This window comes from Nisaea sp., assembly GCF_040217065.1.
Classification (GTDB): Bacteria; Pseudomonadota; Alphaproteobacteria; order Thalassobaculales; family Thalassobaculaceae; genus Nisaea.
The window spans coordinates 398,347-626,171 of record NZ_JAVJNX010000008.1 but is presented as its reverse complement, the minus strand read 5'-3'; the positions used below and the strand labels follow the sequence as shown (position 1 = coordinate 626,171).

The 227,825-nt window shown below is 61.1% G+C and carries 226 protein-coding genes, 1 tRNA gene and 1 riboswitch (1 of these 228 running past the window's edge); of the genes, 117 read left to right on the top strand and 110 right to left on the bottom strand.

The window, feature by feature from the left end; genetic code table 11:
* The first annotated feature begins 122 nt into the window (after positions 1–122).
* From purM to RH950_RS12045, 3 genes are all read left to right on the top strand, one after another.
* Complete coding sequence (gene purM / locus RH950_RS12055) at positions 123–1,205, top strand: phosphoribosylformylglycinamidine cyclo-ligase (RefSeq protein WP_350057124.1); 1,083 nt, start codon at positions 123–125, stop codon at positions 1,203–1,205.
* On the top strand, positions 1,202–1,870 hold the full coding sequence (purN, locus tag RH950_RS12050; RefSeq protein ID WP_350057028.1) for a phosphoribosylglycinamide formyltransferase: 669 nt from the start codon (positions 1,202–1,204) through the stop codon (positions 1,868–1,870). The genes purM and purN overlap by 4 nt, the downstream gene beginning before the upstream one ends.
* A 94-nt stretch (positions 1,871–1,964) precedes the next feature.
* A complete protein-coding gene (locus RH950_RS12045) occupies positions 1,965–2,102 on the top strand; it encodes an aa3-type cytochrome c oxidase subunit IV (RefSeq protein ID WP_350057026.1) in 138 nt (45 codons plus the stop codon).
* Between the two features lie 85 nt (positions 2,103–2,187).
* Here the strand turns inward: RH950_RS12045 and ndk are convergent, their stop codons facing one another.
* The 4 genes from ndk to RH950_RS12025 form a co-directional block, all read right to left on the bottom strand.
* Entirely contained in the window at positions 2,188–2,610 is a 423-nt protein-coding gene (gene ndk, locus RH950_RS12040) for a nucleoside-diphosphate kinase (RefSeq protein WP_350057024.1), read from the bottom strand.
* Between the two features lie 169 nt (positions 2,611–2,779).
* A complete protein-coding gene (locus tag RH950_RS12035; RefSeq protein WP_350057022.1) occupies positions 2,780–3,997 on the bottom strand; it encodes a MalY/PatB family protein in 1,218 nt (405 codons plus the stop codon).
* A gap of 41 nt (positions 3,998–4,038) precedes the next feature.
* Positions 4,039–4,488, bottom strand: a complete 450-nt coding sequence (locus RH950_RS12030; RefSeq protein WP_350057020.1) for a DNA polymerase III subunit chi — start codon at positions 4,486–4,488, stop codon at positions 4,039–4,041.
* Between the two features lie 20 nt (positions 4,489–4,508).
* The gene (locus tag RH950_RS12025) at positions 4,509–5,996 is read right to left on the bottom strand and encodes a leucyl aminopeptidase (protein ID WP_350057018.1); all 1,488 of its coding nucleotides are present in this window, start codon (positions 5,994–5,996) and stop codon (positions 4,509–4,511) included.
* Positions 5,997–6,237: 241 nt separating this feature from the next.
* Here RH950_RS12025 and lptF point away from each other — a divergent pair, with 241 nt between their 5' ends.
* The 6 genes from lptF to rsmA are packed head-to-tail and all read left to right on the top strand — an operon-like array spanning position 6,238 to position 13,884.
* Positions 6,238–7,362, top strand: a complete 1,125-nt coding sequence (gene lptF, locus RH950_RS12020; RefSeq protein WP_350057016.1) for an LPS export ABC transporter permease LptF — start codon at positions 6,238–6,240, stop codon at positions 7,360–7,362.
* Complete coding sequence (gene lptG / locus RH950_RS12015) at positions 7,359–8,453, top strand: LPS export ABC transporter permease LptG (RefSeq protein ID WP_350057014.1); 1,095 nt, start codon at positions 7,359–7,361, stop codon at positions 8,451–8,453. The genes lptF and lptG overlap by 4 nt, the downstream gene beginning before the upstream one ends.
* A 3-nt stretch (positions 8,454–8,456) precedes the next feature.
* A complete protein-coding gene (locus RH950_RS12010) occupies positions 8,457–10,673 on the top strand; it encodes an LPS-assembly protein LptD (protein ID WP_350057012.1) in 2,217 nt (738 codons plus the stop codon).
* A 47-nt stretch (positions 10,674–10,720) separates the two neighbouring features.
* Positions 10,721–12,013, top strand: a complete 1,293-nt coding sequence (locus RH950_RS12005) for a peptidylprolyl isomerase (RefSeq protein WP_350057010.1) — start codon at positions 10,721–10,723, stop codon at positions 12,011–12,013.
* Between the two features lie 10 nt (positions 12,014–12,023).
* Positions 12,024–13,046, top strand: a complete 1,023-nt coding sequence (gene pdxA / locus RH950_RS12000; protein ID WP_350057008.1) for a 4-hydroxythreonine-4-phosphate dehydrogenase PdxA — start codon at positions 12,024–12,026, stop codon at positions 13,044–13,046.
* Positions 13,039–13,884, top strand: coding sequence for a 16S rRNA (adenine(1518)-N(6)/adenine(1519)-N(6))-dimethyltransferase RsmA (rsmA, locus tag RH950_RS11995; RefSeq protein WP_350057006.1), 846 nt, complete (start codon positions 13,039–13,041; stop codon positions 13,882–13,884). Before pdxA ends, rsmA begins: the two co-directional genes overlap by 8 nt.
* Positions 13,885–13,953: 69 nt before the next feature.
* Here rsmA and RH950_RS11990 read toward each other — a convergent pair whose 3' ends face one another.
* Positions 13,954–16,626 carry an Rne/Rng family ribonuclease gene (locus RH950_RS11990; RefSeq protein ID WP_350057004.1) on the bottom strand — a complete coding sequence of 891 codons (2,673 nt, stop codon included), beginning with the start codon at positions 16,624–16,626 and terminating at the stop codon, positions 13,954–13,956.
* Between the two features lie 578 nt (positions 16,627–17,204).
* Here RH950_RS11990 and RH950_RS11985 point away from each other — a divergent pair.
* The 4 genes from RH950_RS11985 (at position 17,205) to RH950_RS11970 (ending at position 22,961) form a co-directional block, all read left to right on the top strand.
* Positions 17,205–18,446: an N-acetylmuramoyl-L-alanine amidase gene (locus tag RH950_RS11985; protein WP_502889765.1), complete on the top strand. Its 1,242-nt coding sequence runs from the start codon at positions 17,205–17,207 to the stop codon at positions 18,444–18,446.
* A 134-nt stretch (positions 18,447–18,580) separates the two neighbouring features.
* Entirely contained in the window at positions 18,581–21,022 is a 2,442-nt protein-coding gene (locus RH950_RS11980) for a penicillin-binding protein 1A (RefSeq protein ID WP_350057000.1), read from the top strand.
* A gap of 43 nt (positions 21,023–21,065) precedes the next feature.
* Positions 21,066–22,188 (top strand): peptide chain release factor 2 gene (gene prfB / locus RH950_RS11975; protein WP_350056998.1). Its coding sequence is split into 2 segments (ribosomal slippage): positions 21,066–21,134 and positions 21,136–22,188, totalling 1,122 coding nucleotides; the frame shifts between segments, so codons are not numbered across the junction.
* A 47-nt stretch (positions 22,189–22,235) separates the two neighbouring features.
* Entirely contained in the window at positions 22,236–22,961 is a 726-nt protein-coding gene (locus tag RH950_RS11970) for a spermine/spermidine synthase domain-containing protein (RefSeq protein ID WP_350056996.1), read from the top strand.
* 10 nt (positions 22,962–22,971) lie between these two features.
* Here the strand turns inward: RH950_RS11970 and RH950_RS11965 are convergent, their stop codons facing one another.
* The 3 genes from RH950_RS11965 to RH950_RS11955 are packed head-to-tail and all read right to left on the bottom strand — an operon-like array spanning position 22,972 to position 25,788.
* Positions 22,972–23,841: a CDP-alcohol phosphatidyltransferase family protein gene (locus RH950_RS11965; RefSeq protein WP_350056994.1), complete on the bottom strand. Its 870-nt coding sequence runs from the start codon at positions 23,839–23,841 to the stop codon at positions 22,972–22,974.
* A gap of 41 nt (positions 23,842–23,882) precedes the next feature.
* Entirely contained in the window at positions 23,883–24,593 is a 711-nt protein-coding gene (locus tag RH950_RS11960; protein WP_350056992.1) for a phosphatidylserine decarboxylase, read from the bottom strand.
* Between the two features lie 19 nt (positions 24,594–24,612).
* Positions 24,613–25,788, bottom strand: a complete 1,176-nt coding sequence (locus tag RH950_RS11955) for a LysM peptidoglycan-binding domain-containing protein (protein WP_350056990.1) — start codon at positions 25,786–25,788, stop codon at positions 24,613–24,615.
* A 122-nt stretch (positions 25,789–25,910) separates the two neighbouring features.
* Here RH950_RS11955 and RH950_RS11950 point away from each other — a divergent pair, with 122 nt between their 5' ends.
* The 3 genes from RH950_RS11950 (at position 25,911) to RH950_RS11940 (ending at position 29,175) form a co-directional block, all read left to right on the top strand.
* Entirely contained in the window at positions 25,911–26,495 is a 585-nt protein-coding gene (locus tag RH950_RS11950) for an LOG family protein (protein ID WP_350056988.1), read from the top strand.
* A gap of 119 nt (positions 26,496–26,614) precedes the next feature.
* Positions 26,615–27,829, top strand: a complete 1,215-nt coding sequence (locus tag RH950_RS11945) for an NADP-dependent isocitrate dehydrogenase (RefSeq protein WP_350056986.1) — start codon at positions 26,615–26,617, stop codon at positions 27,827–27,829.
* A gap of 995 nt (positions 27,830–28,824) precedes the next feature.
* The gene (locus tag RH950_RS11940; protein ID WP_350056984.1) at positions 28,825–29,175 is read left to right on the top strand and encodes a DUF6614 family protein; all 351 of its coding nucleotides are present in this window, start codon (positions 28,825–28,827) and stop codon (positions 29,173–29,175) included.
* A gap of 7 nt (positions 29,176–29,182) precedes the next feature.
* Here the strand turns inward: RH950_RS11940 and RH950_RS11935 are convergent, their stop codons facing one another.
* Together RH950_RS11935 and RH950_RS11930 are read right to left on the bottom strand one after the other, a co-directional pair.
* Positions 29,183–31,507, bottom strand: a complete 2,325-nt coding sequence (locus tag RH950_RS11935; RefSeq protein WP_350056982.1) for a DUF3604 domain-containing protein — start codon at positions 31,505–31,507, stop codon at positions 29,183–29,185.
* A gap of 40 nt (positions 31,508–31,547) precedes the next feature.
* Entirely contained in the window at positions 31,548–32,342 is a 795-nt protein-coding gene (locus RH950_RS11930) for a GntR family transcriptional regulator (RefSeq protein ID WP_350056980.1), read from the bottom strand.
* Positions 32,343–32,678: 336 nt separating this feature from the next.
* On the opposite strand from RH950_RS11930, the gene RH950_RS11925 reads away from it, so the two are divergent.
* Complete coding sequence (locus RH950_RS11925; RefSeq protein WP_350056978.1) at positions 32,679–33,419, top strand: sulfite exporter TauE/SafE family protein; 741 nt, start codon at positions 32,679–32,681, stop codon at positions 33,417–33,419.
* Here RH950_RS11925 and RH950_RS11920 read toward each other — a convergent pair.
* Complete coding sequence (locus RH950_RS11920; protein WP_350056976.1) at positions 33,416–33,841, bottom strand: VOC family protein; 426 nt, start codon at positions 33,839–33,841, stop codon at positions 33,416–33,418. The two genes, RH950_RS11925 and RH950_RS11920, sit on opposite strands and share 4 nt — an antisense overlap.
* 69 nt (positions 33,842–33,910) lie before the next feature.
* On the opposite strand from RH950_RS11920, the gene RH950_RS11915 reads away from it, so the two are divergent.
* The gene (locus tag RH950_RS11915) at positions 33,911–34,507 is read left to right on the top strand and encodes a TetR/AcrR family transcriptional regulator (RefSeq protein WP_350056974.1); all 597 of its coding nucleotides are present in this window, start codon (positions 33,911–33,913) and stop codon (positions 34,505–34,507) included.
* A 43-nt stretch (positions 34,508–34,550) separates the two neighbouring features.
* Here RH950_RS11915 and RH950_RS11910 read toward each other — a convergent pair whose 3' ends face one another.
* The 4 genes from RH950_RS11910 to RH950_RS11895 all read right to left on the bottom strand — a co-directional run bounded on the left by RH950_RS11910 (position 34,551) and on the right by RH950_RS11895 (position 41,005).
* A complete protein-coding gene (locus RH950_RS11910; protein ID WP_350056972.1) occupies positions 34,551–37,889 on the bottom strand; it encodes an error-prone DNA polymerase in 3,339 nt (1,112 codons plus the stop codon).
* A gap of 15 nt (positions 37,890–37,904) precedes the next feature.
* Entirely contained in the window at positions 37,905–39,512 is a 1,608-nt protein-coding gene (locus RH950_RS11905) for a Y-family DNA polymerase (RefSeq protein ID WP_350056970.1), read from the bottom strand.
* Between the two features lie 92 nt (positions 39,513–39,604).
* Positions 39,605–40,087: a PilZ domain-containing protein gene (locus RH950_RS11900; protein ID WP_350056968.1), complete on the bottom strand. Its 483-nt coding sequence runs from the start codon at positions 40,085–40,087 to the stop codon at positions 39,605–39,607.
* Positions 40,088–40,243: 156 nt separating this feature from the next.
* Complete coding sequence (locus tag RH950_RS11895; RefSeq protein ID WP_350056966.1) at positions 40,244–41,005, bottom strand: ImuA family protein; 762 nt, start codon at positions 41,003–41,005, stop codon at positions 40,244–40,246.
* A gap of 90 nt (positions 41,006–41,095) precedes the next feature.
* Between RH950_RS11895 and RH950_RS11890 the strand changes: the two genes are divergently transcribed.
* Complete coding sequence (locus RH950_RS11890) at positions 41,096–41,530, top strand: PaaI family thioesterase (RefSeq protein WP_350056964.1); 435 nt, start codon at positions 41,096–41,098, stop codon at positions 41,528–41,530.
* Between the two features lie 31 nt (positions 41,531–41,561).
* Here the strand turns inward: RH950_RS11890 and RH950_RS11885 are convergent, their stop codons facing one another.
* The 5 genes from RH950_RS11885 to RH950_RS11865 form a co-directional block, all read right to left on the bottom strand.
* A complete protein-coding gene (locus tag RH950_RS11885; protein WP_350056962.1) occupies positions 41,562–43,193 on the bottom strand; it encodes an ABC transporter ATP-binding protein in 1,632 nt (543 codons plus the stop codon).
* Positions 43,190–44,083: an ABC transporter permease gene (locus tag RH950_RS11880; protein WP_350056960.1), complete on the bottom strand. Its 894-nt coding sequence runs from the start codon at positions 44,081–44,083 to the stop codon at positions 43,190–43,192. The genes RH950_RS11885 and RH950_RS11880 overlap by 4 nt, the downstream gene beginning before the upstream one ends.
* Positions 44,083–45,027, bottom strand: coding sequence for an ABC transporter permease (locus tag RH950_RS11875; RefSeq protein WP_350056958.1), 945 nt, complete (start codon positions 45,025–45,027; stop codon positions 44,083–44,085). The genes RH950_RS11880 and RH950_RS11875 overlap by 1 nt, the downstream gene beginning before the upstream one ends.
* 117 nt (positions 45,028–45,144) lie before the next feature.
* Positions 45,145–46,725 (bottom strand): ABC transporter substrate-binding protein, encoded by a 1,581-nt coding sequence (locus tag RH950_RS11870; protein ID WP_350056956.1) that lies wholly within the window; start codon positions 46,723–46,725, stop codon positions 45,145–45,147.
* Positions 46,726–46,903: 178 nt separating this feature from the next.
* Positions 46,904–47,533, bottom strand: a complete 630-nt coding sequence (locus RH950_RS11865; RefSeq protein ID WP_350056954.1) for a cation efflux transmembrane domain-containing protein — start codon at positions 47,531–47,533, stop codon at positions 46,904–46,906.
* 95 nt (positions 47,534–47,628) lie between these two features.
* On the opposite strand from RH950_RS11865, the gene RH950_RS11860 reads away from it, so the two are divergent.
* Positions 47,629–48,114 (top strand): MerR family transcriptional regulator, encoded by a 486-nt coding sequence (locus RH950_RS11860; protein WP_350056952.1) that lies wholly within the window; start codon positions 47,629–47,631, stop codon positions 48,112–48,114.
* Here the strand turns inward: RH950_RS11860 and RH950_RS11855 are convergent.
* Positions 48,111–48,350 (bottom strand): hypothetical protein, encoded by a 240-nt coding sequence (locus RH950_RS11855; RefSeq protein ID WP_350056950.1) that lies wholly within the window; start codon positions 48,348–48,350, stop codon positions 48,111–48,113. The two genes, RH950_RS11860 and RH950_RS11855, sit on opposite strands and share 4 nt — an antisense overlap.
* An 80-nt stretch (positions 48,351–48,430) precedes the next feature.
* On the opposite strand from RH950_RS11855, the gene RH950_RS11850 reads away from it, so the two are divergent.
* Positions 48,431–49,147: a DUF1028 domain-containing protein gene (locus tag RH950_RS11850; RefSeq protein WP_350056948.1), complete on the top strand. Its 717-nt coding sequence runs from the start codon at positions 48,431–48,433 to the stop codon at positions 49,145–49,147.
* Here RH950_RS11850 and RH950_RS11845 read toward each other — a convergent pair whose 3' ends face one another.
* From RH950_RS11845 to RH950_RS11820, 6 genes are all read right to left on the bottom strand, one after another.
* Positions 49,148–49,771 (bottom strand): glutathione S-transferase family protein, encoded by a 624-nt coding sequence (locus RH950_RS11845; RefSeq protein ID WP_350056946.1) that lies wholly within the window; start codon positions 49,769–49,771, stop codon positions 49,148–49,150. It abuts the gene before it with no gap.
* Positions 49,772–49,850: 79 nt separating this feature from the next.
* Complete coding sequence (locus RH950_RS11840) at positions 49,851–50,564, bottom strand: hypothetical protein (protein ID WP_350056945.1); 714 nt, start codon at positions 50,562–50,564, stop codon at positions 49,851–49,853.
* Between the two features lie 139 nt (positions 50,565–50,703).
* On the bottom strand, positions 50,704–52,005 hold the full coding sequence (locus tag RH950_RS11835; protein WP_350056943.1) for a DUF1835 domain-containing protein: 1,302 nt from the start codon (positions 52,003–52,005) through the stop codon (positions 50,704–50,706).
* Between the two features lie 200 nt (positions 52,006–52,205).
* Complete coding sequence (locus RH950_RS11830; RefSeq protein WP_350056941.1) at positions 52,206–53,561, bottom strand: hypothetical protein; 1,356 nt, start codon at positions 53,559–53,561, stop codon at positions 52,206–52,208.
* 82 nt (positions 53,562–53,643) lie between these two features.
* Positions 53,644–54,705, bottom strand: coding sequence for a D-cysteine desulfhydrase family protein (locus RH950_RS11825; RefSeq protein ID WP_350056939.1), 1,062 nt, complete (start codon positions 54,703–54,705; stop codon positions 53,644–53,646).
* Positions 54,702–56,486 carry a M3 family oligoendopeptidase gene (locus tag RH950_RS11820; RefSeq protein ID WP_350056937.1) on the bottom strand — a complete coding sequence of 595 codons (1,785 nt, stop codon included), beginning with the start codon at positions 56,484–56,486 and terminating at the stop codon, positions 54,702–54,704. The genes RH950_RS11825 and RH950_RS11820 overlap by 4 nt, the downstream gene beginning before the upstream one ends.
* Positions 56,487–56,614: 128 nt before the next feature.
* On the opposite strand from RH950_RS11820, the gene RH950_RS11815 reads away from it, so the two are divergent.
* The 5 genes from RH950_RS11815 (at position 56,615) to RH950_RS11795 (ending at position 62,832) form a co-directional block, all read left to right on the top strand.
* A complete protein-coding gene (locus tag RH950_RS11815; RefSeq protein ID WP_350056935.1) occupies positions 56,615–58,408 on the top strand; it encodes an AMP-dependent synthetase/ligase in 1,794 nt (597 codons plus the stop codon).
* 148 nt (positions 58,409–58,556) lie between these two features.
* Entirely contained in the window at positions 58,557–59,447 is an 891-nt protein-coding gene (locus RH950_RS11810; RefSeq protein WP_350056933.1) for a class I SAM-dependent methyltransferase, read from the top strand.
* Between the two features lie 9 nt (positions 59,448–59,456).
* Positions 59,457–60,236, top strand: coding sequence for a WbqC family protein (locus RH950_RS11805; RefSeq protein ID WP_350056932.1), 780 nt, complete (start codon positions 59,457–59,459; stop codon positions 60,234–60,236).
* Complete coding sequence (locus RH950_RS11800; protein WP_350056930.1) at positions 60,205–60,843, top strand: pseudaminic acid biosynthesis-associated methylase; 639 nt, start codon at positions 60,205–60,207, stop codon at positions 60,841–60,843. The genes RH950_RS11805 and RH950_RS11800 overlap by 32 nt, the downstream gene beginning before the upstream one ends.
* A gap of 36 nt (positions 60,844–60,879) precedes the next feature.
* A complete protein-coding gene (locus RH950_RS11795; protein WP_350056928.1) occupies positions 60,880–62,832 on the top strand; it encodes a tetratricopeptide repeat protein in 1,953 nt (650 codons plus the stop codon).
* On the opposite strand, the gene RH950_RS11790 is transcribed toward RH950_RS11795, so the two are convergent.
* On the bottom strand, positions 62,819–63,892 hold the full coding sequence (locus tag RH950_RS11790; protein WP_350056926.1) for a 5-(carboxyamino)imidazole ribonucleotide synthase: 1,074 nt from the start codon (positions 63,890–63,892) through the stop codon (positions 62,819–62,821). The genes RH950_RS11795 and RH950_RS11790 overlap by 14 nt on opposite strands.
* Positions 63,892–64,389: a 5-(carboxyamino)imidazole ribonucleotide mutase gene (gene purE / locus RH950_RS11785; RefSeq protein WP_350056924.1), complete on the bottom strand. Its 498-nt coding sequence runs from the start codon at positions 64,387–64,389 to the stop codon at positions 63,892–63,894. Before purE ends, RH950_RS11790 begins: the two co-directional genes overlap by 1 nt.
* Before the next feature lie 173 nt (positions 64,390–64,562).
* Between purE and RH950_RS11780 the strand changes: the two genes are divergently transcribed.
* Positions 64,563–65,792: an aminotransferase class III-fold pyridoxal phosphate-dependent enzyme gene (locus RH950_RS11780; protein WP_350056922.1), complete on the top strand. Its 1,230-nt coding sequence runs from the start codon at positions 64,563–64,565 to the stop codon at positions 65,790–65,792.
* Here the strand turns inward: RH950_RS11780 and RH950_RS11775 are convergent.
* Together RH950_RS11775 and RH950_RS11770 are read right to left on the bottom strand one after the other, a co-directional pair.
* Positions 65,785–66,678 (bottom strand): hypothetical protein, encoded by an 894-nt coding sequence (locus tag RH950_RS11775; protein ID WP_350056920.1) that lies wholly within the window; start codon positions 66,676–66,678, stop codon positions 65,785–65,787. The two genes, RH950_RS11780 and RH950_RS11775, sit on opposite strands and share 8 nt — an antisense overlap.
* 16 nt (positions 66,679–66,694) lie before the next feature.
* Positions 66,695–66,898: a YdcH family protein gene (locus tag RH950_RS11770; RefSeq protein ID WP_350056918.1), complete on the bottom strand. Its 204-nt coding sequence runs from the start codon at positions 66,896–66,898 to the stop codon at positions 66,695–66,697.
* Positions 66,899–66,993: 95 nt separating this feature from the next.
* On the opposite strand from RH950_RS11770, the gene RH950_RS11765 reads away from it, so the two are divergent.
* From RH950_RS11765 to RH950_RS11755, 3 genes are read left to right on the top strand one after another with little or no spacing between them, the layout of a single operon-like run.
* A complete protein-coding gene (locus RH950_RS11765; protein ID WP_350056916.1) occupies positions 66,994–67,548 on the top strand; it encodes a TIGR02444 family protein in 555 nt (184 codons plus the stop codon).
* Positions 67,549–67,559: 11 nt separating this feature from the next.
* Positions 67,560–68,249, top strand: coding sequence for a DUF2848 domain-containing protein (locus tag RH950_RS11760; RefSeq protein WP_350056915.1), 690 nt, complete (start codon positions 67,560–67,562; stop codon positions 68,247–68,249).
* A 4-nt stretch (positions 68,250–68,253) separates the two neighbouring features.
* A complete protein-coding gene (locus RH950_RS11755) occupies positions 68,254–69,600 on the top strand; it encodes an amidase (RefSeq protein ID WP_350056913.1) in 1,347 nt (448 codons plus the stop codon).
* 3 nt (positions 69,601–69,603) lie between these two features.
* On the opposite strand, the gene RH950_RS11750 is transcribed toward RH950_RS11755, so the two are convergent.
* Together RH950_RS11750 and def are read right to left on the bottom strand one after the other, a co-directional pair.
* Positions 69,604–70,293, bottom strand: a complete 690-nt coding sequence (locus RH950_RS11750; protein ID WP_350056911.1) for a COQ9 family protein — start codon at positions 70,291–70,293, stop codon at positions 69,604–69,606.
* A complete protein-coding gene (gene def / locus RH950_RS11745; RefSeq protein WP_350056909.1) occupies positions 70,290–70,853 on the bottom strand; it encodes a peptide deformylase in 564 nt (187 codons plus the stop codon). The genes RH950_RS11750 and def overlap by 4 nt, the downstream gene beginning before the upstream one ends.
* A gap of 240 nt (positions 70,854–71,093) precedes the next feature.
* Here def and rpsU point away from each other — a divergent pair, with 240 nt between their 5' ends.
* Positions 71,094–71,297: a 30S ribosomal protein S21 gene (rpsU, locus tag RH950_RS11740; protein WP_028467376.1), complete on the top strand. Its 204-nt coding sequence runs from the start codon at positions 71,094–71,096 to the stop codon at positions 71,295–71,297.
* A 104-nt stretch (positions 71,298–71,401) separates the two neighbouring features.
* On the opposite strand, the gene RH950_RS11735 is transcribed toward rpsU, so the two are convergent.
* The gene (locus RH950_RS11735) at positions 71,402–72,106 is read right to left on the bottom strand and encodes a TIGR00266 family protein (protein WP_350056907.1); all 705 of its coding nucleotides are present in this window, start codon (positions 72,104–72,106) and stop codon (positions 71,402–71,404) included.
* Between the two features lie 143 nt (positions 72,107–72,249).
* Here RH950_RS11735 and bmt point away from each other — a divergent pair, with 143 nt between their 5' ends.
* From bmt to RH950_RS11695, 8 genes are all read left to right on the top strand, one after another.
* Entirely contained in the window at positions 72,250–73,275 is a 1,026-nt protein-coding gene (gene bmt / locus RH950_RS11730) for a betaine--homocysteine S-methyltransferase (RefSeq protein WP_350056905.1), read from the top strand.
* A gap of 330 nt (positions 73,276–73,605) precedes the next feature.
* Positions 73,606–74,427, top strand: coding sequence for a phosphoadenylyl-sulfate reductase (locus tag RH950_RS11725; RefSeq protein ID WP_350056903.1), 822 nt, complete (start codon positions 73,606–73,608; stop codon positions 74,425–74,427).
* A gap of 198 nt (positions 74,428–74,625) precedes the next feature.
* Positions 74,626–75,468 (top strand): ferredoxin--NADP reductase, encoded by an 843-nt coding sequence (locus RH950_RS11720; protein ID WP_502889763.1) that lies wholly within the window; start codon positions 74,626–74,628, stop codon positions 75,466–75,468.
* A 186-nt stretch (positions 75,469–75,654) separates the two neighbouring features.
* Positions 75,655–76,209: a response regulator gene (locus RH950_RS11715; protein ID WP_350056901.1), complete on the top strand. Its 555-nt coding sequence runs from the start codon at positions 75,655–75,657 to the stop codon at positions 76,207–76,209.
* A 161-nt stretch (positions 76,210–76,370) separates the two neighbouring features.
* The gene (locus RH950_RS11710; protein ID WP_350056900.1) at positions 76,371–77,798 is read left to right on the top strand and encodes a circularly permuted type 2 ATP-grasp protein; all 1,428 of its coding nucleotides are present in this window, start codon (positions 76,371–76,373) and stop codon (positions 77,796–77,798) included.
* Positions 77,798–78,739, top strand: a complete 942-nt coding sequence (locus tag RH950_RS11705; protein WP_350056898.1) for an alpha-E domain-containing protein — start codon at positions 77,798–77,800, stop codon at positions 78,737–78,739. The genes RH950_RS11710 and RH950_RS11705 overlap by 1 nt, the downstream gene beginning before the upstream one ends.
* Positions 78,740–78,741: 2 nt before the next feature.
* Positions 78,742–79,539 carry a transglutaminase family protein gene (locus RH950_RS11700; protein WP_350056896.1) on the top strand — a complete coding sequence of 266 codons (798 nt, stop codon included), beginning with the start codon at positions 78,742–78,744 and terminating at the stop codon, positions 79,537–79,539.
* Between the two features lie 26 nt (positions 79,540–79,565).
* Positions 79,566–80,297 (top strand): proteasome-type protease, encoded by a 732-nt coding sequence (locus RH950_RS11695; RefSeq protein ID WP_350056894.1) that lies wholly within the window; start codon positions 79,566–79,568, stop codon positions 80,295–80,297.
* 8 nt (positions 80,298–80,305) lie between these two features.
* On the opposite strand, the gene RH950_RS11690 is transcribed toward RH950_RS11695, so the two are convergent.
* From RH950_RS11690 to RH950_RS11675, 4 genes are all read right to left on the bottom strand, one after another.
* On the bottom strand, positions 80,306–80,656 hold the full coding sequence (locus tag RH950_RS11690; RefSeq protein WP_350056892.1) for a VOC family protein: 351 nt from the start codon (positions 80,654–80,656) through the stop codon (positions 80,306–80,308).
* A 10-nt stretch (positions 80,657–80,666) separates the two neighbouring features.
* Positions 80,667–81,137, bottom strand: a complete 471-nt coding sequence (locus tag RH950_RS11685) for an MOSC domain-containing protein (RefSeq protein WP_350056890.1) — start codon at positions 81,135–81,137, stop codon at positions 80,667–80,669.
* 153 nt (positions 81,138–81,290) lie between these two features.
* Positions 81,291–83,498: a xanthine dehydrogenase family protein molybdopterin-binding subunit gene (locus tag RH950_RS11680; protein WP_350056888.1), complete on the bottom strand. Its 2,208-nt coding sequence runs from the start codon at positions 83,496–83,498 to the stop codon at positions 81,291–81,293.
* 3 nt (positions 83,499–83,501) lie between these two features.
* Positions 83,502–83,960, bottom strand: a complete 459-nt coding sequence (locus RH950_RS11675) for a (2Fe-2S)-binding protein (RefSeq protein ID WP_350056886.1) — start codon at positions 83,958–83,960, stop codon at positions 83,502–83,504.
* A gap of 138 nt (positions 83,961–84,098) precedes the next feature.
* Between RH950_RS11675 and RH950_RS11670 the strand changes: the two genes are divergently transcribed.
* Positions 84,099–85,016: a LysR family transcriptional regulator gene (locus tag RH950_RS11670; protein WP_350056884.1), complete on the top strand. Its 918-nt coding sequence runs from the start codon at positions 84,099–84,101 to the stop codon at positions 85,014–85,016.
* Here RH950_RS11670 and RH950_RS11665 read toward each other — a convergent pair.
* Entirely contained in the window at positions 85,013–86,230 is a 1,218-nt protein-coding gene (locus RH950_RS11665) for a winged helix-turn-helix domain-containing protein (RefSeq protein ID WP_350056882.1), read from the bottom strand. The genes RH950_RS11670 and RH950_RS11665 overlap by 4 nt on opposite strands.
* Before the next feature lie 64 nt (positions 86,231–86,294).
* On the opposite strand from RH950_RS11665, the gene RH950_RS11660 reads away from it, so the two are divergent.
* On the top strand, positions 86,295–86,702 hold the full coding sequence (locus RH950_RS11660; protein WP_350056880.1) for a VOC family protein: 408 nt from the start codon (positions 86,295–86,297) through the stop codon (positions 86,700–86,702).
* Positions 86,703–86,727: 25 nt separating this feature from the next.
* Here the strand turns inward: RH950_RS11660 and RH950_RS11655 are convergent, their stop codons facing one another.
* Entirely contained in the window at positions 86,728–86,964 is a 237-nt protein-coding gene (locus RH950_RS11655) for a ribbon-helix-helix domain-containing protein (protein ID WP_350056878.1), read from the bottom strand.
* Between the two features lie 189 nt (positions 86,965–87,153).
* Complete coding sequence (locus RH950_RS11650) at positions 87,154–88,791, bottom strand: GMC family oxidoreductase (RefSeq protein WP_350056876.1); 1,638 nt, start codon at positions 88,789–88,791, stop codon at positions 87,154–87,156.
* 181 nt (positions 88,792–88,972) lie between these two features.
* On the opposite strand from RH950_RS11650, the gene RH950_RS11645 reads away from it, so the two are divergent.
* The 3 genes from RH950_RS11645 to RH950_RS11635 are packed head-to-tail and all read left to right on the top strand — an operon-like array spanning position 88,973 to position 91,585.
* On the top strand, positions 88,973–89,995 hold the full coding sequence (locus RH950_RS11645) for an ABC transporter substrate-binding protein (RefSeq protein WP_350056874.1): 1,023 nt from the start codon (positions 88,973–88,975) through the stop codon (positions 89,993–89,995).
* Between the two features lie 29 nt (positions 89,996–90,024).
* Positions 90,025–90,792 (top strand): ABC transporter ATP-binding protein, encoded by a 768-nt coding sequence (locus tag RH950_RS11640; RefSeq protein ID WP_350056872.1) that lies wholly within the window; start codon positions 90,025–90,027, stop codon positions 90,790–90,792.
* Positions 90,785–91,585 (top strand): ABC transporter permease, encoded by an 801-nt coding sequence (locus tag RH950_RS11635; RefSeq protein ID WP_350056870.1) that lies wholly within the window; start codon positions 90,785–90,787, stop codon positions 91,583–91,585. Before RH950_RS11640 ends, RH950_RS11635 begins: the two co-directional genes overlap by 8 nt.
* Before the next feature lie 4 nt (positions 91,586–91,589).
* Here RH950_RS11635 and RH950_RS11630 read toward each other — a convergent pair whose 3' ends face one another.
* The gene (locus RH950_RS11630; RefSeq protein ID WP_350056868.1) at positions 91,590–92,423 is read right to left on the bottom strand and encodes a DUF547 domain-containing protein; all 834 of its coding nucleotides are present in this window, start codon (positions 92,421–92,423) and stop codon (positions 91,590–91,592) included.
* A 168-nt stretch (positions 92,424–92,591) separates the two neighbouring features.
* Between RH950_RS11630 and RH950_RS11625 the strand changes: the two genes are divergently transcribed.
* From RH950_RS11625 to chrA, 4 genes are all read left to right on the top strand, one after another.
* Positions 92,592–93,632 carry a C45 family autoproteolytic acyltransferase/hydrolase gene (locus tag RH950_RS11625; protein WP_350056866.1) on the top strand — a complete coding sequence of 347 codons (1,041 nt, stop codon included), beginning with the start codon at positions 92,592–92,594 and terminating at the stop codon, positions 93,630–93,632.
* A gap of 4 nt (positions 93,633–93,636) precedes the next feature.
* On the top strand, positions 93,637–94,839 hold the full coding sequence (locus RH950_RS11620) for an MFS transporter (RefSeq protein ID WP_350056864.1): 1,203 nt from the start codon (positions 93,637–93,639) through the stop codon (positions 94,837–94,839).
* An 82-nt stretch (positions 94,840–94,921) separates the two neighbouring features.
* Positions 94,922–95,422 carry a disulfide bond formation protein B gene (locus RH950_RS11615; protein WP_350056862.1) on the top strand — a complete coding sequence of 167 codons (501 nt, stop codon included), beginning with the start codon at positions 94,922–94,924 and terminating at the stop codon, positions 95,420–95,422.
* 3 nt (positions 95,423–95,425) lie between these two features.
* Positions 95,426–96,640, top strand: coding sequence for a chromate efflux transporter (gene chrA / locus RH950_RS11610; RefSeq protein ID WP_350056860.1), 1,215 nt, complete (start codon positions 95,426–95,428; stop codon positions 96,638–96,640).
* Positions 96,641–96,646: 6 nt separating this feature from the next.
* On the opposite strand, the gene RH950_RS11605 is transcribed toward chrA, so the two are convergent.
* Both RH950_RS11605 and RH950_RS11600 read right to left on the bottom strand, forming a co-directional pair.
* Positions 96,647–97,240 carry an HNH endonuclease gene (locus RH950_RS11605; protein ID WP_350056858.1) on the bottom strand — a complete coding sequence of 198 codons (594 nt, stop codon included), beginning with the start codon at positions 97,238–97,240 and terminating at the stop codon, positions 96,647–96,649.
* 239 nt (positions 97,241–97,479) lie between these two features.
* Positions 97,480–98,133 (bottom strand): alpha/beta hydrolase, encoded by a 654-nt coding sequence (locus RH950_RS11600; protein WP_350056856.1) that lies wholly within the window; start codon positions 98,131–98,133, stop codon positions 97,480–97,482.
* A gap of 11 nt (positions 98,134–98,144) precedes the next feature.
* Here RH950_RS11600 and gluQRS point away from each other — a divergent pair, with 11 nt between their 5' ends.
* The 4 genes from gluQRS to RH950_RS11580 all read left to right on the top strand — a co-directional run bounded on the left by gluQRS (position 98,145) and on the right by RH950_RS11580 (position 102,611).
* Positions 98,145–99,101, top strand: coding sequence for a tRNA glutamyl-Q(34) synthetase GluQRS (gene gluQRS / locus RH950_RS11595; RefSeq protein WP_350056854.1), 957 nt, complete (start codon positions 98,145–98,147; stop codon positions 99,099–99,101).
* A gap of 102 nt (positions 99,102–99,203) precedes the next feature.
* On the top strand, positions 99,204–100,061 hold the full coding sequence (locus RH950_RS11590; protein WP_350056852.1) for a TauD/TfdA dioxygenase family protein: 858 nt from the start codon (positions 99,204–99,206) through the stop codon (positions 100,059–100,061).
* Positions 100,062–100,288: 227 nt separating this feature from the next.
* Positions 100,289–101,476: a PAS domain-containing sensor histidine kinase gene (locus RH950_RS11585; RefSeq protein ID WP_350056850.1), complete on the top strand. Its 1,188-nt coding sequence runs from the start codon at positions 100,289–100,291 to the stop codon at positions 101,474–101,476.
* A 7-nt stretch (positions 101,477–101,483) separates the two neighbouring features.
* Complete coding sequence (locus RH950_RS11580) at positions 101,484–102,611, top strand: 2-methylaconitate cis-trans isomerase PrpF family protein (RefSeq protein WP_350056848.1); 1,128 nt, start codon at positions 101,484–101,486, stop codon at positions 102,609–102,611.
* A gap of 3 nt (positions 102,612–102,614) precedes the next feature.
* Here RH950_RS11580 and RH950_RS11575 read toward each other — a convergent pair whose 3' ends face one another.
* The 5 genes from RH950_RS11575 to RH950_RS11555 form a co-directional block, all read right to left on the bottom strand.
* Positions 102,615–103,487 carry a DMT family transporter gene (locus RH950_RS11575; RefSeq protein WP_350056846.1) on the bottom strand — a complete coding sequence of 291 codons (873 nt, stop codon included), beginning with the start codon at positions 103,485–103,487 and terminating at the stop codon, positions 102,615–102,617.
* Between the two features lie 107 nt (positions 103,488–103,594).
* The gene (locus RH950_RS11570; protein ID WP_350056844.1) at positions 103,595–104,527 is read right to left on the bottom strand and encodes a GNAT family N-acetyltransferase; all 933 of its coding nucleotides are present in this window, start codon (positions 104,525–104,527) and stop codon (positions 103,595–103,597) included.
* A gap of 70 nt (positions 104,528–104,597) precedes the next feature.
* Positions 104,598–105,755 (bottom strand): acyl-CoA dehydrogenase family protein, encoded by a 1,158-nt coding sequence (locus RH950_RS11565; protein WP_350056842.1) that lies wholly within the window; start codon positions 105,753–105,755, stop codon positions 104,598–104,600.
* 22 nt (positions 105,756–105,777) lie between these two features.
* Positions 105,778–107,154, bottom strand: a complete 1,377-nt coding sequence (locus RH950_RS11560) for an MmgE/PrpD family protein (protein WP_350056840.1) — start codon at positions 107,152–107,154, stop codon at positions 105,778–105,780.
* A gap of 25 nt (positions 107,155–107,179) precedes the next feature.
* A complete protein-coding gene (locus RH950_RS11555) occupies positions 107,180–107,887 on the bottom strand; it encodes a haloacid dehalogenase type II (RefSeq protein WP_350056838.1) in 708 nt (235 codons plus the stop codon).
* Between the two features lie 295 nt (positions 107,888–108,182).
* Between RH950_RS11555 and RH950_RS11550 the strand changes: the two genes are divergently transcribed.
* The 5 genes from RH950_RS11550 (at position 108,183) to RH950_RS11530 (ending at position 113,964) form a co-directional block, all read left to right on the top strand.
* Positions 108,183–109,823 (top strand): ABC transporter substrate-binding protein, encoded by a 1,641-nt coding sequence (locus RH950_RS11550; RefSeq protein WP_350056836.1) that lies wholly within the window; start codon positions 108,183–108,185, stop codon positions 109,821–109,823.
* Positions 109,824–109,900: 77 nt separating this feature from the next.
* Complete coding sequence (locus RH950_RS11545; protein WP_350056834.1) at positions 109,901–110,872, top strand: ABC transporter permease; 972 nt, start codon at positions 109,901–109,903, stop codon at positions 110,870–110,872.
* A gap of 14 nt (positions 110,873–110,886) precedes the next feature.
* Positions 110,887–111,780: an ABC transporter permease gene (locus tag RH950_RS11540; RefSeq protein WP_350056832.1), complete on the top strand. Its 894-nt coding sequence runs from the start codon at positions 110,887–110,889 to the stop codon at positions 111,778–111,780.
* 233 nt (positions 111,781–112,013) lie between these two features.
* Entirely contained in the window at positions 112,014–112,865 is an 852-nt protein-coding gene (locus tag RH950_RS11535; RefSeq protein WP_350056830.1) for a hypothetical protein, read from the top strand.
* Positions 112,855–113,964 (top strand): GSCFA domain-containing protein, encoded by a 1,110-nt coding sequence (locus tag RH950_RS11530; RefSeq protein ID WP_350056828.1) that lies wholly within the window; start codon positions 112,855–112,857, stop codon positions 113,962–113,964. The genes RH950_RS11535 and RH950_RS11530 overlap by 11 nt, the downstream gene beginning before the upstream one ends.
* Before the next feature lie 78 nt (positions 113,965–114,042).
* Here the strand turns inward: RH950_RS11530 and RH950_RS11525 are convergent, their stop codons facing one another.
* Complete coding sequence (locus tag RH950_RS11525; RefSeq protein ID WP_350056826.1) at positions 114,043–115,899, bottom strand: ABC transporter ATP-binding protein; 1,857 nt, start codon at positions 115,897–115,899, stop codon at positions 114,043–114,045.
* A 225-nt stretch (positions 115,900–116,124) separates the two neighbouring features.
* Here RH950_RS11525 and RH950_RS11520 point away from each other — a divergent pair, with 225 nt between their 5' ends.
* The 5 genes from RH950_RS11520 (at position 116,125) to RH950_RS11500 (ending at position 119,596) form a co-directional block, all read left to right on the top strand.
* Positions 116,125–116,787, top strand: a complete 663-nt coding sequence (locus RH950_RS11520; RefSeq protein ID WP_350056824.1) for an AzlC family ABC transporter permease — start codon at positions 116,125–116,127, stop codon at positions 116,785–116,787.
* Positions 116,784–117,122, top strand: a complete 339-nt coding sequence (locus RH950_RS11515) for an AzlD domain-containing protein (RefSeq protein WP_350056822.1) — start codon at positions 116,784–116,786, stop codon at positions 117,120–117,122. Before RH950_RS11520 ends, RH950_RS11515 begins: the two co-directional genes overlap by 4 nt.
* Before the next feature lie 183 nt (positions 117,123–117,305).
* On the top strand, positions 117,306–117,812 hold the full coding sequence (locus RH950_RS11510; RefSeq protein WP_350056821.1) for a hypothetical protein: 507 nt from the start codon (positions 117,306–117,308) through the stop codon (positions 117,810–117,812).
* Positions 117,813–118,030: 218 nt separating this feature from the next.
* Positions 118,031–118,690, top strand: coding sequence for a 5-formyltetrahydrofolate cyclo-ligase (locus RH950_RS11505; RefSeq protein WP_350056819.1), 660 nt, complete (start codon positions 118,031–118,033; stop codon positions 118,688–118,690).
* 216 nt (positions 118,691–118,906) lie between these two features.
* On the top strand, positions 118,907–119,596 hold the full coding sequence (locus RH950_RS11500) for a transposase (RefSeq protein WP_350056817.1): 690 nt from the start codon (positions 118,907–118,909) through the stop codon (positions 119,594–119,596).
* Between the two features lie 108 nt (positions 119,597–119,704).
* Here RH950_RS11500 and RH950_RS11495 read toward each other — a convergent pair whose 3' ends face one another.
* A complete protein-coding gene (locus tag RH950_RS11495) occupies positions 119,705–120,592 on the bottom strand; it encodes a DUF2927 domain-containing protein (protein WP_350056815.1) in 888 nt (295 codons plus the stop codon).
* Between the two features lie 182 nt (positions 120,593–120,774).
* Positions 120,775–121,158 carry a beta-barrel domain-containing protein gene (locus RH950_RS11490; protein ID WP_350056813.1) on the bottom strand — a complete coding sequence of 128 codons (384 nt, stop codon included), beginning with the start codon at positions 121,156–121,158 and terminating at the stop codon, positions 120,775–120,777.
* Positions 121,159–121,200: 42 nt separating this feature from the next.
* Here RH950_RS11490 and RH950_RS11485 point away from each other — a divergent pair, with 42 nt between their 5' ends.
* Entirely contained in the window at positions 121,201–121,392 is a 192-nt protein-coding gene (locus RH950_RS11485) for a hypothetical protein (protein ID WP_350056811.1), read from the top strand.
* Between the two features lie 139 nt (positions 121,393–121,531).
* On the opposite strand, the gene RH950_RS11480 is transcribed toward RH950_RS11485, so the two are convergent.
* Together RH950_RS11480 and RH950_RS11475 are read right to left on the bottom strand one after the other, a co-directional pair.
* The gene (locus RH950_RS11480; RefSeq protein WP_350056810.1) at positions 121,532–122,011 is read right to left on the bottom strand and encodes a hypothetical protein; all 480 of its coding nucleotides are present in this window, start codon (positions 122,009–122,011) and stop codon (positions 121,532–121,534) included.
* A gap of 110 nt (positions 122,012–122,121) precedes the next feature.
* The gene (locus RH950_RS11475) at positions 122,122–122,505 is read right to left on the bottom strand and encodes a beta-barrel domain-containing protein (protein WP_350056808.1); all 384 of its coding nucleotides are present in this window, start codon (positions 122,503–122,505) and stop codon (positions 122,122–122,124) included.
* 42 nt (positions 122,506–122,547) lie between these two features.
* Between RH950_RS11475 and RH950_RS11470 the strand changes: the two genes are divergently transcribed.
* Positions 122,548–122,739 carry a hypothetical protein gene (locus RH950_RS11470; protein ID WP_350056806.1) on the top strand — a complete coding sequence of 64 codons (192 nt, stop codon included), beginning with the start codon at positions 122,548–122,550 and terminating at the stop codon, positions 122,737–122,739.
* 9 nt (positions 122,740–122,748) lie between these two features.
* Here the strand turns inward: RH950_RS11470 and RH950_RS11465 are convergent, their stop codons facing one another.
* From RH950_RS11465 to RH950_RS11445, 5 genes are all read right to left on the bottom strand, one after another.
* Positions 122,749–123,324: a hypothetical protein gene (locus RH950_RS11465; protein ID WP_350056804.1), complete on the bottom strand. Its 576-nt coding sequence runs from the start codon at positions 123,322–123,324 to the stop codon at positions 122,749–122,751.
* 8 nt (positions 123,325–123,332) lie between these two features.
* Complete coding sequence (locus tag RH950_RS11460) at positions 123,333–124,139, bottom strand: hypothetical protein (RefSeq protein WP_350056802.1); 807 nt, start codon at positions 124,137–124,139, stop codon at positions 123,333–123,335.
* A gap of 204 nt (positions 124,140–124,343) precedes the next feature.
* Positions 124,344–124,988: a beta-barrel domain-containing protein gene (locus RH950_RS11455; protein ID WP_350056800.1), complete on the bottom strand. Its 645-nt coding sequence runs from the start codon at positions 124,986–124,988 to the stop codon at positions 124,344–124,346.
* 17 nt (positions 124,989–125,005) lie between these two features.
* A complete protein-coding gene (locus tag RH950_RS11450; RefSeq protein WP_350056798.1) occupies positions 125,006–126,358 on the bottom strand; it encodes an ABC1 kinase family protein in 1,353 nt (450 codons plus the stop codon).
* A gap of 64 nt (positions 126,359–126,422) precedes the next feature.
* A complete protein-coding gene (locus RH950_RS11445) occupies positions 126,423–127,586 on the bottom strand; it encodes an FRG domain-containing protein (RefSeq protein WP_350056796.1) in 1,164 nt (387 codons plus the stop codon).
* Between the two features lie 105 nt (positions 127,587–127,691).
* Positions 127,692–127,838, top strand: a riboswitch (FMN riboswitch).
* Positions 127,839–127,927: 89 nt separating this feature from the next.
* On the opposite strand from RH950_RS11445, the gene RH950_RS11440 reads away from it, so the two are divergent.
* The 3 genes from RH950_RS11440 (at position 127,928) to RH950_RS11430 (ending at position 130,230) form a co-directional block, all read left to right on the top strand.
* On the top strand, positions 127,928–128,407 hold the full coding sequence (locus RH950_RS11440) for a 6,7-dimethyl-8-ribityllumazine synthase (protein WP_350056794.1): 480 nt from the start codon (positions 127,928–127,930) through the stop codon (positions 128,405–128,407).
* Between the two features lie 107 nt (positions 128,408–128,514).
* Complete coding sequence (msrP, locus tag RH950_RS11435; RefSeq protein WP_350056792.1) at positions 128,515–129,531, top strand: protein-methionine-sulfoxide reductase catalytic subunit MsrP; 1,017 nt, start codon at positions 128,515–128,517, stop codon at positions 129,529–129,531.
* Between the two features lie 174 nt (positions 129,532–129,705).
* Complete coding sequence (locus tag RH950_RS11430) at positions 129,706–130,230, top strand: PAS domain-containing protein (protein ID WP_350056790.1); 525 nt, start codon at positions 129,706–129,708, stop codon at positions 130,228–130,230.
* 3 nt (positions 130,231–130,233) lie between these two features.
* Here the strand turns inward: RH950_RS11430 and RH950_RS11425 are convergent, their stop codons facing one another.
* Complete coding sequence (locus RH950_RS11425) at positions 130,234–131,040, bottom strand: class I SAM-dependent methyltransferase (protein WP_350056788.1); 807 nt, start codon at positions 131,038–131,040, stop codon at positions 130,234–130,236.
* Between the two features lie 260 nt (positions 131,041–131,300).
* Here RH950_RS11425 and RH950_RS11420 point away from each other — a divergent pair, with 260 nt between their 5' ends.
* From RH950_RS11420 to RH950_RS11405, 4 genes are all read left to right on the top strand, one after another.
* Positions 131,301–131,567 (top strand): GFA family protein, encoded by a 267-nt coding sequence (locus tag RH950_RS11420; RefSeq protein WP_350057120.1) that lies wholly within the window; start codon positions 131,301–131,303, stop codon positions 131,565–131,567.
* A gap of 99 nt (positions 131,568–131,666) precedes the next feature.
* Positions 131,667–132,635, top strand: coding sequence for a thioredoxin-disulfide reductase (gene trxB / locus RH950_RS11415; protein ID WP_350056786.1), 969 nt, complete (start codon positions 131,667–131,669; stop codon positions 132,633–132,635).
* 144 nt (positions 132,636–132,779) lie between these two features.
* Positions 132,780–133,673, top strand: a complete 894-nt coding sequence (locus tag RH950_RS11410; protein ID WP_350057118.1) for a LysR family transcriptional regulator — start codon at positions 132,780–132,782, stop codon at positions 133,671–133,673.
* 641 nt (positions 133,674–134,314) lie between these two features.
* Positions 134,315–134,983: a hypothetical protein gene (locus RH950_RS11405; protein ID WP_350056784.1), complete on the top strand. Its 669-nt coding sequence runs from the start codon at positions 134,315–134,317 to the stop codon at positions 134,981–134,983.
* 31 nt (positions 134,984–135,014) lie between these two features.
* On the opposite strand, the gene sbmA is transcribed toward RH950_RS11405, so the two are convergent.
* The 3 genes from sbmA to RH950_RS11390 form a co-directional block, all read right to left on the bottom strand.
* Positions 135,015–136,019, bottom strand: a complete 1,005-nt coding sequence (gene sbmA / locus RH950_RS11400; RefSeq protein WP_350056782.1) for a peptide antibiotic transporter SbmA — start codon at positions 136,017–136,019, stop codon at positions 135,015–135,017.
* Between the two features lie 106 nt (positions 136,020–136,125).
* Positions 136,126–138,345, bottom strand: a complete 2,220-nt coding sequence (locus tag RH950_RS11395; protein WP_350056780.1) for a PAS domain-containing sensor histidine kinase — start codon at positions 138,343–138,345, stop codon at positions 136,126–136,128.
* A gap of 151 nt (positions 138,346–138,496) precedes the next feature.
* Positions 138,497–139,294 (bottom strand): amidohydrolase family protein, encoded by a 798-nt coding sequence (locus RH950_RS11390; RefSeq protein ID WP_350056778.1) that lies wholly within the window; start codon positions 139,292–139,294, stop codon positions 138,497–138,499.
* Positions 139,295–139,454: 160 nt separating this feature from the next.
* Between RH950_RS11390 and RH950_RS11385 the strand changes: the two genes are divergently transcribed.
* The gene (locus RH950_RS11385; protein WP_350056776.1) at positions 139,455–139,916 is read left to right on the top strand and encodes a GNAT family N-acetyltransferase; all 462 of its coding nucleotides are present in this window, start codon (positions 139,455–139,457) and stop codon (positions 139,914–139,916) included.
* Between the two features lie 10 nt (positions 139,917–139,926).
* Here RH950_RS11385 and RH950_RS11380 read toward each other — a convergent pair whose 3' ends face one another.
* Complete coding sequence (locus RH950_RS11380; RefSeq protein ID WP_350056774.1) at positions 139,927–140,715, bottom strand: enoyl-CoA hydratase/isomerase family protein; 789 nt, start codon at positions 140,713–140,715, stop codon at positions 139,927–139,929.
* Between the two features lie 78 nt (positions 140,716–140,793).
* On the opposite strand from RH950_RS11380, the gene RH950_RS11375 reads away from it, so the two are divergent.
* The 7 genes from RH950_RS11375 to RH950_RS11345 all read left to right on the top strand — a co-directional run bounded on the left by RH950_RS11375 (position 140,794) and on the right by RH950_RS11345 (position 147,979).
* The gene (locus RH950_RS11375) at positions 140,794–141,195 is read left to right on the top strand and encodes a winged helix-turn-helix domain-containing protein (protein WP_350056772.1); all 402 of its coding nucleotides are present in this window, start codon (positions 140,794–140,796) and stop codon (positions 141,193–141,195) included.
* Between the two features lie 69 nt (positions 141,196–141,264).
* Positions 141,265–142,062, top strand: coding sequence for a molybdate ABC transporter substrate-binding protein (gene modA / locus RH950_RS11370; protein WP_350056770.1), 798 nt, complete (start codon positions 141,265–141,267; stop codon positions 142,060–142,062).
* Entirely contained in the window at positions 142,059–142,736 is a 678-nt protein-coding gene (modB, locus tag RH950_RS11365) for a molybdate ABC transporter permease subunit (RefSeq protein WP_350056768.1), read from the top strand. The genes modA and modB overlap by 4 nt, the downstream gene beginning before the upstream one ends.
* Positions 142,737–142,743: 7 nt before the next feature.
* Positions 142,744–143,880 (top strand): molybdenum ABC transporter ATP-binding protein, encoded by a 1,137-nt coding sequence (modC, locus tag RH950_RS11360; RefSeq protein WP_350056766.1) that lies wholly within the window; start codon positions 142,744–142,746, stop codon positions 143,878–143,880.
* A gap of 108 nt (positions 143,881–143,988) precedes the next feature.
* Positions 143,989–145,005 (top strand): Fe(3+) ABC transporter substrate-binding protein, encoded by a 1,017-nt coding sequence (locus tag RH950_RS11355; protein ID WP_350056764.1) that lies wholly within the window; start codon positions 143,989–143,991, stop codon positions 145,003–145,005.
* Between the two features lie 72 nt (positions 145,006–145,077).
* Positions 145,078–146,787, top strand: a complete 1,710-nt coding sequence (locus tag RH950_RS11350; RefSeq protein ID WP_350056762.1) for an ABC transporter permease — start codon at positions 145,078–145,080, stop codon at positions 146,785–146,787.
* A gap of 22 nt (positions 146,788–146,809) precedes the next feature.
* Positions 146,810–147,979, top strand: a complete 1,170-nt coding sequence (locus RH950_RS11345) for an MFS transporter (protein ID WP_350056760.1) — start codon at positions 146,810–146,812, stop codon at positions 147,977–147,979.
* Between the two features lie 14 nt (positions 147,980–147,993).
* On the opposite strand, the gene RH950_RS11340 is transcribed toward RH950_RS11345, so the two are convergent.
* Positions 147,994–148,347 (bottom strand): DUF1428 domain-containing protein, encoded by a 354-nt coding sequence (locus RH950_RS11340; protein WP_350056758.1) that lies wholly within the window; start codon positions 148,345–148,347, stop codon positions 147,994–147,996.
* A gap of 114 nt (positions 148,348–148,461) precedes the next feature.
* On the opposite strand from RH950_RS11340, the gene RH950_RS11335 reads away from it, so the two are divergent.
* Positions 148,462–148,902, top strand: coding sequence for a MarR family winged helix-turn-helix transcriptional regulator (locus RH950_RS11335; protein WP_350056756.1), 441 nt, complete (start codon positions 148,462–148,464; stop codon positions 148,900–148,902).
* Positions 148,903–148,921: 19 nt separating this feature from the next.
* Here the strand turns inward: RH950_RS11335 and dusA are convergent, their stop codons facing one another.
* Positions 148,922–149,902 (bottom strand): tRNA dihydrouridine(20/20a) synthase DusA, encoded by a 981-nt coding sequence (gene dusA / locus RH950_RS11330; protein ID WP_350056754.1) that lies wholly within the window; start codon positions 149,900–149,902, stop codon positions 148,922–148,924.
* 243 nt (positions 149,903–150,145) lie between these two features.
* Between dusA and RH950_RS11325 the strand changes: the two genes are divergently transcribed.
* On the top strand, positions 150,146–151,108 hold the full coding sequence (locus tag RH950_RS11325) for a pirin family protein (RefSeq protein ID WP_350056752.1): 963 nt from the start codon (positions 150,146–150,148) through the stop codon (positions 151,106–151,108).
* A 107-nt stretch (positions 151,109–151,215) separates the two neighbouring features.
* Here the strand turns inward: RH950_RS11325 and RH950_RS11320 are convergent, their stop codons facing one another.
* Positions 151,216–151,770 carry a hypothetical protein gene (locus RH950_RS11320; RefSeq protein ID WP_350056750.1) on the bottom strand — a complete coding sequence of 185 codons (555 nt, stop codon included), beginning with the start codon at positions 151,768–151,770 and terminating at the stop codon, positions 151,216–151,218.
* A gap of 312 nt (positions 151,771–152,082) precedes the next feature.
* Between RH950_RS11320 and RH950_RS11315 the strand changes: the two genes are divergently transcribed.
* Positions 152,083–153,768 (top strand): methyl-accepting chemotaxis protein, encoded by a 1,686-nt coding sequence (locus RH950_RS11315; protein ID WP_350056748.1) that lies wholly within the window; start codon positions 152,083–152,085, stop codon positions 153,766–153,768.
* Positions 153,769–154,228: 460 nt separating this feature from the next.
* Here the strand turns inward: RH950_RS11315 and RH950_RS11310 are convergent, their stop codons facing one another.
* Together RH950_RS11310 and RH950_RS11305 are read right to left on the bottom strand one after the other, a co-directional pair.
* On the bottom strand, positions 154,229–155,389 hold the full coding sequence (locus tag RH950_RS11310) for a mandelate racemase/muconate lactonizing enzyme family protein (protein ID WP_350056746.1): 1,161 nt from the start codon (positions 155,387–155,389) through the stop codon (positions 154,229–154,231).
* Positions 155,390–155,520: 131 nt separating this feature from the next.
* Positions 155,521–155,814, bottom strand: coding sequence for a DUF1330 domain-containing protein (locus tag RH950_RS11305; protein ID WP_323797338.1), 294 nt, complete (start codon positions 155,812–155,814; stop codon positions 155,521–155,523).
* Positions 155,815–155,937: 123 nt separating this feature from the next.
* Here RH950_RS11305 and RH950_RS11300 point away from each other — a divergent pair, with 123 nt between their 5' ends.
* Positions 155,938–156,546 carry a TetR/AcrR family transcriptional regulator gene (locus tag RH950_RS11300; protein ID WP_350056744.1) on the top strand — a complete coding sequence of 203 codons (609 nt, stop codon included), beginning with the start codon at positions 155,938–155,940 and terminating at the stop codon, positions 156,544–156,546.
* 8 nt (positions 156,547–156,554) lie between these two features.
* Here RH950_RS11300 and RH950_RS11295 read toward each other — a convergent pair whose 3' ends face one another.
* Positions 156,555–156,995, bottom strand: a complete 441-nt coding sequence (locus RH950_RS11295) for an Lrp/AsnC family transcriptional regulator (protein WP_350056742.1) — start codon at positions 156,993–156,995, stop codon at positions 156,555–156,557.
* A gap of 149 nt (positions 156,996–157,144) precedes the next feature.
* Between RH950_RS11295 and rocF the strand changes: the two genes are divergently transcribed.
* Positions 157,145–158,080, top strand: coding sequence for an arginase (gene rocF, locus RH950_RS11290; protein ID WP_350056740.1), 936 nt, complete (start codon positions 157,145–157,147; stop codon positions 158,078–158,080).
* 55 nt (positions 158,081–158,135) lie between these two features.
* Positions 158,136–159,344, top strand: a complete 1,209-nt coding sequence (gene rocD / locus RH950_RS11285) for an ornithine--oxo-acid transaminase (protein WP_350056738.1) — start codon at positions 158,136–158,138, stop codon at positions 159,342–159,344.
* Here rocD and RH950_RS11280 read toward each other — a convergent pair.
* Positions 159,341–160,300, bottom strand: a complete 960-nt coding sequence (locus RH950_RS11280; protein WP_350056736.1) for a glucokinase — start codon at positions 160,298–160,300, stop codon at positions 159,341–159,343. The genes rocD and RH950_RS11280 overlap by 4 nt on opposite strands.
* Before the next feature lie 199 nt (positions 160,301–160,499).
* Here RH950_RS11280 and RH950_RS11275 point away from each other — a divergent pair, with 199 nt between their 5' ends.
* Complete coding sequence (locus RH950_RS11275) at positions 160,500–161,570, top strand: radical SAM/SPASM domain-containing protein (RefSeq protein ID WP_350056734.1); 1,071 nt, start codon at positions 160,500–160,502, stop codon at positions 161,568–161,570.
* Here RH950_RS11275 and RH950_RS11270 read toward each other — a convergent pair.
* From RH950_RS11270 to RH950_RS11255, 4 genes are all read right to left on the bottom strand, one after another.
* Positions 161,567–162,478 (bottom strand): SMP-30/gluconolactonase/LRE family protein, encoded by a 912-nt coding sequence (locus RH950_RS11270; protein WP_350056732.1) that lies wholly within the window; start codon positions 162,476–162,478, stop codon positions 161,567–161,569. The genes RH950_RS11275 and RH950_RS11270 overlap by 4 nt on opposite strands.
* A gap of 106 nt (positions 162,479–162,584) precedes the next feature.
* Positions 162,585–163,625 (bottom strand): succinylglutamate desuccinylase/aspartoacylase family protein, encoded by a 1,041-nt coding sequence (locus RH950_RS11265; RefSeq protein WP_350056730.1) that lies wholly within the window; start codon positions 163,623–163,625, stop codon positions 162,585–162,587.
* A complete protein-coding gene (gene rimK, locus RH950_RS11260) occupies positions 163,625–164,530 on the bottom strand; it encodes a 30S ribosomal protein S6--L-glutamate ligase (RefSeq protein WP_350056728.1) in 906 nt (301 codons plus the stop codon). The genes RH950_RS11265 and rimK overlap by 1 nt, the downstream gene beginning before the upstream one ends.
* Positions 164,527–165,009: an ATP-dependent zinc protease family protein gene (locus RH950_RS11255; protein ID WP_350056726.1), complete on the bottom strand. Its 483-nt coding sequence runs from the start codon at positions 165,007–165,009 to the stop codon at positions 164,527–164,529. The genes rimK and RH950_RS11255 overlap by 4 nt, the downstream gene beginning before the upstream one ends.
* Before the next feature lie 142 nt (positions 165,010–165,151).
* Between RH950_RS11255 and RH950_RS11250 the strand changes: the two genes are divergently transcribed.
* The 6 genes from RH950_RS11250 to RH950_RS11225 all read left to right on the top strand — a co-directional run bounded on the left by RH950_RS11250 (position 165,152) and on the right by RH950_RS11225 (position 171,874).
* Positions 165,152–166,216: an Ldh family oxidoreductase gene (locus RH950_RS11250; RefSeq protein ID WP_350056724.1), complete on the top strand. Its 1,065-nt coding sequence runs from the start codon at positions 165,152–165,154 to the stop codon at positions 166,214–166,216.
* A 204-nt stretch (positions 166,217–166,420) separates the two neighbouring features.
* On the top strand, positions 166,421–167,938 hold the full coding sequence (locus RH950_RS11245; RefSeq protein WP_350056723.1) for an ABC transporter substrate-binding protein: 1,518 nt from the start codon (positions 166,421–166,423) through the stop codon (positions 167,936–167,938).
* A gap of 99 nt (positions 167,939–168,037) precedes the next feature.
* Positions 168,038–168,955, top strand: a complete 918-nt coding sequence (locus RH950_RS11240) for an ABC transporter permease (protein ID WP_350056721.1) — start codon at positions 168,038–168,040, stop codon at positions 168,953–168,955.
* A 4-nt stretch (positions 168,956–168,959) separates the two neighbouring features.
* Entirely contained in the window at positions 168,960–169,868 is a 909-nt protein-coding gene (locus RH950_RS11235) for an ABC transporter permease (RefSeq protein WP_350056719.1), read from the top strand.
* 36 nt (positions 169,869–169,904) lie between these two features.
* Positions 169,905–170,909, top strand: coding sequence for an ABC transporter ATP-binding protein (locus RH950_RS11230; protein WP_350056717.1), 1,005 nt, complete (start codon positions 169,905–169,907; stop codon positions 170,907–170,909).
* Positions 170,906–171,874, top strand: a complete 969-nt coding sequence (locus RH950_RS11225; protein ID WP_350056715.1) for an ABC transporter ATP-binding protein — start codon at positions 170,906–170,908, stop codon at positions 171,872–171,874. Before RH950_RS11230 ends, RH950_RS11225 begins: the two co-directional genes overlap by 4 nt.
* A gap of 71 nt (positions 171,875–171,945) precedes the next feature.
* On the opposite strand, the gene RH950_RS11220 is transcribed toward RH950_RS11225, so the two are convergent.
* Entirely contained in the window at positions 171,946–172,653 is a 708-nt protein-coding gene (locus RH950_RS11220; protein ID WP_350056713.1) for a helix-turn-helix transcriptional regulator, read from the bottom strand.
* Between the two features lie 111 nt (positions 172,654–172,764).
* Between RH950_RS11220 and RH950_RS11215 the strand changes: the two genes are divergently transcribed.
* A complete protein-coding gene (locus RH950_RS11215; protein ID WP_350056711.1) occupies positions 172,765–173,619 on the top strand; it encodes a DMT family transporter in 855 nt (284 codons plus the stop codon).
* Positions 173,620–173,628: 9 nt separating this feature from the next.
* On the opposite strand, the gene RH950_RS11210 is transcribed toward RH950_RS11215, so the two are convergent.
* Both RH950_RS11210 and RH950_RS11205 read right to left on the bottom strand, forming a co-directional pair.
* Positions 173,629–174,543: a DMT family transporter gene (locus RH950_RS11210; RefSeq protein ID WP_350056709.1), complete on the bottom strand. Its 915-nt coding sequence runs from the start codon at positions 174,541–174,543 to the stop codon at positions 173,629–173,631.
* Between the two features lie 119 nt (positions 174,544–174,662).
* Positions 174,663–175,355 carry a GntR family transcriptional regulator gene (locus RH950_RS11205; protein WP_350056707.1) on the bottom strand — a complete coding sequence of 231 codons (693 nt, stop codon included), beginning with the start codon at positions 175,353–175,355 and terminating at the stop codon, positions 174,663–174,665.
* Positions 175,356–175,523: 168 nt separating this feature from the next.
* On the opposite strand from RH950_RS11205, the gene RH950_RS11200 reads away from it, so the two are divergent.
* Positions 175,524–176,237, top strand: coding sequence for a Fe2+-dependent dioxygenase (locus RH950_RS11200; RefSeq protein ID WP_350056705.1), 714 nt, complete (start codon positions 175,524–175,526; stop codon positions 176,235–176,237).
* A gap of 31 nt (positions 176,238–176,268) precedes the next feature.
* Here RH950_RS11200 and RH950_RS11195 read toward each other — a convergent pair whose 3' ends face one another.
* Both RH950_RS11195 and RH950_RS11190 read right to left on the bottom strand, forming a co-directional pair.
* On the bottom strand, positions 176,269–176,496 hold the full coding sequence (locus tag RH950_RS11195) for a hypothetical protein (RefSeq protein WP_350056703.1): 228 nt from the start codon (positions 176,494–176,496) through the stop codon (positions 176,269–176,271).
* Between the two features lie 30 nt (positions 176,497–176,526).
* Positions 176,527–177,057, bottom strand: a complete 531-nt coding sequence (locus RH950_RS11190; RefSeq protein ID WP_350056701.1) for a GNAT family N-acetyltransferase — start codon at positions 177,055–177,057, stop codon at positions 176,527–176,529.
* A 144-nt stretch (positions 177,058–177,201) separates the two neighbouring features.
* Here RH950_RS11190 and RH950_RS11185 point away from each other — a divergent pair, with 144 nt between their 5' ends.
* Positions 177,202–178,185, top strand: coding sequence for a zinc-dependent alcohol dehydrogenase family protein (locus RH950_RS11185; RefSeq protein ID WP_350056699.1), 984 nt, complete (start codon positions 177,202–177,204; stop codon positions 178,183–178,185).
* 1 nt (position 178,186) lies between these two features.
* Here RH950_RS11185 and RH950_RS11180 read toward each other — a convergent pair whose 3' ends face one another.
* From RH950_RS11180 to RH950_RS11170, 3 genes are read right to left on the bottom strand one after another with little or no spacing between them, the layout of a single operon-like run.
* Positions 178,187–179,044 (bottom strand): S49 family peptidase, encoded by an 858-nt coding sequence (locus RH950_RS11180; protein ID WP_350056697.1) that lies wholly within the window; start codon positions 179,042–179,044, stop codon positions 178,187–178,189.
* A gap of 12 nt (positions 179,045–179,056) precedes the next feature.
* Positions 179,057–179,830 (bottom strand): tRNA1(Val) (adenine(37)-N6)-methyltransferase, encoded by a 774-nt coding sequence (locus RH950_RS11175; protein ID WP_350056695.1) that lies wholly within the window; start codon positions 179,828–179,830, stop codon positions 179,057–179,059.
* Positions 179,808–180,026, bottom strand: a complete 219-nt coding sequence (locus RH950_RS11170; RefSeq protein WP_350056693.1) for a putative signal transducing protein — start codon at positions 180,024–180,026, stop codon at positions 179,808–179,810. The genes RH950_RS11175 and RH950_RS11170 overlap by 23 nt, the downstream gene beginning before the upstream one ends.
* 154 nt (positions 180,027–180,180) lie before the next feature.
* Between RH950_RS11170 and RH950_RS11165 the strand changes: the two genes are divergently transcribed.
* Positions 180,181–181,197 (top strand): polyprenyl synthetase family protein, encoded by a 1,017-nt coding sequence (locus tag RH950_RS11165; RefSeq protein WP_350056691.1) that lies wholly within the window; start codon positions 180,181–180,183, stop codon positions 181,195–181,197.
* Between the two features lie 32 nt (positions 181,198–181,229).
* Here the strand turns inward: RH950_RS11165 and RH950_RS11160 are convergent, their stop codons facing one another.
* Positions 181,230–183,317: a methyl-accepting chemotaxis protein gene (locus RH950_RS11160; protein WP_350056689.1), complete on the bottom strand. Its 2,088-nt coding sequence runs from the start codon at positions 183,315–183,317 to the stop codon at positions 181,230–181,232.
* Between the two features lie 184 nt (positions 183,318–183,501).
* Between RH950_RS11160 and RH950_RS11155 the strand changes: the two genes are divergently transcribed.
* Positions 183,502–183,578: transfer RNA gene (locus tag RH950_RS11155), tRNA-Pro, on the top strand.
* Positions 183,579–183,719: 141 nt separating this feature from the next.
* Here RH950_RS11155 and RH950_RS11150 read toward each other — a convergent pair.
* The 6 genes from RH950_RS11150 to RH950_RS11125 all read right to left on the bottom strand — a co-directional run bounded on the left by RH950_RS11150 (position 183,720) and on the right by RH950_RS11125 (position 189,802).
* Positions 183,720–184,349: a hypothetical protein gene (locus RH950_RS11150; RefSeq protein WP_350056687.1), complete on the bottom strand. Its 630-nt coding sequence runs from the start codon at positions 184,347–184,349 to the stop codon at positions 183,720–183,722.
* A gap of 90 nt (positions 184,350–184,439) precedes the next feature.
* Positions 184,440–185,129 carry an HTTM domain-containing protein gene (locus tag RH950_RS11145; RefSeq protein WP_350056685.1) on the bottom strand — a complete coding sequence of 230 codons (690 nt, stop codon included), beginning with the start codon at positions 185,127–185,129 and terminating at the stop codon, positions 184,440–184,442.
* A complete protein-coding gene (locus RH950_RS11140; protein WP_350056683.1) occupies positions 185,126–185,575 on the bottom strand; it encodes a hypothetical protein in 450 nt (149 codons plus the stop codon). The genes RH950_RS11145 and RH950_RS11140 overlap by 4 nt, the downstream gene beginning before the upstream one ends.
* Before the next feature lie 287 nt (positions 185,576–185,862).
* Entirely contained in the window at positions 185,863–186,426 is a 564-nt protein-coding gene (locus RH950_RS11135; protein WP_350056681.1) for a TRAP transporter large permease subunit, read from the bottom strand.
* Positions 186,427–186,463: 37 nt separating this feature from the next.
* The gene (locus RH950_RS11130) at positions 186,464–188,413 is read right to left on the bottom strand and encodes an ATP-binding protein (RefSeq protein ID WP_350056679.1); all 1,950 of its coding nucleotides are present in this window, start codon (positions 188,411–188,413) and stop codon (positions 186,464–186,466) included.
* Positions 188,414–188,689: 276 nt separating this feature from the next.
* Positions 188,690–189,802, bottom strand: coding sequence for an NAD(P)/FAD-dependent oxidoreductase (locus RH950_RS11125; RefSeq protein ID WP_350056677.1), 1,113 nt, complete (start codon positions 189,800–189,802; stop codon positions 188,690–188,692).
* Between the two features lie 167 nt (positions 189,803–189,969).
* Here RH950_RS11125 and RH950_RS11120 point away from each other — a divergent pair, with 167 nt between their 5' ends.
* Positions 189,970–191,058 carry a mandelate racemase/muconate lactonizing enzyme family protein gene (locus RH950_RS11120; RefSeq protein WP_350056675.1) on the top strand — a complete coding sequence of 363 codons (1,089 nt, stop codon included), beginning with the start codon at positions 189,970–189,972 and terminating at the stop codon, positions 191,056–191,058.
* Positions 191,059–191,087: 29 nt separating this feature from the next.
* Here RH950_RS11120 and RH950_RS11115 read toward each other — a convergent pair whose 3' ends face one another.
* The 3 genes from RH950_RS11115 to RH950_RS11105 all read right to left on the bottom strand — a co-directional run bounded on the left by RH950_RS11115 (position 191,088) and on the right by RH950_RS11105 (position 193,306).
* On the bottom strand, positions 191,088–192,056 hold the full coding sequence (locus tag RH950_RS11115; protein ID WP_350056673.1) for an MBL fold metallo-hydrolase: 969 nt from the start codon (positions 192,054–192,056) through the stop codon (positions 191,088–191,090).
* Between the two features lie 91 nt (positions 192,057–192,147).
* Positions 192,148–192,738, bottom strand: coding sequence for a YeeE/YedE thiosulfate transporter family protein (locus tag RH950_RS11110; RefSeq protein WP_350056671.1), 591 nt, complete (start codon positions 192,736–192,738; stop codon positions 192,148–192,150).
* Between the two features lies 1 nt (position 192,739).
* Positions 192,740–193,306, bottom strand: a complete 567-nt coding sequence (locus RH950_RS11105) for a YeeE/YedE thiosulfate transporter family protein (protein ID WP_350056669.1) — start codon at positions 193,304–193,306, stop codon at positions 192,740–192,742.
* Positions 193,307–193,565: 259 nt separating this feature from the next.
* Between RH950_RS11105 and RH950_RS11100 the strand changes: the two genes are divergently transcribed.
* The 3 genes from RH950_RS11100 (at position 193,566) to RH950_RS11090 (ending at position 196,309) form a co-directional block, all read left to right on the top strand.
* Positions 193,566–193,985: a CBS domain-containing protein gene (locus tag RH950_RS11100; protein WP_350056667.1), complete on the top strand. Its 420-nt coding sequence runs from the start codon at positions 193,566–193,568 to the stop codon at positions 193,983–193,985.
* A gap of 172 nt (positions 193,986–194,157) precedes the next feature.
* A complete protein-coding gene (locus RH950_RS11095; protein WP_350056665.1) occupies positions 194,158–195,906 on the top strand; it encodes a dihydroxy-acid dehydratase in 1,749 nt (582 codons plus the stop codon).
* Between the two features lie 73 nt (positions 195,907–195,979).
* On the top strand, positions 195,980–196,309 hold the full coding sequence (locus tag RH950_RS11090; RefSeq protein WP_350056663.1) for a hypothetical protein: 330 nt from the start codon (positions 195,980–195,982) through the stop codon (positions 196,307–196,309).
* Positions 196,310–196,381: 72 nt separating this feature from the next.
* Here RH950_RS11090 and RH950_RS11085 read toward each other — a convergent pair whose 3' ends face one another.
* Complete coding sequence (locus tag RH950_RS11085; protein WP_350056661.1) at positions 196,382–197,110, bottom strand: hypothetical protein; 729 nt, start codon at positions 197,108–197,110, stop codon at positions 196,382–196,384.
* A 302-nt stretch (positions 197,111–197,412) separates the two neighbouring features.
* Positions 197,413–198,156, bottom strand: a complete 744-nt coding sequence (locus RH950_RS11080; RefSeq protein WP_350056659.1) for an SDR family NAD(P)-dependent oxidoreductase — start codon at positions 198,154–198,156, stop codon at positions 197,413–197,415.
* 63 nt (positions 198,157–198,219) lie between these two features.
* Here RH950_RS11080 and RH950_RS11075 point away from each other — a divergent pair, with 63 nt between their 5' ends.
* Positions 198,220–198,573: a hypothetical protein gene (locus tag RH950_RS11075; protein WP_350056657.1), complete on the top strand. Its 354-nt coding sequence runs from the start codon at positions 198,220–198,222 to the stop codon at positions 198,571–198,573.
* A gap of 29 nt (positions 198,574–198,602) precedes the next feature.
* Positions 198,603–199,040: a hypothetical protein gene (locus RH950_RS11070; protein WP_350056655.1), complete on the top strand. Its 438-nt coding sequence runs from the start codon at positions 198,603–198,605 to the stop codon at positions 199,038–199,040.
* A 12-nt stretch (positions 199,041–199,052) separates the two neighbouring features.
* Here RH950_RS11070 and RH950_RS11065 read toward each other — a convergent pair whose 3' ends face one another.
* From RH950_RS11065 to RH950_RS11055, 3 genes are read right to left on the bottom strand one after another with little or no spacing between them, the layout of a single operon-like run.
* Positions 199,053–199,565 carry an acyloxyacyl hydrolase gene (locus RH950_RS11065; RefSeq protein ID WP_350056653.1) on the bottom strand — a complete coding sequence of 171 codons (513 nt, stop codon included), beginning with the start codon at positions 199,563–199,565 and terminating at the stop codon, positions 199,053–199,055.
* A 51-nt stretch (positions 199,566–199,616) separates the two neighbouring features.
* On the bottom strand, positions 199,617–200,567 hold the full coding sequence (gene pip / locus RH950_RS11060; protein WP_350056651.1) for a prolyl aminopeptidase: 951 nt from the start codon (positions 200,565–200,567) through the stop codon (positions 199,617–199,619).
* Positions 200,568–200,599: 32 nt separating this feature from the next.
* A complete protein-coding gene (locus RH950_RS11055; RefSeq protein WP_350056648.1) occupies positions 200,600–200,728 on the bottom strand; it encodes a hypothetical protein in 129 nt (42 codons plus the stop codon).
* Here RH950_RS11055 and RH950_RS11050 point away from each other — a divergent pair.
* Complete coding sequence (locus RH950_RS11050) at positions 200,721–201,533, top strand: thermonuclease family protein (RefSeq protein ID WP_350056646.1); 813 nt, start codon at positions 200,721–200,723, stop codon at positions 201,531–201,533. The genes RH950_RS11055 and RH950_RS11050 overlap by 8 nt on opposite strands.
* A 48-nt stretch (positions 201,534–201,581) precedes the next feature.
* Positions 201,582–203,078 carry a M48 family metalloprotease gene (locus tag RH950_RS11045; RefSeq protein ID WP_350056644.1) on the top strand — a complete coding sequence of 499 codons (1,497 nt, stop codon included), beginning with the start codon at positions 201,582–201,584 and terminating at the stop codon, positions 203,076–203,078.
* Positions 203,079–203,091: 13 nt separating this feature from the next.
* On the opposite strand, the gene RH950_RS11040 is transcribed toward RH950_RS11045, so the two are convergent.
* From RH950_RS11040 to RH950_RS11005, 8 genes are all read right to left on the bottom strand, one after another.
* On the bottom strand, positions 203,092–203,976 hold the full coding sequence (locus tag RH950_RS11040; protein ID WP_350056642.1) for an RNA polymerase factor sigma-32: 885 nt from the start codon (positions 203,974–203,976) through the stop codon (positions 203,092–203,094).
* A gap of 150 nt (positions 203,977–204,126) precedes the next feature.
* Positions 204,127–204,978: a hypothetical protein gene (locus tag RH950_RS11035; protein WP_350056640.1), complete on the bottom strand. Its 852-nt coding sequence runs from the start codon at positions 204,976–204,978 to the stop codon at positions 204,127–204,129.
* A gap of 144 nt (positions 204,979–205,122) precedes the next feature.
* The gene (locus tag RH950_RS11030; protein WP_350056638.1) at positions 205,123–205,620 is read right to left on the bottom strand and encodes a CarD family transcriptional regulator; all 498 of its coding nucleotides are present in this window, start codon (positions 205,618–205,620) and stop codon (positions 205,123–205,125) included.
* A 265-nt stretch (positions 205,621–205,885) separates the two neighbouring features.
* Complete coding sequence (gene fdxA / locus RH950_RS11025; RefSeq protein ID WP_350056636.1) at positions 205,886–206,224, bottom strand: ferredoxin FdxA; 339 nt, start codon at positions 206,222–206,224, stop codon at positions 205,886–205,888.
* 52 nt (positions 206,225–206,276) lie between these two features.
* Positions 206,277–206,741, bottom strand: a complete 465-nt coding sequence (locus RH950_RS11020; RefSeq protein ID WP_350056634.1) for a tellurite resistance TerB family protein — start codon at positions 206,739–206,741, stop codon at positions 206,277–206,279.
* Positions 206,742–206,830: 89 nt separating this feature from the next.
* A complete protein-coding gene (locus tag RH950_RS11015) occupies positions 206,831–208,009 on the bottom strand; it encodes an aminotransferase class V-fold PLP-dependent enzyme (protein ID WP_350056632.1) in 1,179 nt (392 codons plus the stop codon).
* A 72-nt stretch (positions 208,010–208,081) separates the two neighbouring features.
* Positions 208,082–208,480, bottom strand: coding sequence for an RNA-binding S4 domain-containing protein (locus RH950_RS11010; RefSeq protein ID WP_350056630.1), 399 nt, complete (start codon positions 208,478–208,480; stop codon positions 208,082–208,084).
* On the bottom strand, positions 208,477–211,233 hold the full coding sequence (locus RH950_RS11005; protein WP_350056628.1) for a helicase-related protein: 2,757 nt from the start codon (positions 211,231–211,233) through the stop codon (positions 208,477–208,479). The genes RH950_RS11010 and RH950_RS11005 overlap by 4 nt, the downstream gene beginning before the upstream one ends.
* Before the next feature lie 126 nt (positions 211,234–211,359).
* On the opposite strand from RH950_RS11005, the gene htpG reads away from it, so the two are divergent.
* The 7 genes from htpG (at position 211,360) to RH950_RS10970 (ending at position 218,594) form a co-directional block, all read left to right on the top strand.
* The gene (htpG, locus tag RH950_RS11000) at positions 211,360–213,264 is read left to right on the top strand and encodes a molecular chaperone HtpG (protein WP_350056626.1); all 1,905 of its coding nucleotides are present in this window, start codon (positions 211,360–211,362) and stop codon (positions 213,262–213,264) included.
* 181 nt (positions 213,265–213,445) lie between these two features.
* A complete protein-coding gene (locus tag RH950_RS10995) occupies positions 213,446–214,753 on the top strand; it encodes an HlyD family type I secretion periplasmic adaptor subunit (RefSeq protein ID WP_350056625.1) in 1,308 nt (435 codons plus the stop codon).
* Positions 214,750–215,604, top strand: coding sequence for a hypothetical protein (locus RH950_RS10990; protein WP_350056623.1), 855 nt, complete (start codon positions 214,750–214,752; stop codon positions 215,602–215,604). The genes RH950_RS10995 and RH950_RS10990 overlap by 4 nt, the downstream gene beginning before the upstream one ends.
* Positions 215,597–216,043: a hypothetical protein gene (locus RH950_RS10985; RefSeq protein ID WP_350056621.1), complete on the top strand. Its 447-nt coding sequence runs from the start codon at positions 215,597–215,599 to the stop codon at positions 216,041–216,043. The genes RH950_RS10990 and RH950_RS10985 overlap by 8 nt, the downstream gene beginning before the upstream one ends.
* Before the next feature lie 272 nt (positions 216,044–216,315).
* Positions 216,316–217,311 carry a phosphoribosylaminoimidazolesuccinocarboxamide synthase gene (locus RH950_RS10980; protein WP_350056619.1) on the top strand — a complete coding sequence of 332 codons (996 nt, stop codon included), beginning with the start codon at positions 216,316–216,318 and terminating at the stop codon, positions 217,309–217,311.
* A 72-nt stretch (positions 217,312–217,383) separates the two neighbouring features.
* The gene (locus tag RH950_RS10975; RefSeq protein WP_350056617.1) at positions 217,384–217,671 is read left to right on the top strand and encodes a sll1863 family stress response protein; all 288 of its coding nucleotides are present in this window, start codon (positions 217,384–217,386) and stop codon (positions 217,669–217,671) included.
* Positions 217,672–217,979: 308 nt separating this feature from the next.
* Entirely contained in the window at positions 217,980–218,594 is a 615-nt protein-coding gene (locus RH950_RS10970; protein WP_350056615.1) for a PAS domain-containing protein, read from the top strand.
* Between the two features lie 24 nt (positions 218,595–218,618).
* Here RH950_RS10970 and RH950_RS10965 read toward each other — a convergent pair whose 3' ends face one another.
* Positions 218,619–219,101: a MarR family winged helix-turn-helix transcriptional regulator gene (locus tag RH950_RS10965; protein ID WP_350056613.1), complete on the bottom strand. Its 483-nt coding sequence runs from the start codon at positions 219,099–219,101 to the stop codon at positions 218,619–218,621.
* Positions 219,102–219,214: 113 nt separating this feature from the next.
* Here RH950_RS10965 and hmgA point away from each other — a divergent pair, with 113 nt between their 5' ends.
* The 5 genes from hmgA to RH950_RS10940 are packed head-to-tail and all read left to right on the top strand — an operon-like array spanning position 219,215 to position 224,632.
* A complete protein-coding gene (gene hmgA / locus RH950_RS10960) occupies positions 219,215–220,573 on the top strand; it encodes a homogentisate 1,2-dioxygenase (RefSeq protein WP_350056611.1) in 1,359 nt (452 codons plus the stop codon).
* Positions 220,574–220,575: 2 nt separating this feature from the next.
* The gene (gene fahA / locus RH950_RS10955; protein WP_350056609.1) at positions 220,576–221,829 is read left to right on the top strand and encodes a fumarylacetoacetase; all 1,254 of its coding nucleotides are present in this window, start codon (positions 220,576–220,578) and stop codon (positions 221,827–221,829) included.
* 26 nt (positions 221,830–221,855) lie between these two features.
* Positions 221,856–222,806, top strand: a complete 951-nt coding sequence (locus tag RH950_RS10950) for an MBL fold metallo-hydrolase (protein ID WP_350056607.1) — start codon at positions 221,856–221,858, stop codon at positions 222,804–222,806.
* Between the two features lie 15 nt (positions 222,807–222,821).
* On the top strand, positions 222,822–224,438 hold the full coding sequence (locus RH950_RS10945) for an FAD-dependent oxidoreductase (protein ID WP_350056605.1): 1,617 nt from the start codon (positions 222,822–222,824) through the stop codon (positions 224,436–224,438).
* Positions 224,435–224,632 (top strand): DUF2783 domain-containing protein, encoded by a 198-nt coding sequence (locus RH950_RS10940; RefSeq protein ID WP_350056603.1) that lies wholly within the window; start codon positions 224,435–224,437, stop codon positions 224,630–224,632. Before RH950_RS10945 ends, RH950_RS10940 begins: the two co-directional genes overlap by 4 nt.
* Positions 224,633–224,650: 18 nt before the next feature.
* Here RH950_RS10940 and RH950_RS10935 read toward each other — a convergent pair whose 3' ends face one another.
* From RH950_RS10935 to RH950_RS10925, 3 genes are all read right to left on the bottom strand, one after another.
* The gene (locus RH950_RS10935) at positions 224,651–225,448 is read right to left on the bottom strand and encodes a phosphodiesterase (RefSeq protein WP_350056601.1); all 798 of its coding nucleotides are present in this window, start codon (positions 225,446–225,448) and stop codon (positions 224,651–224,653) included.
* Between the two features lie 399 nt (positions 225,449–225,847).
* Positions 225,848–227,275, bottom strand: a complete 1,428-nt coding sequence (locus RH950_RS10930; RefSeq protein WP_350056599.1) for a uracil-xanthine permease family protein — start codon at positions 227,273–227,275, stop codon at positions 225,848–225,850.
* Positions 227,276–227,571: 296 nt separating this feature from the next.
* A protein-coding gene (locus RH950_RS10925; protein ID WP_350056597.1) for a GFA family protein crosses the window boundary here: on the bottom strand, positions 227,572–227,825 show its 3' portion. The gene runs 139 nt beyond the window's last position; only the last 254 of its 393 coding nucleotides appear in the window; the start codon falls outside the window, past its right edge; it ends in the stop codon at positions 227,572–227,574.

Here is a 227,825-nt window from a genome sequence, read left to right as displayed (position 1 = left end):
CTGTGGCCACCCGCCAAATCCGCTTGCGGTCCACGTCCCTGCGTCATACACCCTGAACCGGGCAGAACAATGGCACTGCGGACACTGCCCGCCCCTTATACCGGAAGGCTGAGGAGGAGACCATATCAGCTCCCGATAGACCCAACCGCCCCCTTACCTACAAGGAAGCGGGCGTTGACATTGATGCGGCAGACCGGTTGATCGATTTCATCAAGCCTTTGACCAAGTCGACGGTTCGGCCGGGCGCTGATGGCGCGATCGGCGGATTCGGTGGCGTCTTCGATCCGAAGGCAGCCGGTTTCAAGGACCCGGTCTTCGTTGCGGCCACCGATGGCGTCGGAACGAAACTCCGCCTTGCGATCGATACCGGAAACTATGCCGGCGTCGGCACCGATCTTGTCGCCATGTGCGTGAACGATCTGGTCGTGCAAGGCGCCGAGCCACTGTTCTTCCTCGACTATTACGCCACCGGCAAGCTCGATGTCGAAGCGGCGCGGACGGTCATTGCCGGAATCGCCGAGGGTTGCCGCCAGTCCGGAGCCGCCCTGATCGGCGGCGAGACCGCGGAAATGCCCGGCATGTATACGGACGGGGATTTCGATCTCGCCGGATTCGCCGTCGGCGCGGCCGAGCGCGAGAACCTGATCCTGGAGCCGCGCGCCGAAGCCGGTGACGTGATTCTCGGTCTGGCTGCCTCGGGCGTACATTCGAACGGCTTCTCGCTGGTGCGCCGGATTGTCGATCGCTCCGGTCTCGGTTGGGGTGACGACGCGCCCTTCGCCAAGGGCCAGAGCCTGGGCGATGCGTTGCTGACGCCGACGAAGATCTATGTGAAATCCTGTCTGGCCGCCCTCGCAAGTGGCGGCGTCACCGGTCTCGCCCATATCACGGGTGGCGGCCTGCTGGACAATCCACCGCGGTCCTTCGCCAAACATCTTGCCGCCGAGATCGATGTCGAGAGCTGGACGCTTCCGCCGGTCTTCAAATGGCTGGCCGAAACCGGCGGCGTGCCGGCGGAGGAGCTGGCCCGGACCTTCAATTGCGGTATTGGCATGACCCTGACCGTTTCAGCGGACCGGGCGGATGCCGTGACCGAAATTCTGGCAGAGGCAGGCGAAATCGTCTTCCGAATCGGCAAATTGACCGAGCGGGCAGAGGACGCACCGTCCGTCACCCTGCAAGGGCTCCGGACCTGGCCCGCGTGAGAGAAGGCAAACTCAAGGTCGGCGTACTGGTCTCGGGCAGCGGCAGCAATCTGCAGGCGCTGATCGATGCCTGCGCCGTTCCCGGCCATCCGGCGGAGATAGTGCTGGTGATTTCGAACCGACCGGGGGTCCGCGCCCTGGACCGGGCGAAAACGGCGAGCATTCCGGCCGTTGTCTTTGATCACAAGAATTATCCGGACCGCGCCAGTTTCGATGCGGACATGCAGAAAGCGCTCGACGCGGCAGATGTCGAATTTATCTGCCTTGCCGGCTTCATGCGCTTGCTGACAACGGAGTTTGTCGAACATTGGGGCGGGCGGATGATCAATATCCACCCCTCGCTGCTACCGTCCTTCAAGGGGCTCAACGTCCAGCAGAGGGCCATCGACGCCGGCGCCCGGTTCTCTGGCTGCACGGTACATTTCGTGACGCCGGAAATGGATGTCGGCCCGATCATCCAGCAGGCCGTGGTGCCAATCCATCAGGATGATACAGGCGATACGCTTGCGGCGCGGATACTGGTGCAGGAGCACCGGATCTATCCGGCAAGCCTGCGCTGGGTGGCGGAAGGCCGGGTGCGGGTCGAGGGCGAGCGCGTGTTTCTCAATGACGCCGTCTATCCCGATACGGGCCTGCTCAACCCGTCGCCGGAACAGGCCAACTGACGATAGAGGCTTGGCGCCCCGGTCCCGCTGAATTATACAGTTTCCTGAGTTACGAACCGGGTTCAGCCCGGCACGACATTCCTACGGAGGCGATATGGCTGCGAGCAACGGATCCACGGACAGCAATTATCCGGAATACAAGAATAGCTACGAGGGGTTCATCAGCATGCTGAAATGGTCGACCATAGGCGTCGTCATTCTGCTGATTCTGATGGCCATCTTCCTGGTCTGACCCGCGACAAGTCACACCAGTCGCACGGCGGAATCAAAAAGGGCCGGTCATCTGACCGGCCCTTTTTCTGTTCGGCAGCAGTCGTTCAGCCGACGATTTCGTTGCCGCTGAAGAACTGGGCGATCTCGATCGCGGCGGTTTCCTCGGCATCGGAGCCGTGCACGGTGTTTTCACCGATGGACTTGGCATAGGCCTTCCGGATAGTGCCTTCGGCGGCTTCGGCCGGGTTGGTGGCGCCCATCACGTCGCGGTAGGTCGCGATGGCATTTTCGCCTTCCAGAACCTGCACGACGACCGGGGCGGAGATCATGAACTCAACCAACTCACCGAAAAACGGGCGCTCGCTGTGCACGGCGTAGAAGGTTTCGGCCTGCTTCTGGGTCATCTGGATGCGCTTCTGCGCAACAATGCGCAGGCCCGCTTCTTCGATCATTTTGTTCACGCCACCGGTCAGGTTCCGCTCGGTCGCGTCTGGCTTGAGGATGGAGAAAGTGCGCTGAATGGCCATTTTATCTCTCTTCTGGTTCCGCTGGACGGCTGGAGCCATCCGCGCGATGCGTTTGAAAAAGCTAAGCGGGCGCAAAAGCGCCCGGCGCGCGCCTTATAGCGGTGCGAACGGAACGGGGCAAGCCACGCGATGACCTGCCCCGCCCTGAACAATTGCCCCAAATGCCCGGTCAGGCGCGGCGTTTCGCCACCGCCGCCTCGATCCGCTCCAGCGCATCGGTGAGGATGGAGCGCGGGCAAGCGATATTGATGCGCTCAAATCCCTCGCCCTCGGTGCCGAATACATAACCCTCGTCGAACAGGACTTTCGCCTCTTCATGCATCAGGGCTTCAAGCTCCAGCTTATCGAGGCCAAGGCCCCGGCAATCCAGCCAGACCAGATAGGTCCCTTCCGGGTGCACCACCTTGATTTCCGGAATACGCTCGGCCACGAAACTTTCGAGATAGTTGGCATTTTCGCTCAGGTAATCGAGCACCTGGGCCAGCCACTCCTCGCCTTCGTTATAGGCCGCCATGGTGGCAACCAGGCCGAAGCTGTTCATGCCGCCGATGCCGGAGGCAGCAATTTCCTTGTTCAGCGCCTTCCGGTACGTCTCATTCGAGACGATCATGTTGGACGTGTGGAGACCCGCCAGATTGAAGGTCTTCGACGGGGCCGTGCAGACAACCGCATTGTCCATCATGTCCGCGCCGAGTTTTCCGAACGGCACGAAGGTGGAGCCGTTCAGCATCAGGTCGCCATGAATCTCGTCGGCAATGACCACGACGCCGTTCTTCTTGCAGATCTCGCCAAACCGCTTCAGCTCTTCGGCGGTCCAGACCCGGCCGACCGGATTGTGCGGGCTGCAGAAAATGCAGAGCTTCACCTTCGGGTCAGCCGTCCTGGCTTCGAGATCGTCGAAATCCATCCGGTAGACGCCGTTCTCCATCACCAGAGAGTTGGAGACAACCTCGCGGCCGTTATTCTCGATGGCATAGGTGAAGGGATAATAGACCGGGCGCTGGATCAGCACCTTGTCGCCCGGCTCGGTGAGGGCCCGGACCAGCAGGTTCAGGGCCGGCACCACGCCCGGCGTGTTGACGATCCAGTCAGGATCAACCTTCCAGCCGTGGCGGCGCTCCATCCAACCGGTAATCGCCTCGTTATATTCCGGTGTGCGGACCACATAGCCGAAGATCGGATGGTCGATCCGGGCGCGCATGGCGTCGCGGATCGGCTCGGCGATCTGGAAATCCATGTCCGCCACCCACATCGGCAGGGTCCGCTCGGCGCCAAGATCCGGATCCGTGCCGTTCCACAGCTCCCGCTTGTCCCCGCGCCAGTAAATCTGCCACTTGACGGAATTCGTCCCGGTCCGCCGGATCTCCTGATCGAAATCGTATTTCACCTGTTACTCCAGGGTTCGCTTAATTCATCCATGACCGGCGCTCAGCCAGCCTTCTCCCATCCGCCGCTTTCGGTCTGCCGCCAATAGGCAAGCGTATGACCAGCGGTCTTGTAGTCCTTCCAGCGTCCCCGCGCCGCAGCCACCGCATCGTCGTTACGGCCGTCGAACAGCTCGAACACACGCTCGTAGTCGCCGACATGCTCCGAAGTCGCGCCATCCGTCAGAAACAGAAAGCGCGCCTCGTTCGGGTTTTCGTCCGCAACCGTCAGCCAGATTGGCTGCAGCTCCGGATTCCCGTCTTTTTCACTGCCATGCGGCAGCCAGCTATCCTGATCGAAAACCCAGAGATGGGCGTTGAGGTCGGCGACGCGCTCCTCGCTCGATGCCATCACGACGACGCGGGCCTCCGCCTGAAGCGACTTTGCAAGCAGCTTCGGCAGAGCCCATTCAAGGGGACGCGCCGTCAGATGGTAGAAGTTGATATCTGTCATCACAAGGATTGCTGTGCCATTCAGGATTCGTAGTTTGCCTGCACCATCTCGTTGAGAAGCCGCACGCCCCAGCCGGTTCCGCCTTTCGGCACCGTCGACGACGCCTTGGACGACCAGGCCATCCCGGCGATGTCCATATGCACCCACGGCAGATCATTGACGAACCGCTCCAGGAAACAGGCGGCGGTGATGCTGCCGCCCCAGCGCGCGCCGGCGTTCTTCATGTCGGCGATGTCGCTGTCCATCATCTTGTTGTATTCCTCGCCAAGCGGCATCCGCCAGATCTTCTCGCCGGCGGTTTTCGATGCCGCCTCAAGCTTCCCGGCCAATTCGTCGTTATTCGCGAAGAAACCGCAATTGACCTGACCGAGGGCAACCATCATGGCACCGGTCAGGGTGGCGAGATCGAGCATGAACTGAGGCTTAAAACGGTCCTGCGTGTACCAGAGCGCGTCGGCGAGCACGAGCCGGCCTTCAGCGTCCGTATTGATGATCTCGATGGTCTGGCCGGACATGGACGTGACCACGTCGCCCGGGCGCTGGGCGTTGCCGTCCGGCATGTTCTCGACCAGGCCGACAACGCCGATCACGTTGGCCTTCGCCTTCCGTCCGGCCAGCGCCTTCATCAGGCCGACCACGGTGGCGGAGCCGCCCATGTCCCACTTCATGTCTTCCATGCCGCCCGCCGGCTTCAGGGAAATACCGCCGGTATCGAAGCAGACACCCTTGCCGACAAAGGCAATCGGCTGCTGCTTCTTCGGACCGCCGTCCCAGCGCATGATGACCATCCGGCTCTCGCGCTCGGAGCCCTGGCCGACGCCGAGCAGCGCGCCCATGCCGAGCTTCGCCATCTGCTTTTCGTCCAGCACCTCGATCTTCACGCCGAGCTCGGAAAGCTCCTCGATGCGCTTGGTGTAGGAGGTCGGATAAAGCACGTTCGCCGGCTCGCTCACTAGATCGCGGGCCATGAAGACACCGTCCGCGACGGCGCTCAGCCCGGCAAAGGCCTTCTTCGCCTCCGGCGCCTCATCGGTCAGGACCGTCAGTTTCTGCAGGACCGGCAGATCTTCCTTCTTCTGCTTGGTCTTGTACTTGTCAAAGCGGTAGGTCCGGAGCAGGCCGCCGAAGGCCAGCCGGGCGGCCCTAACCGCTGCGCCGTCGTCCGCCGCGCCATCGGCACCATGCGGCTCGAACAGAACGGACGCTTCCTTGTCCCCGGCCCCCAGGATTTCGCCGATGATCGAGCCGCCGGCATTCTCGGACCAGAGCTCGTCAATCTTGCTGCCGTCACCAAGCCCGTAGAGCAGTACCGTGCCGGTGTCGCCGAACACGGACAGGGTCTTGTTCTCCTTGCCGGTGAACTTGTGGGCCTTCATCGCCCGCGACAGCAGGCCGCCGAGCTGTTCGTCCAGCGCCGCGCCGAGCGGCAGCAAGGTGCCGCCATCCATCACGCCGACAACGATCGCGCCCTTGGTCGGCAAAGCCAGCTTCTGAAACCCGATTTTCATTCCGATTCTCCCTCTGAGCAAAGCTCCGCCCCATTCAGGCGCATGCGTTCCTGGCGTGCCGACCAGGGCGGCTTCCTCGAGCGTCGTGCCGCCGGGTAGCCATGCATGCGCGGGTTACGAACCTGTGCTGCTCACATCCTGATTAAGTTCGTGATTGGAAACACTTGAAACATCGCTATCATGCGCCCTTCGACGCGGGTTGTGCAAGAACCCGCCCAGGCACTACCAGCCAAACGGGATCATGAAGATCGATCGCTACGTCATTCGCCAGATAGTGGCCGCGATGATCATCGTTGTGGTCTCGCTCACCTGTGTCATCTGGCTGAGCCAGTCCCTGCGATTCATCGACATGATCGTGAACCGGGGACTGCCGCTCGCGACATTCATCTACTTCACCGTTCTGTTGATGCCAACCTGGCTGTCGCTGGTCCTGCCCATCGCCTGCTTTGCCGCGACCATGTTTGTCTACAACCGCATGGCAAGCGACCGAGAGCTGGTGGTGCTCACCGCGTCCGGCCTCGGACCGCTGGGCCTTGCCCGCCCTGCGATAGTGGTCGGGCTGGTGGTCACCCTGCTTGGATATCTGCTCAGTCTTTACCTGATCCCGGTCTCCTACCGCGGCTTCAAGGAACTGCAGTTCCAGATCCGCCACAACTACACAAATGTCCTGCTGCGTGAGGGCGTCTTCAATTCCATGGGCAACGATGTCACGGTCTTCGTGCGTGCGCGCCAGCCGGACGGGGAGCTGTCCGGGATCATCGTCCAGGACGATCGGGATGAGAAAGAGTCGATTACCCTGCTCGCCGAACGCGGCGCACTGATCCTCGACGGCAGCGACCCCAAGGTCCTGATGGTCAATGGAAACAGGCAGTCACGCGACAATGCGACCGGGCGGATCAACATTCTCTATTTCGACCGCTACACAGTGGATCTCGGCGGCATCCGCGAAGCGGTTCAGCGCACAGTGCGGGATCAGAATGAGCTCTTTGTCGACGAATTGCTCAACCCGACGGAGCAGATCACGGAGCCCCGGAATTTCGACAAGTACATGGCCGAAGGGCACAGCCGCCTGGTCACCCCGCTGCTCGGTCTCTCCCTGCCTTTGATCGGGCTGGTGATCATTCTGAAAGGCGAATTCTCGCGCCGGGGCCAGACCATCCGCCTGATCGTCGCCATTTTGCTGGTCGGGCTGGTGCAGGCCGCTGTTCTCGGCTCAAAATACGCCGCCGCCAAACAGCTTGGACTGCTCCCGCTGATGTATGGCAGTGCGATCATGCCGATCTTTGTTTGTCTCGCAATCCTGGCCCGCCAGAAATTGCGCCGACCGCAGGCCGCCGAGAAACCGCCCGAAGGAACGCCGGCATGAAATGGTCGGGCACGCTCTCGCTCTATTTCGGCAAGCAATTCCTGCTTTGGGTTGTCGGAACCTTCCTGGCGATCATGGGAATCGTCTTCCTGCTGGATGCGATCGAATTGCTGCGGCGGGGCTCCGACCGGGAACTTGCAACCCTGACACTGATGCTGCAGATGGCGGCCCTCAAGGCGCCGCAGATGGGGCAGACCATCCTGCCCTTCGCGACTCTGTTCGGCGGCATGCTGGCCTTTACCCGGATGACCCGCTCGAACGAGTTGGTGGTTGCCCGCGCAGCAGGCGTGTCCGTCTGGCAGTTCCTGCTTCCGGCCCTGATGATCGCGTTCCTGATCGGGGTCTTCAAGATCACCATATTCAATCCGGTCGCCTCGGTGATGACGGCGAAATACGAGGCTCTCGAGAACAAGGTCCTGCGGGACAAGGGAAACTTTCTGGCATTGACCGACGGTGGCCTCTGGCTTCGGGAGCAGACCAGTACCGGCCATTTCGTCCTGCATGCCACCGGAGTCGCGGCGGACGGGGCCAGTCTGTCCGGCCTGACCGTGTTGTTCTTCAAGGGTGAGGACAGTTTCGACGCCAGAGTGGATGCAGCCGAGGCAACGCTCCAATCCGGCTTCTGGCAGATGAACAATGTCATCCTGACCACCAAGAACGCGATCCCCGAGACGCGTCCAGTTTACCGGCTCCCGACCGCTCTGACGCTCGATAACATCCAGGACAGTTTTTCCCCGCCGGAGACCATGTCCTTCTGGGAGCTGCCGAAATTCATCGCGATTCTGGAGAGCGCCGGCTTCTCGGCGGTCAGGCATCGGCTCTATTGGCATGCCCTGCTGGCCTCACCGCTCCTGCTCTGCGCAATGGTGCTGATCGCGGCGACATTCTCGCTTCGTCTGACCCGTCGCGGCGGCACAATGGTCTGGGTCAGCGCCGGTCTTTTCACAGGATTTTTTCTTTATTTCGCGTCTGACCTCGTCTTCGCATTAGGATTGTCCGCCCGGATTCCGGAAGTGCTCGCCGCCTGGACCCCGGCAACCGTGACGGCGCTGCTTGGTTGCGCCAGCCTGCTTCACCTTGAGGATGGTTGATCCATGATCCAGGACCTTCGTTTATGGAACCGGACAGAACGCCATCTCGAGGTCCTTTGCGGCCGGTTCCTGGTTGCCCTGTTCTGCATTGGCTGGTCCGTTTGTCACATAGCCACGGCAAACGCGCAGGAGCGCGCCATAGACGAAAGTCCGGTGCTGATGGTTGCCGACGAGCTGGTGCACGATGAAACGCTCGGGACCATCACGGCGAGGGGCAATGTGGAGCTCTCGCAGGGCGAGCGCGTCCTGATGGCCGACAGTGTGACCTACAACCAACGTGAGGACACGGTCATCGCCACCGGCAACATCTCGTTGCTGGAGCCATCAGGGGAGGTCATCTTCAGCGACTATGCGGAGCTGCATAACGAACTGAAGACCGGCATCATCGACAATCTTCGCCTGCGCATGACGGACGGTTCCCGCCTCGCCGCGAACCGCGGCCTGCGCACCGCGGACCAGCGCAAGATCCTGTCCCGTGCCGTATTCACGCCCTGCGAAAGCTGCAAGGAAGACCCGTCGCGCGCGCCACTGTGGCAGCTCAAGGCGCGCAAGATCGTGCATGACGAGGCCGCCAAGGACATCATCTACAATGATGCCACCCTGGAAATGTTCGGCATCCCGGTTTTCTACACGCCGTACCTGGCCCATCCGGACCCCACCGTGGAACGGCGCAGCGGCTTCCTAGCGCCGATGATCGGCGCTTCGGACGAACTCGGTTTCATCTACGGCCAGCCCTATTACCAGGTCATCGACGAGTCCAAGGATCTGGAGATCACGCCGATCATCTATTCCGAGGAAGGCGGTATCCTGAAAGGCCGGTACCGCCAGCGTTTCGAAAATGGCGAGATCGACTTTCAAGGAAACGGTGGTCTGCTCGACCAGCGCGACGACAATGTCGAGACAGGAAGTCAGGACCCGGAGGGCAGTATCGACCTGGAAGGCCGGTTCGACTTCGACCGAACCTGGCGCGGCGGATTCGATTTCGAACAGTCCAGCGGCCGCACCTATCTGCGGCGCTACCGGCTCGACAGCCGGGAGGTCCTGACCACCCGCGCCTTCACCGAAGGGTTCCGGGGGCGCAATTTTGCCTCGGTCGAAACCCTGAAATTCCAGGGCCTGAATCCGGGCGATTCCAGAGACACGGCGCCGGTGATTGCCCCGCTCGTTGAATATAATTATGTCGGCGAACCGGATCCGGCAGGCGGCCGGTTCCAGCTGGACGCAACGGTCATGTCCCTGAGCCGGCAAACCGGCGCCGACAGCCAAAAGCTGGCCATCCGCAGCGGCTGGGCGCTGCCCTATACCGCGCCAGCGGGCGACATCTACACACTGACCGCAACCCTCGACAGCGATTTCTACCATACCGAAGGGCTCGAGAATGGCGAAGGCGGGGACGCCGGCCGGCTGTTTCCGCAGCTCGGCCTGAACTGGCGATACCCGCTGGCGCGAGCCGGTGAAAACTACCACCAGACGATCGAGCCGATCGTCAATCTCGTACTCGCGCCGGATGGCAACAACCCGAACGAGATATCCAACGAAGACAGCCAGTCCTTCCTGTTCGACGACACCAACCTGTTCCGCATGAACCGCTTCACCGGGAGCGACCTGGTGACCAGCGGCAGCCGCGTCGACTATGGGTTCAAGACAGGCGTCTATGGCAATGGCGGCGGCTCCTCCTCCATGCTGTTCGGGCAAAGTTACCGGTTCTTCGGAGACGGCCCGTTTGAAGCCGGATCAGGTCTCGAAGACGATCTCTCGGACTATGTCGGCCGTGTGCAGGTCAGTCCGACCAGAGATCTTGATTTCCTGTTCCGCTTCCGGCTCGACAAGGACAACTTCAGCCCGCGGCGCAGCGAAGTCGGCATGCGCTACCAGCATCCGCTTTTCTCATTCGTGGCGGATTACGTCCTGCTTGATGACGAAACCAACTCTGATGATATCGCCGGAGAAACCAGCTTCCGGGAACGGGAACAACTCGATCTTCTCGGAACTGTCAGGCTGAGTGAGTTCTGGAGCATGAACGGACGGATCGTTCAGGACTTCTCGGACGATGCCAACCGCACACTGATTGCATCGACCGGACTGGTCTATGCCGATGAGTGCTTCACTTTCGGCCTCGTCTATGAAAGAAGCGAACTGGAAGACGACGATATCGAACCGGAACAGACCGTCATGCTGCAGATCGCCTTCAAGCATCTCGGCGGCTTCGCCAGCAACTGACGGCCTCGGTCTAAAGGTATGAATCGAACCAAATGACGAGATCTGGATTGAGCTTTATCAATTGGCGTTACCCGGCCTTGTTGCGAATTGCCGCCGCGATGGTGGTTCTGGCATGCGGCGTTTCAGGGTTTGGCAACACGAACGCTCAGGCGCAGGACGCTCTGAGGATCGCCGCCATCGTCAATGACGACATCATTTCCGTCAGGGACCTGGACGCCCGCGTGCGGATGGTCATGGTCATTTCGAACCTGCCGCGCAGCGCCCAAACCGTTCAGCGAATCTGGCCGCAGGTTCTACGCAGCCTGATCGACGAGAAACTGAAGCAGCAGGAAGCAAAACGTCTGTCGATAGAGGTCAGTGATCAGGAGCTCGAACGGGCCAAGCGGGCGATGGAAGAGCGCAACAAGATGGCGCCCGGAACGTTTGATCGCTCGCTTGAGCAGCAAGGCATTCAGAGCCAGACGGTCCTCGACCAGATGCGCACCGAATTGGTCTGGGTGAAGCTGGTACGCCGGCGCTTCCAAAGCACCGTGGAGATCACGACCGACGAAATTGACGATGCACTGGACCGGTTGGAGCGCAACAAAGGCAAGCCGCAATACCGGATCCGCGAGATCGTGCTCGACTCGACCGATTCATCCGGCAATGAACAGGAGACCGCCGAACGTCTGGTGCAGCAGCTTCGGTCCGGAGCCGAGTTCGATGCGATCGCGCGTGAATTTTCCACCGGCGCGACCGCAGCGACCGGCGGAGATATCGGCTGGACCACGAAGGAACAGCTTGGAGACGAGGTTGGCGCAGTGGTCGACAGCCTGAAACCGGGTGAGATCAGCGACCCGATCAGGACGATTTTCGGCTACCAGATCATCCAGCTGGCCGACCGGCGCATCCTGAGCGGGCCCAATCCGGCGAATGCCAAGGTTACTCTGAAACAGGTCTTCGTACCCGTCCCGCCAGGCTCGGGCCCGGATGCCGTAGCCAGCCAGAAAAGTATCGCGACCGCCGTTTCGGAGACCGCGCAGAACTGCGAGGACATGGATACGCTTGCAGCGGAGCTCAATTCGCCGGCGGGAACGGACCTTGGCACCCTGGCCATCGGTGAGCTGTCGCCGCTGCTGCGTGAAGCGGTCATCAACCTCGAGGTCGGTGAGCTCTCCGATCCGGTGCGGCTGCCCGGCGGTTTCAGCACCATCATGGTCTGCGGCCGCGAGGAGCCGGAAAGCGACCTGCCGGGCCGCGACGAAATCACCGGCCGGCTGAGAGCCATCAAGTTCGAGACCTTTGCCCAGCGCTATCTGCGCGACATTCGCCGAGACGCGTTCATCGATACGCGTCTCTAGGCCGGGGCACATGACAGACAGTTCCGCAGACATTGCCCCCCTCGCGGTCACTCCCGGCGAGCCTGCGGGGGCGGGGGCGGAGATTACCCTCAAGGCATGGTCCACCGGCCGCAACCGGCTCTCCCCATTCTTTCTGCTGGACGACCCCGAGCGGCTGACGGCGCTGGCAGCCCGGATCGGGATGAACGTCCCGATCATCGGCATTGAAAACCCCGAGGATGCAGCCGCTGTCTTCGAACGGGGTCTGCCCGTTCTGCCCGTCACGTTTTCGGTTCCGCCAGTACCCGGCACACTCGACCCGGCGAACGGCGGCGCCGTCATCTCCGCGATCGAGCAGGCCGTGCAGTTCACCCGCGCGGGTCGATCTGCAGCCGTCGTGACCAATCCGATCCAGAAAAGCGTGCTGTACGAGGCCGGGTTCCGCTATCCGGGTCATACAGAGTTTCTGGCTGCGCTCGCCGGCCCCGACGTCACCCCCGTGATGATGCTCGCTGCTCCGTTGATCCGCGTTGTTCCGGTGACCATCCACATCCCGCTGCACGCCGTTTCCGCGACACTCACGACCGAGATGATCATCACCAAGGGCCGGATCACGGCGGAAGCCCTGAAGCGGGATTTCGGCTGCAAGGCACCGCGTCTGGCCATCGCCGGGCTCAATCCCCATGCCGGCGAGGACGGGACTATCGGCACCGAGGACAGGGATGTTGTCGCGCCGGCAGTGCGCGCTCTGAAATCCGAGGGCATCGCTGCCTTCGGACCGGTATCGGCCGATACCATGTTCCATGCCGAGGCGCGCAAATCCTACGATGCGGCGATCTGCATGTACCACGATCAGGCGTTGATCCCGATCAAGACCCTGGACTTCTGGGGCGGCGTCAATGTCACGCTCGGCCTGCCCTTCATCCGGACCTCCCCCGACCACGGAACCGCGCTGGAATTGGCCGGCACCGGGCGGGCCCATGCGGACAGCATGATTGCAGCACTGAGCATGGCAGGTGATATGGCCCGGAACCGGATGAGCGGACATGACTGATCCGGTCATTGCTGCGGTTGAAGCGCTGCCGCCGTTGCGCGATATCATCGCGCGTTTCCAGCTGTCGGCGCGCAAATCTCTCGGCCAGAACTTCCTGTTCGACCTCAACCTGACCCGGCGCATCGCCCGCGCCGCCGGTAACCTCGACGAAGGAACCTGTATCGAAGTCGGCCCCGGCCCCGGCGGCCTGACCCGTGCGCTCCTGCTGGAAGGCGCCCGCAAGGTCATTGCGATCGAGCGGGACCGCCGTTCGATCGAAGCGCTGCAGGATCTCGTCGCGGCGGCGGACGGACGGCTGGAAATCATCGAGGCCGACGCCATGGACGTCGATCTCACGACGCTGGGCGAGGCGCCGCGCCGGGTGATCGCGAACCTGCCCTACAATGTCGGAACCCCCATGCTGCTCAGCTGGCTGAAGCGGGCCGAGGCGTTCGAAAGCTTCACGCTGATGTTCCAGAAGGAAGTGGCGGAGCGGATTGCCGCTGCACCCTCTACCCCGCATTACGGCCGCCTCAGCATCGCCGCGCGCTGGCGGGCGGAAATCTTCCAGCTGTTCGATATTCCGGCTCGGGCCTTTACGCCCGCGCCGAAAATCACCTCCCAGGTAGTACGGCTGAAACCGCGCCCGAAGCCGCTCGCCGAGGCCGATCCCGATCTGCTCGAGCAGGTGACCGCCGCAGCGTTCTCCCAGCGCCGCAAGATGTTGCGGGCATCGCTCAAGAACTATGGCGGCGCGGATTTCCTCGAAGCCATCGGGATCGACCCGACGGCCCGCCCGGAGACCCTGACCGTTGAAGAATTTTGCGCCATGGCACGCGCGGTCGCGGCCCGGCACTGAACGCATTCCCAAACGAAAACGGGGCGCCCGATGGGCGCCCCGTTTCCGCGTGACTTGAAGGCCGTCTTCTTAGGACGGGATCAGTCGGTTCCACCAGCCGCGACGTGACTTGCCTTCCTTGGCAGCACTGTCCACATCGATGACCTCGGCGCCCTCGACAGGCGCGTCGGTGGATCCGGACGGAGCCGCGTCTGCAATCTTGTCGGATCCGTTTCCGGAGGAAACCTCCACAGCAGCCGGAGCCACTTCCGCCGGAGCGGCCTCGACCGGTGCTGCAGCTTCTGCTTTCGGTGCCTCGTCAGCAACCTCAACCGTTTCGGCTTTCTTTGCCCGGCTGCGGCGGCGCGGTTTCGGCGCTTTCTCTTCAGCCTTTTCGACCTTATCCGTGCTGTCGGCTGCAGGAGCGGCTTCGGCATCAACGGTCTTCTTGCGCCGGACGCGCGGCTTGCGCTTCGGCTTTTCTTCCTCGGCGGCCGGCGCTTCGGCGACAGCCGGCGCCGCCTCCGGCGTGGCGTCGGCCGAAACTTCGGTCACCTGGACAGCAGCTGTTTCGGCCCGGCTGTCATCCTGGTTGTTCTGTGCGGCCGTTTCAGCCTCACGGTCGGGAGCATCCTCGTCGGTCTGCTCCGCACCCTCACCATTCTCGTTCGCCGCAACGCCTTCTTCGCCGTTGCCACGACGCGACCGGCGACGGCCACCGCGCTTGCCGCGACGGCGGCGTTTCTTGTTGCCATCCTCATCATCACCCGCTGCTGACGCGCCATCCGCGGGAGCAGCACCTTCGGCGGCGGTGGCATCGCCTTCATCACCCTCGTCCGCGTCTTCAGAGACCTTGTCACCCTGGTCCTGCGACTCTGCAGCGCGCTTCTCACCACCCCGACGGCGGCGGCGGCGGGACCGCTTGGGACGACGCTCCTCGTCCTGTTCCTCAGCCGAAACCTCTTCGATATCGGCTTCGTCGTCCTGCTCGTCCTCGTCATCCGGATCGTGGTGCGGCGCAACGATCGGCGCCGCAAGATCGATCCGCTCGCCGGCGGATTTCGGCAGAAGACGCTCGATCCGCATGTCCGGCGGCACCAGACTGTCATCAGCCTCGAGGAACACCCGGAAACCGTAGCGTTCTTCAATGGTGGCCAGCGCGTCGCGCTTCTTGTTCAGGATGTAGAAGCCAACCTCGGACGGCACGAAGACCACAATTTCGTTGGTCTTCTGCTTGATGCCTTCCTCTTCAATCGCCCGCAGCACATGCAGGGCGGTCGAGTCCGTCGAGCGCACGCGCCCACTGCCGGCGCACTGGGCGCAAACCTGGGTCGATGCCTCGAAAACGCTTGGGCGCAGGCGCTGACGCGAGAGCTCCATCAGACCGAAATGGCTGATCCGGCCGAGCTGGATACGCGCCCGGTCGTTCTTCATCGCGTCCTTCATGCGCCGTTCGACCGCATGCTGGTTGCGCGACTCGTCCATATCGATGAAATCGATGACCACAAGGCCGGCCATGTCGCGCAGCCTGAGCTGGCGCGCGACTTCGTCCGCTGCCTCGAGGTTCGTCTTCAGCGCGGTTTCCTCGATATTCCGCTCACGCGTGGCGCGGCCGGAGTTCACATCGATGGCGACCAGCGCTTCGGTCTGGCTCATCACCAGGTACCCGCCGGATTTCAGCTGCACCACCGGATTGTGGATGGCGTCGAGCTGGCCTTCGATCTGGTAGCGATGGAACAGGGGAACCGTCTGCTCCCGATAGGGCTGAACCCGCTTGGCGTGGCTCGGCACCAGGGTACGCATGAAGTCCTTGGCGATCCGGTAACCCTCGTCACCCTCGACCATCACCTCGTCGATATCGCGGGTATAGAGATCGCGGATCGAGCGTTTGATCAGGTTCGCTTCCTCGTAGATCAGGCACGGCGCCGACGAGGTCAGTGTCTTCTCGCGAATCTGGTCCCAGAGCCGGAGCAGGTATTCGTAATCACGTTTGATTTCGGTCTTGGTGCGCTGGCTGCCGGCGGTACGGACAATCACCGCCATGCCTTCCGGAAGCTCGAGACCTTCGACGATCTGCTTCAGGCGCTTGCGGTCGGCGATATTGGTGATCTTGCGGCTCACCCCGCCACCGCGTGCGGTGTTCGGCATCAGCACGCAATAGCGGCCGGCCAGGGAAAGGTAGGTCGTCAGCGCAGCGCCCTTGTTGCCGCGCTCTTCCTTGACAACCTGGACCAGCATGATCTGGCGCCGGGTGATGACCTCCTGAATTTTGTAGCGGCGGCTGAGATTCTTGCGCGGGCGGACGTCATCATCGTCCCCGTCCGCATCATCTCCGCCAATGCTCTCCGGCGGCGGGGCCGGCGGGCCGTCCTCGTCGTCATCATCGGCCACACTGTTCGCCCGGGCCTCGGCCCGCTCTTCCGGCGTTTCAGCGGGAATATCATCGCCCGCGGCAGCCGCGGCCGCGACGGCGTCTTCGGCCCGCTCCTCGGCGAGCAGCGCTTCACGGTCTTCGACAGGGATGCGGTAATAGTCGGGATGGATTTCGCTGAAGGCGAGGAAACCGTGACGGTTCCCGCCATACTCGACAAAAGCCGCCTGAAGGGAGGGCTCGACCCGGGTTACCCGGGCAAGATAGATATTGCCCTTAAGCTGCTTGCGGGACTCCGTTTCGAAGTCGAAATCTTCGACACGATTGCCATTCAGGAGGACCACTCGGGTCTCTTCCGCCTGTGTGGCGTCGATCAACATGCGTTTTGACATTAAAACTAGACTCCTGGGCCACGCGTGTCGCGCGCCGTACGCAGGGAATCATTCTCCCGATGCGCATCGGCGCCGCGTTCGCGGGCATGTTCTCTGAGAGCGAAACGCGGGCAGGAGCACAATGGCCGCCGACGCCGCATTTCCGTTCGATATCAGAGACACTGTCCGCCCGATCCATTCTGCTTAGCCCGTGTACGACCTCACCACCCAAAGCCGAGAAGCGGCTTCGCGCAGGAATGATCGGATTTGAACGAGCTTGGATCACCGTCGGAACATGTCCCGTTGTGTAGAATAGGGGCGCAAACCCGCGCCATTAGGGGGTGCCCCGACACCACGTTTCCGAAGAATGCGGGGCAGAAATCCGCGCTGTCCGCTACGGACCAACACCCGCGTAACATAGTCACTTTGGATTTTCGGAACAATGATTTCCTTCGGGCCCTCCAAAAATTAATGTTCTGCTCAAGAAATGCCGTTCAAAAGACTGATTCGTAGAGATTTAATTGCAATGCGAATCGGCAATGGTTAAAAATGATCCGGATTATGGCATTGACGCATGCGTTGGCGCAGAGGCCGGACCGGTGCAGACATTGAAAAAACGTATCGCGATATTTCTGTTTGCCGTGCTTGGCGCTCTCGGGGGCATTCCGGGCGCTATGGCTGTCGGAGGGACGGTGACCGATATCCGCATCGGCCAGCATCCGGACAAGATCCGGTTCGTCATGGACCTCTCGCGCCCGCTTGATTTCAAGGTTTTCAGCTTGGCCGACCCTTATCGCGTGGTCATCGACCTGCCCGAAGTCACCTTTTCGAAAGAGGCACGCCCCGAGGACCGGCGTCCGAAGGCGATCAAGGGGTTCCGGTTCGGGCTGTTTCGCCCCGGCACGTCGCGTATCGTCATCGATACATCCCAGCCGTATTCGGTCGCCGCCGCGTTCCAGCTGCCGGCCAAAGGAGATCTCGGCCCGCGCATCGTGCTCGACCTGAAACCGACGAGTCGCGCTGCATTCATAACGGAATCAGCCGCGTCCGTCGCCGCCGCGCAAGCTGCCCGGCGCCCGATCCTGACGGCGCCGAAACCGGCCGCGCCTCCCCTGCTGACCCGGCCGCAGCGGCGGCCGAACGAGAAAATTCTGGTGGCGATCGATGCCGGCCATGGCGGGGTCGACCCCGGCGCCATCGGGGTTTCCGGTGTCTATGAGAAGCAGATCGTGCTGAACGCCTCACGGGTGCTGAAGAGCGAGCTGGAACAGACCGGACGCTACAAGGTCATTCTGACCCGAGACCGGGATGTGTTCCTGCGGCTGCGCGAACGGATCGCCATCGCGCGCAGCGCCGGCGCCGATCTGTTCGTCTCCCTGCACGCCGACTCCATTCCGAACCGCAAACTCCGCGGCGCATCGGTCTATACGCTTTCCGAAAACGCCTCCGACAAGGAAGCGAACCTGCTGGCCGAAAACGAGAACAAGTCGGACATCATCGCCGGCATGGATTTCGGCACGGAAACGCCGGAAGTCACCAGTATCCTGATCGACCTTGCCCAACGGGAAACCATGAACCATTCAGCCCGATTCGCCGGCATGCTCGTTCGCGAGATGCAAGGCGAGGTCAAGCTGCTGCGGACGGCACACCGGTTTGCCGGGTTCGCCGTCCTGAAAGCACCCGACATCCCGTCGGTTCTGATCGAGCTCGGTTTCCTCTCCAACAATCACGACGAGAAACTGCTGCGCTCCGGCGCCCATTTGCGCCGTGTCGCCGGCGCACTCCGCCGGTCCATCGACAATTATTTCGATCTTGTCCAGTCGGCCGCCCGCGCTAACTGATATTGAAATCGCGGCCCGCATCCCGATCACGCAATGGCCACATGACATGACGCACAATTATGTCACATTGAAAGTGATATCATGCGCTCGTCCCGCAGCTGCATGGCTGCGCAACCGGAGGCTTTAATCCGCGCATGCGCTGGGTTCTGATCCTGTTTTCAACTGTTTTGCTTGGCGGCCTGATCGCGGTTGGCGGCGTCCTTTGGGGACTGCACCATTTCGGTCGCGGGCTGCCCGACTACAAGCAGCTCGCCGATTACGAGCCGCCGGTGATGACGCGCGTTCATGCCGGCGATGGACGCCTGCTCAGCGAGTATGCCCGCGAGCGGCGCGTTTTCGTGCCGATCGAAGCCATGCCGCGCCGCGTCATCAAAGCGTTCCTTTCGGCCGAGGACAAGAACTTCTACAGCCATCCGGGCATCGACTTCATAGGCCTCGCCAAGGCCGTGATCGACAATGTTCGCAACCTTGCCCAGAACCGGCGCCCGCGCGGAGCGTCCACCATTACCCAGCAGGTCGCCAAGAATTTCCTGCTGACCAACGAAGTCTCGATCGAGCGGAAGGCGAAGGAAGCCATCCTGGCGCTCCGCATCGAGCGCGCCATCAGCAAGGACCGGATTCTCGAGCTCTATCTGAACGAGATCTATCTCGGTCTGCGTTCCTACGGCGTCGCCGCCGCGGCCCTGAATTACTTCGACAAGAGCCTGGACGAACTGACGGTCGCCGAGTCCGCCTATCTCGCCGCTCTGCCGAAGGCGCCGAACAACTACCATCCGGTGGAAGACCATGACGCGGCCCTCATCCGCCGGAACTGGGTGATCGGTCAGATGGTGGAAAACGGCTTCATCACGGACGAGAATGCCGAAGATGCCCGGCGTGAGCCGCTTGTGGTGCGTGAGCGCACGGTGACGGAGGCCGCCCAGGCCGATTACTTCGCCGAAGAAGTCCGGCGCTGGCTGGTCGACCGGTTCGGCGAGGATGGTCTCTACGAGGGCGGGCTTTCCGTGCGCACCACGCTCGATCCGAAGCTGCAGCGCTTTGCCGACGACGCCCTGCATTGGGGGCTGGTGCATTACGACCGCCGCCACGGCTGGCGCGGCCCGCTCGGCAAGATCGACGTCGTCGCCGGCTGGGGCGACGCGCTGGAAGCATTCAAGGCCCCGGAGACCGCCCTGCCCGGCTGGCGAAAGGCGCTTGCACTGATTGTCGAGGACAAGCAGGTGCAGGTCGGCTTCGCGGACGGTTCCTTTGGCGTGATCCCGCTCGAAGAACTGACCTGGGCGCGGGAACGGCTCGAAAAGCAACGGCTCGGCAGCAGCGTGAAGAAAGCCGCCGACGTGCTGGCGCCGGGTGACGTGATCTTTGTCGAGACCGTGACCAAGGACGATGACGGCGAGGACTACCCTTCGGATACTTTCGCCTTGCGCCAGGTCCCGAATGTCGAGGGCGGCCTTGTCGCCATGGATCCGCATACGGGCCGTGTCCTCGCCCTCAGCGGTGGCTGGAACTTCAGGGACAGCCAGTTCAACCGGGCAACCCAGGCCTCCCGGCAACCCGGTTCCGCCTTCAAGCCATTCGTCTATCTGGCGGCGCTCGACAACGGATACACGCCTGCGACGCGGATCCTGGACGCTCCCTTCGTGATCGATCAGGGGCCGGGCCTCGGCAAGTGGAAACCCGCGAACTACACCAACAAGTTCTACGGCCCGAGCCCGATGCGTCTCGGCATCGAGAAATCCCGGAACCTGATGACGGTCCGCCTCGCCCAGACCATCGGCATGGATCTGGTGACCGATTATGCCCGGCGGTTCGGCATCGATGACAACATGCCGAAACACCTGTCCATGGCGCTCGGCGCGGGGGAAACCACGCTGCTGAAACTGACGACCGCCTATTCCATGCTGGTCAATGGCGGCAAACGCGTGGTGCCGACCCTGATCGACCGGGTGCAGGACCGCAACGGGCGGACCATCTACCGCCACGAGGCACGGAACTGCGACGGCTGCATCGCCACCCGCTGGCGGGCGGAGCCGGTGCCGGACATCCCCGACATCCGCGAGCAGGTCGCTGATCCGGCCTCTGCCTACCAGATGGTCAGCATGCTGGAAGGCGTGGTTCAGCGTGGCACCGGCCGGCGGATCTCCGCCATCGGCAAGCCGCTCGCCGGCAAGACAGGAACGACGAACGACAATATCGACACCTGGTTCGTCGGCTTCACGCCCGATCTCGCGGTCGGCGCCTTTGTCGGCTTCGACCAGCCCAGGACACTGGGGCCCCGCGATACTGGCTCCAATGTCGCCGCCCCGCTCTTCAAGCATTTCATGGAGCACGCGCTGGCCGACCAACCGTCCATTCCCTTCCGGATCCCGCCGGGCGTCCGCAAGGTCAGGATCAATGTCGAAACCGGTGCCCTGGCCCAGCCGGGCGACCGGGATGTCATGGTCGAGAGCTTCAGAAGCGGTACCGAGCCCACCGGAGAGAGCGAGATTGTCTTTGGCGGCGACGCCGCCGGATGGGGCTCCGCCGGGCCCGGCAACACGGCGCCGGTTGCGGGACGCGGCTCCGGGCTATATTAAGAGCGCCCACCTCTTTCCAATCCAATCAGGGAGTGCATCGGCCATGCGTGCCGAGATCACCGCAACAGCCGAAGAGATCAAGCAGTCGATAGAGCTGCTGAGGAGGCATCTTTGACTGGGATGTTTCCCATGTCCGTCTGTCGGAACTGAACGCCCTCGTCGAGGATCAGAGCCTCTGGGACGATGCCGACCGCGCACAGAAACTGATGCGCGAACGGACCCAGCTTGAGAAAAACCTGAATGAGGTCAAGCAACTCGAACAGGACCTTGCCGACGCTATCGAACTCATCGAATTGGGTGAGATGGAAGAGGATGCCGATATTGTCGCCGAGGCCGAGGCGACGGTCTTCAGGCTGAAGGACGTCTGCGAAAAGCGCCAGATCGAGAGCCTGCTTTCCGGAGAGGCCGATGGTTTCGACTGCTATCTCGAGGTGCATGCCGGCGCCGGCGGCACGGAGGCACAGGACTGGGCCTTGATGCTGCTGCGGATGTATACGCGCTGGTGCGAGAGCCACGGCTACAAGGTCGACTGGCTGGAAGAAAGCGCCGGCGAGGAAGCCGGACTGAAATCCGCCACGATCAAGGTCAACGGTCATAATGCCTATGGCTGGCTGAAGACCGAGAGCGGTGTGCATCGTCTGGTGCGGATCTCGCCCTATGACAGCGCCGCGCGCCGCCACACCAGCTTTTCCAGCATCTGGGTCTATCCGGTGATCGATGACAGCATCGATATCGTGATCGAGGACAAGGATTTGCGGGTCGATACCTACCGGGCATCCGGCGCAGGCGGCCAGCACGTCAACCGGACCGATTCGGCCGTCCGCATCACCCACATTCCGACGGGCATTGTCGTCCAGTGCCAGAACGACCGCTCCCAGCATCGCAACCGGGCGACCGCCATGGACATGCTGAAAGCCCGTCTCTACGAGGCGGAATTGCAACGGCGCGAAGATGAGGCAACCGAGGTCGAGGCGGGGAAATCCGATATCGGCTGGGGCCACCAGATTCGCTCCTACGTGCTGCAGCCCTATCAGATGGTCAAGGACCTGCGGACCAACGTGGAGACTTCCGCGACACAGGCCGTGCTTGATGGCGATATCGACCAGTTCCTGGAAGCCTCATTGGCGCAGAAACTGGGTGACGGGAACGCCAACACGCCGGATTAGTCCGGTCAGGAAGTATCCCTCGGCCCCAAGGAGATTCGGCGACCTATATGAGCCTGTATTTCGAAGAACTGGACTACCGGCCGACGCCGATCGGCGCCGTCAGTCTACGGCGTCGGCGCGAGCTGCGGCTCGGGGTCGATGTCTTCGAGATCCTGCTCGGCGACGAGCATCTCATGTCCAGCCTGTTCACGGCTTCGGAGATCGCACTTGCTGAGTTGGGGCTTGCAGCGCTCACCGGTGACAGGCTTGACATCCTGGTCGGCGGGCTCGGTCTCGGCTACACGGCCAAGGCCGTCCTGGAGCACGAGACTGTCGGATCGCTGATGGTGATCGATATGCTGGAGCCGGTGATCGACTGGCACCGTGCCGGACTGCTGCCGCTCGGCACGGAGGTGGCGGATGACCCGCGCTGCACGCTGGTCCAGGGAGACTTCTTCGCCGGAGCCGCCAGCAAGGCCGGGTTCGATCCCGACACCCCTGGCCGCCGCTTCGACGCTGTCCTGGTCGATATCGACCATTCCCCCGAAGCCCTGCTCGACGATCGCAGTGCCGGCTTTTATGGCCCTGAGGGCCTGCGGGCGCTGACCGCGCATATCAAGCCCGGCGGCATCTTCGGACTCTGGTCGGACGACACCCCCGACCCGGCATTCACCGAGCGGCTCTCCGCCGTGTTCGCCGACGCATGGGCGGAGCCGGTGACCTTCCACAATCCGCTACAGGACCGGCCCTTCACGCAGACGGTTTATCTCGCGCGGATGGCGATACAGGAATAGGGCCGAGATCTTACGGCTTCACCTTGCCGACCGGCGTCACATTCACCTCATCATCAGACGGGTCATCTTCCGAAGCCCCGGCGTTCTTGTTTTCGGGAGATGTGTCAGTCGGAAGGTCATCGCTCTCATCCACTTTCCGCTGCAGACGCAGGTAGGAGCGGTAGCTGAGCGGAAGCGACAGCAGGTAGGTGAAGATAAAGGCGGCAAAGAACTGCCAGGGCGCGCTGACCAGCCAGGCGACACAGCCACCGACCACGATCAGCAGCGGCAGCACCAGTTTCTGCGGCACCCGGACGCCCTTGAAGGAATAGGTCGGGACCTGCGAAACCATCAGCAGGCCGACGACGACCTGCCAGATCGCCAGAAAATGCGGCTGGTGCAGGAAGCTGAAATCCGCCTCGAAGCTCACGATCAGGGGCAGCAGCCCGAGCCCGGCGGCGGCCGGTGCCGGCACCCCGGTGAAGAACCGGTAGGTGTAGGGCGGCAGCGTCGGGTCGTCCGTCTTGGTGTTGAAGCGGGCCAGCCGGAGCGCCATGCAGGTGGCGAAGAACAGCGCCGCCATCCAGCCGAAGCTTTTCAGCTCCTGGGTCGACCAGAGGAACAGGATCAGGGCCGGCGAGACACCGAAGCTGATGAAATCGCCCAGCGAGTCGAGTTCGGCGCCGAACTTGCTCTGCCCCTTCAGCAGACGCGCCATGCTGCCGTCCAGCGTATCCAGGATGGCAGCGACGGCGATGGCGCCGACCGCCAGCGTCCACTGCTCGTTCAGCGCGAACCGGACCCCGGACAGCCCGGCGCACAGCGCCATGACCGTAATCATGTTCGGAATCAGCTTGCTGATCGAAATCACCGGAAGCCGGCGCCGTCTGCCCTTGATCATCCTATCGACATCCGTATCCAGTTTGCAGTCCCGCCAGTGCCCTAGCGGATCTCGCCCTTGCGTGCCGCCTCGGCGGAGTTCAGATCGGCAATCACGGTTTCGCCCGCGACAGCGCGCTGACCGACCGTGACCAGCGGATTGACGTCTTTCGGAAGATAGACATCGACCCGGCTGCCGAAGCGAATCAGGCCGAACCGCTCACCGGCCTGCACGGCCTGATCCTCCTGAAGATAACAGATGATCCGGCGCGCGACCAAACCGGCGATCTGCACGAAGGCGACCTTGCGGCCGTCCTTCATCTCGACCGCGACCAGTTGCCGCTCGTTCTCTTCGCTCGCCTTGTCGAAAGCCGCATTGACGAACTTGCCCGGGACATAGGCCAGTTTGCAGACCTGCCCGTCGACCGGGATGCGATTCACGTGGCAATCGAAGACATTCATGAAAACGCTGACCCGGCACATCGGCTCGTCGCCCATGTCGAGCTGCTTCGGTGGCGGCGCATCGACGATCATCTGCACCACGCCGTCCGCCGGGGTGATGACCAGTCCCTCGCGGCTCGGCGTCACCCGGTCCGGGTTGCGGAAGAAGTAGACGCACCACATCGTCAGCACCAGGCCAACAAAACCCAGCGGCTCCCACACGGCATAGAGCAGCAATGTCAGCACCACGAAAGCGGCGATGAACGGGTACCCTTCGCGTGCCACGGGAACCAGCACGCCCTTCAGAACGCCATCGTCCTGTTGATTTAACATTCGATTTCCGTCCGGTTGGTTAGTTGACAGTCGGCAATCCGAAGACCTGGCCCGGATAGATCAGGTCTGGATCACGGATCTGGTCGCTGTTCGCCTGATAAATCTCGGTATAGCGGAAGCCGGAGCCATAGACCCGGCTGGCGATCCGCCAGAGATTGTTGCCCGGCTGTATAATCACCACCGAATCTTTCGGCAATCCCGTGATCGGCACCGCGCGGATAAACGGAAGCTCGATCCGGGCCAGCACCTGACCGCCGTCCGATACCTTGTCGACGCGCACCTGGTGCGTGCCGGTTTCAATATTGCTTTCCGGTTTCGCCGACCAGTTTCCGTCCGCGCCGGACGCCGCCCGGGCAGCAAGGTCATTATCCACATAAATCTGCACGTTTGAGTCCGGCTCTGTCGTTCCGCTGAACACGACGGCGCCGGCATCGTCATAATCGATGATGTCGAGCGTAACGCTGTTTCCGGCAGTCTCCGATGCGGCCGTAGCCGATTTGGCCTCCGGGAAGGACTGGACTGTCGGAGCGACAACCGCCGGCGCGGCAGGTTCCGGCTTCGCCGCCGGTGCCTGCAGAACCTTCGTTGGAGCGCTGGATGCCTGGTCTCGCGGCACCACCATGGCAAGCGGCTTTTCAGCCGCCTTGCTATCACGGCCAGCAATATCCTTGCCCTTTTCGGGAATCACGACGACCACGGCATTCTGGGAGCGTGAAGGGGCCTTCTCATTCTCCCCGGCATCGCTTTCCAATGTCAGCACGCTGCTGCCCGATGGCAGCTTCTCCTCGGGAAGGTAGACCCAGTCCCCCTTCTCGTCGGCCTGCACCTCGCCGATTTCCTTTTCGCCGTCCATGATCCGGACCTTGGCGTTCGGCTTTGCCTTGCCGGCAATGACGGTATTGCCTTCCGGATCAACCCGGACAACGTCGAAACTCGGCTCTGACAGGTCGGCTTTGTCGGCCGCCTGTTCGGTTGCTACCGGCGCATCCGCTGTGCCCTGGGCACTTGCGGCAGGAGCATTTGCACTGTTCGGCGGACTTGCAGCCGGCGCGGGAGAGGTTGTCGTGGCCGGTTGGCTTGGTGTTTCCACCGGCAGCGTCAATCCCGCCTCTTCGGTGGTCCAATAGAACAGCCCCGTGGCCGCGGCGAGCACCACGATTCCGGCAGCGCCAATCAAAAACGGCTTCGAGAACATGCTTCGGGGCTCCAACACGCGATCAGGTGACAATAAACTCTTACAATGGCTGGCGCAATGCAGCGGAAATCTGTGCTTTTATGCCTCTTGACCGAACCCCGGGAGGGTGGGATAGACGGCTGATGAAAGCGAAAAAATCCATCTGCGTATTCTGCGGCTCCTCCGGAAGAGTTGATGAAGCCTACCGGCAGGCCGCAACCCGTTTCGGAACCCTTGTCGGCGAAAAGGGCTACGACCTTGTCTATGGCGGCGGCCATGTCGGCCTGATGGGGATCGCCGCGGACGCCGCGCTCGCCGCAGGAGCGTCGGTCGTCGGCGTGATCCCGAAATTCCTGCAGGATTACGAAGTCGGCCATGACGGGCTGAACGAGCTTGTCGTTACAGACAATATGCACGATCGCAAACGGATCATGTATGAGCGCTCCGACGCGTTCGTCATCCTGCCCGGCGGCCTTGGCACCATGGACGAGACCTTCGAGGTCGTGACCTGGACCCAGCTGGGCCTTTCCGCAAAACCCGTCGTGCTGGCGAACATCAACGGGTTCTGGGATCCTCTGGTAGGATTGATCGACCACCTCGTCACGACAGGGTTCGCCCGGGAGGAAAACCGCTCGATCATCCAGGTGGCGAACAGCGTGGACGAGATCTTCCCGATGGTCGCGGCTGCCCCAGTCACCCGGGGCGATGTCGACTCAAAGTGGGTCTGAAACCCTTCACCGACACATCGCTTCGACGGCAGACGCGACGCGCGCATCTTGCATTGCGCCGCCTACCTGATATTTTGCCGCCGCTACACAGAATTTCTTTCCACAAAGGAGCCAGGTAGATGGCCAAGATCAAGGTCAAAAATCCTATTGTCGAGCTCGACGGCGACGAGATGACCCGGATCATCTGGGAGATGATCAAGGATAAGCTCATCCTCCCGTATCTCGATGTCGACCTCAAATATTACGACCTCGGGATGCAAAAGCGCGACGAGACGGATGACCAGATCACCATCGACTCCGCGAACGCGATCAAGAAGTACGGCGTTGGCGTGAAATGCGCGACCATCACGCCGGACGAGGACCGGGTTGAGGAATTCGGCCTGAAGAAGATGTGGCGTTCGCCGAACGGCACCATCCGCAACATCCTCGGCGGCACCGTGTTCCGCTCCCCGATCATCTGCAAGAACGTGCCCCGGCTGGTTCCGGGCTGGACCCAGCCGATCGTCATCGGCCGTCACGCCTTCGGCGACCAGTATCGCGCCACCGACATGGTGGTGAAGGGCCCTGGCAAGCTGACCATGACCTTCCAGCCGGCAGACGGCGGCGAAGCCATCACCCACGAAGTCTATGACTTCCCGGGCGGCGGCGTTGCCATGTCCATGTACAACCTGGACGACTCGATCCGCGGTTTCGCCCGGGCCTGCCTGAACTACGGTCTCGATCTCGGCTGGCCGGTCTACCTCTCGACCAAGAACACCATCCTCAAGGCCTATGACGGCCGCTTCAAGGACCTGTTCCAGGAAGTCTTCGAGGAAGAGTTCGAGGCCAAGTTCAAAGCCAAGGGCATCATCTACGAGCACCGCCTGATCGACGACATGGTGGCAGCCGCGATGAAATGGTCCGGCGGTTTCGTCTGGGCCTGCAAGAACTATGACGGCGACGTGCAGTCCGACACCGTGGCCCAGGGCTTCGGCTCGCTCGGCCTGATGACCTCCGTTCTGATGACCCCAGACGGGAAGACGGTCGAGGCGGAAGCCGCCCACGGCACCGTGACCCGTCACTACCGCCAGCATCAGCAGGGCAAGGAAACCTCGACCAACCCGATCGCCTCGATCTTTGCCTGGACCCGCGGCCTTGCCTATCGGGCCAAGTTCGACGAGACGCCGGAAGTGCTGAAGTTCGCCGAGACTCTGGAAAAGGTCTGTGTCGACACCGTCGAAGCCGGCGACATGACCAAGGACCTGGCGCTGCTGATCAGCCCGGACCAGCCCTGGCTCACCACCCAGCAGTTCCTGTCCAAACTGGACGAGAACCTGCAGAAGGCGATGAGCTGAGATATTTCCGGCGGATGCCGGATAAGCGGGCCGCCTTCGGGCGGCCCGTTTTCGCTATGAGTCAGCTACAACACGGCTATTTTGATAGTCTCAGAGACCTATCGTATGCTATTCATCAATGATTGCATTTCAGATAGTCGTCTGGTTTTTTAATGCCTCTAGCGCCATTCAATTGCGACCTCATCTTCTACTGCACAACTAAATTCAATCTCACCGGCCGGTTCTTGTCGCTCGGGCGACTGACACCCTCCTCGCTTCATGCGGAATACATCCAACACAAGCTGCAAGAAGCCAACCGCCCGGTCCCTAAAGATCTTAAAGACTATCCGCGTGACCAACCCGTCTCCGACAAAGACTTTCTGCGATTCCTAGGATACGAGGAATCCCTTGCATCCGACGCGGGCCCCTACGAAGGCGCCGAAATCATCCACGATCTAAACAATCCCAATCCACCTGCGGAATGGGTAGGAACTTTTGATGTTGTCTATAACAACGGCACCATAGAACACGTCTTTAATTTACCAAGCGGCTTACGTTGTTGTCATGAATTTCTAAGACCAGGCGGAACGGTTATCCACTCGGGACCAACGAACAACATGGTCGACCATGGATTCTACCAAATATCTCCAACACTCTACTTGGACTATTACCGAGCAAACAAATATAAAATACTAAACTGCATCCTGATTCATACTATTGAAAAAGACGGAAACACAACTCGCACATTCCATCCATATATCACCTACGAGTATCCGACAGACAACTTGTATGGAAAGCTGGGAGAAGGACGGTGGGGAATATTTTTCATTGCGCAGAAAACAAAAAAATCAACATCTGACGTCATACCAACACAGCACAGATACGTAAACGTAGCATCAGCACCAATAAATTGATATTTATTTTTTAAAGAAAAGCAAATATGCAGAATAATTTTTATTAATCAAAAATTTGAGGAGAAATATTATGCTCTCCTCTTTCCGGCGGAAAAATTTATCATGGATTTCTATCACATTTACTGCGACCTCAAGCCGGGCGTACCGGACACGGACTTTGCCGATTCAGTACAGGCCTACTTCTCATATCTGAAACAGGAAGGCCTGATCGAAGGCTCCCGGATGACCCGACGCAAACTCGGGCTCGGACCCGCCGATGGCACCGAGTTCCATATGTGGCTCGAGACGAAGGACCTGGCGCAGCTCGATGCCGCCTTCACCCATGTCTCGACCCGCAGCGAGCCGGTCGAGAGCTTTCATCACGCGGTGAACTCGAAAGTCCAGAACGTCCGCTTCACGCTCTACCGGGATTTCCCGGACCCGCAGCGCCAGCGCGGCGCCGAGCGGTTCTGATCCGGCCTTACCTGTAGACGTAGACCGGGCTGGTCCAGGCCCTGGTGCCGTCCTCCTGCTCCACGCGGATATAGATCGGGTTATCGCTCTCCGATTTCAGGTCGATATTCCGCGTGAACGAGAAGGATGTGTGCGGGTTGACGTCCGGCAGCCGGTAGAGCTTCAGAAACCGCGGCAATTCGCCGGAAGCATCGAAGACAATGTCCTCCAGACCGATCTCGGCGATCGCCACCTGGCGTGAGACCAGCGGCGTCTCGATGGCGAGACTGCCGGCCTTCTCGTCCCTGAGATGAATATCCGCGCCGCCGAAATTGCCTGTGGTCAGAGCCTTCCAGCTGAGTTCGGTCTCGCTGTTCCGGTCCAGTGTCTTGTCCCTGTTGAAGAAATTGACCGGCGTCGCGCGATCCACCGCGTTGCCGGTGAGACGGGCCGCGCCGTCCCAGATGACTTCCCGGAACCGGCCGCGATATTCCGCACCTTCCCAGTGCAACCGGATACGGGAGCCGAGATCCTCTTCACCATAGGGCCGGACGGTTTCGATCAGGTCGAGCCCGTTGAAGATATCCACCCGGATGATCGGCGAATTGGATTCGACGGCGACGGAGAGTTCCATCCCGCCACCCGGCAGATGGACAATATCCCCCATTGTCGCCGTGCGGCTTGAAACGGGCTTGGAGTCGAACAGCTTCGGGTCGTCGTGATACACCAGCCCCTCGCCCTCGAACGCGGCGTCGACGCGCAGGACCATGCGTCCGCCATCGCCGCCTGTGGTGCCGTAATGCCGCCGCTTGCGCATGCAGTCGAGTAACGCTTCCCGGCTCAGTTCAGGCGCATTGAAACAGGTCAGCCCGCCGATCGCGCCGAACTTGCCGGCGCCGGGATAACTCGCGCCCGGTCGGCCCTTGTGGCCGTCGGAATTGCACACCACGCCGACCCGGTAGTTGAGCTTGAAGGCATCATGCAGCAGCCACTCGAACGTGCCCCAGGAGGAATGCACCTCGACCGATCGCTCGAAACGACCGTCATGGGCAACGCCGATATCGGCATAGCGCCCACCGCAATGGGCGTAGCAGACAACGTCGAACTCCCCGTTTTCGGCAAAAGCCTCGAACAGCTCCCCCGCCGTCGTGCAGTCTGTATCGGCGGTGCTCTGATCCTCGATCAGGGCGTGGGATGACCGGCGGATGGTCCGTCCCTCGTTCGGGAAGAACACATTGCGGTCGCCGCCGAGGGCCGTGTTGCCGGACCATTCATAGCCCGGCATTGCAACGAAGCTTCCCGGCGCATCGAATTCGGCCGTGATCCGGTTCAATTCTGCCCAGAATTCGTCCGATATCTGGAAATCGTTGCCCTGATGCCCGCAGGCATCGACCCAGGCCCGATCCCGGGCGAAGGCGAAATATTCCCGCGCACTGCCGGTCCCGATGGTCTCCTCGGACTGGCCGTGAATATCGCCCCAGAAATGCACAAGGGCACAATCCTCGAGGATCAGGGGATTGGTCCGCGCGATCACCGCGCCATCCGCGTTCTTCAACGTCACGGACACGCGGCCGGGCGCGGCAACGGACAGACCGGGGACCTCAAGACTGAAGGCACCTTCCTTGAACGTCACGGCATCGGGCAGGCCATCAATAGTGCCCTCGGCTTCGAGGAAGATCTCCCCGGAGCAGCGGTCGGATGGGTTGCCCCACTTGTCCTTTCCCTTGATCTTCAGGGAAAACGTCTCTCCCGGCCGGCGCAGGGTCGGTATCGCGGCCGCGTAGGTCTCGGGCCTGCCGGGCACGATCGCAATCTGAGGCTGCACGGGCAGCGCCTGGAAATTGAAGGTTGCGATCGGATCCACCAGAACCCGGAACTCGAAGCTTTCCTCGCAGAAGGTCTGCAGGCGCATGCCGGGGCCGCCATGATCGGTCACGCCGAAGCGGATGGTGATCGTGTCGCCCTCTTCCAGAAATCCCTTCACGACCTTGATCCAGAGCGTCCGGTCCCACGGACGGACATTGCCTTTCGGGTCCCAGCGCAACTGCAGGACCGCCCCGTTCGAGGCCTCGACCGTGCAGTAGTTTGCCGCAGTCGGATCGTCGAATTGCGGATTTCCCTGGTCCGAGGCAAACCGGAAACAGACCCGGAGACTGCCGGAATCGTCGATCCCGAAGGTTCCCGCGGTATAGAGCAGCGTGAAGCTGGCGTAGGTTCCGGCCTCGAACCGCCCGTCCGGCGTGATCGTGGCATGGCCGAGCGCCGAGGGCGCGATGGGCTCGCGCATCACGCCGCTGTTGATGTCCTGCCAGGGACGCCCGTCGCGTCCGGTCGGTGCTGTGTGGTTGGTCATGAGAAGCCTTCCTGCCTTTGGTTAGCGGAGAGCGGGACGGTCAGGTGATCTCGCGCATGACCGGCTGGTCGTGCGTTGCGGCGGGGACGATTTCAAGCACCCGGTCACTCGGCGGCACGAAGACCCGCTGCCAGGTGATCGGCGTATCGCGATAGCTCATGCCGCAGATCGTCCAGACCATGCCGAACTGCCCCGGAGGCATGTCGAGATGGCGGGTCACGCGCGGCGGCAGGGTCTGGCAGACCATGGTCTGCCGCGTGTTCAGGGTCGGTGCATTGAAGCGTTCGGCCAGCATGTCCCGGAAAGACACTCCGTTCAGCGTCGCCTCGCTCATCCGGGAAAGATCCGCGAACCGGTCTTCCGGAAGATAGACCTCGCTGAAGGCCTCGAATTCGTCATTCACGGAGACGAGCCGTTGGATGTGAATATAACTGTCCACGTCAGTGCCGAAAAACGGGCACCACGGGCCGGTCTCGCGCGTGGGCTCGATACTGGTGACCTTGAAGAAGATCGGCAGCAACCGCTCCCCGCCCTCGGCCATGAAGCGGAAATGCCGCAGATGCTCTTCCTGGGCCCGGGCCCCGGAGACGAATGTGCCGCTGCCGTGCCGGCGCTCCACCACGCCCATCTGCACCAGGCTCCTGAGCGAGCGTCTGACCGTCCCGAGACTAGCCCCGGTTTCGGTGGCGATCTGGTCTTCCGCCGGAAGCCGCTCGCCCGGCAGCCAGCGCCCGGCCTCGATCGCGCTCAGAATCTCTTCCGAAATCTGCCGGTGCTTGGCTTTCGCCGAACCCGTTTCGGATGAACTGACGGACCGGAGCTTCGTGACACTCATACGGGGTTCATTCCTATCAAGGACAATGAGCTCGAAACACTAAACCTGAAGGAAGAGGACGTCAAAGCCCTGTATATGACTTTGAATTTCCCATATCACAATTGCAAAACATCGCTAATTCAGTGACCTCACCTTGCGGCTCAAGAACCGCCCGCGCGCCGGCCCGGCCGCCCCGCATATGGGTGACGTTCCGATCCGCTGTCCGGCGGCCGGGGATGCACGGGATTTTCGCGATGCAGGCCATTCGAAACTGGCGGCCGCCAGTTTCTGGCACTAGAACGGCTGTCCCAGCCCTGTTCCCGTCCCAGTCCCGCCGCAACGAGGAGCGCGTTCACAGTGGAAAGCGATCTCGCCTATTACGGCATCGTCGCCCTGGGTGCCTTCGCCGGCGCGCTGGCCACGGGTCTTGCCGGCTTTGCCTTCGGGATCACCTCGCTCGGGATCTGGGCACATGTGCTTGGCCCGGCGGAAGCCACCCCGATGGTGATCATCTGCTCCCTGCTGATCGTGCTCGGCACCATCGGCGCGATCTGGCGGGCGATCGATTTCCGCAGCGTGGCGATCTTCATTGTCGGCGGATTGATCGGCGTTCCGGGCGGCGTCGCCCTCCTGCCCTATGCCGATCCCGGCCCGTTCAGGATATTTGTCGGCGCCACGCTGCTGGTCTATTGCGGCGCGTTCATCCTGGCCGGCCGCCTGCCGGCGATCACGGGAAGATATCCGGTGATCGATGCCCTTGTCGGTTTCGGCGGCGGCCTGATGGGCGGGTTTTCGGGTCTGTCCGGCGTGCTGCCGACGATCTGGTGCAGCCTGATGAAATGGCCAAAGGACCGGCAACGCGGAACATTCCAGCTCTTCAACGGCGCCATGCACAGCGCCAGCCTGACCTTCTACATCCTGCAGGACCGGCTGCCGGACAACATCCTGCCCCTGCTCGGCGCCTCGGCCCCGGCGATGATCGTCGGGACCGGCATCGGCTTCATGCTCTACCGCCGGATCAATGACGGCCAATTCAAGAAAGTATTGCTCTGGATGCTTGGCCTGTCCGGGATCGGATTACTCATCCCCGCGCTCTAGGCCGGCACCGCCCCGGGCGCATACTGCGCCAGAAATTCCGGACTTGGCGGGATCGGTGTGATGACGTCGATCAAAACCCCGTTCGGATCCGTCGTGATGAAGTGGCGTTGCCCGAAAGGCTCATCCCGCAATGGCAGCAATACCGGCAGCGCCGCCGCTTCTGCCCGGGCATATTCCGCATCCACATCGGCCACCTCGAAATTGAGGATCAGACCGTTTGTGCGACCACGCCCGCTTTCCGGGATCGTCTCATGATCGCCCTGGAGGACGGCGATATTGACGGCCCCGTCTTCCGTTGACTGGAGGTGAACATACCAGTCGCTCTCGAATGCGGGCTCGAACCGGAAATGCTCCCGATAGAACCGGACTGTTCCGGCAACATCGCCGGTCAGGATAACCGGATAGAACTGCGTACATTTCATCGCTTTCGCTCCTTCCTCAAATTACATACAGTGTGCATGTAAATTTTAATAAACATACAGGCTGTATGTATGCAAGAAATTTCCGGCCGACGCTCCAATCGCGAACGCACCGAGGAAACCCGCGCGTCCCTGCTTTCGGCCGCGAGAACCCTCTTTATTGAAAAAGGCTATGCCGACACCGGTACCCCGGAGATTGTCAAAGCGGCAAACGTCACGCGCGGCGCGCTCTATCACCATTACCGGGACAAGGAAGATCTGTTCCGCGCCGTTGTCGAACGGGAAGCAACGGCGGTGAGCGCGGACATCGAACGGCGCGCCGGCACTGCTGCAAATCCCCTGGATGCCCTGACAGCCGGATCGATAGCCTATTTCGATGCAATGGCGGTACAGGGCCGCGCCCGCCTGCTTCTGCTCGACGGACCTGCCGTGCTCGGACCGGAAGAAATGTCCCGGATCGACAGGGAAACTGGCGGCGGATCGTTACTGGATGGACTTGCCGCTCTGCTCGGCCGGGCTCCGGACCTGGAAATGCGGGCCCTCGCGGATTTACTCTCGGCCGCGTTCGACCGCGCGGCACTTGCCATTTCCCGGGGAGCCCGTCGCGACGACTATGAAAGCGCCATGGAAAAACTGCTCAAGACGCTCGCCATATCGGAGGCCAGATAGAGCGGGCGGAGCGGCGTCAACTTCTACTCCCGTGGCTGACCCGTCAGTGAAAATCGCGGCTCACCACCTTCAGGTCCGGCTTCATGTTGCGGGGATGGGTGTGTAACGGGCGCAAGGGCTTGATCTGCTCCGGGTTGCCGGCAGGTCCGGAGGGCAGTTTCGAGCGCGTCGGCTTCGCCCGATAATCCTCCTGCGGCCGCGAGACCTCGTCGGCGTTGGCGATGGCGCCGTTGAACCCGGCCGCGTCGACCGTCCCGTCGGTCAGCCAGCCAAGCCGGTAGGTCAGGTCCTCCAGCTTTTCCACGACCACATGGATCACCCGTCCCTCCCGCTGCACCAGCCCGGTGACGCCAAGGAACTTGGCGCCAAGCACGATGCGGCGGAACTGTTCGAACCGGTCGGGCCAGACGATCAGATTGGCGACGCCGCTCTCATCCTCCAGCGTGATGAAGATAATGCCCTTGGCCGTGCCCGGCCGCTGCCGCACCAGCACCAGCCCACCGAGCCGGACCCGGCGGCCATCACGCGTCCGGTCCAGATCCTCGCAGCGGATACAGCCATCGCCCTTGAGGCTCGGGCGGAGCAGGCCAACGGGATGGGCCTTGAGGGAGAGATGCAGGGACGCGTAATCCTCCACCACCTGCTCTCCCAGCGCGGCTTCCGGCAGGTGCACGGCCGCCTCCTTCAGCGAGATATGGGTCTGCTCCCGCGCCTCGGCCGCGAGGAAGAGCGGCAGCCCGCCGGTATCACGCTCCGCGCGGACCGGGCCGGTAACGGCGCGGGCAAGGCCGCGCACCGCCCAGAACACCTCGCGCCGGGCCAGCCCCATGGAGGAGAAGGCATCGCCGCGGGCCAGCACCTCCAGCACCGCCGGCGTGATCCCGGCCCGGCGCCAGAGATCGCCCGGATCGCGGTACCCCCGGCCCCGGCAGGCGGCGATCATATCCGCCTCGTCCTGCCGCATGCCCTTGATCTGCCTGAGCCCAAGGCGGAGCGCGAAGCGCCCCCTGCCGTCCGGCTCCAGGTCGCAGTCCCAGCCACTGTGATTGACGTCCGGCGGCAGCACGGTGACGCCATGCTCGCGGGCGTCGCGGACGATCTGCGCCGGGGCGTAGAAGCCCATCGGCTGGGCATTCAGCAGGGCGGCCGCGAAAACCGCCGGATAGCGGCATTTGAACCAGCTGGAGACATAGACCAGCAGGGCGAAGCTGGCGGCGTGGCTTTCCGGAAAGCCGTAATTGCCGAAACCCTCGATCTGCCGGAAACAGCGTTCGGCGAAGCTGCGCTCATAGTTCCGCGCCACCATGCCCTCGATCATCTTGTCCCGGAACTGGCCGATCTGGCCGGTCTTCTTGAAGGTGGCCATGGCCCGTCGCAGCCGGTCTGCTTCGGACGGGGTGAAGCCGGCGGCGACGATGGCGATCTTCATCGCCTGCTCCTGGAACAACGGCACGCCGAGGGTCTTGCCAAGCACGCCGCGCAACTCCGCCGACGGATACTCGACCGGCTCGTCGCCGTTCCTCCGCCGGAGATAGGGATGCACCATGTCGCCCTGGATCGGCCCCGGACGGACGATGGCGACCTCGATGACGAGATCGTAGAAACAGCGGGGCCGGAGACGCGGCAGCATCGCCATCTGGGCCCGGCTCTCGACCTGGAAGACGCCGAGGCTGTCGCCCCGGCTGAGCATGTCATAGACCGCCGGATCCTCCGCCGGCACGGTCGCGAGGTCGTAGGCATGGCCGTAATGGCGCTGCAGCAGGGTGAAGGCCTTGTGCACGCAGCTCAGCATGCCCAGCGCCAGCACGTCGATCTTCAGCATGCCGAGCGCGTCGAGATCGTCCTTGTCCCACTCGATAACGGTGCGGTCCTGCATCGCCGCATTCTCGATCGGCACCAGCTCGTCCAGCCGGCCCCTTGTGATGACGAAGCCGCCGACATGCTGGGAGAGATGCCGGGGAAAGCCCATCAGCTGCCGGGCCAGGTTCATCGCCATGGCCAGCCGCCGGTCCGCCGGGTCGAGCCCGACCTCGCGGATCCGCTCCTCCGACACGGCGTCGCCATGCCGGCCCCAGACCTGGGAGGAGAGCAGGCCGACCACATCGTCGGACAGGCCCATCGCCTTGCCGACATCGCGCAGCGCGCTGCGCGAGCGGTAGCTGATCACCGTCGCCGCCAGCCCGGCCCGCTCCCGGCCGTATTTTCCGTATATATACTGGATCACCTCCTCGCGCCGCTCATGCTCGAAATCGACATCGATATCGGGTGGCTCGCCGCGCTCCTCGCTGACGAACCGTTCGAACAGCAGGTCCGAGCGGGACGGATCGACGGCGGTGATCCCGAGGCAATAGCAGACGGCCGAATTGGCCGCCGAGCCGCGGCCCTGGCACAGGATCCCCTGGCTGCGGGCGTAACGAACAATGTCATAGACGGTGAGGAAATAGGGCGCGTAGGCGAGCTTTGCGATCAGGTCCAGTTCGTAGCGTATTTGCCGCTGCACAGGGCCGGGTACCCCGTCCGGGTAGCGCTCGGCCGCACCCTCGACTGTGCGGACCTCAAGCTCGTCCTGCACAGGCCTGCCGCCCGGCGCGATCTCATCGGGATATTCGTAGGCCAGTTCGTCCAATGAGAAAGCGCAGCGCGCGGCGATGCGCACCGTTTCCGAGACGGCCTCCGGACAGTCCCGGAACAGGCGGACCATCTCGCCCGGCGGCTTCAGATAGCGTTCGGCGTTGGCATCGAGATGCCAGCCGGCCTCGTCGATCCGGCAACGCTCCCTGATACAGGTCAGCACATCCTGCAACGGACGGCGCTCGGGCACGTGATAATGCACGTCATTACTCGCCACCAGCTTCAGGCCAGCACTGGCGGCAAGGCCGGACAGGTGGCGCAGTCGCCGGGCGTCATCGCCGTGATAAAGCATGCTGGCGGCGAGATGACAGGCGCCCGGAAAAGCCTTGGCCCAGAACCGGAGATCCGCCGCATAGCTGTCGGGAATGTCCTCCGGCGGCAGCAGCAGCAGGATCTGGCCCGCGCCGTATGCGACCACATCCTGGGGGCGCAGCAGGCATTCACCCTTCCCCGCCCGCCGCTTGCCCAGGCTCAGCAGGCGCGAGAGCCGGGCATAGGCGGCACGGTCGGTGGGCAGGCAGAGCAGGCGGGCGCCATCCTCAAGCTCGAGGCAGGCGCCTACAATCAGCTTTACGCCATGGGTCTTCGCCGCAACATGCGCCCGAACCACACCGGCAAGGCTGTTGCGGTCCGTGATGGCGACGGCGGCATGGCCGAGCCGGGCTGCCGCCTCAACCAGTTCCTCCGGGTGGGAGGCGCCGCGCAGGAAGCTGAAATTGCTGGTGACCTGAAGCTCGGCATATCCGGACATGGCCCCATCTTCGGATCAGGCGAAGAGACCGTGCAGATACCAGAGCGGCGCCTCGCCCCTCTCGGCCAGCCCTTCCCGGTAGAGCCAGAAGCGCCGGCCCTCCTGATCCTCCAGCCGGAAATAGTCCCGCGTCGCGGTATCCGCGCCGGCATCGTCTCCGTCACCAGTGCGCCACCATTCCGGCGCCAGGCGTTCCGGCCCGGCGGCTTCGGCCACCCGGTACTCCGCACCGCGCCAATGAAAGCGCGCCGGCGGATGATCCGGCAGCAGCGCCGTCGCCTCGACCCGTTCCGGACGCCGCATCAGCCGGACTGGCCGGGCCCGCTCCGGCGGCAGCGGACGCAGATTGCTCCAGTACAGCGCCTTGCCGGAGGGACGGGCCTCTTCCGGCCGCTCGGACCGTTCGGGCCGGTGACTCTCGACCGGCTGCAGCCGGTAGACCGCGCCGGCACCGATCCGGTTGGCCAGCCGGTCGCCGAGATCGGCCACAACATCCCGGTCCCGTCCCGCCCTTGTCCCGAGCGCGGCCTGGACGCCGCCGGCAGCATCGCTTTCCAGGATCTCGGCCACGGCGACGTCGATGCCGAAGCCCGGGTCGAGCTTGTCGAAATGCTGGACCAGCAGACGGAACAGCACATCCGCATCCCGGCAGGGCCGGCTGGTGCCGACGGTGATCTGCGGCACCTCGCCATCCACCCTGAAGAAACGGATCCGGACCCGCCGGGCACCGGCCTGCTCCCGTTCGAGACGGCGGCAGAGACCGGCGAGACATTGCCGGGCGGCGCGCTCCAGATCTTCCCTGAGGGCAATCGGCTCGGCGAAGGCGAGCCGTTCGCGGAACGGCGTTTCGGGCTTGCGCATGTCGAGCGCGGCCGGCCGGTGCCCGAGGGCCCGGTCGAGAGCCGCCACTAGCGGCAGGCCGAAGCGGCTGGCAAGGGGCGCCCGCGGCTTGTCGATGAGCTGCGCGATGCGGCGCAGCCCGACCCGGTCCAGGGCCTCGACACTGGCCGATGCGAGACCGAGCGCCGCCACCGGCAGCGGCTCGATGGCCATGCGCGTGCTCCCCGGCGGCACCAGGGTCAGCAAGGGGGCGGAGAAACGGGCGACGGCCCGGGCGGCGTCAGGGGTATCCGCCACCGCGAGCCGGGCTGTGAAACCGAGCCTGGTCAGGGCGTCAAGGCAGTCACGCCCGAGCGCCTGTTCCTCCGTTCGGATATCTTCCGCACCATCGCGCCGGAAGAAGTGGGCACAGCCGGTAATGTCGAGATAAAGCCCCGCGCTGCCGCCATCGCCGTTGAAGGGGGCGGCGTTGCTGTCCACCGCGACCATCGGCGTATAGCGCTGGCACCAGGTGGCCAGCTGTTCCAGCCGGCGCCGGTCGGCCGCAGGATCCGCCTCCAGGGCTTTCAGACCGGGCTGCATCGCCCTGGCATCGGCGAGGGACCGGCCAACCGCTATGCCCTGCAGGGCGGCCGCATGATCCGCCGCCATGACGGTTTCCGATCCCGCGACGCGCCTCGTCAGCACCATGGGCAGATCGCCGGAGGCAAGAGTGCTGTCGCCTTTGCGACGCCAGTCGAATGCAAAATCCGGAACGAAGAGATAGAGAAATCGCCGTGCCATGAACCGTCTCCCGGTGATGAACCGGATTCATTTGTTCATGATTTGTTCTCAATGTCAATATCACGGAAAGCGTGCCGTGATCTGAATTGGTATCAGTGGCCGGAGAGGCCGAACAGCCAGACGAGATACAGGGCGGCCAGCACGCTGCCGGCAACGACGCTCCAGAGACCGAACCTGCGGGTCAGAACCCGGCGTTCCGCCGCACGTTGCTGGCGGTCTATGTGCTGGTGCCGCTCCGCCTCGATGGCGCTGAGGAATTGCAACAGGCTGTCGATGGACTCGCCTTCCAGAGCCTGGAACTGGGCCGCGATATTCTTCCCTCCGCCCAGCCGGCGCACGATATCCGCGCTGAAGGGAAAGTCGATCAGCTCGCGGCTGCCTTTCCAGTAGATCCTGCCCTCGAGAGGAGATTCGATTTCCTCGCCATCCTCGGGCAGACGGGCGAGAAAGCCACCGATGGAAATATCGACAAGCGGCAACCGGCGGCCCTGTACCGAAGCATAGGCACCGCTCACGGACCATCGCCCGTGCCGGCGTCTTTCCTCGGCAATCACGGCCTCGGCGACAGCATTCATCCCACGGGTCTCCACATGTTCGGCAACAACCTGCATTATCGCCGCCACCCTGGCTGCGAGCGGTGATCCCTGCCATAGAAACACAAAGAAAAGCCCGGCACGGCATTAACCACTACAGACTATGTTAGCGAGGAATGCCAAAAAGTACATATAAGGCTACGCGGCAGCCTCCGATGCCGCGAAGGGCCCCGTTTCCGGCCTCATCCCGACCCGTGGCGAAATCCCGCCCGGCTCCCGGAATCGGCCCTCCTGCGGATCCCAGAGCAGATGCCAGGCGCCGGGCTGCCCGCCACGCAGACGCTCGAGAGAGAGCGACCAGACGGGCCGGGGATCGCCGCCGGACGGCGCAGCCCTGACGGACCACCGGCTTTCCGCCGTTCCAGCAGCGCCGTGTCCCGGAAGACTGCGAACCAGAAACCCGGTAACCCCGCTGGCCTCAGCGGCAAGTTGCAGGCGCCGCTCGGCAACCCGGGCAGCCTCGCCGGCTCGCGCCGGACCGAGTTCGCCCACAACCCCGGCAAGACCGGTACAGCGCAGCCCCTCCTCCATCGCCCAGAGCCGCACCGCCTCGTCCCGCGCCCGGACGAACAGAACCCGGTCCATATCGAGGCCGAGGGCCGCCAGTCCCCGGCCATGCGCCATGCCGCCGACCATGTTGGCATCCCGCACACACCAGAGAACATCACCGCCCCGGGTCGTATCGAGCAGACGCACCAGCAGCGCGGCGGTAAAGCCGAAGACACTCGCGTCCCTCACCTCCCCGCGCGCCTCGCCGGTAATCTCATGCACCCGGCCGAGGGCGAAGCCGCCGCCGAGATGGTGATCCAGGGCCTCCAGGCCGAGCGGGCAACGCGCCACCTGATCGGCGGTGCCGGCACCGCGCTCAATGGCCCGCACCTGCGCACGCAGAGATGCCAAATCAGGCCGTTGCCCCGTATTGTCCCTGCGCTTAGGATCGCCCATTCGACCACCTATTTGTTCTTGTTTTGTTCTAGGATATAGCGCTCCATGAGTCAATCGGCCGACACTCCCGCATCCGACATGCCCCAATCCCTCGAGACCATGCTCGGCTTCAATGCCGATCTCGGCTTCAGCCTCACCGAATGGGCCGACGGATATGCCAGACTGGAACTCGACCTCACCGAAAAGCATCTGAACCGCAGCGGCATCCTGCATGGCGGCGTGGTCGCCACGATGATCGACGCGGTCGGCGGCTATTGCGGCGTCTGGGTGCCGGAAGGCGAAGACAAGAAACGCGCCCTCACCCTGTCCCTGACCACCAGTTTCATGGGAACGACCAAGGCGGGACGGATCTACGCCATCGCCAAGCGCCGTGGCGGCGGACGGTCGGTGTTCTTCGCCAGCTGCGAGATCTACAGCCCCGACGGCACGCTGATCGCCATGGGCGAAGGCACCTACAAGGCCCTCAGCAAAAGGGGATAGCCAGCGTCGACGGATCGGAGCCCATCAAGACCTATTTTGCGAAAGCGACGTCCCGGCCCGGCGCTGCCGCGAGCAGCGAGCGGGTATATTCATGCTGCGGGTTGGCATAGACCTTTGCGGTCTCGCCCTCCTCGACCACGACACCGTTCTGCATCACCATGATCCGGTCGCAGATCTGCGCCGCAACCCGGAGGTCATGCGTAATGAACAGCATCGCCAGGTCGAAGCGCACGCGCACATCGTCGAGCAGCTCAAGCACCTGGGCCTGCACGGAAACGTCCAGCGCCGACACAGCCTCGTCCGCGATCAGCACCTTCGGCTGCATGGCAAGCGCTCTTGCGATGCAGATGCGCTGACGCTGGCCACCCGAGAACTGATGCGGGAAGCGTTCCAGCGCATCCGGGCTGAGCCCGACGATCTCCATCAGCTCCCGTGCCCGTCCATCCGCCTCGGCCGCGCTCACGCCGAAATTCATCGGTCCCTCGACGATCGACTGGCCGACCGTGCGGCGCGGATTGAGCGAGCGGTAGGGGTCCTGGAAGATGATCTGGATATCGCGCCGGTGCGGCCGCATCGCGTTTTCCGAAATGGTTGCGATTTCCGCACCCTCGACCTGGATATGGCCGGAACTCGGATCCTGCAGGCGCACGATGCAGCGGGCCAGGGTCGACTTGCCCGACCCTGATTCCCCGACCACGCCAAGGGTCTCACGCCGGTGGACGACAAGATCGACATCCTTGTTGGCATGTACCAGACGGGATTTCCGAAACAGCCCGAAACCGCCATAGACCTTGTTGACCTTCTGCGCCATCAGGGCCGGCGCGCGCTTGTCGATCTCCGCCCGGTGGCTCGGCACCATCGACGGCACGGAGCCGATCAGCATTTTCGTATAGGGATGCTGCGGGTTCAGCAGGATCTCGTCCCGCGTCCCTTGTTCGACGATTCTGCCCTTCTGCATGACCACGATACGGTCGGCGATCTCCGCCACCACGCCGAAATCATGGGTGATGAAGAGCACGCCGGAGCCGTGCCGGCGCTGGATATCCTTGATCAGGTCAAGGATCTGCGCCTGGGTGGTCACGTCGAGCGCCGTCGTCGGCTCGTCGGCGATCAGCAGGCCCGGCTCAAGCGCCAGGGCCATGGCGATCATGATGCGCTGACGCTGCCCGCCGGAAAGCTGATGCGGGTAGCTGTCATACATCTTCACATGGTCAGGCAGGGAGACGTCCGCCATCACCTCGAGCACACGTTCCCTCTGCTCGGCCGCCGAGAGGCTGGTATGGATTTCCAGCATCTCGCGGATCTGGTCGCCGACCTTGATGACCGGGTTCAGCGCCGTCATCGGCTCCTGGAAGATCATCGCCATCTTCTCGCCGCGCAGCCGGCGCATCTCCGCATCCGACTTTGTCAGCAGATCCTCGCCCTGGAGGATGATCTCGCCGCTGACGGCTTTCACTTCCTTCGGGTTCAGCCCCATGGTGGTAAAAGCCGTGACGGATTTTCCGGAGCCGGACTCACCGACGACGCAGACGATCTCCCGCGGGCGGACAGTGAAGCTGATATCCTCGACCGCGAACGGGCGATCCGCCCCCTTTGGCAACGCCACAGAGAGATTACGGATCTCGAGAACCGGCGTGGCCACTGCAGATTTTGAATCGGTCATACGCGCATCTTCCGGGCAATGCGGGGATCAAGTGTGTCACGCAAACCGTCGCCGACGATATTGACGGCAAGGACGGTGAGCGCGAGCGCGATCCCGGGAAAGAAAATGATCCAGGGGGTGAGCTGGAAATAGGTCCGCCCCTCGGACATGATGTTGCCCCAGCTCGGGATTTCCGGCGGGATGCCGGCCCCGAGGAAGCCGAGGATCGACTCGGTCAGCATCGCGGCACCGCAGATATAGGTGGCCTGCACGATCATCGGCGCAATGGTGTTCGGCAGGATATGCCGGATCAGGATCGCCGGAAGCCGGGTGCCCGAGGCAATCGCCGCTTCCACATAGGGCTCGTCCCGCACCGTCAGCACGACGGCGCGCACCAGCCGGACGACCCGCGGGATTTCGGGAATGGTGATGGCGATCACCACGGTGGTCAGGGTCGCGCCTGAAATCGAGATCATGGCAATCGCCAGCAGGATCGCCGGGATCGCCATCAAGCCGTCCATCACCCGCATCACCGGGGCATCAAGCCAGCGCACGTAGCCGGCGACAAGGCCGGTGAACAGGCCGATTACGGTAGCGATGACAGCCACGGAAATGCCGACGACGAGCGAAATCCGGCCGCCATGAACGACACGGACGAAAATATCGCGGCCGAGAAAGTCGGTACCAAACCAGAAACCCGCGGACGGTGGCTTCAGCCGGCTTATCACGTTCTGCTCTGTCGGCGATCCGGTAAAGAACGGCCAGACAATTGCAATTCCCGCCATGATCAGCAGCAGAATGCCGCCCCAGAAAACCGACCTGTTCCGCATCATCAGCGTGAAAGTCGATGCCTGCTGTTTTTCCGGAAGGACCTCGTCGGCAGACATCTGTTGAGGATCTATCGCTGTCATCAGTACCGAATCCTCGGGTCAAACAGGGTGTAGGAAAGATCGATCAGCAGGTTGATCAGGATGTAGATGAAGCTGAAGAACAGGATCAGCCCCTGGATGACCGGATAGTCACGGGCCAGCACCGCATCCAGCACAAGCCGCCCGAGCCCCGGAATGTTGAACACCGATTCAGTGACCACCACACCGCCGATCAGCAGCGCGATACCGACGCCGATCACCGTCACGATGGGCACCGCCGCGTTGCGCAGGGCGTGCTTCATCAGGATTTTCCATTCGGACTGCCCCTTTGCCCGGGCGGTCCGGACATAATCCTCCTCCAGAACCTCCATCACGGAGGCCCGGGTCATCCGAGCGATCAGCGAGATGAAGATCACCGAGAGCGCTATGACCGGGAGCACCATGTGCCTGAGGAAGGTGAACAGCCCGAATTCGAACGGCGACTTGTAGCCCTGGACCGGCAGGATCTTCAGCTGCATCGCCAGCACGTAGATCAGGCAATAGGCCAGAACGAAGACCGGCACCGAGAATCCGCCGACCGAGAAGAACATGACGAAGCGGTCGATCAGTGACCCTGATTTCCAGGCCGCGATGGTTCCGAGCGGCACCGCGACGGCGACCGCGAACACGATCGTGCAGAGGGAAAGCAGCAGAGTCGGCTCGATCCGCTGACCGATCAGTTCCATCACCGGCTTCTTGGAGAAGATGGCGGTCCCGAGATCGCCCGAGGCGAGCTGCAGGATCCAGCGCCAGAGCTGCACCAGCATCGGGTCATTCAGCCCGAGCTGGGTGCGGATCCGCTCGACGTCCTCGGCGGTCGCATAATCTCCCGCGATCACCGCCGCCGGGTCACCCGGTGCCAGGCGCAGGAGCAGGAAAACCAGCACGGCGACAATCACCATCACGGGGATGGTCGAAAGCACGCGCTTGAATATGTAGGTCAGCATGGAGAGGTAAGCTCCTCAAGGCGTCTGTCATCCGTCAGGGCCTTTCGGCCGGGGGACAGGGCATTGCAGAGGAGCCGCCCGGACCAGACGGTCCGGACGGCTGTCCGACGGGCGAGATTACTCGACCGAGATGTTCCAGAAGAACTGGACCGGAGACTTGATCAGGCCCTTCACGTTGTTCCGGTAGGCAACCGGAACGAAGAACTGACCGAGCTCGGCGGAGGCTGCGATGCCCCAGACCCGCTCCTGCACCTTCTTGCCGGCAGTGAGTTTTTCTTCGGCCGAGGTCGCGGATGCGAAAGCGGCACGTGCCTTTTCAAGTTCCGCGTCCGCAGGCCAGCCGAACCAGCCCTTTTCCGGATCGCCGGAGAAGGCGATGGACATCGGGTCGATCACGTCCGCGCCGATCCACCAGGTATGAAAGATGTTCCAGCCGCCTTCGGAGACCGGGTCACGCTTGGCCCGGCGGGAGGTCAGGGTGGACCAGTCCATCGCCTGCAGATCGACCTCGAAGCCTGCCTTGCGGAGCTTCTCGGCGGAGATCAGGGTGAAGGCGGAGAGCACCGGAATATCGGTCGGATGCATGATCACAATCGGTGTGCCGTCGTACCCTGCAGCTTTCAGGGCTGCGGAAGCTTTTTCAATGGAACCGGTTTTCATCGTCTCGGCCGCCACCTCGGACGCCAATGGCGTACCGCACGGATAGATCGAGTAACAGGTTTTCCAGAACTGCGGGTCACCGATGGCACCGGCCAGGTAATCTTCCTGCTTCATGGCCATCGTCGCCGCTTTGCGGATCTCGACATTGTCGAACGGCGGCAGCAGATGGTTAAAGCGGGCAAAGCCGATATTGCCGAGCGGGTCATTGACTTCGGCAGTGACATCTTCGGCCGCCGAGAGCAGCGGCATCAGGTCGGTGGAAGGCTGCTCGAAGAAATCGATTTCCCCGGCGATCAGTGCATTCATTGCTGTGGTCTGGTCGGGGAAATAGGTCCAGATCACCTTGTCGACCTTGGCAATCTTGCCTCCGGAAGCGGCCGAGGGCGCCTCGGAGCGCGGGACATAGTCCGCGAACTTCGTATAGACCACGGTCGAGCCCGGAACCCACTGGTCCGCTTCGAACTTGAACGGTCCGGAGCCGATATGCTCGGGGATCTGCTCGAACGGGTCGGTCGCCGCAATGCGCGCCGGCATGATGAACGGCACGTTGGAGGAGATCTTGCCGATCGACTCCAGCACCAGACCGTACGGTGCCTTCAACTTGAACTGGAAGGTCTTGTCGCTGACGGCGACCATTTCTTCCATCTGTTCCATGAGCTTCTGGCCCATGCCGTCGCGGGCGCCCCAGCGCTTCAGCGAAGCGATGACGTCCGTGGAAGTGACCGCCGCGCCGTCGTGGAACTTCAGCCCGTCACGCAGGTTGAACGTCCAGACCTTGCCGTCGGATGAGGTCTCCCAGGTGTCGACCATCTGCGGCTGCGGCTTGAAGCTCTCATCCATCGCGAAGAGCGTGTCGTAGATGAGATAGGCGTGATTGCGGGTGATGTAGGCCGTCGTCCAGATCGGATCGAGGTTCTTCAGGTCCGCATGCGGGATAACCCGCAGAACCGTCTCGGCATTTGCCAGGGTCGGAGTCCCTACCAAAGGCAGAGCCGCGACCGCGAGAGCCATCAGGCTGCGTCGTGTCCAACGAATCATATTTCAGTATCCCTGTTCCGTATTTTAGGTGAGACGCGAGGTTGACCCCGTCATTACCCCATTTTTAGATCCGTATTTTTTGCACCGCACCATTAACGAGTCAATGAATCCGCTGCGTAAGACGTGAAATACTTTCATGGTGAACGAGGATTCAGTGCATCTTTCAGCAATGTGGAATTCAGGCGGTGGAAACCGCGTGCATCTCGCTCATGCCCTGCCGGATAATCTGGAACGAGGACCAGCAGAACAACCCGGCCATCACCCCGGCAACGGCGAGATCGGGCCAGCCGGTTCCTGACTGCCAGACACCACCCGCCGCCAACACCACGGCGATATTGCCGATCGCATCGTTGCGCGAGCAGAGCCAGACGGAGCGAACATTCGCGTCGCCGTCCCGGAACCGAAACAGCAGGCCGACGCTGGCCATGTTCGCGACAAATGCCAGCACGCCGACAGTGCCCATCACCGCGGCTTCGGGGACGCCGACGACGAGCACCTGATAGGCGGTCGAGCCGAACACCCAGAGCCCCATGAGCGCCAGTGAGATTCCCTTGAAAAGCGCGGCGCCGGCCCGGACCCGCGCCGCCTTGCCGATGACGTAAAAACTCAGCGCATAGGTCGCCGTATCGGCCAGGAAATCCAGGGCATCGGCTTTCAGGGCCATGGACCCGGCACCGAAGCCCGCCGCCATCTCGACGACGAACATCACGCCATTGATCAGGATCACGGCCCAGAGCGCCCGGCGATACGCCGCTGACATTCCTTCGAAAACCACATTCTCATGATCGTGACCGCAACAGCCGGCCATGGCGCGCTCCTCGACAAATCATCTTATCGACACCAAGTATGGGAGCTACAACGACTGTAGGTTCAAGAGCAAATGACAGAGAAATCGGCAAGGCCATGACGGACGCCGCCACGATCCCTAACACGCCGCGCTATCCGATCGGCGATCTCGCGCGCCAGACCGGCACAAAGGTGCAGACCATCCGTTACTACGAATCCATCGGATTGCTGCCGGAACCGGCACGCACTGCCGGAAATCAGCGAGTCTACGGCCAGGATCAGCTCGACCGGCTCGGCTTCATCAAACATGCCCGCGATTTCGGCTTCCCCCTGGATGCCATCCGAGAATTGCTCGACATGACCGACCGGCCCGCCGCGTCATGCGTGGAGGCGGACGAAATCGTGCGCCGGCATCTTGGCGAGGTGCGGCGGCGCATCGGCAGGCTGCAGGCCCTGGAAGGTGAGTTGGGAAGGATGCTGGAGAGCTGTTCGCACGGAACCGTCGCGGACTGCCGGGCGATCAACGTGCTTTCAGATCATGAAAAATGCTGCGACGCCAGTCACGAGCCGGTGGAGACCATGCCGTACCGGGCTCCGGACTAGCGGTCGTCCTCCGGGTGGATCGTTCGCTCGTCATAGCCGTGCTTGGAGCTGTAAAAGGCGAGCCACATCAGCCCGCCCCCAAGAAGTAAGGTGAAGAAAGCCCCCACCGCCAGCGCAATGAAGCCGTGGATGCTCATCTCGACATCCTCGACGCCGAACCAGATCTCCCAGACCGCCCACAGGGACAGCCCGAGCACGGTAAACAGGACCAGAGCGAGCAGGATCACGTTGCGCATTGCGTATCATCCAGTGAAATTTGACCAGGAGCAGAATATGGGCGCACTCTCGCGCGAATCGGCAAAAACGGGAACAGAACATGACGTGGTCTATCGTCGCACGTGATCGGAAGAGCGGCCGGTTCGGCATCGCCATCTCCACCTGCGCGTTCGCCGTCGGCGCCATCTGCCCCTGGTCCCGGGCCGGCGTCGGCGCCCTCTCCACGCAGGCCCATACCAACCCGCTGCACGGCCCGCTGGCGATCGACCTGATGAGCCGGGGCCTGCCGGTAACCGAAGCCCTCGCCATGACCCTCGCGCATGATTCGGGCAGAGAAATCCGTCAGGTGCACGGGGTCGACGCCAAGGGCAACGTCTTTGCCCATACCGGCGTAAATTGCGTCGACTGGTGCGGCCACCTGACCGGAGACGATGTCACCGTGGCCGGCAACATGCTAGCCGGCGCCGCCGTGGTTGCGGACACGCTGGCGCGCTATGAAGCAAACGCAGGCCTCGAATTCGGCGACCGTCTGCTGACGGCTTTAGAGGCAGGTGAGGCCGCCGGCGGCGACAAACGCGGCAAGCAATCCGCAGCCCTGCTCATCCAGGGAAACGAGCCCTATGCCGAGGCCGACATCCGCGTCGACGATCATCCGGAGCCCGTCACCGAACTGCGCCGGCTGTTCGGGATCTATTCAACCAGCCGGCGCGCCTATATGCGCACCATGGGCGGGATCGGAGATTTTTCCGGGATCGTCGACGATGCGGAGAGGGATGCTTTTGTCGCTGCCAATCTCAGGGCAGACGAAGCCTCCTGATCAGCCCGGCACCGGCGCCTTTCTGAAGGTCTCCCGCGCCTCGCAACGTTCTGCAAAGGCCGCAAGCGCCGGGAACCGTTTCTCAACGTCCATATTCGGGCGGATCTTTCGCGCAAAACTGAACGCGACGACGGCCGAGATATCGGCCTGGCTGATACTGTCCGTCCCGCCCAACCAACCATCCCCCGCCTTTTCGACCAGCTCGTTCAGATAGGCCAGGCCGCCGCTGGCCTGATTTTCGTTCTTGTCGATCCAGGGCTGGTGCACCTTCTCCGCCGGATGGAACGTGACCTCGTAAGCAGCCCACTGGGTCTTGTCCATGGTGCCGAGCGCGATCGCGGTGATCTTGAGGACCCGGCGCCGGTCCGCCCCCGATGCCGGGACCAGAGCCTTCCCTGGGCCCGCCATCTCATCGATGGCATCGAGAATGGCGAAGCTCTCGACCAGCACCTCGCCATCATCGAGAATGAGCGTTGGGATCCGGATGAGCGGGTTGTGCCCCGAAACCGCTTCGGGATTCTTGCTCACCATCACGTTTTCCATATCGTGGGCAATACCGAGCTCATTGAGGCTGATCGCCACCCGCCGGGCGAAGGGTGAAAGATAATTTCCGATCAGTTTCATTGGCCGATGCTCCCCAGATTTTTTATTCGTTGGAGATCATTCTAGAGCGCGAGAGCAGCCTTCGAAAAGCGAAGACGGTTCAGGGCTTCGGAAAACCCGCGTAGCCCCTCACCCGATGCACCACAGAATGATCCCGGTCGATCTCTCCGAGCGGGCAAATATCCCAGTCCCAGGACCTGCCGCCCGGCGGCAGCGGCACGTCTTGCAGGGCGGATGCCGTTGCGGTTTCCGCGCCCGTCCGGTCACGGATGATATGCGCCTCGTCGGCGATCAATGCCACTGGACACTCGAACGCACCGAGATAGGCGAGATGCGACCGGACCAGCGCCTGCCCCAACGCTTCGCTTTCCGCATCGCTCTGGCCGAAGCTGCTTTCAAGATACGCGTTCGGGACAACGAAAAGCTGGGACAGGACACTGGCGGAAATCACCAGCGAGATTGACGGGTCATCCAGATAGGCCGTCGGTTGCGTCAGGGTGATGTTGCCTTCCGCAAGAGACGGGAGCGAAGCGGTCACGTCGAGCGTGACCAGTTCGATCCGTTCCTCCCTCTGCGCTGCCTGGCGGGCCGGCGCCATGAAAAGAAGATCCGCCAGAATCACGCGCCGGAACATGCCGAGCAGATCGGCCAGGGGAATGTCGTGCAGCAATCCCGCGCCGAAGATCAGCACACTGTCCCGCTCGGCGCATCGGCCGGCCGCGTCCAGCATGAGGTTTCGGCTCTGTTCGAGATGCGGCTCCCATGCCTTGCGGTTCCGCCGGTACCGGCTCTCGATACCGACACATTCCCGCAAGAACCCCATCCGCCGATAAGGCGCCGGGCACGGGGTTGTGAGGTAAATGAGACATTCGCGGATCATCCGGCGATGGTAATGGCATGGGCGGCACGTTCCAAGGACCCACCTCCCATGCTGTTTCTGCCCGGCCGTGCGATCAGGTCATGGTGACCGTGTCCCGGCCCTCGTCCCAGCGCCAGGACGGCGCACACGGCCGGATTTCAACACCGCCAACCCAGCGCGGCGCGCCCGCGATACTCAGGTAATCCAGCGCGCCCGCCAGCACCTGCCGACCCGCATCCGTCAGCGTATAAACGCGTTTCGGCCAGGGCTGCTCCGCTGTCGCCGGATCCACCGTGACGGCCGGATGCGTGCCGCGGGCAAGATCCTGCAGAATATGCCAGAACATGAGATCGCCGAGGAACGGCAGCGGTTCATGCCGAGTCATCAGGGCATGGAAGATTCGGCCCGCAGGCAAGCTCTGCCCGTCGGCCCCGGCAAGGATCGACAGCACCAACTCCTGTGTCAGGCCCAGCCCCGTGCGCACAGACGGCAACTCCCGCAGATGCCGTTGCAGAGCCGGAGCCATCAGCGGCAGATCAGGCGTACCATCGCCGGCAATCCGGGCAAGCTCTGTCGGGTCAGGATCGGTCACTGCATCCCAGACCCCGGCGCCAAGCACGAGTTGCTCGTCGGTCACGGGTTTCCGCTCGTTCTCCCAGAGCCAGAGCAGCACTTCGGGATGCAGCTGGCCGAGTCCGACAAAGCCCTGCACGCCGGGCACCTCACCGACGCAGATCATCTGCAGATCCGGCCTGGCATCCAGGCGGGAGAAATGCGCCAGCAGGCGGGCAAGGATCAGCTGATCGTAACTGTCATGCTCGAACCAGAGCGTTGCCCGGTCTTCCGCTCCGAGCGCATCGACCCTGTCATATTCCGCCTTCAGCTTGTCCCTCGCCTCTTTCACCGGGCGATCATATGAGGACGTGATGAAACCGGCGCGCTTGTCGAGAAAAGCCGCCCGGTCGAGGCGCGGCACGGGGCCCTGGCAATAGGGGTCGGAGAATTCGACGAAAGTGCCGGCGAACCCCGCGACCTTGAGGCCGTGCCGGATATCCTCGCCGCAGCGGATATGCACCATGTCGGCGCTGTCCGGCACCAGCGGCCCTCCCGCGTCCATGCGCTGACGGGCGATGCGCAGCGTATCGATATGCGCCTTCATGCGCGGCCAACTCGGAAAGCCGTTCTCCCGAGCGATGACAAGCTGCGCGTCGGCGACCTGCCGCTCGGAGGCGGCGCCCTTCGGGTGATGCGCTTCCCATCGTAAGAGAGCCTCCGCATCGCCATCGCGGACAGCTTTCAGAAGCTCTTTCGCACGCTTTTTCTGTTGTTCGAGATTGAGTCGTCCGCCGAAATAATCACGCGGGACGGCCAGGGCCGGATCCTTGGCTTGAGACATACGATTCCCTCGTCGCTTGTCGCCTGTGTCCGCCAGCAGGCAAGGAAATCGATCGGTTATCGATCACTCAGGATGGGCGCAGCCCTTTCCGCGGACAGGACGCCGAGAGGGCGTTGGCGGAAGCATTGCAGCCCAAGTCCGAGTGATCAAGCCTCACGCTGAAAGAGCGTGACTATCAATACTATTAAACAGACAGGCTATTAATCTGCTTCCTCTACAAACCGCTCCGCATCAGCACTGAGAGAATCCGTGTTCACAGATCTAGGTTCGGCTTTGTCATCTGAAATTCTCGGTGCGGGGGCCTGCCAATTCTTTAAATTTTGTCCAACCTGTTCATAAAATGCGGGCACGGCACGTTCCAACTCAACAATGAATGTTTTTCGCTGCCCGAATCTAGCCGCCAAGTCTTTGGCATAAATAACCTCAAAGGAAGTCGCAACCTTTCCTTGTAAATCTGCTACACTTGAATCTTTTTGGAGATCCACAAGAGAAAACAATGTGTTTTGGCCACGACCAGGCCAAATCAATTTAATATGAATATTGTCTGGCACTGATTCTTTCAACTGCCGAAGCAGCCAATTGAGTCGGGCTTTGGTTGACTTTCTATCGCCTGGAGCCGCAACTCGCATCGAGGCATAAATGGACCTTTTGCCAAAATCAGCGGCCACGCTGACCTGGCTGACTGCATTCGGAATCACAAAATCAGCATAGAGCTTGTACGTTTCCGCTAGCTTCTCGGCATCAGATTTCAGTCTTGCCATTGGGTCTTTTAAGTGTGGGCGAGGGACACGGATGTCTACATTCTCATTGAGTTGCCGAGACAATACCAAACAAAGGTCCCGAATTTCCTGATGCCAAGCTCCAATCACATCCTGCACATCGCTTGATTTCGGAGAAATCTCACCACCAGCATGTACAGATTCAAGTACTGCAGTCCATTGACTTGGCATTTGATCAAAACTCTTAACTCCCGCACTTGGGTGCGTAAGGAAGCGGACCATTTCGTTCAGAATTACCTTCTGATCATCGTCAGACACCTCTTCCCTCTTCAATAATAGCGTCGCAATCGTCAACACATACTTCCACGACCAATGAAATAACTGTGCCTTTCGTAAAGATTGGAAGCTTAAGTCCAGAGGATGATGACTCGGAAGCGGCGCAAATTGATTTGAAATAGTTAGAACAGCATCAACTCCGTTCATTTTTGCAATTTCCAAATAACTTTCGACCTGTTCGTTCGAAAGTTCATTCTTGCCTACTTTTGCCTCAACCAACGCATGCCAAGTTTTTGATCCCGAGCGGACAACGATTAGGCCGTCTGGCCTAAATTTTTTAGATCCGGAATTTTTCAACACAACTTCTGTATAGGTTTCAATTTTTGCCCTAGCGCCAATTCTGAGGCCAAAGTCAGCCAACATCGAACGCCCAAACTCTTGTACATTTTCCATACAAGACAGCAGGATTGAAAGCGTCCGACCTTCCTTCGAGTTCTCCGCCAGAACAGGAAACAGGCGTGCTCTCTCACCTTGAATCAAAAACGCCGGACGATCTGACATGCTTCCCCGCCTTCATATATTTCCACTTTAAGGGGCAAATATGAGCACGTCTGTCAGTATGGTGTAAATAACTCCACCCACTTTACCCGTCAGGGTAGATCGCGGAGCGGTAGGCGAAGACGGCCGGCAGGCCGCCGGTATGGATGTAGAGGACGTTCCCCATACCCTCGAAAGCGCCCGCGCGGGTGAGGCCGATCAGGCCAGCAAGGCTTTTCGCCGTATAGACGGGGTCCACGATCAGCGCCTCCAGGCGACCGGCAAGCTCGATGGCCTCGTGCGTGCTTTCCACCATCTTGCCGTAGCTCGGTCCAAGCCACTCGTCGTAGCAGCGCACATCCTCGTCGGGAACGACGGTGCCGCAACCGAGCATGTCTTCGGCCAGCCGGATGATGGATCGCACCCTCTCGGTCTGGCTCGCGGCGTCCCGGCGCACGCAGATGCCATGCACCGGCCCGTCATAGCCGGCAAGCCGCAGGCCCAGCAGGGTGCCGACATGGGTCGCGGCACTGCCGCTCGGCACCACCACGGCATCGAACCGCATGCCGCCTTCACTGGCCTGCTGCAGCAATTCGACGGCGCATTGCATATAGCCGAGGGATGTCAGCGGCTTGGTGTCGGCCGACAGGGTAAAGAGATAGGGGGTCTTGCCTTCCCGCGTCAGCCGCGCGGCAATGCTGTTGAGATTGGCATCCGCCGCCTTCTCATTCTCGCCGAGCGGAAAATGGTGCATATGGGCACCGAACATCCGGTCCAGCAAAACGTTGCCCGACTTGTGGTATTCCTCCCCCATGCCCTCGACCCGGTTCTCGAGCTGGACATGGGCCTCCATCCCGAGTCTGGCGGCGAAGGCGGCGGCCGTGCGCATGTAGTTCGACTGCACGGCCCCGGTGATCACCGCCGTATCGGCCCCTGCAGCTTTTGCGGCACCGAAGGAATATTCCAGCTGGCGTACCTTGTTGCCGCCGGTGGCGACACCAGTGCAGTCATCCCGTTTCACCCAAAGCGTTGGCACCGGCCCGCCAAGTTCCTCCGAGAGGTGGCTGGCCAGCCGATCCATGGTCTCCAGGGGTGTCGGGAAATGGCCGAGCCGGACGCGCGGAAATCCGTTCAGCCGGTGCTGCAGCGCGTCCGGCCCCGTCATCATTCCATGCCTTCAAGTTCTGTGATGAACCCGTCGATCACATCCAGCCCCTTGGACCAGAAGGCCGGATCGCTGGCATCGAGGCCGAAGGGCGCGAGCAACTCCTTGTGGCGCAGGGTGCCACCGGCGGACAGCATCTTGAGATACTTCTCCGCAAAGCCCTCCTCGGCGCCCTGATAGACCGCGTAGAGCGAGTTCACCAGGCAATCGCCGAAAGCATAGGCATAGACGTAGAACGGCGAGTGAATGAAATGTGGGATATAGGACCAGAAGGTCCGGTAATCGTCGTCGAACTTGATCGCCGGGCCGAGGCTGGCCTTCTGGGTTTCGATCCAGATATCGCCGAGATCCTCCGGCATGAGCTCGCCCTCGCTGCGGGCCGCATGCACCTTGGTCTCGAACTGGTGGAAGGCGATCTGCCGGACCACCGTGTTCAACATGTCCTCGACCTTGCCGGCCAGCATGGTACGGCGCTGCTTCGGATCGGTCTTGGAAGCGAGCACGGCACGGAAAGTCAGCATCTCGCCGAAGACAGACGCCGTTTCGGCCAGTGTCAGCGGCGTGTCGGACAGGAGCTGCCCCTGCTTGCCGGCCAGCACCTGATGCACACCATGGCCAAGCTCATGAGCCAGCGTCATCACATCCCGGGTCTTGCCCTGATAGTTCAGCAACAGATAGGGATGCGCGCTCGGCACCGTCGGATGGGCGAAGGCACCGGATGCCTTGCCCGGACGCACCGGCGCGTCGATCCAGGCATTGTCGAAGAACCGCTGGCCGACCGCGGCGAGATCCGGAGAAAAACCGCGATAGGCGTCGAGCACCGTTTTCTGCGCTTCCGCCCAGGGGATCGTGGTGTCGTCATCGTCCGGCAGCGGCGCGTTGCGGTCCCAGTAATTCAGGGCATCGACACCGAACCATTTCGCCTTCAGCGCATAATAACGATGTGACAGCCGGTCATAGCTGCCGGTCACGGCGTCGGACAGTGCCTGTACCACCTCGTCCTCGACCTGATTGGCCAGGTTACGGGCGGAAATCGGGTGGGCATAGCCGCGCCATTTGTCCTCGATTGCCTTGTCCTTGGCCAGCGTGTTTGTCACCAGCGCGAACAGGCCGATATTCTCCTTCAGTACACCGGCGAAACTCTTCGCCGCCTTCTCCCGGATCGCGCCATCCTTGTGACTCAGCTTGTCCAGCACCTCGGCCGAGGTCAGCTGTTCGCCATCGAACGGGAAGCGCAGCCGGGCAAAGGTTTCGTCAAAGAGCCTGTTCCAGGCGGACTTGCCGGTGACGGACTTCTCATGCAGCTTCTCCTCGATCTCGTCGGAGAGCTGATGATCCCGGAAGGCCCGGACATCGCGCAGCCAGGGCTCGTAGAAGGCGAGTTCCGGCGCCTTCAGGCTGGCCTGGAGGGCGTCTTCCTCGATCCGGTTGATTTCCAGCGTGAAGAACAGCAGATCCGTGCCGGCGGCATTGACCTTTTCCTGCATGGACTGGAAGAAGCGGCCGTTCTCGGCGCTGCTCATGTCTCCCGCATAGACAAGATAGGCATAGGACATGATGCGTCCCATGATCTCGTCCATCCGCTCGTAGACCTGAATGGCGCGGCCAAGTTCGGTGCCGTCGAGACCTGCCACTTTACCGGCATAGCGGCTCTTGAACGCCTTGGCTTCTTTCGCCAGCCGTTCCAGATCCGCTTTCAACGCCTCGGAGTCCGGTCCGGGATAGAGATCTGAAAGATCCCATTCGGGAAGAGCACCAAGTTCGGATTGTGCGACATCGGCCATCTGGGTATCCATTCATCTAAGCGAGCGCGAACGCTCAACCAAATCGTTCGTCGGCTAGTCTCTTCAAGAGTCGGCTAGTCTCTTCAAGAGCCGCCGGGAGACGTGCGGTCAAGGGAGGAACACCAGTAATGGACTACAAGGCAGTACGGAATCTCGCAACGCTGTTCTTCGATCAGTCTGACAGGCTGTCCAGCCGGCCGTTTCTCTGGGCAAAGAAAAACGGCGCCTTTCAGCCCATGACCTACGGCGAGACCCGGGAGGCGGTACGGCGTTTCGCCCGGGCCCTGAAGGCGATCGGCATCGAAAAGGGCGACCGGGTGATGATCGTCGCGGAGAACCGGCCGGAATGGGTGATCGCGGATCTTGCCATCATCGCAACCGGCGCCATCGCGGTGCCGACCTATACGACCTACACAACCGACGACTACAGCCATGTGCTGGAGGATAGCGGCGCGAAAGCCCTGGTAACCTCAACCGCGCGCCTGGCGGAGAAAATTCTCCCTGCCGCCGAACAGGCGTCAGACTGCAAGACCATCATCTCGATCGATACGCTCGCCCCGGCGGCCGATAGCGCGCTGGCCGTCCTCGACTGGAACGGTTTCCTGCAGCGCGGCGACGCCGTGGAGGGCGATCCTGTCGACTGGGCCGCGACATTGCAGCGCGACGAAGTCTGCAGCCTGATCTACACCTCCGGCACCGGTGGCAGCCCCAAGGGTGTGATGCTGACGCACGGCTCCCTGCTGGCAAACTGCGAGGGCGCCCATGACCTGCTCTGCGAACTCGGTCTCGACCACGAGGTCTTTCTGTCGCTTCTGCCGCTCTCTCACTCCTACGAGCATGTCTGCGGACTGCATTTCCCGATTTCCATCGGAGCGGAGATCTACTACGCCGAGGGTCCGGAAAAAGTCTCCCAGAATCTGACCGAAGCCCAGCCGACAATCATGACGGCCGTACCGCGGCTCTATGAAGTCCTGCATGACCGCATTCGCCGCGGGGTCGACGCCAAGGGTGGATTGAGCGCAAAGCTGTTCCACCGGACTGTCGCGCTCGGAAGCAAGGCGTATCGCGCACCCGAAAGCCTGTCGCTGCTGGAGCGTGTCGAAAATGCGTTTCTCGACAAAGCAGTGCGCTCCAAGGTGGCGGGACGCTTCGGCGGCAGGCTGAAGGCCTTCGTGTCGGGCGGCGCCGCCCTCAACCCGGATATCGGAACCTTCTTCCTTTCCCTCGGCATCCGCATCCTCCAGGGCTACGGTCAGACCGAGGCCTCACCGGTCGTCGCCTGCAATCGCTGCGAGCCCAACAAGATCCATTCCGTCGGCCCGCCGCTCAAGGACGTCGAGGTCCGGATCGCGCCGGACGGAGAAATCCTGGTGCGCGGCGCACTTCTGATGAAAGGCTATTGGGGCGACCCGGAAACCACCGCCAAGACGATCATTGACGGCTGGCTGCATACCGGGGATATCGGCCAGATCGACGAGGACGGATACATCCTCATCACCGATCGCAAGAAAGACATCATCGTCATTTCCGGCGGCGACAATATCGCTCCTGCCCGGGTCGAAGGCCAGTTGACGATCGAACCTGAAATTGCCCAGGTCATGACCTTTGGCGACAAACACCCCTATCTGGTCGCCGTGGTAGTACCGGAGCAGAGCTTCATCGAGGAATGGGCCACGGAACGTAATGTCGAGCCGACGCTTGCCTCGATCAAGGATGATGCGGAATTCATCAAGGCCATCGGCGCTGCCGTGGATCGCGGAAATTCCCGACTCACACAGACCGAGAAAGTCCGCCGTTTCATCATTGCCGACGAAGCTTTCACGACCGAAAACGCCATGATGACACCAACTCTGAAGTTGCGGCGACACCTGATCAAGGATGCCTATCGAGACAGACTCGCTGCGCTTTATGTGCGAAATTGAGGCTCAGCCTCACAAACACTTGCCTTGCGGCACACGAAAACAAGACTGGCAAAACACCTGCCGCCTTGCGTAAAATTAACAGGCTTCAAGTCCAGAAAAGGATGGTCAGCTCCGGCCAAGACGGTTTGGACACGAAAGGCTCTGAACGTTGAGCAAATACAGCACAAAGACAGCGCCGAGCCACGGACACCGGACTCTCGACCCGCTTCCGACACGTGAAGATCTCGACCGATTCTATGCCGAGCAATACTATGATCTCATAAATGATGGCAAATTGGCCGTCGATATCGGGCGCGCCAGTCGCGGCGGCGACGAGGCGAAGGACCAGGAAAACTGGCTTCGGGAAACCGTTCACAAAGATATCATCGATATCCTTCTGGATTTCGCGCCTGGAAAGCGGGTCGCCGAAGTCGGATGCGGTCTCGGCGATCTGATCAGCGACATGAAGCAGGCCGGACTGGAGCCGGTTGGCATTGATCTGGCCAGAGACGCTGTCGAAGCGGTGAAATCCCGCGGCCTGGAGGCGTTTGAAGGGTCGCTTGACGGGCTGTTCGAGGACGGGACGATCAAGGCCGAGAGCCTTGATGCAATTGCCTTCAACAACGTGCTCGAGTTTACCCATGACCCGGCACACAATCTGAAAATCGCCGCCACGGTGCTTAAGCCCGGCGGCGTTTTGCTTGTGCGCGGCGGAAACGATTTCAATGCGCTTCAGATGGCCGCAGTCGAAAAGCTTGGACTGGAAGAATGGTGGGTCTCCCCGCCCGGGCATATCAATTACCTCACTTTCGATGCCGTTGAGTCGATGATGCATGATGTCGGGATCATGCCGTTTCACCGGCACGGTGAGTTCCCGATGGAGATGTGGCTGCTCCTCGGCTTTGACTATATCTCAGACCGTGCCCTGGGGGCCGATTGTCACAACCGGCGTGTCGCGTTCGAACGGTCCATCCCGACCGAGGTCCGCAGGCAGCTTTACAAAGCCTTCGGCCAAGCCGGGCTCGGGCGGACATTGATCGTCGCCGGGAGGCGCGCCTAGGAGATGACGATGCGCGTTGCGATCATGCAACCGACATGGCTCCCCTGGATGGGATATTTCGATCTGATCGACCAAGTCGACCAGTTCGTCTTCCTCGATACCGTGCAATTCTCCAAGCAATCCTGGCACTGCCGCAACCGGATCAAGACCAGCCAGGGCAGCAAATGGATTTCCCTGCCGGTTTCGGCACGCTTCAGCGATGGCACAAGCCTCGACACGGCAATTGTTCACGCGGAACGCCGCATCCGGAAATTCACAAAAACCCTGCGCCAGGAATATTCAACAGCCGAAGCTTTCGAAGCCGAATTCCCCGCGCTGGCAGAACATCTCTCATCAATAACAGACGGCGCCTGCCTCGCAGGGATCAATATCGATTTTATCCATTTTGCCATGGGCCGGCTCGGCATCACCACGAATACAATCCGCGCCGGTGCCCTTCCGGATTTCGACGGTCGCGTCACGCGCCTTGTCGAGATTTGCCAGCTCTATGGAGCCGACACTTATGTCAGTGTCCCCGGTTCCGCCGACTACATCGGTCTGGAGGGCATGAAGAAATTTGAAGAAGCCGGGATCGATCTGGTGTTCCAACGATACGATCATCCGATCTACCCCCAGTGCGGTTCCGGGTTTCTCGGCTTCATGTCGGTCGTGGATCTGTTACTTAATGCCGGAGGGCAGGCCGGAGCCATTCTTCACTCAGGCCACCGTGACCCGATACCAGCTCTCGAGTTTTTCCGCATTTCCAGGAGTGAGTCCGGTGGACGAGAAAACAGTTACGGCGCAGCTTGACACATGGCGTGGACGTTTCGGCGATGCCTATGCCGAACGGAACTCCGCGACCGCTGAGCGCATTCGCGATTACACCCGCGCCTATGCCAAAATGTGGGAGTGCATGGCTGCCGAACCACCCGCATCCATCCTGGAGTGCGGCTGCAATGTCGGTATCGCGCTGCGCGCGCTCTCAAATATTTGCTCCGCTGAACTCTTCGCAATCGAGCCGAATGCGAAAGCCCGCGCGAAAGCAATTGCCACCGGCGTGACAGCGAAAGCCAACATCGTCGAAGGATGCCTGCAGTCAATTCCGTTCCCGGACCGGCACTTCGAGATGGCGTTCACATCAGGTGTTCTGATTCACGTGGAGCCGGACTCGCTGGAGACCGCGCTTTCCGAACTCGGGCGTGTTTCAAGCAAGTACGTGTTGATGACAGAATATTATTCCAAGCACCTGCAGGAAGTCGAATATCGCGGCCAGAACGAGATGCTGTGGAAAGCCGATTATGGCGAACTCTTCATGAAACAGAATCCCGGCTGGCGCCCTGTCGAGGCCGGTTTTTTCTGGGACAAGCTGACCGGTTTCGGCGACTCGAACTGGTGGGTTTTCAAACGAGAAGAATGACGGGACCGCGTTTCAATGGCACCAGCGACAGGCGCGGTGACTCCGGATGCCGGAAAGCTCGGGAGAAAATTCGCCACGGCAATTGCCCTGCACGAAGCCGGGCATCTGGAAGCGGCGCGCGCGGTCTACGAAGAGCTCAAATCCGCAACCGGGCCCAATCCGGATATCCTGCACCTTCTCGGAACGCTTGATTTTCAACAAGGTTTTGCAGTTGGAGGCGCCAAGAGAATCCAGCTCGCCATTCTTCAACGACCGGATGCCGCTTCCTATTACGACCATTTCGGCAGCGCGGTGCGCAGCACGGGAAACCTGCCCCTCGCCGCGGCAGCCTACCGGAACGCCTGCCTCATCAATCCGGCATCTGGTTCAGCATTCCTCAATGCTGCAATCGTTGCCCTGGAAACCAACGAGCCCGAGATGGCAGCGGAGCGTGCGGAACGAGCGGTGCGCCTCATGCCCGAGAATGCCGATGCCTGGTTAAGGTTCGGTAGCGCATTGCATGCCAAAGGTGCATTCGGCGACGCCGTCAAAGCCCTGCATGAGGCACAATCCAGAGCGCCAGGATCGGTGGAGGTCTATTTCCACCTGCAGGTCGCCTACCTGTCCCTCACCAATCCCCACGCGGCAGATCAAGCCGCGCGACGTGGAATTCTCCTCGATCCAGGGCGCTATGAAATTTATACAAAATTTCAGGGCAGTAGCCTTCCCGGCACCTCCAATTGGACCGGCACCGTACCGAAGCGGCTCGCGACCATTGTCAAACCCGCGTCTCCGAGAACCTGGGAGTTCCTCGCGGCAGAATTCTACAGCGTGATGAACTATACAGGCGTGGCGGAGGCCGCACGGCGCGGCGCACTCCTCACCCCGGAGAGAGTCGGTCCATACAATTCACTTGCGACCTCGACGCATCATCTCGGCCAGTTTGAAGCCTCCATCAGGATTTCGCGCTATGGTCTCGCGATCTCCCCGAGATACGGCGACATCGGCTTCAACCTCAGCCTGTCCGCGTTCAGCATCGGTCGGGTCGCCGAAGGGTGGCGTTACTGGCCGCGCAGGCTGGACATGGCAAAGGCTGCTCTCCGGTTCAGCCTGCCACCGCGCTGGGATCCGGACAGCGCTCCACCCGACCACCTCCTGGTCGCGTCGGAACAGGGCATAGGCGACGACATCGTGTATCTCAGTTGCCTGCCTGACCTGCTGGAGGATGTCGACCGGGTAACCGTCGAGACGGATGCCAGATTGTTCCCTCTTCTGACGCGCAGTTTTCCCGGCCTGAACCTGATCGAGAAACAATTGCGCCCGGGCCCAAAGGGCGAAACCACGCATGATTATCGGCACGTGCAGGATGAACACCATTTCAGTCACAGCCTGATATCAGGAGATCTGCCCGCCCTGTACCGTCATGGCCGGCGTGCGTCAGCGCCCCGGGCCGGGTATCTCAAGACGGACAAGGATATGCGTGCTGAATGGCAGGCACGATTGGCCGCACGTGGCCCTGCGCCCTATCTCGGTCTGTGCTGGCGCAGCGGAACGCTCGTAACCTCGCATCGGGCAATCCGCTATCACACCATCGGGGAACTGGTCCGGGAAATACCAGCCGATGCATTCACGCTGGTCAATCTCCAGTATGGCGACGCGCATGCTGAAATTGCCGACATCGCAGACGGTACCGGAATTCAGATCCAGAACTTCACCGACGTGGATCAGACAAATGAGCTGGATCGCGTCGCCGCCCTGATGTCCTGCCTTGATCTTGTCGTTGCGCCGGCTACCGCGGCACTGGCTCTTGCCTGTGCCGTGGGCGTGCCGGTGATCGGACTTGAGAAATCCTATTTTCTTTACGGTAATGGGTGGGACCCGGTGTTCCCCAACCTCTATCCGATCAAGCGGCCTTCAGAGCCGACCCTGGTCGAGAACCGGCCGCAGCGCATGGGCAAAGCGATCCGGTATTTCCTGGAGCACGGCACGCTTCCGGTCAGGAAACGCTGATCCGGTTAACGTGCCCCATCTTGCGGCCAGGTCGCGCTTCCGCCTTGCCGTACAGATGCAGCTTCGCGTGCGGCTCGGCAGCAAGCGCCTTCCACTGATCGACATCGCTGCCGATCAGGTTCTGCATCACCGTCGGAAACAGAATATCCACCGGACCGAGCGGAAGGCCTGTCACCGCGCGCACGAACTGTTCGAACTGGCTGGTCACGCAACCGTCCTGCGTCCAATGTCCGGAATTGTGCGGCCGCGGTGCCACCTCGTTGACCAGAACACCGCCATCGCCGGTGACAAACATTTCCACAGCCAGCAGGCCGACAAGATCCAGCCGTTCGGCCAGCGCAACAGCGGTCGTCCGGGCAGTCTGTTCCGTTGCTTCGGAAATGGCCGCCGGCACTGTGCTGGTGCTCAGGATGTGATCGACATGGTGGTTCTGCGCCACCGGGAAGGCCGTACAGGAACCGTCGAGGGAGCGGGCCACAATGACGGAGATTTCCTTGTCGAAGGACACGAAACCCTCGAGCACAGCATCGTCTGATTTCAGCGACGCCCAGGCTGCGGCAAGATCCGTCTCATCCATGATCTTGACCTGTCCTTTGCCGTCATAGCCGAAGCGGCAGGTCTTCAGAACTGCCGGACGGCCAATGTCAGCCACGGCTTCCTGCAGCTGATCGAGGCTGGTGACATGCCGATAGGGCGCCGTCTGCGCCCCGGAATCCCGGGCAAAATCCTTTTCCGCGACCCGATGCTGGGAGACGGCGAGAACGCTTTGACTCGGCCGCACCGGCACCAGCTCCGACAGCCGCTGCACGGTATCGACGGGAATGTTCTCGAACTCATATGTAATGACATCGACGGAGGCGGCGAATTCGGTCAACGCTTTCTCGTCTTCATAAGCCGCGACCGTTGTTTTCTCGGCAACCTGCGATGCCGGACTGTCTTTCTCCGGCGTGTAGATATGGCAGCGATATCCGAGCGGCGCCGCGGCCAGGGCGGTCATCCGGCCGAGCTGCCCGCCACCGATAATCCCGATGACGGCGCCGGGCGCCAGAACGTCAGACATCAGGACTCCACCGGAACGTCGCCAACCGAGTCTGTCTGCGCCGCGCGCCAGGCTTCCAGCCGGGCGTGCAGCGCCTCGTCATCATTCGACAGGATCGCAGCGGCCAGCAATCCCGCATTCTTCGCCCCGGCCTTGCCGATGGCGAGGGTTCCCACCGGAATACCGCCCGGCATCTGCACGATCGACAGCAGGCTGTCCATGCCCTTCAGGGCCTTGCTCTCGACCGGAACGCCGAGCACGGGAAGTGTGGACTGCGCGGCGACCATGCCCGGCAGATGCGCGGCACCACCGGCGCCGGCAATGATCACCTTGAGCCCCCGATCGCGTGCCGTCGCGGCATAGTCCGCCATCCGGGCCGGAGTCCGGTGCGCGGAGACAATCCGGGTCTCGTGCGGGACGCCGAGGGCTTCGAGAATGAGAGCGGCTTCCTTCATGGTCTCCCAGTCAGACTGGCTGCCCATGATGATACCGACAAGGGGAGTCGCGGCCTTGGCCATATACGCATTCCTGCTTCCGTCACAACCCGTGCCCGCAGCACGGGCCGGGTCGGGTCAAAGAAGCGCGGCATTATAGGAGCGGCGCCTGCAGTTACAAGCGCTGACTGCCCCTTTCAACCTGTCCGGGTTCGTGGTTCAGTCCGGGCAATGGCAGTCTGGGGGAGACAGGCGCGATGACGGCAATCGCAACACGGGATTCCGAGGCCTTCCTGCATCAGGCCGGGTCCACACCGGTCGCCCATGCCTTCACCGCCTGCTCAGGCGCTTGGGCGACGGATGAAACCGGGCACCGGTTCATGGATTTCCACGGCAACAGCTGCCACAACACCGGTTATCGGCACCCGAGACTGATCGCCGGCCTGAAGGAACAGCTCGACACGCTGTGCTTCGCGCCACGGCTGTTCACGTCCGAGCCGTCCGTTGAACTGGCGGAGATGCTGGCGGCGCGCTGGCCCTATGGTGCGGCCAGAATCCTGCTCGGCGTTTCCGGCGCCGATGCCATCGAAATGGCGCTCAAGCTTGCCTATATCGCCGCTGGCCGGACCGGAACCGCCGCTTTCGAGGGAAGCTGGCACGGTGCCGCGCTGGGCGCGCTCTCGATCGGCGGAACCGCCGGCGAACGGGCAGGTCTCCCCGCCCTTGAGGGCTGCCACCATGCGCCGGCCTACTGGCCGCGGAACCTGGGTGAAGACTCCGAGACCTGCGCCCGAAGCGCCCTTGATCACCTGAAAAAGACCCTGGGCAGGGGCGAGATCGCGGCACTGATTGCGGAACCGGTGCGATCAACCGGCCAGACTTCACCCGCCTGGTTCTGGCCGGAAATCCGGACGCTCTGCGATCACACGGGAACCCTTCTGATCTTCGACGAAATTCCAACCGGGCTCGGCAAAACCGGACGCCTGTTCGCCAGTGAGCATACCGGCATCGCTCCGGACATGACGGTGCTCGGCAAATCCCTTGGCGGCGGTGTCCTGCCGCTTTCCGCCGTGATCGCCAGGGCCGAACTCAATGTCGCCGGTCATCTCGGGATCGGGCACTATACTCACCAGAAGAATCCCGTGCTTGCCCGCGCCGGAATTGAGACGCTCGGGATCCTCGACGCGGAAGACCTCGTCGCCGCGTCAGGGAGCAAGGGCCGGGACGCTCTCGCGGCCATAGAACAGATGATCCCTGAGAGTCCCGCTTATGAGTCGGCTTATGGTCTGGGTCTCGCCATGGCTGTAATCTGCTCCGATCCTGCCTGCCTGACGGCGTTGAAGGCCGCCTGTTACCGGCTCGGACTGAATACAGGATCCGCCGACGGACGGCTCCTCACCCTGTCACCGCCGCTGACCATCTCGGCGGATGAGCTCTCCCAGTCAATCGGGATATTGCGGCAGGCTGCCGGCGACAGTGCTAGCTGACGCCACTCTTCTTGCGCTGCGGGTCATAGAGCAGCCATGTCGTCAGTTTTTCAGATCCGCCGACGATATCAACGCGTTGCGGCTTTGATTTAGTTTTGCCCGAGAGATGAAGGATACCCAGCGACCTGTGCGGAATGCCCGGCTCAACGAATTCTCCCGCAGCGGAATCGAAGGCGGGAAGTGCCATGCTGGCAAGCCAGTTGAACTGGCTCGGCAGGAAACAGCGCGGGTGGTCGCTGGCATAGACAGCGTAGTTGAGCGACATCTGGTCCGCATAGAACCCGACATGCCTCCGTAACGCTTCCCTCAACCTCTCGGCCCAAAGATCCCAAAGAGGATGCGCCGCGGGCATCGAGAAGACGCCGCAATTCAGGACCGGATTGTAGCCGACCTTCTTGGCGACTTCGCTTCCGAAGAATTGCGCTTGCTGGTCGTGCGTCCAGCGAACATACGACTTGATATCAAAGCTATGGTCGTAGGCCCGGTCCATTTCCGGAACAATATTGAGATCCCCGCGCCGGGCCCCTTCAATAAGCCAGTTGATCGCCCACCAATGCTGCACCCAGGCGTCCGCGTCGATCCAGATATAGACGTCGTAGCCGGGAAAATGATCACGCAGGAAAGGCCGCGAGACCATCGCCTTGAAGCCGTCTCCAACCTTGGAGGGATCCCCATCCGGCGGCGTGAAATCGATATCCCATCCGGGAGTCACGACATGGACACCGAACTCGGGGAGGGCCTCCCGGTTTGACGCGGACAGACCGAGATCCAGATAACCGATATCAATGTCGGCCTGTTGTTGGTCGCGAATGGAGTGCAGCAGACAACGGGAGATTGGAAAGAACCGGCTCTCGGCGGCCGTGCAGATGATGGTTTTCACGCTCAAGCGCCGATCATCCGCTTCAGGCGATGATGTCGGGCAGTAATTCGCTCTCGAGCCGCATGATCTGATCCTTCAGCAACAGCTTGCGCTTTTTCAGGCGCTGGATCTGAAGCTGGTTGAACGGGCCGTCCTCCGCCAGACGCGCGATGACGTCGTCGAGATCGCGGTGTTCTATCGTCAGCTCTTCGAGCCGGCGTGACAGTTCTTCGCGGTCCGGTTCCAACTAGGTAATCCGTTGTGATCTATGTGACGAGATGGTCTGTCATATCGCAAAGCACAATTGTTTGGTAGGGCGCTTTTGCATGCTAGACAAGACAGATGAGCGTACCTGACACTCCCTTCTGGTCCTATTCGGTCACGACCTACGGCCAAGATGCGGTGGCGGGGGAATGCCTGACACTACAAGACCGCTTCGGCCTCGACGTGAACATCGTCCTGCTTTGCTGCTGGCTCGGCTCACGTGGAACAGCACTGGACCATGCCCAGACAACCCACGTCATTGAATTCACCGACGCCTGGGCATCCTCTGTTATCGCCCCTTTGCGCGCCATCCGGCGCCGTTTGAAACAGGATATTCAAGACGAGATCATCGCCACCTTCCGTGCGGAGATTGCCGCCCTGGAACTCGCGGCCGAGAAGATCCAGCAGACCCGGTTGTTCGATACCTTCGGAACGCTCCCCGCCGATCCGGCGGCGGCGGCAATGCCGACCGCTGCCCAAAACCTTGCAAACTACGTCGCGATACGAAATCAGCCGCCGGACACGTCGCTTCGTGACTCTCTTGTAAAACTGCTCCATGCCGCCTTCCCCGACGCGCCGGAAGTGGATATCGTTTCTTGTCTTGCGGTATCGGCCAGCGATCAGACGATATAGGGAAACAGCTCATGCGCGACGGCGCCACGGTTACGCTACGGTTCGAGAAACCCGACGGCGGCATGCTCGCCGTTTCCGTTTCGGACCTGATCATCGGCGGCTGGACCGGCCGCGACACCGATGCACTCCAGCACCATATCGACGAATTGAAGGCCATCGGTGTCACCCCGCCGAGCGAAACCCCGCTGTTCTATCGCAATGGCGTCAACGTGCTGATGCAGGACGACGTCATCCAGGTCGTCGGCCCGGACACATCGGGCGAGGTCGAAGCCGTGCTGGTCTCCACCGATGAAGGCATCTGGGTCACGGTCGGATCCGACCATACGGACCGGGCGGCCGAGACCTATTCCGTCGCCGGCTCGAAACAGATGTGCCCGAAAATCCTCGCACGGGAAGCCTGGCCGCTCAACGACCTGCTAGGGCATTGGGACAAGCTTCGATTGCGCGCCCGCGCCACGATCGACGGCACCGAAGTGCTGTATCAGGACGGTACGCTCGCAGCCATGCGCCGCCCGGAAGAGATGATGGAACGCTATGCTAATGGCACCCTGCCGTCCGGTTCCGTCATGATGCTCGGCACCTTCGCCGCCATCGGCGGTATTCGTCCCGCCAGCCGTTTTACCATGGAGATTGAGGACCCTATTCGCGGCGCCACGATTTCCCACGCCTACGACATTCATTCCCTGCCACTTGTGAGTTAAGCCCATGTTCGCCCCTCTGAAAGACCTTGCCGCCGATCTTGCCGCCGGAAAGACAAGCTCGGCAAAGCTGACCGAGGAAGCCCTCGTCCGGATCGGGGATGCAAAGGGTGAAGGCGGCAGGGTCTATACGGATGTGTTCGCCGAAGCCGCCCGCGCCGAAGCGAAGGCAAGCGATGCGCTGCGCGCCGCAGGCATAGTGCCCTCCCCGCTCGCGGGCATTCCGATCTCGGTGAAGGATCTGTTCGACATCCGGGGCCGCGTCACCATGGCCGGGTCCGTCGCCCGCAAGGACGAGCCGGCGGCAGATGAAGACGCACCGGTCGTTGCCCGCCTGCGCGCCGCCGGTGCTGTCATCCTCGGCCGCACCAACATGACCGAGTTCGCCTTTTCCGGCCTCGGCCTCAACCCCCATTACGGCACGCCGAAAAACCCGTTCGACCGGGAGACCGGACGCATTCCGGGCGGCTCCTCCTCCGGCGCCGCGGTCTCCGTCACCGACGGCATGGCTGCTGCCGGCATCGGCACGGACACTGGCGGATCTGTCCGCATTCCTTCCGCGCTGAACGGCCTCACCGGTTTCAAGCCGACCGCCCGCCGGGTGCCGACGGATGGCGCCTTCCCGCTGTCATGGGCACTCGATTCCATCGGCCCGCTGGCCCGCTCCGTCGATTGCTGCGCATTGCTGGATGCGATCATGGCCGGCGAGGTGCCGTCGGACGTGACGCCGCTTTCGGTCAAGGGCATGCGTCTGGTGGTGCCGGGCACCATGGTGATGGACGATATGGACGAGCATGTCGCCAAGACGTTCGAGGCGGCACTGGACAAGCTGTCCGCCGCCGGTGCGCTGCTGGAAGAAAAGCCGTTCGAATGGCTGCTGGAAATCCCGGCCTCGAACAAGGCGGGTGGTTTCGCCCCGACCGAAGCCTATGCCATCCACCGCGACCTGCTCTCCCGCAAGGAAAGCGCCTACGACCCGCGCGTCGCCACCCGCATTCAGGGCGGCGCCAAGATGACAGCTGCGGATTATGTGATCCTGAGCCGCCGCCGGGTGGAGATCCAGGCCGTCGCCAATGCCGCCACGCGGGATTACGACGCCGTGCTGATGCCTTCCGTGCCGCAGATCGCCCCGAGCATCGCCAGCCTGGAGACCAACGAGGCGCTGTATCACACCACCAATCTGCTGATGCTGCGCAACCCGTCTCTCGGCAACTTCCTCGACCGCTCCGCCGTCTCCCTGCCCTGCCACGAGGCGGGCACGGCGCCCGTCGGGCTGATGGTCATGGGCGAGACCATGGGGGACGCAAAGACACTCTCGGTCGCAACCGGGATTGAAGCGGTTTTGGGGAAATAGACCCTAACGCGCGCCGGCAAAGGGAGAACGCCGTTTCGGGGCACAGGCTTTCAGCGCCTCGAACGGGTTCTTCAGCTTTTCGCCGGCTTCTTTCAGACGCCCGGTCAGCTTCGGGATTTGCATGACGTTCTGGATACGGCGGTCCAGGAAGGCCCAGGTCTCCGCATAGTCTTCCGACGTGTCGTTCAGCCAGAACAGCAAAGTTGACGTGTAGACCGCCGCGAGCAACCCGCGCTTGGTGTAGAAATTATAGTCGGTCGCGGTATCCCCCGCCGCTTTCCAGATTGCATCCACCGTCTTGTAAAGACTGCGCGTGCCGAGGCCGCCATGCCCCGGAATCGCAAGATAGGCCAGCGTCCGGCGCACCGCTTCCTTGTGCGGGGTCGCCTGTTCAAGACGGATGCGCACGGCTGTGCCGATGCGCTCGCGGATCTTCATCGCGGACGGGTTCCTGCTCTGGAAAGCCTGCACCATGTCCCGGTCCGCACGATCCAGAAAATGCTCGATACAATCCGTCACACCGGCGGGAAACAGGCGATCGAGCTCATCAACAGAAATGCCCGCATCCTTTGCGCCATGCCGCAGGGTCTTGCGGCTCCAGCCGTCGAACATGACATGCGGCAGGATGCAGTCGAGCACCCGGTCGCGCTCCGCATTGCGCTTTTCCAGCACGGATTCGGTATCTTTGGTCATTTGCCTTCTCCCCGAATGTCTTCCGGCGACGCATCGACCGCCGCCTGCAACAGTTCCTCGCCATAGCCGAAGCGGCGCATGTTCGTCATCCGCTCGGGATAGAGAATGCCATCCAGGTGATCGACCTCATGCTGGACCACCCTTGCATGAAAGCCTTCCGCCTGACGCAGTACCTTCTCACCCTGCAGGTCGAAGCCCCGATAGGCAATCTTCCGGTAGCGCGGCACTTCGCCCTTCAGGCCGGGAATGGACAGACATCCCTCCCAGCCCATTTCCATCGCTCCGGACAGCGGCTCGATCACCGGATTGATCAGGACCTGCAGTTCCAGCGGGCCGTCATTCGCCGCCGCCGTTGCCCGCTCTCCCGGCACCTTGAAGACGATGATCCGTTTCGGAACACCGATTTGCGGCGCGGCGAGGCCGACACCGCCGGCGGCCGCCATCGAGTCGGCCATATCCTTGGCCAGGGCCGCGATCTCTTCCGAGGTCGGGTCCGGAATTTCCTCGGCCCTGCGGCTGAGCACAGGCGCGCCCATGCGGATGATCTGTTGTGCTGTCATGCCTTGGATATAGAACCCTCTCCCCATTTGGTAAACTCTGGGCTATAATCTGCATGCGTCAGATTGGCGCCGAGAACAGATTGCAAAGCCGCCCTGCGAAAGCCGCGTGATTTATCCACGCTCGGCCTTTGCAAGCGGCAATCTCTTGTGATACACACCGCGTTCTTGTCCCAGGGGGGCGAATTTTCCCGGGGCATTCTGCGTTCTGAATTCGCACAATTGTTTTGGAGGTCGGGTTTCGTGCATGTAACGGTCCGCGATAACAATATTGATCAGGCACTGCGCGCGCTTAAGAAGAAGATGCAGCGCGAAGGTGTCTTCCGGGAAATGAAGCTGCGCCGCAACTTTGAAAAGCCGTCCGAAAAGCGGGCGCGCGAGAAGGCTGAGGCCGTCCGCCGCTACCGCAAGCTGATGCGCAAGCGCATGGAGCGTGAAGGCTTCTAGAGCCTCACGGTTTCGCCGCTCCGGCGGCAGACGACCCGATTCCAAACACGGAACCGCCCTCGCATGCCGAGCGGCGGTTTTTGTGTTTCCGAATTTTATGAGGATCAGTTGTCCTGTTTCGGCATCAGCCGGGCCAGCGACATGGCAAGCTCGGCAATCGGCTGGGTCTGCACGATGACACGGCCGGGGCCGGTGACGTGCGTGACGAAGATGCCCTCGCCGCCGAACACAAGATTCCTGATGCCTTTCTGGAAGGCGATGTCGTAGTCGCACGTTCCGGAAAAGCCGACGAGACAACCGGTATCGATGGTGATCCGTTGTCCCGCAGCAAGTTCCCGCTCCACCAGTGTGCCGCCGGCATTGAGAAAGGCGAGACCGTCGCCCTCCAGCTTCTGCAGGATCAGCCCCTCGCCGCCGAAGAATCCGGCGCCAAGCTTGCGGGTCAGGGCGATGGAGACGTCCACGCCGCGGGCGCTGCACAGATAGGCGTCGCGCTGGCAGTAGAAGAGCCCCTCGTTCTGGCTGAGGTCCATGGCACGGATCTGCCCCGGCATGGAGCCGGCGAAGGACACGTCCTGCCGCTCGTCGCCTTCATTCACGAAATAGGTCAGAAACAGGCTCTCTCCGGAGAATTTGCGGAACAACCCGCCAAGCAGACCGCCGGACAGCTCCGTGGTCATTTTGATGTGCTGGTCCATCATCACCATGGCACCGGCCTCGGCCTGCACCGCCTCGCCCGGATCCAGGGTCACCGTCAGAAGCGGGGCGTGATCCCCCTCGATCCGGTAGTCGATAACATCGGCGGCCATGAGAACTCCTGTCGGGGCAGACAAACCATCGGTCAAAGACAGATAGTGTCGGCGTGTGTGCAATCATCGTGATTGCAATCCGCTATTCAGCTCATAATGCTGCCCTACCAACTAGAGACAAGTCCAGCTTCGGGACCGCCGCCATGACCAATCTGCTCTCCGAAATGCTTGCCACCCGCCCCTGGCTGCTGGCAGACGGCGCCACCGGCACGAACCTGTTCGCGCGCGGCCTGCAACATGGCGATGCGCCGGAGCTGTGGAATCTGGAAGAGCCGGAAAAGGTCCGGGCGCATTACCGGGATTTCATCGAGGCGGGCAGCGACATTGTCCTGACAAACACGTTCGGCGGCACGGCGAACCGGCTGAAGTTGCACAAGCTCGAAGGCAAGGTCTACGAGATCAACAAGGCTGCGGCCGAACTGCTCGCGGCGGAAATCGCCGAGAGCGGCCGCAAGATCGTCAATGCCGGCAGCGTCGGCCCGACAGGCGACCTTTACGAGCCGCTTGGCCCGCTCACCATCGAAGACGGCAAGAATGCCTTTGCCGCCCAGATGCGCGGCCTAAAGGATGGCGGTGCCGATGTTGTCTGGATCGAGACCATCTCGTCCGAGGAAGAGCTGACGGCGGCCCTCGACGCAGCGGACGAAACCGGCATGCCGTCGGTCTGTACCCTCTCCTTCGATACCAACGGTCGGACCATGATGGGCATGACGCCGCAGCGCCTCGTCGAGATGGTGCATGCCCGTCCGGTCAAACCCGTCGCCTTCGGCGGTAATTGCGGCACCGGTGCGTCGGACCTGCTGGTCGGCCTGCTCAGCGCCCGCGAAAGTCTCGCAGCTGACGACATTCTGATCTCAAAGGCCAATTGCGGCATTCCGGTCTTCGAAGATGGCGCGGTCCGCTACAATGGCACGCCGGAGCTGATGCAGGCCTATGCCGGGCTGGCAGTCGATCTCGGTGCCCGGATCATCGGCGGCTGCTGCGGCACCACGCCGGAGCATGTCCGTGCCATGCGCCGGGCACTGGAAGGTCACACAAAGGGCGACATGCCCGACATGATGGCCATCGTCGCAGCCTGCGGCACCCTGACGGGCGCCACGGCCGAACTTCTCGGCGATGGAGAGGGCAAAGAATCCACTCGCCAGCGCCGTGGTCGCAGACGGAATTAATCCACCCGAAGCCGATCCGGGAACGGTTCGGTTTATTTAACTTTCCGGCCTTTTCAGCACGTTGACCCTCCTCCGCGCCGTCCTTACCTTCAGGATCGGAACGGACAACCATTCCCGCGGGATTTGACAGGGCAGCTTGCATCCGCGTCACCAACTGCTAAAGCGCCACGGGTGTGTTCCCGTGGGCCCGAACCGAGTGGCGGGCATGCCGCGTCCTGCGCGGTCTTGCATAACCTGAGCGATGAAACAGACGGATGATTTCCGTTAACGGGCAGTCATGCCCTATCGCTGAGGCACGCCTGCGAGCGACGCTGGAAGGATAGAACGAGCATGGCGCAAGCAATCGAACGGATACACGAGGACCATACGAGCAGGTATCACCGGGCCTGGGATCAGAGCGAAGAAGAAGCGGCGGCCCTGCACCGGCGGCTGACCGAAGACTACGGAACCTTGAGCGAGCAGGACATGCTCGCCGCCCTGACAGAAGAGGAATTTCCCGGCCGCAGCGCGGTGATCGCCTCCTTCGGCACGGAATCCGCCGTGCTGCTGGATATCGTCGCCGCGGTGAACAAAGACCTGCCGGTGATTTTCATCGATACCGGTAAGCATTTCGAGGAAACCCTGCGCTATCGGGACCAGCTGGCGGCCCGGCTGGGCCTGACAGATATCCGCAACGCCACCCCGTCGACGGCGCTGATTCGGCGCCAGGACCGGGACGGCACGCTCTGGCAGAGCGATCCAGATGCCTGCTGCCACCTGCGCAAGGTGCTGCCGATGCGCCAGGCCATGCAGCCGTTCGGGCTGATCATTACCGGCCGCAAACGCGCCCATGGCGGCCTGCGCTCGGAGATCGAGATGATCGAGCAGTTCGGCGAGCGCATCCGCCTGAACCCTCTCGCGGACTGGGACGCGTCCCGGATCGATGCGGAATTCACGGTTCGCGACCTGCCGCGTCATCCTTTGCAGGCACAGGGATACCGATCCATCGGCTGCGCGCCCTGTACCGATACCGCCGCTGCCGGGAGCGATGTCCGCTCGGGCCGCTGGGCACAGTCCGGCAAGACCGAATGCGGCATTCACTTCAATGCCGACGGCTCGGCGAGCCGCGGCGAGCAGCAGAACCGAAGCAACCAGGATCAGGCAGCCGCCTGACCCGCTTTCAACCCTATCGGAGCCATGCAACGGCACCATCCGTGGGTCACACCCTGCATGGAAAGATTGATCCCGGCGACCGCCAACGCTAGAAAACGGCGGTCGCTGTCCTTATCAACGGGCCGACAGAATTCAGACCGCCAGATCATGACCGGCGGTACCGGTACCAGCCGGCCCTCGCAACAGGTGAGCAGGTAAATGAACATGATGGACAGTCACGCGGCGGCTCCCGCCAGCGCCGAAGAGCGCGGCACCGGCGGCTTTCCCGTTCCTGACGGGGTTTTCGCGGAAACCGTGACCGAAGTGCAGCATTACACGGATCGCCTGTTCCGCTTCCGCATGACCCGGCCCCAGAGCTTCCGCTTCCGCTCCGGCGAATTCGTCATGATCGGCCTGCCGAACGCGGAAAAGCCGGTCTACCGGGCCTATTCCATTGCCAGCCCGTCCTGGGACGAGAATCTCGAATTCTACTCGATCAAGGTTCCGGACGGCCCGCTTACCGAGCACCTTCAGAGGATCCAGCCGGGCGACACCGTGCTGATGCGCAAGAAGCCGACCGGCACGCTGGTCAATGATGCGCTGACCCCGGGCAAGCGGCTCTACATGTTCTCCACCGGCACCGGCATCGCGCCATTCGCCTCCGTGATCCGCGATCCGGAGACCTATGAGAAATTCGACCAGCTGATCCTGACCCATACCTGCCGGGACGTTGCCGAGCTGGATTACGGCAAGGAGCTGGTGGCTTCCCTGAAAGCAGACGAGGTCTTCGGCGAACTCGCCCAGGCTCAACTTACGCTCTACTCCACCACAACCCGCGAAGAGAGTCCGAAGATGGGCCGCATCACGGATCTGATGAAAAGCGGAAAGCTGTACGAGGATCTCGGTGTGCCGCCGCTCAATCCGGAAACGGACCGGGGCATGATCTGCGGCTCCATGGCAATGCTGAAGGACGTCAAGGCGCTCTGCGAGAAAGCCGGCCTGAACGAAGGCGCGAACAACAAACCGGCAGAGTTCGTGGTCGAGCGGGCGTTCGTCGGCTGACAGCATTACAGCCCGCCTTCGAAATAACTCGAGATAAATTTCTGCGACAATCTTGGGTTTGATTCAGCGCGATTTCTGCGTCCCATTAAGCTCGGCTTAACACTAGAACTGTAAAATCCTCTTGTCCGCTCAGGAAGCGGAACCACGTTATGAAAGCGTCAATTCCTCAAGCATCCGGGTGACGGTATGACCAAGGAATGTGAACTGTTCGGGGTAGGCATGGGGTCGCACAGACCATTCGCAGATAACGTCGACGAAGACGACGACACCCTGTTCTTTATTGAAGAGGATTCTGACGACGGTGTCGGTCCGGACAAGACGGACCAGATGCCATGGCGGATTCTGATCGTCGACGACGATGCGGATGTGCACCAGTCGACACTGTTCGCGCTCGGCGGAGAAGTTTTGCTCGGTCGTCCCGTGCATTTTCACCACGCCTATTCCGGTTCCGAAGCAATTGACGTCCTGAGAAAATGCGATGGCATCGCGCTCATCCTGCTTGATGTGGTGATGGAAACACCGGATGCCGGTTTCAAACTCGCGCACTACATCCGCGAAACTCTCGGCCAGAATGATATCCGGATCGTTCTCCGCACCGGCCAGCCCGGCATGCTTTCTGAGAGAGAATCCAGAGAAAACGCCAATATCAATCGGTACATTCTGAAGTCGCAGATCACCCGGTCCATGCTGATGGATGTGGTGAGTTCGGAAATCACCGAATATCTGAACGCAACAACGTAGGGGATCCCGTTCCCGGACAGATACCGCCTTCATTCTCGCACCAGCGGAAACGCGGTCGCAGTCCGGAGAACGAAACCTGATGCGGATTCTCAGGCTTATGTCAGGCGCCGAGAATCTTCGCACTTGCGAAATACCCAGATAAATTGCTCTAATTTCGGACAATGGGAGCACGCAACAACGATTACGACGAGATGTTCGGTGATGGCGGAGAAATCCGCCAGCCGTATGGCGAGTATTATGACTGGGTCAATTCAGAGGACCCGGGCCAGTTGCTCAGGAAGTCGGCCGAGGCGGAGACCTTTTTCCGCCGCACCGGAATAACGTTCAATGTCTATGGCGACACGGAGAACACCGAACGGCTGATCCCGTTCGACGTCGTTCCCCGCATTCTGTCCGCCCGTGAATGGTCACGGCTGGCCCGTGGTATCGAGCAGCGGGTCCGGGCCATCAACGCATTCCTGTATGATCTCTATCACCAGCAGGAAATCATCAGGGCAGGACGCATCCCGGAACGTTTGATTTCCGAGAACAGCGCTTTCGAGCCGAAAATGATCGGTGTCGATCCGCCAGGCGGTGTCTACACCCATATCGTCGGTATCGATCTGGTGCGCACGGACGATAATGACTTCTTCGTCCTCGAGGACAATGCCCGCACCCCCTCCGGCGTCTCCTACATGCTGGAGAACCGGGAAACCATGATGCAGATGTTCCCGGAGCTGTTCTCCCGGGTGCCGGTGCAGAATGTTGGCGACTACCCGAAGAACCTGCGGCGCACCCTCGCCCGCTCGGCGCCGAACGCCTGTACCGGCCGGCCGACGATCGCGGTGCTGACACCCGGGATCCACAATTCCGCCTATTTCGAACATTCCTTTCTCGCCGACCAGATGGGGGCGGAACTGGTTGAAGGGCATGACCTGCGCGTGGTCGACGGCCGCGTGGCGATGCGGACGACCCGCGGTTACGAGCCGATCGACGTGATCTATCGCCGGGTTGACGACGAGTATCTCGACCCGATGAATTTCAACCCCGACTCCATGCTCGGCGTTCCCGGAATTCTTGACGTCTACCGGTCCGGCGGCATCACCATCGCGAACGCGCCGGGCACCGGCGTCGCCGACGACAAGGCGGTCTATTCCTATATGCCGGAGATCGTCGAGTTCTATACCGGCGAAGCGCCGATCCTGAAGAACGTGCAGACCTGGCGCTGCAGTGAAGCGGACTCCCTCGCCTACGTGCTGGATAATCTCGAAGAACTGGTCGTCAAGGAAGTCCACGGTTCCGGCGGTTACGGCATGCTGATCGGTCCGGCCGCCAGCAAGCGCGAGCTTGCCCGCTTCAGGAAACTGCTGAAGGCGAAGCCGAGCAACTACATCGCGCAGCCGACACTGGCGCTCTCGACGGTACCGATCCTGACCAAGGCCGGCCTGGCGCCGCGCCATGTCGATCTCCGCCCGTTCGTTCTGGTCTCGCCGGACCGGATCGACATCACGCCCGGCGGCCTCACCCGTGTCGCCCTGAAGAAAGGCTCACTCGTGGTGAATTCGAGCCAGGGCGGCGGGACCAAGGACACCTGGGTACTGGAGGACTGATGCTCGGGAAATCCGCAGGCGGCCTCTACTGGATGTTCCGTTACCTGGAACGTAGCGAGAATCTCGCGCGCCTGCTCGAAGCGGGCTTCCGGATCGCTCTCACCCGGTCCAGCGCCGCCACGAGCGAATGGCAGTCGGTCATTGCGACTGCCGGCGTGGCGGAAGGTTTTGCCGCCCGGCATGATGCCTATACCGCGCCCAATGTCGTCGATTACCTGTTACGGGACATGGACAATGGGTCGAGCGTGCGTTTCGTGGTCGAACAGGCCCGCACCAACGCCCGGCTCGTGCGCACGGCGCTGACCCGCGAGGTCTGGGAGGCAACCAACGAATGCTGGATGGTTCTGGGCCAGATACTGCAGCGGCCGATCCGGGAGCGCGACCTGCCTTCCGTGCTCGCCACCATCAAGCAGCAGAGCACACTGGTGCGCGGCACGCTGGTCGGCACCATGTTGCGGAACGATATCTACAATTTCGCAAGACTGGGAACCTTCCTTGAACGCGCCGACAACACGGCCCGCATTCTGGATGTCAAATATTACGTCCTGCTGCCGTCGCTGTCGCATATCGGATCGTCCCTCGACAATGTGCAATGGGAGACGATTCTCCGGTCCGTTTCGGCAAACCGGTCCTATCGCTGGCTGAATGGCGAAGACATCAATCCGACGAGCATCGCGGATTTCCTAATCCTCGACCAGTCGATGCCGCGCTCGATCGCTCATTCCATGCAGGAGATTGTGGCGAATCTGGGTCAGCTGACGAAGCGGTACGGCACACAAAAGCCAAGCTACGATCAGGCGAGCGAAATGTTCGCGAAACTGGACAGTCGCCCGATAGACTCTATCCTGCAAGCTGGGCTGCACGAATTCCTGAAGGGATTCATTCAGGACACGGGACAGCTCAGCAGTCAAATCGAACAAGATTACAGATTTTATAGCTGAATATGCGCATCAGGATCTCCTACAAGACGAGCTATCACTACGATGCGCCCGTACCGTTCGCGCTCCAGCAGCTCCGCAAGACGCCGCTTTCGTCGCCGATGCAGACAGTCGCGCACTGGCAGATGACGCTGGACGGCGCCACCGAGGAGCTGAGCTTCACGGATCAGCATGGCAACCATGTGATCCTCAGCAGCATCGAACCCGCCCGGACAGAAATGTCCATTCATTGCGAAGGCGAGATCGACACTCATCCGACCCAGGGTATTCTGGGCATGGAGCAGCAGCGGGCGCCGCTTTGGTATTACCGGCGGGAAACGCCGGCCACCACGATGGGCCCCGAATTGCGCAAACTCATGGCCGGTCTTGGTGAGGATCCCGACATCGTGCGGATGCATAAGTTGTCCGAGCTGGTTCGCAGCCGGGTTGCCTATGAGACCGGCCGCACCGAGGTGACAACCACCGCCGAAGAAGCCCTGAAGGCCGGTCACGGCGTCTGCCAGGACCACACCCACATCTTCATCGCCGCGGCCCGGTCGATCGGTTTCCCGGCCCGCTATGTCAGCGGGTATCTCTTGATGGACGACCGGATCGATCAGGAAGCCGCGCATGCCTGGGCGGAGGTTTTTGTCCCCGATATCGGCTGGGTCGGTTTCGACATATCAAATGTGATCTCGCCGGATGAACGATATGTTCGTGTCGCCTGCGGTTTGGATTATAAGGAAGCGTCACCTGTATCCGGGATGCGGCTCGGCGGCAGCGCCGAATCTCTGACCGTCAGCCTGCAGGTGGAACAACAATAAAAGCACGTTCGGAGCACACTCAAAGAATGACCTACTGCGTCGGCCTTCGGCTGGAGAAGGGTCTCGTGTTCATGTCTGACACCCGCACCAATTCGGGTGTCGACAACATCTCCCAGTTCAAGAAGCTGTTCACCTGGTCGGTACCCGGTGAACGGGTGATTACCCTGATGACCGCCGGCAATCTCGCCACCACCCAGACCGTGGTGAGCATGATCGACGAGCGGACGAAGGCACCGGAAGACCGGAACCCCTCGATTCTGGAAGCGCCGTCCATGTTCGATGTGGCGCGCCAGGTCGGCACCTTACTGCGCGACATCATCCGGACGGCATCCCCGACTGGAGAACGCGCGGATTCCACCTTCGATGCGACAATCATGCTCGGCGGCCAGATCCGCGGCGGCGGTACCCGGCTTTTCCTGATCTATCCGGAAGGCAACTTCCTGGAGGCGACAGCGGATACCCCATTCTTCCAGATCGGCGAGACCAAATACGGCCGCCCCATCATCCTGCGCGCCTTCGAGCCCTCAATGACCGACGAGCAAGCCGTCAAGCTCCTGCTCGTGTCCTTCGACTCGACCATAAAGGCCAATCTGTCCGTCGGCATGCCGCTGGATCTGATGACCTACAAGGAAGACAGCTTCGAGGTCGGCCATGAGCATCGGATCACCGCGGACGACCCTTACTATCTGGCAATTTCACAAGGCTGGGGCGACGCCCTGAAAAACGCCTTCAATGCACTGCCGGACTTTCATTTCTGAAAACCCTCTCAGAGATGCGTCAGCACATTCACTAGCCGTCCTTCGGGATCACGAAGATAGAACCGGCGGACGCCCCATGGCTCATCCGCTGGACCATACTCGATCTCGTAATCGGCGGCCCTCACCTTTTCCAGCATCCCGTCGAGGTCATCCACCTCGACGGAGATGTCAGGGACCGGCGCGCCCGAGCCGCCTTCCCGCATCAGGCTGAATTGCACACTCATATGCTCCTCCGAGCCGAGAGTGGCGATCCAGCCGAGATCCATCTTCAGCTCAAGATCGAACAGCTCACGGTAGAAACGCGCAGTCGCGGCCACGTCGGGAACCTCGAGGTTTGCAACGATCCGCTTGACGGTCATGCCCCTCTCCTCACTCCATCCACTCTATGCGGTCACCCGGCCGGATCACACCACCTTCGACGATCTCGCAATTGAGACCGGAGCGGTTCAGCAGCAGCTTGAACAGCTTCTTGCCGAGCAGGTCATCCAGGTATTGGCAGGGCGTGTTCAGCCGGCCGCCATAAAGCACGACCTCGCCAACCTTGAAACGCTTCCCGACCAGATGATTGAGCGGCACGCCGGTGACCGTAAGATTGCGGCGGCTTTCCAAGGGTGTGAGTTCCATATTGTGATCCCGGGCCAGCGCCGCGAGGGTCTCGCTTTCGATCAGGGTGACCTGACGGTCGGGCGCCGGTTTGTCCGAATAGGTTCCGGTGCCGAGGAAATAGCGATCCCCTTCGATACCCTTCCCGGCGACAAGTATTGCTTCTTGCAGTTCGGTCATCGCATCGGCGCCCTTGGCGCAGATATGAATGTGGTCGAGACGGCCTTTCCAGGACATGCACATGCTCCCTCTTTGCATCAGGGGAACGTTAGCATGAAATCACCCTCAGCCGTCATCCCGGCCACCGAGCCGGGACGACCTAAAAGAATGCATAAAAAACCGCCGCCCGTTGCCGGGCGGCGGTTCGTTTTGTTCAGATCCTGTACGCGATCAGGCCGACTTGAAGCCCTTGTCGAACGGCAGGGTGCGCACCCGCTGGCCCGTGGCACGGAACACCGCGTTGCCGATGGCCGGGCCGATAGGTGGCACGCCGGGCTCGCCGATACCGGTCGGGCGTTCCGTGCTCGGCACGATATGCACCTCGACATTCGGCATCCGGTCGATGCGGAGCGGCAGATAGGTATCGTAGTTGCCCTGATCCACCGCGCCGTCCGTCAGCGTCAGTTCTTCCTGCAGGACCGAGCCCAGCCCGAACCCGACACCACCTTCGACCTGCGCCCTGATGACATCCGGATTGATCGGCGTGCCGACATCCACGGCAGCCACGACCCGGTGCACGATCACATCGCCATCCTCGACCGAGACTTCGGCCAACTCGGCAACGTAGGAGCTGAAGCTCTCATGCACGGCCACACCCCAGTGGTGCCCCTCCGGCAGCGGTTTGCCCCAATCGGCCTTTTCCGCCGCCAGTTTCAGAACGCCCGCATGGCGCGGGTGGTCCTGCAGCAGGTCGAGACGGAACTGCACCTGATCCGCACCGATCTCGGCGATCACCTCGTCGAGGAACATTTCAGTCGCATAGGCCGTGTGGGTCGACCCCACCGACCGCCACCAGAGCACCGGAACCCCCACATCCGTGGTGGTCAGCCCAACGCCAAGATTGGGGATGGCGTATGGCAGGGTGGAGGAGCCTTCGACCGAGGTGACATCGACGCCGTCCTTGATCAGCCCGGCGAAGGGACCGCCGGCAACGATGGACTGGCCGACAATATGATTGTCCCAGGCAACCAGCTTGCCGTCCGTGTCGATCCCGGCACGCAAGTGGTGGACATAGGCCGGACGATAACGTCCGCCCCGCGTATCATTCTCACGAGTCCATTGCACCTTCACCGGCGCTTTCCAGCCGATCGCCTTGCCGATAGTGACCGCTTCGAGGATCACATCCGCATCCGGCGTTGCCCGCCGGCCGAAACCGCCGCCGGTCTTCATGATGTGCATGCGTACCTTTGACGGATCCAAACCGGCGGCCTTGGCGGCCATCTGCTGGTACAGATCCGGCATCTGGTGACCGCCCCAGATTTCCAGGACGCCATCCGCATTCATATGAACTGCCGCGTTCAGCGGCTCCATGGCGGCGTGGGCGAGATACGGAAACTCATAGGTCGCTTCCAGTACCTTCGCGGCAGAGGCAAGGGCCGCTTCCGGCTCGCCATCCGTCCGGGCAATTGCCGTCGGTTTCTTGGTGGCCAGAGCATGATATTCAGCCATGATCTGCTCCGATCCGCGTGTCTCCGCCTTGCTTTCGTCCCACTCCACGGTGACAAGGTCGCGCCCCTTCAGGGCAGACCACATATCGGTCGCCACCACCGCAATACCGCGATCGATGGCTACCACATCGGTGACGCCTTTCAGCGCCTTGGCTTCATCCGCATCGAAACTGGCAACCGTCGCGCCGAATTTCGGCGGGTGAATCATCACCGCGGTCAGCATGCCGGGCAGCTTCACGTCGATGGTGAAATCCTGCTCGCCCTTGGTCTTGCCAACCCGGTCGAAACGCTTCAGCGCCGGATTGCCGATCTCCGTCCATTCGGACCGGTCTTTCAGCGCGATCGTCTCCGGAATCGTCAGATTTGACGCCGCTTTTGCGAAAGTGCCAAAGCCGGAGGATTTGCCGGAAGCGCCATGGGCAATGACGCCCTTGCTGACGGTGATTTCAGAAGCCGGAACGCTCCATTCCTGCGCGGCCGCCTCAACCAGCATCATCCGTGCGGCAGCACCGGCCTTGCGGTACCGGTCCCAGGAAGACGCCATCGAGGTGGAGCCGCCGGAGCCCTGAAACCCGCCGCCCCACATGACATTGCCGTAATGGGTGACATTGCCGGACGCGCCCTCGACCTTCACCTGGCTCCAGTCCGCGCCCAGTTCTTCCAGAACCAGCGTGGCGATGCCGTGATAGGAACCCTGTCCCATATCGAACTGGGAAGAATAGATGGTGACCGTATTGTCTTCGGAAATCGCAATATAGGCGGCGAGATCACCGCCCTGTTTGGACGGCTCCGTTGCCGCGAGACCGGCCAGCGGCCGGTACCCGATGGCCAGGCCCGCCGAGGTGGCGGCGGTGGACAGCAGAAAGCCGCGGCGGGAAACCGGCTCGGTCTTCACGCGCTCGGCAAGTGCGTTGAGTTTATCGAACAGCATCGATCAGGCCTCCAGACGGTCGGCGGCGACATGGATCGCGGCGCGAATGCGTTGGTAGGTGGCGCAACGGCAGAGATTGCCGCTCATCGCCGCGTCGATATCGTCATCCGTCGGCTTCGGCGTTTCCGCCAGCAGCGCGGCGGCGGACATGATCTGCCCGGACTGGCAATAGCCGCATTGCGGCACGTCCAGCTCCGCCCAGACAGTCTGCACGGTCTGGGCAACCTTGCCGGAGATGCCCTCAATTGTGGTGACCTTCGCCCCTTCGATATCGCCAAGGAATGTCTGGCAGGAGCGTACCGGCTCGCCATCCACATGCACGGTGCACGCCCCGCATTGCGCCAGACCGCAACCGAATTTCGTTCCGGTCAGACCGGCATGGTCACGGATCGCCCATAGCAACGGGGTATCCGCGTCGGCATCAAGCTGATGCTCGGTACCGTTCAGATTAAGTGTGATCATTTTCAGCTCTCCCACACGCGCGAAAGCTCGCCGACGCATCCCCGCGCCGCTTTCGTCGCCGTTGGGATAGAGATGGGTGCCTTCGCCGATTTTGACACCGGCCCTTGAACCGCATGGATTGTGCAATATTATTCAGCAATGCAAAGAGACCTCCTCGCCCACCTTCCCGTTGTCCTTGCCGTTGCCCGGCGCGGTGGCTTCGCCGCTGCCGCCAAGGAGCTCGGCATGAGTGCCTCCGCGGTGAGCCATTCGGTGCGCTTTGTCGAAGACCGGCTTGGTCTGCCGCTGTTCGCCCGGACAACGCGCAGCGTATCTCTTACCGATTGGGGGCAATTGCTCGTCGATACCACCGGACCATCCATTACCGGCATCGAGGAAGCACTTGAGCGGCTAAAATCCGCCCAGGGACAGGTTTCCAGGCTGTTACGCCTGACAGTCGCGCAGCCGTTCGTTCCCATGGTGGTAACGCCGGTCGTGAAGGAAATGCTGCCGCGCTATCCCGATCTCAGGATCGAGATCGCCGTCGACAAGAGGCTGGTGGATATCGTCGCCGAAGGATTCGATGCGGGCATTCGGCTTGGCGGCTCCATCGAGCAGGACATGAAGGTCTTCCGGTTGAAACCGCCCTTCCGGACCATCGTCGCGGCATCGCCGTCCTATATCGAGCGATACGGCAAACCGGCATCGATCGAAGATCTCGCGAACCACAATTGCATGTCCTACCGGAATTCCTCGGGGGGCATGTATGACTGGGAGCTGGAATCCGGGTCCGGCGAAGTGCGGGTTCCGTCCAAGGGAAATCTCGTTCTGAACGACCTGACAATCGGCCTCGATTTCGCGCTCGAAGGGCTCGGCATCATCTATATCTTTGAGCCCTGGATCGCCGATGAACTCGCCGACGGCAGGCTCGTCGAGCTGCTTCCCGAAGCCTCTGTCGAAGAGACCGGCCTGTTTCTCTATTTCCCTGAGCGGGCCGGTAACAACCCGAAGCTGCGCGCCTTCATCGACACTGCAAAAACCGTCCTGAGGCGCCGGGACCATGCCACGACAGACTAGAGCACGGCGTCGAACCCGTCTCCTTCGGCCCGGTCCAGCCCGAGATATTTCAGCCAACGGACCAGCTCCGCCTCCATCCGGGTCTTGCGCTGGGCCGTGAGGCTGAAGCGCGGTTCAAGCCAATGCTTGCGCACCCGAAGCACGCCACCCGGCCGGTCCGCCTTCATGTCGATCCGTCCGACCAGCCGGTCGCCCTCCAGAATAGGGAAGACGTAGTACCCGTATTCCCGCTGCGCCTCGGGGACGAAGACCTCGATCCGGTAGTCGTAGCCGAACAGGCGTTGCAGACGCTTGCGATCGCGCAGCGCCGGGTCGAACGGGCTGAGGAATCGGATACGGCCCGGTGGCGTCGATGGCGTGGCCATCAGGTCAAGCGCATCGGGACGGGCAAGATGCTGGCGCAGACTACCGTCCGCATTCTCCACCTCGACCGGGATTGCCACCTCGGCGGTCTGCCGTTCGGCCCAGGCTTTCGCCTCCGCCGGAGAGATCGCGGCCCAATAGGCCGCAAGCTCCCCCGGTGTCGCGAAACCGAGCCGCTGCAACGCGGACCGGCAGGCCCAGTCGATGAATTCCTCGTCATGCACAACCGGGGTGAAATGCTCCACCGGCACCACGTTGGAGGCGATGTCATAGACCTTCTGGAAACCTTCACGGGCGGAGACCGCCAGCTCTCCCGTACGCCAGAGATGTTCGAGCGCGGATTTCGACGGCTTCCAGCCCCACCAGGCCTTGTTCTGGTCGCTGCCATCGTGATGGCTCTCGCCTTCGGTCAGATCGCGGGAGCGGACCGGGCCGTTCTCGATGATATGAGCGCGAATCCGGGCGCAGGTTTCCTCATAATCCTCTCCGAGCCGTTCGCGCCACCAGTCCCGGCTCATCAACCGTTCGCGCGTCCGGGCGAATTTCGGCTTCCAGTAGCGGTAGAACTCGACGGGGATCACCGAGGCATCATGCGTCCAGTTCTCGAACAGGGTCCTTTCCCGCTCGATATGGTGGTGCAGCCACTCCGGCTTGTAGGCAGTCGCCCGGGAAAACAGGATGTGATGGTGGGCCCGCTCCACAGTGCGGATGCTGTCCACCTGCACGAAACCGATGCGATGGATCAGCGCAGGCAGATCCTTCCGCCGGAACGGGCGGCCCGGGGAATCGGACAGCGCGTGCAGCTGGAGAAAGAGGCGACGTGCGTCGCGATTGGGTATGATATCGGCCATGAGCTATGCTTCTTCCGAACGGGACTGCCGGATCGAAACATAACGTGAACAAAAAGGAAAGCCCATGGCGCTGAAGACTCTCGATCACGTGAACATCCGAACGCAGAATCTGGATGCGATGATTGAATGGTATGGCCGGGTGCTGGACATGCATCCCGGCGACCGGCCGCCGTTTCCGTTTCCGGGTGCCTGGCTCTATGCCAACGGGGCGGCGATGGTGCATCTGGTCGGCGTCAGCGATGCGCCCGCGCCGTACCGCCCGGACGCGCAGCTTGAGCATTTCGCGATTTCGGCGGAAGGACTAGACACCTTGCTGGCGCATCTGCGCGCCCAGAAAACCGCCTATAGATGCGGCGTGCTGCCGGAAATGGGCATCCAGCAGGTCAACATCAACGATTATGACGGCAACCATATCCATATCGACTTCGCCCCCGGTGAAGAGGCAGATCTGACGGATTACAACGGCGCCTGAGACGGCGCCTGCACAGGCGGGAGAATTAGTGTAAGGGGTCGGTCTCGTCCGCCTTGGTCCGGAAATGTTCCAGCAGGAACATCCGGACAGCGGCGGTCCGGCTCATGTCCGGGAAGGCCTTTTCCGCGTCGGTTACGATTGAATCGATGCACAATTCACGGTCTTGCGCGCACTCTTCGAGAGCATCCCAGAAATCCTCTTCCAGGATGATCGAGGTCCGGTGTCCCGCATACACATTCTTGCGTGATTTCGAAGAGCTCATGCTACCCCGGTTAAAATCCAACGCCATAGTTAATTCCCGAGAATACTAAGACAAGTTGTATGCGTTCAACAACGCGAATGATTCCTGAAATCAAGAAAACCACGAAACTTCTTAATTCTTGCTTAACGAATAACCATCAAATGCGCACAATTCCGCCGCGCCCGCTGACGCGCACGACGGAATATTCTTTCAATCCTGAAGTGCGACCGGCTCGGCTGCCGGTATGCCAAGGATGAGATCGGCTGCTTTCTCGCCGATCATCATGGTCGAGGCATTCAGGTTCGCCGACGGCATGGTCGGCATGATCGATGCGTCGACAACCCTGAGTTTTTCAATTCCCCGGACTCTCAGCTGATCATCGACCACCGCCGTCGAATCGCTGTCCGGCCCCATCCGGCAGGTCCCCATCAGATGGAAAGTCGTGGTCCCCCGCTCCCGGGCAGACGCCAGCAGCTCATCGTCGCTCTGCACGCTGGGGCCGGGATAGAGCTCGCCATCGAAAAAGGGCTGCAGCGGTTCGGTCTGCAACAGGCGCCGGGCCAGTTTCATGCCCGAAAGCAGCACCTGCCGGTCGGTCTCGTCCGCCAGATAGTTCGGCTGGATTGCCGGTGCCTCGAACGGATCGGCATTGCGGGCGCGGATATAGCCGGTGCTCTCCGGCCGTTGCTGCCAAGAGGCAATGGTCATGCCCGGCAGATCATCCAGCTTGGACTGCACGCCGTGCTTGTAGCTCGCCGGCGTGAAGGTGAATTGCAGATCGCTGTTCCGGGCCGTCTCGTTCGAATGCCAGAAGCAATAGACCAGCGTCGGGCTGAGACCCAGGATGCTTTTCTGTCCGGTGAAATATTTGAAGATCTCACCCCAGAGCCGCGGCCCGCGGGCCAGCTCGTTGATGCTGCTCGAGTTCTTGACCCTGGCGGTGAAACGCGGCGCGTAATGGTCCCGCAGGTTCTCGCCGACACCGGGCAGCGCATGCTGCACCTCGATGCCGAGCCCGCGCAGAAGCTCCGGGTTGCCGACGCCGGAGAGCTGCAACAGCTGCGGCGAGTTCACCGCGCCGCCGGAGAGGATCACCTCGCGCCGGGCGAAGACCTCCGTCACGATCCCGTGCCGGCCGCCCTCCGAATAGCGGATACCTTTGGCACTCTTGCCCTCGAACAGGATTTTCGTCGCATGCGCATGGGTCCGCACGGTCAGGTTCTTGCGCTTCATGGCCGGACGCAGATAGCCGCGCGCCGTGCTCATCCGGCGACCACCGTGGATCGTCCGCTGGGCGTAAGACACGCCTTCCTGGATCCTGCCATTGTAATCCTTGTTATGCGGAATCCCGATGCTTTCGGCGCCCTTGATGAAGGCATCGCAGAGCGGGTGCTGCCAGTCGATATCGGTCACCGCCATGTTGCCCTCGCGGCCCCGGAACGTATCCTCGCCCGCGCCGATACGATGTTCGGTCCGCTTGAAATAGGGCAGAACGTCGGCATAGCCCCAGCCCCGGTTGCCGCGCTGGGCCCAGCCGTCGAAATCGAGGCGTTGGCCGCGATTGTAGATATGCCCGTTGATGGAGCTGGAGCCGCCCAGAGTCTTGCCGCGCGGCGCGGCGATGGAGCGGCCGCCGGTCCAGTAGCTCGGCTCGCTCTCGTACAGCCAGTTCACCGAGGGATCGACCAGCGTCTTCATGAAACCGGCCGGAATATGGATCATGGGATGATAGTCCGGCGGACCCGCCTCAAGCAGGCATACAGTGACGGACGGGTCCGCACTGAGTCTGTTCGCGAGAACACAACCGGCGGAGCCGGCGCCGACGATCACATAATCAAAGCTGGTCATTGAAAGGCGTTTCCAAGGGTCGGGAGAGCGTTTTTGAGAACTTGTTAGTTAACCCCATCATTGCGCAAGCCGAACCGGTTGCGCAATTTGGTTTCCTCGTGGAGCCGAACCGATTAAGAAAAAGCCCGTGTCATTTGGCGATTTTATGCTGCTCTTCATAAGAAACTCGGGAGGATCAGAGATGAAGCATCTCTTCACACGCCGCGCCGTGATGGCGGGCCTTACGGCACTCGGCGTCATCGCCGGGACCATCGGAACGGCCGCTGCCGCCGACAAGATCACCGTTGGCGCGCTCCGCTTCACCTCGCATGCGGGCGGCTTCGTCGCCTTCGAGAAGGGCTTTTTCACCGAACAGGGCCTTGAGGTCGAGTTCAAGTTCTTCCAGGCCGCCCAGCCGATGGCCGTGGCGATAGCCTCCGGCGACGTCGATTTCGGCGTCACCTCGATCACCGGCGGTCTCGTCAACCTCGCCGACAAGGGCGCGGTGAAGGTGATCGGCGGCGTGCTGCAGGAAGAAAAGGGCATCGACGGTTCCGCCATCCTGGTCAGCACAGCCGCTTACGAGGCAGGCCTGACCAGCCCGGACAAACTCGCGGGCCACAGCCTCGGCATCACCCAGACCGGCTCCTCCTTCCACTACATGGCCTCCCAGGTGGCGGCGAAGGAAGGTTTTGCCGTCTCTGAAATCTCCCTGAAGCCGCTGCAGAAGGTCGGCGCCATCATCGGCGCGCTGAAGTCAGCGCAGATCGATGCCATGATCATCGTGCCGCACATCGCCAAACCGCTGTCGAACAGCGGTGCGGCGAAGATCATCGGCTGGATCGGCGATTATGACGATTATCAGGTGACCACCGCCTTCACCTCCGCGAAGAACGCCGCCGAGCGTCCGGAACTGGTGAAGAAGTTCGTTGCCGCCTATGCCAAGGGCGCCGCCGACTTCAACGCCGTCATGGTCGACAAAAGCAAGGGCGACGCAGCCATCGAGGACATGACCACGCTGATCCACAAATATGTCTATACCAGCCGGCCCTACGAGAAAGCCGCGCCGTCGATCAAGAACGGCGCCATGCGGCTGCAGCCGGGCCTGAAGCTGAACCTGACCAACGTGAAGAAGCAGCTCGCCTGGTTCCAGAGCGAGGGCCTGGTCGGCAAGGACATCACGATCGACACGCTGGTCGATACGCAATTCGTCGAAACCTACTGAGCCGGGCGCAGACGGACACGCGAGCAGCCATGCAACTGACACTGGACGGCATCAGCCACCGCTATGGCGGCATGCCGGTTCTGAGCGATATCAGCCTCGACATCCCGGCCGGCGAGATCGTCTGTATCGTCGGCCCGTCTGGCTGCGGTAAGTCGACCCTGCTGCGCCTGATCGGCGGGCTGGAACGCCCTGACGAAGGCGCCATTCTCGAGCATGGCGCCCCGCCGGCCGATAGCCTCAATCCGCTGACCTATATCTTTCAGGATTTCGCCCTGCTGCCCTGGCGCAGCGTTGCCGGGAACGTGTCTCTGGTGCTGGAAGATCACGGGCTCGGCAAGGCTAGGACAGAGGCCATCATCGATGATGTGCTGGCCCGTACCAAGCTCACCGATTTCAAGAATGCCCTGCCGCGCCAGCTTTCCGGCGGCATGAAGCAGCGCGTTGCCATCGCCCGCGCTCTTGCCGTTCGTCCGGCCGTCCTGCTGATGGACGAGCCACTCTCTGCGCTGGACAGCCAGACCCGCGAGCTGCTGATGGACGATCTTGTCGGCCTCTGGTCGAAGACGCCCTTCACCGCCGTCTATGTCACCCACAATCTGAACGAAGCGGTGCGACTCGGACACAAGATCGTCGTGCTGTCCCGCCGTCCGGGGTGCATCCGGGAGCTTGTCTCCATCGACATGCCGCTGGCCGAGCGTGCCGAACGCGTGACTGAACTCGCGTCGAAGCAGGAACAGCTCTGGTCCCTGATCCGGGACGAGGCCGCCGCCGCAGATATGGAGCTGATCGATGCCTGAAGCTCCCCAGTCCCAGCCTGTTCCGTTCCGGGGCGGCGGCTTCAACCCGCGCCCGCGCGCCCTGTTCGGCCTCGCCGTCATGGTGGCCCTGATTTCCATCTGGGAGATCGGCTGCCGGACCGGCATCATCCACCCGCTTGTGCTGCCCGCACCGAGCGAGGCCGCCACGGCCTTCATGGAACTGCTCGACAGCGGCCTGCTCTGGACGCATCTCGGCGCCTCGCTCTCGCGCCTGGTGATCGGCTGGACGGCGGGCACCATTCTTGGCATCGCCGTCGGTTTCGCCATCGGCCTGTTTTCCCTCGCCCGCGCCGGATTCGTGCCGCTGGTCGCCGCGATCTTCCCCATTCCGAAGATCGCCCTGCTGCCGCTTTTCATCATCTGGTTCGGTATCGGCGAAGGCTCGAAGGTCGCGACAATCCTGTTCGGCACCTTCTTCCCGACCGTGGTCGCGACCTATGGCGGGGTGGATAATGTAGACCGGGGCCTGATCCGCATGGGCCAGTCCTTCGGGCTGTCCTGGGTCTCCATCGTCCGCAAGATCATCCTGCCGGGCGCCCTGCCCGCAATCCTGCCGGGCTTCCGGATCTCCGCCGCCATCGCCATCGTGCTGCTGGTTGCGGCCGAGATGATCGGCGCGGAATTCGGCGTCGGCGCCTATATCCTGATGGCCGGCAGCCTGATGGCAATGGACCAGCTCATTGCCGGCGTCGCCATCCTCTCGACCATCGGGCTCACCGTTTCCTGGATCATCGGCCGGGCGGAAAAAGCCTTGCTGCGCTGGCGGGTGTAAGAGGTCAGGGCAAGACCGTTCCGTTCAGACGCCAGTCGTAGCTGTCATCCTCGATCCGATTGAGCCCCTTCAGGGCTGCGGCGAGTTCCCCTTTCGCATGCTCCTGCAGATGCGCGATCACACCGGCATCACCAGCGCCAAAATCTGCTTCGAACCAATCAAAAATACTGGAGACGTAGAGCTTTCCGTCCTCGATCCGGGCGCCGCGCGGATGATTGATGAAGGCAGTCGCCGCCGCCTCCAGGAAAGCTTCTGCATTCTCAATCGTCATCGCATATGGCATCAAATTCGGGCATCCGAGGGAGGCACAATTCACCGCATAATGGATACGAGGATCGCGCCAGATGGGGCGCAGGATGCGGTGCTCGATATCGTCGAGCGAGAGTGCTTCGCCTTCCACCGTAACCAGCGTCTTGCCCCACGGCCCGTCGGCGAAAAAGCCGGGCGATATGTCGATATCCCGGATCGAGCCGACCGGATAATGCTCCAGCACCACGCGGACCGTCAGCGCATTATAGAGATTGACCCAGAACGGAAACTGTTTGGCTCGGGACAGAGAATGCACGGGGACGGCCGCGAGCATATCGATATAGCCGTCGAGACCTGCCCTGTCTTCCGGCGTCACGGCCCCATAAGAAACCCGGTTTATGCCGTCGCTTCCGGTCTGGACATACTGCCGAAGGAACCGGTCCCAGCCCGCATGGTCCACAACAATGCCGCCGGCCGGGTCATGCGCCGCCCAGATATCCCAAAGTGCGGCTTTCGGTGCTGCGCCGGCCGGCAGGCTCCAGGCGGCCACAAGGACAAGCAGCGCAACACCCCGCGTCAGAAAGCTCATCCCTGCATACTCCGCTCAGCAAATCGTTTCAGCACCGCTGGATTCAGATGACAATGTGCGTATGGTATTGCCTCGCGGCAACATCCCGCGCCCTCACCTTCCTTCACGTCGCCGTCAGGCATCCCGCGCGAAGAATTAAGTAACGATAAGAACGAGAAGACCATCGCAATGGATCAGATCACCGTCAGCGGTTCCCCCTACGATCTCGGCTATGGACTCGGACAAAAGGCTGCCTCCGCTATTGCGGAAGCCTCTTTTGCCACGCCGCAGTTCCGTGCGCTGGAGCAATGGCTCGACTCGGCGCGCCTGAAGGGTCTGGAAGCCGCCGCCCGCCATGCCTTCCCCGACCATGTCCGGGAAATCGAAGGCATCGCGGACGGCGCCGGACAGCCTTTCGACAAGGTATTCCTCTGGAACTGCCGGGGCGATCTCCGGGATCTGGTACGCAGCGACGAAGATGCCTGCACCAGCCTGATGCTGCCGCCGGAAGGTGGTCGTCCAGCCACCCTCGCCCATAACGAGGACGGCGCACCGGAACTGGCGGGACAGGGTTTCATCGCCCATTTCGCGCCGGAGACCGGCCCTGCTTTCTCCGCCTACTGCTATCCTGGCATGCTGCCGGGCCACGCCTTCGGCTGGAACGCGTCGGGCATCGTGCAGACAATCAACAACATTCGCCCGCATGACCTGACTGTCGGCATTCCACGGCATGTCATCACCCGCGCAGTGCTTTCGGCCACGACACTGGAACAGACCCTCGGCATCGTTGGACGCCGCGACCGCGCTTCCGGTTTCCACCACAATTTCGCGGACCGCACCGGGCGGATGATGTCGGTCGAGGCCCCGGCAAGCGGCATGGTCGCGCTGGAAGTGACCGCGCCGCACGCGCACACCAATCACCTGATCCGTCCCGATCTCATGACAATCGAGCAAACGATCTCGGACTCGTCCCGTGCACGGCAGGCACGGGCGGACGCCATGCTGCTCGCCGGAGAACGCGATGCGTTGACAATCCTGTTCGACCGCACGGTCCAGGAATTTCCGATCCTGTGCCGGGCGGAGCAGGATGCAAATGACAGCTACACCCTCGCGACCTTCTCGTGCTCGTTCGGTACGGCCGGCATGGAATGGGCGGTGCATCACGGACCGGACACCCGTGGCCCGGGGAGGTCCCGCATGACCGGCACATCCCGTGCGGAAGGGTGCTGATCCGATGCGTCTTGACCGCCCCATCGCCCTGCTCGCCATCGCGGAAACCATCGTCTGGGCCGGCCTCTACTATATTTTCCCGGCGCTTCTGGTGCATTGGGAAGCGGATCTCGGCTGGTCCAAGACCGAGCTGACCGGCGCCTTTACCGCCTCCATCGCCATGAGTGCACTCTTCTCTCCCATCGTCGGCAACCTGGTCGACCGGGGACATGGAGCGGCTGTCCTTAGCGGTGGAACGCTGATCGGCGGGATCCTGATTGCCCTGCTCTCCTTCGTCGACAGCCTACCCGTCTTCTACGCCGTCTGGTGCGCCCTCGGCATGGCCATGTCCGCCTGCCTCTACGAGCCGTGTTTCATGCTCGTCACCCGGACCCGCGGCGTCTCCGCGAAACGCGGCATTACCTTGATTACGCTGCTGGCGGGATTCGCCGGAACAGTCTCCTTCCCGAGCGCGCATGCGCTGGTCGCATATGCCGACTGGCACCTCGCGGTTCAGGTTGCAGGCGCCGCCGTCTGCCTCGTCGCACTGCCGCTGATGATCCTGGGCACCCGCGAGCTGGAGCGCACCCGGACCACCCACGTCCCCGTCCCGACCGCGCGCCCCAAAGGCGATGCCCCCCCACAGCCAAAGAAATCCGCCTTCCTTGCCAGCCCGACATTCTGGCTGCTCGCCATCGGCTTCTCCATGATGGCGATATCCCATGGGGTGGTCATCAATCACCTGCTGCCCCTGCTGAAGGAACGGGGCGTTGATTCCGCGATTGCCGTGGCTGCCGCGTCGATGATCGGGCCGATGCAGGTGCTTGGCCGGGTGGTGATGATGAGCGTCGAGCGTTTCGCCTCCAACTTCATCGTCATGTGCTACTGCTTCATCGCCGTCGCCATTGCCTGCGTTCTGCTCATCGGCGCCGGGTCGTGGCCGATCCTGCTCGTCGGATTCGTCTTCCTGCAGGGCAGCGGCTACGGCCTGACCAGCATCATGAAGCCGGTCGTCACGCGGGAGATCATGGGCGAGACCAATTTCGGCTCCATCTCGGGGGCGATGGCCCTGCCCTATCTCGCCTGCTTCGCCGCCGCCCCGTTCCTCGGCTCTTTGTTCTGGGAGATCGGCGGCTACGACTTCGCTCTGGAAGTGGTCGTCGGCACGGCAATCGTCGGCTTCTTCTGCTATCTGCGGGCGGCAATGCGGGCCGGGAAAACAGTCTGAACCCGCAGTAGCGGCGACGGGACTTGACCTCCCCCACTAGGGCGATAGAACTGCCGGGAACGCGGCCATGGAGACCGGAACCATGAGACCCTCTATCGAAACCCGCCCGGCCTGGCTGGTCCCGGCCGGCATGGCCATCGTCTCAACCGCCATGCTCGGCGGCGCCTTAGCCTTCCAGTATATCGGCGGGCTCGCGCCCTGCGTCCTCTGCCTCTATCAACGCTACCCGCACGCGGCGGCGATTGTCCTCGGCCTGCTCGCCCTTGTCCTTGTCCGCCGGACACCGCATCTCTCGCGCTGGCTGTGCCTGCTGGGCGGGCTCGCCCTGCTCACCAGCGCCGGGATCGGGCTGTTCCATGTCGGTGTCGAGCAGCTCTGGTGGGAAGGTACCGCCGAATGCGGCGCGGCCTCGATGCCGGACAGTCTGGAAGCGTTGAAGGCGCAGCTCATGAACCAGCCGATCGTGCGCTGCACGGACATCGCCTGGGAGCTGTTCGGCATCTCCATGGCCGGGTACAATTTCCTGTTCTCCGCCGCAGCAGGCTGCGCCGCCATCGCGCTCAGCCTGCCGCGGCGGGCCTGAGCCATGACGCCGGGTGCGCGCTCTTCCTGGTTCGATATTCTGGTGATCTTCCTGCGGCTCGGCTGCACCAGCTTCGGCGGCCCGGTCGCTCATATCGGCTATTTCCGCTCTGAATTCGTCGACCGCCGCAAATGGTTCGATGACGGGACCTATTCGGAGCTGGTGGCGCTCTGCCAGTTCCTGCCGGGCCCGGCCAGCAGCCAGGTCGGCTTCGCCATCGGCCTGCTGCGCGGCGGCGTCCCCGGCGCGCTGGCCGCCTGGATCGGCTTCACCCTGCCCTCGGCCGCCCTGCTGATCGCCTTCGCCTATGGCGTCACTGTCGCGGGCGGGGCAGAGGGACAGGGCTGGCTGCATGGCCTGAAACTGGTTGCCGTGGCCGTGGTGGCGCAGGCCGCGTTACAGATGGGGCGCTCGCTCTGCCCCGACGCCCCGCGCGCCACCCTGGCCGTCTGCGCCGCCGCCTTCATGCTGATGGTCGCGCCGGCCTTCGGCCAGTTACTGGTCATCCTGGCCGGAGCAGCGGTCGGCCTGTTCTTGCCAAAGGCGGCAGGCGAAACCCCGAGCGGCATCCCGATGAATCCGGGGATCGGCACAAAGACAGCGCTGACACTATTCGCCCTGTTCGCCGCCCTGCTTGTCGGGCTGCCGCTGCTGGCCGTACAGTCGGGCCATCCGCTGGTCCAGTTGACCGACATCTTCTATCGGGTCGGCGCGCTGGTATTCGGCGGCGGCCATATCGTCCTGCCGATGCTGCAGGCGGAGGTCGTGCCCTCAGGCATTATCGGTAATGACGCATTTCTCGCGGGCTACGGCATGGCCCAGGCCGTGCCGGGGCCGCTCTTCACCTTCGCCGCCTATCTCGGCGCGATGATCGCCCCGTCCGGCAGCGAGATCCCCTATGCCGCGGCCGCCCTGCTGGCAATCTTCTTCTCCAGCTTCCTGCTGGTCCCGGCCGCCCTTCCCTTCTGGGCAAAGCTGAGAGGCAACAGCAAGGCGCATGCGGCGCTGCGTGGCATCAATGCAGCGGTCGTCGGCCTCATCCTGGCGGCGCTCTATGATCCGGTGTTCACCGGCGCGGTCGGCTCAGCGGCCGACTTCGCCCTGGTTGCAGCGGCCTATCTGGCGCTGGCAGCCTGGAAACTGCCGCCCTGGCTGGTCGTTCTGCTCGGGGCAGCGGTAGGATGGGGCCTTGGAGATTTCCTGGGTCTGGTTGGATAGACGGGATCAGAAGCCCGTATGGGATTCGAACTCGTCCTGCTCAAGCTCGCTGTCCCAGTAGAGAAAATCGCGCCAGCTGTCATGCAGGTAGTTCGGTGGAAAAGCCCGGCCATTCTCCTGCAGCAGATAGGTCGATGGCTGCACCGGTTTCACGATCGGCATGAAACCCCTTGGCGTCGGCATCTTGTTGCCCTTGCGCAGATTGCAGGCACCGCAGGCGGTCACGACATTCTCCCAACTGGTCCTGCCGCCGCGGGACCGCGGAATCACATGATCGAAGGTCAGGTCATGGGTCGGGAACCGGGTGTCGCAATACTGGCAGCTGAACCGGTCCCGCAGAAACACGTTGAACCGGGTGAAGGCCGGGCGCCGGGATTGCGGCACGAACTCCTTCAGCGCGATCACGCTCGGCAGCTTCATCTCGAAACTCGGCGAGCGCACCACGTGATCGTACTCGGACAGGATATTGACCCGATCCAGAAACACCGCCTTGACGACATCCTGCCAGGACCAGAGAGACAGAGGAAAGTAGCTGAGCGGTCTGAAATCAGCGTTCAGAACAAGGGCCGGAGAAGGATGAGCTGCTGATAGGGCGTTCACGCGATTCTCTCCGACCTGCCGAGGAATTACCGACTAGGAAACTGACGGGGGCGCGCCAAGCCCGGCCACAATATGTTGTGGGGTGTAACGATGTTCATGTCTCGTCGACCTCGGTTTCCAACGTTCTGTGCTCCGGGAGCACCTGCTTGATATCAATATATTGTTACGGTTTTTCGAACTTGTCACCGGCGAAATTTCCAGCTTCTTCCCGGATCGCGGGAAAGCCTTGTCGCCTGCCGCTACTGAGGTAGCACGCGCTGCAGAAAGGCAAGCCCCCGGGTCAGCCCCTCCTCGTCGATGCCATGTCCCAATCCGGGGCGAGACAGGGATTCGACCTCGATGCCGACAGCCTTGAGGGCGGTTTCGGCGGCCGGCATGGCAGCATGCGGCACGACCTCATCCGCCAATCCATGGATCAGCGAGACAGGCGGCTTTCCGGCCATCTCCTCTGCCAGCAACCCGCCAGCCACGAGGGCACCGGAATAGCCGAGCACGCCTGCGGGCGGCTGTTTCAAGCGGGGCGCCAGGTGCAGGGACATCATGGTGCCCTGGGAAAATCCGACCAGCGCCAGACGGTCCCAGCCGAGCCCGGTGCGTTTCAACTCGGCCTCGAGAAATTTCTCCAGAATCGGCGCGGCCTGCCGGACCCCGTCGAGCATCACCTCCTCGGTCCGGACCTGCAGACTGAACCACTGCCGGCCGATCGGCGCCATGTCGCAGGGGAACGGCGCATGCGGGGAAACGAACTCGACATGCGGCAGATGCGGCGCCCAGACCGGCGCGAGGCCGATCAGATCGTTGCCGTCGGCGCCGAGACCGTGCAGCAACACCACCAGTGCCGTCGGGGCCTCGCCGCTTGCCGCCGCCATGCGCGGACCTTCAAGTTCGATCATTTCCGTCTCCCATGCTCCGGCGCGCCAGACCGGTTTCGCTTCCGCGCCTGCTACGCTACCTATATCAGGAACCGTTCCCCGCCAAGCTCTGGAGGCACACTCTGTCCGCTGCATCGCTTCCGCTGCCGTCCGCAGAAACAGTCACCCGCTTCGCTCCCTCGCCGACCGGCAACCTGCATCTGGGCCATGTCTACTCGGCCCTGTTCGCGGCGGATCAGGCGAAACGCGACGGCGGCACATTCCTGCTACGGATCGAGGATATCGACCTCACCCGATGCAAGCCGGAGCACGAAGCGGCCAATCTGGAAGATCTTCGCTGGCTCGGCCTGTCCTGGCCGGAACCGGTACGGCGCCAGTCGGAGCATTTCGATTTCTACCGGGCCGCGCTCGACCGGCTCGAAGAGATGGGCTTGCTATATCGCTGCTTCCTGTCCCGGCGCGAACTGAACGACGCCCTGTCAGCGCCGCACGGCACGCCGCGCATTGTGCCGGCGGACACGGACAAATACCTATCCGATGCCGAGCGCCAGAGACGACTGGATGCCGGCTCGCCTTTCGCCCTCCGGCTGAGGATGGCCCGCGCCATCGAGCGCGTTGGACCGCTGGTCTGGACCGACCGGCAACGCGGCGACCAACAGGCGCGGCCGGAGATTTTCGGAGATGTGGTCCTGGCCCGGCGGGATATTCCGACCAGTTATCATCTCGCGGTCACTCTCGATGACGCGCTGCAGGGCATCACACTTGTGACCCGGGGCGAGGATCTGCTGGATTCGACCCATATTCACCGGCTGCTCCAGGCCCTGCTCGACCTGCCCACACCCGACTATCATCATCATGGGTTGCTTTGCGGCAAGGACGGCAAGCGCCTCGCAAAACGTGACAGGTCCATTGCCATCAGGGATTTGCGCGCCGCCGGACACAGCCCCGGCGAGGTCTGCGCCATGGTCCGGAGCGCGTCCTCGGACTGAAGCCGGTTCGGCACCTCGGAATCGCTGATTCCGTCATTGTCGCTTTGCCTGTCCATGGGATTAAATTGCAGTAACAAACAAGAAATTCCACGGGAGAAAATCATGGCGCAATCCAGACTGGCGGAGCCGGCGCTCGATATCAGGCCGATTGCCGGAAACATCGGCGCGGAGGTGCACGGCGTCGACACATCCCGTGACCTGGACGCCGGAACGGTCGCCGCCCTGCGCAAGGCACTGCTGGATCATCTGGTGATTTTCCTGCCGGCGCAGACGCTGACTCCTGAGCAGCAGCTGCGCTTTGCCCGCCGGTTCGGCGAGCCGATGATCTACCCCTTCGTGAAAGGCCTGGATGACCTTCCCGAGGTCACACCGATCCTGAAGAAGGAGGAAGACCGCAATAATTTCGGCGGTATCTGGCATTCCGACACGGTCTATCAGGACGAGCCGCCCATGGGCACGATGCTCTATGCCCTGGAATTGCCGCCCTTCGGTGGCGATACGCTCTTCGCCAACCAGTATCTCGCCTACGAGAGCCTCTCGGACGGCATGAAGGCACTGCTCGCCCCATTGAAGGCGATTAATATTTCAGGCAAGGGAAAGGTTCAGCAGACCCGGACCGATATGATGAAGCACGCCTCGGCCGGACTTAAGGGGGACGAGCTTGAATCCTGCCATCCCGTCGTTCGCACGCATCCCGAAACAGGACGCAAGGCCCTGTATGTGAATGTCGCGCATACGGTCCGGTTCGACGGCATGACAGAGGAGGAAAGCGCGCCAATTCTGGAGTTCCTGTTCAACCACCAGATTCAGCCAGAATTCACCTGCCGGTATCGCTGGTCGGAGAAAGCTCTGGCCTTCTGGGACAACCGCGCCGCGATGCATTACCCGGTGAACGACTATCATGGATATAGGCGCCTGATGCACCGGATCACACTCACTGGCGACCGACCGTTCCAATAAAGCAATGGCTTACGGAAACAGACCTCAAAACTAGATACAATTTCACTAAACCCACCACTAAATCATGTAGCGCCAACATAAAATTGCACTTAGTCTTGTGCTGTGGCGGCAAAGAAATAGCCGTCGGCCACCATGCTCAAATGGGGGAGGGCATGGCCGATTTTGTTCAGATTAATTAAACGGGAACGACCACATTGCCTCATCCGACCCTCCGGGGCCTAAGGGATTTGGAAAAAGATTCAGACCCGCCCTTCGCGGTCTCAGCGGACGGCGTTAACCAGACTGATTTGCCGATCCCGATCGATGCGGTGCCGGATCCTCTTGTCGTGTTCGATGCGGAAGGCATTATTCGCGGTGCCAACCGGTTGCTGGGCGGGCTGCTCGGCTTCAACGCATCCGAACTCATCGGACAGCCGGTGGAGATGCTTTATCCCGATGCCGACCGGTCGGCACATCGCTCGGTTCGGCAGACGTTTCTGTCGCGCGCGTCGGACTTGTCGCACACTTCAGACACATTGCAGCCGATGCGGCGCGAGGTCTTTGCCCGCAAGCGCAGCGGCGCGCTGATCCCCGTGGAATTATCGATGATGCTGGTGCCGACCGCCGTCGGCGCCATGTTCACCGCCAGCATGCGGGACGCGTCTCGTCATGTTGAAATCGAAAAAGCACTGACTGAAGCTGCGGACGAAGCGGATGCAGCCAATGTCGCCAAGAGCCGTTTCCTCGGCACCATGAGCCACGAGCTGCGCACGCCGCTGAACGCGATTATCGGTTTTTCCGAGATGATCCAGCACGAAACGCTCGGCCCGCTGCCGCACGTGAAATACGCGGACTATGTCCAGACCATCGGCGTTTCTGCCCGTCTCCTGCTGGACCTGATCAATGAGCTGATTGATCTGTCGCTGATCGAGGACAACAGTCTCCGGCTCAAGCTCGAGCCCTCGAACATCAATGAAATACTGGACGAGTGCCGCTCTGTCATTGCGCAGAAAGCCCAGACACAGGGACTTAAACTGCGCCTTTTGCTGCCGAAAGGTCCCGTCGCGCATCCGGTCGACCCACAGCGGCTGCGGCAGGTGGTCCTCAACCTGCTGAGCAACGCCATCAAGTTCACGGACGCGGGCGGCACGATCACCCTCGCCCTGAGCGAGGATGCTGCTGGCATGAAAATCCAGGTTGCCGATACCGGCACCGGAATTGCGCCGTCGGTTCTGGAGAACATATTCGACCTTTATGTCCGGTCGGAGGCGGATCGCAACGTCACCGCCGGCGGGCTCGGCATCGGATTGCACGTGTCGAAGCGGCTCACGGAAGCGATGGGCGGCACCATAAACATTGCAAGCACCCTCGGAGAAGGCAGCACGATTACCCTCTCCTTCCCGCCGAATACTGCCATTCCGGCGAACGAGCGTTAACCTTGCCATGACAAGCGTCCGGATTCCGGCCTGTTTCATGCGCGGCGGCTCCAGCAAGGGCGTGTTTTTCTCTCTGGCAGACCTGCCGCCGGATCAATCTTACTGGGACCGCCTGTTCCTGTCCGTCATAGGCAGTCCCGATCCCTATGGCCGCCAGCTCAACGGCATGGGCGGCGGTGTGTCGTCTCTTTCCAAAGCCGCCGTGATCTCGGCGAGCCGCCGGGACGATGCCGATCTGGACTTCACTTTCGGGCAGGTTGCTGTCGGAGACGCCGTGGTGGATTACAGCTCGAATTGCGGCAACCTCTCGTCCGCCGTAGGGCCGTTCGCCCTTGAGCGCGGCCTGATCCGGCTGGCCGACGGCCAGCGCGCCGTCCGTATCTACAACACGAACACCGGCAAGATCCTGGTCGCCCATTTCACCGTCAAGGACGGGCTGGCAGCGGAAAGCGGCTCATTCGCCATCCCCGGTGTGGCCGGTACCGGCGCGGCGATCCGGCTCGAATTTCTCGACCCCGCCGGCGCCGGAACGGGTCATCTGCTTCCCACCGGAAACCTGACAGACCGGATTCAACTGGATGATGGCGGCAGCATTGATGCCACGCTGATGGATGTCGGAAATCCCTGCGTGTTCATCGATGCGGCGTCGGTTGGCCGGACCGCGAACGAGACCATCGCCGAGCTGGAAGCCGACACGGCCCTGATGGCTCTGCTCGATCAATTACGTCGCAAAGCGGCGGTCATGATGGGGCTGGCCGTGGACGAAGCCACTGCGCCGGCCGCCGTGCCGAAGATCGCCATCGTCGGTGCACCGGAACCGGCCAGCGACCTTGCCGGCAACATGATCGATCCGGAGATGGCGGACCTGTCCGTCCGCATGCTTTCGATGGAGAATGTGCACCGGGTCCTGCCCCTGACCGGGGCCATGTGCGCCGGTGTCGCCTGCAGGCTTTCCGGAACCATTCCGGCCGGGCTGACAAAGGCGCCGGACGGGGATGTGCGTCTTGCCAATCCGTCTGGCATCCTGCCCGTCGGGGCGGACGTGACAGCGAATGACGGACCGGCGGTTCGCTCCGTCACCGTGATCAGGACCGCCCGTCTGCTGATGAGCGGCGACGTGGCAGTCCCGGCCTAGCGATCAGCGGTTCAGCGCAATCAGGATCACCGAGCCACAGACCACCAGCACCGCGATGGCAATCCGCAGGGTCAGCACCTCGCGGCGGAAGACGACCAGGCTCAATATCATGCTGAAGATCGGTGACGCGGCGATGATCGGCACCACCGTCACGACCTTTCCCATCAACAGCGCCTGGTTGAGGCAGACGACCGCGCTGCCGAATGTCAGCCCCGCCGCCGCGAACCAGCGCGGCCCGGAGGCGTTCCAGGTGAAAGGCACATCGGCCTTCTTCACAAACCGGGCGCCGGTCGCGACCAGCGCCGAAACGGAAAATCCGACAACCGTCGCAAAGTAGGGATCGGGAATGTATTCCATCCCCATTTTGGAGAGGACATGGGCCGCCGACCGGATCGCCGCCGCCGCGACCGGGAAGAGCAATGCCCAGAGAGGCCAGGACACCTCCAAGGTATTGCCCCGGCGGGACAGCAGGATAACGGCCAGAACAATGCCGACAGTGCCGAGTGCGGTCTGCCAGGTCAGCACTTCGCCGAGCACGAGGATACCGAGAGCAAGACCGAACAGCGGTGAGGTCGAGGACAAGGTGGAGGACAGGGTCGGACCAAGATAGCGGATCCCGACGACCGAAAAATTCGCGGAAAGCGCCGGCCGGAAAATACCGACCGCCATGAATATCAGCACCGCCGGGTGCCACCAGGCGGACCAATCCATGAAAAACGGCGCCGCACACCAGCACATCAAAGCCGAGACGCTGATCGAAATCGCGGTCCCGGTTCGGGAGTCGACGGTTTTCACTCCGAGATTCTGCAGCTGTCCGCCGACGGCAAACAGGAACGCCGCAAACAATGCGAGGAGAAGAGGTGTGTATTCAGACATATGGAAAGCCCGCTGCGTGGGTTGGCAACGGGTCTTGCATTCCGCGCCTGAACACTGATTCTGCTAGAAATTCTCCGGCAGCAGTAGCGCTATTCCACGCACTGATCCTATGCCAGATCGCGGCGCCAGTGCTGCGCCGTCAGAGACTTGCCGTAGACATTCTCGGCTTCCTCGGCATACAGCGCGAACCCCGCCGCCTGATAGACCCGGCGGGCCGCCGACAGCACGCTGTAGGTCGAAAGCACCATCTCCCGATAGCCGCGGGCGCGGGCAAAATCGAGACAGGCGCCGACAAGCTTGTGCCCGAGCCCCAGGCCGCGTGCGTCCGGCTCGACATAGACGATCCTGAGGCGGGCCGTCTCCGGCCCGTCGCGCACCACGGCCGCCGATCCGGCCACGCGGCCATCGACCTCCGCGATCCAGAGACAATCGTCGTCCGGATTGTAGCGTTCAAGAAAGTCGCGGCCGATCTTCAGCAGGTTCAGCTCGAAACCGCCGTCCCAGCCATATTCCTGTTCATAGAGAATGGCTTGCCGGGCCAGCGCCCGGGAGAGTTCGCCAACCCGGTGCGGCCGGATTACCGGCACCGGTTTCATGATCCCGCTTTCGCCGCCAAGCAGATGTTCCGCCTTGCGCAGGGTGGAGACCAGATCGCGGCGTGCCTCCTGCCCCAGCGGGTCGAGCATGGCCGAAACCTGGGCACGCGATTTCGCCTGCAGGTCATCGAGTGCGCTGAGACCATTCTCTGTCAGTGCAAGCACATGACGCCGCCTGTCCGCCTCTGACACCGACCGGGTGACGATGCCGCGGCGCTTGAGGCCATTCAGGATGCGGCTGAGATAGCCCGGATCGAGCCCGAGCATGTCCGCCAGATCCCGGGCGCTCAGTCCGTCGCAATGGCCGAGCTCGAAAATCACCCGGGCCTCCGGCAGCGAGAATGCGCTCTCCAGGAGACGGTCCCCGAGAACATTGATCCTGCCGGTATAGAAACGGGTGAAGTGGCGGACAGCGTCCACCGGGTCATGTCTATCGGTCACCATGTTCCGTCCTTTTTTGGAACATGGTGACTCTATTTGTTGCTTTTAGCAACTAACTAAATGCTAAAAGCAATCATCTTGCCCTGGGTGCCCGTTGTGAGAAGCGTTTGCCGAACACGCCTTCGGCGATCCGGTTCTTCATCATCTCCAGGCTGCCACCGGCGATCTGCCAGCCGCGCGTCCGGCGCCAGCAATATTCAACCAGGCTCTCCTCCGTGTAGCCGAGAGCGCCGAGCACCTGCATGGCGTCGTTCGCGGCCCGGAACCCGGATTCATTACAGAGAAACTTGGCGATGGCTGTGTCATAGGCGGACGGCAAACGGTCGGTCGCCTCGGTCGCAACCTTGTAGAGCATGAGCTGGGCTGCTTCCATCTGGGCGGCGGCTTCCGCGAATTTCCACTGGATGCCCTGAAAATCCGCCAGTTCCCGGCCGAACTGCTTGCGTGTCAAAGCATGTTCACGGGCAATCTCGAAGGCGTAGCGGCCGAAGGCGAGCGCGCGCGCCGAGTTGCCGATCCGCTCGACATTGAAGGCCGAGATCTGCTTGCGGAATCCACCCTCGCCAAGCAGCACATTTTCCGCTGGAACATAGACATCCTCGAAATAGAGCTGACACCAGTGCTCACCGCCGACATAGCGCACCGGCTTGCCCATGGTGAAACCGTCCTGGCCGCGCTCGAGAATGACCGAGCCGATGCCGTCGATACCGGGGCCGAAACGCACATAGATCAGGAAGATTCCCGCTTCCGGACTATGGGTGGAAAACACTTTCGTCCCATTGACCCGAAAGCCGTCCCCGTCCGGCGTGGCCGTGGTGGCAAGGTCGGTCGCGGCGGAACCTGCTTCCGGCTCGCTCATGCCCAGAGAAATCGCCATCTCGCCGGCCAGAAGCTTGCCCAGCCACTTCTCCTTGTGCGCGGGGCTGGCATATTCGACGAAGGTGCGGATCGGGCCGAAATTTCCGGCCTGGATGGCATCGGCGCTGCGCGGACAGAACTCGGCGACGGCCTGAATGGCCAGCACCGCATCCATCACCGTGCCGCCCTGCCCGCCATCGGCCTCGGCGAAGGTGATGCCCATCAGCCCCTGCTCCGCCATCAGCTTCGCCACCTCGAACGGGAAGCTCTCCTCGTGGGCCCGCGCGAGCGCACCGTCTTTCAGATGACGTTCGGCGAAACCGCGCACGGCATCCTGGAAGAGACGCTGCTCCTCACTCAAATTGAAATCCAAAACTTCCTCCTGTAAGGCGCGGCTATTCCGCCGCTGATTTTGTTGCCATGCCGCCAAACGGCAGGTCGGATAGAGTTCCCAGATCGTCGATCCGCCAGATCGCGTCCCGCAGCGGTCCGGCCGCACGGCCGAGCACATCTCCGGTCAGCTCGAAGAACTTCTCGTCCAGTTCCGCATCGCTCAGCGGCGCATCCGGGTCCCCCTTGCGGGTCCGCGCATAATGGCTGAACTGCCTGCCATCCTCTGTCTCGATCGTGACACGGGCGGAGCGGCGCCGCGGAAATCCTGCCTCGCACTCCGGATCGACCGTATGCTCGACCTTCGCCGCGAGCACACGGATCGCCGGATTCGCCAGCGCGTCCGGCGTGAAGGCCGCTATCCGGACAGCCCCGGTGGCGATAACGGCACCAAGGCAATAAGGCAGAGAGAATTTGGCTTCAAAAGCCGTCCTGGGATCGGCATTGCCGCAAATCTCCAAGGACTTCTTATAAGAGCCTGCCTCGATCCGGCGGATGGACTCGGCGGATAGATTATTGGCAATGACGATTTCCCTCGCGGCATCGACCGCCGCATGGACATGGCCGCACGCGGCGTGATTTTTCTGGGTCGTCCGCTCAATGGTCCAGTCGGACCCGAGCCCGGCAACGGCGCCCGACCAATCCACATCCCGGCTCATGGCAGCACCGAACCCTGCAGCGCCGTCAAGAATATCAAGCGCTCCCGTGATCCCGGCCTTTGCCATCCGCGCCGCCAGCACACCGCCCTCCGCCGCGCGCCCGGCATGCAACGGCTTGCTCATCGCCTCGGCCCGGAAGGCCTGCTGCAACCCGGCGGCCATGGTGCCGGCATTGGCCAGCGCGTGTGCCGCCTCCGATGCGGTCAGACGCAGCAGGACGGCGGATGCCGCCGTGCCGCCGAAAAACCCGATGGTCGCCGTGGTGTGCCAGTAGTCATAATGCGCCGGATTGACGGCTGCGGCGATCCTGTTGGAAACCTCGTAGCCGGCGATGACGGCGCGCAGAAAGAGATCACCGTCCGCGCCGGTATCTTCGGCGAGCGCCAGCGCTGCCGGGATCACCGCGACTCCGGGATGATAGAGGCCATCCCGGAAGATATCGTCAAACTCGACCGTGTGTGAGCCGGCACCGTTGATCAAAGCTGCCGCCCGGGCCGTGGCGAATCGGCCGGACGGAACCAGACGGGCACGCCCACGGTCCAGATCGTCGGACACGGCGGCCGGCAACAGGGTGGCAGGCGGCAGAACACCGCCCGGGACAGCCGCTGCGAACCAGTCCAGCATGCAGCGCCGGGCATGGTGCCGCGCACTATCGGGCACCGGTGCGCTATGCATCGCGGCAATGAAATCTCCGAATATCTCGGTCGGGCTCTTGTCGGCCATTCCGTTCCTCCCTGTTTCAGACTGTTCAGCAGCCCAGCTTGTCGGCAACGCCCTCCATCGACTCGGCGATGACGTCAAATTCATCCTCGGCCTTGAAGTCGACTGTCTGTTCCGGTCCGTATTCCGTCGGCCGCGCAATGAAGGCAGTCTTCAAGCCAAGAGCCCGGGCCGCCAGAAGATCACTGTTATGGGCCGCCACCATCATGCATTCCTCCGGCGCGAGACGGAGCATCCGGCATCCGGTGAGGTAGGTTTCCGGATCCGGCTTGTAACTGTGTGCGATCTCGGCGCCGAGAATCATGTCCCAGGGCAGCCCGCCATGCTTCGCCATGTCGACCATCAGCTTGACGTTGCCGTTCGACATGGTGGCCAGAATGAATTTTGTCTTCAATCTGGTCAGACCCGGCACGCTGTCGGGCCAGGGATTGAGACGATGCCAGACCATATTGAGATGGTCGATTTCAGCATCGGTCAGACTGGCGATTCCGAATTCCTCCAGGACCTCGATCAAATTCTCCCGATGCAGGGTATCCAGATCCGTGAAACCGCGTTCTCCGCTGCGGATCCGTGCCATGGCCGGCACATAGCGCCGGCGCCATGCGAGGGCGAAAGACTGACCGTCAAGCCCGAGACCTTTCCCATCGGAAAAACGGTCTATCTCTGCAGCAATACTGTTCCGCCAGTCGACGACGGTTCCAAAAACATCGAAAAAAAGCGCTTTAACCATCGTCATTTCACTTTCCATTTCTTGGGCCCGTTCCCGTACACCGGAAAAGCACCTCCCGTTTTGCACTGTTTCCTTGACCCCCAATCGAAAGCCGGGACAATGATATTCGGTTCGATCAGCTGGAAGACCGGAAAACAACGGTTAGCAGACTGACGAAAGGGTAGGCGAACGGAGGAACGTCAGACAACGGCCCAATCGGTAATGAGTCCGTTCTTCGCTTGGCGAGGAATTGAAATCTGTTTTGCCGTCCGTTCCTATCCAAAAAAAATAAAAGTCCGCTTAAAGGGAAGGAGTAACGTCTATGAAGAAACTTTGGCGCTCTGCAGCCACAACAGCGTTCGCGCTGGGAGTTGCAGCCATCTTCGGGCCCGCCCCCGCTAAGGCCGACACGCCGCAATACGGCGACGAATTGCGGCTGGTGGTCGGCTCGAACATTCCGTCGTTCGATGCTCATATCGAATCCACCTTCGGGATGATCCATCCGATCCGCCCGTTCTACAGCGTGCTGATCCGGGTCAATCCGGACAACCCCTCCTCGCCGACAGACTTTGTCTGCGATGTGTGCGAGGGCACCGTTCCGAAAGCCACGGACGGCGGCACCAAGTTCACGTTCAAGATCCGCAAGGACATCAAGTTCCATGACGGCACGCCGCTGACCGCGCATGACGTCAAGGCGACCTTCGACAAGATCGTGTTCCCCCCGGAAGGCATCGCCTCGAACCGTGTTGCTTATTTCCGGGCCGTGGAATCCATCACCACGCCGGACGATTACACGGTGGTTTTCAAGCTGAAGACCCCGACAGGCACTTTCCTGCCGTCAGTCGCCATGCCGTTCAACTTCATCTATGCGAAGAAGGACCTGGATACGCACGGCTACACATGGCACCAGAAAAATGTGAACGGCACCGGCGCCTTCAAATTCGCCGAGTATGTTCCCGGCAGCCATGTGCGCGGCGAAAAATACGAAGGCTTCCATCACAAGGGCATGCCCTATCTTGACGGCTTCACCGCCATCGCGGCTCCGAAGATGTCGGTTCGCCTGCAGGCCATCCGTGGCGGCCAGGCCGATATCGAGTTCCGCGGTTTCCCGCCGAAAGCCCGTGACGACCTTGTCAAAGCCCTTGGCAATGACATCACCGTGCAGGAAAGCGACTGGAACTGTGTCCTCATCGTGACACCGAACCACGAAGTGAAGCCGATGGACGATCCTCGCGTCCGCCGGGCCCTGTCTCTCGCCATTGATCGGAAGGGCGGCTCCCAGTACCTGTCCAAGATCGCCATCGTGAAGACGGTTGGCGGCATCGTCTTCCCGGGTCATCCGCTCGCGGCGACCGAGGCAGAACTTTCGCAGCTCGCAGGCTACGGCAATGACATCGAGGCCAACCGGGCGGAAGCGAAGCGTCTGCTGAAGGAAGCCGGTCACGAGAACCTGAAGGTCACCCTGCATAACCGCGGCGTCGACCAGCCCTACAAGGTTGTCGGCACCTGGCTGATCGACCAGTGGAAGAAGATCGGCGTGCAGGCGGATCAGTGGGTGCAGCCGTCCACGCCTTTCTACGCGACGCTGCGCTCCAAGAAGGACTTCACCATCTCGCTCGACTTCAACTGCCAGTCGATCATCAACCCGATCGCTGACATTTCGAAGTACCTGCCGGGTGCAGGCGCCAACTACGCCTATTTCCAGGACGAGCAGCTGGTGAAATGGTACGACGAGTTGCTGGCCGAAGGTGACGAAGGCAAGCAGCGCGAGATCATCCGCAAGTACGAAAAGCGGGTTCTTGACGATCTGGCTTCCCAGTTCATCACGCTCTGGTGGTACAAAATCAATCCGTACCGTTCCTACGTGAAGGGCTGGAAAATCGCTCCGAGCCACTATCTGAACCAGGCTCTGGACAATATCTGGATCGACCAGACCGAGAAGAAGCGCCAGCTCGGCGGCTGATCCTCGATCACGGACCCGGCCGTCCCGCCTCGCGCGGGGCGGCCGTCCTTTCCACTTAGAGGCAAATACGGCAAGGCATGTACGGATACATCGTCAAACGCTTGCTCATGCTGCTCCCGACCCTGCTCGGCGCAGCTATTCTCGTATTCCTTCTCCTCAGGCTTGTTCCGGGCGATATCTGCCTGATCAAGTTCGGCGGTGAAGGAGCCTACGCGGACCCGGAGCAGATCAAACAGTGCCAGGAACGGCTCGGACTGACTCAGCCCATTTATATCCAGTTTGTGGAATATATCGGCGGGTACCTGACGTTCGATCTCGGCACATCCATGTGGACGGGGCGCGCCGTTGGACACGAGATCGCCATCCGTTTCGAGCTTTCGCTGCAAATCGCGATCATGGCGACCCTGACATCGATCATCATCGCCATACCACTCGGCGTGATCTCGGCAGCAAAGCAGAACACGGCTGTGGATTATTTCGTTCGCGGGTTCAGCATCGCCGGTATTGCCATGCCGTCGTTCTGGCTCGGCATTCTGATCATTCTCGGACTGCTGATCGGAACACAGGAGTTTCTGGGCCGACCATGGATGCCACCGATCCACTACAAACCGATCTGGGAAGACCCAATCCACAATATTTCCCAGTTGATCTGGCCGGCGCTCGCGACAGGCTACCGCTACTCGGCCGTCGCCACCCGTATGACGCGGTCAGCCATGCTTGAAGTTCTGGGCGAGGACTATGTTCGCACCGCCCGGGCCAAGGGACTGGTGGAAAGCGTGATCATCAACAAGCATGCGCTGAAGAACGCCATGCTGCCCGTGGTCACGATCATCGGCATGGAGTTCGCCTTTCTGATGGGCGGCCTGGTGGTGACCGAACAGGTCTTCAACCTGAACGGCATCGGCAAGCTTTTCGTCGAATCCGTGACCCAGTCCGATTTCACCCTGACCCAGGCTCTGGTGATGCTGGTCGTCACGATCTTCATCGTGATGAATTTCATCGTCGACGTGCTCTATGCGTGGCTCGATCCACGTATCCGGTATAGCTGAGGGAGATGCGGAACATGTCATCCATTGACGCAACACCCGAAACCAATACCGGGTTCAGACGCACCACGGTTTGGGACCATATCAGCCGCCTGATCCGTCGGCAGCCTCTCGGCACCGGCGGCGCAATCGTGATCATCATGATGCTGTTCATGGCCCTGTTCGCGGATGTCATCGCGCCCTTCGATCCGGAGGCCAACAGCTTCGAGTACATGCTGGTCCCGCCGAGCTGGGAGTTCCTGATGGGCACGGACCAGTTCGGACGTGATCTGTTCTCGCGCATTATCTATGGCGCGCGGACAGCGCTCTTCGTCGGATTTGCCTGTGCCATCGTCGGTGCATTCGGCGGGCTGGTGCTCGGCGTCGCGAGCGCTTATTTCGGTGGCTGGTTCGACCTCATCATGCAGCGCATCATCGATGTGTTCATGGCCTTCCCGCTGATCATCATGGCGCTGGCAATCGTCTCGATCTTCGGCACCGGAACGGACAAGGTGATCATCGCCATCACCATTCCCTTCGTGCCGCGCTGTGCCCGTGTTGTCCGGTCCAGTGCACTGGCAGTTCGGGAAATGCCCTATGTCGATGCGGCCCGGTCCATCGGATACGGGCATATGCGCATCATCATGAAGCATATCGCACCGAACGTGCTGGCTCCCTTCCTGATCATGCTGACGGCCTTCCTCGGCGAGGCCATCCTGCTTGAAGCGTCCCTGTCCTATCTCGGACTGGGCGTGCAGGAGCCGACACCGGCCTGGGGCCTGATGCTGCAGGGCGGGGCGGAGGAATATGCCGAAAGTGCCCCCTGGGTGCCGATCTGGCCGGGCCTTGCCATCACCATCGCGGTGTTCGGCTTCAACCTGTTCGGGGACGCGGTCCGGGACATCCTGGATCCGAAGCTCCGGACCCGGTAGACCTCCCGATCCATATCACACCAGAAAGCCCCGCCCTTCCCGGCGGGGCTTTTTCTTGCCTGCCCCGGATCTGATTCCCAATCGAGATTGTCACACCGTCCAGTTTCCGAACCCGCCAAGGTTGGGACAAGGCCGACCAGCAAAAGGGTTATAATTTAAACTTCGAAATCCCAATGACGCTTTGACACAATAGAGAATCCGACGGAAAATCGGCACTGATTGCAAAAGGTTTTATGGAATTGCCAGTCAGTTTTATTCAGAATGCCGATCTCGAAAGCTTAGATCCGAATACTGAGTTGCGCTTCGTGCATATACTCGGTGACAGTCAAGCGTTGATCTATGATGGGCTTCTCGGCAAATATTACGATAACGATGACAAGATCATCATCTTCAAGTTCGTGACGATGCATTGTCCACGAACCCGCGAACCACTCGTGGACTCACACTACCAAAAGCTGGTCAGAGATGACATCTTGAATGCGGTGGCCCGGATCGGGACGCTTCGCCAACAAGGCTTAACGGGTGATGTGCTGGTCTTCTCGGACGGCAGCTTTCAAATGCATGATTTCCTTTATGCGCGGGGAATTGTGAACGATATCGATTTCGAGGAACCGGGAAGGGTCGTGCCACGCGATACAAGCAGACCCATCGTTCCTTATGCATTGATTCGACAGGAAGTGAAACAACAGCTCGCAAAGCTGGAGTTGGGATCGTTCCTCAAAGTCATGGTGAATTCGGGTTTTCCGATCGGATTCATGGTGCCTCCGCCCCCACCTCACAAATCAGACACCGTTATTAACGAGCCGCATGAGAGTTTCCGGCCAGAAGGACGGAACATGCCCATCATCCCACTGCTGACGCGCACGAAGGTGCACCGACTTTTCATCAATGAGATCGAGGCGATCTGTTCCGGAGAAGGCGTGGAGCCAGTAAATCTATGGGACGAAACGACGGAAGGCCACGCACTGAAGCCTCAATTTGAGCTAGATGGCGCTCATCCCAATCGTGATTTCGCTATGTGTGTAGGCGCTCGCATAATCGAAAGAACGGTCGCGATCGAGCGAGGGGAAAAAGATGTCGGCTAAAAACAGACCCTACGATTCCGTGCCTCCGCATGGCTGGTGGCGTCGTGCGATAGCTGATATTTCCGCAAGCGACATAAACCCCGCACTCAGGGGTGATTTCAAGATCACCCCTGAAGCACGTATTGCAACAGCGGGCAGTTGCTTTGCCCAAGAACTCAGCAAGGCAGCTGCGGAGCGCGGGTATGAGAGCTATGTTGTCGAAAAAGGCCCCCTTGGGCTCAGCGAAGAGAATCGTCTGAATTTCGGGTACGGCCTATTTTCGGCCCGCTACGGGAACATTTACACAACACGTCAATTGGTACAGCTATTAGACCGTGCTTATGGTCGGTTCGGTTCGGCCGACAGGGCATGGCGCGGAAAGACCGGGTATGTTGATCCCTTCCGGCCATTCATTCAGCCAGAAGACTTCATCTCTGAGAGCGAACTTCTCGCGGATTGCGAACAGCACCTCGGGTATGTCCGAGAGATGTTCGAGAACATGGATGTATTCGTCTTCACGCTCGGACTGACAGAAGGCTGGCGAGCGCGTTCAGATGGCGCGACCTACCCCCTCTGCCCTGGCTACGGAGCAGGTACGTTCAATCCAGAGAAGCATGAATTCTTCAATATGCGAGTCAGCGACGTTGTGGCTGATCTCGAATATGTCCGCGAACGTCTGTCCGAGCTCAATCGAGACGCAAAAATCCTGCTGACCGTATCACCGGTTCCATTGGTCGCCACCGCAACAGGAAAACATGTCCTGGAAGCCACTGCATACTCGAAGGCGGTGCTGAGAGTCGCAGCGGCAGAGGTCACAGCCGCTCACCCTTCTGTCAGCTATTTCCCATCATACGAGATCATCACGGGGACTTTCTCGACCGATAGATACTATTCCCAAGACAGGCGCTCCGTAACCCAGGAGGGAATCGACCACGTCATGCGCTGTTTCTTTGCCTCTTATTCGGATACGTCCGAACCTCTCCAAGAAAGACAAGGCGCAGCGGTCGAGAACGACTCCAGAAAAGAGCAGCGCGAAATCATTAAAAAAGACCTTTCCTCGATCTGCGACGAGGAGCGCCTCCTTGAGATCCTGGCAAGCGCCGATTCCGCCAAGACCTGAGGAAGAGCTGCACAGAGATCGTAATAAAAACGGCGCCCGAAAGCGCCGTTTCCATTTTCAGGTCCGGTGAAACCCAAATCAGCTCTCCAGCACGAAATGCCCTTCGCCAACCTGCCGGTATTCCCGCTTCGGCGGCTCGTAGCCCATCGGCTTCAGCGGGCTCGGGATCTCGTCCGTCATCAGGTTGAGTTCCCGCTTGCGGCGCGACGGATCGGCCACCGGGACCGCCGACATCAGCTTCTTGGTGTAGGAATGCTGGGCATTCTCGAACACCGCCGCGCGCGGGCCGATCTCGACGATCTCGCCGAGATACATCACCGCGACCCGGTGGCTGACCCGCTCGACCACGGCCATGTCGTGGCTGATGAAGAGATAGGCCAGACCGAACTCCTCCTGCAGGTCCATCATCAGGTTCACCACCTGCGCCTGGATCGACACATCCAGCGCCGACACCGCCTCATCCGCGATGATCAGCTTCGGCCCAAGGCCGAGCGCCCGTGCAATACACAGACGCTGACGCTGACCACCGGAGAATTCGTGCGGATAGCGTTCCGCATGCTCCGCATCAAGGCCGACGCGGCGCAACAGCGTGACCACCTGTTCGTCCGCATCCTTGCCCGAGGCCAAGCCGTGCACGATCATCGGCTCCGCGATGGCCGAACCTGCCGTCATGCGCGGGTTCAGGGACGCAAACGGATCCTGGAAGATCATCTGCATGTTGCGGCGCAGCGGCCGCATCTCTTTCGAGTCCAGGCCCATCAACTCGGCGCCCTCGAACTTGATGCTGCCGCTGTTCGGCTGCACCAGCTTGATGATGCTGCGGCCCGTCGTCGACTTGCCGCAGCCGGACTCACCAACCAGGGCCAGGGTCTCGCCCGGCTGCAAGGCAAAGGAGACGCCCTCGACCGCATGAACCCGGGCTGAAGCAGACCCGAACATACCCTTGCGGATATCAAACCGGGTGGTCAGGCCCTCGACCGTCAGCAGCGGGCTCGCTTCCCGACGGACAGTGTCCTTCATTTCCTGAAGTTCGTGCTTGGAAGAGGCGTCCCTGACAGCGTCACCTTCAGACCGGTTCACATCGACATTCGCGAACTTGGCCGGGAAGGTCATACCCTTCATCGAGCCGAGCTTCGGCACGGCGGCAAGCAGAGCCTTTGTATAGGGATGCTGCGGCGCATGGAAAATCTGCTCCGCCGGTCCTTCCTCGACCTTCTTGCCTTTCAGCATCACGACGACACGATCGGCAACCTCGGCCACCACCCCCATATCGTGGGTGATGAACATGACCGACATGCCGATTTCCTGCTGCAGCATCTTGATCAGATCGAGGATCTGCGCCTGGATCGTCACGTCGAGCGCGGTGGTCGGCTCGTCCGCGATCAGCAGGCTCGGACGGCAGCTCAGGGCCATGGCGATCATCACCCGCTGCCGCATACCGCCGGACAGCTGGTGCGGATACTGGGACAACTGCTTTTCCGGCTCCGGAATACGAACCAGCTTCAGCATTTCCAGCGCCATATCGAGCGCTTCCTGCTCGCTCTTGCCCTGGTGCAGCATGATGGTCTCGGCGATCTGGAAGCCGATGGTGAAGACCGGGTTGAGCGAGGTCATCGGCTCCTGGAAGATCATCGAGATATCGTTGCCGCGAATATCGCGCATCGTTCCCTGATCCGCGCCGGCGATATCGATCACCTCACCGTTCTTGCGCCTGAAATCGACCTTGCCCGACGCGATATGCCCACCGGCATAATCAGTCAGCCGCATCAGCGACATCGCCGTCACTGACTTGCCGGACCCGGACTCACCGACCACTGCGAGTGTTTCGCCCCGGTCGATATGCCAGGAGACTCCATCCACCGCCTTGACAGTCTGGTCATCCAGCGGAAAGTGTACCCGAAGATCGTCAACTTCGATCAGTCGGTCTTTATGCATTTACACGGCCTCCCATGGCTCGCTCGGATCTGGATGGTGCTTTGATTTTTTTCTCTTTTCGCACCATTTTCAGCGGGGCAGTCTGTCTGCTTTTGATAGCCAAATCCAGACGCAATCTGTCAAATTTCGCACCCCGGAAGAGTTAATACGTATGAGGCGGCGGTGAGCGAACCAAAATCAGGGACCGAGCACAGCCCCAACCGACGAAATGCGTTTCGACAAGGAGTGCGGCACGGCCTCGCCGTTCCGTCCATCGTCGTCTTCGCAACCATGCTCGGTTATGGCTCCCTGGCCCAGGCCAACGGCTTCTCCGCCTTCGAGGCCCTGCTCTCCACCGCACTGGTCTGGGCCATGCCGGGTCAGGTTGCGATGGCCGACCTGAGGGCATCGGGCGCCGACCTGTTCGTCACCCTGCTGGCGGTTTCCATGGCCAGCGTCCGCTTCTTCCCTATGGCGACCATCATGATCGGTACCTTCCGCGATGTGGCGAAACATCCACTGAAGCGGATCTTGCTGGTACATCTGATGTCGGCCTCGACTTGGCCGATGGCAATGGCGGCGGCGCAACGGATGAGCAAGGCCTCCGCGCTGGCGTATTATTGGCCTGTCGGGGGGCTCTGCATCACCATGGGATGTATCGGCACGCTGGCCGGATACTGGTTGTCGGCGGACATGCCCCCCTTCGTCCGGCTGACGCTGGTCTTCCTGAATGTCGTTTTTCTGTCCCTGCTGTTCGCACTGAACCGGGACCGGCTGGTCATCCTGGCGGTTTGCGCCGGCTCCGTGCTCGGTCCGCCCCTGCAAAGCATCGAGCCGAATTACGGCGTCATCCTCACCGGCCTGATCGGCGGGACACTTGCCTATGCAATCCTGGGGAAACGCCGATGAGCGCCGCCGCGATCCCGCCGCTGATGCTGGTCCTGCTGGCCGCTGCCGTGACCTTCATATGGCGCGGACTCGGCGCCCTTCTGGCCTCGAAGATCGATACTGACGGCGCCCTTTTCCGCTGGATCGGCTGCGTTTCCTACGCCACCGTGGCCGGCCTGATCTCCCGCATGGCTGTGCTGCCGACCGGTGACCTCGCCGACACGCCGCTGTGGCTCCGGCTCGGCGCGGTAGCGGTCGGGTTCGCCGTGTTCTTCCTGGCAAAGCGAAACCTGCTCCTCGGCGCGGCGGCCGGCGCGGGAAGCTTCGCGGCGGGGCTGTTCTTTTTAGGTTCCTGACCGACAGGTCTCACTTCAGGGCCTTTGCCGGTGGTTTTATAGCGCTGGCCCGACACACCCGGGCTCGTTCAGGTTTCGGAAAGACTTGGCTGTGTAGAATATGCTCACCGTGCTCGCCCTGAACCGCAATCCGTGTGGCAAGAGACAGTGCGGCTGCGAAAACTGGACGGAAAGGGCCTCAAGATGCCCAAGCCCCGCGATCCGGCAAACACAGACGATGAACGCGCGGACCCGCTCAATCCGGCAGAGGACACGCCAAGCGAGCTTGAAGACACCACCCATGCCGAGTTTCTGGCGATCTATGCCGATGCCTCGGAAAACCTCCGCTTTGCCAAAAACCAGCAATGGCGCGCCGTGCTCTATTTCTCCGCCGGCGCCGCGATCGCGACCGCCTATGGGGAATGGACCCATTGGAAGGATCCGACCCTGGCGCAGTTGCTCCTGGTCATGGTCTGGATCTTCAGCCTGGCAAGCGCCGGCATAATCCTCAGCCTGCAATGGTGGCAATCTGCGGAAGCCCGCAAGATCGACTATGTCACCTCTAAATGGAGCAGCTTCAGTTTCGCCGCCCGCAAGCGGAAGTCCAAACTCGTCAGCGACCTGCAGCGCTACGGCATGATGATCGCAATGGTGCTTTTTCTCGAGCTGGCGACCATCGCGGTCACGCGGATATTCCTGCTGAATATCTAGTGGAGAAAAACTGGCCGGGCGCCGGCCGTTTCGAAAACCGCAACCATCTCGACGCTATGCACGGTGATCATGGCTGCCCTCTATTTCGTCGGTTGGCATTGCAGGGCCTCGGATCTTCTCATTGAATATCCCGGACAGATTGCGCGGCCCGCTCCTGGCATGACAAATGCCGGCAGCTTGTGACATCACGCGTTTGAATTTTCGGGAGGAAGCATCGGATGACCGACGAGACCTGCGGCGGAGAGGATCCCTGCTTCGAGCATCTGCTGACAGGCGGTCACCCCGTCGACCCGGACACCCTGCGCGACGTGAACCGGTTCCGGCGTGCGGAACGGAAGCGGCTCTACGAGGTCCGCAAATCCTTCTCTCCGGACCAGCGCAGCGCGGCCACACAGGCGATCATCAGGGATCTGAAACAGGTCACGGGACCGCTCACGGGGCGGCGCATCGCCGTCTACTGGCCGATGCTGGGCGAGCCGGACCTGCGCCCCTGGATGAAGGAGGCGCACAGCCAGGGGGCGCAAATCCTGCTGCCGGAAGTGGTTGTGAAGAAACAGCCCCTGCAGTTCAGGGAATGGCAGCCGGGCGCCCGCATGGCCCGTGGCATCTGGAACATCCCGGTGCCTGCAGACGGGGCCATCGGCACGCCGGACCTCGTCATCTCCCCGCTTGTCGGCATCGACGATGAATGCTTCAGGCTGGGCAATGGCGGCGGCTATTACGACATGACCCTGGCCGGGTTCTCCCAACGCCCAATTATCATCGGGATCGGCCTTCCCGGATGCACAATTCCGACGATCTTCCCGATGCCGTGGGATATCCCCATGGATGTCGTCGTGCTCGGTGACGGCGCGCCGCGCGAACGCGTGGCCACCTGACAACAAAGCTCCTGCCGCTACTGCTGCAGAACGTATGTCTCCGGGAAATTTTGGGGACACGGAATTTTGGGAAATTTGGGGACATGGCCGTAATCGCGGGGAGATAAGTCGCGTGTCCCCATAACTCCTCGTGAATTTTGGGGACACACACCTTATTTCCGGGAATTTTGGGGACACACACCTTATTTCCGGCCCCGCCCCTCCCATGACACCGGCATGGCACGTTTGGCGCGCGTGGTCGTGCCCGGTCTCGCCCATCATGTGACGCAGAGGGGCAACCGGAGACAGACCACCTTCTTTTCAGATGCGGACTACGCGGCTTATCTGCAAATCCTGGCCGAGGCGCTGCCCCGCGCCCGCGTTGCGCTCCAGGCCTATTGCCTGATGCCAAACCACGTCCATCTCATCCTTGCGCCGGAGAAGGCCGACGGTCTGGCAAAAGCTCTGGGCGAGACACACCAGCGCTACACACAGAGGGTCAATTTGCGGGAAGGCTGGCGTGGTTACCTCTGGCAGGGCCGGTTCGCCTCCTTCCCGCTCGACGCCGCGCATCTGATCGCGGCGGCGCGCTATGTGGAGCTGAATCCGGTGCGCGCCCGGCTCGCGGCCCGGCCGGAAGACTGGGTCTGGTCGAGCGCCCGCGCCCATCTCGGCCTCGATGCAGCGGAGCAAAGAGGTGCCGCCGACCGCATCCTGACGTCAGACCTGCCGGACATGATCGGGGACTGGCGGCGCTTCCTCGATGGCGGCATCGCGCCGGAACTGACGGACCTGATCAGGCGCCACGAGCGGACGGGGCGACCGCTCGGGAGCGACGGGTTTCTGAAGGATCTGGAACAGCGGCTCGGCAGGAGACTCAGAAAGCGGAAACCGGGCCCGAAGACGGACGCGACAAAGCTGTCATGACACGAATAATTAAGGTGTGTGTCCCCATAACTCCGTGTCCCCATAACTCCCGCCATAACTCACCCGCTCAAGTTCACGGACACTTTAAACTCCTATGCAAGACCCCAATCACTCACACGCTCGAGTCCGGAAACACAGTTCAAACCATTCTCGCGTTTCGGAAATAACATCGCGCAATAACTTATCTATATCCGAAAAATTCATCCCATTTTCTATTGTTTTATTATACAACATTCGCAATATAAAAATATCCACACCATGATAATACACCACATTTTCATTTGACGATAAGATGCTGTCTTTTATTAAATTCGAATCGTTTGAAATTCCATATATCTGAATAATTTCTTCAAAAGAGCATGACATATAATGATTACTGTTATTTTTGTCCAAAATTGAAACAATCGAATTTTTGATAAGTCCTAATTTTTCATCTAACCAAACTAATGCAAAGCAATATTTTCCCGAGAACAAAGATTGATTGTATATATTATTTTCTCTTTTCATTTTATTCACCAAATTTAGAAACTCTTTCTCTCTTAGTGATTCTATTTGAACATTAACTTGATTGAAAAGCCTTATATTTCTATTTCTTATTTTTAATTCGACAGGCATTACTTCTGTAATTTCGCGAAGAGACATAAGAATTTCTCTAATGAAATTGACCTTACTTTCACCGATGTTTTTTTTGTTTAAAATATAGAATGTAAATGAATTTTTGAATTTGTTTAGTCCTGTTTTTTTGTAACCAGGAAGAGAGTACTCCACCTTGTAAACAGTCTGACGGAAAAACTCTTCAATATCGCGATCTTCGAGCGCTTCGATTTCTTCCAAATACGCTGCTCGCGGTTTTCCCAGGAATAGAGTTTCATCCGTCCGGTAGCCGATCGGATCAAACCCCTCTTCCGCAGATGCAGGGCTCTGCTGCTCAAGCGAATAAAACGCTACCGTTAACAGCAAGCAACCAGCCAAAAGGAATACAGTGAGTGCCCGCATGAGCTTTCCGCGGCTATGAAAAAGCATAGGCAAATTGTTCCATTTCTCTCCGGATATCCGACGATTCCACATACCGAACAGACCACTTCTGAATACGATTGAACCCTACCCATATACGACACCCACGCCAACAAACTTCGCCGCGCATTTGATCCAATTTTCCCGCCTTGCGTGCGCCATTCTCAACGCTCCCTCAGGCTTTCCCGCTGGTACCGCAGCACCGGAGCAAGTAAGTACTCAATCAACCGCCGCTCGCCGGTAATGATGTCCACCGTCACAGCCATGCCCGGCGCCAGCGTCCGGCGCCCCCGCGCCTGGAATGCCGCGACCGCGTCCGGGTCCAGATCAATCCGCGCCTCGTAGGGCTGCGGGCCCTGTCCGGCACCCACCTGGCCGGCGGAGCTTGCCGCCGAGGACGTGCCTTCGCTGCAGCCTTTCTCCGCCTCGGCGGAAAGCGCCGTGACGGTGCCGCTGAGTGTGCCGTGGCTGACAAAGGGGTAGCCTTCGACCTTCACCTCGACACGCTGGCCCCGACGAACCCAGCCGACATCCTTGCAGCGGAGCAAAGAGGCGCCGCCGACCGCATCCTGACGTCAGATCTGCCGGACATGATCGGAGACTGGCGGCGCTTCCTCGATGGCGGCATCGCGCCGGAACTGACGGACCTGATCAGGCGCCACGAGTGGACGGGGCGGCCGCTCGGGAGCTACAGATTTCTGAAGGATCTGGAACAGCGGCTCGGCAGGAGACTCAGAAAGCGGAAACCGGGCCCGAAGACGGACGCGACAAAGCTATCATGACACGATTAATTAAGGTCTGTGTCTCCATAACCAATAAGGTCTGTGTCCCCATAACCAATGACACGATTAATTAAAGTGTGTCCCCATAACTCCCAACTTTACCCATTTGAAACGCCTTAAAATCTGCAGACTTGCACTATTAGAAAAACTTGAAGGGGTCCGACACGTACCTATACCGCCGCGGAGTCCAGACACCATCAATCTTGCTAAATGCCCATTTGAAGTACAGCTCAAGAGGCTTATCTAAATATATAACCCAGTACACCACAACAAACTCATCATGAATACGTTCAATTTTAAGTACTTTTTTATCTATTATCTTACCTCCTTTTGATGCTTTCAACATCTCGGAAAAATCTGATTTTATATTATTTTTTTCGAGAATACGCCCCATCCAAACAACGTACTCCTCTAAACCAAATTCACCGGTAGCACGAAGCGCTTGGACCATCCATTCTTCTGGATTTGATATATCACTATCAGGATAGAATTCCGCCGCCCCGCCTTCAAAACTCGAAAAAATCATTGAAATAGCGAGCAAAGCCACAATAAAACATGATCGCAAAGTTTCACAAACACTACACGTCGCATAATTTTTATTATCTATTTTCACAAGCATTTCTACCTCCAGATCATTTATTACTGATGAAAGAGAATAGTATTTCCGGTCGATTCACTCAAGAAGCGCACCTCCATCGCTTGGCCGGCTTTCTCATCGCCCTCATACCTTTATCGCTCCCGCAGGCTTTCTTTGCGATAGCGCAGCACCGGAGCAAGTAAGTACTCGATCAACCGCCGCTCGCCGGTAATGATGTCCACCGTCACAGCCATTCCGGGTGACAGCGTCCGACGTCCCCGCGCCTCGAAAGCCGCGACCGCGTCCTGGTCCAGATCAATCCGCGCCTCGTAGGGCTGCGGGCCCTGTCCGGCGTCAGCCTGGCCGGCGGAGCTCGCCGCCGAGGACGTGCCTTCGCTGCAGCCTTTCTCCGCCTCGGCGGAAAGCGCCGTGACGGTACCGCTCAGCGTGCCGTGGCTGACAAAGGAGTAGCCTTCGACCTTCACTTCGACCCGCTGGCCCCGGCGAACCCAGCCGACACCCTTGCAGCGGAGCAAAGAGGCGCCGCCGACCGCATCCTGACGTCAGACCTGCCGGACATGATCGGAGACTGGCGGCGCTTCCTCGATGGCGGCATCGCGCCGGAACTGACGGACCTGATCAGGCGCCACGAGCGGACGGGGCGGCCGCTCGGGAGCGACGGGTTTCTGAAGAATCTGGAACAGCGGCTCGGCAGGAGATTCAGAAAGCGGAAACCGGGCCCGAAGACGGACGCGACAAAGCTTTCATGACACGATTAATTAAGGTGTGTGTCCCCTTAATTCCTCGATTTGACGTGGTGTGTAGTTTTCTTCAATAGCTTGTTTCACTGCATCAAAATCGACATTTACCTCCTCCAGGAAACCATCACTATAGAGCCCCTCAATGTGAGGCTTTAAATATGCATTGTACCCTGCCGCCCCCGCAAACGAGCCAGCGGCAATAAACCCGAATTTTGCAACTGCATAGGCTGGCGTACCCTTTGGAATAGGCAAAAATTCTGCGGCATAATTTCCCGCTTCAGCTCCAATAGCAGCAGCTGTGCCTCCTAAAGATAAATGGGCAAACTCGGTCTCTAGTACTTGAGCACGACTTTCCGGACTAGCCAACGCTGCCTTAAACACAACCGCAGTAATATCTATAGACATACCCGCAGCACCGGAAATCAGCTTGACTCCCTTACCGGCCTCAAAACCCAGAATGTCCGAGCTAATCCCCGCATCGACAAATGCACCCTGAAGTGCAGCCACCACATCAATGATGGCGTCAGCCGTAGGTGTTATTCTTTCGGTTCCATAAACTGGAACCTCCAACCCCTCGAACGTAGAGTCTGACACAACTCACCTCAACGCCGTGAAAACCATAAAAAAGCCGACAGCATTACATGCGAAACAACAAGAAACGAAAAATAGGATAAAAAGTATACAATCAGAACGCACCATATTAATCGGAAATCAACTAAACCAACATCACCATATTGCAAAAATTTTTTACTTTTAAGATTCGACATAGAGACATTTAGAGCAATAAATATAACAATAAGGAACACCGACAACACAGCTGAATGTCTAATATTATTCCAAAATTCTAATTTAAAATGTCGGTTATAAATCTTAAAATGAAATATAGAATACTTTATAACAAATGCTAAGCCGACAAAAACAATCGATAAGAAGAAAAAAATAAATACAATAATCACATCGTTATAATCTATAATTAAATTACTATTCAAATCTAAAAAACCTAAGTACGGAAAATTAACATTAACGCCCGTTAATTTAAATTTTAACGACAATAGTAATTCCAATAAAACAAAAAACAAAACGAAAACAGAAGGAGCATAGAAATAATAAACTATACCAGACTTCAAAATTCTCCTTGATGAAATAGAATTGTGAAAAACAGCACCCTCTACATCAAAGTAATTTCCAGATTCTTCTTTTTCTTTTGAATTTGCTAAACTAATAAAAATCAACAATACTATACTCGCTATTGAAAAAATCTTAATCGCACCTGAAAAATTTACAAGAAAATAGACAGAAACCATAAAAGCTAAAACATAATAAATGTAAAATTTTATACTTAAATTAATTTCAGGAAAAGATAAACAACCAAAATCTTTCTCTTCAGAATTTCCACTGCCACCATTCATAAAAACATCACAATCCAATAAAATTTGTTAACCTGCATTTAGCAGTTACAGAAAGGCGCCGACATTGAGCGCATCGAACATCCCGCTCATCATGCATCTTGGTGCCTTGTATAAACCGCTGGTCAGAGCTTAGCCAAACAGGCACACATAACAACAAACATTGCTTCGCATTTGATCCAATTTCCCGTCTTACGTGCGTCGCGCTCACCGCTCCCTCAGGCTTTCTTTGCGATAGCGCAGAACAGGAGCAAGCAGATACTCGATCAACCGTCGCTCGCCAGTAATGATGTCCACCGTCACAGCCATTCCGGGTGACAGCGTCCGACGTCCCCGCGCCTCGAAAGCCGCGACCGCGTCCGGGTCCAGATCAATCCGCGCCTCGTAGGGCTGCGGGCCCTGTCCGGCCCCCGCCTGGCCTGCAGTGCCAGCCGCCGAGGATGTACCTTCGCTGTACCCTTTCTCCGCCTCGGCCGAGAGAGCCGTCACGGTCCCTCTCAGCGTGCCATGGCTGACGAAAGGATAGCCTTCGACTTTCACCTCAACCCGCTGCCCCCGGCGAACCCAGCCGACATCCTTGTTCAGCACCCGGGCCTCAACCCGTAGCGCCGCATCCGTCGGCACGATTTTCAGCAGCGGATCGCCCTCGCGCACCACCGCGCCGATACTGTGCACCGTCAGTTCCTGAATGGTGCCGGAGGCCGGCGCGTGCAGGGTTTTGCGCGATTGCCGCTGCCGCGCCTTGGCCAGATCGAGCGCGCCGCGCGCCGCCTCCCGCTCGGCCGCCTGCAACTCAGCAAGCCGGGCGGTCAGGAAGTCGGTCCGGACTTTCGCCAGGGTTTCGCGGGCCACCGCGATCGGCTAACGGACTACTCCGCCGCTGGCACCCGCGCCTCTTTCAGCGCCATCGCCTGCCGCTTCGCCAGCGCATCCACATCGAAATCCGCAATCAGATCCTGGAACAGCCGGTACCAGTTCACTTCCGCCTTCAGATGCAGGAACACCGAGCCCAGCCCGATCGCCGCGCGGTCCATCAGAACGAATTCGCGGGGCGGTTTGACGCCCCGCAGGCGGCGCAGTTCGACATGGACTTTTTCCGCCACCTCGCGGCCATACATGCCCGTGTTGGTTTCCTGGATGCGGCGGGCCTTGTCCTCCATCAGCGGGGCATAGATGAAGCGGGCCCACATGTTCAGAACCTCGACGGTTTCCGTGTCCAGCCCCTGGAAGCCCCAGCTTTCATAGGCATGCACCGCCAGCGCCTCGTCATTGGTCGACAGCGCGTTGTAGAGGTCGATGACGCCCTTGGCGAAGCTCGGCGGGAAGACGCGGATGCAGCCGAAATCGAGCAGGTTGACGGAGCCGTCCGGGCGGACCGAGTAGTTGCCGAGATGCGGGTCGCCGTGGATCACGCCATATTCGTAGAATGGCACGTACCAGGCCCGGAACATGTTGAGGGCGACCTGGTTGCGGCTTTCCTGATCGTCATGCGCGGCGATGAAATCGAGCAGCTTGGCGCCATCCAGCCAGTTCATGGTCAGCACGCGGGGTGTGGTCAGGGCCTCGACGCTTTGCGGCACATGAACGCCCGCCTCGTCCTTCAGCATCAGGCCATAGAGCGCCATGTGCCGGGCCTCGCGCTGGTAATCCAGCTCCTCCCGCAGGCGGGCGGAGAGTTCCTTGTAGATCTCGTCCGTATGGATCGCCTTGTCGTAGCGGGCATAGATCGAGAAAATCAGCCGGAGCTGGCGCAGGTCCGCCTCCACCGCGGACTGCATGTCCGGATATTGCAGCTTCACCGCCAGTGCGTTGCCGTCCGCATCCGTCGCCTTGTGCACCTGTCCGAGGGAGGCCGCCGCCGCCGCCTCATGCTCGAAATGGCCGAATTTCTGCTGCCAGCCGGCGCCCAGCTCCCGGCTCATCCGGCGCTTGACGAACAGCCAGCCCATGCTCGGCGCATCGGCCTGAAGCTGCACCAGCTCGTTGGTATATTCCTTCGGCAGCGCGTCCGGGATGGTGGCCAGAATCTGCGCCACCTTCATCAGCGGGCCCTTCAGGCCACCCAGGGCCTCGCGCAGCTCCGCCGCATGCGTGCCCTTGTCCAGCTTCATGCCGAGATAGCGTTCGCCCGCGACCCGCGCCGCGAGGCCGCCGACGGCGCCCGTCACCCTTGCATAGCGCTTCACGCGCCCGCCCAGGGAATTGCGTTCCTGATCTTTCATGGCCGTGAAGATAGGGTGCTATAGCGGTTTTGCTATATGCCTAAAAATAATTTTACGTCTCATATCAAGATTCAAACCCGGCTTCCATTCTCCGCCGAAGGCTGCTGCAAATTGCGTCCAGGCCAGGGAACAGACTACTTTCATCAACTCCCATTGCTTCAAGCTCTCTTCGAATATTGTTTATAGAATCAGCCGGCACCATCCATCGAATGATTTTAGCCTGCTCTTGCCAGCTGTTCTTACTGTTTTCAAATATCGGTTCAGCAGTAAAAACAGAATTCTGCAAAGCAACTCTTTGCGACAAATGAGGAGGCTCAAAAACTTCAATTTTATCTATAGACATAGGGTCTCTACGTGAAGATATATCAATCGGGTTACGACCATGACTATAAGCATAAACAACAGCATCTCGATCAGAATTACTATTAGATACTGCAAAAAATAATGCAAATAATGGATTTCTCGTCCAATCTAATAGCCTTGTCGGCAACCCATAGTGTTGAGCAATAGACAACCACTCCCAATCGTTCGTCGGTATTCTATTGACTTCCAAATAAGGAATCGCACGAAGTTTAAATTGGCTAAGTATTTTCCGCTCTACATCCACTCTTTTTTGCGAAAGAATAAATTTCCTATTATACCTCTCAACTCCACTCTCAAGTTTCCACATCGCATCTCTTTGACCTCGATAAAGCCAACTCGCACCACCGCATCTTTCTCGTATAAAACTAGAGAATTCAGATACAGACCCGATCATCCCCTCGCGCGAATCGCGACCAACAGGAGGAAAATAGATTTCGGCAACAGCCGGCACGGTATATATTTTCTCACTCAAACGAAAAGCTTGCCGGCCATTAAGAAAATATTCGTCAACCCCAAGCTCTTTTAAAACCCAGTCATCTGCAAAGTTAGGCCAAAGATCTTTTGCAGTATACTTTTTTCGTAGAATAGATTTTAAAAATTTTTCCTCCTCCCTCCAATCCTCTTGATAATTATCAATCTTTACTCTTTTTAGACGATAATTTATATATTTCTTATATACGCTATCAACATTACTGACGACTCTCTCAGGAATATTGCAAACAAACTCACCAACTATATCTGAATATCCCTCACCATATTGGCTGTACTCTACCGATCTCGCACTTCTCATATTTCCCGCTATTACAAAACAATTACTGATTGGATCAAATTTATTGTTAATCCAATATAATTTCCACTTCTCCATCTCTTCACTCACTATCTGGAGATGACATAAAAATCTGAGGCTCACATATATTGCTTCAGTCACTTACACAGAATAACCTTTTTCTATTCCCTTTGTTTTTTAGTGGAGTGTTCTCGGGGCGGGGCGAAACTCCCCACCGGCGGTAACATGAGGAAACCCATGAAGCCCGCGAGCGCCCGGCGAGTGCCGGGGTCAGCAGATTCGGTGCAACTCCGAAGCCGACGGTCACAGTCCGGATGAGAGAGAACGGCATGGGAGCGGAGACCGCCCGCGCGGGTTCCGTCCCCCTGTTTGTACTCGGCCTCGATTCCAGTGAGCGATACATGGAGTTGGAACCGATAATGACGACCTCACCAAAAGATACCGCAAGTGTGCCGGACGGCCGCATCGCCTTCATCCAGGCGAGCTGGCACAGCGACATGACCGACCGTGCCCGGGACGGCTTCACCGACGAGATGACGCAGCGCGGCTTCGATACGTCGAAGATCGATTGCTTCCGCGTCCCCGGCGCCTTCGAGATCCCGCTGACGGCCATGACGCTGATCGCCAGCGAGCGCTATGCGGCGGTCATCGCCTGCGGCTTCGTCGTCGATGGCGGCATTTACCGGCACGACTTTGTCGCCTCAACCGTGGTCGACGGGCTGATGCGGGTGCAGCTCGATACCGGCGTGCCGGTCTTCTCCGTCGTGCTGACGCCGCACCATTTCCACGAGACGGAGGACCATATCCGGTTCTTCTGCGATCACATGGAAGGCAAGGGCCGGGAAGCCGCCAGCGCCTGCCTCGACGTGCTTGCGCTGGAAGAAACGCTGGCGCCTTAAGGCCGCTCACCGCCTCCCGGACACGGTCCTCTCACCGGCACGTGAGTGGCCGTGTCCGGCTCTCTGCCCTATGTCTGGTGATGATTGTGTATCGCCGGAGGAATGTCATGCTGCTGAAGCGACTGAAGGGCTGGGAATTGCCGGAACGGGCAGTGACGCCGGAATCTGTTTTTCAGAACAGGCGCTCACTGTTGAAAGGCCTCGCCGCCGGCCCGATGATCCTGTCGGCCGCCGCGCTCGCGGGGTGCAGCGACGAGGCAAGCGCGGAGGCGGAGGCGGCGAAACAACTCGCCAACCTGCCGCCGGATCCCTCCTCGCACCTCTATCCGGTGAAACGGAACCCGGCCTATGCCGACGGCGGCCCGGGCCGTCCGATCACCGATCCGGACCTCGCCACCAGCTACAACAATTTCTACGAGTTCGGCAGCCACAAGAATATCAGCCGGGCCGCCCAGGCGCTGAAGATCCGCCCCTGGACCGTGACCATCGACGGCGATGTGGCGCAGCCGAAGACCATCGACATCGACGATCTGCTGGACCAGATGCCGCTCGAGGAGCGGGTCTACCGGCTGCGCTGCGTCGAGGCATGGTCCATGGTCGTGCCCTGGAGCGGTTTCCCGCTTTCGGCGCTGGTCAAGCTGGCGGAGCCGCTGTCCTCGGCGAAATATATCCGCATGGAAACCTTCATGGACCCGGAGACCGCCAAGGGTCAGAAGCAGCACTGGTATCCCTGGCCCTATATCGAGGGCCTGACCATCGAGGAGGCGATGAACGACCTGGCCTTCATCGCCACCGGTATCTACGGCAAACCGATGCCGCGACAGAACGGCGCGCCGCTCCGGCTGGCCGTGCCATGGAAATACGGGTTCAAATCGACCAAATCCATCGTCCGCTTCACCTTCACGTCCGAGCGTCCGGTCTCCTTCTGGGAGGAACTGCAGGCGAGCGAGTACGGGTTCTGGGCGAATGTGAATCCCGAAGTGCCGCATGCCCGCTGGAGCCAGGCCTCCGAGCGGCCGCTCGGCGGCGGCAACGACCGGATCCCGACCCTGCTCTATAACGGCTATGCCGAACAGGTCGCCGATCTGTACACGGGCATGCAGGGCGAGCGGCTCTTCACCTGACGAGGCAGTCAACCCGGACCGTCGCTACCCGAAACGGAAATCGTCAACCTTAACTTATTGTGGAATAAGGTACTGTCTGGAAATGTTATTTTAACGTTTCCAGATGTATTGCTCTGGCAAGACCCCGCACAGAGGTTCCGCTGACGAATGACCGCCGCTTCAAAAGAAAAGGCCATGACTGAGCTTCGCAAACGTCTTCCGCAAGCGAATGACAGTCTGTTCATGTTCTTCGGGGCCTGGCTGGACGCGCGGGGGGAAGCGCTGGTCCCACTGCGCAAAGAATTCTCTCCCGGCGCAATCCCCGCATTGCTGCGCTTTGTCTGGATCTACAAGTTCGACACGGACCGGAACGACTTTGTCTGCCAGCTGGCAGGCGAAGCCGTGAACGATGCATGGGGCAAGAGCATTCGCGGACGCACCCTGCGCGAGATCGTCGGAAATGTCGATTACCCCGCCGTGCGCGGGCGCTGGTTGGAGATCGTGGGCCGGCCCGCCATCATGTACGGCACAGTCAACGAACAACTGGCATTCCAGGAAACCTGGCGGGCAGAGCGGTTGATGCTGCCTATGGCATCGGCGGACGAAACGATCGATGTTGTCCTCGGCCTCAGCCTCTATACATTGCAATCTAGGGCCTCCGGCGCGACAACGGCCGCCTCCGACCTCACAGAGCACCATCCCTGCGAGGACTTCCTATAGACCCTATGCTCGCGACGGCGTGACGCGGCGATACATCACCAGATCCGTCTCGGCGATATGAACCAGCGGAAATGTCTTGGACAGATCGTTCAGGAACGCGAAGACGTCCGGCGCTTCCGGCTTGTAGTCATGCCACATGATGACACCCTCTTCCTTCAGCATGTTCAGCGCCTTGCGTGTATCGCTCTCGACATAAGAGCGGGTGTGGGCCCCGTCGATGAAGACCAGATCCACGCTCCCGCGCAACGGCTCCTCATCGTAGGATTTGCTGTCAGAGAATATCTGACTGACCTTCTTTTCCGTTGGCAGACCGTTGTAAAAAAATGTTTCGAACGAGGATTCCGCCGCCGCGATATCCCGGTGCTCCCGGTCATCGCCAAGTCCGAACTTCGTCTCGGCCAGATCGTCCGGGTGCAGGGTCAATGTATGGATCTCCGCATCCGGGGCGGCGTTCAGGGCGAAGACATGGGCCGTCTTGCCCGAGCAGGTGCCGAACTCGAAAATCCGCTTCGCGCCTTTGGCGAGAGCCGCCATGATCCAGGATTCCCGATCGGTGAGCGAGGCGACGACACCCTCACCGCCTATAAACCGTACCTCTGACTCCGGGCTCGGCCCGTAGCGCGTCATTCGGAAACAGGGTGCCACATCCTCCAGCTTCACCTTCCGGACCGGGTAGCTGGAAAAAACAAATTCCCGTTTCTTCCGGCGCCGAAGCTTCAGCATTCGTCGGGTGACCACATAGAGTGTTGCTAGTGAGAGCAGATTGGTCACGAAAAGAAGGGCTGTCAGCCAGGCTGGCCAATCGGGCATGGAGGATATTCCAGTGCTGAAGCAAAATCCGGATCGGACTGAGACATGACAATGCGGCGGATGCCTGTCAAGAAACCGCTTTTCGGTGTTCTGGAAAGCGGCGAAGAAAGGCCATGATGGGTCCGAAGCCCAAGAACCATGGGCTCTGCCTCACCGGCGCCATACATTTCACGTTCTCGGCCCCCGCGAACTGGGCCGGCCATTACCGTTGCGAAAGCTGCAGGCGGCAGACAGGGACCGCCCACACCACATAGCTCGATATTCCGCGCGAGGCGGTCGGTTTCACCGGTGCGCCCCCTGCGGTCTTCGTCTCCTCACGCGGCGTCGAGCGTCTGTTCTGCGGCACCTGCGGAACACCTCTCGCCTACCGTTCCGAAAAATTCGGGGATGAGATTCATCTGTTGACCGCAACGCCGGAAAACCCGGATTCGGTCACTCCCGCGCTCCATGAGTATTGGAGCGGGCGCCTTTTCCGGACGGCCTTTGACGACGAACTGCCTAAACATACTGGATCTTCTCATGAATGACCCTCGGACGGCTTGTTCCGGTGCGGCCTGCTGCTTATGTTCAAGAAGATATCCAGAGACTGGCCGCGACGCCCCCAGATAGCAGGACTGCCCGCCCCCATGACCGAACATCGCGAGAAAATTGTCATCATCGGATCCGGCGCCGCCGGACTGACCGCCGCCATCTATACCGCCCGCGCCAACCTGAAACCGGTGGTGCTTGCGGGCCTGCAGCCTGGCGGCCAGATGACGATCACCTCCGAGGTGGAGAATTATCCGGGCTTCGCTGATGTCATCCAGGGCCCCTGGCTGATGGAGCAGATGCAGAAACAGGCCGAACATGTCGGCGCGCGGATCGTCTACGATCTGGTGACCGCAGTCGACTTCTCCAAACGCCCTCACAGGCTGACCATGGATAGCGGCGACACGTTCCTCGCCGACGCTGTGATCATCGCCACCGGCGCGCAAGCCCGCTGGCTCGGCCTGGAGAGCGAGCAGACCTATAGCGGCAAGGGCGTCTCGGCCTGCGCCACCTGCGACGGCTTCTTCTTCCGCAACCAGGATGTCATCGTGGTCGGCGGCGGCAACACGGCGGTGGAGGAGGCCCTCTATCTCGCCAACATCGCCTCCAAGGTCACGCTTGTGCACCGCCGCGACTCGCTGCGGGCGGAGAAAATCATGCAGGAGCGCCTGTTCCGGCACGAGAAGATCGATGTCATCTGGGACAGCGCGGTCGAGGAAGTGCTCGGCGGCGACGGCCCGATGGCCGGCGTCGAGGGCGCCCGCATCAAGAACCTGAAAACCGGTGCAGTCTCCGAGATTGCCGCGACCGGGTTCTTCGTCGCCATCGGGCACGATCCGGCCACCAAACCCTTCGTGGAAGCGCTGGAAGCGGATGGCGAAGGCTATCTGATTACCGAAATAGGCAGCACCCGCACCTCGATTCCCGGCATTTATGCGGCGGGAGACTGTGTCGACAAGGTCTACCGGCAGGCCGTGACTGCGGCCGGAATGGGCTGCATGGCTGCACTGGAAGCGGAGAAATTCCTCGCGGCACTTGAGGATTCAGCAGCCGAAGCGGCGGAATAGATCCGGTACATCCCGGTAACGATCCGATAACCCTTTTGCCTTAAAGTGCTTTTTGCGTCGTGTTCCTCTGGCCCGCAGGACTCCACTGGCCTAGACTGACATCGGGAACGTTGAGCTAGAAAGCGAGATCGGTTCACCATGGCCATGGACTGGGACAAACTCCGGGTATTTCATGCGGTTGCGGAGGCTGGCAGCTTCACGCATGCCGGTGAGACGCTCAATCTCAGCCAGTCGGCCGTGAGTCGGCAGATCAGCCAGCTCGAAGACTCCCTCAAGGTGGCGCTCTTCCACCGCCATGCCCGCGGTCTGATCCTGACCGAACAGGGTGAGACCCTCTACCGGACAGCGCGAGACGTCTACGCCAAGCTCGCCGCCGCGGAAGCCAGCCTGTCGGAAGGCAAGGAACTGCCGCGCGGCCCGCTGAAGATCACCACACCGGTCGCTTTCGGCTCCACCTGGCTCGCATCGCGTATCGGCAAGTTTCTGGAGCGCTATCCGGAGATCATGGTCAACCTGATCATCGATGACGGCGAACTGGATCTCGGCATGCGGCAGGCGGACGTCGCCATCCGCCTTACGCCGCCACGCCAGCCGGACCTGATCCAGCGCCACCTGAAGATCATCAAGCTGCATCTCTATGCCTCCCCATCCTATCTGAAGAATGCGGGCGTGCCGCAGACGGCCGAAGAGTTGCAGAATCACCGTCTGGTGCTGTACGGGGACACACCACATCCGCCCTTTCCCAACGTGAACTGGCTGCGCGACCTTGCCACGGGCGGAAACCGGCGCATGCACACGAACACTTTCTCGGTGAACAACTACTACGCAATCCTGCGCGCGGTGCAGGGCGGCGTCGGGATTGCGGCGATTCCGGACTACCTGGCGCAGGAAGACAGCAGTCTGGTGCGCATCATGCCGGACATCGAAGGTCCGCAAGTGCCGACCTATTTCGTCTATCCGGAGGAATTGCGGCATTCGAAAAGAATTACCGTATTGCGCGATTTTCTCATCCAGGAAGTTGCGCTGACACAATTCTGATTTTCATGAGGCGATGGTGATTTCCACCACAGACACCTCAACATTAATGCCTTATCGATAAATCCACTTCGATTTAAAGCGGTAATTGCGTCAATAATTTGACATTGGAAAGCAAATGGCCATGCATTTTTTGCATATCCGGGCTGATCAAAAATGCATAGCCGTTAACGAGTTATAGACATATCTAACACATTATCACGGTGCTGCTTTGCAGCATCTTCTCTTCAGGCCCCCGCCTGAAGGTAAGGGCCCTTCGGGGTCCTACGTCTCCCAGACGTGAAGCCTCCCTGTTCAACTTGCCGGGAACTTAACAGTTCCCGGCATTTTTTCTTTCTGAGCATATAGGCCGATCCCAAGAAGCCACGTGCCTGGCCATCGCGACAGCCAGGCCAGTCCGGCCACAGCCGTTTTTTCTCCTCTGCATGCACCTCTCACCGGAGCAATCGATACGGCCTGCCGACGGCGGTCCGCCAGACAGGCAGGCATATTCCGGATAACCGGATTGAACAGCCTTGCCGAGCCACACAGGAATGGGACGCCAGACCTGAGGCACCGCACATCCAACACCTGCTTTTCTCCCGCCGGCTTTAATTGCACCATACGGTCAGGTCCCATCATTCGAGAGCAAACGGAGACTGGGCGTGACCGCCGACCATCTAGACGAAGTCATGCGCTACAAGCTTCTGGAATACAGCACCTGCACGGATCTCGGGGCAAAGGGTTTCGAGCAACTGAACCGCCTCGCCATTGCCTCTCTGATCTTCAACGGCACGCTCGCTGCGGCCCTGGGTTTCGCAACGGACAAGATTGTTTCCCGGACAGAAACAGCTGTTGCCATCAATACAGACACCGTGTTCGCTATCGGGCTGCTGGCGCTGCTCATTATCGCCGTGGTCTTCAATCTTGGCGCAATGATGTCGAACATCTTTTTCTGGCGCATGCTGAAGGCGATCGCGGAACGGCACCGGGCTGTCGATCAGGAGATCGTCACCCTGCTGGCAACACACGGGACCAGCAGGCATGCCGCTGACCCGAAACCGGAAGCAGAGGCTGCCGGCGGTAGGCCGGCAAGACTGTCCGACGCGGTCTATGAGTCAGTTTTCGGCTATCCGAATCATATCCTGATCAAAGTGCTGACAAAGTCCGTCTTCCAAACACGAAACCTGACGATCGCCTTCTACTCCCTGATAATCGGCGGCTGGCTTTCCTACGTGTCCGCAATCCTCTACGGGCTCAAGTCTCCCTTGGCTCAGTGGGCAGTAAAACTCATCCCGATCGGGCGCCTGTTCGACCTTCCGGCCCCCATGTGAAGAATGACGAGCGTGCCGGCTCCTCGCTGTTCTATTCCGCCGCGTCGGGTACCGGCACCGGCGGCAAGGCTTCCAGCTGGGCCTCGAAGGCGCGCAGCCGCTTGTAGACCGAGATCAGCTCCACAATGGTGCTCCAGCTCCTGACCAGAAACTGGAAGGAAGATTCCACCCGGCCAAACGCCCGGACGATTTGCTGCATGACACCGAGCGTGATGGCACCGGCAACGATGGTCGGCGCGAGCGCGATATAGGGTACAAGCACGCCAAACTGCAGATAGCTCCATTTGGCGATGTCGAAATACATGTAGTGAAAAAACAGCCGGAAATAATTCCGCCGGACATTCTGGAACAGTTCCCATACGGTCGGCGGTGCCGCACGGTCCTCGTGGTCCTCCCCGTAGACCAGCTCCTTCCGGTAGGCCGCCTCGACCTTCTGGTTATTGAATTCGAGCCCCGGCAGCTTGACACCGACCACGGCCAGCACGGCGGTCCCGAAAAGGGCGAAGAGGATCGCGACGTAAACCAGCGCGTGCTCGACCTCGCCAAAGAACGGCACCTCCTTCACCTGCTTCGAGAGAACCCAGAGGATCGGCAGAAAGGCGACCAGGGTCATCAACGAATCGAGCAGATTGCTGCCGAGCGTTTCCATGATGTTGGCAAATCGCTTGGTGTCTTCCTGAACCCGCTGACTCGCCCCTTCGATATGGCGCAGGCGCTGCCAGTGTGACATGTAGAAATTGTTCATCGCCTGGCGCCAGCGAAACACCCAGTGCTTGGTGAAAAAACCCAGGAAAACCGCCACGAAAATATAGATCCCGGCAATCTGCCCGAATGTCAGAAGCAGCGCGTAGAATTCTCCGATGGTGATGCTGCCCGGCTCGCCGAGCGCTTTCTGGACAGTGTCGTAGAATCCGCCGAACCACTCATTGATCTGAACGTCGAGCTGCACCTGGTACCAGGTGCCTCCGAAGATCAACGCCATACCAACCCACGACCAGACCGCCCACTCGCGGGTCAGAAAGAAGGATCGAAACATCAGGTCACCTGTTTTCGGTTCAGTTCAATTGCAGGATGTATAGGCAGATTGCCGCCGGAACAACTGGACACGCGGCCTTCCCAGACGGACATGCTGACAGACAGTCTCAGTCGTCACGTGGATATTCTTCAATATCGGCCTTCGGTCCCAAAGACGCGGTTTCCGTGGCGCCCCCTTTCGGACCGAGAGCAGCATGTAGCCAGACCGTCACTTTGGTGCCAACCCCAAGCGTACTCTCTATCTTCAGTTCGCCAGCGTGAGCCTCCACCAGAGATTTGACAATACTGAGACCAAGCCCCGTGCCGTCATGGCTGTGATGTGGGTGATTGCTGGCTTGGGTAAAAGGATTTGTGATCGTTGGCAATTTGTCCGCCGCAATACCTTCGCCGTTGTCCTCGACAATCACCGCGATCATGTCGCCCCGGCCCGGCTGCGCGGACAACCGGATCCAGCCGCCCTGCGGGGTAAATTTTACGGCATTCGACAGTAGATTCAGAATGATCTGGCGTACCGACCGGAGATCCGCAAACAACCGTAACGGCACACCCGGCAAACCAACCTCAAGATTGATGGATTTGTCAGCGGCGATATTCGAGACCTCAACCGTGCTTTCCCGAAGCAGGTCAAGAAGGCCGATTTCCTCCTTCATGAGGACCCGTTTGCCGGCCTCGATCGCGGAAATATCAAGGATGTCATTTACCAGCGCCAGCATGTGCATACCGCTGTCATTGATGGCATCCGCATATTCCCGGTAGGCCGGCGCGCCGACCGGACCGAGGACTTCCTGCGAGAGCATTTCGCTGAAGCCGAGAATGGCGTTCAGTGGGGTGCGGAACTCGTGACTCATCGTGGCAAGGAATTCCGATTTCGCCCGGTTGGCTCGCTCGGCATCAAGCAGCGCACGGTCGCGGGAGATTTCTGCTTCTCTTTGCCGGGTCACGTCGCTGCCTGTGCCGCGATAACCAAGAAACGTCCCGTCATCATCAAAAAACGGAATGCCGTTGACCATTACGGCGACTTCGACTCCTTCATCGCCCTGTAAGAGATAGCGAAACCCGGTGAAAGGCCTCAGCGCCTCCAGATCGGAAATATGCGTGCGCCATTTCTCTGAGGTCAGATCCTCGATCGTTGCTTCGAAGCGGGTGCGCCCGAGATAGTCTTCCGGGGTCAGTCCGCTGAAGTCCCGCGCACCGTGCAAGAAAAAGCTGAAGCGCCCGTCGGCATCGGTTTCCCATAACCAGTCCGAAGATGCCTCGGCGAAATCGCGGAACCTCTTCTCACTTTCATGGAGCTGCTTCTCCGTTCGCAAACGGTCTGTCGTATCCTGCATCACGCAGACGATACCGGGCTGCGGCTTCCCCGGTATCGCAAGGAACATCTTCGCGACGAGATAGCTTCGACTCCGGCCCGAAGGCAGGGTCAGCTCCGTTGAGACCGACAGGGTCTCGTCACCGGGCAGTGCTCCGCTGACCGGACCCAAAGCCCTGAATATGCCCGGGTCCGACCAGAGCTCATCGAGTTTTTTTCCGGCAATATCCAGCTTTTCGCAACCGGCCAGATCCGCGAATGCGCTATTCGCATTGATCAGGACTCCGCAATCATCCTCGACAAAGATCGGCATCGGCACCGCGTCGATGATGCTCTGTTGCAAATCAAACTGCGCACGCAGCGCGTCATCCGCGGCCCGGCGTGCGGCAGCTTCAGCATCGCCTCGTGCCTTCACGCGGTGCTGGGCGACAATCATGACGCTAACGACGCAGGCGGTGGCCAGAACCCCGGCCAGGATGAACCCAAAAGGCGCGAACCAGTCCACATTGCGCAGCACCGGATAGTCAAGCTGATGCAGCCCCGAGAGGATAAAGAACGCTCCCGATATCCGGTATCCGGTTCCTGTCCCGTCCGCGCGGCCCTGACGCCACAATGCTGCGCCAGCCGCGATCAGCGCCCCTCCGGATAAAGCAAAGACCGGTATGGTTCGAACCAGAAAAGACCAGTGAAGAAGGTCGGCAGCAAGGACCCAGAATACAGTCAGGCTGATGCCCAGGACAACGATCTGCGGCACGATTTTGCGCCCAAGAAACCGGAGCGTCCCGGCAGCGATCATCAACGCCGATGCCGGCAGCAGGATTTCAACGAAGATCGACCCGAGTGCGGGGGTAAGGAAGGCAACGCAGGCATTGGCTCCGGCATATGCCCAGAAGCCGCCCGCCCACCAATTCAGCCCGTTTGGCGCGCTCGGAATCGACCGCAGATATGTTAACGCGGCGGCAAGCAACAACGAGGCGAACGTTGCGCCGAATGCTGCTGTCTGCAGTGAAATCGCCATCAATGGCCGGTCCCGCCCGTCGGTTCGGGGTTCGTTGAAACGCCGAAACCGCAATTATTTTGAGTGCACTAGCAGATACTAAGCCGTGCGCTCCCGGTGCGGGCAAGTCTAAATCGTTCTTTTGGAAATTAATCCCGGTACGAAAACAGCATTACATGGCGTCCGGATTGCTCTCGAGCAGTCTTTCAGCATTTCGGAACGCGATATTACTACGCACTGGTTCGGGCAAATCGGCCAACCAGCCACGAATCCAGGTCAAATAATCTCCCACATCCAGCCAGCGTGACGGCGTGTAGGTATCCGTTCCAATAGTGAAGCGTTCCGGGAAACGAAGGAACGTCTTCCGCCATGCGGGAGTTACCGCGCCTCCGGAGACATGCTCGAAACGGAAAGACAGATCCACCCGGAGCTCCGGATAGGTCTCCAGCATGACCTCGATCCGCGCTCGCTCCTCGAACCCAGCATGCGCCCAAAGCACCCGCGCTGCCGGATCGTGATTGAAGATCCGGACAATGGCGTCGGCATCGGCGTGGGCATGGAGAAAAAGCCCGTGCGTGCGTGCCAGATCGACGAGACCGCGGACGGCGGGTTTATCCGCATCCGCGCCCGAGACGTGAAACTCTCCGATCCCGGCATAGCGATTGGTTGAAAGCCGTTCTGCCAGCATGGTCAGTATGGTCGGATCGTCGACCCAGCTGTGCAGTTCTCCGCGTTTCAGATAGGGCCGCAGGACCGGAACGACGAGATCCGGCGCCAGACGATAAAGCCTTTGCGTGCCGTCGTCGGGAGAACTGGAGACGAACGCCTTGCTGAGTCCGGCTTGCCGCAGAATGTCTACGGCGTCCTGAGGCGGGTATTGTTCCCAGGCATCGTGACTGTAGTGAATATGGGTATCGAAAAGCCGCAACTCTGCCGCCCGCACGATACTGCCGAAAAGCACCAGAATCATGCCGGCTGTCGCCAGACATCGCGCCGATCTCGGCATCAAACTCCCCGTCCACCGCCAATCCGTTCCGATTGACGTGGTGCAATCGCGCCCATAGTCCAGCTTGAGCTCAAATATGCACAGGCGATATGCTCCGCATTGACCGCAGGGACGGAGAGACGAAATGGAGATTCTGGCCGACGACCTGACCGGGCCGGAAATCGCGGAATTGCTGTCTGCGCATCTGGACCACGGGAACGCGAATTCCCCGCCGGAAAGCGTTCATGCCCTGGATCTCGACGGGCTGCAAAGCCCGGACGTCACGTTCTGGAGCGTCTGGGAGCACGGCAATCTGCTCGGCTGCGGCGCGCTCCGGGAGCTTTCTCCGGATCATGGCGAGCTGAAATCAATGCATACCGCACGCCAGCATCGCGGCAAGGGCGTCGCCCGGGCCATGGTCGAGCATATCCTGGCCGAGGCGAAACGGCGCGGGTACCGGCAGGTCAGCCTGGAAACCGGCTCCATGGAGGCCTTCGCACCGGCCCGCGCGCTCTACAGCCGTTTCGGGTTCACCGAATGCCCGCCGTTTGGCTCCTACGCCTTGGACCCGCATAGCGTCTTCATGACCCGCGCCCTCGCGGCCTGAGCGACTGCCTTCAGCAATTCTGCCAGTTCGGCCGGCGCTTCTCCAGGAAGGCGGACATGCCCTCGCGGAAATCGGCGCTGGTATAGGCCGCCTCGATCAGATCCCGGTCTTCCGGCACGGCGCCGCTGGTGCGCAGCCGCCGGAGCGCTTCCTTGGTGACCCGCATGGTGATCGGCGCGTGCCCCTTCAGGGTCTCCGCCAGCTCCGTCGCGCGCGCCATGACACCATCCCGGTCCGGCAGCACTTCCGAGACAAGGCCGATCGCCCTGGCTTCCTCGGCACCGACAAGGCGGGCGGTCAGCAGCATCTCCGAGACCCGGGCCGGGCCGACGATCCAGGACAGGCGTCGCAGGTTTTCGTTCGACAGACAATTGCCCAGCGTGCGGGCAATCGGAAAGCCGAACTTCAGATCGGCAGCGGTGATCCGGATGTCGCAGGAGGCCGCAACCGCCGCGCCGCCGCCCGTGCACGCCCCGTGAATCGCCGCGATGGTCGGCACCGGACAGCGTTCGATATCAGCCATCATCCTGTTGCCGTTGTCTTCGTAGGCGAACGCATCCTCGGCGCCGTTAAAATTCTTGAACTGGCCGATATCCGTGCCCGCCGCGAAGGCTTTGTCACCGGCACCGCACATCACGATGGCGGCCACGGCCTCGCCCTTGCCGGCATCCCGGCAGATCTCGGCAACTCCCTCATACATCGCAAAAGTGAAGGCATTGCGCGCCTGCGGGCGGTTGAAAGTGATCCAGCCAATGCCGTCCTTCACCTCGTAGATAAGATCCTCGGTCGCGTGTTCCACAACGCCTCCCCTTCACCCTTTGACGGGTTTTCGATTTTGCCGGTGTGCCCCGGAGAACTCCGTGGCAGAGTCAGCCCCATGAAAGCAGGAAACAAAACCCTCGGTCCACGTCTTCGCGTCGTGCTGGATACGAATGTCGCCATCGGCCCCGGCCAGGTGGACCTCCTGGAAGCCATCGTTGAGACCGGATCGATCAGCAAGGCCGGCCGGTCGATGAATATGAGCTACCGCCGCGCCTGGCTGCTGGTGCAACGGATGAACGCGCATTTCCACTCCCCTCTGGTGGAGACGGCCAAGGGCGGGAATAGCGGCGGCGGGGCACGCCTGACCCCGCTCGGGCAGGATATCGCGAGTTGTTACCGGCAGATGGAGGCGCGGGCGGCCGAGGTGCTTGAACCGGAGATGGAGAAACTGCGCGGCTTGCTGGCCAGAAATCTGGATGACGGGGCGGACGGAAAGGCGGATCCGACCGCATCTTGACGAAAGCGTTATGTCCAATGATATATAACGCTACGTCCGCGACACCCGCAGTCCATCACAGGGCAGACCATGAAACCCCGCGTTTCCAGGCGTTTTACAAGGCCCGTCCTGTCCCTGCTGGCCGGCCTTGCGATTGTCGTCACCGGGGCATTCTCCGCTCGGGCCGCCGACGCCACTATCGCCGTTGCCGCGAATTTCGCCTCCACCGCGGATATACTGGCCAAGACCTTCAAGGCCGAAAGCGGCAATACGGTGGTGATCGCCAGCGGGTCCACCGGACAGCTCTATGCCCAGATCAAACAGGGAGCGCCGTTCGATGCATTCCTTGCGGCAGACCAGATCCGTCCGGCGCTTCTGCACAAGGACGGGGCGGCTGCACAGGCGCCGTTCACCTACGCCACCGGCCTTCTTGCGCTCTGGAGCCCGGATCCCGATACCATCCGGGAAGACGGTGCAACCGTTCTCGGCCGCGCACTGTTCGAGCGCATCGCCATCGCCAACCCGAAGCTGGCGCCCTATGGTGCGGCCGCCAGGGAAAGCCTGACCGCTCTCGGCCTCTGGCCGACCTACGAGAAGCGCATCGTGATGGGCCAAAACATTGCCCAGGCGTTCCAGATCGTGGCCGCCGGCGGCGCGCCGGCAGGCTTTGTCGCCTTGTCGCAGTTGCTGGCGGCGCCGGAGAACCTGCATGGCAGCCACTGGGTCGTTCCAGCGGATCTGCATGCGCCGATCCGGCAGGATGCCGTCCTGCTGCCGCGCGGCGCAGGGAACCCCGCTGCCGAGGGCTTTCTCGCCTTCCTGACATCCCCCCTCGGCTGCGCTGCCATTCGTGACGCCGGGTACCAGCCACGGGATGCCTGCAAATGAGCCCGGGCGATCTCTCCGCCATCCTGCTGACCCTGAAGCTGGCCGGCGCCACGGCACTCATCCTGATCCTGATCGGCACACCGCTCGCCTGGTGGCTGGCGCATACCCGGTCAAAGCTGCGCTGGATCATCGAGCCCGCCGTCGCCCTGCCGCTCGTCCTGCCGCCGACCGTGCTCGGCTTCTACCTTCTGATCCTGCTCGGTCCGGCAGGCACCATCGGTGGCGCCTGGGTGCAGCTTACCGGCGAGACCCTGGCCTTTTCCTTCTCGGGACTGCTGATCGCCTCGGTGATCTATTCCCTGCCTTTTACCGTCCAACCCCTGCAAACCGCTTTCCAGTCGGTCGGCAGCAAGCACATGGAAGCGGCGGCCACGCTCGGCGCCTCACCCTTCGACGCCTTCATGACAATCGCCTCTCCCATTGCCATCCGGGGCTATATCACCGCCGCCGTCCTGACCTTCGCCCACACAATCGGCGAGTTCGGGGTGGTTCTGATGGTTGGCGGCAACATCCCGGAAAAAACCCGGATGATTTCCATCGCCATTTTCGAGCATGTCGAGACCCTGTCCTACGACGAAGCGCACCGGCTATCGGCCGGCCTGCTGGTCTTTTCCTTCCTTGTGCTGATGGCGGTGACGATCCTGCACCGCCGGGCACCGGTGCGGGCGGGATGACCTGGCCATGCTGATCCTGCGCGGGTCCATCCGCTTTCCCGAATTCACAGCAAAGGTCGATGTCACAGCGCCGATCTCCGGCATTGTCGGCCTGTTCGGCCCGTCCGGCCACGGCAAGACAACGCTGCTGCGAATGGCGGCCGGTCTCGAACGCGGCCACAACGCCTATGTCGAATATGACGGCGAGGTCTGGCAGGACGATGCCACCGGCATCTTCGTGCCGCCGCATCGCCGTCGCCTCGGCTTTGTCTTTCAGGATGCGCACCTGTTCCCGCATCTGACGGCGGGCGGCAATCTCGACTATGCGGCCCGGCGGGCAAAGCAGGGACGGACGGATCTCACGCCGGAGCAGGTGACCGAAATCCTCGATCTAGGACCGTTGCTCCACCGCAGGGTGCAGGACCTGTCCGGCGGCGAGGCGCAGCGCGTCGCCATCGGCCGGGCACTCGTCTCCCGGCCCAGGCTCCTGCTCATGGACGAGCCGCTCTCCGCCCTCGATCTTCGGCGCAAGATGGAGATCCTGCCCTATATCGAACGGCTGCGTGACGAAATGGACCTTCCGGTGCTGTACGTCACCCATTCGCTGGATGAGCTCAGCCGTCTGGCGGATCACGTGCTGCTGATCCGTGACGGCTCGGTCGTTGCAGAGGGCGCCGTGCCGGAAGTGATGCAGCGCATGGATCTCGGCCCCATGCTTGGCCGTTTCGAGGCCGGCGTGATCGTCGAGGGACCAATCGTCGCCCAGGACAAAACCTATGCCATGACCGATCTCGCCATCGGCGATCAGGTCCTGCGCATGCCCCGGATCGAAGCGGACCTGGGAACTGTCGTCCGCATCCGTATCCGCGCCCGCGACGTTTCCATCGCCATCGAACAGCCGGCCGGCCTCAGCATCCGTAACGTTCTGCGCACCCGGATCACGGAAATCTTCGGGGAGGACGGTGCATTCGCCGAAGTGCTGATGGATCTGGAAGGCACGGGCCTGCGCTCCCGCATCACAAGGGAAAGCGTGGACAGGCTCGGCCTCAAGCCAGGCATGTCGGTCTTTGCCCTGATCAAGAGCAGCGCCGTAGACCGCCGCCTGATCCCGGGCGGCGGGAAACGCAGCCCGAACAGCTCAAGTGGAATTATTCCAAACGCATAAGGAACACGAGATTGTTTGTAGCGGGAAGGAAACCCTCTTGACCGTGAAGATCGATTTCGCCAAATTGGGAATGATAATAATTCTCATTAGAGTTTGAGGAGAAACTCCGTGACGATCGTGAAGAAGCTGGTCCTTGGCCTGCTTGGAGCCGCGTTCCTGTCGGTCTCAGGTGCGCAGGCCGCCGAAGAGGTGAATGTCTATTCCTACCGTCAGGAATTCCTGGTGAAGCCGTTGTTCGATGCCTTCACCAAGGAAACCGGCATCAACGTCAATGTGATCTTCGCCGAGAAGGGCCTTATCGAGCGGATCAAGGCGGAAGGCGCGAACAGCCCGGCCGACCTGATCTTCACCGTCGATATCGGACGCCTGAACGATGCAGTCGATGCCGGCGTGACGCAGCCCGTGACCAGTCCCGCACTGGAGAAGAACATTCCGGAGCATTACCGCCACCCGGACGGCCTCTGGTACGGCATGACCACCCGCGCTCGAATTATCTACGCCTCCCGTGACCGGGTGAAGCCGGGTGAAATCACCTCCTACGAAGGTCTGGCCGACCCGAAATGGAACGACCGGATCTGCACCCGCAGCGGCAAGCATGTCTATAACGTGGCCCTGATCGCCTCGATGATCGCCCATCACGGCAAGGAAAAGGCCGAGGAATGGTTGAGCCAGGTGAAGGACAATCTGGCCCGCAAGCCGCAGGGCAATGACCGGGCGCAGGTCAAGGCGATCAAGGAAGGCGAATGCGATATTGCCGTCGGCAACCATTACTACTACGGCAAGATGCTGCACGATCCGAAGCAGAAGGCCTGGGCCGACTCCGTCTATCTCGTGTTCCCGAACCAGGAAAACCGCGGCACTCACGTGAATATTTCCGGTGTCGCCATGGCGAAGTCCGCGCCGAACAAGGCGAATGCCATCAAGCTGATGGAATTTCTCAGCGGCGGCGGTCAACCGCTTTATGCCGAGCAGAATTTCGAATATCCGATCAACCCGACCGTGCCGTGGCTTCCGGAAGTGAAGTCCTGGGGTGAGTTCACGTCGGATACGCTCGGCCTCGCCGAAGTCGCCGAATTGCGGAAAGAAGCCATCAAGATGGTGGACCGGGTCGGCTACAACGATTAAACGCCTGACATTCGGAGCCCTGAGCCGGGGCCCGCGCCGTTGCGCGGGCCTCTCGGTGTTTGAGGAGTCCTGATGGACGAGATGGCCAATATTACCGGACACGGCACCGGCAGCAGCATGGCACGTTCGCGGCGGCAGAGCGGCGGCATGCCCTGGCTGGTGGCCGCCATGACCCTTGCCGGTCTGGTAATTGCCCCGGTTGCCGTACTGATCTGGATGGCCTTCTTCCCGGACGAGAATATCTGGCCCCATTTGTTCTCGACCGTTCTCGGAACCTACGTTTCCAGCACCCTGACCCTGATGACCGGGGTCGGCATCTCGGTCGTGATCATCGGCACCGGAACCGCCTGGCTGGTGGTCAGCTGCCGTTTCCCCGGTCGCCGGATCTTTGAATGGGCATTGCTGCTGCCGCTTGCCGTGCCCGCCTATGTCATTGCCTACACCTATACCGACCTGCTGGAGTTCGCCGGCCCGCTCCAGGGCGCCCTGCGCGCGCTCTTCGACTGGCAGACCAAGCGGGATTACTGGTTTCCCGATATCCGGACCATGGGCGGCGCCATTTCCATGCTGTCGCTGGTGCTCTACCCTTACGTCTACGCCATGGCTCGTGCGGCGTTCCTCGAGCAATCGGTCTGCGTATTGGAAGTCAGCCGGACCCTCGGCTCCGGCGTCTGGCGCGCCTTCTTCTCCGTCGCCCTGCCATTGGCCCGACCGGCCATTGCCGTCGGCCTGACGCTGGCTCTGATGGAGACCCTGAACGATTTCGGGACCGTCGATTACTTCGCCGTGCGGACGCTGACCCGCGGGGTCTTCGATGTCTGGTTCTTCATGGGCAATCCCGGCGGCGCGGCGCAGATCGCGCTGGTCATGCTGCTGTTCGTCGTCGGGCTGATCTGGTTCGAACGCAGATCTCGCGCCCGGCAGCGTTTTCACCACACCTCGACCCATGTCCGCGCCCTGCCGGGCTACCAACTGACCGGATGGAAAAGGGTTCTCGCGGTGACTGCCTGCGCCCTGCCGATCCTGCTTGGCTTCGTCGTTCCCGCAGGCGTGCTCGGCTATTACGCGATCGGCTACTTCGAACAATCCTGGACTCCGGAATATCTGCATTACACCCGGAACAGCCTGGAACTCGCGGCCATCAGCGCGCTTGTGACCGTTTCCGCCGCCGTGCTGCTGGCCTATGCCGTCCGTCTCAACCCGGCGCCCGCCGTCCGTATCGGAGCGCGGCTGGCAAGCGTCGGATACGCGATCCCCGGTGCAGTTCTGGCAGTCGGCATCCTGATTCCGGCGGGTGCGCTTGACAATGCGGTCGATGCGGTCGCGCGGGCGCATCTCGGCTTCAGCACCGGCCTGCTGCTCAGCGGCACCTCCGCCGCGCTCGTCTTCGCCTATATGGTGCGCTTCATGGCCGTTTCTTTCGGCGCGGTCGAATCAGGGCTTGGCAAGGTGACACCGAACATGGACCTCGCCTCGCGCGCCCTCGGACACGGGCCCTTCTCGACGCTGCGCAAGGTGCACCTGCCGCTGATCCGGGGCAGCCTGCTGACAGCCATCGTGCTGGTCTTCGTCGACACCATGAAGGAACTGCCGGCCACGCTGGTCCTGAGACCGTTCAATTTCCAGACGCTTGCGACCTATGTCTATCAGTACGCCTCGGACGAGTTGCTGGAGCAATGCGCGCTGGCGGCCCTCACCATCGTTGCCGCAGGCGTGCTGCCGGTGATAGTCCTGAGCCGCGCGATATCCGCTTCCCGGCCCGGGCATCGCCGCTCCACCTGAGGCCGGCCTCGCGAGTCCGCAAATGAGTGCTGAGGCTGCAGTTACCGCAGCCGAGCGCCGGAACCTGTTTCTCCGGCTGTCCGGCTTCTACGGCACCTTCTTCCTGCTGTTCGGCGTGTTGCTGCCATTCCAGCCGGTCTGGCTCGACAGCCGCGGGCTGAGCCCGATCGAAATCGCCTCGATCATGGCCGCCGTTTTCTGGGTGAAGATGATCTCCCACCCTCTGGTGGCCCATATCGCCGACCGGCGCGGCCAGGGACGCTGGCTCTGCATCGTGCTTGCCATGCTGTCGCTCTGTACCTGCCTGCTGCTCACCGGCGCCATCGGGTTCTGGCCGATTGCCGTGCTCTGTGGCCTGTTCGCCGCGCTCTACAACCCGATCCTGCCGGTGATGGAGAATATCGCGCTCCGCGTGGTCCGCGATGCAAAACTCGACTACGGCCGGGTCCGGCTCTGGGGCTCCATCAGTTTTATCGCCGGGACGACTGCAACAGGCGCCTTCCTGTCAGGTCGCGATCCGGACTGGATCATGTGGATTGCGGCAGGTGCAGTCGGCACGATCCTGTTTGCCTGCTGGACCATGCCGGAAAAAACGCGGCCGGCGCCGACAAGCCGCAGCAACCCGCTCTCCCTCCTTGCCCGACCAGATTTCCTGCTGTTTGTCGCCACCGCCGGTCTGCTGCAGGTCAGCCACGCCGTCTACTACGCCTTCGGCTCCATTTCCTGGCGCAATGCTGGTCTGGACGAGAGCATGATCGGCTTTCTCTGGGGTATCGGAGTTGTCGCCGAGGTTCTGCTGTTCGCCTTCGCCGGCCGGTTCTCCCGGAAAGTCGGCCCGCTCGGCTTCCTGGCCTTCGCCGCCATCGGCGGCCTGATCCGCTGGCCACTGACACCGCTGACCAACGATCCGTTGTTGCTGGTGCCCCTGCAATGCCTGCATGCCCTCACCTTCGGCGCGGCGCATCTCGGTGCCATGGCCTACCTGACCCGCTCCATTCCCGATCATCTCGGCGCCACCGGCCAGAGCCTCTATTACGCGCTGACCGGCGGGGTTCTTATGGGGATGATGATGCCGCTCGCCGGCATGATGTACGAGGATGTCGGCACCGCTGCCTATAACGCCATGGGCGCCTGCTCGGCACTGGCGCTGCCGGGGCTGTTCATCCTCTGGCGACTGTCGCGCCGGACCTGATACACGGCCTGCTCTCAGGCTTCGAACACTTTATCGAAGCCGCCGAAGATCAAGCGTTTGCCGTCGAACGGCATCGGATTGTTGGCAGGATCCATCCGGGAATCGGTCATCATCTTCTGCATCCCGGCATCGCAGACCTCCTTGGAGGGCCAGACGATCCAGCCGAAGACCACCGTCTCGTCATCGGTCTTCTTGACCGCCATCGGAAAGGATGTCACCTCGCCGTCCGGCACGTCGTCCCCCCAACAATCCACGATGCTGAGTGCACCGGCTTCCTTGATGACCTCGGCCGCCGCCTTGCAGTGATCAATATATTGTTGCCGGTGTGCCGTCGGCACGGAAGCTACAAAAGCAGACACATATCCCATCAGTTTTCTCCCTTCCCTATGGTGCAAAGCCACTCGCCAAAATCGGCCCGCTGTTGGATGTTGCGAAACCTGCTTGATTAAAATGTTGATGTCAACATAATTGGAAATATGAGTATGCGCGCCGACCTGCCTATTGAAGTGACCCGCGAGGTAAGGGATCGCTGCCTTTGTCTGCATATCCAGCGGGCGGCGCGGGCCATTGCCCGCCGGTTCGACGAAGCGCTCCGGCCGTATGGGCTGACGAACGGGCAATATTCCCTGCTGATGTCCCTGAACCGTCCGGAGCCGCCACGCATGGGAGACGTCGCCCCGTTTCTGGCGATGGACCGGACCACGCTGACGGCAAATCTGAAACCGCTGGAACGCAGGGGACTGGTGGACGTCAGCGTGGACCCGAAGGACCGGCGCGGCCGTCTGCTTGCCCTGACCGATGCCGGCCGCGACCTGCTGCTGGCCGCCCTGCCCGTCTGGCGCTCGACCCATGATGAAATCGACACCCTGCTGCCAAGCGGCGATCCGGACGGCCTGCGGGCGGAACTGATCGCGCTGTCCTGAGCTAAATCCGGGCCTGAAATCAGGCCGCCTGCCGCCGCGCCACCAGTTCGGCCGCCTCGCGGATCAATTCCGGACGGGCATCGTCGCGGAAGGCATTTTCCGACAGATGGCGGCGCCAGGCGCGGGCACCGGCGCAGCCCTGGAACAGCCCGAGCATATGCCGGGTGATGCTCTTCAGCGGCACGCCCTCGGCCATGCGGCGGGCGGCATAGTCCACCATCGCATCGGCCACGTCCCACGGAGTGAGATCCGTCTGGCCAGCGCTGTAGAACCGGCGATCGGCATCGGCCAGCACCCATGGCGTCTGATAGGCCGCACGGCCTATCATCACGCCGTCGACATGCACCAGTTGCGCTTCGGCTTCGTCGAGCGTGGAGATGCCGCCATTGATCGAGATCCGCAGCTCCGGGAACTGCCGTTTCATGGCGTGGACCAGCGGGTAGTCCAGCGGCGGCACGTCCCGGTTTTCCTTCGGGCTGAGGCCCTGCAGCCAAGCCTTGCGGGCATGCACGATGACATGACGGCACCCGGCATCCGTGACCTGGCGGATGAAATCCGGCAGGACCGTCTCCGGCTCCTGATCGTCAACACCGATGCGGGATTTCACGGTCACGGGGATGGAGACGGCGTCGCTCATCGCCGCGACGCAACGGGCGACCAAATCGGGCTCCCGCATCAGGCAGGCGCCGAAGCTGCCGGACTGCACCCGGTCGCTCGGGCAGCCGACATTGATGTTCACTTCCGCATAGCCCCAACCCTCAGCCATACGGGCGCATTCGGCCATGGCATCGGGTTCACTGCCACCAAGCTGCAACACCAGCGGATGCTCCGACGCGTCATAGCGCAGGAAGCGCTTGGCATCGCCGTGCAGCAGGGCGCCGGTCGTCACCATTTCGGTATAGAGGACGGCATGCCGGCTGATCTGCCGCAGGAAATAGCGGTCATGCCGGTCTGTCCAGTCCATCATCGGGGCGACGGATATGCGATGAAGTTCAGTCACGTGTCTTTTGGCCTTTGGCTGCAATCTGCCCTTTCATATCGTCTGCAGGGTGACGTTTCCAACGGGAAAACGGAAGATCAGCCCTGCGGTCGCATGTAGACAGTCGCGCCTTTCATCCCTCATGCCGCTCTGGATAGCCCTGAGGGACAGAAACAGAAACGAATTGTTTTCTGATCCCCCCTCGCCTGACAGGCTGAGCGCTACAATCTCTGTTACCACCCAATCGGCGAAAGGATACGTCACATGAGCTGGAGCCCCTGCCCCGACCCGACCCTCGGCGACAAAGCCTCGGTCGATGCTGTCGAGACCGTGATCGTCCCGCGCGCGGTCGATCTCGGCGAGATGACAGTGCGTCGCGCCCTGCCGAGCAGGCAGCGCCAGATGGTCGGCCCCTTCATCTTTTTCGACCAGATGGGACCTGCGGAATTCCTGACCGATCAGGGTATCGACGTCCGGCCGCATCCGCATGTCAATCTGGCCACCGTCACCTATTTGCTGGAAGGCGAGATCCTGCACCGGGACAGCCTCGGCACCGAGCAGGCGATCCGTCCCGGCGCGGTGAACTGGATGAAGGCAGGTACCGGCATCGTGCATTCCGAACGCACCTCCGACGCGCTGAAACAGAGCGGCCAACGCCTGTTCGGATTGCAGACCTGGGTCGCCTTGCCGGAAGCCGAGGAGGAAACCGACCCGGCCTTTCTCCACCATGGCACCGACGATATTCCGGTGATCGATGATGGCGCGCTTTCCCTGCGGCTCATCGCCGGGGAGATGCAGGGCGTGCGCTCTCCGCTGAAGACCGCTTCCGAAACACTCTATGCCGATGTCAGCCTGGAACGCGGCGGCCGCTTCCAGGTCGAAGCCAGCCATCAGGAACGCGCCCTCTATATTCTGTCCGGCACACTTTCCGTGGAGGGCACCGAGCATGGCGAAGCTGAATTGCTGATCTTGAGAAGCGGCGTTCCCGTGGAAGTCCGGGCAACGGAATCCGCCCGCTTCATGCTGTTCGGCGGCGAGCCGATGGAAGGGCCTCGCTACATCTGGTGGAACTTCGTCTCTTCCCGGCTGGAGCGGATAGAGCAGGCGAAGGAGGAATGGCGGCAAGGCAGGTTCGATACGGTGCCGGGCGACGAGGAGGATTTCATTCCCCTGCCCGAAGACAAGGGCAGGCCGCGCAAAGCCGTCGGCGGCCGTACGTTCGCGTAGCTGCGTGGCCACCGCAGGATGATTTCAGGCACCGTGAAACATCCTGCGCACCGCCGTCAGACTGGGGCCCGAAATCTTGCACGAAGCAACCCTGGCACCCTTTCAGCTCACCGTGAAATGCCGGATGAAATCCGGGTCCGGCTCGATGCCGAGCCCCGGCCCGCCCGGCAGACCGACGCTGCCGCCGCTTTCCTTGACCTGCTCGCCAATCCGGAGCGGCTCAAGCAGGAGCTCTTCGCGGAACCGGTTCGGCGTGGTGTCGTATTGAGCATCGGCTGGAACGTTTGTTGCTCGAGCAACTGTGGCATTGGAACGGTTGACTCATTCTCGATGCCTGCCTTTGCGACGGTCGCAAAGCGACCGAAGACACCGTTGATAAAAATGTGATCGATTGCGGCGAACTGGTCAGGCCCCACCTTTGAAGGTTGCAGGTCGGACGCATGTAGCGGGAGCATTTCTGTAGGGAATGATTGCTCCACCACCTGCCACGGTGTATCGACTACACAGCTGTAGTCCCCGGCGCCGCAAACGCACCCCGCAAGACCAAAGAACGGGGCATTGGGCTCGACGAAGTCCTCATGGCCCGTTTCGTCGACGCATATCAGAAGTGAATCATCCGGGAACTCGATCTGTACCCCATCATGCTCAATGACCAGCGGCATGCACTTTCCATTTCGCTGTGTCGTCTGCCTTCGAATAACTTCGTCGTCCCTGAAGCATATCAATACTACCCAGTCCGTTAAACGATGGTCGACAGAGCGAACCTTCAAGCTAACTACGACATGCTGCGAAAAGGGAAATATCGGATGATAATAAATAAAAATTCCCAGAAATCCTGCCTATTTTCGTTTATTTGGGAAAATTTGAAGGTGAAAAATCAATACACGATTGATTAATCGTTTTCCGATATAGGCTAATTTTCAGTCTTTTACCAAAATAAGCTAGCCTCCAATCCTTTGCTGTGGAGTTTCCGGATGCGTCTCATCAATCGAATCATTCTTGGCTATGCGGGTGTAGTGTTGCTCATGCTCGGACTCGCGATCGCAGCTGTTTTTCAGGTCAACTCGATCGGGAACAGCCTGGCGACAATCAACGACGTCAACAGCGTGAAGCAGCGCTACGCAATCAATTTCCGCGGCAGCGTGCACGACAGGGCCATTTCCATCCGGGATGTCGTTCTCGTATCGACCGACGCAGAGCGTCAAGCAGCGATCGAGGAGATCGAGACGCTTGCTGAAGCCTACGCAGAGTCCGCGCGGGCAATGGATGAGATGATTGACTCGAGAAACGACAATAGCGCCGAAGAACTCGAAATCCTCAGCCGCATCCAGGCCACCGAGGCGGAGACCAATCCTCTGGTCGAAGAAGTGATCAGGCTAAGACTCTCCGGCAACACAGACGAAGCCCACAACGTGCTCATGGGGCAGGCCCGGCCGCTCTTCATACAATGGCTTGCGCAAATCAACGAGTTCATCGACCAGAAAGAGGACCTTAATAAAGCCGAAGGTGCCAAAGTTGTGTCAACCGTCGATGGTTTCCAGATCTTCATGTTCGGATCGCTCGCGGTCGCGCTCGCTACTGCCCTTGGCCTCGGTGCCTGGACCGTAACATCAATCCGTCCTCTGGGACGCTCCACCGACATCATGCGGCGGCTCGCTGAAGGCGACCTCTCCGCGGAGGTCCCCGAGACAAATGACAAGAACGAGGTCGGCGATATCCTTCGCAGCCTTGGGTCGTTCAAATCCGCGGCAATCGAGAAGCAGAAAATCGAAGAACGGCAAGCTGACCGCGACCGCCGCGAAGCCGAGGAGAAGCGGGAGTCGATGAATGCGCTCGCGGACAACTTCCAGGAGCGCGTCGAGAGTGTCGTCAAGGCCGTCTCGACATCATCGGATCAACTCGTCGAGCTCGCGAAGACCCTCTCGTCCGTGACCGAAACCGCGAAAGGACGTGCACAGAATGTCGAGGGTGCAGCCGGGCAAGCCTCCACGAATGTCAGCGCTGTCGCCGACGAGGTTCAAAAGCTCTCCGCCTCGATAGCCGGCGTCCAGGAACTCGCCAAGGAGTCGACCTCCATGGCCGGGTCGGCGAAGTCCACCGCCGACGATGCCGTTGCGAGCGTGGAGAAACTGTCCACCTCCGCGCGGAACATCGGGGACGTTGTAAAGCTGATCTCGGAAATCGCCGAACAAACGAACCTGCTTGCCCTCAACGCCACGATCGAAGCGGCACGCGCCGGCGAGGCCGGCAAAGGGTTTGCCGTCGTTGCGTCGGAAGTCAAATCACTGGCCAACCAGACAGCCAAGGCGACCGAGGATATTACCGCGCAGATTACCGATATGCAGGGCAACACGGACGATGTCGTGAAAGCGATCGACGATATTTGCGCCGTCATCGATTCCCTAAACGAGCAGGCGGCTTCGATCGCCGTGTCGGTCGATGAGCAGTACAGCTCAACGGAGGAAATCTCGGCCAGCACCAGCCAAGCCGCAAACGGCACGGAGGACGTGAACGCAAATATCCGCGACGTCGCCAAGAACGTCACGAATGTCGGCGAAAGCTCCAACCAGGTCCTGACTTCCGCAACGTCTCTCTCCAAGGAGGCACAGCGGCTCAACCACGAGGTCAGCGATTTCCTGACACAGGTTCGCTCCGCCTAGCGAGCCCGCGCGCGGCACACGCCAGCGGAGGTCTCTAAGCGATGTCCGCCCGCCCATCGGCGGGCGGACGCTGATACGACAAAGACGCCCCCCCGATCACGCATCCGCTCGACCCTGTTTCCCAAGATCCGAGAATTGCGGGGACAGAGAATTGCGGGGAATTGCGGGGACACGTACCGAATTCAGGTGAATAAAGCAGCCTTGTAGCGTGCCTCTCGAAGATCCCCTCAGAATCTGCGCAGACGCGTATCGCGTGCGTTTGCGATCCCGATATCGGCGCGGAGAAAAGTCGTGACCCGCAGCTTCTGCGATCGGCATCACGACAACATCAAGATGGAACGGGATCAGACCATCATGAGCGGGGCGATTCACTGCGATTTTCGCTATCAGGTTGAAGATGAGGGGTGAAAGCTGGTTGCAGCCAGACCATCGACGGTCAAAAGTCCACTTTGGGTCGCAATTAGCTAACAGAAAAACTCTTCACAAAATCCGGGTCCGGCTCAATGCCGAGCCCCGGGCCGCCCGGCAGACCAACGCTGCCGCCGCTTTCCTTGACCTGCTCGCCAACCCGGAGCGGCTCAAGCAGGAGCTCTTCGCGGAACCGGTTCGGCGTGGTGTCGTATTCCAGCATCGGCTGGACCGGGTGCGCCCCGCCCGGCAGGTCAGGCAGGGCGGCGAGCAGATGCATGTTGGTGGCGACGGCCACGGCCGAGCCCCAGACATGGTTCACGATCGGCATGAAATGGGCCTCCGCCAGTGCCCGGACCTTCAGATATTCAGTGATGCCGCCAAGCCCGCAGACTTCCGGCTGCAGGACGTCGACGCAGCGGTTATGGATCAGATCCCGGAAGCCCCAGCGGGTGAACTCCCCCTCGCCGCCGGCGATCGGCATGTCGAGGGCGAGGCAGAGATCGCGGTAGCCCTGCCGGTCCTCCGGCGCCACCGGCTCCTCGAACCAGGCAACGCCGAGCCGTTCCAGCTCGCGCCCGAGGGGGATGGCCTCGCGAGTCGTATAGGCGTGGTTCGCGTCCACCATCAGGCCGATATCCGGGCCGATGGCATCGCGGACGGTCTCAACCAGCGCGATGTCCTCTTTTACGCCGCGGCCGATCTTCATCTTCATGGCCTTGTAGCCGGCCGCGCGGATCGCCGCGCTCTCGGCCGCGAACCGTTCCTTCAGGTCGGGCACCCGCTGCAGCATCATGCCGTAGCCATAGACCTGGATGCGCTCCCGGAAGGCGCCGCCAAGCAGCCGGTAGACCGGCACGCCGTGGATCTTTCCGGCCAGATCCCAGAGCGCGATATCGACACCGGAGAGAGACTGGATCGGCATGCCCTTCTGGCCATGATCCCGCAGGAGGTTGTAGACCTTGTGCCAGATCACCTCACGCTCGAGCGGATCCATGCCGAGCACCATCGGCTGGATCACGCGCTCAACGATTGTCTTGTTTGCAAAGGCGATATCGCCGCCGCCAAAACACTCGCCCCAGCCGACCACCCCCTCGTCCGTGGTGATCTCCACCAGGTGCGCCGTGCGCTTCAGGTAATATTGCTGGGAATAGCCGAGCTCTTCATCGAGATCGTACTGGAGCACATGGCTCCGGATGCCTGTGATCTTCATACCCGGCAGGTCCGCTTTGTTGCCAACACGGGAAGCCTAGATCATCCGGGATCACCCGGGCCATGGCCTTTTCACGGAACGATCCGACTCTCGGCGCGAGGCGCCAGTGCCGGGCCGCCTCATGCGACGGATCAGGACGGAACGTCGTACGCGGTGATTGTCATGTCAGCCGCTTCCTCGCGCAGCGGAATGATCGCCTGATAGGCGTCCGAAGCGTACCAGGCTTTCAGGTCCTGCATGCTCGGGAAGGAGGCTATGCCCGTCGCCTGATGATTGGCATCACCGCCAGTCAGAACCGCCCCTGCTTTCCCGCGCATCACCATTTCACCGCCAAACGGCTTGAAGGTTTCCGCGGCTTGCTTTGAGTAGTCCTGCATCTTGGCCGGGTCCTTGACTGCAACCACAGCTACAAAAAATGCCGTCATGAATATCTCCTCATTCCCTGAGCGCTCGACAGAGCTTGCCGGGCACGTTATGTACAGCAGTGGATAAAACACGCGCCCAACGTTTTGTCCACTGCTGTATAAAAAATATTTTCGTGAGTGATTTTGGCCCGACCGAGCAAATTTGACAGAGACGATGCCGTCGATACGGCCATGGAAATCTTCTGGCGTGAGGGCTATGAGGCCTGCTCCGTCAAGGCGCTTTCCGAGCGTCTCGGGATTACCCGGTCAAGCTTCTACAACGCGTTCGGTAGCCGCGAGGATCTGTTCCGCGAGGCTCTTGCCCGCTATGGCGAGCAATCGCCCGACAGCGCGTTCGCAAGCGAGCCGTCCGCCGCCGGTAGTGTCAGGCGGCTGATCACGAACACGTTCCGCGCCGCCTGCCACGCCCGCGCCGCCGACCCCGACGCCAAGGGCTGTTTTGCGGTGAAAAGCGTGGCTGAACTCTGCAATCGGGACAAAGCGCTCGGCCCGATGCTTGATGAGATCGTCCAGGCCAATGTCGCACGGCTGGAACGCCTGCTCGAATTCGGCAAGGCAACCGGCGAGTTTCCTTCTACCCTCGACAGCCACGCCACCGCGCTCGCGCTCAAGACAGTGCTGGTCGGCCTCAATGTCGTCTGCAAGGTGATCCGCGAGGAGGAGGAACTCTGGCTCTCCGCCCGCACCGCCCTCAAGGCTCTCGACCTGTTTGAGGAAGATACCGCGGTGTGATGTGAACGTTACCCGCGGGCGGCCCGGGCACTGCGCCGGGTGGCCAGCAGCAGATTGGTCTCCGAGCTCGCGATGCCCTCGATCAGCCGGATGCGGCGCAGCACATCATCGAAATCCGTCAGGGTCTCGGCGCCGATCTCGGCGATCAGGTCCCATTTTCCGTTCGTGCTGTGCACCGCCCCGACCTCGCCGATGCCGGTGAGCTGGCGGACCACATTCTCCGTCCCGCGCCCCTCGATCTCGATCAGCATGATGCCGCGCACGGGCATTTCCGACGCGTCCCCGCGCAGCACCACCGTGTAGCCGAGCACATGGCCGTCCCGCTCCAGCCGTTCCAGCCGGCTGCGCACCGTGGCGCGCGATACCCCGACCGTCCCGGCAAGCTCGGAAATCCCCGCCCGGCCATTCCGGCGCAGCGCGGCGATCAGTTTCTGGTCAACAACATCCATTATTCAAATCGTCATGTCTGAATTACCATTTTGCTCATATCATGGAGCAAACTGCGCAAATTGCCATCTATTTTGCGCCAGAGAATTGCCCGCATACTGACATCACTGGTCGACGGGCGCGTGTCCGCACACCATTCATGGAGTTGAGAATGAGCGATCCCCGTTCCTGCGTACTTGTCGGCGCCCCCGTTCAGATCGGGGCGGGCCAGCCGGGTTGCCTGATGGGGCCGGACGCGTTCCGCACCGCCGGACTCGGCCGGGCCCTGGAAAGCCTCGGCCATTCCATCGAGGATCTCGGGAATTGCACGGCGGCACCGCTTGCCGAGCGCAGCCATCCGAACAAGGCGATCAAGAACCTGACGGAAACCGCAGGCTGGGTGGAGACGCTCACCGAAGCCGCCTACCAGGCGAAGCAGGGCGGACGCACGCCGATCTTCCTCGGCGGCGACCATGCGCTGGCGGCGGGAACCCTTCCCGGCATTGCCAGGGCAGCAAGGGAAGAGGGCCGCGAGCTTTTCGTGCTCTGGCTTGACGCCCATACCGACTATCACGACCTCGACAGCACCGAGAGCGGCAACCTGCACGGCGTCCCGGTCGCCTATTTTACCGGGCGCGGCGGCTTCGATGGCTATTTCCCGCCGCTCGAAGTGCCGGTGAAGCCCGAGAACATCACCATGATGGGCATCCGCTCGGTCGATCCGGCGGAACATCGCGAATTGCTGCACCAGCCGATAGAAGTGGTCGACATGCGCGCCATCGACGAGCATGGCGTCAACACCCTTCTGAAAGACTTCCTGGCGCGGGTCGAAGCGGCGGACGGCATCATCCATGTCAGCCTCGACGTCGATTTCCTCGACCCTGAGATCGCCCCCGCCGTCGGCACCACCGTCCCCGGCGGCGCAACCTTCCGCGAGGCGCATCTGATCATGGAGAAGCTGAACGATTGCGGGCGCGTCGGCTCCCTCGACCTGGTCGAGCTGAACCCGTTTCTCGACGAGCGCGGCAAGACCGCGCGCCTGATGGTCGATCTGACCGCGAGCCTGTTCGGCCGCAAGGTCATGGACCGGCCGACACGATCTTTCTGAGACCTGGGCTTTCTGAGACCTGGGCTTTCTGAGTTCCCGAACCACGGAGATAATCATGGCAAACGCCGCAGACTTCATCGCCACAGAACAGCGCCTCGGCGCGCATAATTACAAGCCGCTGGACGTGGTGTTGGCCCGGGGCGAAGGCGTGCATGTCTGGGACGTGGACGGCAAGCAGTATCTCGACTGCCTTTCCGCCTACTCGGCAGTCAATCAGGGCCACTGCCACCCGAAGATCTTCGAGGCGATGGTCGCGCAGGCGAAACGCATCACCCTGACCTCCCGCGCCTTCCACAATGATCAGCTCGCCGGTTTCTACGAGGACATCGCCCGGCTGACCGGCTCCCACAAGGTGCTGCCGATGAATTCCGGCGCCGAGGCGGTCGAATCCGCCATCAAGGCTGTGCGCAAATGGGGATACGAGCAGAAGGGCGTGGAGGAGAACCAGGCCGAAATCATCGTCTTCTCGAACAATTTCCATGGCCGCACCATCGGCGTCGTTGGCTTCTCCACCGATCCGGTAGCGCGCGGCGGCTTCGGCCCGTTCGCGCCGGGCTTCCGGGTCGTCAAGTTCGGCGACATCGAGGCTTTCGAGCAGACCATCACCAAGAACACAGTTGCCGTGCTGATCGAGCCGATCCAGGGCGAGGCAGGCGTGATCATTCCGCCCGCAGGCTACCTGAAGCGGATGCGGGCCCTCTGCACCGAGCACAATATCACGCTGATTCTGGACGAGATCCAGTCAGGCCTCGGCCGCACCGGCAAGATGCTGGCGGAGGAACATGAAGAGATCGAGGCGGACGTGACACTGGTCGGCAAGGCGCTGTCCGGCGGCTTCTATCCGGTCTCTGCCGTGCTTTCGAACACCGAGGTTCTCGGCGTGCTGCAGCCGGGCCAGCATGGCTCGACCTTCGGTGGCAACCCGCTTGCCTGTGCCATCGCCCGGGCCGCGCTCGATGTACTGGTGAGCGAGGGCATGATCGAGAATTCCGCCGAACAGGGCGCCTATTTCAAGGCCGGCCTGGAAGACATCCGCTCCAACGCGGTGAAGGAAATCCGCGGCCGTGGCCTAATGCTGGCGGTCGAATTGCAGCCGGAAGCAGGCGGCGCCAAGAAGTACTGCGAGGCCCTGAAGGAGCGCGGCATTCTGGCGAAGGACACGCACGAACATTCCATCCGCATCGCCCCGCCGCTGGTCATCACCCGCGATCAGGTCGACTGGGCGCTGGAGCGTTTCCAGGACGTACTGACCAACGTTCACTAAGCGCCGGACACGCCGCGCGCCAGCATCCGGAGCCCGAACAGACCCGGCTCCGGATGCCGGATGCGATAGACGGGGATGGCGGCAAGGTAATCCGCCATGCGGGCATTCGCGGTGAAGCGGTCCCGGAACAGATCCTCCCGGAAAGCGGCGCCCGCATGCGCGAGCACGCCGCCTGTTAGGTAGACGCCGCCGCGGGCACCGACGGTCAGGGCGGCGTTCGCGGCGACTCCCGCCAGGAAGCTGGAAAACCGATCCATCACCGCGCAGGCCACCGGGCACGCGTCGCCGGTGAGCCGCGCCACAACATCGGCGCCGGCGCCAACCCGGTCCGCACGCCCATCCCGCTCCGCAATGGCATTGAACAGGGCCACAAGCCCGGAGCCGGACAGCACCTCTTCAGCGGAGACAGGCACATCGCCGTTCCCAAGCCTCTGCATCAGGTCGGCCTCTTCCGCATTGCCAGCCGGCAAGCTGACATGCCCGCCTTCACCCTCGATCATGGTCCAGCCATTCTCTGACGGAACCGCAACCCCGACACCGAGACCGGTCCCCGGTCCAAGCACCAGCTTGGGCGCGCCGGGCAGCACGGTACCGTCCTTGATCTGTTCCAGGTCCTGTTTCTGCAGATAGGGCAGACCGGCGGCAACGGCGGAAAAATCGTTCAGCAGCACGAAACGGCTCCATCCGTAGCGTTCCGCAACGGCATGCCGGGAGAAGCTCCAGGGGCAATTGGTCAATGTGAAGCGATCGCCGGAAACGGGGCCGGCCACGGCGAGGATGGCACTCGATGGACGATGCCCGGCAGGAAGCCCGTCCAGATACGCATCGAGCGCACTCTCAAGCCCCTCATGCTCTGCTGTCAGGAACCGTATCTCGGCTTCGAGCGCCATGCCGTCGGTCAGGGCGAGCCGCAGATTTGTGCCGCCGAGATCGCCGACTAGTGTTTTCGCCGTCATCCGCACCTCTGAAAACCACTCTCTTGGGGTACCGGAAGCCGCCACCCCACGCAACCGGAGGGAGCTTCCTGGTCGACTGCATGTGGCCATCGACGGTCCGCTCTTGCCGGAGCGGGCCGCAGGTCTCTGACGGAGGCGTGATTTCACATGGGGAGCCGGAGCAGGCATATGCATCGGCATATGTAATCGGGAAAAGCCAATGGAAAGTATCTATTACGCCCTCTCATGGGCCTGTCATCGGCGGTGCAAGCATTGCTACGAAGACAAGTTCCGGCCCTATGTCCGCGACGAGCTGAAAGCGGTTGTCAGCGCGGCTGAGGAGAATTTCCCCCGGATCATCCGGAACCTGCCGGAACGACTGACCTATCTCGATCTGGAGCAGCCGGACGATTCCGCGCCAGGCGGTTATGTCGAGCGGAACAGCCGAATCATCGTCTCCGGCGGCGAGGTGCTGATCGACCCCGTGCGCGAGAGCATTCTCTATCCCGCGCTGGAAATGATCCGGGACAAGTACAAGGCGCAGGGTGGAGTCCGGCTGGTGGTTCAGACCACCGGCGACCTGCTGACCGAGAAGATCATCGACGAGTTGCTGGAGCGCGGCATTTACATGATCTCGGTTGCCGGGATGGACGATTTCCATGTCGGCATGGAGGGTGAGAAGCGCGTGCCGCTGCAGGAACAGCTCACCACCTGGTTCAAGGCCGCCGGCATGCGCGACTTCGCGCACGAGCCGTCCCGCCGCGCCTGGGAAGATGACGGCCCGGCCTTCTCCTTCTTCGGCGCGACCGACGATGCCTGGATCGGGAAGATCTGGCCGCGCGGCCGGGCCTGGAAAAACGGCCTGTCGAAAGCCACGATCAGCGACAATTTCTGCAATGCCTGGTCCGGTGGCCTGAACTTCCTGAACCGGCGCTATTCCGGCTCGGAAGTCTCCATCGACCCGAACGGCGATGTCTTCCCCTGCTGTCTGAAGACCAAGGCGCCGCTCGGTAATCTGACCGAAGAGCGGTTGGAGGATATCATCGACAGTCTGGTCGGCCATCCGGCCTTCGAGGCGATCTCGATGGGCCATCCGGAACGCATGGGCATCGCCCATGGCTGGGATGTCGAAACCTTCCTGAAGAAGTCGGAGACCATCACCGTGAAAGGTGAGCCCTACCGCAATCTCTGCATCGGCTGCGACCGGTTCCACACCGAGGTGCTGGCGGATGTGCTCGAAGAGGCCCGGCTCAAGCGACTGACACTCAGGAGCCAGGACGCCGCCGATTAGCGTGGGCCGCTCGTTGCCAGCAGGACTGTGTAGACGCTTTTTGTCGCGGTGATGAAAAGGCGGTTCCGTTTTGGTCCGCCGAAACAGAGGTTCGAGACGATTTCCGGAACGAACACCTTGCCGATCAGGGTGCCGTCAGCGTCGTAGCAATGCACGCCGTCCGCCGCGCTGGTCCAGATCCGGCCCTTGTTATCGAAGCGGAATCCGTCGAAGACACCGTTCTCGCATTCGGCAAAGACGCCACCGCCCCGGAGTCGGTTGTCCTCCGTGACATCGAACACGCGGATATGCCGTGGCGCGCCCGGATAGCGCGTCGCCCCGCTGTCCGCGATGTAGAGCTTCGTCTCGTCGAGCGAGAAGGCCAGGCCGTTCGGGCAGGTGAAATCGTCCGTGACACGGGTGATCGCGCCCGTCCCGCCGTCGATCCGGTAGACATGCTGCCCGCCGATTTCCTCTTCACCCTCGAACCCCTCATAGTCGGATTCAATGCCGTAGGCCGGATCCGTGAACCAGATCGACCCGTCCGATTTCACAACCACATCGTTCGGGCTGTTGAACTTCTTTCCCTCGAACCGGTCGGCCAGCGTCTCGATGGAGCCATCATGGTTCATGCGCGTGACGCTCCGGCTGCCATGCTCGCAACAGATCACCCGGCCCGCGCGATCCAGGGTGCTGCCGTTCACATTGGCGCCCTCGTTGACGCGGAACTCGCCGACCGCGCCGCTGCATTCATCCCAGCGCAGGCGGCGGTCATTGGGGATATCGCTCCAGATCAGCGATTTGTAGGCCGGAACATAGACCGGACCCTCGGTCCATTTCCCGCCGGTCCAGATCTGCTCGACCGTCTCGATCGTCTTCACGCATCTGCGGAAACGCTCGTCGCGGATCTCGAAATCACTCACGCTCACCGTTTATCCCCCGGCACCAAACCCAGAATATTCTCACGTATATGGAAGCCGAGGTCTCCTCATTTTTCCCGAAATCATCTCCAGGTCCGGGCGCAGACGCATCCGGTCAGATGATTTCGTCTTCGTCGAACAACGGATCCGCCTCGAGCTGGGTCGCAAGCCGATCAATGGTCGCTTCCGGTTTGTGACTGAGCGTTTCGGCAATGTGAAAGAGCGCATCGCCTTCGTTCACGACCGGCAAGTTCGTACGCCCGATAATGATTCCGGACATCTCCGCCAGAACCGGGATCTCGACGATCCCGAACGGATCGGAAATCACGCCGAGAAGATCGCCTTCGGTGACATATTCGCTCGTCCCCTTGAAGACACGGAGCAGTCCACCGACGGGGGCCCGCTGCCATCCGCTGTTATAGACACGAACCGGCTGTGCCCGCGGCTTGGTGACACCGCGTGACCGGATCATGCCCATTTCCTTCATGACACGAAGAATGCCGGCCACACCGACCCGTGCGGACTGTTCATTGAAGCGCAATCCTTCGCCTGCTTCATAGAGCAGGATATCGATGCCGCGCGCCTTCGCCGCCGCCCGGAGCGAGCCGTCGCGGAGTTTTGCAATGATCACCACGGGCGCGCCGAAGGCTTCTGCATAGGCCAGCGAGCCCTCATGCGCCGGAGAAATCCGAATCTGCGGCATGTTGGTTCTGTGAATCGCCGCGGAATGCAGGTCGATGCCGAGGTCGGAACGATGCACCACCTCGGTGATGAAGAGGTTTGCGAGCCGGGCGGCGAGGGAGCCCTTCTCGCCGCCCGGGAAACTGCGGTTAAGGTCCCGGCGGTCGGGCATGTAGCGGGAATGGTTCAGGAAGCCGAAAGTGTTCACGATCGGGACAACCATCAACGTGCCGCTGACCGTACTCAGCTGAGGCGAGCGGAGCAGCCTGCGGGCGATTTCCACCCCGATCACCTCGTCACCATGCACTGCCGCACTGACGAACAGCGTCGGCCCCGGCCGGCGGCCATGGACGACATGCACCGAAAGGTTCACCTGGGTGTGGTCCGACAGAACGCTGACAGGCAGGTCGACGGTCTGCCTGGTACCCGCAGCGACCGAGACACCGCCGATGACGAAATCCGCGCGCCTTGCCATCAGCCCTTGCCCATTGTCTTGGTTTTGCCGGCCTTCGCACGGGCTTCGATATGCTCGATGATCTTGCCCGCCACATCAATGCCGGTCGCCTTCTCCACCCCTTCAAGGCCGGGCGAGGAATTCACCTCCATCACCACCGGCCCGTGATTCGAGCGCAGCATGTCGACACCGCAGACATTCAGGCCGAGGGTCTTGGCCGAACGGATTGCCGTGGCCCGCTCCTCCGGCGAGATGCGGATTGCCTTGGCGCTGCCGCCCCGATGCAGGTTCGAGCGGAAATCATCGTCCGCACCGGTACGCTGCATGGCCGCGATGACCTTTCCGCCGACCACCAGGGCCCGAATGTCCGTGCCACCTGCCTCCTTGATGAATTCCTGGACCAGAATATTCACGCCAGCCCCCCGGAAGGCCTCGATCACCGACTTCGCGGACCGGTCGGAATCAGCCAGCACGACGCCGATCCCCTGGGTTCCCTCCAGAAGCTTGACCACGAGCGGCGCGGCGCCAGCCAGCTTCAGCACCTCCTCGGTCTGCTTGGGATCGTGTGCAAACGTCGTCACGGGCAGTCCGATACCGTCCCGCGCGAGAAGCTGCATGGACCGCAGCTTGTCGCGCGACCGGCCGATGGCGACCGACTCGTTCAGCGGATAGACGCCCATCATCTCGAACTGCCGCAGTACGGCAAGGCCGTAGAACGTCACGGACGCCCCGATGCGGGGAATGACCACATCGTATTTCGGCAACTTCTGACCGTTGTAGAATATCTCCGGGCGCCGGGAGGCAATGTTCATGTAACAGTGCAACGTGTTCACGATATCGAACTCGTGCCCGCGCGCTTCCGCCGCCTCCTTCAGTCTCTTGTGTGAATAGAGGTTCGGGTTGCGAGCCATCATGACGATCTTCATCGCTCTTCCTCCCTTTCGGCGGAAGTGGGTGGTGCCGGGTCACCAAGCAGAAAGGATCGACGCGGGTTGACGAGCATCCCGCGGTCCCGGACGGCAGTCCGTCCGAGGATCAGGTCGAACTCCATCTTCTCCCGGTTCGCGAGCGAGACGTCTATGTGCCAGTGATGGCGCCCAAGCACCAGCGCGGTGCGAACAATCAGCCGGCGCTCCGGAACACCGCCCGTATTCTTGATGTCCCGCTCGTCACTGACCGGCGCTTCCACCCGGATGCCCCGGCGCCGGTTGGGAATCGGGATGATGAACCGGACCCAGATCTGGTGGTCCTTTTCAAAAATCCTCTGGTCGACGGCATGCAGGGCCGAAGTCCGCGCGCCGGTATCGATCTTCGCCGCGAGGGTCTTGATGCCGTAATCCGGCAAGCCGACCATCTCACGCCAGCCTATGACTTCCGGACCGGCAAATGACTTTTTCTTCTTCAACGACAAAATCCGCAATAGCCTGACCGGAAACCGGTATGGCCCGGGAGCTTACCGCAACCCAGCGGCCATACAAGGATGATAGCGCCAGAACCGCAGGCGTTAACGGCCCGCGGACGCGCTGGAGAAAAGGGGAGAACCGGGAATGACGGAACTGCACTGGGACACCGACGCGCTGGTCGGCTTTGCGACGTCTCTCTTCAAGGCAGCCGGCCTTGAAGCGGACAAGGCGGAAACCATCGCTTCGGCATTGGTCGAGGCTGACATGATGGGACATACCACGCATGGCCTGCAACTCTGCGCGCCATATCTGAATGCGCTCGAAGACGGGACAATGCGCAGGCAAGGCGGCCCGGAAATACTGAGCGATCGCGGCGCCGTCGCGACCTGGGACGGCCGCCGGCTTCCCGGCGTCTGGCTCACCGCCCGCGCCGTGGACAGCGCGGTCGAGCGCGCCAGGCTCTACGGCACGGCGAGCATCGCCATCCGGCGCAGCCATCATATTGCGTGTCTCGCTGTCTTTCTGGAACGGGCGACGCGGGCGGGCTGCATGGTCCAGATCGCCTGTTCGGACCCGGCCGTGGCCAGTGTGGCGCCCTATGGCGGCACGGAACCTCTCTTCACGCCCGATCCGATCGCCATCGGCATTCCAACCAGCGGCGATCCGATCCTGATCGATACCAGCGCCTCGATCACCACGAACGGACTGACCGGCCGATTGCACGGGGAGGGCAAGAAGCTGCCGGGCAAATGGGTTCAGGACGCTGACGGCGTGGCGTGCGACGATCCGGGGGTGCTGTTCACAGATCCCCCGGGCACGATCCTGCCGATCGGCGGTCAAGAATACGGACACAAGGGATACGGCCTTGCCCTGATGATCGAGGCGCTGACCCAGGGGCTCGCGGGCCATGGCCGCGCCGATCCGGCGGAGGGCTGGGGCGCCAGCGTCTTTGTCCAGGTAAGCGACCCGACAGCCTTTGCCGGGGTCGCGGCCTTCAACCGGCAGGTCGACCATATCGTCGCGAAATGCCTCGGCAACAAACCCGCAACGGCCGGCATCCCCGTACGCCTGCCAGGCCAGAACGCGCTCAGGAAGCGCCGCCACGCTCAGGAAAACGGCCTAAAGCTTTATTCCGGCATCATGGAGGCGCTGCAACCATGGGCACGAAAATATGAAATCACACCCCCCGCCTCATCGGCACGCGCATAAGGGAACCCACATCCCGACACATACAATCAATAATATTGTCGGGCGGAATTTCTGTATGGGATCTCTGCCCCAAATTCTTGCAATGAGAATTTTAGCCTGCAATGCTGTCACCTCAAATCGGTCCGGACAGTCAGTCCGACGGCTGCGCAGCCCGCATATCTCTCGCTCGCAGTCCAGAAACCGGCCTAACGAACAGGAGTGGACATGAAGAAATTTCTTGCTGCGTCAGCGTTGGCTTCGCTGGCGCTTGTCTCTGCCATTCCGGCGGCTCACGCTGGCAAGGCAGACGACACACTGAACATCGTCTGGGAACGCGAACTGGAGAATGTGGACAGCTACTTCAACACCGCCCGTGAAGGCATCATTGTTACCCGCCTGACCTGGGACGGTTTGCTGTACCGCGATCCGAAGACGATGGATTACGTGCCGCTGATCGCTAAGTCCTTCAAGTGGGTCGATGATACCACGCTGGAGTTCCAGCTCCGCGAAGGCCTCACCTTCCACAATGGCGAAGAGCTTGACGCCGACGACGTGGTCTTCACGTATAACTGGGTTGCCAATCCGGATAGCGGCGTGAAAACCCAGCGTAATGTGAACTGGATCAAGGAAGCCAAGAAACTGGACAAGTACACAGTCCAGGTGATGCTGAAAGAACCGTTCCCGGCAGCGCTTGAGTTTGTTTCCGGATCCGTCCCGATCTACCCGCAGGACTATTATTCCAAAGTCGGCCCGGACGGCATGGGCCAGAAGCCCGTCGGCTCCGGCCCGTACAAGATTACCGAAGTGGAACCAGGCAGGAAGATCGTCTGGGAGAAATTCGATGGCTACATGAAGGACGGGCCGAAAGGCACGCCGACCATCGGAAAGATTGTCCAGCGCACAATACCGGAACGCAACACCCAGATCGCAGAGCTTCTGTCTGGCCGGGCCGACTGGATGTGGCGGGTTCCCGCCGACCAGGCCGACCGCCTAAAATCCTCCGGCAAGGTCCAGATCGTCAACGAGGAAACCTTCCGCATCGGCTACATCACCATGGATGCAGCGGGTATCACGGGCGACACACCGCTGAAGAACCCGCTGGTTCGCAAGGCGATTTCCTATGCCATAGACCGGAAAGCCATTGTCGAGGCGCTGGTCCGCGGCAAGTCGCAGGTGGTGAATTCCGCATGCTTCCCGAGCCAGTTTGGCTGCGAAACCGATGTGACCAAGTATCCCTACGATCCGGCGAAGGCGAAAGCCTTGCTGGCGGAAGCCGGATATCCGGATGGTTTCAGCATTGATTTCTATGCCTACCGGAACCGCGACTATGCCGAAGCGATGCTCAATTTCCTGAGCCAGGTCGGGATCAAGGCCAACTTCGGTTATCTGAAGTACGCCGCTCTGCGTGACAAGATCCGCTCCAAGGAAGTCCCGATGGCCTTCATGACCTGGGGCTCCTACTCGATCAACGATGTGTCGGCGATCACCAGCCACTTCTTCACCCACGGCAAGGACGACCTTGCCCTCGACCCGAAAGTGAAGGAATTGCTGCAGAAGGGCGATACCACCGTCGATTCGGCGGTCCGCAAGCAGGCCTATAGCGAAGCTCTCAAGCTGATCGCCGAGCAGGCCTACTGGTTGCCGCTGTGGTCCTACAACACGAACTACGCCTTCTCGAACGACGTCGATTTCACGCCGACATCCGACGAGATTCCGCGGTTCTTCACGGCATCCTGGAAGTAACCACACCATCTTTTCGCCCCCGCCCCGGCCTGAATGCCGGGGCGGGGGTTCTTACTTACAATCCGAGCTGGTAAAACCCGGCCTTACGGGATTTGAGGCATGCTGGTCTATACCCTGAAACGTCTGCTTCTGGCCTTGCTCGTCGCCATGACGGTGTCAGCCATTACGTTCTCGCTGACCTATCTCGCCGGCGATCCGGCCATCGCCATGGCCGGCGAGACGGCCAGCGACGCCGACATCGAGTACATCGAGAAGCTTTACGGCTTCGATCGTCCGATCGTGGTGCAGTATTTCGAATGGGCACTCAACGCGTTCCAAGGCGATTTCGGCCAGAGTTTCTACTTCAGGATCCCTGTTGCCGACTTGCTGCTGGAGCGCCTGCCCGTCTCCATGACCCTCGGTGTCTCGGCCATCAGCTTTGCGATCCTGTTGTCGATCCCCCTCGGAGTGCTGGCCGCCATGCGCCCGAACAGCCTGCTTGATCGCCTTGCCCTCGGTATTTCTGTCGTTGGGCAGGCCATGCCGAGCTTCTGGTTCGCGTTGGTGCTGATCGTCATGTTCGCTGTCTGGTATCCGGTTTTTCCGACCACCGGGTCGGAGACCTGGCTGCACTTCGTCCTGCCGACCATTGTGCTCGGCTACTATGCGACACCGGCCATCATGCGATTGACCAGGACCGGTATGCTGGAGGTTCTGGGCTCTGATTATATCCGCACGGCCCGGGCCAAGGGACTGCCACAGCACGTCATTCTCTTCAAACACGCCCTGCGCAACGCCGTGATCCCCGTCGTATCGCTCGCCGCCGTCCAGTTCGGCTTCATGCTCGGCGGTTCCATTGTGATCGAGAGCATCTTCGCATTGCATGGTGCCGGGTACCTCGCCTGGGAATCGATTGGACGGAACGACCTGCCGGTTGTGCAGGCCGTGGTGCTGGTTTTCTCGCTTTTCTACATCGTCCTGACGTTTCTTTCGGATCTGCTGAACGCTTGGCTCGATCCGCGTATCCGGGTGGGTTGAGATCATGACCACAACTATCGCCAATCGTGGCCTGCCCGCTGCGGAAGACATCGTCGGACCGACACCGGGCCAACAGCTGAGACGTCGCATCTTTGGCCACCGGGGCCTGATGATCGGCGGCGGCATTCTCGTCATCATTTTCTTGATGGCCCTATCGGCGCCGTTTCTGGCGCCTCACGATCCCTATTTCCAGGAATTGCTGGCCCGCGTGAAGCCGCCTGTGTGGACGACGGGCGACTGGAAACACGTGCTCGGCACAGATCAGCTTGGCCGGGACTACCTCTCCCGCATCATGTACGGCGCCCAGATATCCCTGCTGATCGGTTTCGCCGCTGCCTTCATTTCTGGCGTCATCGGCACCACACTGGGTGTGGCCGCAGGCTATTTCGGCGGCCGCGTCGACATGGTGGTGACTTTCCTTATCACCGTGCGCCTCTCCATGCCTGTCGTGCTCGTCGCGCTCGCCGTCGTCGCCCTGATCGGCGGATCTCTTACGGTCGTGATCAGCGTGCTTGGGTTGCTGCTCTGGGATCGCTATGCCGTGGTCATGCGGTCGGCAACCATGCAAATCCGGCAAATGGACTATGTCGCCGCGGCCAAGGCCGTCGGTTGTTCAACACCGCGCATTCTGCTGACCGAAATCATGCCGAATATCATGAACAACCTGATTGTGGTCGCGACCCTTGAAATGGCCCACGCGATCCTGCTCGAAGCGGCACTGTCGTTCCTCGGCATGGGCGTGCAGCCGCCACTGCCCTCTTGGGGGCTGATGGTGTCGGAAGGCAAGGACTACATCCTCTTCGAAGCCTGGATGATCACCATTCCGGGCGTCGCCCTCTTCCTGCTGGTGCTCGCAATCAACCTGGTTGGCGACGGCATCCGTGACGTCACTGCACCGGAGAATAGAAACTGATGCAATCCCCCCGAGATTTCCAAATTGGAGCGAAGCGTGTCAGCCGTTCTTGAAGTCACTGGCCTCACAGTCGACATCCCGGTCCCGACAGGCGACCTGCATGCGGTTCGCGGCATCGATTTCTCTGTCAATAAGGGAGAAACGCTCTGCATTGTTGGCGAATCTGGCTGCGGCAAATCCCTCACGTCCCTGTCCATCATGGGCCTGTTGCCGAAGCGGGCGAAGATCAACGCGGCCAAGATGGAATTCACCGGCACGGACCTGCTCAGCCTGAACGAGCGGGAACTGGCGGCCATTCGTGGCAACCGGATGGCCATGATCTTCCAGGAGCCGATGACTTCGCTGAACCCGGCCTACACCATCGGCAACCAGTTGATGGAGCCGTACCTCCGGCACAAGAAGTCGAGCGACAAGGAAGCCCGCGAGCGCGCGATCTACTTGCTGGAGCGGGTCGGCATCACCGCCGCTGCCAGCCGTCTCTCACAATATCCGCACCAGCTGTCCGGCGGGTTGCGCCAGCGCGTGATGATCGCCATGGCGCTGATGTGCGATCCGGAACTGATCATCGCGGACGAGCCGACCACGGCGCTCGACGTCACCATCCAGGCGCAGATCCTGCACCTGCTGGCCGAGCTGCGGAAGGAATTCAACTCTGCCCTGATTCTGATCACCCACGATCTCGGCGTGGTCGCCCGCGTCGCCGACAAGGTGGCGGTGATGTATGCCGGCAAGATCGTCGAGGCCGGCTCTGTCAGCGAGATCTTCAACCAGCCTCTGCATCCCTATACCCAGGGCCTGATCGACTGCATTCCGGTGCCCGGCAAGACCGCGCGCGGCTCCCGCCTCGGCTCCATCCCCGGCATCGTCCCGACCCTGATCGGCGACATCAAGGGCTGCAGCTTCCGGAACCGCTGCGGCTTCGCCCATGACGCATGCGAGATGAAAGACCCGTTCCACACGCTGAGCCCGGGGCGCGGCTATCGCTGCACCCTGGATGTGTCGACGTGTGAAGCCAATGCGAAGGAGCTGGTATCGGCATGACCGGACAGACCCCTCCCCCCGTCCTCGAAATGCGGGACGTGACAAAGACCTACATGATCCGCCGCGGCATCTTCAGCCCGAAGCAGCCACTGCATGCGGTGAACGGCATCTCCCTGAAGATCAACAAGGGCGACGTGCTCGGCCTGGTCGGGGAATCCGGCTGCGGCAAGTCCACCCTCGCCAAGATCCTGCTCGGCCTAGAGCTGCCGACCGCCGGTGAAATCTTCATCGATGGAGAGACGGCCCACCAGAGCGGCGACCGGAAAGCGATCTCCCGCCGTATCCAGCCGATCTTCCAGGATCCCTATTCCTCGTTGAACCCGCGCAAGACCATCGGCGCCATCGTCTCGCTGCCGCTGCGCGTGCATCAGGTCGGCGATCCGTCGACCTGGCGGAAAGCCGTCGAGGATATCCTCGATATTGTCGGCCTGCCGCGCCGGGTCTATGACAGCTACCCGAACCAGCTTTCCGGCGGCCAGCGCCAGCGGGTCGCCATTGCCCGCGCGCTCATCATGAAGCCGGAAATCGTCATCTGCGACGAGCCGACTTCCGCGCTCGACGTCTCGGTCCAGTCCCAGATCCTGAACCTGCTGATGGATCTGCGCGAAGAGCTGAACCTGACCTACGTGCTGATCAGCCACAACCTTGCCGTGGTCGAGCATATCGCCACCAAGGTGGCGGTCATGTATCTCGGCCGGATTGTCGAGGAGACCGGCACGGACAAGCTGTTCGAGGCGGCGCGGCATCCCTATACCAGCGCTCTGCTCAGTTCCGTGCTGACGCCCGAGCCCGGCCTCGGCGTCCCGGACAGCGGCCTCGGCATCGCTTTCCCCAACCCGATCAATCCGCCGAGCGGCTGCACCTTCCATCCGCGTTGCGCCAAGGCATTCGGCCCCTGCTCGGTCGACCAGCCTCCGGTGATCCAGGATGCAGACGGCCGCGTGGAGTGCCATCTCTACGCCTGACGGCTGGGAAACCCGATGCTCCGGCCACAGGTGCCGACATCCCGGGCGACGGACGAGACCGCTTCCGACCATTATCTGGTCTTTGCCGTATTCGCCCTCTGACCGGCAAGGCGATTGGCGGCGGGATCAGTTGAACGGCTTGCCTCCCAGGCACGCCTGAGACTCCCGCCCTCACCCTCGAAAAACTCGTCCAGCAGCGTGCATTCATGCATCCGGTCGGGCCGGAAATGCCGGAAGTCCTTCCGCAACCGGCACCAGGCCGCCAGCACGGCAACCTCGGCGTAATAGATCAAGGCGATCGGCAGGACCTTGCGCCGGGTCAGCGAGCCTGAATCGTCCGCGTAGACGATCTGCAAGGCACGTTCTTCCCGGATCGCAGTCCTAATTTCCGGAAGCAGATCCAGATCCGGCGCGCCCCAGCTTGAGGTCAACAGAGCCTCGCTAAGTGGTGTGGCCGCATTGATCTTGCGCGCCGCGCGTTCCGCCGCCCGCTTCAGCCCCATATCGCCTGTTCGCGCCAGCATAGACAATCCGACGGAAATGGCCTCCGCCTCCTCGATATCGAAATTGATCGGCGGCAGGTCATAGCCGCGCTGCAGCACATAGCCAATCCCGGCCTCGCCTGCGACGGGTATCCGCATGGACTGAAGCGCCGCGATGTCGCGATAGATCGTCCGGATCGAGACCTCAAGCTGTTCGGCCAGGCGCGCTGCGACGACCGGAGACCGGGCGCCGCGCAGAATCTGGATGATCTCGAACAGTCTGTCAGTAGGACGCATATATCGATGCCTTTCTTACTGATAAATAACAAATCATTCCTGACAGCATGCTGTCAGCAGGAGATTGGTATTGAGTGGCCAGTCCAGCCATTCCGCCAAGGAACTGCCGCCATGCTCATCAATCTGCCTGTGCCGACGCCCCGCCTCCGGGGCGTCGGCCTCGTCGGCATCTCCGTCCTGTTCTTCAGCACGGCCGGTCTGTTCACGAAGGGGGTGCCGGAAGATGCCTGGACCATTGTCTTCTGGCGCGGTCTGGCGGCGGCCGGGTTCACTCTCGGCTATCTGCTGATGACCGGGGGGTTGCGGCAAGAGCTTGCCGGCTTCGGCTGGCCCGCCCTGTTTGTCAGCCTGCTCGGCGCAAGCGGGTCGGCGGCCTTTATTTCCTCGTTCAAACTCACCAGCATCGCCAATGTCGCCCTGATCTACGCCACGGTGCCATTGCTTGCCGCCATTCTCGCGTGGATCTGCCTGCGGGAGCGCCCGACGACGAGAACAATACTCGCCAGCGGCGCCACACTGGCCGGGGTTCTCATCATCTTCGGCGGATCTCTTGGCGGCGCCAGTCTGACGGGCGACCTGCTGGCGCTCTGGATGACGGTGACTCTGGCGGGGTCGATGGTGCTCTACCGTCGCTGGCCGGAGACACCCACCGGCATGCCCTCGGCCCTCTCCTCCATCGTGCTGCTTCCGGTCGCGCTGCTGGCAGCCGCGCCGCTCGATGCCGCCCCCGAATACATGCCCGCCATGGCCGGCTTCGGTCTGGTCTTCGCGGTTGCTTCCATCACGTTGATGGCTGGCGCGCGGCTGCTCCCATCCGCGGAAACCGGTTTGCTCAGCGCTCTGGAGACGCCTGTGGCGCCACTGCTGGCATTCCTGTTTCTGGCGGAGGTGCCTTCGACAGCGACCTTTGTCGGTGGCGGTGTGATCCTGTCGGCCATCTTCTGGTCGCAATGGCCCAGGAGATAATTCCGGGCGTCAGGTCCGGGCGCGCCCGCGCCGTGCCACGGCCTCACGGTGTGCGATGTAGGAAATGCTGCCGACAATGATCGCCGCCCCGATCCAGGTGAAGATCTCCGGCACTTCCCCGAAGATCGCGAAGCCGATCAGGGCGGACCAGACCAGCTGCACGAACTTGATGGGCTGGATCGCCGACATTTCCGCAACCTTGAAGCCCTGGGTCATCAGCAGATGCCCAATGGTCGCCAGTCCGGCGGTGACAGCCACCAGCACAAGCTCTTCGACGGTCGGCGCCCGCCAGACATACAGGGCCGGGATGAGAGTGAATATCGTCACGAATACCGATAGATAGGCCACCACGGCGGGGCCGGTCTCCGTCACGGTCAGTTTCTTGGCGACGATATCGGCGCAGGCAAAGATCGGCGCCGCCAGCAGCATGGCGATCGCCCCCGGGTCGACCACCTCGAAGCCCGGCCGGATAATGACAAGAGCGCCGAACAGCCCGAGCGCGATGGCGATGATCCGGCGCAGGCGGATGACCTCGCCAAGGAACAGGGCCGCGAGCAGCGTGGTATAGACCGGCGCCGTAAAGCCCATGGCCGTGACCTCGGCCAACGGTATCCGCGACATGGCGTAAAACCAGAGCAAAACCCCGCTGCCATGCAGGAAACCGCGCAGGGCATGCACCGGCAGCTTGGCGCTGCGCAGATCCGACGGCCGGAGCTTGAAAAAGAACGGCGCCATGAAGACCAGCGCGAAGGCGTATCGCAGGAACCCGGTCTGGATCGGGTCCAGAGTGGCGCCGACATAACGCACGATCGCCATGAAACAGGAAAAGACCAGTCCCGACAGTCCGATCCAGATCATGCCCTGAACATTGGGCGGGATGGCGTTGAAACGGCTCTGGAGGTCTTTCAGGGGAATGATCAGCATGAATGCCATTTGGAATTAATAACGGGCTGCAGCCTATCATTATTTCAAACGCCGCAAATGACAAAGGGCTCAATGACCCGGAAGCGTCCCCTTTCCCCAAGGAACCATGTGGACGGCGGCTAATCCGGGTCCGTGCTGGCCAGCAGATGCAGGCGCGCTTTCTGGGCGCCCCGGATATGTTTGCGCATCAGATCCTCGGCGCGCTCCGGATCCTTGTCGGCGATCGCCTGCACAATGGCCGCGTGCTCGCTCTTCGCTTCCTCCGCCCGGCCCTCGATTTCCATGGTGGTCGGCCCGAGCAGTGCCATGGCATCCTGCAGGACATTCAGGGTTTTCAGCAGGTATCTGTTATGTGCGGCGTGATAGAGACCGCTGTGGAACCGCCGGTTGTGCCCGGCAACCGCCGCAGGCTTTCCCTTGCCGGTTCCGGCCGGGTCCAGGGCCACGACTTCCTGCAGGATCGCCACTTCCGCCTCCGACGCCCGGCGTGCCGCCAGTCCGGCAGCAGTGCCTTCCAGCACCTCGCGCATGAAATACAGCTCCATGACCGCCTGGTGGTCGAGCTCGGAGATCACCATGCCGCGATAGGGTGCGAAGCTGAGCAACCCGTCCGCTTCCAGGCGGCGGAACGCTTCGCGTACCGGCGTCCGGCTGACATCCAGACGCGCCGCCATCTCGCTCTCCCGGACCCGCTGTCCGGGTTTGAGGTCGCCTGAGCGGATCGCGTCCTTCAGCTTGAGATAGGCGGTCTCGCCCCTGGGCTCCCCAGCCGGCGCGGCATCGCCGTCCTTCGCCATCCGTTTGCGCGTCATCGCCCCTCCTTCGCGCGCCGTCTCCCCGGCGCCTGAAATATCGCGATAACGATACTGGAAGGTTCGGCGCGCGCCCACCCCAATGGGCCGGACACTGACTTGTCTCTGGCTCGGGGCGACCACCTCGGCTACGGTGCGCGTCATCTTGCCTGGAGGGAACCCAACACGATGCCTTACGTCTATCCGATCCCAAACCTGCTTCCGCCCGAACTGGTCACCGAAATCCGGAACCGGCTAGAAGCCGAACCGGATAGCTGGGTTGACGGCGCACAGACTGCGGGCCGCGAAGCCTCCAAGAAAAACAATCAGGAGCTTGCAGCCGACAGCGCGCTGCGCGTGCAGGTCTCGGACGCGATCACGACGGTCCTGCGCGATTATCAGAGGCGCGAATCCCTGCTCTTCACCTTCCTTGCCTCCCCCGCAAAGATCGGTACCTTCCTGGTCTCCAGCACAGAGACCGGCGGCGGCTACGGCGATCACATGGACAACAACGTGATGTCCAAGGGAACGCCGGAGGAGCTGCGCTCCGATCTCTCCATGACCATCTTCCTCTCGGACCCGGAAAGCTACCAGGGCGGCGAGCTGGTGATCGACAGCGACATGTCTTTCGCCCCGAGCTTCAAGATGCCGGCCGGCGGCGCTGTTCTCTACTCCACCAGTTCTATCCATCGGGTAAACCCGGTGACCGCCGGCAAGCGCGTCGTTGCCATTACCTGGGTGCAGAGTGAGATTTCGGATCCGTTCATGCGCCAGATGAATGCCGACCTGCTGCAATGCCTGAATGCGGTCTCGCAGAATGCCGAACAGATGCCGCAGCTGGCGAATTTCCTGACCCTGAAACTGGAAAAAGTCCGCGGCAATCTGCAGAAGCGGCAACGCTGACGGGCAGCCACTCTTCTTTGACCGGCAGAGGTCAGACCTTGCGGTCCCGCTTGGAGGCGCCGTAGGTGCCATCCGGATTCTGCACCAGATCGACGACATCGTCTTTCTTGCGCGGCGCGCCACTGCCATCGCCCGGATTCCGGTCAGCCTCTTTCAGCTTCTGCTTGCGCGCGGCATCGAGCCGGCCCACGAGCTTGAAGCCGTACCAGATCGCAGCGATCACGGCGACGAGCACGAAGATTTTCTGGATACTGAACATCAGTCCGTTTTAGCGGATCGGCCCGGGAGATCAAGACCCGGAATTACGATCGATCACATAGGTGACCACGCCGTGAGGATGACCGGGGCTTTCCCGCCTCCCGGCAAAGGTCATCCCGAGCTTCTCCAGGACCGCATGGGAGCCCCGGTTGTCGCCGCGTGAGCGGGCAACCAGAACCGGAAGCTCAAGCACGTTGAGCGCTATGTTGCGGATCGCCTGCGCCGCTTCGGTCGCATAGCCTTTTCCACGAAATGGTGGGAACAGGCCGTAGGAAATCTCCACCTCTGCCCCGTCATCGGTGTAGCGCAGTCCGCATTCCCCGCAGAACGCACCGCTTTCCCGTTCGATCACCGCGTAAAGACCGAAACCATGCCTGCGCCAGTGCTCCACCAGAACATCGAACGCCGCACTGGCTGCCTGCGGATCCCGCGCTCCGTATTTGCGAATCGCCATGACCTCGGCATCGCCATAGAACCGCACCATATCCGGGCGGTCGGCCTCGCCAAACCGGCGGAGCAAGAGCCGCTCGGTTTCAATCCGTTCAGGAACGGTTTCACTCATCCTTGCCTCACTGCGAACAGACTTTCCACATGCTGGGATTTCATCCGGATAATGTAGATTTGGCGGCGTATTCGATAATCTCTGCGAGATGGCTTCTGTATTATGCTCGTATATTGACCTGAAATCACCCGAAGGAGAGAGCGCATGAAAGCCGCTGAACTGTCCCGCATCGGACCGGCCGAAGAAGTGGTGATCTGCCGCGAGGTTCCCGATGCACCGCCTCCGGATAAGGGTGAAGCCAGTATCGAGCTGATCGCCTGCTCCATCAATCCGGCGGACATCCTTGGCATCGAAGGCAACTACGCTGCCGTTCCGCCGGTACCGTCGCCTCTTGGCATCGAAGGGGTCGGACGCGTGACCGCGGTCGGCAGCGGCGTCAGGGACCTCGCGGTCGGTGACCTGGTGATGAGCCTGCACCGCGCCAACTGGAGTCAGAGCCTGACCGTTCCGGCGACCGCGCTGGTCAAGCTCCCGCCGGAGATCGACCCGGAACAGGCTGCGATGATGAAGGTCAACGCTGCAACCGCAATGCTGATGCTGAAGAGCTACGTGACGCTGAAGTCCGGTGACTGGGTGATGCAGAATGCCGGCAATTCCGGCGTCGGCACCGACGTCATCAAGCTCGCCCGGAAACGCGGCCTGAATACGGTCAGCGTCGTGCGCCGGCATGAACTCATCAAGCCGCTGCATGACATGGGTGCCAACGTGGTCGTGCTGGAGGGACCGGACCTTGCCGCGCGCGTCTCGGCGGCGACCAACGGTGCGGACATCATGCTCGGCCTCGACGCCGTCGCCGGAACGGCTGTGAATGACATGGCCGCATGTCTCGCCGAAGGCGGCATCATCGTCAATTACGGGCTGCTCAGCGGCGTTCCCTGCACGCTTGACGCCCACCAGGTCGTCTTCCGCGACATCACCCTCACCGGCTTCTGGCTGGCCAAGCTGATGCGCGGCATGCAGCCGAAGCAGATCCACGACATGTATGCTGAACTCAGCGGCTATTTCATCGACGGCACCCTGAAGGTCGCGGTCGAGGCCCGGTACGGCCTTGACGACATCCAGCAAGCCATGGCCCACGCCAAGCGCGAAGGACGGAACGGCAAGGTGCTGCTGCGCCCTAACGGGTGATCTAAAGCCCGAACCTGTTCCAGAGCAGCCGTTCCTCAACCGCGGCGATCAGCGAATGCGCAAGTGACGGCGCCTCGCCTGCGGGGCCGCCAAAATCGGTCCCCCGCCGCAGCCGCTGCCAGAGCGAACGTGCGGGCCCATAGCGGCGGAACCGGACATCCTCGCCGTACCGCTGCCGCATCACCCCGCGCAGCTCTCCAAGCCCGTCCACCAGACCGTTTTCCAGCGCCCGCGTCCCGGTCCAGACAGCGCCGCTGAAAAGCTCGTCCTCATCGCCCTTCAGTTTCGTGACGCGCCGGCGCCGGACCGTGTCCTTGAAAGACTCGTAGAGATCCTGCAACAAGTCGTCGAGCCGGGCGACATCATCCGGCTTTTCGGCCTGGAACGGGTCCAGCATGCCTTTCGAGGTGCCTTTGGTGTAGACCCGGCGCTCTATGCCGAGCTTCGAAATGGCCTCCTGCAGACCGAATCCGGCGGTGATCACGCCGATGGAGCCGACGATGGAGGATGGATGCGCGATGATCTCGTCAGCGCCCAGCGCAATCCAGTAGCCGCCGGACGCACAGAGATCCTCGGTGAAGGCGGTGACCGGCTTGTCGAACTCGCGGGCCAATGCCTCGATCCGGCTCTTGATCAGATCGGACTGCACCGGGGAGCCGCCGGGCGAGTTGATCGAGAGCGCCACCGCCGTTGTCCGGCGGGAGGCGAAGGCGGCGCGCAACGGCGCTTCCAGCCGGTCGATGGACAGGCCCTGGCGGAAAGACGAGCCGCCGCCGATGGGGCCATGCAGACGAACCACGGCAACTTGCGGATCTTTCGGGCCGAACGGGTTCAGCCGCGACCAGAGCGGGCGAGACATGGATGATCTCCTCTAAAGCGGTGCGCCGAGCGCAAGTGCCGCCCCGTCCAGGGCGGCCGCGACCGGCGGTGAATAACTTCCATCCATATTGTGCAGCACCATCCCGGATGTAAGGGAAAGCGGTGTCCGCACTCCCTTTCGGGCCATCACGATCACCCGTTTCGCGTCGCGCCCGGCCTTCGGATAGAGCGGATGGACCTGCAACCCGCCGAAGCGCCGCTGCATCGGCTCCAGCATATCCGCCAGCCGGTCGGCCCGGTGCACCATGGCAAGACGCCCCTTGTGGCGCAGTGCCCGGTACGCCGCCTCGACCCATGCGGAGAGCGGCACATCCCCCTCGACATGAGCCGCCGCCTTCAGCGTGCTTTCCGGCAGGTCGGCCCTGTCCGCCTCGAGATAGGGCGGATTGGCGACGACGAAATCGAAGACGCCGTCCTTGAACAGAGCGGGCCGTGCCTCGACCTGCCCGAGATGCGGCGTGAACCGGTCTGCGACACCATTGAGGTCGGCATTGCGCACGGCAATATCGCGCATTTCCGGTGATTGTTCGAGGCCGGTCACGGTGAGATCCGGTATCCGTGCCAGCAAACAGAGGGAAATCGCCCCGGCACCGCAGCCAAGATCCAGAACCCGGTCGCCGCCTTTCACGTCAGCCGACGCGGCCAGCAGGATGGGATCGATGGCCGCCCGGTATCCCCGCACCGGTTGCAGGAACCGCACCCGCCCGCCAAGCAGGCTGTCCTCCGTTACCTCCATGACCGGATCAGTCCGCGTCGAGCTGTTCACCGGATTCCTCCAGCACCTCTTTCGCCCGGCCGAAATCCTCGTCCCGTATGGCCAACCGGCGCGGAATGGCATTGGCACTGCCTTCGAGCACGCTCATGTGATTGTCCAGCACAAGCGGCTCCAGCCCCGCATCGCGCAGCAGCGCGGTCAGGAAGGAGAGCCGGACAATATCGGTCGTGCGCAGCAATTCCTTCATGGCATTTCCCTGGGGTGTGGTGTGACCGGCGGGCACCAGCCCGCCACATATTCCCCGGTGCGTCACCGGGAAGCGGGCGCAACACTTGACCCCCGCAAAACCGGTTCTATGCTCGCTGCGCGATTGAATGCCGTCAAGCGACACGGAGTTTGCCTTGGGCGTGGTTGTGGATTTCGAGGATAGCGGAAAGCGCAAAGCCTCCATCAAGGGCCTGACAGATCTGGTGCAAGCCGACCTGGAGCGGGTCAACAAGACCATCATCGAACATATGCAGAGCCCGGTCGCCCTGATTCCGCAGCTGGCGGGGCATCTGATTGCCGCCGGCGGCAAACGGCTCAGACCGATGCTCACGCTCGGCGCCGCGGCGCTCTGCAACTACACCGGCGACCGGCATATCCGCCTGGCGGCCTGCGTCGAGTTCATCCACACCGCAACCCTGCTGCATGACGACGTGGTCGACGAGAGCGACCTGCGGCGCGGCCAGGAATCGGCGAACGCGGTCTGGGGCAACCAGGCCAGCGTGCTGGTCGGCGACTTCCTGTTCAGCCGCTCCTTCCAGCTGATGACCGCGGACGGCTCCATCGAGGTCCTGCGGATTCTCTCCGAGGCCTCCGCCGTGATCGCCGAGGGCGAGGTGCAGCAGCTCATCACCACGAACGACACGGCGACTGATGAAAGCGCCTATCTGGAAGTGATCCGGGGCAAGACCGCCAAATTGTTCGCCGCCGCCGCCGAGATCGGCGCCGTGGTCGCCGAACGGCCGAAGACGGAACAGCAGGCGCTGGAAAGTTACGGCATGAATCTCGGCATCGCCTTCCAGCTGGTCGACGACGTGCTGGATTATTCGGCCGAACAGGAAAAGCTTGGCAAGACGGTCGGGGACGATTTCCTGGAAGGCAAGATCACCCTGCCGGTGATCCTCGCCTTCCGGCGCGGTGACGATGAGGAACGCGCCTTCTGGCGCCGCACCCTGGAAGAGCTGGATCAGCGGGACGGCGATCTGGCGAGAGCGCAGGCGCTGATGGCAAAGCACAACACGCTGGCCGACAGCCTTGAGCGGGCCCGGCACTATGCCGCCATCGCCCGCGACGCCCTCGGCCTGTTCGCGGACGGCCCGGCCAAGGATTCCCTTATCGACGTTGTCGATTTCTGCGTCGAGCGGGCCTATTGATCGGCGGCAGCAAGGTGCGCGATCCGTTTCACCTAGATAGCAGCCGTTATCGCCTTCGCATTGGCGCCATTGTCGTGGAAGACGAGGCTGACAGAGCCATTACGAGCGGAAGCCACCCGGCTCCGAATGCCGCTCGCAACGCCGTCAATTGAGATGGTACCGTCCGCGCCTTCGGCAAATTCCCGATCCGTTTCGACCTGGCACCCGCCCGGCGCAAGATCGATCACGGTTGCCTTGATCACGGCGCCTCCGAACTGAAGCGCGCACCCGATCCGGACTGCCTTGCGCTCGTCCCGGCGGCGATCGACGTTTGGATCGGCGGAACGGACCGAAGCAACGACCGTTGACCGCAATTCCTGAACCTCCCGCGCCACTCTTTCGGCAACGCTAGCGACCTCGCCGGCGCGGCGCCCGGTGGATTCCGCTTCCTTGGTCACGGCAGTGATCTGTTCCGTCATCTCGCGTGATGCCGACGCCGTCTCGGCGACATTGTGGGCGATCTCGTCAGTCGCGTTCTTCTGCTCTCCGACCGCGTGAGAGACGGCTCCAGCCACCTCCTCGATCTCTCGAACCTTGGCAATGATTTCGCTCACCGAGCGCACCGCCGCTTCGGTCACGTTCTGTACTTCGGCGATCTGCTGGTTGATCTCCTCGGTCGAGCTCCCGGTCTGATTGGCGAGGTTCTTGACCTCGCTCGCGACGACTGCAAAGCCCTTGCCGGCCTCGCCTGCACGGGCCGCCTCGATGGTCGCGTTCAACGCCAGGAGATTGGTTTGCTCAGCGATGTCCCGGATGACGGTCACAACCTCGCTGATGCGCACCACTGCGGATTGCAGATCCAGGATCGTCTTTTCCGTCCCGGAGCCGAGATTGGCGGCATCCCGGATAATGCCGGTCGCATTGCCCATCTGGCCGCTGATCTCGTTGATCGAGGCCGTCAGTTCCTCGGCGGCGCTGGCGACGGTTTCCGCATTGGCAAGCGCCTCGTGGGCGGCCGCAGCGACGCTCTCGGAACGCACGGAAACACTTTCGGCCGACTGGCCCATTTCTGTCGCCGCATTGCGCAGCTCGGCGGTCTCTCTCGATATCTCTTCCGCCGCCGCCGCGGTCTCGCCTTCGACCGTATTCGCCATGGAACGGAGGGCCTCAGCGCGGGCCTCCTCGGCACGAGACTGCTGTTCCATCGCCGCACGCTCAAGAGCGGCGCGCTCCCGGGCAGCACCGAGGAACGTTCCCGCCGCCTTGTTGAGACTACGGACCTCCGTCGGCCCGGCATCCGCCTCCGCGATCTGGATAGAGTCGTTGCCTGCGGCAATCGCCAGAAGTGTGTCCGTGATACGGCCGAGTGGCCCCGTGGTTGAACGGATGATCATCCAGGCAGCCGACGCGGCAAGAACCAGAGCGACCAGATTGACCAGTAGAACCTGGATCATCTCGGTGAACTGCGCATCGATATGGCTCTGCGCGTCGAGAAGCATCTTGTCCGCAAGCGTATCCTCGACCTGCTTCATCAGGTTGATTCTCTTGGTCGCGGTTGCGAACCAGTCGCTCCCTGAAATGCCTTGCGTATCGTTCGTAGTCGGCAGGTCGACGAGAACCTTCAACCAGTCCTGATATTTCTGCACCTCAGGACCGGTGACGATCCGGTCGAAGATCTCTGTCTCTCCCGCAATCGAGAAAATTTCGAATTCATGCAGAAAGATCTGCTGACCACGGACAAAATTCAGAAAGCGCGCGTAGAGAGCCGGGTTTCCGAAATTCGTATTGAAGACACCAGCGCCAATCGCCCGTTCAAGCCCGGCATTCTCTTTTGCCCAGACCAGGGCGCGGAGCGCGAGCAGCTCCTGTGAAATCTCAGGGTCCGGGCTGGCTTCCTCGACAATCGCGATGATGTCGATCAGATCGCGGATGATGGTGGAATAGAAACCGACATTCTGGGCCACATTGACCGAGCCGGCATCGACCGCAGACCGATGCGCCGCAAGGTCCGCAAGCTCGCTCTCGACCTTGTCGAGGAATCTGTGAACATCTTCAAGATGCCCGCCGTCATGCAGAGAGTCGTCCTTTTGGAACGCCTTGACGAAGGCATCGTAGCGACCGAGCTCTCCGTATTTCGACATCTCGGAAAGCCGACCCTTAGCGGTTTTTGCATTGTCTGCTAAACAAAGGGTTAAGGCGGCCGAGTTTTTATTAAAAATCAGAACTTTTTTGAACGGCCAAGCGTCGTAGAATTCTTATGCAAAAAACGAAAATCACCGCTTGATGCTCTCTGGAGACCACGCTATATAGCGGCCTCTCCTCGGTCGGGGAGTAGCTCAGCCTGGTAGAGTACTGCCTTCGGGAGGCAGGGGCCGGAGGTTCGAATCCTCTCTCCCCGACCATTAAACCAAGCACTTCAGCATTCCGGATGAGTTCGCCAGCCCCGGTTTCGCCAGCCTTCCCAGCGCTGAAATCCGCCCATGAAGTTCCCTGCCGCTTGCCGCGAACACAACGTTCGGCCCACATAGTCTGCTTCCGGAGCCTTAGAGTTCAGCAGAGGCCTTCTTGTGCAGGCCGATGTGCGCCCCGCTCCCATCGTCTGGACGCTCCTGGTGCATCCCCATTTGATCAAGGGTAAATCGCGCCAGCGCAACAAAAGCGAAGGTGTCGCCCTCGATCCGGTAAGGGCAGATCAAACGCTCGATCTCCCTCACATATTCGAACTTTCCGATATACGGCCCCCTCGAGTAGATCGGACAGCGTTTCAGGACGGTCAGCCCGAATTCCCGCGCCATCACCTTCTTGTTTTTCAGGGGCACATCGGCCAGGAAACGCTTCGATGCGGAAAACCCGTTATGGGTCTCGATCGCCTGTCCGACCAACTCGTAGAAAAAGCGCCTGGGCGTGCCGATCAGCTTGCACAGGATCAGGTGGCTGATCAACGCCGGCGGTATGTCCAGAACATCGAAGTGCCGATAGGCCGGAAAGACGTCCTCGGTATCTGCCTGGTGCCTGTGCCAAGCCTCGAGCAAGGGGGAGAAGAATCGCGGGACACGTAAATCTTGGTTTGGGAGCAGATGGCGTTCGACTGTATCGAGTCTCTTCATCATCCCTCGCTCTCCCACCCGGACTGTCGATATGGCGGCAGCAATCAAATTCTTGAGTTTGCGCACTCCGAACACACGCAATCATAAAGAGCTTTTTCTAGCCCGATAACCTTATTAAGGATATTGCTTTAGGCCGTCAGCGTCGTGCCGTCTCGATCAGCCCAGCAGGTCGAGACGCGCCTGGAGCCAGATCAGCGACGGATAGGCGGCGGCCCATACCCAGACGAACCTGTTGAATTCGAACATGACGAAATTGGCGACGTGGAATGCCATGGCGAGTGTCAGTCCCACCGCAAGTGCCTCCGGTGACAGCATTGCCAGCGGAAACAGCAATTCCAGCAATATGACCGCCCAAGACATTACCCAGAGCAGGCGCGGGTATTTGGCCCATTCTCTGGTCGCCTCGCTGACCGGGTAGACGGAAAACGCGAAGACATCCCGCAGCGCCTGCCCGCTTCGCCAGTCCCGGTAGATGACCTTAGCCCATCCGGACTTGAAGTAGGAAAACACCACCTGAAGCGCCAGATATCCGAAGACGTATTCCTGCCATTGCGCATTCGGCATCAGGTGGGTGGCGCAGAGGCAGGTGATCAACAGCACGCTCAGCAGGTCGCTGCCGCCATTATACGGCCCCTGAAACCGCTTCAGAATGAACAGGGCGTTGATGAAAAGCGCAAGGCAGACCCATTGCGGCAGAAGGCCCGCGAGCAGCAGCAGGCTCAACACCAGACGCACGAGGTAATGCGGCCGCTCGTCCGGCAGCCCGAAAACATGCTCCAGGCTTTGTTGAATGAGGGCAATCGACAGCAGGATTTCCGTCAGCCGGATCGCATCGTCCAGACTCATCGATCGAGCGGGTCGACAGCGCGATAGGACGGAGACACGAACAGGATGTCCCGCCTGGGCCGGTCTTCGAATTCGGTCACGAAAACCAGTCTGAAGCGGAAGAATGCCGGTTGGGGGGCACTACCGGCCTGGCGCAGAAGGTCGGCCCGCAGGCGCCGCCGGATTTCCCGGCTGCAATGCTCCGTCTGGCCCTGCACAAAACGTTCGGCACAATTCGCCAGATGCAGGGTTTCATTCCACGCCGCGTTCCAGAAGAAGGCTTTCAGCCTATTTCGCAGACCGACACGCGCCGGCCTCGGGCGGCATTCCCGCCAGGTGGCGGAATCATCTTCCGGCATGTCGAACTGGCAGAACTCAATCCGCGGTGACGGTCCGATCACGTCGAAGAAACGCCATGACGGAAAAAGGGCGGGCAGAAGCAGATTTACAATTCCGAGAAAACTCAAGCGTCTAGCCCCGCCCCTGAACCCAACCGAGCCCAATCAGCCGAGCCGGCGCACGTCAATCACCGATTTAATCAGCCCATTTACGGTAGGAGCAACCTCGAATTTATATTGCAGGCGCTGGAAACCTTCACAGCCCGCGGTGGCAGGGGGGGGGGGGGGGGCGGAACGGACACGCTTCCTGGCCGCTCTGGCCTCCGGCACCGGCTGCCCGGTCTCTGCATCATCTCTCATGATCGGCGACACAGCCAAGGGCGGCGGCTGGCGGACGGGCCGCCTTTTGCCGTTTTCTAGTCGAGGAAGACGGACGTGATCTCCGGGAACATGATCATGACGGCAAGCACCATCAGCTTAATCACGATGAACGGCAGAAAGCCTTTGAAGATATCGGTCAGCTTGATGTGAGGCGGGGCGACCGATTTGAGATAGAACGCCGCCGGCCCGAATGGCGGGCTGAGAAAACTGACCTGCATGTTGAGGCAGAACAGGAGGCCGAACCAGACGGCCATGTGCCTGGGCTCCAGGTTGCCGAGTATGCCCATATCGGCGGCGCTGAACTTGGCAACGATCGGCAGGAATACGGGCATGACCGGCAACACGATGCCGATCCAGTCCATCACGGCCCCCAAGAACAGGAAGACCGGCATCATCATCAGGATAATGCCCGTCGGCGGAAAATCGAACCTGACGATCGATCCGGCGACAAAGGCGGGGCCGCCGACAAGCGAATAGGCGCCGGCCAGGGCTGTCGCGCCGAACGTGACCCAAATGATCGTGCCGGTCGACCGAATCGTGCGTTGCAGGGCTTCGAGGAACAGTCCCACCGTGAATTCACCGCGCAGCTTGATGATCAACAGGGTGCCCAGACAGCCGAACCACTCCTTTGCCGGATCAGTGTGCGATCGCCGAAATACCGTCCACCGGCCCAGACGCGGGCAGGCGGATGGTGAAGGCACTTCCCGTACCGGGAACACTGCTCACCGCGATCGAGCCGCCATGTTTTTCGACAATCTTCTTGCATTCCGCCAGGCCAATGCCTGATCCGGGCTGGTTGCCGCCGCTCTTGAGGCGGGTGAAGAGATCGAAGATCCGCTCCTGATCCTTCCCGGACATGCCGAGGCCGTTATCCTCGACGGTGAAGACACACCGCCCGTCGTCCCGCCGGCACCCGATCCGGATCAGCGGCGCGACGTTCTGACGGCGATATTTGATCGCGTTCTCGACCAGGTTCTGGAAAAGCCGCAGCAATTGGGTCTCGTTGCCAATGACCGGCAACAGGTTATCAAGGTCGATACGGGCACCGGTATCCTTGATGAGCCGGGCCAGGTTCGCCTGGGCATCGGTCAGAACGGACGCGATCGAGACCGGTCTGTGCAGCTGCTCGCCACCGGTCGCCCGCGAATATTCTAGAAGCCCCCGGACCATGCCGATCGCCATATCGATCCCCGTCCCGGCCCGCGTCAGCAGACCACGTTCATCTTTCCCGAGCGTGTCCCCGACTGTGTCCGACAGCAAAGAGATAAAGCCCTTCGCTGCACCAAGTGGGTTGGTAAGATCATGGGAAATGGCGCGGGCAAATTGCTGGAGTTCCTCGTTCGACTCCTTGAGCTGACGGGTACGCTCACTGACACGCTCCTCCAGCTGCAAGCGCTCCTCTTCCAGAAGCAAGGAGACATGTTTGAGCCGCCGGTTGAGGATGAACATGGCGGCGGAGAACCCGGACAGCAGAACGGTCAATGCTATCGTGGCAATGATGAGCCAGCGATATTCCTCCCAGACTGAAAGATCGGCGAAACGGATCTCGGCATGTGCAGGAAGCCGGTCAGTGGAGATATTCCATCGCCTCAGTTGCCGGTTGTCATAGATCGGCTGCATCAAATCCCGGTCGGCCAGTATCGCCGGCTTGCCGTGCATGATGGAGAGCATCTGGCGCGCCACGATCCGACCGACAGATTCGACGGACAGCAATCGGCCTCCGACGATACCGCTGCCGATCAGGGTATCCCATGCGGAAAAAACGGGGGCATTGGCACTGGCCGCGATACGGCGCACGGCTTCATAGGGAACGAAATTCTCACCCGCACCGTCTTTGAAAATAGGCAGATAAAAGATTGCGCTGTTCGAAGGCAGGTTGGCGACCTGATCCTGAAGCCCCAGCAGAGGTAGATCCAGCAGATATTCCACCTTCGCATCCGGTTTCAGATTCGCGATAGCAGCTTGCACGGCTCCGATGCGGGTCTTGCCACTGACCTCCGTCGCGTCCCCCACGACGAAGATGTGCCGCGGGTCGGCGACCTGGAGCATTTCGGCAAAAGCCTTTTCCACGTTCGCATTGTAATCAATCCGTGAGGCATCAGCCGGGGCCACCGAACCCGCCCTGATGTAAAGACGCGCCGCTCCTGGGAACAGATCCGGATTAAGAGCAAGAAACCGGCCTGCGGGAAGGCTTTCAGAAAGAACCAGATTCAGGGAAACGCCGGAATACTTTGTTTCGAAGAACTGCCGATGCCCGTCCGTGAACCGCTTCTCCGAGAATCGCCCCGCATCGAGATATTCCACGAAGAACTCGGCCGCCTGGCCGGCTTCGCGAAGCTCATCCCTGATGCCTTTCTCCACGGCGGTCTGCCAGGGCTGGTCGGGAAACCAGGAATTCAGGATAAGGATGGACGGGGTCCTTGCCTCGTCGCTCCGCGACGGAACGGAATGCAAGGCGACAATCGTGAAAACCAGTACTGCCGACAGCGCAAGGAGGCGGACCGACAGACGGCCCCCTGCCGGAAACCCTCGAGAAGGAACCGCCCGCATCGGTCGGCAATCGACCTGGGTGCGGGCTCTTGTCATTGGGCCATTCTCAAAAATTCCTTCGGCAGAGATGCTTCAGGGACCAATTTAATCAACAACTGATTGCCAGATCGTAAACTTATGGGTTCTCCACGTTAAAACGCGCGTAAATCTAAAGGGGCGCTTCCGACGGGGCCAGGATGAACAAGCACGCAAATTCCGCGACCGGTCCCGTGCGCATATCAATCCTGCTTTACGAACGTGCCGCTAACCTGCAGTTTTTCTCGGCACGGCCTGACGCCAAGGCACTATGGTGTGAGGCGCGATCTCCGCGCCTCACCCAAACCGTGAGAACGCGAACGGCTCCAGCAGGGCCGGCTTCGTTCCTTCAAGCACCCAATCCGCCATCATTTCGGCAACCGCCGGTGCAATCGCCCAGCCATGTCCGTTCCAACCCACGGCATAGAGCACATTGGCATTGCCGGGCAGGCTGTCGATGATTGGGATATGATCGATGCTTTCGGCTTCGAGATGGTTTGTGTCTGCGGTCTCAATCTCTATTCCCTGGAGCGATGGATAGACCGCCACAGCGTCCGCAACATTGAGATCGACTTCCTTCTGGATCGGGGTGCCCGTGCGCGTTACCGGGTCCCAAATGCCGGGGCGGCCGCCAGAGATCATCAGTCGGCCGTCGGGCTCCCGCTTGAGCGACAACGTGCGGCTGGCATGACCAACAAGATGGCGCACCGGATTGCTCACGAGAGGCGCAGACACTGCGACGAGGAAGGTCCGGCTCCAGACCGGCAGGTCGACCCAGGGAGATGTCAGCTCCTTCACCCCGGCATTGCAGAACAGCAGCACCTTGCCGCCGACCAGGATCTCCTCGCCCTCCGCCGTGAGAACGCCGAACACCTTGCCGTTCCGCTCCAGCAGTTGTTCCGCCTCGACGCCCTCGCGCAGGACCGCGCCCGCCTGCCTGGCGAGAGCGGCATAGGCCAGCGTGGTTTTCTCGTGGAAGGCCACGCCGTCATCCGGGCAGAACAGGCCGGCACGGATCGCCGGAGACACATCCGGCTCAAGCTCCCGGACCTCGCCCGCAGACAGCACGCGGGAAGGGATGCCAAGCCGGGTCTGCAGGGCGGCACGAGCCTGCGCCGGAGCGATGTCTATCTCCCGCTCGATCAGCTGCAACTGGCCGGTCGTCTCGAAAAGCGGTTCGGTCTTGAGGGTCTCATGCAGGGCCGGCCACAGCGCCCGGGCCCGGACCATCAGCGGGATTTCCCTGACGTCGCGTCCGTTCGCCCGCACACCGCGCCGTCCCGGCCCGCCGGACGCGCCGGTGGCGAGCTTTCCGGCCTCGATCAGTTCGACCGCCTCGCCGCTTTTCGCCAGATGCCAGGCAACGGCCGCGCCATAGACGCCGCCGCCGACAATGAGGTGTTTTGCCATGGTTCGCTCCAGAGCTGGGATGCCCGTCTCCTATAGGCGAGGATGAATGTTCTGTCGAAGCGAACCGACATCATTGCAATTCGTTTACGACGCGAAGCGCAGGAGACGCACAACCATGGCATAGTGCACCGATTCGGTATTTCCGGTTCCACGATCAGGGAGAAAACATGTCTGCAATCCAGGCGATCGACGCGCGTCTATTTCAGATCCCTCTTCCGGAAGTCCTGTCCGATGCGCGGCACGGCGACCACACCCATTTCGAGCTGGTGACGGTGACGGTCACCCTGGCGGATGGCACCGAAGGCACAGGCTACACCTATACCGGCGGCAAGGGCGGACACGCGATTAGGGCGATGATCGAGCATGATCTCGCCCCCGCCCTGATCGGCCGCGACGGTGCCGAGGTCGAGGCAATCTTCGATTTCATGGAGGGGCACATCCATTATGTCGGACGCGGCGGCATCGCCGCATTCGCACTCTCGGCCATCGACACGGCCCTGTGGGATTGCCGGTGCAAGGCTGCGGGACAGCCGCTCTGGAAACTGGCCGGCGGCGCGGCCGACAGGGCCAAAATCTATTGCGGCGGGATCGATCTCAACTTCCCCCTACCGAAGCTTGTGGAGAGTGTCTGCGGCTATGTGAAGGACGGATATAACGGCGTCAAGATCAAGGTCGGCCATCCACGCCTCGAAGACGATGTCGAGCGTGTCGGCGCGGTGCGCGCGGCGCTGGGCCCGGACGTCACTTTCATGGTCGACGCCAATTACGCACTGTCGGTGGACGAGGCGATCAAAGCCGCCCGGGCTTTCGAGCCATACGACATCTACTGGTTCGAGGAGCCCATCATCCCGGACAATTACGCGGGATATGCCGAGATCGCACGGGAAAGCCCGGTCCCGCTCGCCATGGGAGAGAACCTGCACACCATTCACGAATTCGAGTTTGCTTTTGAGCAGGCCCGGCTGTCCTACATTCAGCCGGACGCATCAAACTGTGGCGGCGTCACCGGCTGGCTGCGGGTTGCCGAACGGGCGCGCCACCACGAAATTCCGATCTGCTCGCACGGCATGCAGGAGCTGCATGTAAGCCTCGTCGCGGCACAGCCCCATGCCGGCTGGGTGGAGGCACACAGCTTCCGCATCGACCAGTACACGACACGCCCGGTAAGGCTCGAAAACAGCCTCGCAGTCGCGCCAAACGAGCCGGGCATCGGGGTTTTGTTCGACTGGAGCCGGCTCGCGCCTTTTGCAGTCTGACGCTCCCAAATTCCAGGTCTCGGAGAGCGCTATTCGAATTCCATCTGGGCGAAGACGCGCCCGGCATTCTTGGTCGCCAGTTCCTCAAACGTGTCCAGATGCCTGTAGGGCGACTGGTCGACATAATAGGCGTCCGCCAGGGTGCCGTCCTTGTCGAGATGCTCCCGTATCCGCGCCCGGAGATAGACCAGGTAATCCTTCGTGTAGCGCCGCACCTGATCCATGTTTGTCGGGTGGCCGTGGCCCGGAATGACGTAGGTCGCCTTCAGCGGCTCGAAGCCCTGGTCCCAGCTTTCCAGCCAGGCCGCCGTGTCGGTTTCCTCGAAGATCGGCAGCATGCGCTCGTGAAAGGCCATGTCGCCGGCAATCACCAGGCTTTGCCGGGGCAGCCAGACGGAAACATCGCCGGGAGCGTGGGCCGGCCCGAGATTGAGAACCTCAATCGGAAAGCTTCCGAATTCAACGATATAGCGCTCGGCGAAGGTCTCGTCCGGCATGACGACCGTGGTTTTCTCCGCCTTCTCCTTCTGGATCCGGCGGGCTGCATCGAGACTGTCGTAACCCGACGCCTCGAATTCCGCCGCAGCTTCCTCGCTGGCGACGATCTTCACACCCTGCTCATGCCAGTAGCTGTTTCCCAGCATGGCATGGCCCTGACCGTTTTCATTGACGACGAGTCGGACGGGCTGATCGGTGACAGCCTTGATCTCCTCATGCAGAGCCGCAGCCAATTGCCAGGACGCACCACCATTGACCACGACCACGCCTTCTCCGGTAACAATGAAGCTGAGATTATTGTTGTGGCCGCTATTCTCGTAGGTCGGCGGTGCGGTGGCCCCGATGGCCGAAAAGACATCCGGAATGAACTCGACCGGTTTCGAATACAGGACAGATGCCGGATACTGGTCGGGAATGTCCTGACTGGCCCGGGCATCTCCGGCAATGTTTGCAACAAGCGCGCAGACGACCATGGCGTATCGACTGTATCTTACAATCATTTGATAGATTTCCTTCCGACACTGATTTTCTGGAACCGGCCGTTCCCGGCCCCGGTCCGCCCGTTCTTCGGGAGGACCGGGTCTTGGCAGTCTATTCCGCGGCGGCAGCCTGGTTTTCACGGCCGATCAGCCGCTCCGGCAGGAACCAGGCAACAGCGATGAAGGCAATGCCCATGATCAGGCCCGTCACCTCACCCGGAATGTTGAACAGCGCCGGATAACCGGTTCCGGCGACGGTGCCGAGCGTGGCCTTGCCACCGGCAATCTTGTCCAGAACGCCGGTCGCGGCGACATCCGCATAAGACAGCATGTAGGCAAAGGCGCCGACCAGGCCGCCAACGACAAACACCATGGCGTCATACCGCCCGGACGCCGCGGCGGCGAGGCCGGTTCCGGGACAGTACCCGGCAACAGCGAAACCGAGGCCAAGCAGCATCCCGCCAACAAAGACACCGACATAGGCATCCTTCACATCAAGATGCTCCGGGGAAACAAACCCTATCATCAGACCGCCGAAGGTCAGCACCGCGGCAACACCGATAGCAAGCAGAATGGCGCGCATCAGATGCAGGTCGGTCAGGTTCAGCATGCGGATGATGAAGTTCGGGTTGGTTGCACCGACCCGGTCGAGAGCGAATCCGAAGGCAGTGCCGATGACGATTGCAAGGACGATACCGCTCATATCAATTCTCCTTCCGGAACAGGACGAGGGCCGTCGGGATACCAACCAGGAAAACGCCGGCCGCGAAGATGAAGCCGGAGAGAGCGGTCTGCATCATGCCACTCATCATGTGCCCTGAGGTGCAGCCGCCGGCCAGCCGGGCGCCGTACAGTACGACAAAGCCGGCGAGAAAGGTTGTGAGATAGCGCTTCCACGGCTCGTCGCCGAAATTGGCCCGCCAGACTGCCGGCATTGCCTTTTCGGTTTTTTCCACGCCACCGCGCAGGCGGGCCGAAAGGGCGGCACCGGCAATCAGGGCCAAGACAAAGATGAAGCTGTAATTCAGCGGGTTTTCAACCGACCCGGCATATTTCCCGCCACTCTTGGCAAGATAGGCATTGCTGCTGGTGTAACCGCTTTTGGCTTCGCTTGACTCGGTCACGACAGAGCTGTCGACCGCGTCCCACAGAATGCCGTCAAGAATCACAAACTGGGTCGAAACACCGATCGGCTTCACCAGAAGAACCGCCGCGAAGAACACGGCCCCCAGCAAAAGTCCGCCCGCTTTCCAGGACAAGGGAGCTTTCATGGCATGACTTCCTTTACATGTTGATACGACCAAAAATTGTGCACGCAGCACGACAGGAGAGACGCACACAGGCTACATCAAACATATTCATTATTTTGAATGTTACAGGTTTTTCTGCTGAAATACAGTGAGGCCAGACGCTTTGTCGCACCCGAAACACCGTTTAATCGCGAATAAACGGAGAGAAAGCCGCACGCTTCGATTGCGTTTTCGGCATAGAATGAAAACATAAAAAAAACAGACCAAGGGAGGATTCGCCATGATGCGACGCATAGTCCCGGATGTTGTTTCCAATCAGGACCTTCTGACACTGCCACAGTCCGCCACGGTAGAGCAGGCTGCGATCCGCATGGCCGAGCGCCACGTCCGCTCCGTTATGGTGGTCGACGCGGACCGGCTGGTCGGCGTCTTTACCGGCACCGACCTGATCGAACGTGTGATCGCTGCGGGGAAAGGCCCAAAGGCAACCCTCCTTGCCGAAGTCATGAGCACCAGCCCCGAGACAATCTCCCCAGACCGTCCGGCAATCGAGGCGCTCCGCATGATGCAGGCGGGCGGCTACCGCCATCTTCCCGTCGTTCATGACAGCAAGCTGGTCGCCGTACTTTCCCGGCGCGATTTCATCCGCGAGGAGGAAGAAGAAATCGATCTGGAAGAAAAGCTCTGGGAAGAAATGTAGGATCGGACGGCCCGGAATGGTTCGTTCGAAGACTGAACCTTCCGCAATACCGACTCACCGCACATTTCCGCAATGTGGTTTTTCCGCAAGACGGATGTCGTGACGCTTCGGCATCTGGACGCCGTGTCCCGCGCCGTCCACACTCTCCGCACAAATTCGGGGAGCGAGAGAGATGGCACATTCAGAAAAACCTATAGAGGCACACGGCTTTGCCCGGGGCCTGACCAATTACGGTGATTTCGATTTCTCGCTCTATCTTCGCCGCTCCTTCGCCGCCTCAATGGGCTATCTGCCGGAGACGCTGGAAAAACCGATTGTCGGCATCGCCTATACCGGGTCCGGCTTCAATAACTGCCACCGGCATTTTCCCGAGCTGCTGGAAGCAGTGAAACGCGGGGTCCTGATGGCAGGAGCCCTGCCGATCGACTTCCCGACCATTTCCCTCGGCGAGGTTTATCTCAACCCGACCAGCCTGAAATTCCGCAACCTGATGAGCATGGACACCGAAGAGATGATCCGGGCCCAGCCGATGGATGCGGTCGTGCTGATGGGCGGCTGCGACAAGACCGTGCCCGCTCAGTTGATGGGCGCAGTCTCCGCTGATCTTCCGACCATCCAGCTTATCGGCGGTCCGATGATGACCTCCCGGTACACGACCGCGGGCGGCGACGAGGAACGACTCGGCGCCTGCACCGATTGCCGCCGGTTCTGGGCGCAGTATCGCGCCGGTACCGTGGACGATGTAGAGATCAGGGACATCGAGCGGCGGCTGGCGACCACGGCGGGAAGCTGCGCCGTGATGGGCACGGCCTCGACCATGGCCTGCATCGCCGAAGCCCTCGGCATGGCCCTGCCCGGCACTGCCGCCATCCCCGCCGTGCATGCCGACCGCCTGCGCGCGGCGGAAGCGACCGGTGCGGCAGCCGTGCGGATGATCAGCCGCCCGATCAAGCCGACGGAGATCGTCACCCGGGACTCCGTCGAGAACGCGCTGCGCGTCCTGCTGGCGCTCGGCGGCTCGACCAATGCCGTCATCCATCTGACGGCGATTGCTGGGCGCGCGGGTATCGACATCCCGCTGGACTGGTTCAACGAGCTGTCGGAAACCACTCCGGTGCTGGTGAACCTGAAGCCGGTTGGCAGTCACTACATGGAAGATCTGTTCGCCGCCGGCGGCCTGGGTGCCGTGCTGCGGGAGCTGAAGCCCCTGCTCAATCTCGACTGCATGACGGTCACCGGCGAGACCCTTGGCGAGCGGCTGGCCGCAGAGAGCGGTCCTGTGAACCGGGATGTGGTGTCTCCGGCCAGCAATCCGCTCGAGCCCAAGGGTGGACTGGTCGCGCTGTTCGGCAGTCTTGCGCCGGGTGGGGCCATCCTGAAACGCTCCGCCGCCGACCCGGCCCTGCTGGAAAAGGAAGGCCGCGCCGTCGTCTTCACCTCGCTCGAGGATCTGGCGGCCCGGATCGACGATCCGGACCTGGACGTTACCGCGGACGATATCCTGGTCTTGCAGAATGCCGGTCCGCGCAGCCCCTCGGGCATGCCGGAGGCCGGTTACCTGCCGATCCCGAAGAAGCTGTCCTCCAAGGGTGTGAAAGACATGGTCCGGATTTCCGACGCGCGGATGTCCGGTACCGCCTTCGGCACCATCGTTCTGCATGTCACGCCGGAGGCGGCGATCGGAGGTCCGCTCGCCCTCGCGAGAACCGGCGACCGGATTGCCCTGTCGGTCCGGGAAAAGCGGCTCGATCTCCTGGTCGACGAAGCCGAGCTCAGCCGTCGACGCGCCGATTTGGTAACCACAGAACGTGATCCACAGAGCCTGCGCGGCTATGACAGACTCTATGCAGAGCAAGTCCTGCAAGCCGACCAAGGCTGTGATTTCAGCTTGTTGAAGCCGCTGGTTAAGCGCTCAAAATAACTGCGGCATATAATATTGCGACGTCATTGAAAACACGCTATGGTATTCAGGTAATGGCACGGATGACTTCGCAATGGATCACGATACTCCACCGAGTTGGGATTTCTTCGGCACCGTAGAACGCCTGATTAGAGCGACGGAAATGCTTGTTGACCAGTATCCGGAGGGATCCGGTGCAAATCAGGATCTCTTGCAGAGCATGCTCATGCGGCTGACCGTCATCATGGAAGATTCCGCAGGCTATCTCGCCCAGGAAGATCCAGGCCAACGCAGCAATCTGGAAGATCGTTTGAGTTCAATCCGTACCCGGGTTTCCTCGAATCACAGGGATCTCGCCCCATCCAGAGCGAGCCATTCCGCGCTGGATCACAACGTTCGGCAACTTTCGCGCCTTCCCAACTAGCATCGTTTCCTGCCATTTTTTCCGGTCTCCAACCGGTGCGCCGGAAAAGCGAATGGCAGATGATCCCGGAATCTACTCAGCCGCCATCAGGAGGCCGTTGAAGCTGTCGACAGTGGAACGCATCGTATGTTGCGGTGCAGATTCGAGGAACTGTGTTCGCATCCGGACCTCCTCGCGCATTTCCTCGTCCTTGATCCAGACCAGAGCGAGCGGCACCGCCCCATCGGTAAATGGAAACGCATGCGGCTCGGCCATCAGCGAATGACGATAGCCATAAAGCCGCGGGGCCAACTGCGCTGCCGTGATTTTGGGCAGCGTGTTACCCACAGTCGCTGAGGCTCCCGCCTCGATCGCATAGGTGTAGGCAACAGTTGTGATATACCAGCTGATGCTGTTGCCGCGATCATAGCTATGCAGCCCCCCGCGCGAGCAGATATTCCCGCTCAATCGGACCTTTCCGCGCAAACCGGACCGGTGATGGCGCCAGTTATGCTCCTCCGGTCGATCATAGAAAAAACGCCCCTCCTCGAAATCATCCAGAAAATCCTCCGTCTCGAAGAAACGGAATGCGATGGTACAGGCAAGCTCACCCGTCGCCTTCCGAATGCTGACATATCGGCTGGCGGTCTGGTCGAGGTTTTCCGGCATAAACTGTGGGTTCACGAATTCTGAATGCCGGCGGATTTCATCACACCAAGCCTCCATGTCTGTCCCGCTTTCAAGGGTATAGCCAAAGCTATCAAGATAACTTGTGAATACGCGCCGACAATGCGGCACCAGAGCAGAAGAAGAGTAATCCATAATTGAGAACCCCGTCTTTAAAGAGACGACATTGCAAATTCTCTAGCAGCGTCATCTTCATGCACACAGCATTCTGCTGACTGCCAAATACCCGTCCTGCGACTTCGGTCGCAAACTCCCGTCTCGAACAGCGGGCGCCAACTTTAGACTTCGAACTTGCGCAGGAGCGTCCGCTTGCCAATAACTATACACGGAATGAGCGCTAAACAGACCTGGATTCGTTTAGGGATCGTTAACAAATTTAAACAGTCTTTATTTTATTGTGACTTGCGCGCGGTTGTTAAATTAATTCTTCATCCGCTTCATGTTTCGGTTCCACCGTTTACGGCAATCATCTGACTGCAGATGAAACCGCCGTCATCACCACACAGCAAAGACACCATTGCGGCGATATCCCCCGGCTCGCCCAAACGCCCCACCGGAATTCGCGACAGTTGCGACCGAATATGCTCGGCGTGTTCGGACCCAGATTCATCGGGTCTGATGGGCCCGGGCGAGATGACGTTCGCGGTGATCCCCGCCGGCGCGAATTCCTTGCCCAGCGCTTTTGTCAGCCCCCAGACACCATGCTTGGCGGCGGAAACCGGAGCCCGGCCGGCATATCCGTGAATTGCGTTCATGCCGGCCATGTTCACGATCCGGCCCCAACCGGCCTCGACCATGCCCGGCAGAAATGCGCGGGAGAGATAGAAGGCGCCATTCAGGTCAACCGAGATGACCCGGTCCCAATCATCATCCGACATTTCAAGAAGTTTCTTCTGCGGCCGGATCGCCGCATTGTTGACCAGGACATCGACCCGGCCAAACCGCTCCAGCGCCTCGCCGGCCATCGCGTGGACATCGGCACTTTTGCCGACATCTCCCATCGCCACCATGGCAGCAACGCCGATGCTCTCGACTTCCGCGGCCACATGCTCACAGGCATCACGGTCGCGGCTACCGTTCACAATAATGTTGAATCCGTCCCGCGCCAGACGCAACGCAATTGCCCGCCCTATGTTTCGCGCGGATCCACTGATGAAAGCAGTTCTGTTTGCCGATGCCATTTGAGCGATCCTCCAAGATTTTCCAGGAGGATAGCGTCTATATTCCGCATTCAGAAGAAGGGAATGTTAACGACGGCAGCGTGGCGGCTGGTCATAAATCGTCATATGGGCGCAATCACGCTCGAAAAACTCGGCCATGAGATCGAAGGGGTTTTTATCGACGTAAGCCTCGGTGCCAACCCATGTCGCGCCTGTGACGGCGGCGGCGGCGCAGCCGGAAAGACCGGCAAGAATGACCAAAAGACCAAGAAATCTGCTGCACGGACGCATTGTGCCTCCCAACCTGCGACGCTTTTGTCGCAAATGCCATGTAATATAGGATATCAAATTCCCCAGCGGGACGCCAGCCGCAAAACGGCATACTTCTTGCTGCATTCTCATTACGCTTGCGACAGGGTATACCCCGGTTGCACATGATAGCCGCAAACAGCATTCGGACGGACGTAATGGGAATTAGTTGGACCAGCTCAGATTATCCGAAACTTGCCGATCCTCACTTCATTGACGCGATCGGCCAGTTCGTCCATGCCCGACAGGCAGACGGTTACCAGTTTTCGATCGCCCTGATGGGCTATCAGGCCCTGTATTTCGATCCGGCATTTGAGGAAATGGTGAAGGAAGAGACAAAGATCGACCGGCTTCAGACGGTCGTGCACGAGATCCGGCGGGGCTCATTCATCAAACCGGGCGCGGGCGGCTGGGAAATCAGTTTTCGCGCCGACATCCTGATCCGCAATGAACTCGACCCGGCGACGCGCAAGCCTGTCGGTGAGGTCGACTATGCCTCGGATCTCGAGTATCGCGACCAGGTCCTCTATGCCAATGACGAGACAGGCATCGAGAACTTCAAATCCTGGTGCCGGGAAGTGGGCATCGAGGCCTGATCAAGCGCTGGCTTAGTTGCTGAAAATCTTATCGAACGGCATCGAATACATCAGAAGGAGGGATTCGGTTCCCGGATTCCGCTGATCCAGTCCGGCATTCGAAATGTGATGGAAGGTCAGGCCGAGGCGGGAATAATCGTCGAAACGGTACGCAAGCTCCACGCCTGATCGGAACTCAACGGCGTGGCCAAGGTCCTTGCTGTCACCATTACCGTAGATACCGACGGCGAAGTTAGGCGTCAAAACCCAGCGCTTGCCGAAAAATATATCCAGCCCGACCCCGCCATATCCGTAGGTCGCGCCGTTCGCATTTGCCATCAGTCCGACGAACGGTGAAAAGTGCCAGAGCTTGTTAGCCTCGGAAAACCGGTATTCGACACGGCCTTCTGCAGCCGTCTCGTCATCATTCACATCATAGACACCGGCACCAACGGAGAGGAAGGCTGGTTCCTCGGCCATCACGGCTCTTTCCATCGCGACCAGAGCTGTGATCGCCACAACGAGCAGACTTACATACTTGCGCACAATGTTTCCCCCCAAAGGAACGTGCGCATGATAGCCAGCCTTGCAGATGCTTCAAGTCTCGATAAGTGTCCGCAGCCGATCCATTGCCGACACGAGACTTCTGGCAATACCGGGCTCCATTGCGGAATGCCCGGCATCCGGCACCACCTCAAGCACAGCGTCGGGCCAGACCGATGCGAGGGCCGCCGCCGTCTCGATCGGGCAGATCACATCGTACCGGCCCTGAATGATGATCGCCGGCAGATGCGCTATACGGCCGACATTGTCGATCAACTGGCCCGGATTCAGAAAAACTCTGTTCACGAAGTAATGCGCCTCAAGACGCGCCAGGGACAGGGCACGACCGGGATGCTCGCGGCCGACCACAGGCAAGGGCAGCAGGACCGAACAGGCAGATTCATAGGCTGCCCAGGCTTCCGCCGCCGGCAAATGGACAGCCGGATCGGGATCCGTCAGCCGACGATAATAGTTTTGCAGAAGATCGTTCCGCTCTGCCTCCGGCAGGAACTGTTCGAAACGCCGTGCCGCTTCGGGGAAAAACTTGCCCATGCCGTGCATGAACCAGTCGAGCTCGGCATCCGAGCCGAGGAAAATGCCACGTAATACGAAACCGAGGCAGCGCTCCGGATGTGTCTGACCATAGGCAAGTGCCAGCGTGCTGCCCCAGGATCCGCCAAAGACGACCCAGCGTTCCACACCGAGCATCTCGCGGAAGCGTTCTATATCCGCGACCAGATCCTGCGTCGTGTTCCCCGTCAGTTCGGCCAGAGGTGTCGATCTTCCGGTTCCCCGCTGCTCGAACAGCAGCACGTTGAACAGCGCCGGATCGAAGAACCTGCGGTGTGCTTCCGATATCCCCGAACCGGGACCGCCATGCAGGAAGACCACCGGGATGCCGTCCGGATTACCAACCTGTTCCCAATACAACCGGTGCGGCTGATCGACCGTCAGGTAACCGCTCTGGCGGGCATCCGTCCGCGGGAAAAGAACTCTATCGGACACAGTCACTCCATCTGCCTGATTCGTGGTGGACCTCAATCATCCATATCCCGAGTGGCTGGAAGTGACCAGCCGTTCGATGCAGCCCGGGCGGCGCGCAACACGCTGTCGATACTGCGCTCTTGAGACACACCGGTCACCGTGATCGGATAGGAAATGGACATCTTCCGAATCCAGATCCGCTCCCTTGCGCTGTTCTTTGCCTTCCTGCTTTACGGCACGGAGGCCGCCGGTTCCGTGCAATGGCCGCAAGACGCGCCTGCCGCACAGATCAGAGAGCAGACCGCAACCGGCATCGTCGACGGCGACACGCTCATCCTTGCAGGCGGCAAGGAAGTGCGCCTGGTCGGAATACAGGCACCGAAGCTGCCGCTCGGACGCGCCGGTTTCAAAACCTGGCCGCTCGCGGAGGACTCCAGAGCCGCCCTGCGGCGGCTGACAGAAGGCCGCACGGTCTCGCTGCATTTCGGCGGTCGGCGGGAGGACCGTTACCGTCGCTATCTTGCCCATCTCACGCTGTCCGACGGGACCTGGGTTCAGGGTGCCTTGCTGGCGGCCGGCATGGCGCGGGTCTACAGTTTCAAGGACAACCGGGCCCTGATCGGCGAGATGCTCGCGCTTGAGCGGATCGCGCGCCGGGAGCGCCGCGGTATCTGGGCCCTGCCCTATTACCGGATCAGAAACCCGGCAGAGACATGGAACGATATCGACAGCTTCCAGTTAGTAGAGGGACGGGTCGTCGACGCAGCCCGGGTCCGCAATGTCGTCTATCTGAATTTCGGCCCCGACTGGCGAACCGACTTCACCTTCCGAATAGATCATCGTGCCCTGCGCCTGTTCGAGCGCGCCGGTATCGACCCTCTGAAGTATTCCGGACGGGCCGTGCGCGGCCGCGGCTGGGTGAAGCCGCAGAACGGGCCGCTGATCGAGATCACCCACCCGGAACAGCTTGAACTCCTGGGTGAATAGGTAAACATATCTGGCACGGGAACCGCGATCCGACCGATGGAGACTGACTTGCCCAGACCGACACATCCCATCCTCCGGTGCCGCCTTGCGGCCTTTCTGATGCTTGCCGGCGCCGCGATTTCGCCGGTCCTGACCGGCTGCAGCACAAACCCGGCAACCGGCGAGCAGAGCTTCACAGCATTCATGTCCCCGGAGCAGGAGCGTCAGGTCGGCCGGGAGCAAGACCCCCAGATCAAGCAGGAATTCGGAGGCGCCTATGGCGACGCCGCACTGGCGGCCTATGTCACGCAGATCGGCAAGAAACTCGCTGCCACCTCCGAGATGCCCGGTCTCGATTTCACATTCACGGTTCTGAACACGCCGGACGTCAACGCCTTTGCCCTGCCCGGCGGCTATGTCTATATCACGCGCGGACTGATCGCTCTGGCGGAGAACGAAGCCGAACTTGCCGGCGTGATTGCCCACGAAATCGGCCATGTAACGGCCCGCCACAGCGCCGAGCGTTACAGCCGCGGCACGGCGATCGGCTTCGGCGCTGCCATTCTTGGCATCCTGACCGACAGCCAGACCGTCGCCGATATCGCCGGGCTCGGATCACAGCTCTACCTGAAGGGATACTCGCGGGAACAGGAATTCCAGGCGGACACGCTCGGCGTCCGCTATCTCAGCCGCGCCGGATACGATACCGGGGCCATGGCAAGCTTTCTCGGGAAACTGGGCCGCGCCAGCCAGTTGCAGGCGGAAATCGCCGGCTCCACCCATGATCCCGACGCCGTCGATCTGATGGCAACCCATCCGCGGACTGTCGACCGCGTGCAGAAAGCCCTCGCTGCCGCCAGCGTGCGGCCGGTCGCAAACCCGATCGTCGGGCGCGACCCCTTCCTCGACCGGGTCGACGGTGTCCTCTTCGGCAGTGATCCGAAAGACGGGGTCATCCGCGACCGGGTCTTCCTGCACAAGGATCTCAATTTCCGCTTCGAAGTTCCACCGGGCTTCCGTCTGCACAATCAGCCGGCGCGTGTTCTGGCCATACATCCGAACGGCGCCCGCTTCATCTTCGACGCGGCGCCGAAAGCCGACGGACGGTCCCCGGCAGGTTATATCCAGGGCGACTGGGCGAAAGGCTACGCCGTGCGGGATCTCGAAAGCATCACGATCAACGGGTTGGATGGGGCGACCGGCTGGCTGGCCATCACCGCGAAAGACAGGACCACCTACATGTTGCGGCTGGTGGCCATCCGCTACGATGCGGACACACTTTACCGAATGCAGTTTCTGATCCCGAGCGGCAGCGCTGCCGCTCTCAACGAGGACATGAGGCGCACGACATACAGCTTCCGCCGACTCTCGGCCGAAGAAGGTGCCGGCATCCGCCCCTATCGCGTGCGCGTGGCACGCTTCGGTTCCGCAGACACGGAACAGTCGCTCGCCGAGACCATCCCCTTCCCGGGATATGAGGTGCGGTTCTTCCGGGTGATCAACGGCCTGGATAACGTCGAGCGCCCGCTTCCCGGGTCGCGGGTGAAAACTGTCAGACCGCAATGAACTCCAGTAATTTCTACGCTTCGGAATAGAGGTCCGAACTGCGATCCACATTACGGCTGATATGCTGCTTCAGCTTGAGCATTGCCCGGTGTTCCAGCTGCCGCACCCGCTCCTTGCTCACACCGAGGACCAGACCGAGCTCTTCAAGCGTCGCACCGTCGTCGACAAGACGCCGGCGCTCGATGATGGTCTGCTCCCGGGGGCTCAGCTCCGAGAGCGCTTCCTTCAGCCAGTTCGAACGTGTCTCGGCATCCCGCATCCCGGTGACGATTGCTTCCGGCGTCGGCCGCTCGTCCGACAGCATCGTCATCCACTCATCCTCGCCGCTCTCGCCGATCGGCGAATTGAGCGACTGGTCCGAACCGGACATACGCTGTTCCATTGCCTCGACATCCTTGAGCGGAACGCCGAGCTCGGTTGCGATCTGCTGACGCTGTTCCTCTATGGAAACCACTTCAGCCGCCTGCTGGATCTTTGCACGAAGCCGCCGGAGATTGAAGAACAGGGATTTCTGGGCGGCCGTGGTGCCGGTCCGCACGATGGACCAGTTGCGCAGCACATAATCCTGTATGGCGGAACGGATCCACCAGTTTGCGTAGGTCGAGAACCGGATCTCCCGCTCCGGCTCGAAGCGGGCCGCAGCCTGCATCAGACCGACATTGCCTTCCTGGATCAGGTCGCCAATCGGCAGGCCGTAATTGCGGTAGCGGGTCGCCGAACTGACCACCAGACGGGTATAGGAACGAACCAGCTGATGCAGGGATCTCTCGCACCCCTCCTCCCGCCATGCCCGCGCGAGCTCGAATTCCAGATCCCGCTCGAGGAGCGGTTCGTTCATGCTCGACTTGATGTAAGAAACATTGGCGCGACGTGTTTCGGGATCGTCGATATGTGCCATGGCTCCACCTCCAGACCGCACCAGTGAGACTTCTCACCTACAACTACGGTCCGTTAGCGAAATCGGATCATTTTGGTCCGGTGTTGGCGACAACTATCGGTTCACAAAGACGAGAGCGTTCCAGATATTGGGTTATTGCAAGGTCGGGTCCTAGACGCTGACCTGATCGACGATCTCGCCTGCCGCATCAAGGCATACTGCGTTCAGCGAACCGCCAAAACCTGCGCCGCCGTCGATACTCAGGGTCGCTTTACGCTCTATGATGCCTTTGCGGGCCGGGTCATGGCCACGCACCACCCGCGCGAAACCACCATAGCCGGACAGGCCGATTTCGTTGAAATCCTGACCGTTCCACCAGAAACCGTCTTCCTGATCGGTCAACTCCCTGGACGGATCCAGTCCGGTGCTGACGAACAGCAATGCGCCATTGTCTGTATAGGCCGCTCGGCGAAAGCCGGTCATGAACTCGTTGTGCCCCGAATGGCTGCGAATGGCCTGCCGAAGCTGCCCCGTCCAGCGGCTCACGGCGAGCAATCCTTCCATGATTGCAGCACGGGCATCCGCCGCATGCCCACCATAGGCGGCGAGCGTCGCATCCGCTCCACGCGCCAGCATCCAGTCCAGGATCTTCTGACAATCTCCGGCGAACTGGAGTTGCAACAACTTGCGCCACATCTCTTCCTGGCGGCCACGCAGATAAACGATATCGTCAGGATGTGTATAGGGTGGCTGGGCCAGCAGAATGCGCCGGAAACGCAACAGTTCGTCGACCGTCTCAAGGATGCCGGACCCGTGTCCGTAATAGTTTCCGAGATAGATAAAGCGGTCGCCCGCTTCGTATCGATCCGCCAATTCCGCGTGCAGCGCCGCAAGGCGTTCGGCGTCGCCGTGGATCGACGCAATGGCCCAGACCCTCCGGCATCTGCGCAGGACAGCGAAACGCTTATCGGTCTCTGGCGGAAGGCCGGTGTTTTGGATCGCGTTCTGTGCCGCATCTGACATTACTGATGTGCTCCCACACTCCAGATAACAATTTCAGGGTCGGACGCCAACGCTTGTGCTTCACCCCCGGTTCCCCAAAAACGAAACAGGCGGCACTAGAAGTGCCGCCTGTCGTCAGGAAACGATTGTATTCTTGGAAGCCGCTCAGGCAGCTGCCATGATTTTCTCGAGCCGGTCAGTGGCCGCGTCTTCATCGATTTTCTCGATCGCCGCGAACTCACGGGCAAGACGATCAAGCGCCGCCTGATACATCTGGCGTTCGCTGTAGGACTGGTCGGCCTGGCCGGTATTGCGGCGCAGATCCCGCACGACTTCGGCGATCGACACCGGATCGCCGGAATTGATCTTCGCCTCATATTCCTGTGCCCGGCGGGACCACATGGTGCGGCGGACCCGCGCACGGCCTTTCAGCTTGCCGATCGCGACATCCATCTGTTTGCGCGAGCTGAGGCGGCGCAGCCCGGAATCGTTGGCCTTCACAACAGGAATACGCAAAGTCATGCGGTCCTGCTCAAACGTAATCACCAGAAGGTCAAGCTCAGTACCTGCGATCTGCTGCGTTTCGGTGCCAATGATCTTACCGACGCCATGAGTCGGATAGACCACGAAATCCCCAGCCTTGAACTCCACTTTTTTTGTCATTAGTCGGTCTCTCTCACTTGTAGGACCACGGGTAACGCGTTAAGCGCAGAAAAGCCGCCGACATCATCAAAAAAGCGGGCCTAAGCCCGCCTTATGCGGATACAGCTCACTGTGGTCCGAAACCTTCTCGGAAACGGCGGCGAGGCGAGACGTTTTGCCTCACCGAATTCCTAGACCTTATCACAAATTTAGTGAAAGTGGGAGTCTCCGGGCGCATGGCCTGCCTCCACTTGACGCATGGCTTACCGTTTTGTGACGGTCAGCCTCACTCTCCCTTGCCCGGAGCAGGCGAGAAAAACTTCTCGTATTTACCCTGGACTTGCTGGAAGTCGTCAGCATCCGGCATGGCGTCAATCTTCCGGGTAATGTTCGGCCATTCCTCGGAAAACTTGCGATTCATCTCAAGCCACCCTTCGGCGGCCGGCTCGGTATCGGGCAGAATCGCTTCAGGCGGGCATTCCGGCTCGCACACGCCGCAATCGATGCACTCGTCCGGATGAATGACGAGCATGTTCTCGCCTTCATAGAAGCAGTCAACCGGACAGACTTCGACGCAGTCGGTGTATTTGCACTTAATGCAAAGATCGTTGACGATGTACGTCATCTGCAGGCTCCGGGTCCGGCTTCATTCGTCGGTTTCGTTAATGAAAAAACCTCTACTCGGCAAGCCCGAGTTTCTGCATGACACGCTTGCGCGCAGCGCCACTCTCCTGATCGGTCACGTAAATCAGTCCCGTGACACGGCGCATCAGGCTGGCTTCGTAGTCATGCAGCACACCGTCGGCATAGGCAACTTCCCAAAGCATCTCCATCAGCTCGACACGCTGGTCATGGTCGAACTCGTCCCGGATGACCCGGGTGAAACCATAGAAATCGACGCTGCTTTCCAGATCCTTGATCGCGCCGTCGACCTTTTGCCCGGCCTCGTCCGGCGCACAGCCAAAACGGGAGGCAAGCAGGACTTCAATGGCACGGCGTTCGTCAGCGCCGAACGCGCCGTCAAGCTGCGCCGCCTTCACCAGCAGCGCGGCAACGGCTTCCTGTACCCCGTCAGATCTTGAGGCTTCGGCAGCACCGCCGGAACGGACGGTATCGAACAGCACCTTGAGGGAGCCGAGCATGGCAAATCCCGGAGTTGGTTGAAATCCAGCCCCTTATCTAAGCCATCAGCGAGAAATCGCAAGCGCGCGCATCGGCGGGAATGGTCCTTTCACAGGGTCCGCAACACCGACAGAAAACGCTCCAGCTCGGGCTCGCTGTTGTAGTAATGCACACTGGCCCGGACCAGCCCGGCCTCCAGGCCCCGCGCCATGTAGCTCAGCTTCATGCCGGGGCCGCTCGATGTCGATACGTTGATGCCCTGCTGCCCCAATGCAACTTTCACATCGCGGCAGCCAAGCCGGTCATGCTGGAACGTGACGATGCCGCATTTCACGGCGCCTTCGTCCGTCACGCGGATATCCGGTATCTCCGCCATCCCCGCCCGAAGCGTCGCTGCCAGGGCGAAGACACGTTCCTGAATCGCCTCGAGACCGATCTCCATTGCGTAATCGACGGCAGTCCCGAGCGCTGCCTGTCCGGCAAAGAACCTTTCCCAGTTCTCGAAACGCCGTGCATCCGGACGGATGACGAATTTCTCGCCGTCGATCAGGTCGGCGGCATGCTGGTCGAGCAGCGGCGGCTCCAGCCTCTCGATCCAGTTCTTGCGGACATAGAGAAACCCCGTGCCGCGCGGGCCGCGCAGATATTTCCGTCCGGTGACGGAGAGCATGTCGCAGCCAAGCTGCTCGACATCAAGTGGCACCTGCCCGGCCGACTGGCAGGCATCGAGCAGATAGGGAATGCCGTGCTTGCGGGCGATCCGGCCGACTTCCGCCGCCGGGTTGACCAGCCCGCCGCCGGTCGGGATGTGGCTGATGGAAATCAGCTTCACCCGCTCGTCGATCAGGGCTTCGAGCTGATCCAGGTCGATCTGCCCGTGCGCATCGTTCGGCACCACGACCAGTTCCGCACCGGTTTTCCGTGCCTGTTGCAGATAGGCGATGAGATTGCTGCCGTACTCGGCAACCGTGGTCAGGATGCGGTCGCCCGGCTGCAGCGGGAAGGCGTAGAACGCCATGTCCCAGGCCCGCGTGGCGTTCTCCACAAAGGCAATCTCTTCCGGCGCCGCATTCAGCAAGCGGGCGACCGCCACATAGAAATGCTCCAGCTCGTCGCGGCGCATGTCGGCGGTCTCGTAGCCACCCTTCACCTCTTCATCGCGCAGATAAGCATAAAGATGATCGGCAACCTGCATCGGCGGCAGCGATGCGCCGGCATTGTTGAAATGAATGACATCCTCGCAGCCGCGGGTTTCGGCCCGGACGCGGGCAAGATCGATCTCGGTCATGACTGTATCCCGTTGGCATTGCTCGGAGCGGTGCACGCTAACCGGCCCCCGCTGGAGCGGCAATCGACAAAACTATTTATCCGGTGACCGGAAATGATCAATCAGGCGGCGGTCGCGTTTGGTCGGCCGGCCCGCGCCCGGATCCCGCTGGGCCGGTGTCGCGGCGGGTTTGGGCCGGTCGCCTTTCCCCGCATCAGCGTCGATCGGCGACAGATCCTCGAACAGCAACTGGGCTTCCGGAGCCGGTCCCCGGCGTTCGGCGAGAATCAGGACTTTCACCACCCTGATATGCGGGCCTTGCGGGAAGGTCAGGACGTCGCCGGGGCGGACAAGCTGGTGTGATTTCGCCACGACCTTGCCGGACAGGCGCAGCTTGCCCGCGCCGACCGCCTTGGTGGCCAGCGCGCGGCTCTTGAAGAACCGCGCGCACCAGAGCCACTTGTCGAGACGCTGGGCCTCGGTCTCGGTCATTTTGCCAGTTTGAGCTGCTGCAATATGGCGAAGGGAGAATCCTCCGGCCGCAGGGCCGGTCCATTCGAGCTGATCACCTTCGGCCCGGCATTCTGACGCTTCGGCCGGTCATCCTGCCGCTTCGGCTTGCGCGGACCGCCCTTCTGTCCGTCCTTGCCGCCCGCCTTGCGGTCCCGCTTTTCGCCGGAACCATCCTGCGCCGTCTTGCCGGGATTGCCCGGTTTTCTGGCACGGTCGGGCCTGTCCCGGCGCTCGGGTTTATCGCCTGTCTCAGGCTTGCCTGCCGGTTCCGCCTTGCTGTCCTGTGCCGCCGCCTTGCGTTCGCCCTCGGGCCGCCGCTTCTGTTCCTGGCGGCGCCGGGCGATGAAGCGGGGCTGCTCCTCCACATCCTCGCCGCGCCGATAGCCAAGATCCTTCAGGATCTCCGCCATGGCATCATGGCCGACCCCGGCGAGCGACAGCATGTCAGCGGAAATCGCAAACGCGCCCTCGCGGGCGGCCTGCCGGACCATCTGCGCGACACGCTCGAGCATGTCCGCGCGCACCGCATGGCCGCCGACCCGCTTGTATCCGATCGCCAGGTAGAAGGCGTCGGTCGCATCCTCGGCACGGGTGATCATGACCCGTCCTGCCGGCGGCGGACCGCCTTCGGGGAACTGCCCGGAGAAGACGCTCCACAGCATGGCCCGGAATTCCACCGCCTTCGGTTTCAGAAGCACGGGCAGGAAAACGGTTTCGGTGCCGAAGCGGATGCCGAGGCGGGCGAGCGACTTGCGCTGCTCATCATCGAGATCCCGGCGCAACCCGCCGATCTGGTCGGCGGACACGCCGCCGATACCCTCGAGCACCTGGAAGCCGATACCGCGCGCGGCGCCTTCCAGCTCCGCACTCTTGATCGCCAGCAGCGGACCAAGCCGGTTCTCCATCTCTCCCGTCAGCCAGGTCCGCAAGCGGGCTTCGATCCGCTTGCGCATCTCGCCGTCGATCAGTTCCTCGTTCACCACGCGAATCTGCGGCGACAGAACGTCGGAACCGGCTTCCAGCGAGGCTATTTCCGCGCCGAGCCAGATCACCGTCCCCTTGGGGCCGATCGAGAATGCAGCATTGTCGGCCGCTTCGATTTGACCCGTGCGCCGGGCCAATTCTTCAGGCAGGACCTTACGCGCAGCCGTAAGCACGGGCTTCGCGTTGGCGCTATCCATAACATCAGGCACGAACTTCAATCCTTCCATGTGACCGACGGCGTGGCCCTCCACGACCACTGTGCTGTCAGATTTCACTGCCGCCGCCAAGTTCCCCCCGTCCTTCAACTTGCGCAAGAACAAAGCCGCACGCTTGTCGACAAAACGCTGGGTCAGCTTGTCATGCAGGGCATCCGAAAGCCGGTCTTCAACCGCCCGCGTCTGGGCTTGCCAATGCACCGGGTCGGATACCCAGTCTCCCCGATGCGTAATATACGTCCAAGTGCGAATATGTGCGATACGGTTTACCAGCGTGTCTATATCGCCGTCCGTCCGGTCGAAACGGCTCACCTGATTGGCTACCCAATCCGTCTCCAGAGACCCCGGACCGTCCGTCAGATCGAAAAAGATCTTCGCCAGCAGATTGGCGTGGGATTCGCTCATGGTCTTGCGGAAATCAGGGATCTGGCAGATGTCCCACAACAGCCGCACCCGGTCCGGCCCGGTCGCCCGCGCGATCACCGGTTCCATCCGGGCCAGGGATTCGAGCGTCCGGTGATCCTCCCCGTCCCGCTTCCGGATCATGTGCGGCTGCTCCGTGCGCAGCTCGAGCGAGCGCTGCAGGTCCGCCAGGCTGCGGAACGACATCCGGTTGTTCCGCCAGTAGACATGGCGGAGCGGGTCGAACCGGTGGCTTTCCAGCGCCTCGACCATCTCCTCGTCCAGCGGCGGGCAGTCTCCTGTCACCCCGAACGTGCCGTCATTCATGTGCCGTCCGGCGCGCCCGGCGATCTGCGCCATCTCCGGCGGGGTCAGCCGGCGCGGCGCGCGGCCGTCGAATTTCGTGTCCTCGGCGAAGGCGACATGATCGACATCCATGTTCAGGCCCATGCCGATCGCATCCGTGGCGATCAGGTAATCGACCTCTCCCTCCTGGTACATCGCCACCTGCGCATTGCGGGCCCGGGGCGACAGCGCCCCCAGCACGACGGCGGCGCCGCCGCGCTGGCGCCGGACGATTTCGGCCAGCACGTAAACATCGGCGGCGGAAAAGGCGACGATGGCGGTGCGGCGCGGCAACCGGGTCAGCTTGCGCGGGCCGGTATAGGTCAGCCGCGACAGCCGCTGCCGGCCGACGATTTCCGCCTTCGGCACCAGCTTCTTGATCAGCGGGCGGATGATGTCGGAGCCGAGGAACATGGTTTCCTGCCGGCCGCGCGCATGCAGCAGCCGATCGGTGAAGACATGGCCGCGCTCCCGGTCGCCGCAGAGCTGGATCTCGTCGATGGCGAGGAAATCCACCACCCGGTCGATCGGCATGGATTCCACCGTGCAGATAAAATAACGGGCATATGGCGGAAGGATCTTCTCCTCTCCGGTGATCAGGGCGACCGCGTTCCTGCCCTTCAGGGAAACCACGCGCTCGTAGTTCTCCCGGGCCAGCAGGCGCAGCGGGAAACCGATCATGCCGGAGGCATGGCCGAGCATGCGCTCGATGGCGAAATAGGTCTTGCCGGTGTTGGTCGGCCCCAGCATCGCGGTGATCCGACCGTCCTCGAAAACGCTGCTCATGGGGGATACGGGTCCGCTCTCGGCTCAGGTGGGAAGCGCTGGGGTCTTGCGCTTGCTATCAACTTCCCACATATCAAGCTCCATCAATCATGACGATGACATTATAGGCAAGAGGTGATCGAAAAGATGACTGCGGAAAAGCGAACGTTCCAGGCCGAGGTCAGCAAGCTCCTGAAGATCGTCGCCAATTCGCTCTACAGTGAGCGGGAAGTGTTCCTGCGCGAGTTGATCTCCAACGCGTCGGACGCCTGCGACAAGCTGCGCTACCTGGCGCTGACCAAACCGGAGCTGACGGCGGGCGACGGGGAATTCAAGATCAAGGTCGCGGCTGACAAGGACAACAAGACGCTGACCCTGTCGGACAACGGCGTCGGCATGAGCGCCGACGAGCTGAACGACAATCTCGGCACCATCGCGCGCTCCGGCACGGAGGCTTTCGTCTCCAACCTGTCCGGCGACGAGAAAAAGGATTCCGGCCTGATCGGCCAGTTCGGCGTCGGTTTCTATTCGGCCTTCATGGTGGCGGACAAGGTCGAGGTGCTGACCCGGCGCGCCGGCGAGGACAAGGCCCATCTCTGGAGCTCGGACGGGCTCGGCGAATACACCGTCGCAGATGCCGAGAAGGCCAATCGCGGCACCATCATCACCATGCATCTGAAGGACGACGCTCTCGAATTCCTCGAGGAGCAGCGCCTGCAGCACATCGTGAAGCGCTATTCGGACCATATCCCGGTGCCGATCCTGTTCGTGGAAACCAAGGACGGAAATACCGAAGAGCGCCCGCTCAACGAAGCCTCCGCGCTCTGGACCCGGTCGAAGAGCGACATCACGACGGAGCAGTATGGTGAATTCTACAAGCATGTCGCCCATGCGTTCGACGAGCCCTGGCTGACCATGCACTGGAAGGCGGAGGGCGTGATCGAATACAGCTCCCTGCTCTATGTGCCGACCCAGCGCCCGTTCGACCTGTTCCATCCGGAGCGGAAGAGCCGGGTGAAACTCTATGTGAAGCGGGTCTTCATCACCGAAGATTGCGACGGCCTGGTGCCGGACTATCTGCGCTTCCTGCGCGGCGTGATCGATTGCGAGGATTTGCCGCTGAATGTCAGCCGCGAGCTGCTGCAACGCAATCCGGTGCTGCAGAAGATCTCCTCCGCCGTCACCAAGCGGGTGCTTTCCGAGCTGAGCAAAAAGGCGAAGAAGGACCCCGAGGCCTACGCGGTTTTCTGGGACGCCTACGGCCCGGTGATGAAGGAAGGCCTGTATTCCGAAAACGGTGAGCACAAGGACACCCTCTTGTCACTCGCCCGCTTCGATACGACGGAAAGCGACAATCTGGTCAGCCTCGCCGACTACAAGGCGCGGATGAAGGAAGGCCAGGAGGCGATCTACTACATCATCGGCGAGAGCAAGGAAGCGCTGCTGAACTCGCCCCATATCGAGGGCTTCAAGGCCAAGGGCGTGGAAGTTCTGCTACTCTCGGACCCGATCGACGATTTCTGGATCCAGGCCATGTTCGCGGGCTATGAGGGCAGCCCCCTCAAGTCGATTACCCGCGGCGCCACCGATCTCGATGCCGTCAAGGGCGCCGACGACAAGTCCGACGCGGACAAGGCCGCGGAGAAGAAGGACGAGGAGAAAGCCGCCGCCGATATCGCGCCGCTGCTCGCCTCCCTGAAGCTGGCCCTCGGCGAGACCGTGAAGGACGTCCGGGAATCCACCCGCCTGACGGACAGCCCGGTCTGCCTGATTGCCGATGACGGCGACATGGACATCAATCTCGAACGCCTGCTGCGCCAGCACAAGCAGCTCGACAAATCCAATCCGCGCATTCTGGAAGTCAACACCAAGCACGCGGTGATCAAGGCCCTCGCCAAGCGGGTGAAGGACGGCAAAACCGGCCAGGAACTGGATGACGCGGCCCACCTGCTGCTCGACCAGGCCCGGATCATGGAAGGCGAAGCCATCCCGGACCCGAAAGCTTTTGCCCGGCGGCTGGCGATGTCGATGGAGCGGGGGCTGGTGGGGTAACCACACGTCTGCCATTTGGCGGAAAAGAGTGCGCAGCGGCCGGGTTTTCCCGGCCGCTTTTTTTAGGCCGTACAGGCAGTGCCGTTCCCTTGTTTTCCTGACGTGCCGGCAGACTTCCCGTGACGACACTCCCCGCACCGCCTAATATTCGTCACGGGAAAACAGCAACGGAACCGGATCGGTGGGACTGTATCGGAGCGGTGACACCTGGGCCTGGTTCGGGCATCTGGATATCGTGGTGGCGGCACCCGGCAAGATCGTGCCGGGCGGCAAGGTGAAGGTTGTGGAGAGCAGCCTGCCGGGGATCGTCCGCGCCATTCATGTGGAGGATGGCGATCACGTCGCCGAGGGCGCTCCGCTGATCTCCCTCGACCCGACGGAGAGCGACGCGGACCTGGAGAAACTGACCCGGGAATGGCTGGCGGCCCTGCTTGAGGTTTCCCGGGAGGAAGCACTGATCGGCGCCACGGCACTGGCATCCGGCGGCGCCCCTATCCCGCCGGAAGAACTGTTCGAGGTGCCCGAGGGCGCGCCCGCGCATGAGGTGGCGGACAGTATCGCGGTGCTGCGGGCGGAATGGGCGGCGCTGATGGGCGAGCGGCAGCGGGCCGGGCGCGAGGCGGCACGGGCCCGGGCGACCCTGGCATCGCTTCGGGCGGAGCATGACAAGGTGGCGGCCGTGCTGCCGCTGCTGACGGAACGGGTCGACGGCCAGCGCATCCTCTATGAGAAACAGCTGACGCAGAAATCCGTCTATCTGGAGCATGAACAGGCGCTGCTGGAAACGCAACACCAGGGCCTGGTGCTGGACAAACAGATCGAGGAAGCGCAGGCGACGCTCGCCAGCGCGGAGGCGACGGCGGAGAACCTGCTGCTCGCCTTCGAGGCACAGCGCCAGCGCGCCCTGGCGGAAGCCCGTCAGAAGGCCAGCGCGGCAGCACAGGAACGGATCAAGGCAACCGACCGGGTCGGCCGCCTGACCCTGGCGGCCCCGGTGGCGGGGGAAGTCACCGGCCTCTCGGTGCACACGCTCGGCGGCTATGTCCAGCCCGGCGCGCCGCTGATGCGGATTGTGCCGGACGGCGACAGGCTGACGGTCGAGGCGACGGTAACGAACCGGGATATCGGCTTTATCGAGATCGGCCAGCGGGCGGCGGTGAAGGTCGATGCCTTCAATTACATGCGCTACGGCAGCATCGAGGGCAGGATCGTCAGCCTCAGCGCCGACGCCGTCGTGCCCCAGGACGCGAACAATGCCGCCGGCGCGGCGGGCGCGGCAACGACGGGCCCGCAGGCGGCGCCGCAGATGCTGTCCTACACGGCGCGGATCGAGATCGAACGGGAGCATCTGATTGTGGACGGCAGGGACGTGCGTCTGGTGCCGGGCATGTCCGTGACGGCGGACCTGCTGACGGGGGAGAGACGGGTGCTGGAATACGTGCTGCAGCCGGTGCTGCGCTATGCAAGTGAAGGGATGCGGGAACGATGACGTTATGTGGGGAAAATGTTAGTAAATATAAGGATAAGACGTTACGAAGCGTCGTTCCTTTGTTGTGGAAGGTGGCACGAGAACAACCTGTTCCTAGTAATATATCTAAGAATAAAATATTATCTACATTTTGTATTATGATTTTGTTCATGATATTTTTTAATTTTCCTGTTGCGGTATTTGAGTTGTATTTGGTTGGTTTTTCTATTTTATCGATAATTTGCGCTTTTTGGTGTTTGAATTATATTAATAATAAAGATCTTGGGCAATTATTTTATATGTCAGAAAATTATTGTACTGTAATGAATAATTTTTCAAGTATTGGAATAATATTTATTGCGGTAATGGTGTTTTTTCAGTTTGGAGTGATATTTTTTGATAAGGAGATTTGCCATTATATGAGCGATTTTGTGCTGTTAATGTTTGAATCTTGTGACGTTATTTCAGGATCTTGGGATTATAGAGTAAAATTAATTCAAGATGTTTATATGTTTTCGATAATGTTTATATTATGTGGGTTTTTTATTTTTATAATTTTGTCGTTATTAATAATAAATAAAAACGATAAAATAATACTATACTCAGAAGGAGGTGCTTTTCAGAATATAGCAATTTGTTTTATATCGTTTTCATTTTTATTGATTTTATTTTCTTGTTTTCATAATTCATACTACAGTGATGAATTTTCATTATCTTATTATGATAATAGAGAGGTGAAGTTTAAATTACGTATTTTCTTTATATTGAGTGGATCTGGGATATTTTGTTTAGGATGCATTATTTTCATGTTATCTAGTTTTGTTTGTTTTTTTCTAAATATTTATGGTTTTAAGGGAGAGAGTAATGAGTGATGTTGTTGATCCTCCAAGTCTTGATAATCCATTTGATGATAGTGGAATATTAAATTGGACTATAAAATTTAATCAATTCCTTATTAGTGTAGGAATTGATTCATTTGGAATTAAGGGGACACACTACTTAATTAGATGCGCCGCCAGATCCCATCTGTCTCCTCAGAAAATTAAGTTATGTGTCCCCTTAATCCGCGTGACGGCGGACCTGCTCAGCGCCGATGCCGTGGTGCCCCAGGACGCGAACAATGCCGCCGGCGCGGCGGGGGCGGCAACAACCGGCCCGCAGGCGGCACCGCAAATGCTGTCCTACACGGCGCGGATCGAGATCGAACGGGAACATCTGAATGTAAACGGCAGAGACGTGCGTCTGGTGCCGGGCATGTCCGTGACGGCGGACCTGCTGACGGGAGAGAGACGGGTGCTGGAATATAATTAAGGGGACACACTACTTAATTAGATGCGCCGCCAGATCCCATCTGTCTCCTCAGAAAATTAAGTTATGTGTCCCCTTAATCCGCGTGTGTCCCCTTAATCCGCGTGACGGCGGACCTGCTCAGCGCCGATGCCGTTAATTAAGGGGACACACTACTTAATTAGATGCGCCGCCAGCTTCCACCTGTCGCCTCAGCCCAACCCCACCATTGCGCCCACGCGTGAAGACGCTATCGTGTCGCCCGATCCAGATTACCGTTCACAGGAACTCGCTCCATGGCGCCGCAGACGGCCAGCTCCCAGCTTCTCGACAATTGCCTCACCGACGCGGATTTCCCCGAGCTGCCGGGTTTCACCCGGGGCAAGGTGCGGGATGCCTACAAGCTGCCGGACCGGCGGCGGCTGCTGGTTGCGACGGACCGGCAATCCGCGTTCGATCAGGTTCTGGCGGCCGTGCCGTACAAGGGCCAGGTGCTGACCCAGACGGCGCGCTACTGGTTCGATCACACCGGCGATATCTGCCCGAACCATGTGATCTCCTATCCGGATCCGAATGTCGTCCTGTGCAAGGATCTCGAGATGGTGCCGATCGAGATCGTGGTCCGGGCCTATCTCACCGGCTCCACCAATACCAGCGCCTGGACCATGTATGACCGGGGCGAGCGGGTCCTGTACGGCCATCCGTTCCCCGACGGCATGAAGAAGAACCAGAAGCTCGCCCAGACCATCATCACGCCGACGACGAAACCCACAGGCGGCGGGCATGACGCGCCGATCACGGAAGCGGAAATTCTCGAAACCCGGCTCGTCACGCCCGAGCAATGGCGGGAGCTGGCTGAGAAAAGTCTGGCGCTGTTCGCACGCGGGCAGGAACTCGCCGCCAAACAGGGGCTCATTCTGGTCGATACAAAATACGAGTTCGGCGTCGACGAGAACGGCACGATCACCATCGCCGATGAAATTCACACCCCGGATTCGAGCCGCTATTGGCGCGCCGACAGCTACGCGCAGAAATTCGCGGCGGGTGAGGAGCCGGACAGTCTGGACAAGGAATTCCTGCGGCTCTGGATTGCCGGCCAATGCGATCCCTACAACGACCCGATCCCGGAAATCCCCGCCGACACCCTGATTGCTTTCAGCGACAAGTATGTCAGCCTCTACGAGCAACTGACCGGGCTGGAATTCGATCGCACCGATCCGGCGGTCCCCGTGCGCGACCGGATCTGCAAGGCGCTCGCCGCCGAACTGCCGGAGTATTTCAAATCAGGATAGTAAGGACATGCCCATAATTTCTGCCGGAACAACCTGCCTCCTCACGCGTTTCACTGTCTAAGGAGGTACTCAATGTCAGAGAAAAACCAGTACATCGAAAAAGCCAATGCGCGCATCGCCCAGTGGAATGCCGAGATCGACAAGATGAAGGCCAGGGCGGACGAAGCCGAAGCCGACGCGAAGATCGAGTATCAGAAACAGCTGAGCGAGATGCGAAGCCAGCGCGACGAAGCCGAGGCCAGGCTGGCCGAGATCCGGAGCGCGAGCGACGCGGCCTGGAAAGACATGAAGTCCGGTTTCGACAAGGCCTGGGACAATATTTCCAGCGCCTTCACAAATGCGGCGTCCCGGTACAAGTAAGGGGCCAGGAAAGGATGAGGAGGGGCTTTTTCCGCCCCTCCTCCGCTTTCCTGCCAATCCCGGATTGAGCGCGGCACGACCCCTAATTCGAGATCGGCCGGCGGGCGGCGATTGGCGATGGAACGATATCTCCGCCATGAAGACGGAGAAAAGCGGACGGCCGGATTTCCTGTCCGACCCTGACTAACAGTTGTGATGTATTTGATTAAATTCACGTTTTATAAATGTTGAATTGAACTCGCTGCGTGTCTATCAGCTAGGGAGCACACGCGGGTTGACTGCCCGGGTGCGCGTGCCGGAAACGGTTGATGTGGGACCGGACACTGACAAGCGAGTTTAAATCAGCTGCAGATCTGAGGGATGCCTTCGTCAAGAACGATCTGCACGCCATAGATCGCTATTTCCTGTATTTCGGCGCCCGCAATCCTGTTGTCCTCTGGAATCCCGAACAGGGTCAGATCGCCGACGAGCGTCTGCAGCGCCTCGCTTTATACTGGCGGGAGAAAGCCGAAGGCCGGGAGGCCGCTCCCATCGCCTCCATCGACCCCACAGATATGCGGTATGTTCTCGGTTACCTCATGCTGCTGGACGTGCTCGGCAGCGGCTTCGATTTCCGCTACAGGCTCTATGGCACGATGATTTCGGAGCGTTTCGGCCGGGACGTTACGGGCACAACGGTCCGGCAGTTCGGCGACAAGGAATATATCGTCAGCTTCTTCCTCGGTGCCTATCAGGCCGTCATTGAGCGGCGGCAGCCCCTGCTGACAATTCATTACCCGAAAAATGCCTCCGAGACCGAGAGCTGGTCACGCCTTATCCTGCCCCTGACAAACGGGAAAGGCGAAATCGAGAGGCTGCTTGTCGGCCAGATCCCCGGCGACTGGCGGCCGAGGCCTCCCGGCACGAAAGCTACGGTCTTCTGATCAAACCGGGGTACTGCCGGCGGACTAGGACTCCCGAGGCGAATGCCGAGGGGCATCCGGATTCTCATCGAGGCGCGCGTGCAGCTTCTCGAAAACCCGCTCAAGAGCGGCGCGTTCCGCACCATCCAGAACAGAAAGCAGATCCGCCTCGAAGCCGCTCGCCAGCGGCACGATCTGCCGGTAGACGGACCAGCCCTTCTCCGACAGCGTGATATCCAGCAGCCGGTTATCGGCTGCATTGCTCGCCTTCAGAACCAGTCCCGCCTCTTCCAGCCGGCTGACTGCCCGGCTGACCTTCACCTTGTCCAGGTTGACGCAGGCATGGATGTCCCGGACAGAGACCCGTTCCGAGCGGGCGAGATGGGCGATGACCCGCCATTCGGCAATCGAGATGCCGAATTTCTCCGCATAGAGCACCGACATGGATTTACTGACCCGGGCGGCGATCACCGCCAGCCGATAGGGCAGGAAAGTTTCCAGATCGAGCAGGTCCGTTTCGTCATCCATCGGTAATTGACATTCATTTCATATGTAACGATCATGTTGATCCTACGGCAGACAGGCCCTTAAAACCAACCAGAAAACGCGCCTCGTCAGACCCTGCCAACGGGAGGATCGAGATGAACAAGGTTTCAGAATCCGCATCCGTGCACGGCACCGCGCTGTCCGGCACCGCGACCGGCTATATGCCGGGTTTCGGCAATGATTTCGAAACAGAAGCCCTGCCCGGCTCCCTGCCGCAAGGCCAGAACAGCCCGCAGAAGTGCAATTACGGCCTCTATGCGGAACAGCTTTCCGGCAGTCCCTTCACCGCTCCGCGCGGCGAGAACGAGCGCAGCTGGCTCTATCGCATGCGCCCCTCGGTGAAACATACCGGCCGCTTCGCGCGCATTGCTGTCGACGGCTGGAAGACGGCCCCGCATCAGCCGGAACACGGTCTCGCCCTCGGCCAGTACCGCTGGAACCCGGTGCCCTTGCCGAACGCGCCGACGGATTTCGTGTCAGGTATCCGGACCATGACATGCGCGGGCGATGTGAATACCCAGGCCGGCATGGCGACCCACATCTATGCCTGCAACGCGGACATGGTGGACGATTACCTGATGAACGCGGATGCGGAACTGCTGGTCGTCCCCCAGCTCGGCCGCATCGAGATCTTCACCGAGCTTGGCCGCATGGCACTCGGCCCGCGCGAGATCGCCATCATCCCGCGCGGCATGATCTTCAAGGTCACGCTGATGGACGGTGAAGCACGCGGATATGTCTGCGAGAACTACGGCGCCAAGTTCACCCTGCCGGGACGCGGCCCCATCGGCGCCAACTGCCTCGCCAATCCGCGCGATTTCAAGACGCCGGTCGCGGCCTATGAAGAGAAGGAAACGCCCTGCCAGCTTATCGTGAAGTGGTGCGGATCATTCAACGTGACCGAGATCGGGCATTCCCCGCTCGACGTGGTCGCCTGGCACGGCAATTACGCGCCCTTCAAATACGATCTCACCACCTTCTCCCCGGTCGGCGCCATCCTGTTCGACCATCCGGACCCGTCGATCTTTACCGTGCTGACGGCCCCGTCCGAGACGCCCGGCACCGCGAATATCGACTTCGTCATCTTCCCGGAGCGCTGGCTGGTCGCCGAACTCAGCTTCCGGCCGCCCTGGTATCACCGGAACATCATGTCCGAATTCATGGGTAATATTTACGGCGCCTATGACGCCAAGCCGGAAGGCTTCGTGCCCGGCGGCATGAGCCTGCATAATTGCATGCTGCCGCACGGTCCGGACACACAGGCCTTCGAGGGCGCATCGAATGTCGAGCTGAAGCCGCACAAGCTGACGGAGACCATGGCCTTCATGTTCGAGACCCGCTTCCCGCAGCACCTGACGGAATATGCCGCCAACGAAGCGCCCCTGCAGGACGATTACGCCGCCTGCTGGACCGGGCTTGAAAAGAAGTTCGACGGAACACCGGGCATCAAGTGACCATGAAAAGCTGGCTCCCCGCCGCCAACGCGCCGGACTGCGATTTTCCGGTCCAGAATCTGCCCTATGGCGTTTTCTCCCGAAACGGCGAGCCGCTACGCTGCGGTACCGCCATTGGCGATCAGGTGCTTGATCTTGCTACGCTGGAACGGGACGGATTGATCTCCACAAATGGCGCACCCGTTTTCTCGGAACCGGCATTGAACGCCTTCATGGAACGAGGACCTGACGTCTGGACGAAAGTACGGGAGCGCCTGACAGACCTGCTGCGCGAGGGCGGTGACATCGCCCTCAAACAGAATGCAGAAGCCTTTCTGATCCCAATGGCGGACGTGACGTTGCATCTGCCCTTCCGGGTCAGCGAATACACCGATTTTTACGCAGGCAAGCAGCACGCCTTCAATGTCGGCACCATGTTCCGGGGACCGGAGAACGCCCTGCCGCCGAACTGGCTGCACATCCCCATCGGCTATAATGGGCGGGCCTCCTCTGTCGTTGTCAGCGGTACGGGTTTCCACCGCCCGAAAGGTCAGTTGAAAGCGCCGGACGCGGATGCGCCGAGCTTCGGGCCGAGCAGGCGTCTCGATATCGAGCTGGAAATGGGCGCCGTGGTCGGCACCGGGAACCCGATGGGTAGGCCGGTGACGGTGGCCGAGGCGGACGAAATGATCTTCGGTTATGTGCTGCTGAACGACTGGTCGGCGCGGGACATCCAGGCCTGGGAATACCAGCCGCTCGGCCCGTTCCAGGGAAAAGCCTTCTGCACCAGCATCTCGCCCTGGGTGGTAACCCGGGCGGCGCTAGAGCCGTTCCGGACAGCGACGCCGGAAAGGGAAAAGCCGCTGCTGCCCTATCTCGCGGAACCCGGCCCGATGCTCTACGACATCGCGCTTGATGTCGGCCTGACGCCTGCCGGATCCGGCGAGGAAGTCGTGCTGTCCCGGACCAACTACAGCACGATGTATTATTCCGCCGCCCAGCAGCTTGCCCATCATACCAGCGGCGGCTGCCCGATGCGGACCGGCGACCTGCTCGGCTCCGGCACGATTTCCGGCGACACGCCGGACAGCTATGGCTCGCTGCTGGAAATGAGCTGGGGCGGCAAGACACCCCTCACCCTACCGAACGGTGAGAGTCGCAGCTTCCTTGAAGACGGCGACCGGGTCACCCTGCGCGGGCACGCGGCGGGAGATGGCTATCGCATCGGATTTGGAGACTGCACGGGCACGGTACTGCCTGCGATCAAACAAGACTGACAAAGAACAAACGGGAGGACGGCCAAATGGCCAAGCAATTCGCGTCAGCCGGCGACATGGCGGAAAAGAAGATCACCTTCAGCGAGATCGGCCGCGACATCTGGGCCTTTACCGCGGAGGGCGATCCGAATACCGGTGTGGTGATCGGCGATGACAGTGTGATGATCGTGGACGCACAGGCCACCCCGCGCCTCGCCCACAAGGTCGTGGAGAAAATCCGCACCGTCACCGACAAGCCGATCAAATATGTCGTGCTGTCGCATTACCACGCCGTCCGCGTGCTCGGTGCCTCAGCCTACGGGGCGGAGCAGATCCTCGCCTCCGAGAAATGCCGGGCCATGGTGGCTGAGCGCGGGCAGGAGGACTGGGACAGCGAGTTCGGCCGCTTTCCGCGCCTGTTCCAGGGCCATGAATCGATCCCCGGCCTGACCTGGCCGACCATGACCTTCACCGACAAAATGACGGTCTATCTCGGCAAGCGCAGGGTCGACCTGATGCATCTCGGCCGGGCGCACACCGCCGGCGACATCGTTGCCTGGGTGCCGGACGAACGGGTCATGCTGACCGGCGACATCGTCGAGTACAAGGCCGCCTGCTATTGCGGCGACGGCCATTTCAGCGACTGGGGCCAGACCCTCGACAATATCAAGAGCTATGACCCGCTGGCCATCGCGCCCGGCCGCGGTGCGGCGCTGGTCGGCACAGACCAGGTCGATGCCGCGCTCGACTTCACCCGCGACTTCCTCATCAACACCTACCGTCCGGCCGCCGCCGTCGCCGCCCGGGGCGGGTCGCTGAAAGAAGCCTGGGATGCCGTGCGCGCCGCGTGCGACCCGAAATTCAGCGACGTGCCGATCTACGAGCATTGCCTGCCCTTCAACGTGACCCGCGCCTATGACGAGGCACTCGGCATGGACACGCCCCGGATCTGGACCGCCGAGCGCGACCGGCAGATGTGGGAAGCCTTGCAGGGCTGAGCCGGGAGCCGTCCCATGGCCGATATCTTCGAGCAGGCGCTCTACCCCTACCGGCGTTCAGCCGATCAGGATGCGGCGGCGCCGGTGCGCCATCCCGTCATCGTGGTCGGCGCCGGTCCGGTCGGGCTTGCCGCCGCGCTGGACCTTACCCTGAAGGACGTCCCGGTCCTGCTGCTGGACGACAATGACCGGGTCAGCACCGGCTCCCGCGCCATCTGCTTCGCCAAGCGTACGCTCGAGATCATGGACAGGCTGGGCTGCGGCCAGCCCCTGGTCGACAAGGGCGTGACCTGGAACAAGGGCAAGGTCTTCTTCGACGAGCGGAAGGTCTATGAGTTCGATCTGCTGGCCGAAGCCGGGCATCGCCGGCCCGCCTTCATCAATCTCCAGCAATACTATTTCGAAGCGGTCCTGCTGGAACGGCTGCGGGAGCTGGAAGCCGAAGGCCGCCCGGTCGAAATTCGAGGCCGCAACAAGGTCACAGGTGTTACCCGAGACGACAGCGGCGTCCAACTAACTGTCGAGACGCCCGACGGACCCTACAGTCTCGACGCCGACTGGCTGATCGCCTGCGACGGTGCGAAATCACCGATCCGTTCGTTCATGGGCCTCGATTTCCATGGCCGGGTCTTCGAGGACAATTTCCTGATCGCAGACGTAAAGATGGATGCGGATTTCCCGACCGAGCGCTGGTTCTGGTTCGACCCGCCCTTCAACCGGGGCCAGTCGGCGCTGCTGCACAAGCAGCCGGATGGTGTCTGGCGCATCGACCTGCAACTCGGCTGGGACATCGACCGGGAAATGGAGATGCGCGAGGAGAACGTGATCCCGCGCCTGAAGGCGATGCTTGGAGAGGAGGCTGAATTCAGCCTCGAATGGATCTCGATCTACACCTTCCAGTGCCGCCGGATGGAGCGTTTCGCCCATGGCCGCGTGCTGTTCGCGGGTGACAGCGCCCATCAGGTCTCGCCGTTCGGCGCACGCGGCGCCAATAGCGGCATTCAGGATGCCGACAACCTTGCCTGGAAACTGAAACTGGTGCTGGACGGCGCCGCGCCCGAAAGCCTGATGGAGAGCTATAACCGGGAGCGCGTGCAGGCGGCCGACGAGAACATCCTGAACTCAACCCGCTCGACGGATTTCATCACGCCCAAGTCGGATATCTCCCGGATCTTCCGCGACGCGGTGCTCAACCTCGCCGAAGACCATCCCTTCGCCCGGCCTCTGGTGAATTCCGGACGTCTCAGCCTGCCCACGGCCTATGTGGGCTCGGATCTGAGCGGCGAGGACGCTTTACCGGGCGGGCCGGAGCGCACGCGTCCGGGCGCGCCCGCCGTCGATGCCCCGGTCGGTGGCGGCTGGCTGCTGGAACGTCTTGGGACGGATTTTATCTTGCTTGGTCTCAATACGTCCCTGCCGGACATGCCCGGCGGCGATACGCTCCCAGTGACAGTCCTGACGATTGAAATCGAAGACGACAGGCTGGGCGCCTTGAGAGAGCGCTATCTCGGGAGGAACGAACAGGCCGTCTACCTGATCCGCCCGGACCAGCATATCGCGGCGCGCTGGCCCGCCCATGACCGCAAGGCCATATCCGCCGCCCTTGCCGCCGCGACCGGAGGGATGTCATGACGGATCTGAACACCGCGCCCAACCTGACGGATGCCGACGGCTTTTACGAGGCACTGATCGCCGCTCATAAAGACCTCACGCCGGAGCAGAGCACGGCATTGAACGCGCGGCTGATCCTGTTGCTGGCGAACCATGTCGGCGACCGGGATATTCTGCTCGCAGCCCTGAAGAACGCACGGGAGACGGGGCGCTAACCCCGCCGCCCTGCCCGGTTAATCGTCACTCGGAACGTAGGGCTCACCCTCGCCACCGGCAGAGCGGGCAAAGACAAAGACGCTCTCCGGCGTGGATTTTATGATCGAGAATTCCGGGGCCTCGTCAACGAAGCGGACATCGTCGACGCTGGTGAAGTCCAGATGGACCTGATGGTTGAAGCCGCGCTGGAGATAGAACGGGATACCGCGCCAGTGGCCGGAGATCGGCCGGTGGACATGGCCGAAGATCATCTGGTCGGGCTTGCGCTTCTGCAGCACCTCGTATAGCGCCTCTCCGTCCAGCAAACGGATTTCGTCCATGTGCGGGATGCCGAGATCGAACGGCGGGTGATGGACCGCGAGCACGAACGGCACGTCCGACGGCAGTGTGTCCAGTTCCCTGTCCAGCCAGGCCAGACGGGTCTCGCACAGGCGGCCGGCATGATCGCCCGGACTATCGACAAGGCTGTCGAGGCAGACGACGCGGGCATCGCCTGTATCGATTGTGAACTGGATGAAACCGCCGTCTATTTCCGGCGCGTCCGGAAAGACCGCGCGGAACGGCGCCCGGCTGTCATGGTTGCCCATCATAAGATGCACCGGCATCTCCAGAGGCGCCAGCACCTCCTTTAGTGTCTCGTAGGCTGCTTTCTCGCCGTAATGCGTAAGGTCGCCGGTGGCGAGCACGCAATCGACATCGCCGTGATCGCGGCGGATCAGGGAAACACCATCGGCAAGGCGCTGTTTCGGGCTTGTCCCGTAGAGGAGTTCATTGCCGGCAACGAAGTGAAGATCTGTGATCTGAATAAAGCTCATGGCACCGGATTCTTTCGGCCGGTCGCATGCCGGCAATATTCTGGACGATTGACGTATATAAAATCCCATCAGCCGGCCCGACCAGCGTCAAGAGCTCTCCGTCGATGCTGTCATGTCAATATCGGGCGCGTTCAAGTTCCGCCTTGTGCCGCAGCCTTCCGAAAGCGAATACGCGCCATTAGCCCTGCCCATGTCTCAGCGAACCGGAGCGATCAGTATCAAAGTCGGTTGACAGCCAGATGACAGTTTCGCGAACGACGGGAGAGATTCGTCCGCTCCGGATCTCGAAAGAGCTTTAGGGAACCCTGACTTTGATCAGGGCTCCCTTCTGCCGCGATGGTACGCGCCTCCTGCAGGACGGCCCGTCCAATCCACCAAAGCGTTGTAGATAGCCTCAGGTCACCCGCCCGGAAGCGATCCGCTGCCGCGCCCGGAAAGCCCGCCAGAGACCTCCTCGGTCGCTTCCCCCGACAGCTCGTTTGGCAGCACCAGATTCAGGACGATGGCGATGAACGCCGCCGGCAGCAGCCCGGATGTCATCAGGATGCGCAGGGAATCCGGCAGGTATTGCACCGCCTTCGGCTCCATCTGCAGACCGAGCCCGATGCTGAGGGCAATGGCGAAGATCACCATGTTGCGGCGGTTCCAGTGCACATCGCTCAGCATGGAGATACCGGCCGCGACGACCATGCCGAACATGACGATCACGCCGCCGCCCAGCACCTCGATCGGGATCGTCCGGATAATCGCGCCGACCTTCGGTATCAACCCGCAGATGATCAGGAAGATGGCGCCGTAGGTCACGACATGCCGGCTCATCACCCCGGTCATGGCGACCAGCCCGACATTCTGGCTGAAGGAGGTGTTCGGCAACCCGCCGAAGAACCCGGCCAGCGCGGTACCCAGGCCGTCGGCGAAGGTCGCGCCCTGGATTTCCCTGTCCGTCGCCTCGCGCCCGGCGCCGCCCTTGGTGATGCCGGACACGTCGCCCACCGTCTCCACGGCGGAAACGATAGCCATCAGACAGAAGCCGATGATCGCCGCACCTGAGAATTCGATGCCGTACTTGAAGGGTTGCGGCAGGGCGAAGACGGCGGCCCGTTCCCAGGACCCGCCGATGGCGCCAAGCGGCAGCATGCCGACGGCAATGGCATAGAGGTAGCCGACGACCAGGCCGATCAGCACCGCCGACACGGAGAGCATGCCGCGGGCGAAGAATTTCAGTCCGAGCGTGACCAGAATGACGATCCCGGCGGCCGACCAGTTCAGCAGCGAGCCGTATTCCGGCTGGTTCATCGCCGGCACGCCGCCTGCCGCATACTGGATGCCGACCTTGACCAGAGCCAGGCCGATCAGCGTGACCACAAGGCCGGTTACCAGCGGCGGCAGGGCGAAACGGATGCGGCCGATCACGGTGCCGAGCAGGGCATGAAAGATGCCGCCGACGATCACGCCGGTGAAGAGCGCCGCCAGCCCGTCCACCCCCTTGCCGGCGACCAGCGGGATCATGATCGGCAGGAAGGCGAAGCTCGTTCCCTGCACCACCGGCAATTTCGCGCCGACCGGGCCGAGAGAGAATGTCTGCAGCAGCGTCGCCAGCCCGGCGAACGCCATCGACATCTGGATCATGTAGAGCAGTTCGGGAAAGTCCGGAGAATTGGAGCCGAATCCGAAACCGGCGGCCCCGGCGACGATGATGGCCGGGGTGACGTTCGAGACGAACATCGCCAGCACATGCTGGATGCCGAGCGGGATGGCGGTCATTGGCGGCGGCGCGAAATCCGGATCGCGAAGCTGTTCCGGTGTTCCGATGGAATTGTCAGACATGCGTGCACTCCTGCTGTTCAGAAGACCGGGCATTTCCCCTGGCTTCGCTTGTTCACGCACGGAGCGTCTGCGCGGCCCCCGCCGCGGCGCGAAGTCTTGAGTTTTCTGTACCATACTTGCCAATCAATGAGAATTGCCGGCAAGACATCAACCAAAGGTCGCCGCGCGGCACCAAACGCGCGGATCGAGCGCCGAAATCCATTCCGCCGCATCAGCCGGCAGAGATCCGATGAAACGTCATAGCTGATCCAGGACGCCCGGCACCGCGAACCGGCGCCGCCACCCCATGGCGCACCCTATTCCTCGGAGCGGCCCGCGGCATCGCGATCGCGGTCGTATCGTCTCGCAAGCGGAAACGGCGGCAACCAGGATTCGCGACGAACGGTCCAGAGCTCGTAGGTTGGCGTCAGCTGATCGGGTGCATCCAGGGATCCCAGATTCACTTCGACTTCGTCCGCGCTGCGCCCGAATACGGTCGAGCCGCAGCGCGGACAGAAAGACCGCCCTTCATAGTCGCGTGCCTCGCCTTTGATCGTCACCGCATCCTGCG

Excerpts from the sequence above, each read along its gene's own strand:
- RH950_RS12045 (WP_350057026.1), top strand. The coding sequence starts at position 1,965 with ATGGCTGCGAGCAACGGATCCACGGACAGCAATTATCCGGAATACAAG.
- ndk (WP_350057024.1), bottom strand. The coding sequence starts at position 2,610 with ATGGCCATTCAGCGCACTTTCTCCATCCTCAAGCCAGACGCGACCGAG.
- RH950_RS12030 (WP_350057020.1), bottom strand. The coding sequence starts at position 4,488 with ATGACAGATATCAACTTCTACCATCTGACGGCGCGTCCCCTTGAATGG.
- RH950_RS12025 (WP_350057018.1), bottom strand. The coding sequence starts at position 5,996 with ATGAAAATCGGGTTTCAGAAGCTGGCTTTGCCGACCAAGGGCGCGATC.
- lptF (WP_350057016.1), top strand. The coding sequence starts at position 6,238 with ATGAAGATCGATCGCTACGTCATTCGCCAGATAGTGGCCGCGATGATC.
- lptG (WP_350057014.1), top strand. The coding sequence starts at position 7,359 with ATGAAATGGTCGGGCACGCTCTCGCTCTATTTCGGCAAGCAATTCCTG.
- RH950_RS12010 (WP_350057012.1), top strand. The coding sequence starts at position 8,457 with ATGATCCAGGACCTTCGTTTATGGAACCGGACAGAACGCCATCTCGAG.
- pdxA (WP_350057008.1), top strand. The coding sequence starts at position 12,024 with ATGACAGACAGTTCCGCAGACATTGCCCCCCTCGCGGTCACTCCCGGC.
- rsmA (WP_350057006.1), top strand. The coding sequence starts at position 13,039 with ATGACTGATCCGGTCATTGCTGCGGTTGAAGCGCTGCCGCCGTTGCGC.
- RH950_RS11990 (WP_350057004.1), bottom strand. The coding sequence starts at position 16,626 with ATGTCAAAACGCATGTTGATCGACGCCACACAGGCGGAAGAGACCCGA.
- RH950_RS11980 (WP_350057000.1), top strand. The coding sequence starts at position 18,581 with ATGCGCTGGGTTCTGATCCTGTTTTCAACTGTTTTGCTTGGCGGCCTG.
- RH950_RS11970 (WP_350056996.1), top strand. The coding sequence starts at position 22,236 with ATGAGCCTGTATTTCGAAGAACTGGACTACCGGCCGACGCCGATCGGC.
- RH950_RS11965 (WP_350056994.1), bottom strand. The coding sequence starts at position 23,841 with ATGATCAAGGGCAGACGGCGCCGGCTTCCGGTGATTTCGATCAGCAAG.
- RH950_RS11960 (WP_350056992.1), bottom strand. The coding sequence starts at position 24,593 with ATGTTAAATCAACAGGACGATGGCGTTCTGAAGGGCGTGCTGGTTCCC.
- RH950_RS11955 (WP_350056990.1), bottom strand. The coding sequence starts at position 25,788 with ATGTTCTCGAAGCCGTTTTTGATTGGCGCTGCCGGAATCGTGGTGCTC.
- RH950_RS11950 (WP_350056988.1), top strand. The coding sequence starts at position 25,911 with ATGAAAGCGAAAAAATCCATCTGCGTATTCTGCGGCTCCTCCGGAAGA.
- RH950_RS11945 (WP_350056986.1), top strand. The coding sequence starts at position 26,615 with ATGGCCAAGATCAAGGTCAAAAATCCTATTGTCGAGCTCGACGGCGAC.
- RH950_RS11940 (WP_350056984.1), top strand. The coding sequence starts at position 28,825 with ATGGATTTCTATCACATTTACTGCGACCTCAAGCCGGGCGTACCGGAC.
- RH950_RS11935 (WP_350056982.1), bottom strand. The coding sequence starts at position 31,507 with ATGACCAACCACACAGCACCGACCGGACGCGACGGGCGTCCCTGGCAG.
- RH950_RS11930 (WP_350056980.1), bottom strand. The coding sequence starts at position 32,342 with ATGAGTGTCACGAAGCTCCGGTCCGTCAGTTCATCCGAAACGGGTTCG.
- RH950_RS11920 (WP_350056976.1), bottom strand. The coding sequence starts at position 33,841 with ATGAAATGTACGCAGTTCTATCCGGTTATCCTGACCGGCGATGTTGCC.
- RH950_RS11915 (WP_350056974.1), top strand. The coding sequence starts at position 33,911 with ATGCAAGAAATTTCCGGCCGACGCTCCAATCGCGAACGCACCGAGGAA.
- RH950_RS11910 (WP_350056972.1), bottom strand. The coding sequence starts at position 37,889 with ATGTCCGGATATGCCGAGCTTCAGGTCACCAGCAATTTCAGCTTCCTG.
- RH950_RS11905 (WP_350056970.1), bottom strand. The coding sequence starts at position 39,512 with ATGGCACGGCGATTTCTCTATCTCTTCGTTCCGGATTTTGCATTCGAC.
- RH950_RS11900 (WP_350056968.1), bottom strand. The coding sequence starts at position 40,087 with ATGAATGCTGTCGCCGAGGCCGTGATTGCCGAGGAAAGACGCCGGCAC.
- RH950_RS11890 (WP_350056964.1), top strand. The coding sequence starts at position 41,096 with ATGAGTCAATCGGCCGACACTCCCGCATCCGACATGCCCCAATCCCTC.
- RH950_RS11885 (WP_350056962.1), bottom strand. The coding sequence starts at position 43,193 with ATGACCGATTCAAAATCTGCAGTGGCCACGCCGGTTCTCGAGATCCGT.
- RH950_RS11880 (WP_350056960.1), bottom strand. The coding sequence starts at position 44,083 with ATGACAGCGATAGATCCTCAACAGATGTCTGCCGACGAGGTCCTTCCG.
- RH950_RS11875 (WP_350056958.1), bottom strand. The coding sequence starts at position 45,027 with ATGCTGACCTACATATTCAAGCGCGTGCTTTCGACCATCCCCGTGATG.
- RH950_RS11870 (WP_350056956.1), bottom strand. The coding sequence starts at position 46,725 with ATGATTCGTTGGACACGACGCAGCCTGATGGCTCTCGCGGTCGCGGCT.
- RH950_RS11865 (WP_350056954.1), bottom strand. The coding sequence starts at position 47,533 with ATGGCCGGCTGTTGCGGTCACGATCATGAGAATGTGGTTTTCGAAGGA.
- RH950_RS11860 (WP_350056952.1), top strand. The coding sequence starts at position 47,629 with ATGACGGACGCCGCCACGATCCCTAACACGCCGCGCTATCCGATCGGC.
- RH950_RS11855 (WP_350056950.1), bottom strand. The coding sequence starts at position 48,350 with ATGCGCAACGTGATCCTGCTCGCTCTGGTCCTGTTTACCGTGCTCGGG.
- RH950_RS11850 (WP_350056948.1), top strand. The coding sequence starts at position 48,431 with ATGACGTGGTCTATCGTCGCACGTGATCGGAAGAGCGGCCGGTTCGGC.
- RH950_RS11845 (WP_350056946.1), bottom strand. The coding sequence starts at position 49,771 with ATGAAACTGATCGGAAATTATCTTTCACCCTTCGCCCGGCGGGTGGCG.
- RH950_RS11835 (WP_350056943.1), bottom strand. The coding sequence starts at position 52,005 with ATGTCTCAAGCCAAGGATCCGGCCCTGGCCGTCCCGCGTGATTATTTC.
- RH950_RS11830 (WP_350056941.1), bottom strand. The coding sequence starts at position 53,561 with ATGTCAGATCGTCCGGCGTTTTTGATTCAAGGTGAGAGAGCACGCCTG.
- RH950_RS11825 (WP_350056939.1), bottom strand. The coding sequence starts at position 54,705 with ATGATGACGGGGCCGGACGCGCTGCAGCACCGGCTGAACGGATTTCCG.
- RH950_RS11820 (WP_350056937.1), bottom strand. The coding sequence starts at position 56,486 with ATGGCCGATGTCGCACAATCCGAACTTGGTGCTCTTCCCGAATGGGAT.
- RH950_RS11815 (WP_350056935.1), top strand. The coding sequence starts at position 56,615 with ATGGACTACAAGGCAGTACGGAATCTCGCAACGCTGTTCTTCGATCAG.
- RH950_RS11805 (WP_350056932.1), top strand. The coding sequence starts at position 59,457 with ATGCGCGTTGCGATCATGCAACCGACATGGCTCCCCTGGATGGGATAT.
- RH950_RS11790 (WP_350056926.1), bottom strand. The coding sequence starts at position 63,892 with ATGTCTGACGTTCTGGCGCCCGGCGCCGTCATCGGGATTATCGGTGGC.
- purE (WP_350056924.1), bottom strand. The coding sequence starts at position 64,389 with ATGGCCAAGGCCGCGACTCCCCTTGTCGGTATCATCATGGGCAGCCAG.
- RH950_RS11780 (WP_350056922.1), top strand. The coding sequence starts at position 64,563 with ATGACGGCAATCGCAACACGGGATTCCGAGGCCTTCCTGCATCAGGCC.
- RH950_RS11765 (WP_350056916.1), top strand. The coding sequence starts at position 66,994 with ATGAGCGTACCTGACACTCCCTTCTGGTCCTATTCGGTCACGACCTAC.
- RH950_RS11760 (WP_350056915.1), top strand. The coding sequence starts at position 67,560 with ATGCGCGACGGCGCCACGGTTACGCTACGGTTCGAGAAACCCGACGGC.
- RH950_RS11755 (WP_350056913.1), top strand. The coding sequence starts at position 68,254 with ATGTTCGCCCCTCTGAAAGACCTTGCCGCCGATCTTGCCGCCGGAAAG.
- RH950_RS11750 (WP_350056911.1), bottom strand. The coding sequence starts at position 70,293 with ATGACCAAAGATACCGAATCCGTGCTGGAAAAGCGCAATGCGGAGCGC.
- def (WP_350056909.1), bottom strand. The coding sequence starts at position 70,853 with ATGACAGCACAACAGATCATCCGCATGGGCGCGCCTGTGCTCAGCCGC.
- RH950_RS11735 (WP_350056907.1), bottom strand. The coding sequence starts at position 72,106 with ATGGCCGCCGATGTTATCGACTACCGGATCGAGGGGGATCACGCCCCG.
- bmt (WP_350056905.1), top strand. The coding sequence starts at position 72,250 with ATGACCAATCTGCTCTCCGAAATGCTTGCCACCCGCCCCTGGCTGCTG.
- RH950_RS11725 (WP_350056903.1), top strand. The coding sequence starts at position 73,606 with ATGGCGCAAGCAATCGAACGGATACACGAGGACCATACGAGCAGGTAT.
- RH950_RS11720 (WP_502889763.1), top strand. The coding sequence starts at position 74,626 with ATGAACATGATGGACAGTCACGCGGCGGCTCCCGCCAGCGCCGAAGAG.
- RH950_RS11715 (WP_350056901.1), top strand. The coding sequence starts at position 75,655 with ATGACCAAGGAATGTGAACTGTTCGGGGTAGGCATGGGGTCGCACAGA.
- RH950_RS11710 (WP_350056900.1), top strand. The coding sequence starts at position 76,371 with ATGGGAGCACGCAACAACGATTACGACGAGATGTTCGGTGATGGCGGA.
- RH950_RS11705 (WP_350056898.1), top strand. The coding sequence starts at position 77,798 with ATGCTCGGGAAATCCGCAGGCGGCCTCTACTGGATGTTCCGTTACCTG.
- RH950_RS11700 (WP_350056896.1), top strand. The coding sequence starts at position 78,742 with ATGCGCATCAGGATCTCCTACAAGACGAGCTATCACTACGATGCGCCC.
- RH950_RS11695 (WP_350056894.1), top strand. The coding sequence starts at position 79,566 with ATGACCTACTGCGTCGGCCTTCGGCTGGAGAAGGGTCTCGTGTTCATG.
- RH950_RS11690 (WP_350056892.1), bottom strand. The coding sequence starts at position 80,656 with ATGACCGTCAAGCGGATCGTTGCAAACCTCGAGGTTCCCGACGTGGCC.
- RH950_RS11685 (WP_350056890.1), bottom strand. The coding sequence starts at position 81,137 with ATGTCCTGGAAAGGCCGTCTCGACCACATTCATATCTGCGCCAAGGGC.
- RH950_RS11680 (WP_350056888.1), bottom strand. The coding sequence starts at position 83,498 with ATGCTGTTCGATAAACTCAACGCACTTGCCGAGCGCGTGAAGACCGAG.
- RH950_RS11675 (WP_350056886.1), bottom strand. The coding sequence starts at position 83,960 with ATGATCACACTTAATCTGAACGGTACCGAGCATCAGCTTGATGCCGAC.
- RH950_RS11670 (WP_350056884.1), top strand. The coding sequence starts at position 84,099 with ATGCAAAGAGACCTCCTCGCCCACCTTCCCGTTGTCCTTGCCGTTGCC.
- RH950_RS11665 (WP_350056882.1), bottom strand. The coding sequence starts at position 86,230 with ATGGCCGATATCATACCCAATCGCGACGCACGTCGCCTCTTTCTCCAG.
- RH950_RS11660 (WP_350056880.1), top strand. The coding sequence starts at position 86,295 with ATGGCGCTGAAGACTCTCGATCACGTGAACATCCGAACGCAGAATCTG.
- RH950_RS11655 (WP_350056878.1), bottom strand. The coding sequence starts at position 86,964 with ATGAGCTCTTCGAAATCACGCAAGAATGTGTATGCGGGACACCGGACC.
- RH950_RS11650 (WP_350056876.1), bottom strand. The coding sequence starts at position 88,791 with ATGACCAGCTTTGATTATGTGATCGTCGGCGCCGGCTCCGCCGGTTGT.
- RH950_RS11645 (WP_350056874.1), top strand. The coding sequence starts at position 88,973 with ATGAAGCATCTCTTCACACGCCGCGCCGTGATGGCGGGCCTTACGGCA.
- RH950_RS11640 (WP_350056872.1), top strand. The coding sequence starts at position 90,025 with ATGCAACTGACACTGGACGGCATCAGCCACCGCTATGGCGGCATGCCG.
- RH950_RS11635 (WP_350056870.1), top strand. The coding sequence starts at position 90,785 with ATGCCTGAAGCTCCCCAGTCCCAGCCTGTTCCGTTCCGGGGCGGCGGC.
- RH950_RS11630 (WP_350056868.1), bottom strand. The coding sequence starts at position 92,423 with ATGAGCTTTCTGACGCGGGGTGTTGCGCTGCTTGTCCTTGTGGCCGCC.
- RH950_RS11625 (WP_350056866.1), top strand. The coding sequence starts at position 92,592 with ATGGATCAGATCACCGTCAGCGGTTCCCCCTACGATCTCGGCTATGGA.
- RH950_RS11620 (WP_350056864.1), top strand. The coding sequence starts at position 93,637 with ATGCGTCTTGACCGCCCCATCGCCCTGCTCGCCATCGCGGAAACCATC.
- RH950_RS11615 (WP_350056862.1), top strand. The coding sequence starts at position 94,922 with ATGAGACCCTCTATCGAAACCCGCCCGGCCTGGCTGGTCCCGGCCGGC.
- chrA (WP_350056860.1), top strand. The coding sequence starts at position 95,426 with ATGACGCCGGGTGCGCGCTCTTCCTGGTTCGATATTCTGGTGATCTTC.
- RH950_RS11600 (WP_350056856.1), bottom strand. The coding sequence starts at position 98,133 with ATGATCGAACTTGAAGGTCCGCGCATGGCGGCGGCAAGCGGCGAGGCC.
- gluQRS (WP_350056854.1), top strand. The coding sequence starts at position 98,145 with ATGCTCCGGCGCGCCAGACCGGTTTCGCTTCCGCGCCTGCTACGCTAC.
- RH950_RS11590 (WP_350056852.1), top strand. The coding sequence starts at position 99,204 with ATGGCGCAATCCAGACTGGCGGAGCCGGCGCTCGATATCAGGCCGATT.
- RH950_RS11580 (WP_350056848.1), top strand. The coding sequence starts at position 101,484 with ATGACAAGCGTCCGGATTCCGGCCTGTTTCATGCGCGGCGGCTCCAGC.
- RH950_RS11575 (WP_350056846.1), bottom strand. The coding sequence starts at position 103,487 with ATGTCTGAATACACACCTCTTCTCCTCGCATTGTTTGCGGCGTTCCTG.
- RH950_RS11570 (WP_350056844.1), bottom strand. The coding sequence starts at position 104,527 with ATGGTGACCGATAGACATGACCCGGTGGACGCTGTCCGCCACTTCACC.
- RH950_RS11560 (WP_350056840.1), bottom strand. The coding sequence starts at position 107,154 with ATGGCCGACAAGAGCCCGACCGAGATATTCGGAGATTTCATTGCCGCG.
- RH950_RS11555 (WP_350056838.1), bottom strand. The coding sequence starts at position 107,887 with ATGACGATGGTTAAAGCGCTTTTTTTCGATGTTTTTGGAACCGTCGTC.
- RH950_RS11550 (WP_350056836.1), top strand. The coding sequence starts at position 108,183 with ATGAAGAAACTTTGGCGCTCTGCAGCCACAACAGCGTTCGCGCTGGGA.
- RH950_RS11545 (WP_350056834.1), top strand. The coding sequence starts at position 109,901 with ATGTACGGATACATCGTCAAACGCTTGCTCATGCTGCTCCCGACCCTG.
- RH950_RS11540 (WP_350056832.1), top strand. The coding sequence starts at position 110,887 with ATGTCATCCATTGACGCAACACCCGAAACCAATACCGGGTTCAGACGC.
- RH950_RS11535 (WP_350056830.1), top strand. The coding sequence starts at position 112,014 with ATGGAATTGCCAGTCAGTTTTATTCAGAATGCCGATCTCGAAAGCTTA.
- RH950_RS11530 (WP_350056828.1), top strand. The coding sequence starts at position 112,855 with ATGTCGGCTAAAAACAGACCCTACGATTCCGTGCCTCCGCATGGCTGG.
- RH950_RS11525 (WP_350056826.1), bottom strand. The coding sequence starts at position 115,899 with ATGCATAAAGACCGACTGATCGAAGTTGACGATCTTCGGGTACACTTT.
- RH950_RS11515 (WP_350056822.1), top strand. The coding sequence starts at position 116,784 with ATGAGCGCCGCCGCGATCCCGCCGCTGATGCTGGTCCTGCTGGCCGCT.
- RH950_RS11510 (WP_350056821.1), top strand. The coding sequence starts at position 117,306 with ATGCCCAAGCCCCGCGATCCGGCAAACACAGACGATGAACGCGCGGAC.
- RH950_RS11505 (WP_350056819.1), top strand. The coding sequence starts at position 118,031 with ATGACCGACGAGACCTGCGGCGGAGAGGATCCCTGCTTCGAGCATCTG.
- RH950_RS11500 (WP_350056817.1), top strand. The coding sequence starts at position 118,907 with ATGGCACGTTTGGCGCGCGTGGTCGTGCCCGGTCTCGCCCATCATGTG.
- RH950_RS11495 (WP_350056815.1), bottom strand. The coding sequence starts at position 120,592 with ATGCGGGCACTCACTGTATTCCTTTTGGCTGGTTGCTTGCTGTTAACG.
- RH950_RS11485 (WP_350056811.1), top strand. The coding sequence starts at position 121,201 with ATGATCGGAGACTGGCGGCGCTTCCTCGATGGCGGCATCGCGCCGGAA.
- RH950_RS11480 (WP_350056810.1), bottom strand. The coding sequence starts at position 122,011 with ATGCTTGTGAAAATAGATAATAAAAATTATGCGACGTGTAGTGTTTGT.
- RH950_RS11470 (WP_350056806.1), top strand. The coding sequence starts at position 122,548 with ATGATCGGAGACTGGCGGCGCTTCCTCGATGGCGGCATCGCGCCGGAA.
- RH950_RS11460 (WP_350056802.1), bottom strand. The coding sequence starts at position 124,139 with ATGAATGGTGGCAGTGGAAATTCTGAAGAGAAAGATTTTGGTTGTTTA.
- RH950_RS11450 (WP_350056798.1), bottom strand. The coding sequence starts at position 126,358 with ATGAAAGATCAGGAACGCAATTCCCTGGGCGGGCGCGTGAAGCGCTAT.
- RH950_RS11445 (WP_350056796.1), bottom strand. The coding sequence starts at position 127,586 with ATGGAGAAGTGGAAATTATATTGGATTAACAATAAATTTGATCCAATC.
- RH950_RS11440 (WP_350056794.1), top strand. The coding sequence starts at position 127,928 with ATGACGACCTCACCAAAAGATACCGCAAGTGTGCCGGACGGCCGCATC.
- msrP (WP_350056792.1), top strand. The coding sequence starts at position 128,515 with ATGCTGCTGAAGCGACTGAAGGGCTGGGAATTGCCGGAACGGGCAGTG.
- RH950_RS11430 (WP_350056790.1), top strand. The coding sequence starts at position 129,706 with ATGACTGAGCTTCGCAAACGTCTTCCGCAAGCGAATGACAGTCTGTTC.
- RH950_RS11425 (WP_350056788.1), bottom strand. The coding sequence starts at position 131,040 with ATGCCCGATTGGCCAGCCTGGCTGACAGCCCTTCTTTTCGTGACCAAT.
- trxB (WP_350056786.1), top strand. The coding sequence starts at position 131,667 with ATGACCGAACATCGCGAGAAAATTGTCATCATCGGATCCGGCGCCGCC.
- RH950_RS11410 (WP_350057118.1), top strand. The coding sequence starts at position 132,780 with ATGGACTGGGACAAACTCCGGGTATTTCATGCGGTTGCGGAGGCTGGC.
- sbmA (WP_350056782.1), bottom strand. The coding sequence starts at position 136,019 with ATGTTTCGATCCTTCTTTCTGACCCGCGAGTGGGCGGTCTGGTCGTGG.
- RH950_RS11395 (WP_350056780.1), bottom strand. The coding sequence starts at position 138,345 with ATGGCGATTTCACTGCAGACAGCAGCATTCGGCGCAACGTTCGCCTCG.
- RH950_RS11390 (WP_350056778.1), bottom strand. The coding sequence starts at position 139,294 with ATGATTCTGGTGCTTTTCGGCAGTATCGTGCGGGCGGCAGAGTTGCGG.
- RH950_RS11385 (WP_350056776.1), top strand. The coding sequence starts at position 139,455 with ATGGAGATTCTGGCCGACGACCTGACCGGGCCGGAAATCGCGGAATTG.
- RH950_RS11375 (WP_350056772.1), top strand. The coding sequence starts at position 140,794 with ATGAAAGCAGGAAACAAAACCCTCGGTCCACGTCTTCGCGTCGTGCTG.
- modA (WP_350056770.1), top strand. The coding sequence starts at position 141,265 with ATGAAACCCCGCGTTTCCAGGCGTTTTACAAGGCCCGTCCTGTCCCTG.
- modB (WP_350056768.1), top strand. The coding sequence starts at position 142,059 with ATGAGCCCGGGCGATCTCTCCGCCATCCTGCTGACCCTGAAGCTGGCC.
- modC (WP_350056766.1), top strand. The coding sequence starts at position 142,744 with ATGCTGATCCTGCGCGGGTCCATCCGCTTTCCCGAATTCACAGCAAAG.
- RH950_RS11350 (WP_350056762.1), top strand. The coding sequence starts at position 145,078 with ATGGACGAGATGGCCAATATTACCGGACACGGCACCGGCAGCAGCATG.
- RH950_RS11345 (WP_350056760.1), top strand. The coding sequence starts at position 146,810 with ATGAGTGCTGAGGCTGCAGTTACCGCAGCCGAGCGCCGGAACCTGTTT.
- RH950_RS11340 (WP_350056758.1), bottom strand. The coding sequence starts at position 148,347 with ATGGGATATGTGTCTGCTTTTGTAGCTTCCGTGCCGACGGCACACCGG.
- RH950_RS11335 (WP_350056756.1), top strand. The coding sequence starts at position 148,462 with ATGCGCGCCGACCTGCCTATTGAAGTGACCCGCGAGGTAAGGGATCGC.
- RH950_RS11325 (WP_350056752.1), top strand. The coding sequence starts at position 150,146 with ATGAGCTGGAGCCCCTGCCCCGACCCGACCCTCGGCGACAAAGCCTCG.
- RH950_RS11320 (WP_350056750.1), bottom strand. The coding sequence starts at position 151,770 with ATGCCGCTGGTCATTGAGCATGATGGGGTACAGATCGAGTTCCCGGAT.
- RH950_RS11315 (WP_350056748.1), top strand. The coding sequence starts at position 152,083 with ATGCGTCTCATCAATCGAATCATTCTTGGCTATGCGGGTGTAGTGTTG.
- RH950_RS11310 (WP_350056746.1), bottom strand. The coding sequence starts at position 155,389 with ATGAAGATCACAGGCATCCGGAGCCATGTGCTCCAGTACGATCTCGAT.
- RH950_RS11305 (WP_323797338.1), bottom strand. The coding sequence starts at position 155,814 with ATGACGGCATTTTTTGTAGCTGTGGTTGCAGTCAAGGACCCGGCCAAG.
- RH950_RS11295 (WP_350056742.1), bottom strand. The coding sequence starts at position 156,995 with ATGGATGTTGTTGACCAGAAACTGATCGCCGCGCTGCGCCGGAATGGC.
- rocF (WP_350056740.1), top strand. The coding sequence starts at position 157,145 with ATGAGCGATCCCCGTTCCTGCGTACTTGTCGGCGCCCCCGTTCAGATC.
- rocD (WP_350056738.1), top strand. The coding sequence starts at position 158,136 with ATGGCAAACGCCGCAGACTTCATCGCCACAGAACAGCGCCTCGGCGCG.
- RH950_RS11280 (WP_350056736.1), bottom strand. The coding sequence starts at position 160,300 with ATGACGGCGAAAACACTAGTCGGCGATCTCGGCGGCACAAATCTGCGG.
- RH950_RS11275 (WP_350056734.1), top strand. The coding sequence starts at position 160,500 with ATGGAAAGTATCTATTACGCCCTCTCATGGGCCTGTCATCGGCGGTGC.
- RH950_RS11265 (WP_350056730.1), bottom strand. The coding sequence starts at position 163,625 with ATGGCAAGGCGCGCGGATTTCGTCATCGGCGGTGTCTCGGTCGCTGCG.
- rimK (WP_350056728.1), bottom strand. The coding sequence starts at position 164,530 with ATGAAGATCGTCATGATGGCTCGCAACCCGAACCTCTATTCACACAAG.
- RH950_RS11250 (WP_350056724.1), top strand. The coding sequence starts at position 165,152 with ATGACGGAACTGCACTGGGACACCGACGCGCTGGTCGGCTTTGCGACG.
- RH950_RS11245 (WP_350056723.1), top strand. The coding sequence starts at position 166,421 with ATGAAGAAATTTCTTGCTGCGTCAGCGTTGGCTTCGCTGGCGCTTGTC.
- RH950_RS11240 (WP_350056721.1), top strand. The coding sequence starts at position 168,038 with ATGCTGGTCTATACCCTGAAACGTCTGCTTCTGGCCTTGCTCGTCGCC.
- RH950_RS11235 (WP_350056719.1), top strand. The coding sequence starts at position 168,960 with ATGACCACAACTATCGCCAATCGTGGCCTGCCCGCTGCGGAAGACATC.
- RH950_RS11225 (WP_350056715.1), top strand. The coding sequence starts at position 170,906 with ATGACCGGACAGACCCCTCCCCCCGTCCTCGAAATGCGGGACGTGACA.
- RH950_RS11220 (WP_350056713.1), bottom strand. The coding sequence starts at position 172,653 with ATGCGTCCTACTGACAGACTGTTCGAGATCATCCAGATTCTGCGCGGC.
- RH950_RS11215 (WP_350056711.1), top strand. The coding sequence starts at position 172,765 with ATGCTCATCAATCTGCCTGTGCCGACGCCCCGCCTCCGGGGCGTCGGC.
- RH950_RS11210 (WP_350056709.1), bottom strand. The coding sequence starts at position 174,543 with ATGCTGATCATTCCCCTGAAAGACCTCCAGAGCCGTTTCAACGCCATC.
- RH950_RS11205 (WP_350056707.1), bottom strand. The coding sequence starts at position 175,355 with ATGACGCGCAAACGGATGGCGAAGGACGGCGATGCCGCGCCGGCTGGG.
- RH950_RS11200 (WP_350056705.1), top strand. The coding sequence starts at position 175,524 with ATGCCTTACGTCTATCCGATCCCAAACCTGCTTCCGCCCGAACTGGTC.
- RH950_RS11195 (WP_350056703.1), bottom strand. The coding sequence starts at position 176,496 with ATGTTCAGTATCCAGAAAATCTTCGTGCTCGTCGCCGTGATCGCTGCG.
- RH950_RS11190 (WP_350056701.1), bottom strand. The coding sequence starts at position 177,057 with ATGAGTGAAACCGTTCCTGAACGGATTGAAACCGAGCGGCTCTTGCTC.
- RH950_RS11185 (WP_350056699.1), top strand. The coding sequence starts at position 177,202 with ATGAAAGCCGCTGAACTGTCCCGCATCGGACCGGCCGAAGAAGTGGTG.
- RH950_RS11180 (WP_350056697.1), bottom strand. The coding sequence starts at position 179,044 with ATGTCTCGCCCGCTCTGGTCGCGGCTGAACCCGTTCGGCCCGAAAGAT.
- RH950_RS11170 (WP_350056693.1), bottom strand. The coding sequence starts at position 180,026 with ATGAAGGAATTGCTGCGCACGACCGATATTGTCCGGCTCTCCTTCCTG.
- RH950_RS11160 (WP_350056689.1), bottom strand. The coding sequence starts at position 183,317 with ATGTCGAAATACGGAGAGCTCGGTCGCTACGATGCCTTCGTCAAGGCG.
- RH950_RS11145 (WP_350056685.1), bottom strand. The coding sequence starts at position 185,129 with ATGAGTCTGGACGATGCGATCCGGCTGACGGAAATCCTGCTGTCGATT.
- RH950_RS11130 (WP_350056679.1), bottom strand. The coding sequence starts at position 188,413 with ATGACAAGAGCCCGCACCCAGGTCGATTGCCGACCGATGCGGGCGGTT.
- RH950_RS11125 (WP_350056677.1), bottom strand. The coding sequence starts at position 189,802 with ATGGCAAAACACCTCATTGTCGGCGGCGGCGTCTATGGCGCGGCCGTT.
- RH950_RS11120 (WP_350056675.1), top strand. The coding sequence starts at position 189,970 with ATGTCTGCAATCCAGGCGATCGACGCGCGTCTATTTCAGATCCCTCTT.
- RH950_RS11115 (WP_350056673.1), bottom strand. The coding sequence starts at position 192,056 with ATGATTGTAAGATACAGTCGATACGCCATGGTCGTCTGCGCGCTTGTT.
- RH950_RS11110 (WP_350056671.1), bottom strand. The coding sequence starts at position 192,738 with ATGAGCGGTATCGTCCTTGCAATCGTCATCGGCACTGCCTTCGGATTC.
- RH950_RS11105 (WP_350056669.1), bottom strand. The coding sequence starts at position 193,306 with ATGAAAGCTCCCTTGTCCTGGAAAGCGGGCGGACTTTTGCTGGGGGCC.
- RH950_RS11100 (WP_350056667.1), top strand. The coding sequence starts at position 193,566 with ATGATGCGACGCATAGTCCCGGATGTTGTTTCCAATCAGGACCTTCTG.
- RH950_RS11095 (WP_350056665.1), top strand. The coding sequence starts at position 194,158 with ATGGCACATTCAGAAAAACCTATAGAGGCACACGGCTTTGCCCGGGGC.
- RH950_RS11090 (WP_350056663.1), top strand. The coding sequence starts at position 195,980 with ATGGATCACGATACTCCACCGAGTTGGGATTTCTTCGGCACCGTAGAA.
- RH950_RS11085 (WP_350056661.1), bottom strand. The coding sequence starts at position 197,110 with ATGGATTACTCTTCTTCTGCTCTGGTGCCGCATTGTCGGCGCGTATTC.
- RH950_RS11080 (WP_350056659.1), bottom strand. The coding sequence starts at position 198,156 with ATGGCATCGGCAAACAGAACTGCTTTCATCAGTGGATCCGCGCGAAAC.
- RH950_RS11075 (WP_350056657.1), top strand. The coding sequence starts at position 198,220 with ATGTTAACGACGGCAGCGTGGCGGCTGGTCATAAATCGTCATATGGGC.
- RH950_RS11070 (WP_350056655.1), top strand. The coding sequence starts at position 198,603 with ATGGGAATTAGTTGGACCAGCTCAGATTATCCGAAACTTGCCGATCCT.
- RH950_RS11050 (WP_350056646.1), top strand. The coding sequence starts at position 200,721 with ATGGACATCTTCCGAATCCAGATCCGCTCCCTTGCGCTGTTCTTTGCC.
- RH950_RS11055 (WP_350056648.1), bottom strand. The coding sequence starts at position 200,728 with ATGTCCATTTCCTATCCGATCACGGTGACCGGTGTGTCTCAAGAGCGC.
- RH950_RS11040 (WP_350056642.1), bottom strand. The coding sequence starts at position 203,976 with ATGGCACATATCGACGATCCCGAAACACGTCGCGCCAATGTTTCTTAC.
- RH950_RS11035 (WP_350056640.1), bottom strand. The coding sequence starts at position 204,978 with ATGTCAGATGCGGCACAGAACGCGATCCAAAACACCGGCCTTCCGCCA.
- RH950_RS11030 (WP_350056638.1), bottom strand. The coding sequence starts at position 205,620 with ATGACAAAAAAAGTGGAGTTCAAGGCTGGGGATTTCGTGGTCTATCCG.
- fdxA (WP_350056636.1), bottom strand. The coding sequence starts at position 206,224 with ATGACGTACATCGTCAACGATCTTTGCATTAAGTGCAAATACACCGAC.
- RH950_RS11020 (WP_350056634.1), bottom strand. The coding sequence starts at position 206,741 with ATGCTCGGCTCCCTCAAGGTGCTGTTCGATACCGTCCGTTCCGGCGGT.
- RH950_RS11015 (WP_350056632.1), bottom strand. The coding sequence starts at position 208,009 with ATGACCGAGATCGATCTTGCCCGCGTCCGGGCCGAAACCCGCGGCTGC.
- RH950_RS11010 (WP_350056630.1), bottom strand. The coding sequence starts at position 208,480 with ATGACCGAGACCGAGGCCCAGCGTCTCGACAAGTGGCTCTGGTGCGCG.
- RH950_RS11005 (WP_350056628.1), bottom strand. The coding sequence starts at position 211,233 with ATGAGCAGCGTTTTCGAGGACGGTCGGATCACCGCGATGCTGGGGCCG.
- htpG (WP_350056626.1), top strand. The coding sequence starts at position 211,360 with ATGACTGCGGAAAAGCGAACGTTCCAGGCCGAGGTCAGCAAGCTCCTG.
- RH950_RS10990 (WP_350056623.1), top strand. The coding sequence starts at position 214,750 with ATGACGTTATGTGGGGAAAATGTTAGTAAATATAAGGATAAGACGTTA.
- RH950_RS10985 (WP_350056621.1), top strand. The coding sequence starts at position 215,597 with ATGAGTGATGTTGTTGATCCTCCAAGTCTTGATAATCCATTTGATGAT.
- RH950_RS10980 (WP_350056619.1), top strand. The coding sequence starts at position 216,316 with ATGGCGCCGCAGACGGCCAGCTCCCAGCTTCTCGACAATTGCCTCACC.
- RH950_RS10975 (WP_350056617.1), top strand. The coding sequence starts at position 217,384 with ATGTCAGAGAAAAACCAGTACATCGAAAAAGCCAATGCGCGCATCGCC.
- RH950_RS10970 (WP_350056615.1), top strand. The coding sequence starts at position 217,980 with ATGTGGGACCGGACACTGACAAGCGAGTTTAAATCAGCTGCAGATCTG.
- RH950_RS10965 (WP_350056613.1), bottom strand. The coding sequence starts at position 219,101 with ATGGATGACGAAACGGACCTGCTCGATCTGGAAACTTTCCTGCCCTAT.
- hmgA (WP_350056611.1), top strand. The coding sequence starts at position 219,215 with ATGAACAAGGTTTCAGAATCCGCATCCGTGCACGGCACCGCGCTGTCC.
- fahA (WP_350056609.1), top strand. The coding sequence starts at position 220,576 with ATGAAAAGCTGGCTCCCCGCCGCCAACGCGCCGGACTGCGATTTTCCG.
- RH950_RS10950 (WP_350056607.1), top strand. The coding sequence starts at position 221,856 with ATGGCCAAGCAATTCGCGTCAGCCGGCGACATGGCGGAAAAGAAGATC.
- RH950_RS10945 (WP_350056605.1), top strand. The coding sequence starts at position 222,822 with ATGGCCGATATCTTCGAGCAGGCGCTCTACCCCTACCGGCGTTCAGCC.
- RH950_RS10940 (WP_350056603.1), top strand. The coding sequence starts at position 224,435 with ATGACGGATCTGAACACCGCGCCCAACCTGACGGATGCCGACGGCTTT.
- RH950_RS10935 (WP_350056601.1), bottom strand. The coding sequence starts at position 225,448 with ATGAGCTTTATTCAGATCACAGATCTTCACTTCGTTGCCGGCAATGAA.
- RH950_RS10930 (WP_350056599.1), bottom strand. The coding sequence starts at position 227,275 with ATGTCTGACAATTCCATCGGAACACCGGAACAGCTTCGCGATCCGGAT.